Here is a 229,520-nt window from a genome sequence, read left to right as displayed (position 1 = left end):
AAAAACTCAAAGCCAAGTCTCTCGTAGAACTTATCGAAATGGCCAAACGTAACGCACTCGTGTGAGAGTCAACATGTCCAGCCGTTTAATGAGTTTTCTGATTGCATGGAGTGCATGTCTGGGTTTCTGCACCTCTTCAACCGCCGCATCACCCGCCTCGCAAGACTTCACCCTGCTTGGTCGGTCGGCCGACCGGTCGGTGCAGGCTTTGTTCGACCCATCGCAGGTGGCGTGGGCACACACTCGCAATGAGTTGATTCTGGGGACTTCCGCTCCAGACTATCCGCCCTTTGACATGACAGCCAGCGGGCACGACTACGAAGGTTTCACGGCGGATTACGCCGTACTCGTTGGTCAGGCGATCGGTCTGCCGATTAGAGTCAAACGTTTCGCCTCGCGGGAAGCCGCCATACGGGCATTGATCGACGGTCACATCGACATGCTCGGCACCGCCAACGGATTTGAAGCAGAGAACGCCGATATCGTGCTGTCGAGGCCCTACGCCATCGATCAACCGGTGCTTGTGACGCGCGAGGGCGAAACCCGAACACTGACCGAAGGCCTGGCAGGCATGCGGCTGAGCATGCTGTATCACTACTTGCCGCTGGACGATGTCAAGGCGATGTATCCCAAAGCGCTCATCACCTCCTATCCGTCCTATCAGAACGCAATCAATGCGGTAGCGTTCGATCAGGCAGACGTGTTTCTCGGTGACACCATTTCCACCCACTACATGATCAGCAAGGGATACCTGAACAACATTCGCATGGCCAATTTCGGCAAGCACGAGGCCCACGGTTTCAGCTTTGCCGTGCATCGCAACAATCCACAGCTGCTCGCCATCATCGATACCGTGCTCAAGGCCGTACCGGGCAGCGAGCGCGAAAACATCGCCAAGCGCTGGAGTGTCGGCAGCGACACACTTCTGACCGACCAGAAATTGCAACTGACCAAACGTGAAGAGCAATGGCTGAAAAAACATTCGGTCGTGAGCGTAGTGGTCAACGAAGCGTTCGCACCTCTGACGTTCTTTGACAGTGACGGCAATTTTCGCGGCATCAGCGCCGACTTGCTCGAACTCATCCGGTTGCGCACCGGACTGCGCTTCGAAATCCGCCGCAGCCGCAGTGACGCCGAAATGATCAAGCAGGTCGAGCATCACCAGGCTGACCTGATCGCAGCCCTGCTGCCTACCGCCCAGCGCGAGGAAACCCTGAACTTCAGCCGCCCCTACCTGGAAAATTCATACGTACTGTTGACCCGAAAGGCCGCCGACAGTCCCACGCACCTTGGGCAACTCAAACGCAAGCGTCTGGCGATCGCTCAGGGCAATCCGATGATCGAATACCTGCGCAGCGAGTTTCCACGCATTCAACTGATCGAAACGCCAGATACCTTCAGTGCCGTGGCGCTGCTTGACGAAGGCCAGGTCGAAGGCGCAGTGAACTCCTTGGTCATCGCAAACTACTTCATTGCATCGCGAACCTTCGAACACCCCCTGCAGATCACCACCACCATCGGCACCCGACAGGCGGCGTTCTCACTGGCGACTGCGCGGGACAACACAGAACTGAGCTCGATCATCGACAAGTCACTGATGAGCATCACGCCCGAAGAACTGGGCATCATCAACGGGCGCTGGCGTGGCTACTCAAGTGTTTCGCAAGGCACCTGGCGCCAATACCAGCGCTTTTTCTATCAGGTGATCGGCGGCGCCTGCCTGCTGTTACTCCTGTCGCTGCTCTGGAATGCCTACATGCGCCGTCAGATCAAACAGCGCAAGGCAGCCGAACGGGCGTTGAATGACCAGTTGGAATTCATGGGTTCACTGGTCAACGGCACGCCCCACCCGATTTACGTGCGTGACCGACAGGGTCTTCTGCAAAGTTGCAACGACAGTTATCTCCAGGCGTTCAATGCCCGGCGCGAAGACGTCATCGGCAAAAGCGTGATGCAGGGTGCATTGAACAATGCTTTCGAGGCCCAGACATATCAGGCCGACTATCAACGGGTGATGGCGGAGGGCAGACCGCTGGTGCTTGACCGGCCGCTGCAGATCGGCAACCGGCAGCTGACGATCTATCACTGGATCCTGCCGTACCGGGACTCCAGCGGTGAAGTCCAGGGGATCATTGGCGGCTGGATCGACATCAGTGAACGCCGCGAACTGCTCGATGAACTCCGCGCAGCCAAGGAACGAGCAGACGATGCCAACCGGGCCAAGAGTACGTTTCTGGCGACCATGAGCCATGAGATCCGCACCCCGATGAACGCCGTGATCGGCATGCTCGAACTGACGCTCAAGCGCATGGATCAGACTCACCCGGATCGCTCCGGCATCGAAACGGCGTACCACTCGGCCAAGGACCTGCTGGGCCTGATCGGCGACATCCTGGACATTGCCCGCATCGAATCCGGGCGGCTGAGTTTGACCCCCGAGCGAATCAACCTGATCGATACCGTGGGCTCGGTGGTCAGAATCTTCGAAGGTCTCGCCCGGCAGAAGCAGCTCTCACTGGCGGTGTCCGTCTCTCCGCCTGAATTGAATGTCGATGTTCACCTCGACCCGCTGCGCTTCAAGCAGGTGTTGTCGAATCTGATCAGCAATGCCATCAAGTTCACCGAAGCAGGACACATCAGAATCACACTGGATGTTCTACCCACGGATGATCCGGAACGCTCGATGGTGCAGTTGACCGTACAGGACAGCGGCATCGGGATCACGACGCAGGATCAGTCGCGTTTGTTCGAACCCTTTGCCCAAGCCGCCAACGGCGGGCAGCGAACCTTCAGCGGCGCAGGCCTGGGGCTGGTCATCAGCCGCAACCTGTGTGAAATGATGGGTGGAAAACTGCGGTTGAGCAGCCTGCCGGGAATCGGCACCCAAGTCAGTGTTTCGCTGCCGGTGGTCATCCTGCCTGCACAAGTGGCGAGAGCAGAGGACGAACCGGAGATTCAGGCATCCCTCATCCCGTTGACCGTTCTGGTGGTCGATGACCATCCTGCGAATCGGCTGCTGATGTGCCAGCAGCTGGAATACCTCGGCCATCGTTTCTGTATCGCCGAAGATGGCCAGCAAGGGCTGGAACAATGGAAGAACGGCGAATTCGATCTGGTCATCGCCGATTGCAACATGCCCGTCATGAACGGTTACGATCTGACCCGGGCCATTCGCAAGCACGAAACGCTCACCCGACGCCCTGCCTGCACGGTGCTGGGGTTCACCGCCAATGCTCAGCCGGAAGAGATCCTGCGCTGCAAACAGGCGGGCATGAACGACTGCCTGTTCAAACCCCTGAGCCTGAACAGCCTGAGCGAATGGGTCAACAGTGTTCAGCCGCTGTTCCGTGCGCCGGTGTTCAATCTGCAAGGCCTCACACTGCTCACCGGAGGCAACCCCTCCCAGACTCACCGCCTGCTCGCAGAGCTGCTCAACAGCAGTCGCCTTGACCGACAGGAATTGCAGGCCCTCTCCCTCACCCGGGATCCCCCCGCACTGGCCATCATCGCCCACAAGATCAAGGGGGCCGCACGCATTGTCCAGGCCTCGCGCCTGATCGACAGTTGCGAGGCGCTTGAACAGGCTTGTCAGCAAGCGCTGCCGGGGGATGAGATCGAGCGTCGCTGCCAGGCCAGCCGTCTCGCCATCCTGGAACTGGAGCAGGCACTGGAACAGCAACTGAACCGGATCAGTCAAAGCAAAGTGACCCGGGCTTAACTATGCTTGGACGCTGAGCAGTGTGCTTACCTACACGGAGAGTCCGCAATGCCCAGCCCACTGCGCCCGGAACAACGCCGGTTTCCGCTGCATGTGCACATCAGCGTCATGTTCACCTTTTTGCTTTTGCTCACCGGGGTGGTGCTGGGTCTGTTCAACTATCGGCAGACCACGCAGATCATCCTGTCGAGCAGCGAAAAGCTGTTCAACCGCATCGAGCAGGATGTGCGCCTCGATCTGCAGGCCACCTATGCACCGATCAGACACCTGCTGAGCCTGCTGGCGGACAATCCCGCCGCCCGCTCTTCCGGCCTCGAACCACGCCTGGCGCTGCTCAAGCCGTTCAGCCAGTCCCTGACGGACAATCCGGATCTGGCCTCGCTGTACCTGGGGTATGGCAACGGCGACTTCTTCATGGTTCGTCCTTTGCGCACGCCGGCGCTGAAAACCCTGCTCAAGGCACCGGACGCAGCGGCGTTTCAGGTCTGGAGCATCGAACATGACGCCAGCGGTCAGGCGCATTCGCAGTCGCTGTTCTTCGACCAGGCACTGTCCCCGGTCGGCCGGCAGGACAACCCCGACGATCCTTATGATCCCCGCAGCCGAGCGTGGTACATCAACGCACGGCAGCAGACCGAACAGATCACTACCGAACCCTACGTCTTTTTTTCCACCCATAACGTCGGCACGACGCTGGCCCGGCGCAGCGGTGATGACGCAGTGATCGGCGCCGACCTGACCCTTGATGCACTCTCCGCAACCCTGATCAAACACGTGGTGACGCCGGCCACGGAAATTGTCCTGTTCGATGCCGATGGCAACGCCGTGGCCTACCCCGACAGCAGCCGGCTGATCGTCGATGACCGAACGGCGCGTCTGGCCAAGGCTGCCGACTTGAGCCCCGCCCTTAACGCCTTGTTGTCCGGCCATCAGGGCAATCGACTCAAGGCCGACGGCCGGCTATGGATCGTCGCCCGCAGCCAGTTGCAGGAAGGCGGGCCGAAAGGTTTGCAAATGGCGTTGCTGGTGCCGGAGGACGAGTTGCTGGTCGACGCCTATCGCATGCGCTGGCAGGGCGCGTTGATCACGCTGGCTACTCTGCTGCTATGCCTGCCGCTCGGGTGGCTGATCTCGCGAATTCTGGTCAAACCGCTACACGCACTGGTCAAGGAAGCCGATGCGATCCGCAGTTTCGATTTCAATTTTCCCGTGACCCGTCGATCGCTGGTACTGGAGATTGACCAGTTGAGCCTGTCGATGGCGCGCATGAAGGACACCCTGGCCAGCTTCTTTCGGATCACCGACAGCCTGACTGCTGAAACCCGCTTCGAACCGCTGCTGCAGCGGGCCCTGTTCGAGACCGTGCAGATCGCCCAGGCTCAGGCGGGCCTGATCTATCTGCGGGAAAACGACGGCAATCGCATGGAGCCCTACGGACTGGTGGTCGATGGCGCCTCTCAAGCCCTGACCGCGTTCGACATTCAGGGACGCAACCTTGACGCGACTCAGGGGCCCGAATGGTTTCGGCAATTGGCGAGCGCCGACACAGTCGTGAGCAATCTGGGCTTCGAACAGGCCACCGATCTGCGCAAAGTGCTGCTGGCCATGGCGTCACCGAGGGTTCATCTGATCGGTATCCGTTTGCATAACCGGCACAACGAAACCGTCGGCCTGCTGGTGCTGCTGATCAATGACAGCGGCACGGCAAGTGATCTGGAAAAGCTGCGGCCCGACCGCATCGCCTTCCTGCAAGCAGTGTCCGGGGCGGCGGCGGTGAGTATCGAGAGCCAGCGCCTGCAAGCCCGGCAGAAACAACTGCTGGACGCGTTCATTCAATTGCTGGCCGGCGCCATCGATGCCAAGAGCCCTTATACCGGCGGACATTGTCAGCGCGTGCCGGAACTGACCCTGATGCTCGCCCAGGCCGCTGCAGCCAGTCAGGCGCCGGCCTTCAGCGCTTACCAGCCGAACGAAGATGAATGGGAGGCCTTGCACATCGCCGCCTGGCTACACGATTGCGGCAAAGTCACGACCCCGGAATACGTGGTCGACAAAGCCACCAAACTGGAAACCCTGAACGATCGCCTGCATGAAATCCGCACCCGCTTCGAAGTGCTCAAGCGCGATGCCTGGGTCAGCTACTGGCAAGCCCTGGCCATGGGCGGCGAAGAGCGGCAACTGGCCGAGCTGCGCGACGCAACCCTGACAGCACTGGATGATGATTTTGCATTCGTCGCCCACTGCAATCTGGGCAGTGAAGCGATGGCCGAGGCCGACCTGCAACGTCTGCAAGGCATCGCCCGACGTACCTGGACGCGCACGCTGGATGATCGGCTGGGTCTGTCATGGGAAGAGAACCGGCGTCAGGCACGCACCCCGGCACCGCCCTTGCCGGTCACCGAACCGTTGCTGGCAGACAAGCCGGAGCATCTGCTGGAACGCGCCGAAGGCGAGTTGATTCCGGAGGACAATCCGTGGGGATTCAAGCTCGACGTGCCGCCCTACAAATACAATCGCGGCGAGCTGTACAACCTGAGCATCCCCCGGGGCACGCTGACCCGCGAAGAACGCTACATCATCAACCACCACATGGTGCAGACGATCCTGATGCTCAGTCATCTGCCCTTCCCCGGGCATTTGAACAGCGTCGCGGAAATCGCCGGCGGGCATCACGAAAAGATGGATGGCACCGGTTATCCCAAGCGCCTGAAACGCGAGGACATGAGCCTGCCGGCGCGCATGATAGCGATTGCCGATATATTCGAAGCCCTGACCGCCGCCGACCGTCCATACAAGAAGGCCAAGTCCCTCAGTGAGGCGCTGGGGATCATGGCCACCATGTGCCGTGAAGCGCACATCGATGCCGAGCTGTTCGGGCTGTTCATCCGCGATGGCGTGTATCTGCAGTACGCCACACGGTTTCTCGATCCACGGCAGATCGATGCCGTGGACCCGGCGGCCGTGCTGCTCAAGGCAGGCCTGGCGGCGTGATCAGCAGTCGGTCAGGCGCAGGAAGATCGCCGCCAGTTGTTCGATCCCGGCCTGATCGTCGGCACCGAAACGCGCGAGCTTCGGGCTGTCGAGGTCGAGCACGCCGATCAGACGGCCGTCCTTGACCAACGGCACGACCAGTTCGCTGTTCGACGCACTGTCGCAGGCGATATGGCCGGGGAACGCGTGAACGTCTTCAACCCGTTGCGTTTGCAAGCTGGCAGCCGCCGCGCCGCACACACCGCGTCCGAACGGAATGCGCACGCAGGCGATCTGGCCCTGGAACGGACCGAGCACCAGCTCTTCGTTGCGATTGAGGTAGAAACCGGCCCAGTTCAGGTCATCGAGCTGGTTGAACAGAAACGCCGAAAACTGCGCGGCGTTGGCGATGAAATCGCGCTCGTCCGCCAGCAGCGACTCCAGTTGTGCGGCCAACATGCCATAGCCTTCGAGGCCTTGGCCGCTCTGTTGCAAATCAATCATGCCTTGTGCTCCAACAATTTCAGTCCCACCCAGTAACGGGCGAATTGGTAAGCGCAACGTCCGTTGCGGTTGCCACGGCCGGTTGCCCAGCGCACGGCGAGGATGTCCAGTTGTTCGTCGCGCTGCCAGTCCAGACCGGCCTTGGCGGCCAACTGGCCGATCCAGTGCTCGACGACGTTGAGGAAATGTTCCTGGGTAAACGGATAGAACGACAGCCACAGGCCGAAGCGATCCGACAGCGCGATCTTGTCTTCCACCGCTTCGCTCGGATGCAGCTCACCATCGACGCGCTTCCAGTTTTCGTTGTCGCTTTCCTTTTCCGGCACCAGATGACGACGGTTGGAGGTAGCGTAAAGCAACACGTTGTCCGGCGCCTGTTCGAGCGAGCCGTCCAGCACGCTTTTCAGTACGCGGTAGTCGCCTTCGCCGGACTCGAACGAGAGGTCGTCGCAGAACAGCACAAAGCGCTGCGGCAGCTTGGCGATCTGCTCCACCACCCGTGGCAGGTCCGCCAGGTGATCGCGCTCGATTTCGATCAGACGCAAACCGGCCTTGGCGTGTTCAGCCAGCAGCGCGCGGACCAGCGACGATTTACCGGTACCGCGCGAACCCCACAGCAGCGCATGGTTGGCCGGCATGCCGTCGAGAAATTGCTGAGTGTTGCGGCCCAGTTGCTCCAGCTGGCGGTCGACGCCGATCAAGTCCGACAGGCGCATGTCGAGGCTGACTTCCAGCGGCAGCAGATAACCGCTGCGCCCGTCACGCTGCCAGCGTGCGGCGAGGCAGGTGCCCCAGTCGATGACCGGGCGTGGAGCCGGCAATAGCGGTTCGATCCGCGCCAGAACCGACTCGGCGCGCTCAAGAAAAGCATTCAATCGGGAATCCACGTCTTCTCCTCGGGCTCGTTCACAGTGATGATGGCGGTGCAGCAAAGACAGACAGCGTCCGAAACCTGTCCCGGGCCTTGTTACAAGGCGCTTCGGGAACCCCGGAATCCGTGCATGATCGACTATGCTTGAGCAGCGAAGGGAAACGGAAGTGGTTCAACACCCCATGGATATCAAATTCACCCACCGGCTGTCGTACAAACAGGCGCGGCTTACCGTGCTGGTCGGGTTCATTCTGGGCACGCTGCTCAGCCTGCTGCAAATCGGCATCGATTATGCCAGTGAAGACGCGTCCATCAACCGTGAAATCCTGTCTTTGCTGGAAATCAGCCATAACCCGGCCTCACGCATCGCCTACAACATCGATGCCGAACTGGCGCAGGAGCTGACCCTGGGCCTGCTGCGCTCGCCGGCCATCATTTCTGCAAGACTCACCGATAACAACCAGACCGTATTGGCCAGCGTCAAACGTCCGGAGCTGCAAAGCGGCTACCGGATGATCAGCGACTTCCTGTTTGGCGCCAAACGTCAGTTCGAAGACCGTCTTTATCTCGATCACTTGCCCAACGAATCCCTCGGCACCCTGAGCCTGGAAGTCGATACCTTCGCCTTTGGCAGCCGCTTTCTGCGCCGCGCGGAAGTCACGCTGCTCAACGGTTTCGCCCGCAGCCTGATCCTGACCGGGATCCTGCTCGCGCTGTTCTACGTGATGCTGACCAAACCCCTGGTGCGAGTGATCCGTGAACTCAGCGGCCGCGACCCGCGCAGTGCCGAGCCGACCACCCTGGAATGTCCGGGCGGGCACGCCAATGACGAGATCGGCGTGCTGGTCAAAGTTGCCAATCAGCAGTTCGAGAACATCGCCACGGAAATCCAGCAACGGCGCAATGCGGAAAACCGTCTCACCGACTACCTCGCACAACTCGAAGACATCGTCTCGGCGCGTACCGCCGAGCTCAAGGCGATCAACGCGCGACTCAGCCAGTCCAACCAGGAACTGGAAGTGGCCCGTAGTACGGCACTGGACATGGCCGAGGCTCGCTCGGCATTCCTCGCCAACATGAGCCATGAGATCCGTACCCCGCTCAACGGCTTGCTGGGAATGATCGCTCTGTCGCTCGATGGTCCGCTCAACGCCGAACAGCAGCAACAACTGTCCATCGCCCACGACTCCGGCAAGGTATTGGTGGAATTGCTCAACGACATTCTCGACCTGTCCAAATTCGATGCCGGGCAGCTGGAGCTCGAACACATTCCCTTCGATCTCGGCTCACTGATCGAAGACACTGCCAACCTGCTGTCGCAAAACGCGGCGCCGAGTGTGGAACTGACCTGCCTGATCGATCCGCACTTCCCGGCGCTGGTGCTTGGCGATCCGACCCGGGTCAGGCAAATCGTCAGCAACCTGCTGTCCAATGCCCTGAAATTCACTCGTTTCGGCCGGGTCGATGTGCGTTTGTCCACCTGGAAGGACGGCGTCCGGATCGAGGTCTGCGACACCGGCATCGGCATCGCCCAGGAAGCGCAGGTGAAGATTTTCCAGCCGTTTACCCAGGCGGGTGCCGGGATCACTCGCCAGTACGGCGGCACCGGGCTCGGTCTGGCACTGACCTATAACCTGTGCGAAGCCATGCAGGGGCGTCTGACCATCAGTTCCGAAGTGGGTTTCGGCAGTCAGTTCTGCGCTGAGCTGCCACTGCCCTGCCACACCCGCGCGGTGATTCCACCCCCGTTGCACGGAAAGGTGCTGGCGATCACCAACGCGGTCAGCGGGCTGGCGGAGCTGCTGGAAAGCCTGCTGCCGGTCTGGGGGCTGACCTACGAACAGCGAACCCTCGACGACCCGCTGCTCGGCCTGTCCCCCGACGTCATCATCACCGATTGCCCCGAATGCCTGTTCGGTCTGCGTCCGGCGATGACGGCGCCGATTCTGCTGGTGACGGCTTATGGCAGTTTCATGCCGGGTGAAGAAGCCACTGCCCTTGCCCCATTGCAGCAGCAGGCTCGACCGCTGGCCCGCAACGCGCTGTATCAGAATCTGCGTCGGACACTGCAGCCGGACCTCACCACCATCGACCGCGCACGCCTCGAAAGCGTGCCGTCGCAGCGGCGCGGTCGGGTACTGCTGGTGGAGGACAACCCGGTCAATCAACTGGTGGCCAAGGGCATGCTGGGCAAACTCGGCTGCGATGTGGTGGTTGCCGCCCATGGCGTGGAGGCGCTGGATCAGTTGGAACACGACGAGTTCGATCTGGTACTGATGGACTGCAACATGCCGGTGATGGACGGTTACGAAGCCAGCCGCCAGATTCGTCAAAGCGGACGCTGGCCGCATCTGCCGATCGTCGCCCTGACCGCCAACGCCATGTCCGAGGAGCGCGAACGTTGCCGGGCGGCGGGCATGAGCGACTATCTGGCCAAGCCGTTCCGTCGTGAAGAATTGGCGGCGCTGCTGGACCAGTGGATTCCGACTACGACAGTGCTTTGATCTGCCCCAGCAGGTGATCGAGACCGTCGCGCAAGTCATTGAGCCGGTCCAGATCAACCCCGCTGTCGCACAACAGCCGCGCCTTCAACGGCCCGACCTGTTCACGCAGCGCCTGCCCTTGCCGCGTAAGGCTCAGATGAACTTCACGCTCGTCCCGGGCCGAGCGCTGACGCTGAACCAGTTGCAGTTGCTCCAATCGCTTGAGCAGCGGCGTCAGCGTGCCTGAGTCCAGTGCCAGACGCTCACCCAGCGCCTTGACTGTCGGTTGCTCCGGCGCAGTTTGCTGCCATTCCCACAACACCAGCATTGCCAGATATTGCGGATAGGTCAGGCCGAGCTGATCGAGCATCGGTTTGTAGGCACGGATCACCGCCCGCGACGCGGCGTACAACTTGAAGCACAGCTGACTGTCGAGTTTCAGCGAATCGGCGGACAGGTTGTTCATTTGAGCAGGGCTTCGATCTCACGGCTCAGATCCTGCGGCTTGGTGGCCGGGGCGAAGCGCTTGACCAACTGGCCGTCCTTGCCGATCAGGAATTTGGTGAAGTTCCACTTGATGCCCTGGGAGCCCAGCACGCCCGGCGCGCGCTTCTTCAACTGCACGAACAGTGGATGCGCGCCAGTACCGTTGACTTCGATCTTCTTGAACAGCGGGAAGCTGACACCGTAGTTCAGCTCGCAGAACTCGCTGATGGCGCCTTCGTTGCCCGGCTCCTGCTTGCCGAACTGATTGCACGGAAAACCCAGCACCACCAGGCCCTGATCCTTGTAGGTCTGCCACAGTTCCTCAAGGCCTTTGTACTGCGGAGTGAAACCGCATTTGCTGGCGGTATTAACCACCAGCACCGCCTTGCCGGCGAAATCGGCGAGGGTCTTCTGCTCGCCCTTGATGGTGGTGCACGGAATATTCAGCAGGTTATCGCTCATGGTGCGCACTCTTGAAAAATGGATAGACGGCAAAAATAGCGAGCAATTGAATTGCGTGCAATTTAATTATTCGAAAGGCGACCCGTGGATCGCCCGTATCGACTACTCGCGCGGCACCAGGTCCAGGCACACCGAGTTGATGCAGTAACGCAGGCCGGTCGGCGGCGGGCCGTCAGGGAAGACGTGGCCAAGGTGCGCATCGCACTTGGCGCATTTCACTTCGGTGCGAATCATGCCGTGGCTGGTGTCACGGATTTCGGTCATGGCGTTGTCGCCGATCGGCGCGTAGAAGCTTGGCCAGCCGCAGCCGGAGTCGAATTTGGTCTTGGAGTCGAACAGCGGTTCGTTGCAGCAGATGCAGTGGTAGACGCCATCGGTCTTGGTGGCGTTGTACTTGCCGGAGAACGGTCGCTCGGTGGCGCTCAGGCGGCACACGTTGAACTGCTCGGGGTCGAGCATCGCCCGCCATTCTTCCAGGGTCTTTTCAATCTTTTCCATCATCACACCTCAGCGGCTGAAAAAGCCCGATCTGTACCTTTTCCACGGATCGGGCGGCACGTATGATTGCGCCTCGTCACACGCCAGTCTGGCAGCGGGTTCCTGCGCATTCAAACGGATTGTTGGAAACCGCCGCTCGAGACACTTGCCTGTGTGAAGACGCAGGATTCCCAGCACGGTTGTCCACCCGCCGCCTGGATCGTTCATTTTCGGGATCACATCGCCATGCAGTTCAGCAAATCGAACAAGCTCGCCAACGTCTGCTACGACATTCGCGGCCCGGTGCTCAAGCACGCCAAACGCCTGGAAGAGGAAGGCCATCGCATCCTCAAGCTGAACATCGGCAACCCGGCACCCTTTGGTTTCGAAGCGCCAGACGAAATTCTCCAGGATGTGATCCGCAACCTGCCGACCGCCCAGGGCTACAGCGATTCCAAAGGCCTGTTCAGCGCGCGCAAGGCGGTGATGCAGTACTACCAGCAGAAGCAGGTCGAAGGTGTCGGCATCGAAGACATCTATCTGGGCAACGGCGTGTCCGAGCTGATCGTGATGTCGCTGCAGGCACTGCTCAACAACGGTGACGAAGTGCTGGTGCCGGCGCCAGACTACCCGCTGTGGACCGCAGCCGTGAGCCTGGCCGGCGGTAACGCTGTGCATTACCTGTGCGACGAGGGCGCCGACTGGTTCCCGGACCTGGCCGACATCAAGGCCAAGATCACCCCGAACACCAAGGCGATGGTGATCATCAACCCGAACAACCCGACCGGCGCGGTGTATTCGAAGGAAGTGCTGTTGGGCATGCTCGAACTGGCTCGCCAGCACAATCTGGTGGTGTTCTCCGACGAAATCTACGACAAGATTCTTTACGACGACGCCGTGCACATCTGCACCGCTTCGCTGGCCCCGGACCTGCTGTGCCTGACCTTCAACGGCCTGTCCAAGTCGTATCGCGTGGCGGGTTTCCGTTCCGGCTGGATCGCCATTTCCGGGCCGAAACACAACGCTCACAGCTACATCGAAGGCATCGACATGCTGGCCAACATGCGCCTGTGCGCCAACGTGCCGAGCCAGCATGCGATCCAGACCGCCCTGGGTGGCTATCAGAGCATCAACGATCTGGTACTGCCGCAAGGTCGCCTGCTGGAACAGCGCAACCGCACCTGGGAGCTGCTCAACGACATTCCCGGCGTTAGCTGCGTGAAGCCGATGGGCGCACTGTACGCGTTCCCGAAGATCGACCCGAAAGTCTGCCCGATCCACAACGACGAGAAATTCGTGCTCGACCTGCTGCTCTCCGAGAAGCTGCTGGTGGTGCAGGGCACGGCGTTCAACTGGCCGTGGCCTGACCACTTCCGCGTGGTCACCCTGCCGCGGGTCGATGACCTGGACATGGCCATCGGTCGCATCGGCAACTTCCTCAAGTCCTACCGCCAGTAACCGGCGCTCAGTGCGCAACGGCCCGAACGTTGCGCACTGTCTGATTCAGCAACACTTCTGCTGCGCCCCTACTCCAGCACCTTCTACACTTGCGACTCATACGAATCATGCGTGCCTGACGCAATGAGACCGGGTGGCGCGTGCCTGTCATCCATACCGGATTTAGAAGTGGGAAATGTCCCATAGCCCGGCAAATCCGGTGTAGGACACAGTTTGAAATAGTCACTCGGTTGAATCGCCAGGTGCCGCACCTTATATACCCCGCAGTACGCTACATCTTTAGCTTGAGGAGACTTCTACAACCATGATGCGCATCCTGCTGTTTTTGGCCACTAACCTGGCGGTCGTGCTGATAGCCAGCATCACCCTGAGCCTTTTTGGCTTCAACGGGTTCATGGCGGCCAACGGGGTTGATCTCAACCTCAGTCAGCTGCTGGTTTTCTGTGCAGTCTTTGGTTTTGCCGGTTCCCTGTTCTCGCTGTTCATCTCCAAGTGGATGGCGAAGATGAGCACCGGCACCCAGATCATCACCCAGCCACGCACTCGTCACGAGCAATGGCTGCTGCAAACCGTCGAGCAACTGTCCCGGGAAGCCGGAATCAAGATGCCCGAAGTCGGGATTTTCCCGGCCTACGAAGCGAACGCCTTCGCTACCGGCTGGAACAAGAACGACGCACTGGTTGCGGTCAGCCAGGGCTTGCTCGAACGCTTCAAGGAAGACGAAGTGCGGGCCGTGCTGGCTCACGAGATCGGTCACGTGGCCAATGGCGACATGGTTACCCTGGCACTGATCCAGGGCGTGGTGAACACCTTCGTGATGTTCTTCGCGCGGATCATCGGCAACTTCGTCGACAAGGTGATCTTCAAGAACGAAGAAGGCCAGGGCATGGCCTACTACATCGCGACCATCTTCGCCGAACTGGTACTGGGCATTCTGGCCAGCGCGATCGTGATGTGGTTCTCGCGCAAGCGCGAGTTCCGTGCCGACGATGCCGGTGCCCGCCTGGCCGGTACCGGCGCGATGATCAACGCATTGCAACGCCTGCGCGCCGAACAGGGCCTGCCGGTGCACATGCCGGACACCCTGAACGCCTTCGGCATCAACGGTGGCATCAAACAAGGGTTCGCCCGCATGTTCATGAGCCACCCGCCGCTGGAAGAGCGTATCGACGCCCTGCGTCGTCGCGGTTGATCAAACCGGCGCACCAATGAAAAGGCCCGCAGTGATGCGGGCCTTTTTTTGCCTGTCGTTTACACCCCGCGAATCCGGTAAACCCGTTCCTCAAGCCGGGTTACGCCGGCCTGCACGAACTTCCAGCTGTCACCGAGTACATCCTGCTGCTCCAGCATCTCGACGCGCCAGACACTGCCCAGCAAACGCTGCACTTCGGCATCGTCTACGGAAAATGGCGGCCCTGGCATCTGCGACTGGTCATAATCCAGCGTCACCAACAGCCCTCGACACGCCGGCAGAATGCTCTGCAGATGCGCCGCATAACGCTCGCGCATCGCTGGCGGCAAGGCAATCACTGCCGCACGGTCATACAACGCGGTGCAACCCGCCACGTCAGCCATCGTCAGCGAGAAGAAATCCCCGCACCACAACTCGACCGCGTCGGCGCGATAAACCTTGAAGTCGCCCTGCTCGCTCACCTGCGGCTGCAATTGCTGCTCATGGAAAAAGTCTTCCACTGCCTTTTCCGAAAGCTCGACGCCCAGCACCTGATGACCACGGCCGGCGAGCCACAGCAGATCCAGACTTTTACCGCACAACGGCACCAACACACGCGCCTGCACCGGGATGGCCAGATCGGGCCAGTGCCGCTGCAAATACGGGTTCACCTCAAGCTGGTGAAAGCCGATCTGGTTCGATTCCCACTTCTTGTGCCAAAACTCCGGCTGCATGCATCCTCCCAGGAATTCGATCAAAAGGCGTTAAAACTTATATTGGAATTAGATCAATGAACTGACTGAAGATGAGCCATCTTAACGCTCAGGAACCCTTCCATGTTTCCCAGCCTGTTTATCTCCCACGGCTCGCCCATGCTGGCGCTGGAGCCCGGCGCCAGTGGCCCGGCACTGGCGCGGCTGGCGGCCGAACTGCCACGCCCGAAAGCCATCATCATCGTTTCCGCCCATTGGGAAAGCCATGAACTGCTGGTCAGCAGCCATCCGCAACCGGAAACCTGGCACGACTTCGGCGGTTTCCCTCGCGCGCTGTTTGAAGTGCAATATCCGGCCCCGGGCAATCCGCAACTGGCCCGCGAGGTTGCCGACCTGTTGACTGCCAACAACCTGCCGGCGCGCCTCGACCCGCAACGACCGTTCGATCACGGCGTGTGGGTGCCGCTGTCGCTGATGTACCCGCAGGCCGATATCCCGGTGGTTCAGGTTTCCCTGCCCAGCCGTGGCGGCCCGGCGTTGCAGAACCGCGTCGGCCAGGCGCTGGCCAGACTGCGCGAACAGGGCATTCTGTTGATCGGCTCCGGCAGCATCACCCACAACCTGCGAGAACTGGACTGGCACGCCGGCCCGGAAAGCGTCGAGCCGTGGGCCCGGGATTTCCGCGATTGGATTGTCGACAAACTGGCTGCCAACGACGAAGCCGCATTGCACGATTACCGCCAGCAGGCACCGAACGCCGTGCGCAGCCATCCAAGTGATGAACATCTGCTGCCGCTTTACTTCGCCCAAGGTGCCGGCGGCGACTTCAGCATTGCCCATCAAGGCTTCACCATGGGCGCGCTGGGCATGGACATCTACCGCTTCGGCTAATGCCCAAATCGCAGGCAAAAAAATCCCCGAACCAGTCGGGGATTTTTTATGTTCGATCAATCAGCCCAGAGGCGGATCAATCTTCGCGGTAGCGACGCAGTTTCAGCTGCTTGCCGGCAACGCGAGTGTCCTTCAGCTTGGTCAGGAGTTTGTCCAGACCATCTTCCGGCAGCTCGACGAGGCTGAAGCTGTCACGCACCTGGATGCGACCGATGGCTTCACGTGCCAGACCACCTTCGTTGAGGATGGCGCCCAGCAGGTTTTTCGCCGCGATACCGTCACGCGCGCCCAGCGCGGTACGGCAACGTGCACGGCCTTCGCCCAGTGGCATCGGAGCACGACGCTCGCGGTCACCACGGTCCGGACGATCACCGGAACGCTCAGGACGGTCGCCACGTGGCGTGCTGTTCGGCACCAGTGGACGTTCCTTCTCGATCGCTGCCAGGTTCAGCGCCTGACCATTGGTGGCCTTGCGCAGCAGTGCGGCAGCCAGGGCGCGTGGGGTGCAACCGATATCAGCGGTCAGGCGATCCAGCAGATCACCGTGAGTCGATTCGGCGTCAGCCACCAGCGGCGACAGGCTGTTGGTCAGTTTCTTGATGCGAGCATCGAGAACGGCCTGGGCGTCCGGCAGACGCACTTCAGCAACTTTCTGACCGGTCACACGCTCGATCACCTGCAGCATGCGGCGCTCACGCGGCGTCACCAGCAGCAGCGCGCGGCCTTCGCGACCGGCACGGCCGGTACGGCCGATACGGTGCACGTAGGATTCCGGATCGTACGGCATGTCCACGTTGAACACGTGGGTGATGCGTGGAACGTCCAGACCACGGGCGGCTACGTCGGTCGCCACAACGATGTCCAGACGGCCATCTTTCAGCGAGTCGATCACGCGCTCACGCTGGTTCTGGGCGATGTCGCCGTTCAGCGCGGCGGCTTTGTAGCCTTTGGCGTCGAGGGCGCTGGCCAGATCCAGGGTCGCTTGCTTGGTGCGCACGAACATGATCAGAGCGTCGAAATCTTCCACTTCCAGCAAGCTGAGAACGGCAGAGGTCTTCTGGTCAGCGTGAACCAACAGGTGAGCCTGTTCGATCGCGGTAACGGTCTGGGTCTTGCTCTGGATCTTCACGTGCTTTGGATCGCGCAGGTGACGCTCGGCGATGGCACGGATCGATTGCGGCAGGGTCGCCGAGAACAATACGGTCTGACGGGTTTCCGGCATGGCCTTGAAGATCACTTCGAGGTCGTCCATGAAGCCCAGTTTGAGCATTTCGTCTGCTTCGTCGAGAACCAGGTGGTTCACGGTCTGCAGCACTTTTTCGTCGCGACGCAGGTGGTCGCACAGACGGCCCGGAGTGGCGACAACGATCTGTGCGCCATTACGGATTGCTTTCAATTGTGGGCCCATCGGCGCGCCGCCGTAGACAGCCACAACAGTCACGCCCGGCATTTGCTTGGCGTAGGTTTCGAAAGCGGTTGCAACTTGTAGCGCCAACTCACGAGTTGGGGCCAGGATCAGAGCTTGCGGCTCGCGCTTGGACGGATCAATGCGGTGCAGGATAGGCAGGGCAAAGGCAGCGGTTTTACCGGTACCGGTTTGCGCCTGACCAATCATATCGTGACCGGCGAGGATGATCGGGATCGACTGCTGCTGAATGGCCGAAGGCTCTTCATAGCCGGTAGCGACTACTGCAGCGACAATATTGGGATGAAGTTCAAGAGCGGCGAAGCCGCCGATTTCCTGGGTCATGGGTCTGCCTCTAAGTGCATCCGCAAAGACCCATGCTCCAAAGCTGCACATGCCGTGTTGAGACTCAAGAGTCGCCCTGGCAGCTTTGTCGGCGGGGATTTGCGAAAACGAATGAATGAAAAAGAATCGTCAAGGAAGAGCCCGCAGTGCGGACGTGCAGCCGAAGCTGACTTCGGGGAATTGCGCTACCTAAACGCGGCCCGGTTAAAGGCCGGCGCGCACTATACCGGAATTTGCCTAAAAAGGGAGCTTTTTTTATCGGCGAAATGCAGTTGTCACCGCTGTGTAACGGGGTTTTGCGGATAATCGGGCAAAGGTCTATTTTTCAAAGGGCCCGGCCCTGCGGGCGATGGCGCTTAAACGATTCACCGACGTGCGGCATCTGGTCGCTGCACCCTTTCTTCCCCTGCGAGGAAACACCCATGAATCAGCCCTGCCCCGGCCGCGTGAGCCGTGCGCGCCACGGTCATGTGCATTTGATCGGTCTGGACCGCGCTGCCAAGCGCAACGCCTTCGACCTAGACCTGCTCAACGACCTGGCCCTGGCCTATGGCGAATTCGAGGCCGACAGTAACGCACGGGTGGCGGTGGTGTTCGGGCATGGCGAGCATTTCACCGCGGGGCTCGATCTGGTCAACGCCAGTTCTGCCCTCGCCCAAGGCTGGCAGGTGCCGCCCGGCGGTTGCGATCCGTGCGGCGTTTTCGTCGGACCACGGGTCAGCAAACCGGTGATCGTCGCTGCGCAGGGTTACTGCCTGACCATCGGCATCGAGTTGATGCTCGCCGCCGACATCAACCTGTGTGCCAGCAACACCCGCTTCGCCCAGATGGAAGTGCAGCGTGGAATCTTTCCGTTTGGTGGTGCGACGTTGCGTTTCCATCAGATTGCCGGCTGGGGCAATGCCATGCGCTGGTTGCTGACCGGTGATGAATTCGATGCCCATGATGCGTTACGTCTGGGTCTGGTGCAGGAAGTCATGGCCAGCGAGGATCTGCTGCCGCGCGCCATCGAACTGGCCGAACGCATCGCCCGGCAGGCGCCGTTGGGCGTGCAGGCAACGCTGATGTCGGCGCGTCAGGCGCGCTATGAAGGTGAGACTGCGGCGGCTAAAAGCTTGCCGCCGCTGGTGAAGAAGTTGCTGGCCACCGAAGATGCCAAGGAAGGCGTGCGCTCGCTGGTGGAGCGCAGGCCCGGCGTTTTCAAAGGCCTTTGAAGATCAGGTCGCCGGACGTATGCAGTTGATCAACGTCTGCAACGAGTAGCCCAGCTTAGGCGCCAGCGCTTCAGCCCGGGCGGTCAGCGCCTGCATGTCCAGCACCTGATCGAGATCCGCCGGCACGATCAGAATCACGTTGCCCTCCTTCACCGGCAGCTCCCAGTAATGCCGGTGATAGAGCCCGCGCAGCAGCGCCGCGCCCAAGGGTTTGCCATCATCGGTGGCCCATTGGTTGATCACCAGCCAGCCACCGGGATTCAGACGTTTCTGACAGTCACCGAGGAAATTCCACGCAAGGTGCCCGGCGCCGGGGCCGACATCGGTGTACAGGTCGACGAAGATCAGATCCGCCGGTTCTGCCGTCGGCAGCAGTTCGAGAGCATCACCGACGCGAATGTACAGCCGCGGATCGTCATCCAGCCCGAGGTATTCGATGGCCAGACGCGGTACGTCAGGGCGCAGCTCGATGGCTTCGACATCTTCCAGCGGCAGGAACTTGAGGCAGGCCTGGGTCAGCGTCCCCGCGCCCAGCCCGAGAAACAGCGCGCTCTCCGGTTGCTCGTGGCACAACGCGCCGATCAGCATCGCCCGGGTGTAGTCATACTCCAGCCAGCTCGGGTCGGCGGTGAACACACAGCTTTGCTCGATCGCATCGCCGAACTCCAGAAAGCGGTAGTCGGCCACCTCCAGCACGCGAATCACGCCGAACTCATCCTGTACCTCGGCGAGCAACAGCTCGACGCGCTCCTCAGTCATTTCGTCTCCTGGTGGTCACCGGGCGCGGTGACGCGATGGCACCGCTATGGTGCCGTGGCAAAGCGGCGATTGTCGGCGAAGCGGCGGGAGCAGGTCACGCACTAATTGCTGCTAACATGGCCGTCCGTGCGTAGAACCTTAGAGACCGTGATGAGCCAACCCTGGAGCCCTGACAGCTGGCGCGCCCTGCCGATCCAGCAACAACCCCAATACCCCGATGCCGCGCATCTGCGCCAGGTCGAGCAGACGCTGGCCAGCTACCCGCCGCTGGTGTTTGCCGGCGAAGCGCGCGAGCTGCGCCGTCAGTTCGCCGAAGTCACCCAGGGCCGGGCGTTCCTGCTGCAAGGCGGCGACTGCGCGGAAAGCTTCGCCGAGTTCTCCGCCGCGAAGATTCGCGACACCTTTAAAGTGTTGCTGCAAATGGCGATCGTCATGACCTTCGCTGCCGGTTGCCCGGTGGTCAAGGTCGGGCGCATGGCCGGCCAGTTCGCCAAGCCGCGCTCGGCCAACGACGAAACCATCGACGGCGTGACCCTGCCGGCCTACCGGGGCGACATCGTCAACGGCATCGGTTTCGACGCCGCCAGCCGCGTACCGGATCCGGAGCGTCTGCTGCAGTCCTATCACCAGTCCACCGCCACCCTCAACCTGCTGCGCGCTTTCGCCCAGGGCGGTTTTGCCGACCTGCATCAGGTGCACAAGTGGAACCTCGATTTCATCGCCAACTCGGCGCTGGCGGAGAAGTACAGCCACCTCGCCGACCGCATCGATGAAACCCTGGCCTTTATGCGCGCCTGCGGCATGGACAGCTCGCCGCAACTGCGCGAGACCAGTTTCTTCACCGCCCACGAAGCGCTGCTGCTGAACTACGAAGAAGCCTTCGTGCGCCGCGACAGCCTGACCAACGATTACTACGATTGCTCGGCGCACATGCTGTGGATCGGCGACCGCACCCGTCAGCTCGACGGCGCCCACGTCGAATTCCTGCGCGGGGTGAACAATCCGATCGGTGTCAAAGTCGGCCCGAGCATGAACCCCGACGATCTGATCCGCCTGATCGACGTGCTCAACCCGGACAACGATCCGGGCCGCCTCAACCTGATCGCGCGAATGGGCGCGAACAAGGTCGGCGTTCACCTGCCGGCGCTGATCCGTGCGGTGCAACGTGAAGGCAAGCAGGTGCTGTGGAGTTCCGACCCGATGCATGGCAACACCATCAAGGCCAGCAGCGGCTACAAGACTCGCGACTTCGCGCAGATCCTTGGCGAGGTGAAGCAGTTCTTCCAGGTTCACGAGGCTGAAGGCAGCTACGCTGGCGGCATCCACATCGAGATGACCGGGCAGAACGTCACCGAGTGCATCGGTGGCGCGCGGCCGATCACTGAAGATGGCTTGTCGGATCGCTATCACACTCACTGCGACCCACGGATGAATGCCGATCAGTCGCTGGAACTGGCGTTCTTGATTGCCGAGACGTTGAAACAGGTCAAACGCTGAATTGCGATGGCGCGGGCTCAGTCAATTTGAGCCAGCGCCATCCGCAACCTCCCTGCACTTTCCCGCTGACAATTGAGCTGCACCTGCTCAAGCCCCAGCCAGTCCGCCATGCGCCGCAGGTTCAGCGCCAGCGCCAACATCCCCGCGTCATCCAGTCCGGTTTCTTCCTCGTGCACCGCATGCACGGCCAGTCGCCCCGCCGCCCGTTCGGCGCGCAGGTCAACCCGCGCGGCAATCCGCTCGTTGTGCAGGAACGGCAACACGTAATAGCCGAAAACGCGTTTATCCTGCGGCGTGTAAATCTCCAGCCGATAACGGAAATCGAACAGCCGCTCGGTGCGGCTGCGCTCCCAGATCAGTGAATCGAACGGCGACAGCAATGCACTGGCCTCGACCTTGCGCGGGATTTTCGGCTCGGGCAGGCAATAAGCGATCTGGCGCCAACCGGCGACTTCGCAGGTCAGCAGTTGCCCGTCCTCGACCAGTTCGGCCAGACGCGGGCGGGCATCGGAAGGATTCAGTCTGAAGTAATCACGCAGGTCTTTTTCCGTGCCGACACCCAGTGCCTGCACTGCATGCAGCAGCAAACCGCGCTGCGCCCCAGCCTCGTCGGGCAATGGCTGTTGCAGCACGGAAGCCGGAATCACCCGTTCCGGCAAGTCATACAATCGCTCGAAACCACGGCGCCCGGCGACAGTCACTTCGCCAGCGGCAAACAACCATTCCAGCGCATGTTTTTCCGCGCTCCAGTCCCACCACGGCCCGGCCTTTTCCTCGCGGGTCGACAGGCTGCCGGCGCCCAGTGCGCCCTGCTCTTCGACCGACGCCAGCACCCGGCGAATGGTGTCCTGTTGCTCGCGGCCGAACCGCGCCAGTTGCTGATAAATGTCTTCACCGCGTTTGGCCCGCTGCATGCGCCAGCCCATCAGCGGGTACATCGACAGCGGCAGCAACGACGCTTCATGGCCCCAGTATTCGAACAGCGAACGACGTCGCCCCGAACTCCAGGCAGCCTGATTGAGCAAGTCAGCAGAATAGGAACCGAGACGGGAAAACAGCGACAGGTAGTGCGAGCGCACCACGGCGTTGACGGAGTCGATCTGCAACAGGCCGAGGCGTTCGATCAGCCGGTTGATGTGCATCGCCTTGACAGCCGGCGGCTGGCGCCCGTGAAACCCTTGGGCAGCCAGTGCCAGACGTCGAGCCTGTTTAAGGGAAAAGGACAATGTCGCGGGCATGTGTACCTCCATGTCTGCTCGCAACCTACCTCACTACAAAGGGGTTTGTGTAGCGATGGCCTCATCATTTATGCATCGGATCGTCCCAGAACGGCCGCACCGACTCATGTTCGACATCGGCACGGCTGACCCCGATGTCCTTCAACGCTTCGTCGCTCAGACTGGCAAGCAACTCGCGTTCGCGGTGAAGTTCGTACCAGCGGCTAAACTTGTGCAGCAGATCGGAAATCAGATGGACCGGCACTCTTTCATCGCTCACATACAGTTTTTGACCTTTCATCGTGTTGCCCTCCTTTAGGGATGGCTCAAGTCTCGCGCCGGCGCTACGATCAATCCAACGAATGTTTCTGATGGCATGCATCACGGAGATTCATCAATTGTCGGCGTACCCCAGTATCGATACCGATGTTCTGCGCACCTTTGTCGCGATTGCCGATCAGGGCGGTTTTACCCGTGCCGGCGAAATGGTCAACCGCACCCAATCGGCGGTGAGCATGCAAATGAAGCGTCTGGAAGAGGACGTGTTGCAGCGCCAGTTGTTCGAGCGCGACGGGCGTCAGGTGCGCCTGACCGCCGAAGGCCAGGTGTTGCTTGGCTACGCGCGGCGCATCCTGAAATTGCACAGCGAAGTGTTCAACACCCTGCGCGAGCCGCACATGGTCGGCACGGTGCGGATCGGTACGCCGGACGATTACGTGATGCGGTTCTTGCCGGGGATCCTGTCGCGCTTCGCCCAGTTCTATCCGCTGATACAGATCGAAGTGCACTGCGAGTCGACCAAGCAATTGCTGCAACGCACGGACCTGGATCTGTCGATCGTCACCCGCGAGCCAGGAAACGAGATCGGCCAACTGCTGCGCAAGGAGCGCTTCGTCTGGGCCGAGGCGCAGAACTTCAGCGCCCACGAGCAGACGCCGTTGCCACTGGCAATGTTCAACAGTGATTGCTTCTGTCGCCTGTGGGCCTGCAATGCGCTGGACGCTATGGGCCGCGAATACCGGATCGCCTACAACAGCACCAGCCTGTCGGCATTGATGGCGGTGGTGAGCGCCGGCCTGGCGATCACCGCGCAGCTGGAAAGCCTGATTACCCCCGACATGCGGATTCTTGGAGATGCCGAAAATCTGCCGCTGCTGCCCGAGGCCAGCATCATGCTGATCCGCAACCTCAACAATCCCTCGCCGATCACCGAATGCCTGGCCGAGCACATCGTCGAAGGCTTCAAACTTTAAAGGCGAGCATCACCGCGCAAAGCACCAGGAACCCGCAGAACAGCCCACGCAGGAGTTTTTCCGGCATCGCGTGGGCCACTTTCACGCCCCAACTGATGCTGGCCAGACCGCCGATGGCCAGCGGCAGGCCGATCATCCAGTCCACTTCGTGGTGCACCGCATACGTCACCAGCGTGACACCGGTGCTCGGCAATGCCAGCGCCAGCGACAGGCCTTGAGCGACCACCTGAGTGGTACCGAACAGGCTGGTCAGCACCGGCGTTGCCACCACCGCCCCGCCGACACCGAACAAACCGCCCATGGTGCCCGACGCCGCACCGAGCACGCCCAGCCACGGCCATGAATAACGCATCTCCGACGTCGCTGCCGGACGCGCGCCGAACATGCGCACCAGGTTGTAGGCCGACAACGCCACAAGGAACGCGACAAAACCGATACGCATGGTCTGCGCGTCGATGCCCACGGCCCAGATCGAGCCGATCCAGGCAAAGCAGAATCCCATCACCGCCAGCGGCAACGCATGGCGGAGTTCGATGCGGTTGCGCTGGTGATAACGCCACAGCGCCAGCATCACGTTCGGCACCACCATCACCAGCGCCGTGCCTTGGGCGATTTGCTGATCAAGCCCGAACCACACGCCCAGCAGCGGAATGGCGATCAAGCCACCACCGATGCCGAAGATCCCACCCAGAGTGCCGAGGGCGGCGCCAAACAACAGGTACAGCAAAAACTCGATCACAGCAGAATTCCTCATACGTCAGGCAACTCATCCTACGCAGTCGGCGCTGGCACGGAAACGCACAGCAACGCACAATGGCTGTGCCAAATCCGCATAGGCACTGAGCCGATTCATGAATCCCAATCAATTGACCGAACAACTCGGGCTGTTTCTCGATGTGCTGGAGAGTGGCAGTTTTTCCGCCGCCTCGCGCCGACATCCGCTGACGCCCTCCGCCGTTGCCCGGCGTATCGACAGTCTGGAAAGCGCTGTCGGCAGCCAGTTGTTTATCCGCAGCACTCACGCGGTGCGCGCCACACCGGCGGGTCTGGCATTTGCCGAACGGGCGCGGCGGATTGTGGCCGAGTTGCAACTGGCCCGGGCTGAAGCGGTGTCCCTGAGCAGCGCTCCGGAAGGCCTGATTCGGGTGGATGCGCCGGCGGCGTTCGGGCGGCGGCATCTGGCGCCGGTGATTGCCGATTTTCTGGTGCTGTATCCGGGGCTCGACGTGCAACTGCATCTGATCGACAGCTTTGTCGATATGGACGGTTCGAACCTGGGCAAGGTCGATCTGGTGTTGCGCGCCGGGCAAATGGCTGACACCCGGTTGGTCGCCACACCGTTGGCGAGCATGGTACGCATCGCTTGCGCCAGCCCCGACTATCTCAAGCGTCGGGGCGTGCCGAGTGAACCCGCGCACTTGAGCGAGCATGACGGCCTCGATTGGGACGGCCTCGCTCCACCCTTCGCTTGGCGCTTCGAACAGAACGGGCAAATGCAACTGCACCGCCCGGCGCGGGTGCGCATGAGCGCCAACAACGCCGAGGCGTTGGTCTGCGGCGCGCTTGCGGGACTCGGGATCGCGCATCTGCCGACCTGGCTGGCCAGCGAATACCTGTTGCGCGGCGAATTGCTGCCGCTGTTCTGTGAAAACGGCCTGCCAAAACCGGAAAGCACCGGCATCTATGCGCTGCGATTGGAGCAACAGGCCAGCTCCCGCAGCCGCCTGCTGCTGGAATACCTCAAGACCCGGTTCAGCCCCGTACCGCCGTGGGATCTGGCATTGCAGCGGGAGTTGGGCCGGCACTGAACGATTCGCCACCGGGCACAATTGTCTGGCGCATTAAAGATTCGAGCGCTAGATTCATCTGCATTACCGTTCAAGGCACCGACATGACCACCGACCGCGACACCACCGATCTTTGCGAAGACCTGCTGCTCGACAATCAGGCCTGCTTCGCCCTGCATTCCACTTCGCTGATGATGACCAAGGTCTACAAGCCGCTGCTGCAAGCGCTTGGGCTGACGTATCCGCAGTATCTGGCGATGATGGTGCTGTGGGAGAAGGATGGTTTGACCGTCGGAGAAATCAGCACGCGCCTGCTGACCGATCCGGGCTCGCTGACTCCGTTGCTCAAGCGGCTGGAAGGTGAAGGTTTGCTCAGCCGAACCCGCAGCCGGGAAGATGAGCGTGTGGTGATCGTTGAACTGACTGCCCAGGGACGCGCCTTGAAAGACAAGGCCCGAACCGTGCCGCAATGCATCCTGGGGGCCAGCGGCTTCACGTTGGAGCGCCTGCAAAATCTGCAAGCCGAGTTGCAGGCCTTGCGTGGTCATTTGCAGGACAGCCTCGCTTAAGACTCCCTCCTTCCCTGTGGGCGCAGCCTTGCGCCTGCAGGCGTATCGCACCCTCCCCGCTGATCCCCGAAAAATTTTTTCCTCTCGTTTTACATTCAAAAAAACCTTCTATATCAAAAGCTTGAGATCACGACCCTGCCCGATCCAAGTATCGATTCGCGCTTTCTTCAAAAATTTATCTTGCGCACTAAATATTAGCGAAGTACATTTACTCCGCACCTACTTAGCGCGCAAACAATTAGCGCAACAAACCACACTTGATGAGGCTCACACCATGCAAACTCTCTACACCGCAATCGCAACCTCCACTGGCGGCCGTGACGGTCGTGCGATCTCCAGCGACAACATCCTCGACGTCAAACTGGCCACCCCGAAGGAACTCGGCGGTGCCGGTGGCGCGGCTACCAACCCTGAGCAACTGTTCGCCGCCGGCTACTCGGCCTGCTTCATCGGCGCCCTGAAATTCGTTGCCAGCCAGACCAAACGCAAAATCCCGGACGACGCCTCGATCACTGCTCACGTCGGCATCGGTCAGATTCCTGGTGGTTTCGGTCTGGACATCGACCTGCACATCAGCCTGCCGGGTCTGGAACAGGCTGACGCACAAAGCCTGGTCGACGCAGCCCACCAGGTCTGCCCGTACTCCAACGCCACCCGTGGCAACGTCGATGTGCGTCTGCACGTCACCGTGTAATCACTGACACTCAGGCCCGTACAGGAAATGAACATGAACACTTTCAGCAAAGTCTTGACCGGTACCCTTCTCGCCTTGTCCATCCACAGCGCATTTGCCGGGGAGGTTGAACACAACACCCAGGCGTTCCTCGATGTGTTGAATGCCGGCACCGGCAAACCGATGGAACAGCTGACGCCCAAGGATGCCCGCGCCGTGCTGACGGGCGCGCAGTCGGGGGTCAAACTGACGCTGCCTAAAGCGGACGTCAGCGAGAAAACCATCCAGGTCGATGGCCAACCGTTGAGCCTGACCATCGTCCGGCCGGCCGGGGTCAAAGGCGAGCTGCCGGTGTTCATGTTCTTCCACGGCGGCGGCTGGGTGCTGGGGGATTTCCCGACCCACGAACGTCTGGTGCGGGATCTGGTGGTCGGCTCGGGTGCGGCGGCGGTGTTCGTCAATTACACCCCTTCGCCCGAAGCGCATTACCCGGTGGCGATCAACCAGGCTTACGCGGCAACCAAATGGGTGGCCGAACACGGCAAAGAGATCAACGTCGACGGCAAGCGTCTGGCGGTGGCGGGCAACAGCGTCGGCGGCAACATGGCGGCAGTCGTCGCCTTGATGGCCAAAGACAAAGGCACCCCGGCGATCAAATTCCAGGTGCTGCTGTGGCCGGTGACCGATGCCAATTTCGATACCGGTTCGTATAACCAGTACGCCGAAGGGCACTTCCTCACCCGCAACATGATGAAGTGGTTCTGGGACAACTACACCACCGACGCCAACCAGCGGAACGAGATCTACGCCTCGCCGTTGCGCGCAACCACCGCGCAGTTGAAAGGTCTGCCGCCTGCACTGGTCCAGACTGCGGGGGCCGACGTACTGCGTGACGAAGGTGAAGCCTACGCCCGCAAACTCGACGAAGCCGGCGTGCCGGTGACCTCGGTGCGCTACAACGGCATGATCCACGACTACGGTTTGCTCAACGTGGTCAGCCAGGTACCGGCGGTACGTTCGGCGATGCTGCAGGCCTCGGAAGAACTGAAGCAGCACCTGAAAAAGTAACTTTCATCAGGCACAAAAAAGCCCGACTCGATGGTCGGGCTTTTTCTTTCCTCAAAAAGCAGTGCTTATTTGGCACGGCCTTTGTAGGAACCGCCTTCGCGGGTATCGATCTCGATCATGTCGCCGATTTCGATGAAGTCAGCAACCGACAGCTCGGTACCGTTCTTCAGCTTGGCAGGCTTCATCACCTTGCCGGAAGTGTCGCCGCGAGCGGAACCTTCGGTGTAGTCGACCTGACGCACGATGGTGGTCGGCAGCTCTACGGAAACCAGACGGCCTTCGAAGAATACGGCTTCGCAAACGTCGGTCATGCCTTCTTCCACGAATGGCAGAACGCTTTCGATGTCTTCGGCGTTCAGCTCGTACATGGTGTAGTCGGTGGTGTCCATGAACGTGTAGGAGTCACCGCTGATGAAGGACAGGGTCGCTTCTTTGCGGTCCAGGATCACGTCGTCCAGCTTGTCGTCCGCACCGTAAACGGTTTCGGTCTTGTAACCGGTCAGCAGGTTCTTCAGCTTGGTCTTCATGATCGCGCTGTTACGGCCCGATTTGGTGAATTCAGCTTTCTGAACCAGCCAAGGATCGTTGTCGATACGGATCACGGTACCGGGTTTGAGTTCTTTACCAGTTTTCATTGCGAATATCCGAATTTGGATGGGATTTACAAAAATCTAGGCCGCGTATCATATCCAATTTCGGTAAAACTGTACCAGCGCCGTCGCAAGATCCGCCTGCAAGGCCTGTTCCAGACACCACGCGCGGGCATTTTCCTGCAGTTCGGGCCAGTGTTTGCGGGCCTCGAGCCAGTGGTCGCCGATAGGCTGCCCGGCACTCCAGGCACGCCAGAGACCGTTCATCGCCTCGGCGGCAGCAGGCGAAAGGCGTTTTGTGTAGAGCGCAAGGAAGGCGTCGAGCTTGTCGAGATGGATGTCTTCGTCCTGCTGATAGATGTGCCACAGCATCGGCCGTCCCGCCCATTGCGCCCGGACAAACGAGTCCTCACCGCGCACCGCGTTGAAATCGCAGCACCAGAGCAATTGATCGTATTGATCCTGACGGACGAACGGCAGCACCTGCACGGTCAGCGACTGACGAACGTGCATTGCACCGACCGCCAGCGACTCGACTCCAAGCCAACGGGCGACATCGCCGAGAATCCGTCCTTCCGGCACCAGCAGATGGGTAGGCGTAGCGTCCGCCGCGAGCACATCCAGCCAACTGGCGAGTCCGGCATTCTCGTAGGCAAACAGCGAGATCAGTTGCGCATCGGGAGCAGGAACGATCCCCAGACCGTGCAAGAATTGTCGCTGCACCTTGGGATCCTGCTGAAACTGCTGACGCCGCTCCAGCAAACCCCTTTCACGCAACAAGCCGCCAGTTCCAGGCTGAAACCCCGGAAAGAAAAAGTACTTCTGCACCGACTTGTACTTCACCGACGGCAGTCCGTGGCAACCGACCACCCAGTCTTCGGCGCTGAGATAGTCGAGGTTCATCCACAACGGCGGTTCTTCCCTTGCGGCCATGGCGTCCATGTAGACGCTTGGCAACTGGCAGGCAAACGCAGCGATCACCACGTCGGCCGCATCGGCCTCCTGCCACTCGGCTGGCCAGTGCCGGACTTCGACGCCCTGCTGCCATTGCTGATCGAGGCCGATGTCGATTTCGGGACAAATGCGTTCGAAAGCGCGCAGGTCATCGACCCACAGTCGCACTGTCATTGCATGTTCGCTGACCAGTTGCCGGGCCAGACGCCAGGTCACGCCGATGTCGCCGTAGTTGTCGACGACCGTACAAAAAATGTCCCAGCGGGTGTTCAGTGGCGGCATTCAAGGCTCCCGTTGGCAAAAGCGCCGATTGTCCGCATAAATGTCTCAATGCAGAAGAGCCGACGACAATTAATCTTCGTGCGACAATCGCCGTTCGCCCGCATTCATCCGCCAGGAGGCAGCCATGCCCTATCGTCCCAACCCGCGTCGTCCCTTGCCTGTTCAGCTTAGCGCGCTGCAGTTGACCGGTAGCATTGCCCTGGGTCTGTGGCTGGGTTTTCTGGCTATCGCGATGACGTGCTGGCTCGCTTCACGCTTTTTCTTCAATGAACAACTGGCGCCGGTTGCCCAGGCCGTGCAGCAACTGGCCAATCCACCCGCCGCTCGAGCGGTGCCGGACATTCCGCCGCATAGCCCGCTGTTCGAACAGTACGAAGAAAACCTGCGCAAAAACGAGCAACAGGCACGTCTGGATCAGGCCCGTGGCAGCACACGTAATCTGTCGAACCCCAAATGCCAGTTCTGGCTACAACAGGATCAGACGGCCCCGAGCGAAAAAAGCCGCGCCAATGTCCTGCAATTTTGCGATTGATCATGAATAAACAGACGGTTCACCAACTGATTCTCGACAAGCTGCGCGTCGACCTCGACATCGCCGAACGCGCGGCGCTGACCGCTTACGAAACCGCGACCCACGAAGAGAACATCGCCGAAAACAAGTACGACACCCTGGGGCTCGAGGCGTCGTACCTGGCGGCGGGACAGGCGAAACGGGTCGAGGAGATTCGTCAGTCACTGGCGCTGTGCCAGAACCTGACGCTGCGCGCGTATGACGATCAGCGAGGGATTGAAGTCGGCGCCCTGTTCGGTCTGGAAGACGAAAAGGGTCGCGAGCAATGGCTGTTTCTGGCGCCGGATGCGGCGGGCGTGAAAGTCGACGTGGTGGGTCAGCCGATTACCGTCATCACCCCGCGCTCACCGCTGGGCAAAAGCCTGCTGGGCAAGTTCGAGGGGGACGAGGTGGAGATTCTGGTGGCGGGCACCCGGCAACAGTTTGCTGTCACCGAGGTGCTGTAGACGGGGACTTAATGGACGGGCAGTTCGACACCATCGAACAGTTCTTCCAGTTCCTGCTTGTTGTGGCACTGAATGGCCTTGGCCATGACCTCGCGGGTCAGGTGCGGCGCAAACTTCTCGATGAAGTCGCACATGAAGCCGCGCAGGAAGGTGCCGCGACGGAAACCGATCTTGGTCACGCTGGACTCGAACAGTTCGCTGGCATCGAGCACCACCAGATCGTTATCCAGTTTGGTGTCGACCGCCATTTTTGCCACGATGCCGACACCCAGGCCCAGACGCACGTAGGTTTTGATCACGTCGGCGTCGGCAGCGGTGAACACCACTTTCGGCGTCAGGCCGCGATGGCTGAAGGCTTCGTCGAGTTTCGAACGGCCGGTGAAACCGAACACGTAAGTCACGATCGGGTATTCGGCCAGCGCTTCGAGGGTCAGTTTCGGCAGCTTGGTCAGCGGGTGGCCCTGAGGCACGACCACGCAACGGTTCCAGCGATAGCACGGCATCATCACCAGATCGCCGAACAGCTCCAGCGCTTCGGTGGCGATGGCGAAATCGACGGTGCCGTCAGCGGCCATTTCGGCGATCTGCATCGGCGAACCCTGGTGCATGTGCAGCGCCACGTCCGGATATTGCTTGATGAAATTGCTGATCACCGGCGGCAGTGCATAACGTGCCTGGGTATGGGTGGTGGCGATCGACAGGGTGCCTTTCTTCTCGTTGGAGAATTCCTGGGCGATCTGCTTGATGCTTTCGACCTTGCGCAGAATCTCACCGGCAGTGGTGATGATACGCTCGCCGGCCGGAGTGACGCGGGTCAAGTGCTTGCCGCTGCGGGCGAACACTTCGACGCCCAGTTCGTCTTCCAGCAGACGGATCTGTTTACTGATGCCCGGTTGCGAGGTGTAGAGGCTTTGGGCTGTAGCGGAAACGTTGAGGTCGTGGTGCGCCACTTCCCAGATGTAGCGCAGTTGTTGAAGCTTCATATGAATCCCTCAAAGCAGGTAGACGCCACGGGCATCAGCGACGGTATATAACTATATTAATGGTTTGAAGAATAAATCTAGAACTTTTTTATCAAAGTGCCATTATTCCCGCTTCAGCGATCCTCCCGACGGCGACGCTCCACCAGCGGCACCAGATAAACCGGCACCTTGGACAATTGCAGCAGCCGGGCCGCCGTTCGCCCCAAAGGTGTTTCCGCCCCGACCCCGTGGCTGTGACTTCCTACGATCAGCAAATCGACAGAGAGTTTCTGCACCTGATCGAGAATCACCTGTGACGGATCGCCCTGCAGCACCCGCACCGCGCGTATCCGCTGCAGGTCCTGCTCGCCCTCATCCCCCAGTTCTTCGCGAAAACTGTCGAGCACCCGCTGCTCGATATTGGCAATGACCGTTTTCAGACCCTGACTGTGAAATTCGTTCAATGCCTGTTCGTCGAGATAGCTCTGCAACACCGATTCGGCGAACAGCCCCATGGGTTCCACTGCGTGCACTACGTACAGGTCGGCATTGAACGTTCGCGCCATCGCCAGGGCATGCTGCATCACTAACGGTGCGTACAGACCGAGGTCAGTGGCATACAGCATCGAACGAATCATATGACCTCCTCGCAAGCCAACATGGCGGAGATTTGATTCAGCTTAGCAGTGCCTTGACGAGTACGACGTGCGACGCAACGTCTTGAACCACGAGGGCTTTAGACCGCCGGTTCGTTGCTGATGCCGTGGGGCACGTGACCGGTTGCCACAACCTCCCGGGCCAGCTCGCAGTGACCGGCCTGATCATCGAAAAACACGTCGGCGGCGAACGCTTCGAGAAATGCCGACTTGGTCAGGCCACCGAGAAACAGCGACTCGTCCAGACGAATGTCCCATTCGCGCAAGGTGCGGATCACCCGCTCGTGGGCCGGCGCCGAACGCGCGGTGACCAGTGCGGTGCGGATCGGACACTCCTCATCGGAAAACTCGCGCTGCAACAGGTTGAGCGCCGCGAGAAAGCCCTTGAACGGCCCGCCGCGCAACGGCTCGCGAGCGGATTCACGCTCCTTGGCCTGGAAGGCTTCAAGGCCACCGGATTGATACACGCGCTCCGATTCGTCGGAAAACAGCACCGCATCACCGTCGAAGGCGATGCGCAATTCGTCGCTGGCCGCACGGCTGGCGCCGCCGGACAGAATGGTCGCCGCCGCGAAACCGGCATCCAGCGCGGCGCGTACGTCTTCGGCATGGGTGGAGAGAAACAGGTCGCAACCAAAGGCCTTCAGATAGGGATAAGGACTGCGCCCGCCGACAAACGCCGCGCGGGAGATCGCCAGGCCGTAATGCCCAATGGAGTTGAAAACGCGCAGGCCGGTGTCGGCGCTGTTGCGCGACACCAGAATCACCTCGACCCGGGCGCGACCGAGACGGCTGTTCAGGTTGAGGAGTTTTTCCACCAGCGGAAAGGCATCGCCCGGCGCGAGAATTTCGTCTTCGTGATCGATCTGATATTGCCGGTAGGCTTCGACGCCGCTCGACTCATACACCTTGTGGCTTTCGCTCAGGTCGAACAGGGCACGGGACGAGATCGCCAGCACCAGTTTGTCATCGATGTTCTTGGCCATGCCTTTCCCCCAGTGCGACCGGTTTAAACGTTGCGCCGGTCGATAAAGCTCAATGTGCGATACAACGATTCGATTCGCGGCAACTCGCAGCCTGCCGCTTTCGCCGCCGCCAAAGGACGAGCGTAGATCGCCTCCAGCTCCAGCGGTCGCTTGTGTAAAAAGTCGTGGTACATGCTCGGCCAATAATCGGGCATTTTCTCGGTCATCATGAACAGGTATTCGGCGTAACCGGGTGGCATGTCGTGGCCGCAGGCCTTGGCGCCCTGCACCACTTCAGCCATCAGCGCCTGAATCAATGCGCGGCTGTCCGTGTCGGCCATCAACGGCGTGGTGCCGGCGCCTAGCAACACCGAAAGGCCGTTGTAGGGAATGTTCCACACCAGTTTCTGCCAGCGCGCCTGATGCAGGTTCGGCATCGCCTGGGAATCAAGACCGGCGGCGCGGAACAGGCTGGCGCCCTCTTCGACGATTGCCATGCGCGCCGCGTCATCCGCTGCCGGGCCGCTGTGATAGCCGACGTTCACTGCGCCCAGCGCCTGGTGGGTGATCTGGCCCGGCCCCTCGCGATGAACGCAAATCAGGCACAAGCCGCCCAGCAAATGCAGGGAATCGGGCAGCAACGCACGCAAACTGTCTTCGACGTCGAGGCCGTTTTGCAGCACCAGCACTTTCGCGTCGGGCTTCGCCGCCTGAATGATCGACGGCGCCAACCCGGCATTGCTGGTGGTCTTGGCGCCAACCAGCAGCCAGTCGCAGGGCGGCATGTCTTCAGCCGACGAATAAGCCTGCACCGGGTTCAGCGCCAATGCGCCATGCACAGCACTGTCCACTTGCAAGCCGCGCTCGGCGACTGCGGAAAATTCACTGCGCAACAAAAAGTGCACATCGAACCCGGCCCGGGCCAGCATCACCCCGTAGAACCCTCCGATGGCGCCGGTGCCGATAATCCCCACCACCGGTTTTTTCACTGCTCCCATCACGGCAACTCCTCTGCAATTCGACCTAGCGCCTGCGTCACGGCTGCATTCAGCTCATCGACATTCAGACGCGTGTGCACAGCCCCAAAGAACTCGCCGTCACGCACCACAAACAGCGCCGGCAAATGAAAGACCTGATAACGCTCGACCAGTCCGCCGTTGTCACCGGCATCGATCCAGCACACGCGATCGACGGCAAGATCAAGTCCCGGCAACACTTCGCGGGCATAGCGGCAACTGGCGCAGCCGACGCTGGTGAAGATCACCAGCGAAACGCCATTCATCGCCAGCAGCCGTTGGTCGGCGTCAAAATCGGTCAGTTGCGATTCGACCACTATACTGGGGGAAACAATGTCAAATGGCCGACACAGGGAGTCTGTGCTCATGGGACGGTTTATTCCTCATCCGGATGATGTGCCCGTTGAATTGACCTTGCTCACACCGGAGTGTATTTCGCGTCAACGGCTGCACACTATCAGCCTCGGCGGCATCGCTTGCAATTACCACCGTGCCTGGCGCCATGGCACCGCGCTGCAGGTGCGCATGCCGACTCTCAATGCCGACATCTGTTATCCGGGCTACGTGGCCTGGTGCCTGCGTCGCAAGAAAGGCTATCTGGTGGGCATCGCCTTCACCGACGAACAGACGCTGTTCAGCGCGCGAATGGGTGAGCAGGTGTGTCAGATCGAACGCTATTGCCGACTCAACGACGCCCACGACGACCTCCAGGATATTCAGGCCCTGGCCCTGCAATGGGTCGAACAACACGCCGACGAGTTCTCCCACGACACCGTTCGCAAGGCGTTTGCGCAGCCTGTGCTGGACTGAACAGTGACTTGCCCATTGTCTAGCAGGCGTCTAACGCGATAAGGTTCGGCTCCCCGACGCGCTTAAATCCGCTGTGCTCCGCCGCGCGGGGATCGCTGGCGGCCGGCACCCGTGACCTGACGAGTAAACGATGGCTGATTTACCGATCAACGACCTGAACGTCGCTTCCAACGAGACCCTGATCACTCCCGATCAGCTCAAGCGTGATATCCCTCTGAGCGACGCTGCCCTGCGCACCGTCACAAAGGGTCGCGAGGTCATCCGCAACATTCTCGATGGCACCGACCATCGTCTGTTCGTGGTGATCGGCCCCTGCTCGATCCACGACATCAAGGCTGCCCACGAATATGCCGATCGCCTGAAGGTGCTGGCGGCAGAAGTCTCGGACACCCTGTATCTGGTCATGCGCGTGTATTTCGAGAAACCACGGACCACCGTCGGCTGGAAAGGCCTGATCAACGACCCGTACCTGGATGACTCGTTCAAAATCCAGGACGGTCTGCACATCGGTCGCCAGTTGCTGCTGGACCTGGCCGAGAAAGGCCTGCCGACCGCAACCGAAGCCCTCGACCCGATCTCCCCGCAGTATCTGCAGGACCTGATCAGCTGGTCGGCCATCGGCGCCCGTACCACCGAATCCCAGACCCACCGCGAGATGGCTTCCGGCCTGTCTTCGGCGGTCGGCTTCAAGAACGGCACCGACGGCGGCCTGACTGTGGCGATCAACGCCTTGCAGTCGGTTTCCAGCCCGCACCGTTTCCTGGGTATCAACCAGGAAGGTGGCGTGTCGATCGTCACCACCAAAGGCAACGCCTACGGTCATGTGGTGCTGCGCGGCGGCAACGGCAAGCCGAACTACGACTCGGTCAGCGTCGCCCTGTGCGAGCAGGCGCTGAACAAGGCGAAGATCAAGCCGAACATCATGGTCGACTGCAGCCACGCCAACTCCAACAAGGATCCGGCCCTGCAACCGTTGGTGATGGAGAACGTCGCCAACCAGATCCTCGAAGGCAACCAGTCGATCATCGGCCTGATGGTCGAAAGTCACCTGAACTGGGGCTGCCAGGCGATCCCGAAAGACCTCGCCGACCTGCAATACGGCGTGTCGATCACCGATGCGTGCATCGACTGGTCCGCTACCGAAAACACCTTGCGCAGCATGCACGCCAAGCTCAAGGATGTCCTGCCGAAACGTCAGCGCAGCTGACAGGCGTTTCACAGGCATAAAAAACGCCGGGCATTGCCCGGCGTTTTTGTGTGTGCGGTGAGGTCAGTCAGATCTTGGCGGTGCGCCGCTGATGACGCTCCATGTAGCGCTCCACGTAGGAGCACGATGGAATGACTGTGTAGCCCATTTCATCGGCGTACTGCAACGCCCGCTCGGTCAGGGCTGCCGCGATGCCTCGGCCACGCAAGGCGTTGGGCACGAAGGTGCGGTAGATATCCAGGGTCTGTTTCCCCAGATCCATATAGGTCAGGTAGGCACGATGACCGTCCACATTGGTCTCGAACTGATGACCAGCCTGGTCATGGTGGATGGACAACGCCTCGCTCATCACTACTCCTCGCGGGTCTCGAATTCTGACCCCTACCTTACCGATGTTTTCCCGGCGAAGGAACATCTACGCCACCCCGTGCCTGATGGACACCGAGAAGAACTGCACCGATCTCGCGCAACCCGAGCACGTATCAAATAGTAGGCACCATTGGCGAAAATGCTCAAGGTACGCTCGTCAACATGCGGATTGACGGGGCAGTTCCGGTGGACTCAGGGCCGGTTCGGGAGACGATCTTCCCGAGCCGAAAGGCTGAACATCGCCGGATGTTGAGACTTAAGACGAGCCGCCTGTTTTAAAGTCACCTCAACATGGACAAAGATATGCGAGGCGCTGCGCAGATTCGCAACAAAAGTGTGGACGAATCCATATAGACAGACTTCGGCCACTACCTGCAAAACAGCGCACAGCAACGGGAACTTTTTCTCATTAACTCGCTCATCTCGGGGCTTACAGCTGGATATTTTTTATACAGCCCAGTTAAAAGTTGCTCGAAAAAGAATCAACGCCTACAATTTTTTTTGCTTCTTGCCTCACGTCAGTTTACTTACTACAAGTAATGGGTAGTATGTACGCCGGCTATTTCCTCAATCGGAGGAGACAGCCACTTAATTGAAAGTCCTTGAAGGGGAACACGATGAACAACGTTCTGAAATTCTCTGCTCTGGCTCTGGCCGCAGTTCTGGCTACCGGTTGCAGCAGCGCATCGAAAGAAACCGAAGCACGTCTGACCGCTACTGAAGACGCAGCTGCTCGCGCCCAGGCTCGTGCAGACGAAGCTTACCGTAAAGCTGATGAAGCTCTGGCTGCTGCTCAAAAAGCACAACAGACTGCTGACGAAGCTAACGAGCGTGCTCTGCGCATGCTGGAAAAAGCTAGCCGCAAGTAATAGTCCTTCGGGATTGTTATCAAGCCGACCCGTTTTTCGGGTCGGCTTTTTTGTGCCTGCAGTTTTCTGCGGGCAATAAAAAACCCGCCACGGCGCAAGCCTCGGCGGGTTTTGTCTTCCAGCTTATTGCTGCAGGTCGATCGGTGCGCTGGAGACCATCGGCGCCGAGGTGTTCGGTGTGCCGATTTCGGTTGGCAGGCCATCTTCGGCCGCCACCACATCACGCACCACATCCCAGTTCATGCGAAGGTTGTTGGTGATGTCTTCGCGCTTGAGCATCGCGTTGATCACGGCGGTGTGCTTGTCGACCACCGACGGGTTGCCTTTGTCATCGATCGGCGTGTGCGCCTCCAGATAGATCTTGCCGCCACTGCGACCGAACTTGTAGGCGTCGTTGAGAATCCGTACCGAAGTCCCCACCGGAACCATGCTGGCCATTTCCAGCACGTTGTTGTTGAACATGCGGAAGCAGCCGTGACTGGTGCGCATGCCGATACCGAACTTCTTGTTCGAGCCGTGGATCAGGTAGCCCGGCGTGCCCAGGGTGAACTTGAACGGCCCCAGCGGGTTGTCCGGACCGGCCGGCACCACGTTCGGCAGCGGATCGCCATCGGCAGCATGTTCAGCCTTGATCGAAGCTGGCGGCGTCCAGGTCGGGTTCGGCGTCTTCGCGGTAATCGTGGTGTGAGCGATCGGCGAGCCCCAGCCTTCACGGCCGATACCCAGCGGGAAGGTGTACACCACGTTCCGGCCTTTCGGGTAGTAATAGAGGCGGTACTCGGCCAGGTTGATCACGATGCCTTCACGCGGCCCCGGCGGCAGGATGAAACGGGTCGGCAGGACCACTTCGGTGCCGGCGCCCGGCAACCAGGCATCGACGCCCGGGTTGGCCGCGACCATTTCCGAATAACCCAGATCGTAGGTGGTGCCCAGATCGGCAAAGGTGTCTTCGTACTTGGCCTTGATCACCTGCACCTGGCCGATGATGTCTTCACCAGGCGGTGGCAGTGGAAACTCCAGTGCGGCAACGGGACCGGCCACACACAGGGCGGCAAGAGACAGGCAGCGGGTGACGGCAGGAAAACGCGGCAACATCCGGAGAATCCTTCGCAAGATCGACAAGGGTAATAAGAACGCGATTGTACACCGCGCCCAGAGAATTCGGGGAGATGCGCCGATGGGCTGGCATCACTCTTCATGGTTGAAGCTGCCGCTCGCCCAAACTGCATTCGAAAGAACGGTTGCGTTTAAAGTTCGAAACGCAGCTCAGGCCAGATCGGCGAGGTGCCGCGCTTCTGCGATTCGAGGATCGCCCGGCACAGCGAGCACAGGCGCTGATCCTGGAACACCCGGCGATCCACGCTGGACCAGCGCGGTTGCGCCGGCAGCAGACTGCCGCACAGGGTTCGGTCAGCCGAACCACCGAGTTCCAGCTGACGGGTCACCAGATGCACCCGCACTTCCTGGCAGGCGAACAGATCCAGCTGTTCGTCAGGCTCGATCAGTTGGTAGGCGAACAGGGACCAGGCAGGGCGCGGCATCGGGGGCTCCAAATTAGGGGGCGCCACATTAGCCGAAAGCCTGCCGCTAGAAAAGCCTCATAACAGCGGTTTTAGCGTCGGCCAGACATTTTCCAGCAACTTGCCCTGAGCCCCGGCCGCCGGGTGCAGACCGTCGGCCTGCATCAAGTCCGGATGCCCGCCCACACCGTCGAGAAAAAACGGCACCAGCGGGATTTTTTTCTCCTCGGCGAGTTTGCCGTAGACCTCGGCGAAGGCATCGGTGTAGCGCTTGCCGTAATTGGGCGGCAACTGCATGCCGAGCAACAGCACCTTGGCACCGCTTTGACGGGAGCTGTCGATCATCGAAGCAAGATTTTGTTGCAATTGCGTCGGCGGCATTCCGCGCAGGCCATCGTTGCCGCCCAATTCGAGGATCACCAGTTCCGGCTTGTGCTCTGCAAGCAGCGCCGGCAGCCGCGCCTGGCCTCCGGCACTGGTGTCACCGCTGATGGACGCATTGACCACTTTGTCGTCAAAACCTTCGCTCTTGAGCCGCTGTTCGAGCAACGACACCCACCCCAGCCGGGTATCCAGTCCGAAACCGGCGCTGATACTATCGCCAACGATCAGGACTGTACCCGCCGCTGCGTTCTGGGCCATGCACATCAAGGCCAGGCCAGCACTCAAAAACCACACACGCATCGGATTCTCCATGGGCGCAAGCATTCTCACCGCGAAGAACCTTAGCAAAGTGGTTCCCAGCGCGGAAGGTGAACTGACCATCCTGCACGAACTCAGCCTGGAACTGAACAAGGGCGATAGCCTGGCCATCGTCGGCGCGTCCGGTTCTGGCAAATCCACCCTGCTCGGCCTGCTCGCCGGCCTTGATCTGCCAAGCAGCGGCGAAGTGACGCTCGCCGGACAAGCCCTGAGCCATCTCGACGAAGACCAGCGCGCACGCATTCGCGCCGAACACGTGGGTTTCGTCTTTCAATCTTTCCAGCTGCTCGACAGCCTCAACGCGCTGGAAAACGTCATGCTGCCGCTGGAACTCGACGGCCGCAAAGACGCGCGAAGCCGCGCCACCGAGTTACTGCAACGGGTCGGACTCGGCCAGCGCCTGACGCACTCGCCACGTCAGCTCTCCGGCGGTGAACAGCAGCGTGTGGCGATTGCCCGGGCGTTCGCCGCCGAGCCCGATGTGCTGTTCGCCGACGAACCCACCGGCAACCTCGACAGCCACACCGGCGAGCGCATCAGCGACTTGCTGTTTGAATTGAACAAGGAACGCGGCACCACCCTGGTGCTGGTGACCCACGACGAACGCCTGGCCCATCGTTGCCGGCGCCTGATCCGTCTTGAAGCCGGCCTGTTGGTCGCCCCTCTGGAGCCTTGATGGCACGTCTGCCGCTGTTGCGTCTGTTCAGTCTCGCCCTGCGCCAACTGCTGCGCGATGCCCGCGCCGGTGAACTGCGGGTGCTGTTTTTCGCCTTGGTCGTGGCGGTCGCGGCGAGTACCGCGATCGGCTATTTCGGTGCCCGTCTCAACGGCGCGATGATGCTGCGTGCGACCGAGTTTTTAGGCGCCGACCTGTCGCTCGAAGGCAGCTCGCCGGCCCGCCCGGAACAGATCCGGAGCGGCACCGAGCTGCGCCTGGATCATGCGCAGGTGGTGGAGTTTTCCAGCGTCATCGCCACGGACAACGGCATTCAGCTCTCCAGTATCAAAGCCGTCGACCGCGCCTATCCGCTGCGCGGCGAACTGAAAAGCGCTCCCGCTCCTTACGCGACAGAGGAAGCCGGAGGCGAGCCGCAGCCCGGTGAAGCCTGGGTCGAAGCGCGCCTGCTGACGGCGCTGGACCTGAAGATCGGCGACAGCATCGACGTCGGCATGAAGACGTTGAAACTGACGCGAGTGCTGACTTACGAACCGGATCGCGCCGGCAACTTCTACAGCCTCACGCCACGAGTACTGATCAACCTTGACGACCTCGCCGCGACCGGCGTGGTACAACCCGGCAGCCGGGTGAGCTACCGCGAACTGTGGCGCGGTGAGCCGCAGGCGCTGGAAACCTATCGCCAACTGATCAAACCGGGCCTTGCCGCCAACCAGCGAATTCAGGATGCCCGCGATGGCAACCGGCAGATCGGCGGCGCACTGGGCAAGGCCGAACGCTATCTGAACATGGCCAGCCTGGTCGCCGTGCTTCTGGCCGGTGTGGCGGTCGCGTTGTCGGCCAACCGCTTCGCCAGTCGGCGTTTCGATGCCAGCGCCCTGCTCCGTTGCCTGGGTCTGTCGCGCCGGGAAACCCTGGTGCTGTTCAGTCTGCAACTGACGGTGCTCGGCCTGCTCGCCAGCCTCAGCGGTGCCCTGCTCGGCTGGCTCGCGCAATTGGGATTGTTCGCGCTGCTGCATGATCTGCTGCCGACCGACGTACCGCCGGGAGGCTTGCTGCCGGCGCTCGCCGGAATCGGCACCGGACTGGTCGCTCTGGCAGGTTTCGCCCTGCCACCGCTCGCCGCACTGGGCCGGGTTCCGCCATTGCGAGTATTGCGCCGGGACATGCTGCCGATTCCATCGAGCACCTGGATGGTCTACGGCGCGGCACTCGGTGCGCTCGGGCTGATCATGTGGCGCCTGAGTCTGGATCTGCTGCTGACATTCGCCCTGCTCGGCGGCGGTGTGGTCGCCGCGCTGGTGCTCGGCGGTTTGCTGCTGTTGCTGCTGCAAAGCCTGCGTCGTCTGCTGGCGCGCGCGTCCTTGCCGTGGCGTCTCGGGTTGGGTCAGTTGTTGCGTCATCCTTTGGCGGCCGCCGGCCAGTCATTGGCCTTCGGGCTGATCCTGCTGTCCATGGCGCTGATCGCCTTGCTGCGTGGCGAACTGCTCGACACCTGGCAAAACCAGCTGCCGAAAAACGCCCCCAACTATTTCGCCCTGAACATCCTGCCGGCGGACAAACAGGCCTTTACCGATCACCTGATCAATGTCTCGGCCCAGGCCGCTCCTTTGTATCCGGTGGTGCCGGGACGGTTGATCAGCATCAATGGCGAAGCGGTGCAGCAAATCGTCAGTAAGGATTCGGCCGGCGACCGCGCCATCCAGCGCGACCTGAGCCTGACATGGGCGGCCGACCTGCCGGCCGGCAACAAGATCACCGCCGGTTCGTGGTGGGCCGGGCAACCTTCGGACGACGTTCCGGGCGTCTCGGTTGAAGGCAAGGTGGCCGAGAGTCTCAAGCTCAAGCTGGGCGATCACATGGTGTTCAGCGTCGGCGGGGTCAATCGTGAAGCGAAGGTCACCAGCCTGCGGGAGATCAACTGGGACAACTTCCAGCCGAACTTCTTCATGATCTTCCAGCCCGGCACCTTGAAGGATCTGCCGGCGACTTACCTGACCAGCTTCTATCTGGCGCCCGGTCACGATCAGCAGATTGTCGAGCTGTCGCGAGCATTCCCGGCAGTGACCATTCTGCAGGTCGAAGCCTTGCTCGAACAGCTGCGCAGCATCCTCGCCCAGGTCACCCTGGCGGTGGAGTATGTGTTGTTGTTTGTGTTGGCGGCGGGGATGGCGGTGCTGTTTTCAGGGTTGCAGGCAACGCTGGATGAACGCATTCGCCAGGGCGCACTGTTGCGTGCGCTGGGTGCCGAGCGGCAGTTGTTGATCAAGGCGCGACGCATCGAGTTCGGTTTGCTCGGCGCGGTCAGCGGATTGCTCGCGGCGATCGGTTCGGAAGTGGTGAGTCTGGTGCTGTATCGCTTCGCCTTCGACCTGCCATGGCATCCCCATCCGTGGTTGCTGCTGTTGCCGTTGATCGGCGCGGCGCTGATTGGTGGCGCCGGGGTATTCGGCACACGGCGTGCGCTGAACGCCAGCCCGCTGACAGTGTTGCGCGAGGGTTGATAGACTCCAGCCGTCTTGATCAAAAGAAGTTGCCATGAGCCGTTATCGCCCTCCCCGCACCGCCGGCACTGCGCTGATCACCCCTGAAGGTGAAGCGCGGATGCGCGCCGAACTCCATGAGCTGTGGCACGTGCGCCGCCCGCAGGTGACGCAGTCAGTCAGCGAGGCGGCGGCTCAGGGTGATCGTTCGGAAAATGCCGAGTACACCTACGGCAAGAAAATGCTGCGCGAGATCGACAGCCGCGTGCGCTTTCTCACCAAACGCCTTGAGGCGTTGAAAGTGGTCAGCGAAAAACCCAGTGATCCGAACAAGGTCTATTTCGGTGCCTGGGTGACCATCGAAGACGAGGACGGCAAACAGTCGCGCTATCGTATCGTCGGCCCGGACGAACTGGATCTGAAGCTCGGCCTGATCAGCATCGACTCACCGCTGGCCCGCGCCCTTATCGGCAAGGCGCTGGATGCAGAAGTTCGGGTACAGACGCCGACCGGCGAACAGTTCGTCTACATCGTGGCGATCGAATATCCCTGACGCTCAGCGCCGGGTGATAAGGCCCTGGCGTGCGACGCGGGTCAGTTGGCGAATCATTTCCGGCGCCTCTTCACGGCTCGGGGCCTGAATGACGGCCAGATCGAAACTGTCATCGGCAAAACGCGCCAGCGACTCACCGTCTTCAACGAACTGGATCAGAAACGCGGCAGGACCACCGCTGCGACGTGGCCAGCCATCGAGATAACGCAACAGCGTCGGCTGATGTTTGCCGCCAAGCAGGATTTTCGGATTGCGCTGGGTGATGTGTGCCGTGATCGGCGCGGGACGTGCTGGAGGGCGTAGTGCATTCATCGTGTCGTGTCTCTGCCTCAAAAGTCTGCATGGCAGGTGAGAGGCAACACCGAACCAGCGCTTTAGCGGTATTTCGAAGCCCTGTTCCGGCTTCTGACGGCAACTGAAGAATAGTCACCTGGCGCCCCGCAAGTAGCTGTTTAAATCGGCGCATGAGCGGCATCCTAGAGAACGTGACCGGCCAGTGTCAAGAATCAGCCGCAACAAAAAAGGCCCGCACAATGCGGGCCTTTTGCTTGAGCCAGAGCGGTCAACCGGCGATGGCGCGATCCACCGAGAGCTTGCCGGCGCCTTCGATCAGCACCGCGAGGCTGCCGCCGAGCAGGGCCAGAGCGAACTCGTAACCGTTGTTGGCCATGAACAGACCGTTGCTGATATGCACGGTGAAGATCGCCACCAGCGACAGGAAGGTCAGACCCAGCGCCGCCGGGCGAACCAGCAGGCCGATGATCAGCGCCAGACCGGCGAAGAACTCGGTGCCGCCGGCGAGGGTAGCCATCAGGTAACCCGGGGTCAGGCCGATGCTTTCCATGTATTGCGCGGTGCCTGCCAGACCGTAGCCACCGAACAGGCCGAAGAGTTTCTGCGAACCGTGGGCGGCGAAGATCACGCCGACGGCAATGCGCAGAATGGTCAGACCGTAGCCGGCGCGTGTGAACAGAACCTTGTTGATCAGAGAGCTCATGTTGCGTTTCCTTGTTGTCAGAAGTGCTTGTTGGTTGGCCGCTATATTAATCAGTTATTTTCATGTTAAAAGCGCAAAAATTCCGCCATAACAATCAACTTATTTGATCATTTGCGTGAGACAACTTTCTGCCCCCCGGGCTCCAACGACTCCCGCTCCCGGTCGAACGCCAAGTAATACTTGTTCACGCTATTAACATAGCTGACGGCGCCCATTCCCACCTGCTCCATGGCGATGCGCTCGACCTGAAAGAACCATTGGTTGGGATTCAGGCCGCGACGCCGCGCCTCGGCACGCATGCCTTGCACCCGTTCCGGGCCGATGTTGTAAGCCGCCAGAGTGAACGCCATGCGCTCGCGCTCATTGAGTTTCGGACTGTTGAAGAACTTGCGGCGGATCATCGCCAGGTACTTGGCCCCGGCCTGCACATTCGCATCGAGATTCTGGATGTTGTTGACGCCAACCCGCTGTGCCGCCGACGGGGTGATCTGCATCAGCCCGATCGGCCCGCTGCCGCTGCGCGCGTTGGGCTGCAGCGCCGATTCCTTGAAGGCCAGCGCCGCCAGGTTGAGCCAGTCCATGTTTTGCGCTTCGGCGTGCTTCTGCAGGGTCGGGCGCAGCTTTTCCAGACGCTGACGGTCAGCCTTGGCCAACGGATAGTGCACTTGATAGAGGCGGCGGTAGATCCGCAGAAACGCCGCATCTTCGTTCGACGGCTTTTTGTAGCCGGTCAGAAAGCGGTCGATGCTGGCCCGCAACATCGACGCATCACGGCGCACGAACCAGTATTCCTCGCCCGGTTCGCTGATCATCACCTGACGGTCGAAACGCAGCTTGGGCAGGATCTTGCCCCACCGCTCGGCAATCGGTTGCTCGACAATGGTCAGGTGGAAGATCCCGCCCTGAACCATCTCCAGCACGTCTTCGACCGCAAGGGTCGGATCGACCCATTCGATCCTGATCGGCGCCAGTTTGTGCAGCGCCAGCTTCTGGTTGAGCTGACTGACCGCCTCCCCCGCCGCACTGCCGGTGGGCAGCGCCAGGGTTTTGCCGGCCAGTTGCTCGACCTTGGTGTAGCGTTTTTCACCCTTGATGCCGACCAGCACCAGCGGCACGTTGCTGGCAATCGGCTCGCTGCTGGCGACCGCGTGGCCCGGTTGCAGCTCGAGCAGTTCGCCCGGCGCCACAAGATCGCCTTCGCCGCGCTGCAACGCACCGAGCAATTGATCCTTGGCTTTGGGGATGATCTTGAGGGTGATTTCCTGGCCGTCGCGAGCGTGGCCATTGAGGTATTGCTCGAAGGCGCGCAGACGGTGGTATTCGATGCCGATGGCCTGGCCCTGGACTTCGCCGGAGCTGTTGCGGCTCTGGTTGACCAGCACCCGCAACACGCGGCTGCTGCGGATCTCGGTCAGGTCGCGGACCTTGGCGGCCGGCACGGCTTGCAGCGGTCCGGGCAGCCGCGCGACCGCCGTCATCGGCAGCAGCAGCGAACCACACAGCAGGAGCAAAACCGAGGGACGAACCATCCACTCTCCGGAAAGAATATGAGGCGTTTGCACCGCTGAGCGATCGCAAAACACCGACGAAAACAGAGCGCCTGGAGCGCTGATAAAGTGCGAGAGACTGGCACAGTGATGGCAACTCTGCCAGCCCAGCCTGCCTCGCGGCCTCAACAGACAGCCATAAGCCGTTGTAGTTCTTGGCTTTTCTTATAAATCTACAGCTCTGATATGCTTTCCGGCCTTCGGCCCGAGGTAGCACCATGCAACTCATCGATATCGGCGTCAACCTGACCAACCCCAGTTTCGCCGACAAACACCAGGCCGTGCTCGACCGCGCCTACGCTGCCGGGGTCTGCCAACTGGTGCTGACCGGCACCAGCGTCGAGGGCAGCGAACAGGCGCTGGAGCTGTGCCAGCAACTGGATCCGGACGGCCAGCGACTGTTCGCCACCGCCGGCATTCACCCGCATTCCGCCAGCGACTGGAACGCCGACAGCGCAAGGCGTCTGCGCAGTCTGTTGCAGGAATCGAACGTGGTGGCGGTGGGCGAATGCGGACTGGATTTCAACCGCGATTTCTCGCCGCGCCCGCAGCAGGAAAAAGTCCTCGAAGAGCATCTGGCGCTGGCTGCCGAACTGCAACTGCCGGTGTTCCTGCATGAACGTGATGCAAGCCAGCGCCTGCTGGAAATCCTCCGTGACTTCCGCGATCAGTTGCCGGCCGCCGTGGTGCATTGCTTTACCGGCGAACAGAAAGCGCTGTTCAGTTACCTCGACCTGGACCTGCACATCGGCATCACCGGCTGGATCTGCGACGAGCGTCGCGGCACCCATTTGCATCCGCTGGTGAAGGAGATCAAGCGCGGTCGACTGATGCTCGAAAGCGATGCGCCATATCTGCTGCCGCGCACACTGCGGCCAAAGCCGAAAAACGGGCGCAACGAGCCAGCGTACCTGACCGAAGTGTTGCGTGAAGTCGCGTTGCATCGAGGCGAAACCGAAGCAGACCTGGCCGCCCACACAACCGCGTGCGCACGGGCGTTCTACGGTTTACCTATCCTGCCCTGAAAGAGGCAGATGCATCGGTTGTTGATGCATATCAAGAACCGGACGCCTGGGTAGCGGCACAATAATGGCACCTTGCCAAAACTGTTTCCGCTATCAGAGAAGACCTCCATGGGTGCCTGGCTTAGCAATATCTCGCTGAAATACAAATTCTGGGCGGTCAACGCGGTCGCCTTTGTCACCACCCTGTTGCTGGTGCTGTACGCCGTGCAGCTCGAACAACAGGCCCGCAGCCACGCCGCGCAAACCACGGCCCAGGCCCAGGCGCAATTGCTCAAGGCCTGGCCGGTCGGGCAGGCGCTGCCCAAATCCGATCAGGTACTGACGTTTAAACGCGGTGAAGCGCCGCGCCTCAACGATCAACCGCTGCTGGAGATAACCGACAGCAGCGGCTGGATCGAGATCAGTCATTTGCCGTTGTTCGGCGAAAATCCGCTGCTCGGCGCCGAAGTCTTCAGCCGTGCCGATGGCCAGCAGGTCGCCGTGATCGCCTACGCCCCCAGCCTCAGCCAGGTCTTCAGCGAGCGCTTCGCCAACTACGCGGTGGCGGTGTTCATCCTGATGCTGGCGATGCTCGGTGCCTCGCAGCTACTGATCCGCTTTCTGCTCAGCCAGCTCAACACCCTCAAGGACGTGATGCTGCACGTGGAGAAAACCGGCGACCTCGCCGCCCGGGTGCCGCTGGCCTGCAAGGACGAAGTCGGGCAAATGGCCAACGCGTTCAATGCGATGCAGGCCGGTTATCAGCGAGTGGTGACCACCGTGGCCAACACCGCGCGGCAACTCGACGTCGGCGCTGCGCGACTGGCGTCGAGCATGAACGAGGTGCGTCACGGCATGCTTGGCCAGCAGAGTGAAACCGATCAGGCCGCCACGGCGATCAACGAAATGACCGCGACTGTCTACCACATCGCCCAGCACGCCGGCGCCACTCGCGATCTGTCGCAGACCGCCGACGGCCTGGCCGGCAGCGGCCAGCAAGTGGTGAGCCGGGTGCAGACGTCGATTGCCGGCCTGTCCAGCGGCGTGCAGCAGACTGCCGAGATGATCCAGCGTCTGGCCGAGGACAGCCAGAAGATCAACGGTGTGGTCAGCGTGATCCACAGCATCGCCGAACAGACCAATTTGCTGGCACTCAACGCCGCGATCGAAGCGGCGCGTGCCGGGGAAATGGGTCGCGGGTTCGCGGTAGTCGCCGACGAGGTACGCAACCTCGCCAAACGTGTGCAGACCTCCACCGATGAAATCACCACCATGGTCTCGGCGTTGCAGGCTGGCACCCGTGATGCGGTGGACTTCATGCAGGAGAGTTCGTACAAGGCCGACGACTGCGTGCAGCAGGCGCAGGAGGCCGGTGAAGCGCTGGCGGAAATCACCGGAGCGGTAGCGCAAATGCGCGAGAGCAACACGCAAATTGCGGTGGCGGCGGAACAGCAAAGTCAGGTGGCCGAAGAGATGAACCGCGCGGTGGTGAGCATTCGCGACGTGACCGAAAACACTGTGCAACAGACCGTGGATTCGGCGACCACGAGCAATGAACTGGCGACGCTAGCCGGGGAGCTGAACAAGGCGATCGGTCAGTTGAAGCTCTAGGGGGCAACATCGAGATTGGCCATTGTCCCTATCACTTCAATAGCCAACCTTGATTCGCCGCCCTCGCTGCCCGGGCCTATTCTTCAACCATGTACTGAACATGGATCGAGGAGCAGCAACATGGGCAAACGTCACCCCAACCTTCCCGCGTGGCAATGGCGCGCGTACCCGAACAACCATCAGCACCCGACCAATCTGGTGCTGCACCTGATTGCCGTGCCGCTGTTCATCGTCGCGTTTCTGTTGATCGTCTCGGGCGTGTTCAGCCTGAGTCTGGCCAGCGTGGCGATCGGCGTGATCGGCATCATCGCGGCGCTGGGTCTGCAGCGTCACGGCCACAGCCTGGAGGCGCAAGCCTCCGAGCCGTTCAGTGATCGCAAGGACGCCGTCTCGCGTCTGCTGGTCGAGCAGTTCCTGACGTTTCCGCGGTTCTTCCTCAGTGGCGGCTGGTTTCGCGCTTGGCGTGAACGCCATCGCCGGCATTGAGTCAGGCGAAGATCGTCACCGTCTGCCGACTCATGGCAATTAGTTCACCCTTCGCACTCCACAGCTTGGCGGCGACGTGGCCGTAACCGTCGGCGGCATACTCGATGTCCGCCAGGTATTGGCAAAAATCCAGCGTACTCAAATCGCGTAACGGCTGAACGAATTCGATGGTCCAGGTCAGCGTACTGCCCGGTGCCGGTTTCTTCAGGTACGGCAACAGCGCTGGTGGCCAGGCATCGACCAGCGCCAGCAGGTGCGCTTCGTTGACCGACTCTTCCTTCACATCCCCACGCAGGCGCACCCAGCCACCCATCAGCCGCGATTGATTGCCGGTGAACGGCATCCCGCCAACGCTCCAGCGCATCGCCAGATGACGCATGAACTCGGGGGTTACGCCTTTGATGTACGGCAGTTCCTGGCAATCGTCCCAGTGCTTCATTTCCGGCGCGGGATAGGCTTCAACCGCCACTTCCGATGGCCGCGAAGCCCCGAAGCTGCCTTGCACCATCGTCACCACCTGACCGTTCTGCACAGCACGCCCCAGCACCTGGCTGACCGCTTTGCCTTCGCGTAGTACCTCGACTTCAAAACTCACCGGCACTTCGGGCTCGACCGGGCCGACGAAGGTGATCGCCAGCGAACGTACCGGCCGATCGGTCGGAACCTTGGTGCGCATCACTTCAAATTGCAGCGCGGCCACCAGCCCGCCAAAACTGGCCCGGCCCTGGCCCCACTCCGCCGGAATCGTGACCTCCGGTTGACGACGGACAGCATCGATCAGATCGCAAAAGCGCATGGAAACCTCGGACACGAAAAAGGGAATGAGCGGATCTTAACCAGCGCGGCAGAGCGGCGCAGCGTCCATTCCGGTCAAAGAGACTGACAGATAAGACAGCGCTGCCGCGCGCCAGCGGGTTTCAGGACTTGAAGCAGGTCGCGCTGAGTTTTTCCAGCACCCGGTCGGCCTTGATTTCGGCCTTGGCCATGGTCGCCTGCCACGTGGCGACGCAGGGTTGCAGATCCGGCTCCAGTTCAGCGCGGGCCAGCCACTGCCAGCAATCGTGCCAGTCACCGAGAGCGCCTTGTGCGGATTTCAATCGGGGTAATGCGGCTTCCGGCAAACGATCCAGTTCCGGGTAGGCCTCGATGCCGTAACGCACGCGCTTGATCAGCAGACGCAGGCGATGGCGGTCGTGGGCCGGGTCGTGCAGCGCCACGTCGAGGTTTTTCCATTGTTTGCCCAGACGTTTCTCGATGCGTTTGTCCAGGCGCTTGAGTAGTCCCTGGCGCTGGGACGCGCGCAGAAAACGCGGAAAGGCATCGAGGATCATCAGCAGCGACGCCACTTCGGCACTGGCCGCCAGCGTCGGGTACGCCTCGGCCATCTGCACCATGCGGCGCTGCGCGGCTTCGGGCTGATCATGCTTGATCAACCACGCCGCCAGCACCTCGCGGTCGCGCCACGGCGTGGTCAGTTGTCCGACGCTGGCCGCCGCGCTTTCCAACTGTTCGACACCTGGCAAGCCGCGCAACGGTCGCAACAGACTGCGCAAACGCCGTACGGTGGTGCGCAGATCGTGCAACGCTTCTGGGTCGGTCCGCGCGGACAGACGCGCCTGACAGGCCAGCAGCCGCACTTCCAGGCTCAGGACATGAGCCACCAGCCGATCAACCCACGCAGACATCGCTTGCTCCTGAATTCAATGGCTTTGCACGAGTGTGCACTTGCGCAAACGAGGTGCCTTGCGCCACGTCAGCAGCTTAGCGTCCGGCGCGGGATTCGCGAATGTAGAAACGCGCTTTTTCGGCTTTCCTGGTGCAACCTTCGAATCCCTCGAATTGCTGCTGGGTCTTGGCGGCTGTCAGCAACGACAACGCCTTGGAGTAACTGACCGTGCCGGCGAAACCCTCGGCCTTGGCCAGATCCAGTTCATGCCACGCCGCGTCGAGCTGGCTGCCACAGCTGTCGCGATAAGCGGTCTTGCCGGCGCAACCGGCCAATGCCAAAGCAATCAACGGCACACAGATCCAGGCTTTCATCACTCACACCTCAGAGATAGGTCAACAGTCGTGCAGGTAAGACGGTGCGCCAGCGAAAAAGTGCCTTGGGCCCCGCCATTGCGCCGCACTGCAAAAGATAACGCCGACGGGTCATGAAGTATCGAAAAAACGACGCCATCGCCGCCCCGAGCGACCCCGCCGATTGAAGCCCGGCCCTCGATGGGTGCATTGTGCAACCTTGTCGGGAGGAAGTTGGATGAAAAAGCGTGTCGCACTGGTGCTGGGCTCCGGTGGCGCCCGGGGCTATGCCCATATCGGGGTCATTGAAGAGATCGAACGACGGGGCTATGACATCAGTTGTATTGCCGGCTGTTCAATGGGGGCCGTGGTCGGCGGAATCTACGCCGCCGGCAAGCTCGACGAGTACCGCAACTGGATCGAAAGCCTGGATTATCTCGACGTGCTGCGTCTGGTGGACGTCAGCTTCCGCCTCGGTGCGATCCGTGGCGAAAAAGTCTTCGGCCAGATACGCAAGATCGTCGGCGAGATCAACATCGAAGACCTGCGCATTCCCTACACCGCCGTAGCCGCCGACCTCACCAACCAACAGGAAATCTGGTTCCAGGAAGGCTGCCTGCATCAGGCCATGCGAGCTTCGGCGGCGATTCCCAGCCTGTTCACCCCGGTGATGCAGGGCAACCGGATGCTGGTGGACGGCGGCATTCTCAACCCGTTGCCGATCGTGCCGGTGGTGTCGAGCCATTGCGATCTGATCATCGCGGTCAATCTCAACTCGACCAACCAGCGCCATTACAAACTGCCGGTGATCCAGCGTCCTGCCGCGTTCCGTACGCGCTTCGACAGCCTGATCACTTCGCTGGGTTCAAAGATGCCGTTTCGCCGCAAACAGGCCGAGCAACTGCTGATGCTGGAACAGGAAGCGCTGCGTGCCGAAGCGGCGGAGATCAATCCATGGGTCGAAGGCGCCGAACCGGAAGCCCAGCAACCGGCCGCCGCGCCAGAGCGCGACGGCGCACCGAAATCCGCCACCGGATCATTCATCGTCGATAACGTCGGGCCGGCTTCATTGCTTGATCTGATCAACCAGAGTTTCGAGGTGATGCAGACCTCTCTGGCGCAGTACAAGATCGCCGGGTATCCGCCGGACATCCTGATCAACGTGCCGAAGCGGGTGTGCCGGTTCTTCGAGTTCTACAAGGCGCCGGAGCTGATTGCGCTGGGTCGCGAGATTGCCAGGGATACGCTGGATCGCTACGAGAGCGAGCAGAACTGAGGAGCGTGAAGGGCATGAGTCGGCTCCGGGAGCGGGTGTCAGCTCCCGAAGCCAACTGCGGTCCTCGCAGGCGAGTCTCTACAGGTTCCTACCCAAAGCGGTGAACACATGCCCGCTGTCGTTGGTCTGCTCACCCCCGCTCTCCATGTCCTTGGTGTAGTAATTGACTCCGGTCTCGTATGGCGGTGGAGGTGGAGGCTCGGGCTTCTCCGCCGAGCCCGTCGTCGACCAGAACTGTCCGGCCCCCAATGGCCACACACGACCAAAACGCTGATGCAGAACCCTTAAATCTTCAAGAGTGGCCAACCTGACTTGTTCCCGGTTCGCGTCCTGAATCAAGGAGCCCAATCGGCCCGAACCGAAGGCAAAGAAGGCATGTCCGTTGGGGATAAACAAGCGGTAGCTTTTCGACTGACCTCCTGCTTCGGTAACTGTCACAGTAATCGGGTCCCGACCTGCACTCAACGCAACGACAAGGCCGTAACCGTCGACTTTAGCACGTCGGGTATTGCTCACATCGTACGTGTACGGTTTTTCGCCACCCTTAGGCTGTCGCTGATAACACGTATAGGCAGAAGCTTCCGGCATCAAATCGGAATGCGCCTGCAACCAGTGAACTGTCCCCAATATCGAGACATCCGATTCGTCCATTTCAAATCTTTTATCAGTGTCCATAAGCACTCCGATGCGATAGGCCCGCCAGGTTGATCGAACGAATAACCGAACCAATGGCCCTGATCATTCGATAGAGAACTTACAGCTGGCAACTCACGCATCGCACCTGACAGAACTGACAGTCACGATGAACGGTAACCCGGTAAAGAGCACTCAGATCCCATCGGATATTTCGATTGTCGATGGAACCTGATTATCCAACAACCGATACCCCACACCCGCCTCGGTCACGATAAACCGGGGCCGGGTCGGATCGTCTGCCAGCTTCTGCCGCAGATGCCCGACCACGATCCGCAGGTAGTGGCTGTCCTCGGTGTGAGTCGGGCCCCAGATGTCTTTGAGCAATTGCTGCTGGGTGATCACACGCCCCGGATGCCGCGCCAGTTGCGCCAGCACCGCGTACTCCTTGCGAGTCAGGCCGACTTCGACACCGTCGAGCAGCACCCGCCGATACGCCAGATCCACGGTCAGCGGGCCGAAATTCAACGCGGCCTGCTGCGCTTCCCCCGCCGGTGCCTGACGCAACAACGCGCGCACCCGGGCGAGAAATTCCTGAATGCCGAACGGCTTGGTCACGTAGTCATTGGCGCCGCCATCCAGCGCCTGGACTTTCTGCCCTTCGCTGGCGCGCACGGACAGCACCAGCACCGGCGCCGTGGCCCATTCGCGAAACTCGCGCAGTACCTGCTGGCCGTCCATGTCCGGCAGGCCGAGGTCGAGCACCAGCAGGTCCGGTTTGTTCAGCGCCGCCTGGGCCAGGCCCTCGGCGCCGGTGCCGGCCTCCAGCACTTTGTAGCCCTGGGAAGCGAGGCTGATGCGCAGGAACTTGCGGATCTGCGGTTCGTCATCAATGACCAAAATGGTCGCGGTCTGGCTCATGAATTCACATCAACACAAAAGAGTGGCAAGAGAGTAGCGCAGCGCGGATCAGGCTTCACCGTCCATCCCCGGTTGCGTCTGCAACGGCAGGTGCAAGGTGATGCAGGTGCCGCGCCCGTCGATGCCGTCGCCGACACTGATCCGCCCGCCATGGGCGCCGACCATGCCCTGACAGATCGCCAACCCCAGGCCGGTGCCCTGCCCGCCCCGATCCCCTCGGGCGGCGGTGTAGAACATGTCGAAAATCTTCGCTCGCTCATCGACCGGAATCCCCGGCCCTTCATCGCTGACCGAGAAAAACACTTCGCTGTCATCCGCCCCGGCGCGCAATTGCAGACGGCCGTGGGATGGCGAGAAGCGGGCGGCGTTTTCCAGCACGTTCACCAGCGCCTGCTCGATCAGCGCGGCATGCACGAACAGCAGCGGCAATTCGGCCGGAACGTCAATCGCGACCTGCAACGACGACAACACCGCCCGCAGACGATTGAGCGCACTGCCAACGATGTCCGCCGGCGACACCCAGTCCCGCGCCAGCTTCAGGGCGCCGTGGCCGAGACGGGTCATGTCCAGCAGGTTCTGGATGTAGCGGTCGAGACGTTCGGCTTCATCGCGGGTGCCTTCGAGCAACTCGCGGCGATCCTCCAGCGGGATCGCTTCGCCGAGAGCCAGCAGGCTGTCGATGCTGCCGCGCATCGAGGTCAGCGGCGTGCGCAGATCGTGGGACACCGAGGCTAGCAAGGCGCTGCGCAGTTGTTCGGTTTCGCCGTGCAGGCGCGCGGCTTCCAGGTCATCGGCGAGTTGCGCCCGGGCCAATGCTTGAGCCAGCGGCTGACTCAACGCGGTCAGCAAACGACGGCGTTGCCCGCTCAAGGTCTGGCCCTCTTTGGCACAGACACCGAGCAGCGCCAGCGGCCCGTCTTCCACCGACAGCGGCCACCACCACCAGCGCCCGAACGGCAACGTGCCGGTGCCCATGCCTGCCGGTTGATCGTGTTGCCAGGCCCAGTCGGCGGCGGCGCGCTCGGATTCAGTGAATTGCAGCGGGCCGCCGGTTTCGACTTTCCAGCCGCCCTGCCCGTCGCGATTGAGCAGACACAGTTGCAGATCGCTCCAGCCATTGAGGTGCTGCGCGGCGGCGCTGACCACGGCCTGACGGTCAGTGGCGGCAGTGAGTTTGCGCGACAGGTCGAGCAATTCGGTGGTCTCTTCCTGGGTGTCGCGCAACGCCTGCAATTGCCGGCGCTGGCGGGCCGCGAGGTTGCCGGTGAGCGCCGCCATCAACAAGAAGAACAGCAAGGTCAGCACGTCTTCTTCGCGCTGGATGCTGAAGGAGAAATTCGGCGGGATGAACAGAAAGTCATAGGTCAGAAACGACAGCGCCGCACAGGCCAGCGCCGGGCCGAGACTGCTGCGCACCGCCACCAGCAACACCGCCGCCAGAAACACCAGCGAGATGTTCGGCAGCGGCAGCACGCTGGACACCGCCCACGCCAGCGCACTGGCCAATACCGTGGCGACCAGCGCCAGCGCATAGTCGAACCACACCAGCGTCGGTGCTGAACGCGGGCGCGGTTGATGCTGTTGCTGATCGCTGTCCAGCACGTTGATTTCCAGACCGTGGGCCTGACGCAGCAAGCGCGCCGCCAGCCCACCACCGAACAGACGCCTGCGCAGGCGCGGTCGCGACTGGCCGACCAGCACCAGACTTGCCCGCCGTTCAGCGGCATGCTGGATCAGGGTTTTCGCCACCTCACCGGCCCGCAGCAGCACCACTTCGCCGCCGAGGCGTTCGGCCAGTTGCTGGGCGCTTTGCAGGCGCAGGCGCGATTGCTCGTCGCGCACGCTGCCGTTGTCGACGTGCACCAGACTCCACGGCAAATGCCGACGCTGGGCGACCCGGCTGGCATGGCGCACCAGCCGTTCGGCCTGGGCATCGCCGTCGACCCCAACCAGCAAGCGCCCGCGCACCGCTGGCGCCGCCTGACCGAGCTGGCGATAGCCCTGAGCGAGATCGTTATCGACCTGCGCGGCAGCGGTCTGCATCGCCAGTTCGCGCAGCGCCGTGAGGTTGGTCTGGGTGAAAAATGCATCGATCGCCGCCCGCGCCTGTTCCGGCACGTAGACCTTGCCTTCGCGCAAGCGCTCAAGCAGTTCCCGGGGTGGCAGGTCGATCAGCAGCAGTTCGTAGGCTTCTTGCAGTACCCAGTCCGGCAGGGTTTCGCGCACCTGCACGCCGGTAATGCCGCGCACCTGATCGTTGAGACTTTCCAGGTGCTGGACGTTGACCGTGGTGTAGACGTCAATGCCGGCGGCGAGCAGCTCCTGAATGTCCTGCCAGCGTTTCGCGTGACGGCTGCCGGGGGCGTTGCTGTGGGCGAGTTCGTCGACCAGCACCAGTTTCGGCCTGGCGGCGAGCAGGCCGTCGAGGTCCATTTCTTCGAGCGTCACGCCACGGTATTCCGAGCGCACCAGCGGCAGTTGCGGCAGGCCGCCGAGCAGCGCTTCGGTTTCGGCGCGGCCGTGGGTTTCGACCACCCCGGCGATGACTTTCACGCCTTGGCGCAGCTGGCTGTGGGCGGCCTGCAGCATCGCGTAGGTCTTGCCCACGCCTGGCGCTGCGCCGAGAAAAACCTTGAGCCGGCCGCGTCCGTCGCGGGGCAGTTCTGCTAACAGCGCGTCGGCGCGGCCGGAGTCACTCATGCTTGAAGCTCTCTCTTCCTGATGTCATCGCGATTCACAGCTTTTCCAGCGCCATGTTCAACGCCAGCACATTCACCACCGGCGGGCCCACCAGCGGCTGTTCGATGTGCGCGTCGAGCAATTGCTGCAAGGTCGCCACCGGCAGATTGCGCGCTGCCGCAACACGCGCCAGTTGATAGGCAATCGCCGCCGGTGGCAAGTGTGGATCGAGGCCACTGCCGGAGGTGGTCAACAGCGCCAGCGGCACCGGGCCCTGGCCGGGCACCTGTAGCTTGTTGGCGTCATCGATCACCCGAGTGGCCAGCGCCGGATTGCTTGGCGACAGGTTGCTCGCGCTGCTCGACACGGTGGCAAAGGCACCGGCCGATGGACGCGGATGGAACCAGGCATCGCCGACAAAATCCTGAGCGATCAGCGACGAGCCACGCACCTTGCCTTCGGCGTCGCGCACCAGACTGCCGTTGGCCTGCTCGGGGAAGGCAACTTGCGCGACGCCCGTAACTACCAGCGGATAGGCAACGCCGGTGACCAAGGTCATCAGCACCAGCAAGCTCAGGGCCGGACGTAACATTGTGGACATTTCAAAATCCTCGAATTCATGCTTGAAGCGGTGTGCCCGGCACACCGCTGTTCAGGTTCAAACCAGATGCAACGCCGTCAACAGCATGTCGATCGCCTTGATCCCCACGAACGGCACCAGAATCCCGCCCAGGCCATAGATCAGCAGATTGCGACGCAGCAGCGCCGCCGCGCTCGCCGCCTGCACCCGCACACCACGCAGGGCCAACGGAATCAGCACCACGATGATCAAAGCGTTGAACACGATGGCTGACAGGATCGCGCTCTGCGGGCTGCTCAACTGCATGATGTTCAGCACACCCAGTTGCGGGTAGATCGCAGCAAACAGTGCCGGCAGGATCGCAAAGTACTTGGCCACGTCGTTGGCGATGGAAAAGGTCGTCAGCGCACCGCGAGTCACCAGCAATTCCTTGCCGATCTGCACCACGTCCAGCAACTTGGTCGGGTCGCTGTCGAGGTCGACCATGTTGGCCGCCTCACGCGCGGCTTGTGTGCCGTCGTTCATCGCCATGCCGACGTCAGCCTGGGCCAGCGCCGGAGCATCGTTGGCGCCGTCGCCGCACATCGCGACCAGACGACCGTCGTTCTGCTCGTGACGGATACGCGCCAGTTTTTTCTCCGGTGTGGCTTCGGCCAATACATCGTCGACGCCCGCTTCAGCGGCAATCGCGGCAGCGGTCAGCGGGTTGTCGCCAGTCACCATCACCGTGCGAATCCCCAGTTTGCGCAGCTCGGCGAAGCGCTCGCGGATGCCCGGCTTGACCACGTCTTTGAGGTGGATCGCACCAAGCAGTTTGCCGTCGGCGCAGACCAGCAACGGGGTGCCGCCGCTCTGGGCGATCTTGTCGATTTCCCGGGACAGCGCCGGGGCCAGATCCTTGCGTTGCTGACCAAGGAACGCCAGCAGCGAATCCACCGCGCCCTTGCGGAACACACGGCCCTGGTAGTCGACACCGGACAAACGGGTTTCCGCACTGAACGGCACGGCAGTCAGGGTTTCCGGCGAAGGTTCCGGCTGCGGATTGGAGCCGCGCAGGTACTCGACGATGGACTTGCCTTCAGCGGTTTCGTCGGCCAGCGAGGCGAACAGCGCGCCTTCGGCCAGCTCACGGGCGTTCACACCCGGCGCGGCATATACCGCGCTGCAACGACGGTTACCGAAGGTGATGGTGCCGGTCTTGTCCAGCAGCAACACGTGCACGTCACCCGCCGCTTCCACCGCGCGACCGGACTTGGCGATCACGTTCAGGCGCACCAGACGATCCATCCCGGCGATACCGATCGCCGACAGCAGACCGCCGATGGTGGTCGGAATCAGCGTGACCAATAACGCCACCAGGAACACCAGCGGCAGGCTGCCGTTAGCGAAGTGGGCGAACGGTTGCAGGGTCACGACCACCAGCAGGAAGATCAGGGTCAGGCCGATCAGCAGGATGTCCAGTGCCACTTCGTTCGGGGTCTTCTGGCGTTTGGCGCCTTCGACCAGCGCGATCATGCGGTCGAGGGTCGATTCACCAGGATTGGCGGTGATCTTCACCAGCAGCCAGTCGGACACCAGCCGGGTGTTGCCGGTAACGGCGGAACGGTCGCCGCCGGACTCGCGGATCACCGGCGCCGATTCGCCAGTGATCGCTGCTTCGTTGACCGCCGCAATGCCTTCGATGACCTCGCCGTCACCGGGGATCATTTCGCCGGCTTCAACGCGCACCACATCGCCCTTGCGCAGGCTGCTGGCCGGTACGACCTGGAAGCTGCCGTTGGCCAGTTTGCGTCGGGCGCTGAGGCCTTCGCTGCCGGCCTTGAGGCTGTCGGCGCGGGCCTTGCCGCGACCTTCGGCCAGCGCTTCGGCGAAGTTGGCGAACAGCACGGTGAACCACAGCCACAGGGCGATTTGCGCAGCAACGAAGGTCGGCACGCTGCTGTCGGGAATGAAGCACAGCACGGTGGTCAGGATCGCTGTCAGTTCGACCACCAGCATCACTGGCGAGCGCTGCAACTGCCGCGGGTCGAGCTTGACGAACGCTTGCACCAGCGCCGGGCGCCACAGGGCGCTGATCGCGGTTTTCGGAGCTTCAGCCGACTTGGCAGCTGCCGCTGGTTTTGAAGCTGGAACATGCATATTCATGATGGATTCCTTAGAAGCCCATGCTCAGGTGTTCGGCAATCGGGCCGAGCGCCAGGGTCGGCAAGAAGGTCAGGCCGCCCAACAGCAAAATGGTCACGGTCAACAGGGTCACGAACAGCGGGCCGTGGGTCGGGAAGCTGTTCTGGCCAATCGGTGCGGTTTTCTTCATCGCCAGGCTGCCGGCCAGGGCCAGTACCGGGAGGATGTAACCGAAGCGACCGATCAACATGCCAAGGCCGAGCATCAGGTTGTGGAACGCGGTGTTGGCGCCGAAGCCGCCGAACGCCGAACCGTTGTTCGCACTGGCCGAGGTGTAGGCGTAGAGCAACTGACTGAAACCGTGCGGGCCGGGGTTGCTCACCGCCGCCACCGGGCCGGGCAGGCTCGCAGCGATCGCGCCCAGCACCAGCACGCCGACCGGCATCACCAGCAGGGTGACGACCAGCAGCTGCACTTCACGGGCCTGGAGTTTCTTGCCGAGGTATTCCGGGGTGCGGCCGATCATCAGACCGGCAAGGAACACCGCGATCAGCACGTTCAGCAACATGCCGTAGAGCCCCGCGCCGACGCCGCCGAAGATCACTTCGCCGACCATCATGTTGACCAGCGCGACCATGCCGCTGAGCGGGTTGAGGCTGTCATGCATACCGTTGACCGAGCCGTTCGACGCTGCGGTGGTGGTCACCGACCAAAGAACAGTGGCAGTGGTGCCGAAGCGCGCTTCCTTGCCTTCCAGCGGGGCGGCTTGTTCGACGGTGACGTTGTTCAGCGCCGGGTTCGGCTGATATTCGGCCCACAGCGAAGTGGCGCCGCCGATGATGAACAGCGCGAGCATGCAGCCGATGATGGCGCGGCTCTGACGCAGATCCTTCACGTAGTGGCCGAAGGTGAACACCAGCGCCACCGGGATCAGGATGATCGACGCAACTTCGAACAGGTTGCTCCAGGCGGTCGGGTTCTCGAACGGATGCGCCGAGTTGACGCCGAAGAAGCCACCACCGTTGGTGCCCAGTTGCTTGATCGCAATCTGGCTGGCAGCCGGGCCGAGCGGGATCACTTGATCAACACCCTGCATCGTCACTGCATTCACATATTGAGCGAAGGTTTGCGGCACGCCCTGCCACACCAGGTACAGCGCCAGCAGCAGACACAGCGGCAGCAGGCCGTAGAGGGTGGCGCGGGTCATGTCGACCCAGAAGTTGCCGAGGGTTTTGGTGGACTTGCGCCCGATGCCACGGCACAGGGCAACCAGCACGGCGAGGCCGGTGGCGGCGCTGACAAAGTTCTGTACGGTGAGGCCGACCATCTGGCTCAGGTAGCTGAGCGACGCTTCGCCGCTGTAGGCCTGCCAGTTGGTGTTGGTCATGAAACTGACGGCGGTGTTGAACGCGAGGGTCCACTCCTGACCCGGCAGGTTTTGCGGGTTCAGCGGCAGGTGATCCTGAAACAGCAGGATCGCGAACAGCAGCAGAAAACCGGCGAGGTTGAATGCCAGCAGCGCCAGCGTGTACTTCTGCCAGCTCTGTTCGTCCTGCGGATTGACCCCGGCGATGCGGTAACAGCCGCGCTCCACCGGGCCGAGAATCGGCGTCAGCCAGGTGCTCTGGCCCTCCATCACCTTGTAGTAGAAGCGCCCGAGGAACGGCGCCGGCAGCAAGACCACCGCGAAGAAAGCGAGGATCAGCCAATAGTCATAACTGTGCATAGCCGCTCCTAAGTCCGATCCGCGCGCAACAGCGCAACCAACAGATAAATGAACAGCCCCACTGCCAATAGCAGTGACACCCCGTCCAGAACGCTCATGGAAGATCTCCGTGTTACGGCGTATTGCCGCGTGTGGAGGCATTGTCGAAAAGGAGGCTGTAAAGGAACGAGAGCGAGGGTGCGCGCGGGGCATAAAGAAAGCGTAAAGAGTGGGTTTACGCGGGCGTTACAGGTGAGTTTTGCGTCGTGTGGACGGGCCTCTTCGCGAGCAGGCTCGCTCCCACAATTTGAAATGCGCGCGTCCAGGCACCGCTGACACCTGTGGGAGCGGGCTTGCCCGCGAAGACGGCAGCACTGACAACATCGCACCCAACTGGCGCACAACAATGCAGCCATCAAGCCGCGAACATCCCCGATACGACAGCTTTCAGCTCTTTACGACCCGCCAATACAAAATGGCACGCCCACTGCACACGCCCTTCCCCGAGCTTTCCAAACCGTTCAGGGAGCAAACACATGAACACACAACTCAAACCCACGCTGGGCACCTTGCACCTGTGGGGCATCGCGGTGGGGCTGGTGATTTCCGGGGAGTACTTCGGCTGGAGTTACGGCTGGGGCGTCGCGGGAACCCTGGGTTTCCTGGTGACCTCGTTCATGGTCGCGACCATGTACACCTGCTTCATTTTCAGCTTTACCGAACTGACCACGGCGATCCCCCACGCGGGCGGGCCGTTTGCCTACAGTCGCCGGGCTTTCGGTGAAAAAGGTGGATTGATTGCCGGACTGGCGACACTGATCGAATTCGTCTTCGCCCCGCCGGCGATTGCCTTGGCGATTGGTGCGTATCTGAACGTGCAGTTTCCGGCCCTCGACCCGAAACATGCGGCGGTCGGCGCTTACATCGTGTTCATGGGTCTGAACATTCTTGGCGTGAAACTGGCCGCAACGTTCGAGTTGATCGTCTGCATCCTGGCCGTTGCCGAATTGCTGGTGTTCATGGGCGTCGTCGCCCCGGCCTTCAGCTTCAGCAACTTCGCCCTCAACGGCTGGGCCGGTTCGGACGTCTTTGGTGCTCCGGCGATCGCCGGGATGTTCGCGGCGATTCCGTTTGCGATCTGGTTTTTCCTCGCCATCGAAGGCGCCGCCATGGCCGCCGAAGAAGCCAAGGACCCGAAACGCACGATTCCCAAGGCCTACATCAGCGGCATTCTGACCTTGGTGTTGCTGGCCATGGGCGTGATGTTCTTCGCCGGTGGCGTCGGTGACTGGCGCACCCTGTCGAACATCAACGACCCGCTGCCTCAGGCAATGAAAACCGTGGTCGGTGACAACTCCGGCTGGCTGCACATGCTGGTCTGGATCGGTCTGTTCGGGCTGGTGGCGAGTTTCCACGGGATCATTCTTGGCTACTCGCGGCAATTCTTCGCCCTCGCACGCGCCGGTTACCTGCCCGCCTCGCTGGCGAAACTGTCGCGCTTCCAGACTCCGCACCGCGCCATCATCGCCGGCGGCGTGATCGGCATCGCGGCGATCTACAGCGACGGCCTGATCAACCTCGGCGGCATGACCCTCACCGCCGCGATGATCACCATGGCGGTGTTCGGGGCGATCGTGATGTACATCATGAGCATGCTCAGTCTGTTCAAACTGCGCAAATCCGAACCGAATCTGGAGCGCACCTTCCGCGCGCCGTGCTATCCGCTGATCCCGCTGATTGCATTGGTGCTGGCCGTGGTGTGTCTGGTGGCGATGGCCTGGTTCAATGCGCTGATCGGGCTGATCTTCCTCGGCTTCATGGCGGTCGGTTTCGGCTACTTCCTGTTGACCGGCCAATTGCGCGCCAACGCCCCGGCAGACGCCATGCTCACCGGACTGTAAACCGCGAAGGGCATAACCGGCCTAGAATGGAACCACTGCGAATGCACTTCGCTCAAAGTGGTATGCAGCGTTGCACGGCGAAACCCTCGCCCGTCGACCTGCCTTTAAGGAGAGCCGTTATGCCCTGGTATGCCTGGTTGATTCTGGTCGTTGCAATCGGCTCGATCGTCGGCGGTCTGATGATGTTGCGTGACACCGCCAACAAGGTCGAACTGACCGATGAACAACGCAAGCGTGTCGCTGAACGCAATGCCGAAGCGGACATCAAGGACGCGCAGGACCGCTGAACGAAAAACCCCGCCTGAATCGGCGGGGTTTGTTTTTTTGTCGCGGTTACTTTTCCCAGTCGGCCTTGGCGATGTGCAACCCGTGCAGGCCTTTGTAAGCCGCGCGTTCAGGCTGGCTCCAGCCTTCGAGCAGCGCCTCGTCCAGACGATAAATTTCCACGCCGAGCGGGCGGCACACGGTCAATGGATCCTGCGCGTCCGGCCCCCACATCGCCAATGACAGGTCACCACCCGGGCAGGTCGACAAAGCGCACAGCAAGTCGATTTCGGCGAAGAACTCCAGGTAGTCACCTTTCTGCGCCGGACAGGCCTTCATGAAATACAGATCATCGTGATTCAGGCCTGTGCACTGAAAGATGTTCAGCACATCATGCACGTCGAACTCGGTCAGGCCATGAGGCAACACGGCACGAGTCAGGTTGGAATGGCAGTGATGATGGAAGTCCTCGCCAGTGAGCATTTTGTTCACATACGGATCGCAGCGCGTGCCGAGCAAATCGTGCAGGCGCCCGCCGTGCTCGTCGATGCCATAGTCGGCCAGGCTGTCATCGGTGATGGTCACCAGAGGTCGCAGAAAAGGCAGGTTCGACCACAACCGGTCGTGGGTGCTGACATGCGCGCCCTGCAACTGCCGGGTGCGTGCCGCCCACATCCGTTCACGCGGATCGTGTGCGTTCCACACATTGAAATCGCCCACCTGGGGCCCGACCGGTGTGGTGACACGAAACACATGCCCCGCCGGAACATGCCAGGCACGCCCGGTGCGGATCGGCACTTCGAATTGTTCGATCAGCGTGCGCCCGTCCTTGCGGTCGCGAATCCGTTCGTAGAAAGGTGTATTGACCTGTAACGCCGAGCCTTTGCTGACCTGATAGGCGGCCGGGTAGTCTTTGTACATGATTCTCCTGCTCCTCAAGTGATGGCAACTTTGCAAGCTGCAACCACTATCCGTGCCAACCGTTGATGGCTGTCACGAACATGTCGGAGTCACCGGCCGTTTTTTTAGAAGTAGAAGTACAGTCACCATTCAATTTGCATTGGTTAAGATGGCGCTCTTGTTGCGGAGAGTTTAAATGCGTTACTCGCAGGATCATAAAGCCCAGACCCATCAACGCATCATCAAGGAAGCGTCCGAGCGGTTTCGCAAGGACGGCATTGGTGCGACCGGCCTGCAGCCGTTGATGAAAGCACTGGGCCTGACGCACGGCGGTTTCTACTCGCACTTCAAGTCCAAGGACGAACTCGTTGAAAAGGCATTGCAAGCCGCCGGCGATCAGGTTGCGGGGTTATGTGCCGAACTCTTCGCCCAGGAAAAACCGCTGGAAGCTTTTATCGACACTTACCTGTCCGAATGGCATCAGACCACGCCCGACGAAGGCTGCCCGTTGCTGACCATTTCGTCGGAACTGGGGTTGCGCGGCCAGCCTAGCCCGACCAGCGATGCAGTGCTCAAGGCTCGCCTCGACCAGATCGAAGGCACCCTTGAAGGCGAGAGCACCGCCGAGCGCAGCGTCGTCATCATGGCGACACTGGTCGGGGCGCTCCTGCTGTCACGCAGTGTCGCGGATGCCGGGTTGGCGCAACGCATCCTGGACGTCACCCGCGAACACCTCAAACGCTCGGAAGACTAAGCCTGCCAGCGCTTGAACAGCACGCTGGCATTGACCCCGCCGAAACCGAACCCGTTGGACAACGCATACTCGATCGGCATCGACCGCGCCTGACCGTGGACGATATCCACGCCTTCGCTCACCGGATCCGGATTTTCCAGGTTGAGGGTCGGCGGAACGATTTGATCGCGGATCGCCAACAGCGTGAAGATCGCTTCCAGCCCCCCCGCCGCACCCAGCAAATGCCCCGTCGCGGATTTGGTCGAGGTCACGGCGATTGCGCTTTGCGCGCCAAACACCGACTTGATCGCCGCCAGCTCACCGAGGTCGCCCACAGGCGTCGATGTCGCATGGGCGTTCAGATGCTGCACCTGATCCGGCGTGATACCGGCCTGGGCCAGCGCCAATGCCATCGCCCGGCGGGCACCGCTACCATCCTCCGGCCCGGCGGTCAGGTGATAGGCGTCAGCGCTCGTGCCGTAGCCGACCAGTTCGACCAACGGCTGTGCGCCGCGCGCCAGCGCGTGCTCCAGCGACTCGATCACCAGCAGACCGGCGCCCTCGCCCATCACGAAACCGTCACGTCCGCTGTCGAACGGGCGCGAGGCGCGCTCAGGGGTGTCGTTGTAGCCACTGGACAAAGCCCGCGCTGCCGCAAAACCGGCAAGACTGACGCGATCGATGCAGGCTTCCGCACCGCCGCACACCGCGATGTCGGCCTCACCGGCACGAATCAATCGCGCAGCGTCACCGATCGCCTGCACGCCGGCGGCACACGCGGTGACCGGAGCGCCGAGCGGGCCCTTGAGACCGTGCTGGATCGAGACATGCCCTGCGGCGAGATTGACCAGAAACGAGGGAATGGTGAACGGCGACAACCGTCGCGGACCACGGCTGTCGGTGGTGCGCACCGCATCGGCGATAGCGCCGAAGCCGCCGACACCGGAGCCGATGATGGTGGCGGTGCGTTCCTGAGCGCCGGATTCGGTCGGGTGCCAGCCGGCCTGTTCAAGCGCCTGCCGCGCAGCCTCCATCGCGAACAGAATGAAACGATCCATTTTCTTCTGTTCTTTGGGCGGCGTGGCGCGATCCGGATCGAAACCGGCTTCGGCATCCTCCTCCATCGTCGGCACCACGCCGCCGACCCGGGTCGGCAGATCGGCGATGACCGCGTCCGGCAGGTTTCGCAATCCCGAACGCCCGGCCAGCAAGCGCTGCCAGACCACTTCGACGCCGCTTCCCAAGGGCGATACCAGGCCCATACCCGTGACAACTACTCGACGCTGATCCATATCGGGTTGACCTCTCGCGACTCAAAAGTCTTTTACTTGTAGCGGCTGGCCGCCGAACTGTGGGACAGGTTGGGCGCCATTACATGGCGGGCGGCGACAAAGGCTTGCCACTCGCCCGCATCGGGCAGCGAAGGAATCGTGACCAGTTCGCCCTGATCCAGACCGGACAGCGCGGCATCGACCATCTCGCCCGCCTCCATGACCATCTCCGCAGGGATACCGCTGGCATCGAATCCGGAACGCTCCCAGATTTCAGTGCGGGTCACACCGGGCAATACCGCTTGCACCTTGACCCCGGTGCCTTCGAGTTCGGTATTGAGCGATTGAGTCAGACTCAACACGTAAGCCTTGCTGGCGCTGTAGGTGGCGTTGAAGCGTTCGGGGAACAGTGCGACCACGGACGCGATATTGATGATCGTGCCGCGCCCGGCGCGGGTGAACGCCGAGGCGGCTGCGGCTGCCAGTCGGGTCAGCGTGGTGACGTTCAACTGGATCAGTTGCTCCAGGGTCTCGGGGTCGGCATTAGCCAACAAGCCATTGACCGCTACGCCCGCATTGTTGACCAGCAGGCTGATACTGGAATCGCTGCGCAGACGTTGTTCAAGCTTGAGCACTTCACCCTTTTGCGTCAGGTCGGCCTTCAGCACTTCGACCTGAACGCCATGTGCGTCTCGCAGCTTACTGGCCGCGGACTCCAGACGCTCCTGATCGCGAGCCACCAGCAACAGGTCAAAACCACGTGCCGCCAATCGCTCGGCATACACCGCACCGATGCCGGAAGAAGCGCCGGTGACCAGCGCCGTGCCTTGGGATTTCGGGGAATTCATGACGATACTCCTGGAATGCGTAAGGAATGGGCGACCGCTGAAAAGCAGAGGGCTTCAGGGGGACTGAAATTATTATAGGCATAATCTCACACTAATATGATAGCCGTAATTTTCCATTATCCGACGGAAAGGCAATCCACCTCCTTCGACGGTTCAAGGAACCCGGAAGCAAAAAGGGCCGGTCAATGACCGGCCCCTTGGCGTTGAACAATCAGCTTAGTTCACTTCCAGCTTGTCGCGATTGCGATCGAGGATCGCCTTGCCGATACCTTTCACTTCAAGCAGTTCGTCCACCGATGCAAAAGGTCCATTAGCCTCACGATAGGCAACAATCGCTTTTGCCTTCGCCTCTCCCACCCCGGCCAACTCCTTTTGCAGCGTCGCTGCATCGGCACCGTTGAGATCGACCTTTTCGCTTTGGGATGAAGCGGCAGCGTCAAGCACCAATGGCGCCCTGATGTTCTCGGAGGACACCCCTGGCGCCGCAACGGCGGCAATCGAGGCGCTGGCGAGAAAAGCGAAGAGCAACGAGTAGAAATAACCGGTACGCATAATTGACGCTCCATGACATGTTTTGAGAAAGCAGCTTTTCCGAAGCTGCCTCTCAAACTTAGGCGATGGATGGGCGATGTCAAAAACGCATCTGTTACCGCTTATGTAACAATCAGATCTTCAAGCAAACCCGATCATCAGCACTTATCCCTTGGGAAAAAAACGCTGCAGAAAATGTCTCGCCCGGGATTTCTGCTGACTCATGACCGCCACGACCCGGGGCCGCAGCACATCGATTTCCCCCAGCTCCTTCTGGTACCAGCGGTCATCCATCCCGTATTGCTCGACCATGACCTTGTGGTGCTCAGGACTGTTCAGCAGTGCATTGAGTTTCAGGATTCCGATCATCTGGTAAGGCTTTCCGAGCCACTGATTGTGAGCCAGGTATAGAAGTGCCTTTTCGATATCAAGGTGGATGTCGGACGCGATGGGCTTGATGCGCAACAGATCCGAGAACCCGTCAGTCAACTGCTCGGCCGTCACACCCTCAAAGAAATTCTCGGCAATCAGGTAATGTTCGTTGATGGTCCGGATCGAGTTGGTCACGGTCTGGCTGCTGGCGTTTTCACCCGGCATTAAACGGAACGTAATCATTTCCTTGTCGAAAATATGGATCTGGTAATGCTTGAGCAGACGTATCCACATATCCAGATCGGGGAGCTGGCGCATCCTGTTGCTGTACATGCCCAACTCGTCGTAGCACGCTTTGCGGATGAGCATGGTCGGATGACAGATGCAGTTGCCCAGCTCGAAGAACCGCCGCAGCCATTCACCCTGAGAGCGGTTCGGCTGGTCGAATACATCGCCGGACGGAATGCTCGCCTTGTCCATTGGGCGGCCGTCCTTATCGACAAAACGAGCCCGGCCAAAGCAGGCGCCTACCTGTGGGTTATCCCGAAGGAACTGAACCTGGACAGCCAGCTTGTCGCTGTCGCACCAGTAATCGTCCGAGTTGAGCAGTGCGATGAACTCGCCCGATGCACGCTGGATCAGTTCATTGGTGACGACACCGGCGCCGCGGTTGACTTCATTGGGATAGAACCTGATCCGCTCGTCCTTGATGGACGCAACCACGTCCCGCGTGTTGTCGGCCGAGCCGTCATCAGAGATGAGGAACTCGAAATCCACACCGGTCTGCCCAAGGACACTCTGGATCGCCTCGGCCACAAAAGGGGCGTGATTATAGGTCGCCATGATCACGGAAACTGTAGGGGAACTCATACCGACCGACTCCGCTTCACAACTCTGACAATAAGATTTTTGAGCGCAACAGGCATGAGCGCCTTGATCACGACAATCAGGATCGGCGGCATGAAGTTGAGCAGCGTCGGGACGGCACGAATGACCGGCTGACTGACCGTCTCGGCCACGTGTCCGATCTGCGACGCGGTAATGACGTGGCGCAGACGACTGGCAAGCAGTTCAAAGTCCTCATGGAACACGCCGTCGGTCAGTTCATCGTACGCAGGCAACACATCGAGCTGGGCCTTGAGCTTTTCCACGTGAGGTGTTTGCGTCCAGACGCCGGCGGTGTGCAGACGATAGACAGACATGGGCTCCTGTAGAAAACCGATCACGCTGGTGCGTGCCAGTACGATATTGGTGATCCAGTCGTAGGATTTGATATCGAACAAGGCATCCGGCAGCCTGGCAAACGCCGAGCGGCGATACATGCACGTGGAAAAATTGCCGATGATGTTGTCGGCAATCAGCTCTCTGGCGGTGATGAACCGGTGCCCGGTGGAAACAGGCACCCGCGGGGTAAGCTGGGCGCGGTCTTCTTCGTAGACAAAGTAGTTGACCCCGCACACGTCGGATTCCCAATGTTCCGAGAGGAATGTTGCCTGGCGACTCAACTTGTGCGGACTGACCCAGTAATCGTCGCCTTCAAGCACTGCCACGTATTCATTGGAACAGGCATTGAAGCCGCGTTTATAGTTTTTGGTAATACCGAGGTTTTCGCTGTAATCCAGATACTTGAATGTAAAGCGACTGTCGATTCCTTCATATTCCCTGATGATGGAAAGCGTACTGTCCGTCGATTTGTCATCCGCGACCACCAGTTCTATCGGCCCGTCGAAAACCTGCCCGAACAAGGCATTCAACGCCTGACGGATATGGTTTTCATGGTTGTAGGAAACCAGTAGAACCGAGAGAGCAACCTTTTCCTTAAGCACTTACCGAACCCTCTGCAGCTGCTGGTTTCTTCGGAACATAGATTTGCGCCTCACCATCAATGACCAGTTGGTCCTTGACCGTGCAGTAGGTACGGAACGTGACAATTCTCTTGCGCACGTTGACGTCTTTGACACAGACGATGGCAACGACGGTGTCCTGCAGATAGACCGGCGCCTTGAACACCAGATTCTGCGAGACATACACACAACCCGGACCCGGCAATCGGGTGCCGAACAATGCGGAAAAGAACCCGGCGGAAAACAGCCCGTGAGCAATACGCGCCTTGAACCGCGAGTCCTTCGCGTACTCGTCGCTCATGTGCACCGGGTTATTGTCTCCGGACAACCCGGCATAGGCTTTCACATCGGCATCCGTGATGGTCTGGGAATAGGAAACCTGCATCCCGACTTCAATCTGCTCGATGGAGAGCCCGCTCAGAAAATCATTCAGCGTTGTCATTTGCGCAGCGCCTCGCGCAGAGGCCGTGCGGGGTTGCCGATGACCGTGTCGCCTGGCGCGACACTCTTGGTCACCACGGCCCCCATCCCGACAATGGCCCCACGCCCGATCGTCAAGGGTCGCTTGGACGTGCCTTGCTTGAGCACGGCGCCAGTACCGATGTAGGCATGATCTTCGATGACGACATTGCCGTTACATTTGACGCCAGGGGCAAAGGTCACGAAGTCGCCGACCACACAGTCGTGCGCCACATAGGAATAGAGGTTGGCGTGAAAATGTTTGCCGATCTTCGCGTTCGACGTCACGGTCACGAACGGGGACAGCACCGCCCCCTCACCGATTTCATTGGCATCGAGGATCACGACGTTTTGAGCAATCACGGAAAAAGGCATCGCGCCCTGTTCTTCGCACAGCCGGGCGATACGCTCCCTGACATCGGAAGCACCAATAGCGATACTGAAATAACGCTCCCCGGACAGCGCCAGGAACGCATCCATGCTCACCACCGGAAAGCCATTGACCGTTTCGGCCGAACCCTCGCCCTCAACAACGAAAAACAGCTCCGCGTCACCGCCTGCAAGCGATGCTGAAAGAGAAGCACGCGCCAGGGGAATGACCTCTCTGCCATAACCTCCTGCACCGATGATTCCGTAATACTTTTTCATCAAAATCTCCTGATCCGAAAATTCACTCAATACCTGACAGAGCGCTTGATGAGTCGGCAGATCATGTCGATCTCTTCCCGCGACAGGGTGTGGTAGAGCGGCAGGCAAATGATGCGGCGGGAAACATCCTCCGAGATCGGAGAACTTTGCCCCTCGACGTACGGAAGCTCGGAAAGCGACGGGTAAAAATAGCGCCGAGGATAAATATTGTGGAGGTTGAGCACTTCCATGACAGCCAGAAGCACTTTCTCACTTTCGAAGATCACCGGGAAGTAGGAGTGATTGTATTGCGTATCCGCTGCAATCTTCTGGAACTCGACAGGCAGGTCAGTCAGGTTCTCTTTGTAGTAGTCGCAGAGTTCCTTGCGCTTCTCCAGGATCTCTTCGACGTACTTCAGATTCGTCAGTCCCATTGCAGCGTGAACTTCCGAGTTCTTGCCATTGACGCCGACGCCACCGAAATCAGTCAACGAGGTATGGCCGAAGTTTCTCTTCATGGCCATGCTTTTCAGGATTTCAGGATCGGAAGTAACGACCGCGCCACCTTCGATGGTGTGAAAAAGCTTGGTTGCATGAAAACTGCAAGTTGCAATATCGCCGTACGCCAGCAGGGAACGCCCTTTATGGGTCGTACCAAAGGCGTGAGCGGCATCATAGATGACTTTCAAGCCATGCTTTTTGGCCACCGCATCGATCGCTTCGACATCGCAGGGATTGCCGAACACATGGGTAGCCAGAATGGCCGTGGTTCGCGGAGTGATCGCTTGTTCGATTTTCGCCGGATCGATATTCAGCGTGTCCTGGCAGATATCCACCATGATCGGCGTGCAATTTTCCCAGACGATGCTGGACGTCGTGGCTACATAGCTGAAAGGCGTGGTGATGATTTCACCTTTCAGTTCCAAGGCTCGAATTGCAATTTGCAGGGCAATGGTACCGTTACTCAGAAACAGCAGATGATCGACGTCGAGCTTTTCCTTGAGCTTCAATTCAAGCTCGTTAACCAATGGTCCATTGTTGGTGAACCATTCACGGCCCCAAACCCCTCGCAGGTACTTTTCATACTCGTCGAAAGGAGGAACAAACGGCTTGGTAACAGTAATATTCATGCGCGCCCCGAAATCGAAACTTATTGTGCAGTTCTGTTAAAGAAAGATTTGATGCGTCCACACCAGGACGCCTGATAGGCCTGCAGCTCAGCCCTGGCCTCATCGAGTTGCGACTTGAGCGCTTCGTTCGCCTGCACTTGAGCCGCTAGCGATCGGGAGATGCCCGCAACTTCCGCAACCCTTGCATCGGCATTGCCGGCCTGTTGCTGAACGAGCGCTTGCTGGGCAAGCAACTCCGCTTCGACCTCGCGAATGCGCGCGGACTGAACTTCGATGAACTCCGCGCGTGCAGCAGACTCCAGCGCCATTTGCACCGAAGCGTGTTCATTGGCCTGTACGCTGCCGGCGCCGCTTGAAAGCCAGGTCGCTTCATTTTCAGTGACCGCGGAAAAATCGACGTCCACGTCAACGGCCGAAGACTTGCGTGCCTCGACAATCAGCTCGTTGTGAAACGGACGGGACTCAAGGCCGGAAAAAACTTCATCCGCACTCTTGCGATACGACTGAAAGACAATGGACTTGAATCCGGCCTCACCAATCGCCCGGGTCAGCTCTTCCGCATCGTAGACAAACTGATGCCCCCAGGAACGCATTCCCTCGTTCATCATCTGGCATCGCGAATTCGGTTGCCAGAGATCGCCCCACTCGTTTTTGCTGTCCGAAAAATAGGAGTGGGTCAGGAAGCGCAGGTTGGGCGTGGTGATCCGAATCGCGCCACCAGGCGTCAGTACCCGAAAGCATTCTTTCAGGAACGCTACGGCCTGTTCCCGAGTGACATGTTCAATGAAATGCTCGTTGAAAATATGGCTGACCGAGGAATCCGCAAACGGCAATGGCTCAGTGAGATCGAGCAATCGATCGGCCGTGGGGGAGTCAAGATCGATATTGATCCAGCCGGGGAATGTGACCGAGCCACATCCGAGGTGAAGTTTCTGATCAGTCTGTGCCATTTTTGATTTCTCGCATGCTTACCTTGTTACCCCAGTACGCGGCTCCGTAAATCTGTGGATGTCCCGCGCTGGAAAGTGAGAACTTCGTCGAAATGGGAACAAAGTCCGCGACGACGACCTCACCGATATTCAGATTGACCGGTTCTGCGAGCATGGAAGAAACAGAGTAGTGTCCTTCTCTCAGATGCGCGGTAAACGTCCACTCAATCACGTGCACACTGCCGGCCTTGACATCGACCAGATGCCGGTTACCTTCGATACCGGTATCGGAGTAGATGATGTCCTGCCCATTCTTGTCACGGATGTGGTACGCCAGGCCAAGGCTGGGAACAGACTTGTGGACCTGCACTACCTGGCGCAGCACCACCTTCTGCCCGAAGTCCACAGTGTCGATCATCAGACCGCTTTCGTTCAGCAACGCTACGTTGATGAATTCGGCAACACCGTTCTGTATCCGCTGAAAACTGGCCATGGACTGGAATGACTCGACACCATCGGTATATTCCGACGCCACCGCCGCAGTCTGCTTGACAACTTCCTCGGGGCCTCGGTCCACACGCTGGCTTTCGATCAAGGCAGAGTAATACTTTTCCACTGCCGTGTTCACATCGCCCAGATACTGACTTCGCCCGGACTCGAGCAACAGGGCCCGACTGCAAAGTGACTTGACTGAGGCGGTGTCATGGCTGACGAACAAGACCGTCGAGCCTGCCGCGATGATCCCCTGGATCATTTTTGCGCACTTGGCCTGGAAGTAGGCGTCGCCGACCGACAACGCTTCATCGACGATCAGGATGTCCGGTTCCACGTGAATCGCCACCGAGAACGCCAGACGCACCATCATCCCGCTGGAATAGGTTTTGACAGGCTGCTCGATAAAGCTGCCGATGTCCGCGAACTCGACGATTCTGTCGTAGCGGGCGTCGGTTTCCTCGGTGCTCAAACCCAGCACCGCAGCATTCATGTAGATGTTTTCGCGTCCGGTGAACTCGGGGTTGAACCCTGAACCCAGCTCCAGAAGCGCAGCGATACGACCATGGGTCTGTACACTGCCGCTGGTTGGATTGAGCGTGCCGCAAATCATCTGCAACAGCGTGGACTTGCCACTGCCGTTACGACCGATGATACCGACTGTCTCACCCTTCCTGATCTCAAAGGAAACGTCGTTGAGCGCCCAGAACTCTCGATAGAATTTGCGGCCCTTCACCAGGAACTGCTTCAGACGATCGTGGGGCTGGTCGTAAATCTGGTAACACTTGCTCAGATTTTCAACCTTGATCGCAATATCCGAATCAGAGGACATCGGCAAACCCCTTGCGTGTTTTCTGGAACCAGGCAAAGCCTAACCACATGACCAGCAGCCCTATAAGGAAATAAATACCGATAATTGAAAAATCCGGAGCACGGCCAAAAAACAGTACATCCCGGGCCTGCTCGATGACTGGCGTCAACGGGTTAAGCATCAGTACCGGCCGATACGCCTCGGGCAACGCACTGGCCGGATAGAAAATAGGCGACAGAAACATCAGCACGGAAGTGAGAATGCCGATGAACTGCGCGATATCCCGCAAATAGACTCCCAGAGACGCCAATCCCCAGGAAAGCCCCATCATCACCAACACCAGGGGCATGATCACCAGGGGCAGATACAGAGCCGTCAGGTGTGGCACGCCGAAGAAAATCAGGTAGGCCAACATCCACACACCCAGGCTGATCAACGCATGGAACATGGCTGCGCCGAGGCTTACCCAGGGAAGAATTTCCAGGGGATACACCACCTTTTTCACATAGTTGGCATTGGACACGATAAGGCCCGGCGCCCGGTTGATGCATTCCGCAAACAGGCTGAATACCATCAGACCGGCGAACAGGATCAGGGCAAACTCGGTTTTCGAATCGCTGCCACCGCTCCAGCGCGCCTTGAATACAACACTGAAGACAAATGTGTAGACAGCCAGCATGAAGACCGGGTTGAAAAACGACCAGAGCACACCCAGAACCGATCCACGATAGCGCCCCAGTACCTCCCGCTTGATAGATGCCCTTATCAACGTCCGGTTACGAACCAGACTGGCAACCATTTCACGCGGTAATGTAGAAAAATCTTGCATCAGGCAATGGCCTCTGAGTTGACACCAAACTTACGCTGGACCGCACTGCCCGTCATACCAAACATCTTCCATTCTTTGAATACAAAAACGAACGACAAAAAAACGCGACATTCACAACAACGCCGCCCTTTTTATTGCAGTCCATGGCCACGAAATAGCATCTAAAGGTTTACAGTTCGAAAGTTTCTCGAAATATGAAAAATCCATGCCTTCATTATCAATGAGAAGCATGAGATTTGTTGAATCCGGACATCCGCGCAATCCTGTGCAAATATAAAAAACAGCGCCCTGACCCCAGCCAGAAAGGCCCGCCGAGGATACCGTAAAACGACATCGGAGAACACCGCCGCCCGGTTGGGGCTCCACCAACCGGGCGGCTGGCAATGACGCTTACAGGCCGGATCAGCTATCACTCGCAACGCGTTCTTTACTCACACGCGCACGTTCAAGGGTCGAGGCGACGCTGCTGATAGATCCAGTCGACAATTTCTCCATCAGGCGCATAGCCACTGACGGTTTCGCGCAAAATCTGCCGAACGCGGGAGTAGTCGTCCTTTTCGACTGCAGCCAGCAATTCCGACAGCCGAACCTTGAGCACGTCCCAGGGAATGAGGTCCTCGTTGGCACTCATGATCATGGGGTGAGGCGTCGCCGAAACATTGTCACCGATCAGGAGTTCTTCATAGAGCTTCTCCCCTGGCCGCAACCCGGTGAATTCGATTGCAATATCGCCGTGCACATTCTTTTCCGAACGCACACTGAGGCCGGACAGGTGAATCATCTTTTCAGCGAGCTCGACAATTTTGACCGGCTCTCCCATGTCCAGCACAAAGACATCTCCCCCCTGCCCCATGGAGCCGGCCTGGATCACCAACTGCGCGGCTTCCGGGATCGTCATGAAATAGCGGGTGATCTTGGGATGAGTGACCGTCAGCGGACCGCCGGATTTGATCTGGCTATGGAACAGCGGAATCACCGACCCCGACGAACCCAGCACATTTCCGAAACGCACCATGGTGAATCGCGTCTTGTTGACGCGAGACACATTGGCCTTGTCGCCGAACAGTACAGGGGCCAGCTCACGACTCAGCGCCTGCAGGGTCAGCTCGGCAAGTCGCTTGGTGCTGCCCATGATATTGGTGGGGCGCACAGCCTTGTCGGTGGAAATCAGAACAAAGTTGGAAACACCTGCCTGCAATGCTGCCTGCGCCGTATTGAGGGTGCCGATCACGTTATTCAGCACACCTTCGGCAATATTGTGTTCAACCATGGGCACATGTTTATAGGCGGCCGCGTGATAGACAGTGTCCACGCCCCACGTCTTCATGACATCCAGGAGTTTGTGAGGATGCCGGATGGAACCGAGAATCGGCAGTAGACGAATGGAGACAGACTCGCGCGCGATGCGCTGTTCGAGTTCGGACAGAATGCTGTATAGATTGAACTCACTGTGATCGAACAGCAGAAGCGTTATCGGCCCAAGCAGAAAGATTTGCCGGCAGAGTTCCGAACCGATCGACCCGCCCGCGCCTGTCACCATCACCACTTTGCCGGTAATGCAGTGAGCCAGCAGGTCGGATTGGGCCGGCACCGAGTCGCGCCCCAGCAGGTCCGCGATGTCGACTTCCTGAATGTCATCGACCTTCACCCGGCCGCTGGCCAGGTCGGTAAAACTTGGAACACTGCGAATATGCAGTGGGAATCCTTCCAGCAAATTGAGGATTTCCCGGCGACGGGCACGAGTGGATGAAGGCAGCGCCAGGAGAATTTCCTGCGCTCCCGTCACGTCGATCATTTGCTGAATGTGCTTGGGCTTATAGACCTGCAGACCCGAAATGGCCCGATCAGCGATACTCGCATCATCATCGATGAACGCCACCGGGCGCATGACTCGCCCCATTCGCAGAGCCGCGACCAACTGATTACCGGCGACTCCGGCACCATAGATCGCCACCTTGGTCAGGCCATCGTCGCGACTGGTGAACGGTACGTGCTGGGCTGCGGTGAACCAGTCACCCATGAAATACTGACGCATGCACAGGCGCAATCCGCCAATGATCACCAGACTCAGCCACCAGTAGTTGAAAATGATGGATCTGGGGACAACACTTTCATGATTGCTGTACCAGTAGACAACTACTGCGAGTATCAGTGAAGAAAGGCTGACCGCCTTGATGATGGCAATTAGTGCATCATTGCCGAAGTAGCGCATGACCGCGCGATACATGCCAAATCGAATAAACAGCGGTATTGCAACAAGCGGGGCACAGACGAATAGCCAGGCATGCACTTTGATGGGGTTGTACATATCATCGATTCCGAGGCGAACGATGAATGCCAGCCACAGCGCCCCCCAGACGAGAACGACGTCGGTGGCCACCTGCAGCAGTCGTTTTTGACGACGCGGCAAACCCAGCAGAAATGCTCGCATTTTATCCATTGAATCGCCCGATCACCGTCCCACTCCATGAACTATAAACCAACCTGCATTGTATCCTCCTTCAACCAGAGAATACGACTGCCAAGTGACCGGCCGGCGCCCCGCGTTACGCCATCTGCGCCCTGACCGCTCGTCAGCACCCCGGCGCGTCTGTTAAGCTGCACCCCTTTTCCGGCGCTCGACGCCTGCTGCTCAGCGACCCCGCCCGATATCAAAGCCAGCCGTTAACGCCTTTTTCTTTCCGTAATATCTTCATGTCGAATCGCTGCATGATCAGGGAGCCAGAGATCAAATTCATGGACAAGCCGAACCAAGAATCAACCCCTGAAATACAGCACTCCTCAGCACCCGATACGCCTGATCAAAACAACAAGAAAATTGCAATTCTGGTCTGTACCTATAACGGCGCGCGTTTTCTAAAAGAGCAACTCGATTCATTTATTGAACAGTCCCATCAGAACTGGGCAATCTACGTCTCGGATGACGGTTCGTCTGACGAAACACTGGACATATTGAAAGACTACCAACTTCGACTGGGCAGTGAGCGACTGGTCATTCTGCAGGGACCTCGAAAGGGGTTTGCCAGAAACTTTCTGTCACTTGTGAAAAACCCGTCAATCATTGCCGACTATTTTTGTTTCAGCGACCAAGACGATATATGGTTTAAAAACAAACTTAGCCGAAGTCTCGACTTGCTGCCTGAAGAAGGGAATGCCCCCGCCCTGTACTGCTCTCGAACTGCACTGGTCAATTCAAGTCTCGAGCCTATCGGCTATTCGCCTCTGTTTCTGCGAACACCCTGCTTCGAGAACGCACTGGTTCAAAGCATCGCCGGCGCCAACACAATGTTGATCAATAATGCTGCACGCGCACTTTTGCTGCGAGTAGCCGATGACGCTCCGGTCGTCGCACATGACTGGCTGACCTACTTGCTGGTCACCGGCTGCGGCGGACGGGTAATCTACGACCCGACCCCCTCTCTCCATTACCGTCAGCATGAAGGGAATCTGATCGGCGCCAACGCCGATCTGAAAAACCAGATCCTGCGACTGCGCAAAATGTTCACGGGACGCTTCAGCCAGTGGAGCACCCAGAACCTCAGCATCCTGCATACCGTTCGCGACAGGTTGACCGACAGAAACAGGCAGGTACTGGAGCTGTTCGAAACCGCTCGACGCAGCAGCCTGCCGGGACGGCTTTACCGGATGCGAAAAAGCGGAGTCCACCGCCAGACACTCAAAGGCAACATCAGCCTGATCGTCGCTACGCTGATGAACAAGATCTAAGCGGACGACTGACGGGCCCGCGCCTGTCAGTACGACGATTTACGCTGCCAGGCCAGCCCTGTACTTCCAGGCGATGAATGCCAACGGCACGTAGGCGACCATACAGCCCAGAACACCTGGCACAACACCGGTTCCAGCCAGCAACGCCCATGGCAACAACCAGACCACGTTGATCACCACCACCGCCGATGTGACGGCCAGATGACTCGAAGTGCGTTGCGCAGCATGCTGATAGGCATGACTACGGTGAGCCTGATACACCTTGTCGCCCTTTAGCAACCGCCGGACCAGCGTCCAGGTAGCGTCAACAATGAAAACCCCCAACAGAATCAACCAACTCCACAGCAGCTCCGGTTTCTCCCACGCCGCTTGAAGCGCCATGGCTCCCAGCACCATGCCGAGAAACCCGCTGCCCGCATCCCCCATGAAGATCCGTGCAGGCGGGAAATTCCAGCAAAGAAAACCGGCGACAGCCGCAGCCAGAACCAGCGCGCCACCGATCAAGTCGGGATGGCCGCACCAGCCGTAAACAACGCAGACCGCCAGACAGACACTGATGGCTTCAGCACTGGCCAGGCCGTCAATGCCATCCATGAAGTTATACAGATTGAGCATCCACACCAGATAGATCACGGCAAGCAGGTCGCCAAGCAATCGCAGGTCAACCAGTGCGCCAAACAATGGGACAGGCGCCAGACCCTTGATCCAGAACAACGCCCAGCCGGCAGCAATAAAGTGCCCAAGCAGACGCCAACGGGCAGCGATATGTCCGTGATCATCGGCGAAGCCAATCACTGCAACCAACAATCCGGCGCCCAGAATACCGATCATCGCGGCCTGTTCGAAAAGCCCTGCCGCGACCAGCAACGGCAAAGCCAGGGCAAATGCCACCACAATCGCAACACCGCCTCCCCTGGGCGTTGGAATCGAATGGGAACTGCGCTCATTCGGCACATCCATCAGGCTTCTGGCCAGCGCGTAACGCCGCAAGACCAGCGTCAACCCCCAGGACAGGAGAAAAACGACAAGCAAAATACTCCAGAAAATCATCTGTTCTTGGTATCCAGGTAGTAGTCAGCGGTCTGGCGCAATGCCCTCTCCACCCTAGAGGGAGGTGTCCAACCCAACACCTCTCGTGTATGCCTGATATCGACTTGCAAGGAGCCACAGAGCCTCTGCGCCAACGCTCCTTTTCCAAGCAGCTTGGCAGGCCATGTCAGCAATACCGCAGGGAGCGGCACCAGCGCCGCTGTTTTCCCGAGCGCACGCGCCATGCCGCTCAAGAGCGTGGTCGTCGACAGATCCTCGCCATCACTGACAAGAAACACCTGCCCCGCAGCCTTCGGGTGATCGATACAGGTCACCACGAGATCGACAAGATTGGTCAGCGAAACCAGACTTCGACGATTATCGATCGCACCGAACGGCAACGGCACGCCTTTATCGAGCCAGCGCATCATGCTGAGAAAGTTTGCCCGGACTCCCGGCCCGTAGACCAACGGCGGCCGGATGATGACCACTTCCATGCCGGTCTCCTGAGCGAGCTTTTGCAAGGCAAGCTCCGCCTCCAGCTTGGAAACGCCATACGGGTCTTTCGGCATGGGCCGATCCAGCGCAGTAAATGGCCGATCAGGCTCGGTCTGCTCGCCATTGACCTTGATACTGCTGATGAAAATAAACCGTTTGACGCCCGCCGCTGAGGCCTGCTGCGCCAGCTGGAGGGTCCCATCGACATTCACCCGCCGATATTCCGCCAGCGGATCAGAGGACGAATCGTCCATGACGTGCACCCGCGCAGCGGCATGCACAATGACGTCAATGCCGTTCAAATCAGGAAGCGCAGCTTGATCGCCGAGCTCCAGCGACACAATCGGACACAAACCCTTGAGACGCGTCTCGCCCCTGGCGGCAGCCACCGGAACCACTCGCCGATCAAGCAGCAACCTGAAGACCACCGCCTCACCGACAAATCCTCTGGCGCCGGTTACCAACACTCTTGGCATGTTCATTCGGCCTTGTTTCCAACCAGCGCGGTCAGCCAGCACACGAAGAAAAAGAACAACTTGTCCCTGCCCCGGCGCCGGCACCTGCAGGCACTCAGGGACAGCTTCAGTAACTGCCAGCGTCGCAAATCCTGCCAGCCACGAACGAAAGGATCCTGCTCCTTACCAACCAGCAGGGCGATCAGTCGAGCCTGGGAAAACCACCAACCGTTGTGGATTTTCTTGTACCGGACAACCAATGAACCGAGCCCAGTGTTGGCACCGACCTGATTGCGCTCATGCTGCCGGTATTGCAGGGTCGATTCAGGATCGATCACCCATGAATACCGATGACTTCGGGCAAATGCATAGCAATACCAGTCATGCAGACTGACCTCCTGCAACGCCTGCCAGTTGGCAACCATGGACGCCTTGATCGCGCCTGCCAATGACCGAGTGAAAACATAAGTGCAGCCGGGGCCGGCAGCCTCGAACAGATAATCCCATTCGACTTGAGCCTGAGCCTTGTCCAGCAAGTGAGTACGACCATCAGGCCAGAAAGCCGACACATTGCTCGAGTAAGCGTCCGCGCTCTGCTGGCGCAACAAACGGCAGGCACGCTCCAGCTTGTCGAGACGCCATATGTCGTCCTGATCGGCGAAAGCGACATAATCGTAAGCGCCCAGCTCGACATCACGCATCAAACGAAAGAAGTTGCGCGATGCTCCTCCGAAACGCCCTGCCGGCGGCAACAGAACGACATTCGAATGCCGAGCGGCGAACGATGCGCACCAGGATTCGGTGCCATCATTGGAGGGATCGACGCTGATGTGAATAGTCACATCAACGCCTGTCTGAGAAAGGATCGAGCAAAGTTGCTCCTCGATCCATTGCATGCCGTTGTAGGCCGCCAGCAACACGGCAACTTTAGGAGGGTTTACTGGCATGCCTATCCTGCTTACCGGTTGAACGCAGCATTGAAAGGAAAACGAATTTCCAATCAGTGAGCAGGTGAATCCAGCAGTTTCTGCAGGTATTGCCCGTATCCGGTTTTCTTCAACGCGTCGGCCTGAGCGGACAGCTGCTCGGCAGTGATCCAGCCATTGTGATAGGCGATCTCTTCGAGACATGCCACTTTCAAGCCCTGACGCTGCTCGATCGTATGAACGAAGTGACTGGCCTCAAGCAGCGAGTCATGCGTACCGGTGTCGAGCCACGCAAAACCACGACCCAACATCTCCACCTTGAGCGACTTCTGCTCGAGATAGGCACGGTTGACGTCGGTGATTTCCAGCTCTCCGCGCTCCGATGGCTTGATGCCTTTGGCGATCCTGACCACATCGTTGTCGTAGAAGTACAAGCCGGTAACAGCGTAGTTGGACTTCGGCTTCAGTGGCTTCTCTTCAATACTCAGTGCCTGGCCCGTCTTGTCGAACTCGACGACACCGAAACGCTCCGGATCGGAAACGTGGTAGCCAAACACGGTAGCACCGGACGCCTGGGCACTGGCAGAACGCAGATTGTCCGAGAAGTGCTGACCGTAAAAGATGTTGTCGCCCAGAATCAGGCAGCAAGGATCCTTGCCGATGAACTCTTCGCCGATGATGAACGCCTGCGCCAGACCATCCGGAGATGGCTGTTCGGCATAGCTCAACTTGATACCGTACAGGCTGCCGTCACCCAGCAGCTTCTTGAAACAGGGCAAATCTTCCGGCGTGGAGATAATCAGGATTTCACGCATGCCGGCCAGCATCAGTACCGACAACGGATAGAAGATCATCGGCTTGTCGTAAATCGGCAACATCTGCTTGGAAACACCAAGGGTCAACGGATGCAGACGAGTGCCCGAGCCGCCAGCGAGGATGATGCCTTTACGATTTGTCGTGGTCATTTATTCAGAACTTCCATAAGCATTCGGGTTACACCACTTTGCCAATCCGGCAAGTGTAGAGAAAAATTGTCACGCAGCTTCCGGGTATTCAATCGCGAATTCCGGGGACGACGCGCAGGCGTCGAATAGGCTGCCGTTTCAATCGGATTGATCGACATCACAGCCAGCGTCTCGCCATGCGCTTTCGCCACTTCGACAACATGTTGGGCATAGCCATGCCATGACACCTCACCCGCCGCCGCCAGGTGGTAGACACCTGCCAGATCCGGGCGCTGCAAAACCTGGCGAATGGCGTGTGCAGTGACATCGGCGATCAGATCCGCACCGGTCGGCGCACCGATCTGATCGTTGATCACATTCAGTTCTTCACGCTCTCTGGCCAGGCGAAGCATGGTCTTGGCGAAGTTGTTGCCGCGAGCACTGTAGATCCAGCTTGGACGAAAGATCAGGTACTTGCAGCCGGATGCAACGACCGCCTCTTCCCCGGCAAACTTGCTGGCACCGTAGTGATTGACCGGTGCAACTGCAGCGTCTTCCAGCCAGGGGGTAGTGCCCTCTCCGCTGAAAACGTAGTCCGTTGAATAGTGAACCAGCCATGCGCCCAGGGATAATGCCTCCTCGGCCAAGGCCTGCACCGCCTTGACGTTCACCAGATCAACCAGCTCCCGCTCGGATTCGGCTTTGTCTACGGCAGTGTAGGCGGCGGCATTAACGATCACGTCTGGCCTGACCGTGCGAATGGTCGCGCGCAGACCTTCGAGATCAGTGAGATCACCACACAAACCGCCCACGGTTTGACGATCAAGGGACAACAGCTCGCCCAGTGGCGCCAGGGAGCGTTGCAGCTCCCAGCCCACCTGGCCATTTTTTCCTAGAAGGAGGATTCTCATGCCTTTGTCGAACGACCTGCGTAGTTCTGGTCAATCCACTGTTGGTAGCTGCCACTCTTCACGTGAGCGACCCACTCAGTATTGCTCAAATACCACTCGACCGTTTTACGGATTCCACTTTCAAAGGTCTCCTCGGGCGTCCAGCCCAGCTCACGCTGGATTTTACTGGCGTCAATCGCGTAACGCTGATCGTGTCCCGGACGATCCTGAACATAGGTGATCAGGCTGGCATGCGGACGGTGAGCGGAGTCAGGACGCAGTTCGTCAAGCAGGGCGCAAAGGGTATTCACCACTTCGATGTTCTGCTTTTCGTTGTGGCCGCCAATGTTATAGGTCTCGCCGATAACGCCCTCGGTCACGACCTTGTACAGGGCGCGTGCGTGATCCTCGACATAAAGCCAGTCACGCACCTGGTTACCCTTGCCGTAAACAGGCAGCGGCTTGCCTTCCAGCGCGTTGAGAATGATCAGCGGGATCAGCTTCTCGGGGAAGTGGCAAGGACCATAGTTGTTCGAGCAGTTGGTAACGAGCGTTGGCAGGCCATAGGTACGAGCCCAGGCGCGAACCAGGTGGTCGGAGCTGGCCTTGCTGGCCGAGTAAGGCGAACTTGGCTGATACGGCGTGGTTTCCGTGAAGAGATCTTCGGGACCCTCAAGGTCTCCGTAAACTTCGTCGGTGGAGATATGGTGAAAACGGAAAGCGGCCTTGCGTTGATCATCGAGGGCCGCCCAGTAGTGGCGGGCCGCTTCGAGAAGAGTGTAGGTGCCAATGATATTGGTCTGGATAAACTCGGACGGGCCGGAAATGGAACGATCGACGTGGGATTCGGCCGCCAGGTGCATGATGGCATCTGGTTGATGTTCACGCAGAACACGGTCGATCTGATCACGATCACAGATATCGACTCGCTCGAATGCGTAACGCGAATCCTGGCTGACTTCGGCGAGCGACTCAAGGTTGCCGGCATAGGTGAGCTTATCGACATTGACAACGGAGTCGGTGGTATTGGAAATGATGTGTCGGATGACTGCCGAACCGATAAAACCTGCACCGCCGGTGACTAGAATTTTCACGCGAAACCATACCCTTGAGTTACTGAGAGGACCGCCAACCGGGCCCTGCCTGATCCATGAATGCAAAAGCCATCAACTTTGCGGAGGCTTTCGATAGAAACAGCCTGCACCGACAGGGATAACCACCATCGGAACGGCGTAGCATTTTACAGTTTACCGGAAGATTTACTAATGGATATGGACAAGCTGCTGTGCAATTTCATACGCACGTCTGAAGGGCATCGGCCTTAAACAGGCCGCTTGCGTGAAACACGCGGCACAATACGTAGAATACCTCTTATAAGCGGGCCAACTATCATGCCCGCCAGCAATGCCAGCACCACGATCAAAGAGACAGGCAACTGGGGCCCCGCCCATCCCAGAAACAGCAACGAGACCGATTGTTGATTCTCAAGGACAAATGCCAGCAGCATCAGGACCAATAACAGGAAAAATACGACGAAGCCTGCACGCTTGAAGTTACGCATGACCGACACTCCGAAATCTCGACGAAATCAAAGCTCGCCCTCCTCTTCCTCGTTCACGCGGTCACGCAACTCCTTGCCCGGCTTGAAATGTGGAACGAACTTACCGTCAAGGCTGACGGATTGCCCGGTTTTCGGGTTCCGCCCAACACGCGGTGCGCGATAGTGCAGGGAGAAGCTGCCAAACCCGCGGATCTCTATGCGATCACCGGTAGCAAGGCATTGGGACATTTGCTCAAGCATGGTCTTGATGGCCAACTCCACATCTTTGGATGAGAGCAGCCCTTGATGGGTGACAATTCGTTCGATCAACTCCGACTTCGTCATGTTTTTCCCTTCTTTTTCAAGCAGCTAGATCCGCGCTACAAAGGGTTTTAGCATGCGCTGAAGATTTTGAACAGCCTGAGTATTGACGAACCCGCAAGTTCAACTTTACAGGGCCCGGAGCCGCGGCGGGCGCCAGCCCGAACCTCAGGAACTCCGACCCCGTCCCGGCAGTGTTTTTCACGGTTTGCAGATCACAAACATCGTTCGCGTCAGGTATCCGGCCGGGTTCCAGCCGAATGGATAGTCCTCGGCGTCCTCCTTGGAATCACTGGACCTGGCCACGACCTTGTACCCCTTCGCCGGACACTCGCGAGCCGCACGCTTTTCGCACTTCTCCCAACTGGAGCCAAGCCCCGAACAATCGATACGTACACCGGTTTCGCCACGAACGACATGGGTTTTACTGTTGGTTGTACAGCCCGCCAGGATCAGCAACATCGCAACAACGATAAACCTGTTCATCCCCCTACCTACCCCCGACACAACCAACACCCTGCAAAGGCAGCTCAGATCCGCCCCGTCCAGAAAAGACCACAAGGCACCGAACTTGGTTTCCTTTTTAATGCCCGTCACTTGAAAAAGCCCATTTCACCTCAGGCAGAACGGGACGCACGCCTCACGAGAAAAAAGACGGATTCAGCCCGACCAACCCCCTTAAAACCTTACCCCATTCTTGTTACAAAATAATTCAATGAACACTTCCAAACACCACAAAAGCACAGCCTGTCACGCCCCAAACCTGCCGCCACGGGGGCGCGAAATGCAATCCACTTTCAGACGAGAACCGATACCAGTCGGATCCCAATGATGGTCTAGACCGTCATAAATGGTTATTATCGCCGCGCCAAGCGTAGGAAAAACCTGTACGCATCATCGGAAAAGTCACGAGTTAAGTGATGAAAAAGCCGACTTGGCCCCCACGAAAAGCGCTGATGTTTTACCTTGCATATAGGCAACTCACGAAGTTTTTCAAAGCCTCCGCAGCTCGAATGCCGAGGTTTGGCTCAAAAGCGTATACGTGTTTCTGACGTTGCGAGGCCAGCAGAGTCATTGCAAAAACTGACGTTCACCTGTGAGAAGACTTTTCTCCAGCTTTTACTGGAGTCGAGACATGGAGTTCACATATCTGCCAGCACCGCGATACCCAGCTTGACCGGATCCACCCTCAAAAAAATTGCGATCTGGTGTCGATGTCACCGCATTGATCCAGGTTCATACGCCCAACTCTTGCACAACCTCGATCGGTAAGTAAGGCAACCCCCCAGTTTGTAGCCTGATCTACCTATAAGGACATTCCATGTCGATTCAGCTGTTCGTACCAAAATTCCGTATTGATGAATGCCTCGCTGCCATTCGCGAATGCCTCGAAAAAGGCTGGACCGGTCTCGGCTTCAAAACCGCGACCATGGAAGAGGAATGGAAAACCTATACCGGTTTGCCGAATGCCCACTTCCTGAGCTCCAACACCGTTGGCCTGCACCTGGCAGTAGAACTGTACAAGACCAAGTTCGGCTGGAGCGATGAAGATGAAGTCATCACCACGCCACTGACCTTCATTTCGACCAACCACGCCATTCTGTATGCGGGCATGAAGCCTGTATTCGCGGACGTCGACGCATCGCTGTGCCTTGACCCGGAAAGCGTTATCGAGCGCATCACGCCAAAAACCAAGGCTCTGATCTTTGTCGGCATCGGTGGCAACATCGGCCAGTACCAGAAAATCGTCGAAATCTGCAAAGAGCACGACATCAAGCTGATCCTGGATGCCGCCCACATGGCAGGCACTCGCGTCAACGGCAAACATGTTGGCCAAGAAGCCGACTGCGTCGTGTTCAGCTTCCAGGCTGTGAAAAACCTGCCGACCGCCGACTCCGGCATGATCTGCTTCAAGAGTAAAGAAGACGACGAGCGGGTTCGCAAGCTGAGCTGGCTGGGCATCAACAAAGACACCTTCGCTCGCACCGCCGCACAAGGCGCGTACAAGTGGATGTACGACGTTGAAGAGCTGGGCTACAAATACCACGGCAACTCGATCATGGCGGCCATGGGCCTGGTTCAGCTCAAATACCTGGACCTGGACAACGCCTACCGTCGTCAGCTGGCGAGCTGGTACCGTGAGAACCTGGCCGGCCAGACCAAGATCGACATCGTCAACGTAACACCAGGTTGCGAGTCCTCGACCCACCTGCTGCAGATTCGCGTCAAGGATCGCGATGCTCTGATGCTCGCGCTGAACGAGCACCAGATCTACCCGGGCGTGCACTACCGCGATAACACCGAGTACTCGATGTATTCGTTCGGTGCCGGCACCTGCCCGAATGCAGCCAAGGCCAGCCAGGAAATCCTGTCGCTGCCGATGCATCTGGGGCTGACCCGTGCCGACGTCGACACCGTGTGCGAACTGCTGATCCGCTACGCAAAATGAAGCGCTCACTCCCCTCGTTTGATGAAGGCGCAATGCGCCTTCGCTTGATCGAAGAGAGTGACCTGCACGAGACCTTGTCCTGGAGAAACCGGGACGAGGCACGTGTCTGGTTCAAAACTTCGACGCCTCTCACTTACGAGCAGCATGCCAACTGGTTTCATCAGCGTTATCAGCCGAGCGAGACCGACTTTCTGTTTGTCGTCGAAGCAGACGGCAAGCTGGTCGGCCAGGCGTCCGTCTATGGCATCGACTGGCAGAACCGCACCGCTGAAGTCGGTCGTTTTCTGGTTGACGCCGATCAGGCGGGTCGCGGCCATATCGGTCGTGCCTGTGGTGTACTGCTGGATATCTGCTGGCACACGCTTGATCTGGACTATGTCTTTCTCGAAGTCATCGAGACCAACGATCGCGCCATTCACCTTTACCGCAAACACGGTTTTTGTGAAGAGCAGCGTTACGACGGCCTCATCAGAATGGGCCTTCGAAAAAAACAGGCGAGAACTGAATGACGAGTGTCACGAGGCTGTTTATCGATAGCACGCGCGCATTGAAAATGTGGCGCGTCTGGACTTACCTGGGCGTTCAGGACATCAAGGCAAAATTTCACCGGTCATTCTTCGGTCCCCTGTGGATCGTGCTGACGACCGGTTTTTTTGTGACGGGTGTCGGGCTCATCTACGGTCTGCTGTTCGGCCAACCTGTTCACGAGTTTCTGCCTTACCTGGCCTGCGGTTTCGCCCTTTGGGGCTTTATCGTGGCATCGATCACCGATGCCAGCGCCACGTTCGTCAGGGCCGAGGGCTACATAAAACAGTTCTCCTATCCAAAGCAGATTTACCTGCTGAGAACGCTGATCTCGAGCGTGATCGTATTGTTGATCGGCATTGCCGTCGTGATCCCCGTGCAACTGTTCTTCAACGAGATCACTCCGCTCGGCTGGCTGTACGCTCTTCCGGGGCTGGCCCTGCTGATCATGGCGGCACTGGGTCATATCGCGGTCAGCGCCTATCTGGGCGCACGTTTTCGCGACTTTCCCCATGCCATGGCCGTCATGCTGCAGATGATGTTCTTCATCACGCCGATCATGTTCCCGATCAAACTGCTCCATGAGAAAGGACTTGGGTTCATCTATCAGTTCAACCCGCTCTATTACCTCATCGACGTGGTACGACACCCCATCATTCAGGGTGAACTTGCCCTGCCGGAAAACTACCTGTACGCCGGTGTGTATGTACTGGCCACCTGGGTAGCCGCTTTGCTTGTCGCCTACAAGCTTGATTCTCGTGTGGTTTTCCTCTTATGACTCGTGCATCGCTGATTCTGAAAAACGTTGACATCACCTTCGAAGGTGCACTCAGCAGTGAAGAGGGACTGAAAAGCTGGCTCAAGCGCAAGTTGCTGACGCGCAATGTCGATACGGCCACCAACTATCGTATCGAAGCGCTCAAAGGCATCAACCTGGAAATCAACCATGGTGAGCGTGTCGGGCTGATCGGGCTCAATGGCGCCGGCAAGAGCACCTTGCTCAAAGTCATGGCGGACATTTATCCGCCCACCGCAGGATCGGTTTCGATCAAAGGGCACGTCTGCCCGATGTTCGAGTTCGCCACCGGTTTCGAGATGAATCAGTCGGGCTGGGACAACATCCGTATTCGCGGACTGTTGCTGGGCATGTCCGCCGATGCCATCGAAGAAAAGCTGCCGGAAATCGCCGCGTTCACTGAGCTCGGCGACTTTCTCGACTACCCGGTACGTACTTACTCCTCCGGGATGTTCATTCGTCTGGCATTTGCCGTGTCGACCAGCATCAACCCGGAAATCCTGCTGATCGACGAAGTCATGGGCGCCGGTGACATTTCCTTCGCGGAAAAAGCCAAACGCCGCATGTTCGAATTTATGGAACAGGGAAAAATCCTGGTGTTCACCACCCATAACTTCAATCTGCTGAATGACTTCTGCACCCGCACGGTGTGGCTGCATAAAGGCCAGATTGTCGCGGATGGCCCGACCGACGAAATCGTCAAGCGTTACAACGAAGCGCACACCAACGCTCAATAAAAATCTCAACCTTTTCCGGCCAAGACTTACAGCTAGGATAGCGAGCCAACATGACGACCCCCTATAACTTAAAGAACATTCAAGCCCTGCGGTGGCTTGCTGCACTGCTGGTTTTCATTCAACACGCGGTGTACTTCTCCGGACAAATCAATAACGATTCCCTGCAAGGCTTCTTGCGACTGAGCTTCGGATCGATCGGTGTCTTCGTATTTTTCATCATTTCCGGCTTCGTCATCGCCTTGCAGACAGACAAGAAACCAAGCCTGTTCGCTGCGCACCGACTCGCGCGCATCTACCCGGCCTTTTTCATTGCCGTCATTGTTGCCTCGCTGATTTTCCTTGTTTTCTCCAGTTACCGTCCTGTTTTGAACAGCGGCACACTTTCGATGCTGCTGATTCCGGTCGGCTCGCTGAACGGGACGTTCCAGATCCCATACTGGACATTGATCTACGAAGTATTTTTCTACGCACTGGTGTTCCTGGCGATGATTGCCTTCAAGGCCAGACCACAACTGTTGAACATTGCCATGTTTGCCTGGTTGCTGGTCATCCTTGGGTTTGCCAATGCAGGCATCAAGACCAGTGTCGCCATGCCGACATTGAGTGAAATCGTTATTTCGACGCTGAACATTTACTTCATCGTCGGTTTCTTCCTGTCGCGCCTGCTTTTCCAGCCGACAAACGGGATTGCCTATGCCGCTCTCTTCGTCATGGCATTGGAGGCGGTGTATTTTCCTGAACAGCGCTATACCGCCATCATCTGCACAATGGGCGCCATCGCTATCCTGGCACTGATCAGACTGCCCGCACTTCCAGCATTTCTCATCAAACTGGGCGACTACTCCTACGGCATCTACCTGATGCACATGCCGGTGATCTTTTGCCTGTTCCTGGCCCTCAAACCTCACGGTGTGGATCTCTACACCTCGATTGCGATCATGACCGCGATTGCATTGCCGGCAGCCTTTCTGTTCGGCAAGTTCGAGTACTGGCTCTATCAGACCAAAATTCGCCCGGCCGTAGATAAACTTCTGACCCGCCAAAGCTCGCTTCATCAGAACCAGCCCCTGGAGCAGCCATGAAATTTAGTGATTTCTCCTCTGACCTGAAGATTCATGCCAGTTCCAAGGCACCGTCGAAACCGAAGGTCACGGTGATTCTCCCGACCTATTCCCGCGGCCACGGGCCGCTGCAGGAATCCATCGACAGTGTATTGGCACAAAGTTACCGAAACTTTGAACTGATCATTGTCGACGACGGTTCACGGGACGGCTCTGCGGCCGTCCTGCAGGAATACCTGAAGAAAGATCCGCGCATCATTGTTCATTCGTACCACAAGAACAGCGGCCTGCCGGCCTTGCGCGTCAACCAGGCGGCACTGCGGGCGAAAGGCAAATACATTGCCTACCAGTTCGACGACGACATGTGGACCGAGCACAGCCTGCAAGTGCGTGTCGAGCAGCTGGAAAAGTGCACCAGACCTGCAGTGGCCTATGCCAACGCCAGCGTCGACATCGCTCTCGCCGACGGGTCGATCACTACCCGCAAGCTGGGCGGACCGTTCAACTATGGCCTGTTGATGAACGGCAACTACATTGCCAACAACACGGTCATGCACCACAAGTCCCTGTTTGATATCGCAGGCATGTATGACTCGCACGTCATGATGCGCCGTTACTCGGACTATGATCTGTGGTTGCGATTCGCCAAACACGCCGACTTTATCTGGGTCGACGAAGTGACGTCGCATGTACGGGCCAACCTGGTCGACTCGCTGGGCAAGGAAATTCCATTGTTCTTCGCGCGGTACAGAAAGAGCCTGGCGATACCACGCGATCATTTGCTGACCCCTGCAAAAATCAACGACTACGACGTCATCGATCTGTCGCAATTTGCCGATACGTTCACCGATGCGGAAATCATTGAATACCGGCGCATGGAAGCCGCGCCGTTCCTGACCAAGTTCAATGATTACTGCAGCGACTCCGAAATGGCGGTCGCAGCGGCCGCTCGAGGACGCAAGCTGCACTTGTTGACCGTGAAACCGGATTATTCGACATCGGTGGATGTCACGATCCACAACTTCACGCAACTGGCAGAACAGCGGGCGATCACCAGCACTTTCGTCAAGGAAAACGACCTGCCGGTCATCGATCTGGCGGGCGTGGATGTGACCGTGCTCTATCGCACTGTCGGCGTTGCCGGCAGCCAGTTCGTCAAGAACCAGAAAGGCAATATGCCTTTGGCCTACTTGATGGACGACAACATGCTGCACTTCCATGAAGTCGGTCCCCAACACAGCTTTCTTGCGCCTGGCACACCGACCTATCAGAACATCGCGCAACAGATCCAGTCGGTCGACACCTGCATCGGTTACAGCGATGCAATCAATGAAGACCTGCGCGAGCTCAACAGTAAAACAGTTCGGCTCAATACCAACATTCATGCCCGGTTCGTGCAAAAACGCACCTATAGCCGCGGCAAGCGTCTGAAAGTTGCAATCATGTCCGGTGCCGTGCGCGAGGATATTCTGCGCGAGCTCTGGCAAGCACTTGCGAACTTCGCCAGCGCCCACGCCAATTCGGTAGAGTTTCACTTCTGGGGTCTGGATCCGGAGAAATTCGGCACACTGGAATGTCCGGTCTTCTTCAAACCGTTCACTCACGTCTACGAAAGCTATATTCGCGACCTGAGCGAAACCAGCTTCGACATCGCACTGGTTCCCCTGGACTTCAGCACCCGCGCCGCGCGCAGCAAAAGCCCGGTCAAATTGCTGGAATCAGTCGCCGCCGGCGCCATCGGCATCTTCACCGATGCCGTACCCTACTCCGACATTCCAGATGCCTGTTGTGTGAAGGTCGAAAACACGGTCGAGGCCTGGGAACAGGCGCTGAATCATTGCTACGAAATGGGCCAGCAAAAGCGTGACCAGATGCTGGAAAACGCCCGGGAACTGGTGCTTTCGCGCTATACCACCGAATCGCAGTTCTACGACTTCCTTGCCAGCTGCGAAGCCGTTCGCCTGCATTCCAGACTGGGTGACAAAGCCATTGCCTATGCCTTCCACGAAACAGCGCTGGGCGGCGCCACGCTGCACCTGATCCGCCACGCCAGCCTCGTGGCTTCGCTGGGTTTCCGCGTTGTCGGCATCGTTCCGCAGGATGCCACCTACGGCCCGATCTTCAAGGCGCGCTGGGACGCCGCAACGAATGGGGCGTGCCTGCTCGAAGAGCAATGGCCTTCGGGGTATATCGACAGTCCGCAACCGCAGCGTCCGTTTCAGCCGCAGGATGAGGCGGCAGCAAGGCATCTGTCCAATTGCCTCGAGCCGGAAAGAGTCGGCTTCCTGCACTTTGCGACATGGTCACCGACCATGAGCCTGCTGGCCAAACAACTGGGCATTCCCTGCAGCGCCAGTGTCCACCAGTTTTATGAGGGCGCCGGCAACTCCATCGTTCACTTTGCCGACTCGATCCACTGCTCCTCGCTGACTCATGGCTTCAAATGGTCGAGCCTGTCGAAAAGTCCGGCCCGGCGTATCGTCTGCCCGGTCGCCGACGATTACTTCGCCAGTTTCGCTACCAATCGCGCCCGTGCAGCCAAGAGCGGCAATGCCTTGCGAATTCTTGTCTCCGGCACGCTGCAGCCGCGAAAGAACCAACTCGGCGCAATTCAGGCGGCAATCCTGCTCAACGATGCCGGCTTCGATGTTTCGCTGGACCTGATCGGCTACACGGTGTTTCACAATCAATACCTGGCCGAGTGCACTTCATTAATTGAAGCCAGCCAATATAAAGATAAATTCATCATTCATGGTTTTATCGATGATCCAAAACCGTTTTATGATAAGTGCGACTTGTTGTTGATATCGGCTACCGATGAGTCCATGCCTCAAACCATGTTGCAGGCAATGGCCATGGGTATACCCGTTGTTTCAACAATTGTCGGCGGCGTAGGGGAAATCATCAAACATCGCTACAGCGGCTTCCTCGCCCAGGACGACAGTCCAGAGGCCATGGCAGCGGCAGTATCGCAGTACATCCGGTTGTCACAATTGCAGCGTCTGGAAATCATCGATCGTGCGCAGCGATCCATGAAATTCCTTGCCCGCCCGACCTACGTCCGCTCCGAACTGGTGGATCTGTACAACCAGGCATTCGAGGAGTTCGCCCGGCACCGCAAAGCTGCACAAAAGCCCGGCGACAACTCGTCCAGGACCTCGGCGTCTTCGTATGAACAGATGCTGCTTGCAACTCTGAACACCACCCGCAGTCAGATCAGCCAATTAAGCAGAGCGCTGGATAAATGACATTAGAGAATGAAGTGGTGAACGTTGACCTGGGTTGCGGGAAACGCAAACAGGAAGGATTTTTCGGCATCGATCGATTCCCGATGCCGGAAGTCGATATGCTGGCCGATATCGATCTTGGCATTCCGCTGCAAGATGATTCGGTCGATATGTTGTTCTCGTCGCACTTCCTGGAACACGCCCGGGATCTGATGTTCACCATGCGCGAAATCTATCGCGTCTGTAAGCATGGGGCACAGGTATGCATTATCGCCCCCTATAACGAACAGAAACTGAATATCGCCAACCCTTACCACATCACGATTTTCAACGAGCACACGCCTCGCTTCTGGACTGACCACACGGAAACACCGGTGGATGAAGCGGACTATGCGGATCCGGTAAAGCGCCCCTGGGGACTTTCAAAGTCAGACAACTCCAATCCCGGTCTCGATATTCGACTGATCAACATGGAGTTCTTCTACTTCCCCGAGTACCTGCATCTACCGCTCGAGCAAAAGAGAAAGTTTCGTAACGAGCGCTTCAACGTATGTGACCAGATCATGTACCAGTTGATCGTTTGGAAAGGTGATGAATGCTCGCCTGGCGTCAGCTACGAAGATCACGTCAGCGCATTCAAACCTTATGAACCTCATTACATCAGGCACCTCAAGATGCACGAGCAAAACGAAATCATCCAGAAGTTCACTCAGTCGGAAGCCGCTCTTCGTCAGCGAATCGAGGGCCTGAAAACCGAACTGGCACAAGCGACAAACGCGGCACAAGCCGCGGCGGCGGAACAATCGACAGCAGCCGCAGCTGCTCAGGCACTGGCAGCACAAGCCGCTGCGGCGGCCTCGGCGATTACCACCGATACGCTGCTGGAGCGGCGCATCAATGAGCTGACCGAGGACCGTGCACTGACTGACCGTCTGCTGCATGAAGCCCGGGCGGACAACCACCAGTTGCGGTTGCAGGTGATGAGTGCCTATGAAAAGGCTGAAGCCCTCTCGGCTCAGATCCACGAAGGCAAGACCCGGTTGATGAAGTCTCAACTGGAACAGGAACAACTGAGCGAACAGATAAACCGCCTGAGCGAACAGAACGCCAAACTTGAAAGCGACAATGTCGACGCCTTGCTGCTCGTCAATGAACTGCATGAACGCCTGGCAGAAGCCCAGTCCAATACCTCGGCGGCTCATCAGGCCCTGCTGGATCAGACGCAGGAAAACAAGGAGCTGCGCTCCCGCCTGGAAGTGTCGGCCATTGCCAATGCCAAAGTTGCTCTGGTCAAAGCCGAACTCGTTGCAGCCAACGGCATCATCGACTGGTATCGCGCCAAGGAAGAAACCTGGAACATCGAACAGCATCGCCTCCAGCAGGACGTAATCAACGCCCAGCAGGCGACGAAGAAAGCAGCACTGACTCAATCGCCTCTCGCCCAGGAAGTGCAACATCTGAACCTGGCTCTCAGCACTGCAAAGAGCCAGGCCAGTCAATCGCGCCACGAAGCATTGCAGGTCATTGACAGTCTTCAATCGGAAGTCCGGGAGTATCGCTCCTCGCGTTCCCTGCAACTGGTGTCGCTGTACAAGAGTAAAAGCTCGCTGTGGAATTCGATTTCCCCGGCCTTCACGCCGCTCAGAAGCTTTACTGAGAAACACCTGCTCAAGACCTCTCGGCCCGTGCTGACACTTGGCGATGACTTGCGCAACGTTCCCTATCGCGAATACCTGATGCCACTTCGTCAGGAGAACCTGGGCGGCGTATTGCTCGCGGTTCGACCGTTGATGCGCGGGCAACTCGGCCTGCTGGGCGTAGAGATCGTCTCCAGCAATGACGAAGTTGTTGCCCATGTCGTTCTACCTCTCGCCGACATCGATCCCGAGGTGCCGACTCGATTCGAACTTCCGACAGCGGCCACCCTGGACGCCAATTGGTATCTGCGTGTCTTCGTCAGGGACTCCGATGTACCGGTTGCCCTTTACGAAGTCAGCCAGTATTCCATCATGAAAAAGCGCACCAAATACTTCCCGTTTGCTGCTCTCCAGTAATGGTCAAAGGTCGCAGCTTGATGAAGGGAAAAATAGATATCCTGATGGTTATCGAAGGCGAGATAGCAACGACTCATTTAATTGAGCACATGCTGTCCGCCTGTCGATCCTATGGTGTTGTCTACCGGAAGAAGTTTCTGTCCGAACTGACGATAGCGGATATTCGCAAAACCACTATTCCACTGTTCGTGCGCAGCGGCGATCCTTCCCTGCGACTGTGGATAGAGAAACTGCAGAACGCCAATCATCCTTACATTTACTACATCGATGACAACTTCTGGAAAATCGAAGGCGACTCACCGATCGCCAAGTATTACCAGCACCCATTGATTCGGCACACACTGGAAATGGCCGTTTCAAGCGCTCACAGAGTACTGACGAATTCTGACTTGCTTGCGGAGTTTTTATTTCAGTTCAATGAAAAGATCGAAATATTGCCTTCGTTCTTCGATTTTTCCTTGTTGCAGCCCACCCGAAAGATCGAGCTTGATGAACTGCGAATAGGTTTTGCCGGCAGCCCTTCGAGGGCTGACGATCTGGATATTATCAAGCCTGTCATATCCCCTCTTCTTCAAGCCTACCCGCAGGTCGTTTTCGAGTTTATCGGTGCTGCCCCAAACGATCTTGAGCTCAACGATCGTATTCGCTGCTTCCCCCACACTGCGGACTATGCGGGCTTCCTGCATTTCAAGCAGGAGCGCCAATGGTCGATAGGCCTCGCGCCGCTCATCGACAATGCATCGAATCGCTGCAAGACCAATAACAAGTACAGGGAATACTCGGCATGCGGCCTGCCCGGTGTCTATTCGGACATGCCGCCCTATCAACGATCAATCGTCCAGGGTGAAACCGGGGTTCTTTCGCCCAATACCTCCGACGCGTGGTATTCGGCGATCAGTCGGTTGATTGAAGACAAGACGCTGCGAGAACGCATCGCAGCAAAAGCCTACGACGATGTTTTCAAAAAACACTCGGTCGCCCACGTGGCGACCATATGGTCCGAGCACTTCGCTCAAGTTCATCAGCACATGAAACGCCGCAAGATCAGTCCGTTGCGAACCAACCGACTCAGATCCTACGTCATGACGCGCTTTCTTCGATTCGAATCGCTTTGGGTACGCGCAGCAACCGTGTATTCCCAAGGCGGAATACGTTTGCTGGTACACAAACTGATCAATCGGATCAAATTCGCCTTCTCACGCAGTGATTCTCTTTAATCAGCCCCTTGATAGCGGCCCCGAATTTATCAGGATGTAAATTATGCGAGTTACAGTTTTCGGCACCGGGTATGTCGGACTCGTCACGGGCGCTTGCCTTGCAGATGTTGGACATGACGTGATGTGTGTCGATGTCGATAACGCGAAAATCGAGAGCTTGAAGCAAGGCATCATCCCGATCTACGAACCGGGACTGGACGCACTGGTGGCACAGAACCAACGCGAGGGCCGCCTGCACTTCACAACCGACGCCAGGCAAGCCGTGGACTTTGGCCAATTGCAAATGATCGCGGTGGGCACCCCGCCCAACGAGGATGGTTCTGCCGACCTGCAGCATGTGCTGGCCGTCGCTCGCACCATCGGCGAGTACATGACCGAGCACAAAGTGATCGTGAACAAGTCGACGGTTCCGGTAGGCACTGCCGACAAAGTCAGCCGGACCGTCGACGCGATCCTGCAGGCCAGAGACGCCGGGCTCGACTTCGATGTCTGTTCCAATCCCGAGTTTCTCAAGGAAGGCTCGGCCATCGAGGACTTTGCCAAAGGTGCCCGTATTATCGTCGGGACCGAATCCGAAACGGTCAAAGCAATCATGCGCGAGTGCTACGCACCTTATAGCCGCAACCACGACAAATTGATTTTCATGGATGTGCGCGCCGCCGAACTGACGAAGTATGCGGCCAATGCGATGCTGGCGACCAAGATCAGCTTCATGAACGAAATCGCACAGATGGCAGAGCGGCTGGGGGCCGATATCGAACAGGTCCGGCTGGGTATCGGCTCCGATCCACGTATCGGTTTCCAGTTCATTTACCCCGGTTGTGGATACGGCGGCTCATGCTTCCCGAAAGACGTTCAGGCGCTCGCCCGCACGGCTCAGGAAATCGGCTATGAGGCGCAACTGTTGAACGCCGTCGAGGCCGTCAACAACCGCCAGAAGAACGTGATGTTCGAGAAGCTGTCCCTCGCCTTCGATCACGACCTGAAGAACAAGACCATCGCTGTCTGGGGCTTGTCTTTCAAACCCAACACTGACGACATGCGCGCAGCGCCCAGTCGCAATCTGATCGAAGCAATCTGGGCGGCAGGTGGAAAAGTCCAGGCATTCGACCCGGCCGCCATGAGCGAGGCCACGCGCATTTACGGAGCACGCGACGATCTGCAACTGACAGCCAATCGTGAAATGGCACTGGAAGGCGCCGATGCCCTGGTAATTTGCACAGAATGGAAACAATTTCGCACTGTCGACTTCAAGAAGCTGAAAACCTGCCTTAATTACCCGGTACTGGTCGACGGGCGTAACCTGTTTGACCCTGCCGCGGCCAAGGAGGCAGGGTTCATGTACTACGCAATCGGTCGTGCTGACTCGCTCATGCCCGTTCTGCAACCTTAAGGAGCTGTCCCATGAAGATACTCGTGACTGGCGCAGCCGGTTTCATCGGCTTTCATGTCAGCCAGGCGCTGCTTGCCCGCGGCGATGAAGTCGTTGGCATCGATAATCTGAACGACTATTACGAAGTGGCTCTCAAGGATGCTCGCCTCGCGCAATTGACGCCGCAGGAGGGCTTCCGGTTTATCCGCATGGATATCGGCGACCGGACTGCGATGGCGGAACTGTTCGAGACAGAAGGCTTTGAAAAAGTTGTCCATCTCGCGGCGCAAGCCGGCGTGCGGTACTCGCTGGAGAATCCTCACGCGTATGCAGACAGCAACCTTACAGGCTTCTTGAACGTTCTCGAGGGCTGTCGACAAACTCACGTCAAACACTTGGTATATGCCTCGTCCAGTTCAGTGTATGGCGCTAACGAGAGCATGCCCTTCGCCGTGCAAGACAACGTTGACCATCCCGTCTCGCTGTATGCCGCCACGAAGAAAGCCAACGAACTGATGGCGCACTCGTACAGTCATCTCTATCGGTTGCCGACTACCGGATTGCGCTTTTTCACGGTCTACGGCCCTTGGGGCCGGCCGGACATGTCGCCGTTCCTGTTCGTGCGGGCAATCCTTGAAGGCAAACCGCTGAAGGTTTTCAATTACGGAAAGCATCGCCGAGACTTCACGTACATCGACGACATCGTCGACGGCGTCATACGGGTCCTGGACCATGTGGCTGCACCGAACGCTCAATGGTCAGGACTCAAGCCGGATCCGGCCTCCAGTGCGGCGCCCTGGAGGCTTTACAACATTGGCAACAGTCAACCGGTCGAATTGCTGGACTACATCAAGCACATCGAACAAGCGCTCGGCAAAACCACTCATAAAGAGCTTCTGCCGTTGCAGCCGGGCGATGTCGAACACACCTATGCCGATGTCGAGCAGTTGAAGATCGATACCGGGTATGCACCCGACACGCCGATTGAAAGCGGGATACAGCGCTTTGTGAACTGGTACAAGGACTTCTACAACATCAGCTGATGCTCTTATCGTTCAGCCATCAAAAGACGCCGGATATTGTGATCCGGCGTTTTTTTTGTCGAATTCCAGGCACAAAAAAGGGCGACCGAAGTCGCCCTTTTTAATGATCAGACAGAACTCAGTTCTGTTTGGCCATTGCTTGACGCAGCAGTGCCGCCATGGTGGTGTCAGCTGCTTCACCTTCCGGAGCTGCTTTCAGGCTCTGGATGGCTTCTTTCTCTTCAGCGTCGTCTTTCGACTTGATGGAGAGGCTGATCTGACGGCTCTTACGATCAACGCTGATGATCTTGGCTTCTACTTCCTGGCCTTCTTTCAGAGCGTTGCGCGCGTCTTCAACGCGGTCACGGCTGATTTCGGAGGCTTTCAGAGTCGCTTCGATATCGTCGGCCAGAACGATGATGGCGCCTTTGGCGTCAACTTCTTTCACAGTGCCCTTAACGATTGCGCCTTTGTCGTTAACCGAGACGTACTCGGAGAACGGATCGCTTTCCAGTTGCTTGATACCCAGGGAGATACGCTCGCGCTCCGGGTCAACCGACAGGATAACGGTGTCCAGCTCGTCGCCCTTCTTGAAACGACGTACGGCTTCTTCGCCCACTTCGTTCCAGGAGATGTCGGACAGGTGAACCAGACCGTCGATGCCGCCGTCCAGACCAATGAAGATACCGAAATCGGTGATCGACTTGATGGTACCGGAGATCTTGTCGCCCTTGTTGAACTGGCCAGAGAAGTCTTCCCATGGGTTCGACTTGCACTGCTTGATGCCCAGGGAGATACGACGACGCTCTTCGTCGATGTCCAGAACCATGACTTCCACTTCGTCGCCGACTTGTACGACTTTCGAAGGGTGGATGTTCTTGTTGGTCCAGTCCATTTCCGAAACGTGTACCAGACCTTCAACGCCTTCTTCCAGCTCAGCGAAGCAGCCGTAGTCGGTCAGGTTGGTTACACGAGCGGTAACGCGAGTGCCTTCTGGGTAACGGGCTTTGATAGCAACCCATGGATCTTCGCCCAGTTGCTTCAGGCCCAGGGAAACACGGTTGCGTTCGCGATCGTATTTCAGAACCTTGACGTCGATTTCGTCACCAACGTTGACGATCTCGGAAGGATGCTTGATGCGCTTCCAGGCCATGTCGGTGATGTGCAGCAGGCCGTCCACGCCACCCAGATCGACGAATGCGCCGTAATCGGTGAGGTTTTTGACGATACCTTTGACTTGCTGGCCTTCCTGCAGGGATTCCAGCAGAGCTTCACGCTCGGCGGAGTTCTCGGCTTCCAGGACGCTGCGACGGGAAACGACAACGTTGTTGCGCTTCTGGTCCAGTTTGATGACCTTGAATTCCAGCTCTTTGCCTTCCAGGTGCGTGGTGTCGCGCACTGGACGGACGTCAACCAGGGAACCTGGCAGGAACGCACGGATGCCGTTAACGTCGACAGTGAAGCCGCCTTTAACCTTACCGTTGATAACGCCCTTGACCACTTCCTCAGCTGCGAAGGCTGCTTCCAGAACGATCCAGCATTCAGCGCGCTTGGCTTTTTCACGGGACAGCTTGGTTTCACCGAAACCGTCTTCAACCGAGTCCAGAGCAACGTGAACTTCGTCACCGACGTTGATGTTCAGTTCGCCAGCGTCGTTGTAGAACTGCTCCAGAGGGATCAGTGCTTCGGACTTCAGGCCAGCGTGAACGGTTACCCAGCGAGCCTGGTAATCGATATCAACGATAACACCGGTGATGATGGAGCCTGCCTGAAGGTTCAGGGTCTTTAGGCTTTCTTCAAAGAGTTCCGCAAAGCTTTCGCTCATTTTAATTCCTGTTGATTAGGGCGAAAAATACGCCCATCTCCACATCCCAGACAATGTGGGTTAGTTTCATTTAAAAGAAGCGCCACAGGACTATGACTGGTCCCCTGCGGCCTTCTTGGTCACCCGGCGATATCGCGAATGGCGATCTCGCTCATGATGCGTTCAAGCACCTGATCGATGGACAACTCCGTGGAATCCAGCTGTATGGCGTCAGCCGCCGGCTTGAGCGGGGCCACCGCTCGCTGGGTATCACGCTCGTCGCGCGCACGGATCTCATCTAGCAGACTCGACAGACTAACACCCTCGACTTTGCCCTTCAACTGCAAATATCGACGGCGCGCCCTCTCCTCGGCACTGGCGGTCAGGAAAATCTTCAGGGGGGCATTCGGAAATACTACCGTACCCATGTCGCGACCATCGGCCACCAGGCCAGGGGCTTCCTGAAAAGCACGCTGGCGCTGCAACAGCGCTTCGCGTACAGCCGGCAATGCCGCCACCTGAGAAGCGCCGGAACCGACGCTTTCAGTGCGGATGACATCGCTGACTTCGTCACCTTCCAGAATGATGCGTTGCAACTGACCGTCGGTCGCCGCGATGAACTGCACATCCAGATGAGCGGCCAGTTTCTTCAGCAACTCTTCATTGGTCAGGTCGACACCATGGTTGTGCGCCGCGAACGCCAGCAGGCGATACAACGCACCGGAGTCCAGCAGGTTCCAGCCAAGACGCTTGGCCAGAATCCCGGCTACGGTGCCTTTGCCCGAGCCGCTTGGCCCGTCGATGGTGATGACCGGTGCAATGTTGTTCACGACTGAGCCTCTTGCGCCACACGAATGCCGACCTGCGCGCAGAGCGCCAGGAAGTTCGGGAACGATGTCGCGACGTTGGCGCAGTCATGGATGCGGATCGGTGCCGTGGCGCGCAGCGAGGCCACGCTGAAAGCCATCGCGATACGGTGATCGCCATGACCATGCACTTCGCCGCCGCCGATCTGGCCGCCGTCGATGATGATGCCGTCCGGGGTCGGTTCGCACTTGACGCCCAGCGCCAGCAGACCGTCCGCCATGACCTGGATACGGTCAGACTCCTTGACCCGCAGCTCTTCGGCGCCGGTCAGCACGGTGCGCCCTTCAGCACAGGCCGCGGCCACGAACAGCACCGGGAATTCGTCGATGGCCAGTGGAACCAGCGCTTCCGGAATCTCGATACCCTTGAGTTTAGCTGCTCGCACACGCAGGTCGGCAACCGGCTCGCCACCCACTTCACGCTGGTTTTCCAGAGTGATGTCGGCGCCCATCAGACGCAGGATGTCGATCACGCCGGTGCGGGTCGGGTTGATGCCGACGTGCTCGAGCACCAGCTCCGAGCCTTCAGCGATCGATGCGGCCACCAGGAAGAACGCCGACGACGAGATGTCGCCAGGCACTTCGATGTGGGTCGCGGTCAGCTTGCCACCAGACTCAACCGATGCCGTGGCACCGTTGACGCTCACCGGATAGCCAAAGCCGCGCAGCATACGCTCGGTGTGATCACGGGTCGGTGCCGGCTCGGTCACGGTGGTCTTGCCTTCGGCGTACAGACCCGCCAGCAGCAGGCAGGATTTAACCTGAGCACTGGCCATCGGCATGGTGTAGGTCAGGCCTTTAAGCTTGTGACCGCCACGAATGGTCATCGGTGGACGACCCTCGGCAGCGGTTTCGATCACGGCGCCCATTTCCCGCAGCGGGTTGGCGACGCGATTCATCGGGCGCTTGGACAACGAAGCGTCACCGGTCAGGGTGCTGTCGAAATCCTGCGCGGCCAGCAGGCCGGACAGCAGGCGCATCGAAGTGCCGGAGTTGCCCAGATAGATCGGGCCCGGCGCAGGCTTCAGGCCATGCAGGCCGACACCGTGGATGGTCACGCGGCCGTGATGCGGGCCTTCGATGACCACGCCCATGTCGCGGAACGCCTGCAAGGTCGCCAGGGCGTCTTCGCCCTCGAGGAAGCCTTCGACTTCGGTGACGCCTTCAGCCAGGGAACCGAGCATGATCGAACGGTGGGAAATCGATTTGTCACCCGGTACGCGAATCCGACCGGACAGGCGGCCACCAGGTTGAGCCAGGAAAATCAGATCGTTGGAATTCATAGCGTCCACATAGGCCCTGCGGGCCAGGATTTTACTGAAATGCTCGCGGGCAACCCGGGCGCGCGTGAAGACGCCCAACAATTGGTGCCCATCCCCTGCATCGACCGCGTCGCGCAAGGCGTCGAGGTCGCTGCGAAATGTATCGAGTGTGCGCAGGACAGCCTCGCGGTTGGCGAGAAAGATGTCATGCCACATGACCGGGTCGCTTCCGGCGATTCTTGTGAAATCACGGAAACCGCCCGCAGCGTAACGGAAGATCTCAAGGTTTTCATTGCGCTTGGCCAGTGAATCGACCAGACCGAAGGCCAGCAGGTGCGGCAGATGACTGGTCGCGGCCAGCACTTCATCGTGACGTTCGACCTGCATGTGCTCGACGTCGGCGCCCAGCTCACGCCACAAGCGATCGACCACGGCCAGGGCGGCCGGATCGGTCTGCTCCAACGGGGTCAGAATCACTTTATGACGACGGAACAGCTCTGAGTTGGAAGCTTCCACCCCGCTCTGCTCGGAGCCGGCAATCGGATGGCCCGGCACGAAACGCGCCGGCATGCCGCCGAACGCTTCGGTCGCCGCACGCACCACATTGCCCTTGGCGCTGCCGACATCCGTCAGGATCGCCTGCCCCAGATCCATGCCGGCCAGACGGGCCAGCACTTTTTCCATGGCCAGGATCGGCACCGCCAACTGGATCACGTCCGCGCCCCGGCAAGCCGCCACCAGGTCGTCTTCGCAACGATCCACCACGCCCAACTCGACCGCCAGCTTGCGCGATTGCGGGTCGAGATCGACCCCGACCACTTCGCGACAGACGCCGCTTTCACGCAAGCCTTTGGCAAACGAACCACCGATCAACCCCAGACCAACCACCACCAGGCGCCCGATCATAGGTGCAGCAGATTGCAGCGCAGTGACATCACCCACGAGCCAGAACCTTGCGCAGCGCTTCGAGGAAGCGGCTGTTTTCCGCCGGCAGACCGATGGTCACCCGCAGATGGTTCGGCATGCCGTAGTTGGCCACCGGACGCACAATCACGCCTTCACGCAGCAGGCCCTGGAACACCGGAGCCGCCACCTGACCAAGGTCGACGCAGATAAAGTTGCCCTTGGACGGAATCCAGCTCAGACCCAGCTCGCGAAAACCCGCCTCCAGCTGTTGCATGCCGGATTCGTTGAGCTGGCGGCTCTGCGCCAGATATTCCTCGTCTTTCAACGCCGCACACGCCGCGGCCAAGGCCAGGCTGTTGACGTTGAACGGCTGGCGTACACGGTTCAGCACGTCCGCCACCACCGGGGTGGACAAGCCGTAACCGACGCGCAGCGCCGCCAGACCGTAGGCCTTGGAGAACGTGCGCGAGACCAGCAGGTTCGGATAAGCCGCGAGGAAATCCAGACCGTCCGGCAGATCGCTGCCTTCGGCGTATTCGATGTAGGCCTCGTCCAGCACTACCAGCACATGCTCCGGCACGTCCTGCAGAAACTCGTCCAGCGCTTCGGCGCCGAACCAGGTGCCGGTCGGGTTGTTCGGGTTGGCGATGAACACGACACGGGTGTTCGCATCGATGGCCGCCAGCATCGCCGGCAGGTCATGCCCCCAATCCTTGGCCGGAACGACTTTGGCCTGCGCACCGACCGCCTGGGTCGCGATCGGGTAAACCGCGAACGCGTGCTCGCTGAACACCGCATTCAGGCCCGGCGCCAGATAGGCGCGCGCCACCAGTTCAAGAATGTCGTTGGAACCGTTGCCCAAAGTCACTTGGTTCAGCTCGACACGGCACTGCTCGGCCAGCAGGGATTTCAGGGCAAAGCCGTTGCCGTCCGGATAACGGGTCAGCTCATCCAGCGCCTCGCGGATCGCGGCCAGCGCTTTCGGGCTGGCGCCCAACGGGTTTTCGTTGCTCGCCAGCTTGACGATGCTTGCCGGATCCAGGTCCAGTTCGCGGGCCAGTTCGTCCACAGGCTTGCCCGGCACGTATGGCGAAAGTTGCTGCACGCCCGGCTGTGCCAGAGCGAGGAAGTTGCCACTCATTGCTACCACCCCTTAAAGAACTGCTTTCGGGTAGGAACCCAGCACCTTGAGTGCTACTGCTTCCTGACTGATCTTTTCCAGTACACCCTTGATCAGCGGATCACGGTGATGGCCCACGAAGTCGATGAAAAACACGTAGGTCCATTTGCCGCTGCGCGACGGACGGGTTTCGATCCGGGTCAGGTCGATCCCGTTGTCATGGAACGGCACCAGCAGCTCGTGGAGAGCGCCGGGCTTGTTGCTCATGGACACGATGATCGAAGTCTTGTCATCGCCGGTCGGCGGCACTTCCTGATTACCGATCATCAGGAAGCGCGTGGAGTTGTCCGGGCGATCCTCGATCTTCTCGGCCAGACGGGTCAGGCCATAGAGCCCGGCCGCCATGTCACCGGCGATCGCCGCCGAGTTCCATTCGCCCTTGACCCGCTTGGCCGCCTCGGCGTTGCTGGAAACCGCCACGCGCTCGACATTCGGATAATGGGCGTCCAGCCATTTGCGGCACTGGGCCAGCGACTGGGCGTGGGAATAGATACGGCTGATGCTGTCGGTCTTGGTGTTTTCACCGACCAGCAGGTGGTGGTGAATGCGCAGCTCGACTTCGCCGCAGATCACCATGTCGTGCTCGAGGAAGCTGTCGAGGGTGTGGTTGACCGCGCCTTCGGTGGAGTTCTCCACCGGCACCACGCCAAAGTTCACCGCACCGGCCGCCACTTCACGGAACACTTCGTCGATCGCCGCCATCGGCTTGCTGATCACCGCGTGACCGAAGTGCTTCATGGCCGCCGCCTGGGTGAAGGTGCCTTCCGGACCGAGATAAGCCACTTTCAGCGGGTTCTCGAGGGCCAGGCACGAAGACATGATTTCGCGGAACAAGCGCGCCATCTCTTCGTTGCCCAGTGGTCCCTTGTTGCGCTCCATCACGCGCTTAAGGACCTGCGCCTCACGCTCGGGACGATAGAACACGGGCTGCTCGCCTTCGGCCAGACTGGCCATCTTGACCCGGGCAACTTCTTCGGCGCAGCGCGCGCGATCGCTGATCAGCTGGAGGATCTTCTCATCCAGGTTATCGATGCGAACGCGCAGCGCCTTGAGCTCCTGCTCGGACATCAGGAATGCTCCTTCTCGAATTCAGCCATGTAGCCGACCAGCGCTTCGACGGCGTCCAGACCCAGGGCGTTGTAGATCGAGGCACGCATGCCGCCGACCGAACGATGACCCTTGAGGTTGAGCAGGCCACGGGCGTCGGCGCCGGCCAGGAACGCCTTGTCCAGACGCTCGTCAGCCAGGCGGAACGGCACGTTCATCCACGAACGGGCGTTGACGCTGATCGGGTTGGTATAGAAGTCGCTGTTGTCGATGAAGGCGTACAGGCGATCTTTCTTCGCCTTGTTGCGCTGCTCCATCGCGGCGACGCCGCCCTGCTCCTTGAGCCATTCGAAGACGAGACCCGAGAGGTACCAGGAATAGGTGGCCGGGGTGTTGTACATCGAACCGTTATCGGCCGAGATCTTGTAGTCGAGCATGGTCGGGCACGAACTGCGGGCGCGGCCCAGCAGGTCTTCACGGACGATCACTACCACCAGACCGCTCGGGCCGATGTTCTTTTGCGCGCCGGCGTAGATCAGGCCGTACTGCGACACATCGATCGGACGCGAGAGGATATCGGAGGACATGTCGACCACCAGCGGAACGTCACCGGCCTCGGGAACCCAGTCGAACTGCAGGCCGCCGATGGTTTCGTTGGATGCGTAGTGCAGATAGGCCGCACCCGGGGTCAGCTTCCACTCGTTCTGGCCAGGGATGGCCAGGTAGTCATAAGGCTTGGCGCTGGCAGCAACGTTGATGTTGCCGAAGCGACGCGCTTCCTCGATGGCTTTCTTCGACCAGATGCCGGTTTCGACATAGTCGGCAGTGCCGTTCTCAGGCAGCAGGTTCAGCGGAATCTCGGCGAACTGTTGGCTCGCACCGCCCTGCAGGAACAGCACTTTGTAATTGGAGGGGATGGACAGCAGGTCGCGCAGGTCTTGTTCGGCCTTCTCGGCGATGGCCACGTAGTCATCACTGCGATGGCTCATTTCCATGACCGACAGACCCTTGCCGTGCCAGTCGAGCATCTCGGACTGGGCACGCAACAGGACAGCTTCAGGCAGCGCAGCGGGACCTGCGCAGAAGTTAAAGGCTCGTTTGCTCACATCCACTCTCGCTATGCAATCACGGTAGCGGACAGAGCAAACACTCTGCCCTGCTACGATTTGGTTAGTCTTGCGACTCTTCTTCGTCTGCGGCGTCCGCCTGCAGGTTGTCGACCGCATCGTCCGGCTCGGCGCCGATCACGCCATCTTCCAGTTCGACACCTTCTTCACCTTCAAGCTCTTCACCCTCGACTTCCGACGGCTCCTGAACCCGCTCCAGACCAACCAGGGTTTCATCCTTGGCCAGTTTGATCAGGGTCACGCCCTGGGTATTACGACCCAGACTGGAGACTTCGTCGACACGGGTACGCACCAGCGTGCCCTGGTCGGAAATCAGCATGATCTCCTCGCCGTCGAGCACCTGGACCGCACCGACCAGACGGCCGTTACGCTCGTTGCTGACCATGGCGATCACGCCCTGGCCGCCACGCTTGTACTCAGGGAACTCAGTGATCGCGGTACGCTTGCCATAACCACGCTCGGAAGCGGTGAGGATCTGGCTGCCTTCTTCCGGGATCAGCATCGAAATCAACTTCTGCCCTTCCGGCAGACGCATGCCGCGCACACCGCGGGCGGTACGGCCCATGGCACGCACGTCGGATTCCTTGAAGCGGGTCACTTTGCCGCCGTCGGAGAACAGCATTACCTCACGCTCGCCATCGGTGATGGCCGCGGAGATCAACACGTCGCCTTCGTCCAGCTCCAGCGCGATCAGACCGACGCTGCGCTGACGGCTGAAGGATTCCAGCGGGGTCTTCTTCACGGTGCCGTTGGCGGTGGCCATGAAGATGTAGTGACCTTCGGTGTATTCCTCGACCGGCAGCATGGTGGTGATGTATTCACCGTCATCCAGCGGCAGCAGGTTGACCAGCGGACGACCACGGGCGGCGCGGGACGCCTCCGGAATTTCGTAGGTTTTCAGCCAGTACACCTTGCCCTTGCTGGAGAACAGCAGCAGCGTGGTATGGCTGTTGGCGACCAGCAGGTGAGCGATGTAGTCCTCATCCTTCACGCCGGTAGCCGATTTGCCTTTACCGCCACGACGCTGGGCCTGGTACGCAGCCAGCGGCTGGGTCTTGGCATAACCGCCGTGGGAAATGGTCACGACGCGCTCTTCTTCCGGGATCATGTCGCCCAGGGTCAGGTCGAGACGGGCATCGAGAATTTCGGTGCGGCGCACGTCGCCGTATTCGGCGCGGATCACTTCCAGCTCTTCGCGGATCACTTCCATCAGGCGCACGGCGCTGTTGAGGATGCGGATCAGCTCGCCGATCTGATTGAGGATCTCTTGATACTCGGCCAGCAGCTTTTCGTGTTCCAGACCGGTCAGGCGGTGCAGACGCAGTTCCAGAATGGCTTGCGCCTGCTCTGGCGACAGGAAGTACTTGCCGTCGCGCAGACCGTATTGCGGATCGAGGTTTTCTGGACGGCAAGAATCGGCACCGGCACGCTCCACCATCGCGACCACGGCAGTGGATTCCCACGGCGTGCTGACCAGCGCTTCCTTGGCTTCCGACGGCGTCGGCGAAGCCTTGATCAGAGCGATGACCGGGTCGATGTTCGACAGGGCAACGGCCTGACCTTCGAGGATGTGACCACGCTCGCGCGCCTTGCGCAGTTCGAACACGGTACGGCGGGTAACCACTTCGCGACGGTGACGGACGAAGGCTTCCAGCAGGTCCTTGAGGTTCAGGATCCGCGGACGGCCGTCGATCAGCGCAACGATGTTGATGCCGAATACCGATTGCAGCTGGGTCTGGGCGTAGAGGTTGTTGAGGATCACCTCAGGCACTTCGCCGCGACGCAGTTCGATCACGACGCGCATACCGTCCTTGTCGGACTCGTCGCGCAGTTCGGTGATGCCTTCGAGTTTCTTCTCTTTTACCAGCTCGGCGATCTTCTCGATCAGACGCGCCTTGTTCAGCTGGTAAGGGAGTTCGGTGATGACGATCTGCTGACGGCCACCGACCTTGTCGATGTCTTCGATGATCGAGCGGGCGCGCATGTAAATGCGGCCACGGCCGGTGCGGTAGGCTTCGATGATGCCAGCGCGACCGTTGATGATCGCGGCAGTCGGGAAGTCCGGACCGGGAATGTATTGCATCAGCTCATCGACGGTCAGCTCGGGGTTGTCGATGAGGGCCAGGCAACCGTCGATGACTTCACCAAGGTTGTGCGGCGGAATGTTGGTCGCCATGCCCACGGCGATACCGCTGGAACCGTTGACCAGCAGGTTCGGTACGCGGGTCGGCATGACCGCCGGGATCAGTTCGGTGCCGTCGTAGTTCGGCACCCAGTCCACGGTTTCCTTGTGCAGGTCGGCCAGCAGCTCGTGCGCCAGCTTGGTCATGCGCACTTCGGTGTATCGCATGGCCGCGGCATTGTCGCCGTCCACCGAACCGAAGTTGCCCTGGCCGTCGACCAGCAGGTAACGCAGGGAGAAAGGCTGCGCCATGCGGACGATGGTGTCGTACACCGCGGTATCACCGTGCGGGTGATACTTACCGATCACGTCACCGACGACACGGGCAGATTTCTTGTACGGCTTGTTGAAGTCGTTGCCCAGCTCGCTCATCGCGAACAGCACGCGACGGTGCACGGGCTTCAAGCCATCGCGCGCATCCGGCAGTGCACGGCCGACGATCACGCTCATCGCGTAGTCGAGATAGGACTGTTTCAGCTCGTCTTCGATATTGACCGGGAGGATTTCTTTGGCCAGTTCGCCCATGAGAAGCCTGATTCCTTTTTCTGGTGAAACTTCGCCATATCCATAGGGGACGCACGAAGCTCGTCGATGCAGGCCGAGTGCCATGCGCCGACTTACGACAAATCGACAAGTTGACCCTGGATTTGCGCAGTGAAGACAACCCCGTGGGACTGCCTCGGAAAACGCCGGATGTTATCACAAGAGCCGCCACGCACCTATCCCCCAGATGCGCATGGAGCATAGTTAGATGACCGATGACAGGCTTAACGGGGACGAGAGAGGCTCAGAGCTTCCCTGAATGCAAATTTCGGGACGAAATTGCGGATGTTTATTGACTTTCAAGGCCTCTTCGCGAGCAGGCTTACTCTCACAAGGTTCTGTAACGATCACAAAACCTGTGGGAGCGAGCCTGCTCGCGAAGAAGACAACGTAGACATCAAACCAATCAATGCAAGCGCTTGCGGCACATCAACTGCGCCATTTTCGCGGTGTCCGGGCGCTCGACGATGCCTTTTTCGGTGACGATCGCATCGATCAGATCCGCCGGGGTCACGTCAAACACCGGGTTGAACGCCTCAACGTCAGCCCCGACACGCTTGCCGCCAACCTCCAGCAACTCGGCGCCGTCGCGCTCTTCGATCGGGATGTCGTCACCGCTGGCCAGATTCATGTCGATGGTCGAGCTCGGTGCCACCACCATGAAACGCACGCCGTGGTGCATGGCGTTGACCGCCAGTTGATAGGTGCCGATCTTGTTCGCCACGTCACCGTTGGCGGTAATCCGGTCGGCGCCGACGATCACCCAGGTCACCCCTTTGGTTTTCATGATGTGCGCAGCGGCGGAGTCAGCGTTCAGGGTCACCGGAATGCCTTCGTTGGCCAGCTCCCACGCGGTCAGCCGCGAGCCTTGCAGCCACGGCCGGGTTTCGTCGGCGTAGACACGCTCGACCATGCCCTCGATGAACGCTGCGCGAATCACCCCGAGTGCCGTGCCGAAACCGCCAGTGGCCAGGGCGCCGGTGTTGCAGTGAGTCAGAATCGCCTGGGCATTGCCCTGATGCTTGCGGATCAGGTCGACACCGAGCTGGGCCATGGTCAGGTTGGCTTCACGATCGCTTTCATGAATCGCAATGGCTTCGGCTTCCAGCGCCGCCAGCGGATCGGCGTTTTCCTTCAAGCGGTCCAGCCGGTCGTGCATGCGGTTCAACGCCCAGAACAGGTTGACCGCTGTCGGACGGGAATCGGCCAGCAACATGAAATCCTCTTCCAGCGCCGCATACCAGTCGCCACCTTCGGCAATCCGGGCACGGGCCGCCAGCACGATGCCGTAGGCGGCACTGATGCCGATGGCCGGTGCACCGCGCACCACCATCGAACGAATCGCTTCGGCCACGCCGGCGGCGCTGGTGTAGGCGATCCAGTTTTCCTCGAACGGCAAAACGCGCTGATCCAGCAGGTGGAGCGCGCCATCACGCCAATCGATGGCCTTTACTTTCTCCGCAGCCAACAGTCGATCGCGCATCCCTCACCCCGCACTCATGAACAAAAGCCGCCGATTATAGCGATCCCCCCGCGAAGACGCTCGGGTATACTTCGCCATCCTTTACAAAAGCACTGGAACCGACCCTCGATGCCGAAACCTGCCATTGCGCTCGACTTATTATTGCTGCCGACCTGGCTGGTACCCGTCGAACCCGCAGGCGTTGTGCTCAAGGAGCATGGCCTGGGCATCCGCGACGGTCGCATCGTGTTTATCGGCCCGCGTGCCGAAGCGCTGAAGTGTAACGCCGCCGAAGTCCGCGAACTGCCGGACGTCCTGCTCAGCCCCGGCCTGATCAACGCCCACGGCCATGCCGCGATGACCCTGTTCCGTGGCCTGGCCGACGATCTGCCGCTGATGACCTGGCTGGAAAACCACATCTGGCCGGCCGAGGGCAAATGGGTCGATGAAGATTTTGTGCGTGACGGCACCGACCTGGCCATCGCCGAGCAGATAAAAGGTGGCATCACCTGTTTCTCGGACATGTACTTCTTCCCGAAGGTTGCCAGCGAGCGCGTGCACAACAGCGGAATCCGCGCGCAGATCGCGATTCCGATCCTCGATTTCCCGATTCCGGGTGCCGCCAGCGCCGATGAAGCCATTCGTCAGGGCGTCGAACTGTTCGGCGACCTGAAGCATCACGAACGCATCAAGATCACCTTCGGCCCTCATGCACCCTACACCGTAGGCGACGAGAACCTGGAAAAAATCCGCGTGATCGCCGAAGAACTGGACGCCTCGATCCACATGCACGTCCACGAAACCGCTTTCGAAGTACAGCAAGCGGTCGAACAGCGCGGCGAACGCCCGCTTGCCCGCCTCGGTCGTCTCGGCCTGCTCGGCCCGCGCTTCCAGGCCGTGCACATGACCCAGATCAGCGATGACGACCTGGTGTTGCTGGTAGAAAGCAACACCAGCGTGATCCATTGCCCGGAGTCGAACCTGAAGCTGGCCAGCGGCTTCTGCCCGGTGGAGCGCCTGTGGCAGGCCGGGGTCAACGTCGCGGTCGGCACCGATGGCGCCGCGAGCAACAATGACCTGGATCTGCTGGGCGAAACCCGCACCGCCGCCCTGCTGGCCAAAGCCGTCGCCGGCTCGGCCACCGCGCTGGACGCCCACCGGGCACTGCGCATGGCCACGCTCAATGGCGCGCGAGCCTTGGGAATCGAAGCCGAGACCGGCTCGCTGGAGCTCGGCAAGGCCGCAGACATTGTCGCCTTCGACTTGTCCGGTCTGGCGCAACAACCGGTCTATGACCCGGTCTCGCAGCTTATATACGCCACCGGTCGCGACTGCGTGAAACACCTGTGGGTCGCCGGCAAGCAGTTGCTCGACGACCGCCGCCTGACCCGACTGGACGAACAACAGCTCGGCGAAACCGCCCGGGCCTGGGGCCGACGCATCAGCGGCCACACCGAATCGTAAACACCCCGGGGCAAACTCCGGGGCTACAGCCTTTTTCAAGTTTTAGAGGATTGAATCATGAGCAACGTCGACCACGCCGAAATCGCCAAATTCGAAGCCCTGGCCCATCGCTGGTGGGACCGCGAAAGCGAGTTCAAACCGCTGCACGACATCAACCCGCTGCGGGTCAACTGGATTGACGAGCGCGTAAATCTGGCCGGCAAAAAGGTTCTCGACGTCGGTTGCGGCGGCGGCATTCTCAGCGAAGCCATGGCCCAGCGCGGCGCGACCGTGACCGGTATCGACATGGGCGAAGCGCCACTGGCGGTCGCGCAACTGCACCAACTGGAATCCGGGGTGAACGTCGAGTACCGCCAGATCACCGCCGAAGCCCTGGCCGAAGAAATGCCCGAGCAGTTCGACGTCGTCACCTGCCTGGAAATGCTCGAACACGTGCCGGACCCGTCCTCGGTGATCCGTGCCTGCTTCCGCATGGTCAAGCCCGGCGGCCAGGTGTTCTTCTCCACCATCAACCGCAATCCGAAGGCGTACCTGTTCGCCATCGTCGGCGCCGAATACATCATGAAGCTGCTGCCGCGCGGCACCCACGACTTCAAGAAATTCATCCGCCCGTCCGAGCTCGGCGCCTGGAGCCGTATGGCCGGCCTGACCGTCAAGGACATCATCGGCCTGACTTACAACCCGCTGACCAAGCACTACAAGCTGGCGGCGGACGTTGACGTCAACTACATGATCCAGACCCTGCGCGAGGAGTAAGCCGATGGCCATCAGAGCAGTCCTTTTCGACATGGACGGCACTCTGCTCGACACCGCGCCGGACTTCATCGCCATCTGCCAGGCGATGCGCGCGGATCGTGGCTTGCCGCCGATGAACGACAAACACATCCGCGATGAAATCTCCGGCGGCGCCAGGGCCATGGTCGCGGTGACGTTCTCGATGGATCCGGAGTCGCCGGGCTTCGAGGAACTGCGTCTTGAGTTCCTCGAACGCTATCTCGTGGGTTGCGCCGTGCACAGCAAGCTGTTCGACGGCATGGGCGAATTGCTGGCCGACATCGAGAAGGCCAATCTGGTCTGGGGCGTGGTCACCAACAAGCCGCTGCGCTTCGCCGAGCCAATCATGCGGCAACTGGGGCTGGCCGAACGCTCTGCCCTGTTGATCTGCCCGGATCACGTGAAGAACAGCAAGCCGGATCCCGAGATGCTGACGCTGGCCTGCAAGATGCTTGATCTGGATCCGTCGACCGTGCTGTTTATCGGCGATGATCTGCGCGATATCGAATCCGGCCGTGACGCCGGCACCAAAACCGCTGCCGTGACCTATGGCTACATCCACCCGGACGACAACCCTCGGCACTGGGGCGCGGACGTGGTGGTGGATCATCCGCTGGAGTTGCGCAAGGTGCTGGATAACGCTCTGTGCAGTTGCTGAGTGGTGCTGCAAAGCGACCATCGCTGCGTTCCCGCGCAAGACGCGGGAGCGATCAGAAGTTAATGGATTAGAGGTTTCTTATGTTTGATTACTCCGCTCGCCCCGAATTGCTCAAGGATCGGATCATTCTGGTCACCGGTGCCGGGCGCGGCATCGGCGCGGCTGCCGCCAAGACCTACGCCGCCCACGGCGCGACCGTATTGCTGCTGGGCAAGACCGAAGCCAACCTGACCGAAGTCTACGACGAGATCGAAGCAGCCGGGCATCCACAGCCCGCCGTGATCCCGTTCAACCTCGAAACCGCCCTGCCCCATCAATACGATGAGCTGGCGGCGATGATCGAAACCGAGTTCGGCCACCTCGACGGTCTGCTGCACAATGCCTCGATCATCGGCCCGCGCACGCCGATCGAGCAGTTGTCCGGTGAAAACTTCATGCGCGTCATGCAGGTCAACGTCAACGCGATGTTCATGCTCACCAGCACGCTGTTGCCACTGCTCAAACTTTCGCAGGATGCCTCGGTGGTGTTCACCTCCAGCAGCGTCGGGCGCAAGGGGCGTGCTTACTGGGGCGCCTATGGCGTATCGAAGTTCGCCACTGAAGGCCTGATGCAAACCCTGGCCGACGAAGTCGAAAACGTCGCTCCGGTACGCTCCAACAGCATCAATCCGGGCGCCACTCGCACCAGCATGCGTGCGCAGGCTTACCCGGGCGAAAACCCGCTGAACAACCCGACACCGGAAGAGATCATGCCGGTCTACCTGTACCTGATGGGACCCGACAGCACCGGTATCAATGGCCAGGCCTTCAACGCCCAGTAGTGCCATACGTCGCATTTGTTGCCGTGGCGGAATACCGTCGCGGCATGCAATTGCCGGTCTGAACGCGGCAAATTCAGTCAAATAACCACCGCCCCTCCTTTCGAAAGTATCTCAAGCCATTGATCCAAAACGGTTTTAATAAAATATGAACCGTATGGCACGACTTTCGCTCTACATTTCCTCAAAGCACGCCGTGTGAAGGCAGTCGGGCAAGGCCTGATTCGATAGCTGACTAATCGTCATCGGGCAGACTAAACTTACGCCAAATGTCCTACGGGACTGATGGATCAGTATGACGCGCAGCCCATAGCCGCTCTCACCCAGCCTGTAAGACAGACTTACTGCTTAGGGGCTCACGCCATATGAAATCACCCTCCCAGACCACTGCAATTGACTTCGACAATGCCAAATTGCAACGCCTGGGCTTTGGTCAGCAGCCACCTCTCTTGGCGCGACCTGTCAGCCTGGCGCAATTGCGCCAGCAAATGAGCCTGCAACTGCAAACCAGCCTTGAGCCTCAACGCATCCTCGGTCTGTTTTTCCGCGAAGTTCAGCGTCTGGTGCCGCTGGACGCCTTGACCTACGTGCACAACGGTTGCGACCTGCGCCTGGAGTTCGGTGCCCGCGGCCACCACTCGGCCAGCTACCGCCTCAGCCACGAAGGCGAGCACATGGGTGAGCTGGTGTTCCGCCGCAACCAGCGCTTCAGCGAACAGGAACTGGGCAATCTCGAATCGTTGCTGTCTGCGCTGCTGTATCCGATGCGCAATGCCCTGCTGTACCGCGCCGCCACGCAAAGCGCGCTGCGTGATCCGCTGACCGGTGCCGGCAACCGCATTGCCATGGAGCAGACACTGCAACGTGAAATCGAGATGTCCCGCCGGCACCTGCAACCGTTGTCGTTGCTGATGCTGGACATCGACCATTTCAAACAGGTCAACGACCTCCATGGTCACAGCGCCGGCGACGACGTGCTCAAAGCCGTGGCGGCATCGATCAAGGGCCAGTTGCGCAATGTCGATATGGTGTTCCGTTATGGCGGGGAAGAGTTTCTGATTCTGCTGTCCAACACCGGGCGTGATGCGGCCGCCATGGTCGGTGAGCGCCTGCGTCAGGCAGCCCAGGCCCAGGATTACTATGCCAATAATCGATTGATCGAACTGACCGTGAGTCTCGGCTGCTCGACCCTGTTGCCGGGCGAATCCGCCGAAAGCCTGCTGCGCCGTGCCGACAGCGCGCTGTATGTGGCCAAGCGCGAGGGTCGCAATCGCCTGACCATGGCGGGCTAGAAATTCGCTGCCAACAAAAAACGGGAGCCAGGGCTCCCGTTTTTTTTATTGATGTCGCCGAAACTAGCTCTCGACCAGTGCCCGACGCTCACGCCCGACCATCACCCGCTCCGACAGTTCGAGCTGCATGCAGCGCTCGAGGAACAGGTACATGTAGTCATAACTCTTGCAGATCGCCTGTCGCAGCTCCGCCTGCAAGGCTTTGCTCGGGTTCATCCCGGCCAGGGTGCAGATGATCTCCAGCGCTTCCCACGGATGGGCATCATCGTACTGGGCGTGCATCTTCAGCCACTTCATGGCCCGCTTGCGATCCTCTTCAGGAAAAGCGGCGGCATAGACACCCGTCGAACACACCAGCGCCGACCACTCCCCGGTCGCGCCTTCGATGGCGTAGTTGGTGGCTGCGATGGCCACGATCAGTGAATCCGCCGAACTGGTGTGCCAGCACCAGTGGCTCAGGGCGTGCAATTCCGGCGGCACTTGCTGCGCCTGCAGATCTTCCAGGCTCACCCCATGGGCCCGGCTCCAGTGCAGCCAATAATCGGCGTGGTTGAGTTCGACGCGGATATTGCGCATCAACCAGCGCCGCGCCATGTCTTCACCCGGGTGGCGGGCAAATTTGGTCTTGGTGAGATTCTGCGCCATGTACAACGCGAATTGCTCAACGACGGGCCAGCCCCCGATCAGGTACTGGCGCATGGTTTTGGCGCTGAGCTTGTTATCACGCATGCGCAGATAAAGTTCATGTTCGACAACCCGGCGTTTGCTCTCGCTGCAATCCTGGATCAACTGTTGCGCCCAGGCGGGATAACTTGCAGCTTCCATGAGTGGTCCGGTTCGGTTGAATGTGTCGATCACTGTTCGGCTCCTTTTGATTTGTGATTGTAAGGATCGGCAAGAGATTTCAACGGAACGTGCCAGGCGCCTTGAATAACAACGGCTGCGGTCTGGCGGGCCGACTTTGCAAACTGTCACAGGTAAACAACTGCGGACGCTCCACTACATAACCCTGAGCGTAATCCACGCCGATTTCAAGCAATGCCTGCTCGATCTGCGCTGTTTCGACAAACTCGGCAATTGTCTGCTTACCCATGACATGCCCGATGTGATTGATCACTTCGACCATTGCACGGTTAATCGGGTCGTCCAGCATATCCTTTACGAAACTCCCGTCGATCTTCAGGAAGTCTACAGGCAAATGTTTCAGATAAGCGAATGAAGACATTCCGGCGCAAAAGTCATCCAGCGAAAAATAACAGCCCAAGCCTTTGAGTTCATTAATAAATCTGATTGCGCTCCCGAGATTTGCAATGGCACTGGTTTCTGTAATTTCAAAACAAATCATTTCAGGCGGTATGCCGTAGTTATCAAACTGTTCCCGCAGAAAGTGCAAGAACGCGTCATCTCCGATAGTAATGCCTGAAAGATTAATCGCACACATTGCCAGAGGGCCTTCGCACTTATCGTTAATACATTGAGCAATAACCTTAAATACATTCTGAACAACCCATCGATCCAGCGAGGTCATCAAACCGTAACGTTCCGCCGCCGGTATGAAACTGTCCGGCAGAATCATCCGGCCCGCTTCGTCATGCAGACGCAGCAGAATTTCGATGTGTCCGCGGGTGCCCCCGGCAACCGACCCCAACGGGGCGATTTCCTGGGCGTAGAGACAGAAGCGGTTTTCCTCCAGAGCCATATGCAGGCGTTGCACCCAGGCCATCTCGCCAAAACGCAGGGACAGTTCCGAATCGTCGGCATGGTAGACCTGCACCCGGTTGCGGCCCTTTTCCTTGGCCATGTAGCAAGCCATGTCGGCGGCCCGCAACGAGGCTTCGAGGGTGGTCGGGTTCTGTGCGACGTGCACCAGACCAATGCTGACGGTGGTCAGGAATGGCCGCCCCTTCCAGACAAAATGCAGATTTTGCACGGTCTGACGCAGCCCCTCGGCGATCTTCTCCGCCGCCTCCGGTGCGCAGTTCTCCAGCAGGATGCCGAACTCGTCGCCGCCCAGCCGCGCCAGGGTGTCGCCTTCGCGCAGACCCGATTGCAGCAACGCGCAGATATGCCGCAGCAACTCATCGCCGGCCGCATGCCCGCAGGTGTCATTGACCAGTTTGAATTGATCCAGATCGAGGAACATCAGCGCATGCCGCCCGGCCTGGCGCGTCAGGTTGTGCAGCGCCTGTTCGAGCCGGTATTCGAACTCGCGACGATTGGCCAGCCCGGTCAGTGCATCGTGGGTGGCCTGCCATGACAGATTGGCGATGTATTGCCGCTCCTGGGTCATGTCATGCAGCACCAGCACCGCCCCACTGACCTTGCCGGCATTGCGGATCGGCGCGCCGACCAGGGTCACCGACACCGTGCTGCCGTCCAGTCGCTGGATCAGCTTCGAGTGTTCGCTGCCGCCGGTCAGCTGGCCACTGAGAATGTGCTCGATCAGGGTCAGCCCTTCCGTCTGGGCGTTGTCATCCAGCAAATTGAACAACGCCGCCAGCGGCAGACCGGACGCCTGCTCGGCCTTCCAGTGGGTCAACGCTTCGGCGGCCGGATTCATGTAGTCGATCGCCCCGCTCACGTCGGTGGTGATCACACCGTCGCCAATCGAATGCAGGGTGACATGCGCGCGATCTTTTTCCAGTTGCAACGCTTCGGCGAAAGCATGACGCTGCTTGAGCAGTTTGCGGGTGCGCAGCAGCGCCAGCACGATCAGGCCCAGTGCGGTGGCCAGGTTGGTAAACAGCAGCAGACGCAGAATCATCCGCGAGCCTTCACCCAGGGCATCGCTGAACGCCTTGGCGGCCGGGGCCACGCCGTCGTTGATCGCAAAGATCCGGTCCTTCCAGCGGCGGATATCGGCCTCGGTGGCGGCATTGGCGGTGATGCGCTGATGCATCTCCTGCGCCACGCCGTCGAGCTCTACCAGATAGGCATCGCCCAGGGTCCAGCGGTCGATGGCAATTTCCAGATAACTGAAGTGACGGAAATTCAGGTACAGCCAGATCAGGCTGGAGACATCGTCCGGGTGGTTGCCGCCCTTGAGAATGCCCTCGCGTGCCGCCTGCAGGTCGGGCGGTTGCTTGTCCAGTGCCAGACGCAACTGATGACCGCCCTGAGGCACGGCAATGGCGTTCTGGTACTTGAGGTAGATCGCATCATCACGGCTGTCGGCGTACAGGTTGAGGTAATAGATGGCGTCTTTCTGGCCCTTGGACCACAGGCTCTCGCCCGCCACATAACCGCGAACGGCCGACAGGACATAAAGACTCACGCCCCCCAGCAACGCCTGAAACAACACGACGGCGATGAATGGCCAGACGATGCCCAACAACCGAGGCGTTCCGAGAGTCCGCTTTTGCTTCATGGTATTCCTTGCATGAGCACTGCCTGATCGTCCTGCGAACATCCCCCCAAGACTAGGAGGCCTTCCCGGTTCCGGCAAGCGACGGATCCGCCTCAGTTCAGGACAGAAGCCGGATAGACATATATACGGCCACACTCGCAGGCGGGACCGATTAACTGGGCACTCCAGGCATTCTCCCTTTGTGGCGGGAATGCTTTCACAAGGAGTGTGACATGACCTCGACGTCTCCAGCTTCAATCGATCCATCGGCAATCGCAGAATCGAGCGCTCGCAAGACGCTGGGTCTGGATGCCGGCCCGGATATCGAATCCCTGGTTCCCCGACCGACCGCCAGGGACCGGAAAAGGTTCAAGGCCGCGCAGCTTGCGACACCAGCCCCTGCGCCCTCCATGACCCTTGAACAGTACACGGCGAAAAGCATCAATGAACGAATGATCGAAACGGTCAAATCCTTTCTGATCGGCAAGCCCTCGCTGATTCGTCATTTGAGCGGCGATATCCTGCGCCTCGCAGCCCCGGAAGCGCTGCGCGCAACACCTTCGGTTTTCCTCCAGCGAATACTCAATACCCCGGAATCACTGGATCTGACAGAACGGCTACTGAAAAAGCTCAAATGGTACGGCGCTTCCCCAGGCGAACAGACGCCGGCGTCGGTGCGTTATCAATTGATCTGCAAAGCCATCTGCCTCTATCTGCACACCCCCTCAGCTGACGAGCCGCAAGCGCTCGCCGGTTTTCACTGGCAAGACCCGGCCCACTGGGGCAAGAGCTACCAGACCTTGCGCCACGAATTCGAACAGCATTTGCTGCGCAGCGGCCGGGTTGCCAACACCAAAGAGGCGATCCTTCTGGCTCGGGTATTCCAGACCCGCCTTTCGAAAGACTTCAGCGTGCGCGATGTACCACCGGAGCTTCGTTACAAGACCTCCGTGGTCTGGGTGAACTTCATGCACGGCGTACTGCTGGCCGAGGAAACCGGTCTGGATCAATCAGCGCCCCTGTCCTTCCAGCAACTGGTTGATCTGCCGCTGCAACGCAGCGCCGGCGCATCGGCCGAACAACTCGAGGCGATTGCACGACTGCGTATGGCTCCTGCCCTGGAATGGGCCGTCTGCACGGGCGCCATTGCGCAGCGAACGACAACCACTTACGACCAGGAAGATATCAACCGCGCACTGTCGGCTCTGGAAGAACACACCGAGCGCCTGAACAACGCCGTGAAGACACTGGACTTGCGTCCACCTGAGCGACTGCAGATGGCCAGGCAGGTCATGACGAACGTTTTCAGAGGCGTCACGTTCGCACGGGACGGGCGCAAATTGTTGTCGGCGGATCCGAGTCACAGCCATTCCAGGGCACCACTGGATCTGAACAAGCAGCAGGGCCAGGACTTTCTCGACGTCTATGCAGACGGTCAGCTTGATGGCAGCAAGCGATGGATCGTCTCCATGCCCGATGGTACAACGCGTTCGACCACAGCACTGAGGCTCGATGGACAGCGAGTGCTCCATGCCGAGCGGGAAAACTGGCGCGGCGGTTATGACCGGGTCGAAGACGGCGTCTACAGTTGGGCCGGCAATTTCTTGCCTGACATCAACGCCCGGTTCGAAACTGCGTTCAACGACTACCTGACAACCATCAGACAGGCTTATCAATCGCTGATTGCCAGTTTGCTGAGATCACTGCCAGCGGCAGATCGCCGGGCGCTGGCTCAAGGTGAAGTCCAGGTGCTGAGCCTGCGGCAGAAAACCGCGCCGAACGAGAAGTCGGAGCAGATCCGGGCAAGGAAGGGATTCGTTCTGAAAGTGATTTACAACACAGACATCACTTACTACGAGCTCATCCCGAGCGCGGGCGTCGTTCGTCAGCGAACCGGTTTGAGGTTTTCCACAATCGATGGCGTTCGAACAGAGTTTCCACTGCACGCCTCGATCCCGGGACAAAGCTATTCGCCCGAGCGCAATCTGAGCACTTCCCTCCTGCTCGACTGGTCCGCCCACTTCCACGGCAGAGTGCCGGCAGAGCGGGCATCGTGTCCGGGATACCTCGATATCATGGGGTTCATGCCGGCAGCGGTATCATCCGGCTCGACGGATGCCGAGGGTGAAGCCCTCCTGACGACATCCCGACTGAATGAACTGGCGGGTTATATCGCAACGAACTTTCTCTATGTAGATGAACAGCAACTGCACATACAGGCCCGCGGCATGACGTCCTTCGACGCCGCTCGGGCGAAAACCGAGAAGCGCCTGGAAACGTTCGTGTCCATCGTCAAAGGATTCGTGCCTTTCTGGGGCAGCATCGATGATCTTCTGTCGGACAGCACCTCAGGCAAAATCATGGGCGGGGTCGGACTCCTGTTTGATCTCGCATCGTTCCTTTGCCCTATCGGCAAATTCATCTCGGGCTCGGTGCGCCTGCTTCGTGCCACTGTCGGCAGCAGTCGCATGGCTATCAAAGCGAGCCTGCCGTCCTTCTCGACGCTGACTCGCAAGCTTCTGACCAATTCACTGGCAAATCTCAACCCGCTCGATGGCATTCCCACACTGCTTAAAAGTCTGGGAAGCGGTGCCGGCAGAGGACTGCTGTTCATCGGTCGGGCGAGTATCGGCGGCATCAGAAAACTCACGGGACATGCTGACGGCTACCGACTGGTTCATAACCTGCCCCAGGCCATCGATCCGGGGAACTGGAAGCCGCTGGCCAATACTGACGAGCTGGCAACGGTCAACGGCATCGATGACGTCATTGTGCGTCACACAAATGCGTTGGATCTGGAACAACTGCATCTGGTCGACCCGTTGACATCCCTGCCCTATGGCCCGCGCCTGCGCAACAACAGCCGGGATCTCATCCAGGGCAGATCCACTTTCAGGAAGCTGCCGCCCACCGAATCCCACGCTCTGGCCGAAGTCCCGGAACACGCCCATGTTCGTGAAATGATGGAGGTCGATGGCCGAACCACGCTGTTGATTGATGACATCCCCTATCGTCTGGATGGCGATCAATTGCGTCGGGCCGATCTGATTGAGGAAAAGGCCCTCTTCAAACCCCTGCCATGTCGGGTGAGCCGTGCGCCAGGGGACGTTTGCCGAACAAGTTATGTCACCCGCAATCCGGCGCCGACGCCCGCAGCCGGGAGCTTCGATGACAGCAAAGGCTGGGCCCCCTGGTTCGGGGATACCCTCTATAGACCGGCCAACTCGACGCGACCCTTGCCGAAAAGTGTCATAAGGACCTACAAACAACTCAATGCCTCGATAGCGTTTCAAAAGGGAATCTATGCACGAATCAAGGTCAGCCTCCCGTCCAAAGGTTCAAAACGGTTCGATACGCTTGAGGTCGGGGCGATCATCGTGCCTGCGAAGGACGATTCAAAGCACTATGTATTTACCCGACTGAACGCCGCAGACTTCTACGTCACCGAGCGCTTGCCGACACAGGCCTTTTCCGACCCCTTGGTTTTGCGCAAGGCTCAAACCCTGCCCGCTGACCTGGCCGAAGAATTGAAGAGGGTTTATACCGGGTCGCTCAACGCCAACAACACCGCTCGAATCCATTCGGCTGCAGAGGTCGAACGCGCCCTGACAACCATGGACGACATTGCGATTGCGCTGGGCACCGCAGCCAGCCCGCCGGCCGGGATGAAATGGCTCAAAGTGGATACCAGCCCCGGCGAAGCCCTGATGTTCGACCATTCGACGCGGATGATCGTCGCCCGCCGTGCCGAAGGCGCCACGACCTGGGCGCGAAGCAAAGACGCACCAGAAGCCTTGCGAAAGCGCACAGCAGAAATTTTCGACACCTTGTTCCTGTCACCGGTGATCAAACCACCGGACACCAACGCGGCGCTGCGCATCGAGGTCACGATGCAAAAGTTGCAACATTTGATGCGCAGATTTGACCGTACAGGCAACGCTCGAAACATCGCCTATGCCGAAGTCATCAACGCAAAAGGCATGCGAGAGGTTTACGTCAGCGTCTCCGGTGCTCAGGGCACAACCAGACACCTGCCGGTTTTCCGCCATCTGGGTGCCAATCACGTAAAAATCGGCGACACCACCTACATCAACATCGACTACAGCCTGACTGTCGGCAAGACCAACCTGGAATTGACGGATAGAGGGCGTCTGGCTGCGGTACCGCTGACCATCAAGGACATCGACAACTACACACCTGAGCTGGCAGCCCGGCCAACCTCTCTGGACAGTGAAAGCAAGCTGATTCGCGTGATACGCGAGAAATATCCTGACCCGCTGGAATTGAAGTCGGTGGACGTCGCAACCACGATGCCACCCTGCGGGTCATGTTCACTGGTCATGAAGGAGTTCGGGCATAAAGGCGAAGCAGGCGCGCTACAGGTTTTATGGAGCTGAACTACAACCGCTGCAAATGCCCATAAAGCTTGGCGTACAACCCACCATCGGCAATCAGTTGCTGATGGTCGCCATCTTCGGCCACTTGCCCGCCGTCGAACACCAGCACCCGGTCTGCCTGTTTCACCGCCGACAAGCGGTGGGCGATGATCAGCGTTGTGCGGCCATGGAGGAAGCGCGCCATGGCCTGGTGCAGGTTGTACTCGGTCGCGGCATCGAGGGCTGACGTCGCTTCGTCGAGGATCACCACTTTGGGTTCGGCGAGGATCATCCGGGCGATAGCCAGCCGTTGCCGCTGCCCTCCGGACAGACGCACGCCGGAGCGGCCGACGATGCTGTCGAGGCCGTCCGGCAAGGCGCGGATGGTGGGTTCGAGCTGGGCGATTTCCAGTGCCTGCCAGCAGGCTTCATCGCTGCGGGTACGGCCCATGGTCAGGTTGGCGCGCACGGTGTCGTTGAACAGCGCCGGATGTTGCAACACCACAGCGACGTTTTCCCGAACCGTTTCCAGGCCGATTTCCTGCTGGCTCGAGCCGCCGAAACGGATCGTCCCCGCCAGTGGCGTGTACAGGCCCAGTAGCAATTGCACGAGGGTACTTTTGCCGCCACCGCTGGCGCCGACAATCGCCACTTTTTCACCGGGGGCGATGGACAGGTTCAACTGATCCAGCACCAGTTCGTCGCCGTAACCGAAGCTCAGACCCTGCACCTGAATCCCGACCGTATCGCGGCCCTTGAACGGGTCGACGCCGCCGGGGTATTGCGGCTCGTCGGCGCGGGCCAGCAGTTCATTGATCCGCGACAGCGCCCCGCCTGCCGCGTAATAGGCGTATTGCAGGTTCAGCAGTTGTTCGACCGGGCCGATCATGAACCACAGGTAGCTGAACACCGCGAGCATCTGGCCAATCGACAGGTCAGAGAACAACACCGTCAACATGGCTGCCGCGCGAAAGATATCGATGCCGAACTGAAACAACAGGCCGCTGGCGCGGTTCGAAGCGTCGGTCTTCCACTGTGAGTTGACCGCGTAGTTGCGCACTTCCTGAGCCCGCAGGCCAAGGCGCCCCAGGAAGAAGCCCTGACGGTTGCCGGCACGCACTTCCTGGATCGCATCGAGGGTTTCGCTCAGCGCCTGGGTGAAACGTGAGGTGCTGTCGTTCTCCAGTTTCTTCAGGTGTTTGACCCGTTTGCCCAACTGCACCGTGGCGTAAATCACCAAGGGGTTGAACAGCAGGATCAGCAGCGCCAGTTTCCAGTGCATCCACATCAGGATGCTGGCAGTGCCGACCAGCGTCAGCATCGCCACCAGAAAACGGCTGAGGGTTTCGCCGACAAACTTGTCGAGGGTGTCGAGGTCGGTGACCAGGTGCGTGGTAACGGTGCCGCTGCCCAGGCTTTCGTATTCACCCAGCGAGATCCGTTTCAGACGCTCGATCAGCCGAACGCGGATGCGGTAGACGATGTCCTTGGCCAGTCGCGCAAACAATCGCGCTTGCAACACGCCAAAACACAGGGCGCTGCAACGCAGGGTCAGCGTCACCACCAGCATCAGGCCGATATAGCCCGCCGCCTGCTGCCACATCGAGGGCAGCAGATGGTTCATGACTTTCAGCGCGGCGTCGCCATGGCCGAGCAAGACTTCGTCCACCAGCAACGGCAACAGCAGCGGAATCGGCACGCTGCACAGCGTCGCCAGTACGGCCACGCCGTTGGCGATCCACAGGGATTTTTTGTGATGAAGTGCCAGTCGCCGGACTTCAGCCCAGCTCAGCCGGTCGACACGCTTGACGGCTGGCGTGTCATCGGCCGGGTCAGACACAGGCCGCGCGCTCCAGCCATCGACCGAGCAGCGGCGACAGTTCACTGAGCGGCTGGTAGCCGTTGGTCAGCAACGCCAGTTGGCCGTTGCGTTCGGCGAGCAGGGTCGGGAATCCGGCGATGCCCAGATCCTGGACCCAAGTAAAATCGGCCTGGGTCGCCTTGTGTTGATCGGCATGATCGAACAGGGCAGCAAATTCGATGCGCGGGACGCCGGCCTTCTCCGCCAGCTCCACCAGAACGCTGGCCTGGGTGACATCGCGACCTTCAGCGTAAAACGCGTGCTGGATCAGCCCGACCAGTTTCCACGCGCAATCCGGCGCCAGGCTGCGCGCCGTAACGATGGCCCGGCAGGCAGGCTCGGTATCGTAGACAAAACCGTCGGGCAACGCGCCTTCGAACTTGAACGGCTGGCCGGTGGCCTCGGTGACCGCCTGCCAGTGTTCGAGAATGTAGCGCCGGGTGGTTGGCTCCAGCGCCGAACCGCTACCGGTGCGCAACCCGCCGACCACCAGGTGCAGTTCCACCCCGGCGGCCTGCGCCTGCTCCACCAATGCCTTGGCCACCGGGGCAAATCCCCAGCACCACGAACACATCGGATCCATCACATAGAGCAGGCGTGCAGACATGATTAAGCCTCGGTGGATGCTTGCTTATAGTTGTAGCCGATCGGGTGCGGCATGTTGCGCGCTTTTGCCAGTTCGATCTGCTTCTGACGGTCGATGGCGCTGCGGCGGGTCTTCTCGCTCAGGGTGTCCCAGCAATGCGGGCAGCTGATGCCGGCCACGTAATGCTCGGAGGCGCGATCTTCAACGCTGACCGGGGTACGGCAGGCATGACATTGATCGTAGTCGCCTTCGCTCAGGTCATGCCGCACGGTCACGCGGTTGTCGAAGACGAAGCAGTCGCCCTGCCATTTGGTTTCTTCCTGCGGCACTTCTTCGAGGTACTTCAGAATGCCGCCCTTGAGGTGATAGACCTCTTCGAAGCCTTCGCCGAGCATGTAGCTCGAGGCTTTTTCGCAGCGAATGCCGCCGGTGCAGAACATCGCGACCTTCTTGTGCACGGCCGGATCGAAGTGTTCTTTGATGTAATCGGGGAATTCGCGAAAACTGGTGGTTTTCGGATCGATGGCGCCTTCGAAGGTGCCGATCGAGACCTCGTAATCGTTACGGGTGTCGATCAGCAGCACTTCCGGATCGCTGATCAGTGCGTTCCAGTCCTTGGGCTCGACGTAGGTGCCGACTTTCTTGTTCGGGTCGACGCCTTCAACGCCCAGGGTCACGATCTCTTTCTTGAGCTTGACCTTGGTGCGATAGAACGGCTGCTCGTCGCAGTACGATTCCTTGTGATCGATATCGACCATGCGCGGATCGTTGCGCAGCCAGGCCAGCAGGCCGTCGATGCCTTCACGGCTGCCGGAAACCGTGCCGTTGATTCCTTCTTCGGCGATCAGCAGGGTTCCTTTGATGCCGTTGTCGACCATCGCTTGCAGCAGGGGCTCGCGCAGGTTGACGTAATCTTCGAGGGTGACGAACTTGTACAGTGCCGCCACGACAATCGGTTGTGTCATGGGTATTTCTCCAGGTGGCTACCCTCGTAAAGGGTGAACCGGATGCGAAAAAAAACGCGCCGGGTGAGCGGCGCGTTGCGGATTCTAGCAAAAAACCTCAGTTCATTGCTGCAAGGCTCAATGCTTGCTGCCGCCGGCACAGGTCGGCGACGCCGGAGCGACGCCTGTCTCTGCCCATTCCTGCGGGGTGTAGGTGTGCAGCGCCAACGCATGGAACTCGCCCATCAGCTCGCCGAGCGTGCCATAGACTTTCTGGTGGCGCTTGACCCGGTTCAGGCCTTCGAACTGCGCACTGACCACCACTGCCTTGAAGTGGGTCTGCAACCCGCGACTGTGCATGTGGCTTTCGTCCAGCACTTGCAGATGCTCAGGCTGAAGCAGCGCCAGCGTAGACTCGATGCGTTTTTGCATGGTCATCACGAACTCCGCTTACTTCTTCTTGGCTGGAGCTGCGCCTTTCGGTGCCAGCTCGTTGGTCATGTCGTCCAGCAACTTGTTGACCACCGGTACGGCGCTTTCCAGTTTGGCCTGGGTCATCTGAGCCGACTGCTGGGTCAGTTGCGGCATTTTTTCCAGGACTTTCTTGCCCAGTGGCGACTGGTAGAACGCGACCAGATCTTTCAATTCCTGCTCGCTGAAGTTGCTGGTGTAGAGCTTGACCATGTCCGGTTTCAGCTTGTTCCAGCCGATGGCCTGGTCCAGAGCGGCGTTGGCCTTGGCCTGGTAGGTATCCAGCACGGCTTTCTTGGATTCCGGCGCCTTGGTCTGTTCAAAACGCTGGGCAAACATCTGCTGCACCTGCATGTACACCGGAGTGCCCAGCTTGTCAGCGTGCGCCAGGGTCAGGAAAGTTTCGGCACTGGCGTTGTGGCTGGCGGTATCGGCAAGCACCTGGCCGCTGGCGCAGACCAGGGCAACCGCGGTGCAGATGGCACGAAGACGAGTCATCGAGTTTCCTTTTCAGCTAGGCGAGGTAAAACCCCAAGGGCGACCATTCTGCGCCTGAATAACGCTGCGGCTCAACCCCTGGCCCTTGCCGTGCTTGATTGGCGGGGGCCGGCGGGTCAACAATCGAAGGGATGGAACCACCCGGCGTGAGCCGGGCCTAAACTGCGCAAACAGACCAACAGGAGTGTGCACGATGAGCCGTATCGAAACCGACAGCCTGGGCCAGATCGAGGTCCCGGACGACGCTTACTGGGGCGCTCAGACGCAACGCTCGCTGATCAACTTCGCCATCGGTCAGGAACGCATGCCCTTGCCGGTACTGCACGCGCTGGCCCTGATCAAGAAAGCCGCGGCCCGGGTCAACGACCGCAACGGCGACCTGCCCGCCGACATTGCCCGCCTGATCGAACAGGCCGCCGACGAAGTGCTCGACGGCCAGCATGACGACCAGTTCCCGCTGGTGGTCTGGCAGACCGGCAGCGGCACGCAAAGCAACATGAACGTCAACGAAGTGATTGCCGGGCGCGCCAACGAACTGGCCGGCAACCCGCGCGGCGGCAAGACGCCGGTGCACCCCAACGATCACGTCAACCGCTCGCAGAGCTCCAACGACTGCTTCCCCACCGCCATGAGCATCGCCACCGCGCAAGCGGTGCAGACCCAACTGCTGCCAGCCATCGCCGAGCTGTCTGGCGGACTGGCCGAACTGTCGGCGCGGCACATGAAACTGGTGAAGACCGGTCGCACCCACATGATGGACGCCACGCCGATCACCTTTGGTCAGGAGCTTTCCGGATTCATAGCGCAGCTGGATTACGCCGAACGGGCGATTCGCGCGGCGTTGCCGGCGGTCTGCGAACTGGCGCAGGGCGGCACTGCCGTCGGCACCGGGCTCAACTCGCCCCACGGCTTCGGCGAAGCAATTGCCGCTGAACTGGCGGCGTTGTCCGGCCTGCCGTTCGTCACCGCGCCGAACAAGTTTGCCGCCCTTGCCGGTCATGAACCATTGACCACCCTTTCCGGCGCCCTGAAAACCCTCGCCGTGGCGCTGATGAAAATTGCAAACGATCTGCGCCTGCTGGGCTCCGGCCCACGAGCCGGGTTCGCCGAAGTGCGCCTGCCGGCCAACGAACCGGGCAGCTCGATCATGCCCGGCAAGGTCAACCCTACCCAGTGCGAGGCGTTGTCGATGCTGGCCTGTCAGGTGCTGGGCAACGACGTGGCGATCGGTTTCGCCGCCAGCCAGGGTCACCTGCAACTGAACGTGTTCAAACCGGTGATCATCCACAACCTGCTGCAATCGATCCGCCTGCTGGCTGATGGCTGCAGCAACTTCCAGCAGCATTGCATCGCCGGTCTTGAGCCGGATGCCGACGTCATGGCGAAACATCTGGAACGCGGCCTGATGCTGGTGACGGCGCTCAACCCGCACATCGGCTACGACAAGTCGGCGGAAATCGCCAAGAAAGCCTACAGCGAAGGCAAGACCCTGCGCGAAGCGGCGCTGGAGCTGGGTTATCTGACCGATGAAGAGTTCGATGCCTGGGTGCGGCCGGAGAACATGATCGAAGCCGGCGCCAAGGGCTGAGTCATACCGATCCTTCCCGTGCCCCGCACGGGAAGGTCATCCGACCAACAGTTTTGCCCGCCGGGCCTTGAGCCCGGCAATCAACGAAGGCCCCAGCGCCACCAGCGCCGAACCCAGCACCACCAGCACCGCCCCGCCATACCCCAGCAGATTGATTTGCTCGGCATGCACATATTCAGGCCACACCCCCGCCGCCACGGCCACCGCACCGAACGTCACCAACGGCGTGATCGCCAGCGTCGCACTGACCCGCGAAGCCTCCCAATGCGCCAGCGCCTCGGCAAACGCGCCGTAGGCGATCAGGGTGTTCATGCAGCACGCCAGCAGCAGCCAGCCCTGCAGCGGGTTCAGCGACAGTGCTTCGAGCGGATGCACCCAAGGCGTCAGCAACAGGGCGCAGAACAGGTAGATCACCATCATCACCTGCAGCGAATTCCACACGGTCAGCAGTTGTTTCTGGCCCAGCGCATAGAAGGTCCAGACGGTCGAGGCCAGCAGCACCAGCAACACACCAGCGGTGTAATCAGACAAAGACGTGAGCAATTCCGCCAGACGCTGATTGAAGAACAACGCAAAACCGATCAGCAGCACTGCCAGACCAATGCCCTGACCAATACTGAAGCGTTCCTTGAACACGAACAGGCTGGCGATCAGCAACATGATCGGCCCCATCTGCACCACCAGTTGCGCGGTGCCGGGGCTGAGCCGGTTCAGGCCCATCAGGTAAAGCACGTAGTTGCCCACCAACCCGAGCACCGCCATCAGCACCAGCCAGCCGCCCTTCGGTCCGAGCACCTTGCGACTCGGCAAGCGTTTGGTCGCCGCCAGATAAATGAACAGACAGCCGCCGGACACCAGCAGGCGAAACCAGGTCACCGTGACCGGGTCCATCACCACCAGCACCTGTTTGAGCTTGATCGGCAGGATTCCCCACAGAAATGCCGTCAATAACGCCAGGAACATGCCGTACACCCAACGACCCGATGAAACGTGCATGAGAACCCCAAGCGCCAGAGACAGGAGCGCTCATTCTAGGCGCACAGACCGACCCGACACAGGGACAGTTGCGCTCCAGCCGCAAATGAAACTGTGCAGGTCGCAGCAAAAAATTGACGACGGGCCGTTGATCGGCTGGCCGGGCAAGGTAAGTGGTTCAGGCATAAGCTGATTGGATCCTGCTCGGGACATCACCCACCAAGGAGACCCGTCATGTTAGGCATGCGCGCTCAGGACACCGCCCCCGCCACGCACTTTCGCAGCGACCGCGTGTGCCGGGTCAACGGCGAACTGTATTTCAGCACCCGGGAAAACACCCTCGAAGGGCCGTTCGACAGCCCCGAGAAAGCCGAGCAGGAAATCCGCGCGTACATCGCGCGGATGCGATTGATGGATTCCGGCAGGCCGGCCTAGCGTACGGCCTCAAACAACCCGGTCGCGCCCATCCCCCCGCCCACACACATGGTCACGATTCCGTAGCGCAGATTGCGCCGCTGCAACTCGCGCACCAGATGCCCGACCTGCCGTGACCCGGTCATGCCGAACGGGTGACCGATGGAAATCGAGCCACCGTTGACGTTGTACTTCTCGTTGTCGATTTCCAGCCGGTCACGGGCGTACAGGCACTGCGAGGCAAACGCTTCGTTCAATTCCCACAGATCGATGTCTGCTACCTGCAAGCCCTTGGCCTTGAGCAGCTTCGGCACCGAGAACACCGGGCCGATGCCCATTTCGTCCGGCTCGCAACCGGCCACGGTGAACCCCCGGAAAAACGCCTTCGGCTTGAGCCCCAGTTGCAGGGCTTTTTCCAGGCTCATCACCAGCGTCATCGAGGCGCCGTCGGACAACTGCGACGAGTTGCCGGCGGTCACCGACCCGTCCTCGGCGAACACCGGTTTCAACCCGGCGAGACTTTCATAGGTGGTGTCCGGGCGATTGCAGTCGTCGCGATCGACGATGCCGTCGAGGATCTGCACGTCACCGCTGTTCTTGTCTTCAACGCGGTACTTCACCGACATCGGCACGATTTCATCGTTGAACAGACCGGCTGCCTGCGCCTGGGCGGTGCGGATCTGACTTTGCAGCGAGTAACGATCCTGCGCCTCGCGGCTGACGCCATAACGGCGCGCCACCACTTCGGCAGTCTGGCCCATGGTGTAGTAGATGCCCGGCGTCTGCTGCTTGAGCAACGGGTTGATCAGGTGATCGGTGTTGACGCTTTTCAGGGTCAGGCTGATCGACTCGACGCCGCCGGCGACGATGATGTCGCTGCAACCCGACGCGATCTGGTTGGCGGCAATCGCAATCGCCTGCAAGCCCGAAGAGCAGAAACGGTTGAGAGTCATGCCCGCCGTGCCCGTGCCCAATTGCGAGAGCACCGCCACGTTACGGCCGATGTTGTAGCCCTGGGCGCCCTCGTTGGAGCCGGCGCCGACGATGCAATCCTCGACGCTGGCCGGGTCAATGTCGTTGCGCGAGAGCAACGCATTGACGCAATGGGCCGCCATGTCATCGGGACGGGTCTGGTTGAACTTGCCGCGAAAGGACTTGGCCAGGCCGGTCCGTACGCTGTCGACGATCACCACTTCACGCATGGCATACCTCATTGTTGCAATCGGTTGAGAGTGGACCGAGCATAAGTCCACCCGATCGCCGACCGCGACAATCATTCACCTCGCGTATGCGGGCCCATCGGTTCAGTCCTTGTGCTTTTTGGCTCGCTTGTCGGACTTCTCGAAAGCCTCTTCCAACGCGCGGTTGATCGTGCGCAGCACCTTGACCCGGGCCCAGCGCTTGTCATTGGCCTCGACCAACGTCCACGGCGCAATTTCGGTGCTGGTGCGGTCGACCATGTCGCCCACGGCGGCACGATAGGCATCCCACTTGTCGCGGTTGCGCCAGTCGTCTTCAGTGATCTTGAAGCGCTTGAACGGGATTTCTTCGCGCTCCTGGAACCGCTCCATCTGCGTGTCCTTGTCGATCGCCAGCCAGAACTTGACCACGATCACCCCGGCATCGGCCAGTTGCTCCTCAAAGTCATTGATCTCGCCATAGGCGCGCATCCAGTCGGCGGTGCTGCAAAAGCCCTCAACCCGCTCCACCAGCACCCGCCCGTACCACGAGCGGTCGAACACGGTGAATTTGCCCCGCGCCGGAATGTGCCGCCAGAACCGCCACAGATAAGGCTGCGCCCGCTCTTCTTCGGTCGGTGCGGCAATCGGCACGATGCTGTATTGGCGCGGATCGAGCGCCGCCGCGACCCGGCGAATCGAACCACCCTTGCCCGCCGCATCGTTACCTTCGAACACGGCCACCAGCGCATGCCGGCGCATGCGCTTGTCACGCATCAGGCCGGACAGCCGCGCCTGTTCGGTGATCAGTTGTTCTTCGTAGTCTTTCTTCTCAAGACGCTGGGTCAGGTCGAGGCTGTCGAGCAGGTTCAACTGGTCGACGGAAGTCCCCAGCGGTGCAGCGTTGACCTCATGGGGATGCACATCGGGACGCTTCAGCGCATTTTGCAGACCTTCGAGCAGGATCTTGCCGACCGTCAGGCTGCGGTAATACGGGTCGACCCCCTCGATGACATGCCACGGCGCGTAATCGCGACTGGTGCGGCGCAACACGCGCTCGCCGTACTTGACGAACTTGTCGTAGGTTTGCGACTGCTGCCAGTCCAGCGGACTGATGCGCCAGCTGTGCAGAGGGTCATCGGCCAGCGCCTTGAGCCGCGCTTTCATTTGTTTCTTGGACAGGTGGAACCAGAACTTGAAGATCAGCGCGCCTTCATCGCAGAACATCTTTTCCATGCGCTCGGCGCCGGCAATCGCCTGATCCAGACGCGGGTCCTTGAACAAGCCGTGTACCCTGCCCTGCAGCATCTGGCTGTACCAGTTGCCGAAGAAAATCCCCATCCGCCCCTTGGCCGGCAGCATCCGCCAGTAGCGCCAGGCTGGTGGCCGCGCCAGCTCTTCATCGGTCTGTTGATCGAAGGTGCGTACTTCGATCAGGCGCGGGTCCATCCACTCGTTGAGCAACTTCACCGTCTCGCCCTTGCCGGCGCCTTCGATACCGTTGATCAAAACGATCACCGGGAAACGCTTTTGCTGCTGCAACTCGAACTGGGCTTCAAGCAACGCTTCACGCAGGGCGGGCACGGCGGCTTCGTAGGTGTCTTTGTCGATGGCGTGACCGATTTCAGCGGATTCGAACATGGGACGGCTCCTTCCAGGATTCAGCAAGACTAGCGGATTGGGCTCTGACGCGGCACAGAAATTCCCGCCGGCGGCGGATTGTCCTTGAGTCATCTGTGGCAAGGTTTGCCATGGATCAAGCGCCGCCCGCGTGATCGGCTAGAATGGCCGCCTTGCCGTTGCCGAGCCTGCCATGAAACCTGTAATGCCCCACGCCCAACTCGACTGGGATGACCAGGGACGCCCGCGTTCGCGAGTGTTCGACGATGTGTATTTTTCCGACCAGTCGGGGCTGGATGAAACCCGCTACGTGTTCCTTGAACAGAACCGTCTGGCCGAGCGTTTTGCCGCGTTGTCGGCGGGTGGGCGACTGGTGATCGGTGAAACCGGCTTCGGCACCGGGCTGAATTTTCTCTGCGCCTGGCAGTTGTTCGAACAGCACGCGGTGGCCGGTGCGCGACTGCATTTTGTCAGCATCGAAAAATTTCCGTTGAGCCCTGCCGACCTGCAACGGGCGCTGGCGTTGTGGCCCGACCTGAAGCGATTCTCCGATCAGTTGCTCAAGCATTACGTGGCAATCCATCAGGGATTTCAGCGCATTGTTCTGGATAACGGGCGCATAACCCTGACCCTGTTGATCGGTGACGCGCTGGAGCAGTTGCCACAACTGGACGGCCAGATCGACGCCTGGTTTCTCGACGGTTTCGCGCCAGCGAAAAACCCCGAGATGTGGACCGCCGAACTGTTCGCCGAACTGGCCCGGCTGGCGGCACCCGGCTCGACCATCAGCACGTTTACCAGCACCGGTTGGGTGCGACGCCTGCTCAACGCCGCCGGCTTCAAGATGAAACGCACGCCGGGCATCGGCCACAAATGGGAAATCCTGCGCGGCGAATTTCTCGGCTGGCCCGAGGGTGTTGCGCCACCTGCGGCGGCAAAACCGTGGTTCGCCCGCCCGACACCGTTGACAGGTGACCGTCGAGCCCTGGTGATCGGCGCCGGTCTGGCCGGTTGTGCCACGGCGGCCAGCCTCGCGGCGCGGGGCTGGCAGGTCAGTCTGCTGGAACGGCATGACGCGGTGGCACAGGAAGCGTCGGGCAATCCGCAGGGCGTGCTGTATCTGAAACTGTCCGCCCATGGCACGGCACTTTCGCAGTTGATCGTCAGCGGTTTCGGCTACACCCGGCGCGTGCTGGAAACCTTGCAGCGTGGCACCGACTGGGATGATTGCGGGGTGCTGCAACTGGCGTTCAATGAGAAGGAGCGCGAGCGTCAGGCACAACTGGCAGCCGCGTTTCCCGAAGACCTGCTGCAATGGCTCGATCAACCCGAGGCACAGGCCCGCGCCGGAGTCGGTCTGGCTCACGGCGGTTTGTATTACCCCGAGGGTGGCTGGGTACATCCGCCGGCGTTGTGTCAGGCGCAATCGGCACAGCCGGGCGTCACACTGCTTCCCCATCAGGAAGCCGTCGAGCTACGCAAAGTGGGCGATCAATGGCAAGCCTTCGACGGTGAACGATTGATTGCAACAGCGCCCGTCGTGGTGCTGGCCGGTGCCGCCGAAATCAAGCGTTTTGCCCAAAGCGGCGAGCTGCCCCTCAAGCGCATTCGCGGGCAGATCACCCGCCTGGCGCAGACTGCGCAAAGCCAGGCGCTGGCCACTGTCGTGTGTGCCGAAGGTTATGTCGCACCGGCACGATGGGGCGAGCACACCCTCGGCGCCAGTTTCGACTTCAGCAGCGACGACCTGACCCCGACCACCGCCGAACACCTGGGCAATCTGGCGATGCTCGAAGAGATCTCCACCGATCTGGTCGCGCGCCTGCACGTCAGCGAGCGCGACGCCGAAAGTCTTCAGGGCCGGGCAGCCTTCCGTTGCACCAGCCCCGATTACCTGCCGATGGTCGGCCCGCTCGCCGACCGCGAAGCGTTTACCCGGATCTACGCCGCATTGAGCAAGGATGCACGGCAGGTGCCGGACATGCCTTGTCCCTGGCTCGACGGACTGTACGTCAACAGCGGTCATGGCTCCCGAGGTCTGATCACCGCACCCTTGTCCGGTGAACTGCTTGCGGCCTGGCTGGACAACGAACCGCTGCCCCTGCCCAGAAGTGTCGCAGAGGCGTGTCATCCGAACCGGTTTGCCTTGCGGCGACTGATCCGGGGCAAATGAGCGGATCATCGGGAGAATGATCAACCAGCGGGCAACACGCAGAGGTTGCCCTCCAGCAGCCGCAACACCTGGTCGGTCAGTTGCTCGAGCAAGGCGCTTTCCGTTCGCTCCTGTCGGGCGGCACACAGGTGCATCTCACTCAGGTAGTCGGCCGAGCTGAGTGTTTCAGCCTTCTCGAATAACGCCAGTGCTTCCTGTTGGTGAGGTGCGCGCGCATCGTCGAACTGCCGGGTAAAACTGCTTTTCACGTATTCACTCCAGAAGGGCTGGCGAACCAGAAACGCCAACCACTCGGAAGACAGCTCCGCGGTCTGGATTCGATTGATCGCCGCCACCAGATCCGCTCCTGTCACCTGCGCAAGCGAGGCATAACGCATGTGCGAAGGCTGCCCGGGCAGTTCAAGTGCCTGCGCCAGACCGGAGCGGTAAGCCAGCGTCACTTCCAGAGGATCAGCGGCCCCATGTGCCTGCGTATGTTCGGCTGCGATCCGGTCAATCTGCTCAAGCCGGAACAACCCTCGCGCCAGCTTCACGAGCGCCGCCGCAGAAGACCGTTGCCCCCTTGAGGCACGGGTCACATGGTGCACTTGCACCGCCACTTCCAGGTGGCTGAAGTTCAACGCCGCATTGTCCGTGCAATTGATCGGATTGGCCGCCAGATCGAAAATCTGCTCCCTCAGTTCGGTATCGGCCTGTGTCGCATCCAGCACCGTCCAGACCCGCCGGGTCATATCCTCGCGTACGCTGGCGGATTCGGCGGAATTGCCCAGTTCCGCCAGCAGACTGAACAGTCCTTCGGCCCTCGTATCATCCTTGATCGCGTTCCACGTCTGCAGATGCCGGGAGCCCTCCTCCCCTCCCGTTTCAGTCAGCCAGATCGAGCGGGCCTGGTTTTCGTCCAGTCGCGCGATATCGTTATCCAGATAGCCCATGCCGACTCCGAAGGTCTTCCGGTAGTCATCGAGGTGAATTCTGCTGGCAGCGGAAATCGGGTTGTGACGCAGATTGATGGTTTCACTGAAACGTCGGGGCGTTTCAAAAAGCCAGGCAGGCAGATCGCGTATTTCATTGTCACGCAGGTCCACCCAATCCAGGTTGGGTAGAAACTGCAGGCCTTCGGGCAGTTCTGTGGTGCGGGTATTGCGCAAGGAGAGGTGAGTCAACTCGAACAGACGACTGACATCCACTGTCGCCCCCAGGGGATTGCCACTCAGATTCAGGCTCTGCAGGGAGTACAACTTCGCCAGTTTCACCAGCGAATGCTCGGTCAATTGAATCCTGTTGTTGGCCAGGCTCAGTCGTTTGAGGTTGGGCATATGCGAAATGACCTCGGGCAACAAGGTCAGTTGATTACGGTCCAGTTCCAGCGATTCGACTTGCCTGAAGGCCTTGAGAAAGTAAGCGGCGTCGTTGTCCAGCTGCATGTCCCGCAGCGACAATTGCCTGACATGATCGAAATTCAGGCCGGTCGGCAAGGTCGGAAACTTGCCGAATTGCATGCCGTCGAGTTTCAGACCGTAGACGGGACGCTGAAAGTCATCAGGCAGGAAAACCAGACGTCGAAAACAGTCTTCGATTTCGAACGCCACGACCTGTCGACACTCGTGTACCTCATTCAGATCGCCGTCCAAGGCCTTCATGGCCGTTTCATCCTCGCTCCAGATGTCCAGAACTTCCTGCAGCCGGCGCAGATCCTCCTGCAACTGCCGAACCCGGATCGCCCTGGTCACTGGCTCGCTGCCCGCCTGGTCAAGAAACTCATCGGCTTGTACGTCAGTCATCAAGGGATAGAGTTTCTTCACTTTGCGCAGCAAACGTTGCGAATGCCTTGCCGGCCCGACGGGCGAATTGGCGAGCGTACACGCAGGCTCGGAAATCGCCGGTGGCATCCGACCGCCTGCCAACACCCGGGCACAGCCTTCACGCTCATCCAGAGCGCTTGCCAACAGTTTATGGCGCAAGCGCCAGCCATCTTCCGGCTTCGGCTGCGCAAATCCGATGGCCTTGCGCTGCCGCATTGGAAGGCCTTTGAGGATCGCGAGATAGACGTCCTCCGGTCCGGGCACCACTTTGCCGAGCGACTTCCTGTCGCTGCCGAACACTTCGTAACCATTGTCGAGTCGGACCAGCGTGCATGAATTCGAAGTCAAAAGCGGTTTCTCGCCTGACGTCTCCAGTACCTCACCGTTGAGTGTGTTGGCCCGCAGTTCAAGGTAGAACTCGGTATTCCAGCCAGCGAGCCGGGGTAACAGGCGCAGCGCCAGTTTCCTGGTATCGGCACTGGCGATGTCCGCCAGGTAAAAGCCGGCCAGCGCCCGATCCACACGGACATCGCTCAAGGCCTGACGGGCCCTCTGTGCCAGGCCCATGGGCACTCGCCCGGTGCTGCGCAGGTGCATCCGCTCGACAGTCGGCGTGCGCCTGAGCAATTCTCGCGCATACCGTACCGGCAGCCCGGGAAAGGCGCTGTGCAGCTTGACCGACTCACCGGCGAGAACACGATCGAACTGCCGGTACAGGTGCTCGAAAACCGAGCGACGATCAGCCTTGACCGCCGCCCCGATCACTTGCGCCAACTTGACGCTTGCATCAGCCGGGGCAATGTTCGCACCCACCAATGCTTCGGCTTCACTGGGGTAGATGCCGTCCAGAACGGTTTGCAGCAACTCGCCTTTTTCCAGTTGCTCATGGCTCACGACAATGCTCAGAGTGTCATCGTCAATTGACACGGGAGGATAGGTCGCGGTGAGACGGCCTTTTTCGTCCACGACCTTGATGTAGCGATCAGTCGGCCAGTTGGCGAGTTCGGGCAACGCGTGCAATTGCTCCTGAACATGACGGGCATCGGTTGCCTCGCCCCGTTCCATCGCGGAAACGAAATCACGCAATCTGCGTTCGATGCCAAAGCGCTCGATCATGTCGCGCAAACGCGGGGGCCAAGACAGATTGTCGTCACTCAGACGGTGCAACTCATCGAATCGAGTGTCGGTCAACCGCCGGATCATCTCCAGGCGACTGTCCTCGAACCTGCCCAGGCTCGGGTCGATGCGCCTGAGGGTGTAGGCACCGCTCCACTGCTCGCTTTCCTCCCAGGCATGGCGCCAGCCTCCATGTCGATGGGGCTTGAGTGGCGGAGCGTAAGCATCGGGACGGACAGGATGCCGGATACTCCAGGTATCGGAAGCCGGATCATGCACCACCTCATAGAAGCGTTGGTCGACACGGGCAAAAAACCTGTCGTCGCCCCGGTACAAGTCCATGACTTCAGAATCGGGGGCAGCCCCCACCGGTAAGGATTGTTCATATGCTTGCAGGTCCGGCTTCCACAACCGTGACTGCCCCTTCCCGTCGAGAATGGCAGTGAATGGCTGGAAGAAATCAGGATGTTTTCGAACCGTTCTGATCGCCAGGGATTTCAAGCCTTTGATGCCGGCCCCCACGACGGCCATCAGGACAAGGTTCTCGGCGACGCTCAGCAGGTGTGAAAACGCTTCCTGACGATCTCCCCGGCTCCAGTCATCGACGCCTTCATATACCTGGGCGAGCATCTGCCCGATGGCAACGCCCATCATCAACTCTCCCAGCACCGGTACGACAAAACCCGCTACGTTAGCCACCGTCATGCCGGCGTCCAGGTAATGCAGCAGTCGCGTCCTGCGCGCCTCCTCATCGACATCTTCAGTCGGTACAGCGAGCACACGGGCATCGAGTTGCAGCTTGCCGACATGACTCTTGAGCATGAACTCGAACAGCGGACCAGGCATCTCCAATTGCCTGACGTGCCCCAGGCTGCCGTTATCCGCGAAGGTCTTGAAAAAGTCGAGCCTGTCGCCTTCGCCGATGCAATGCGTGAAATAGCTTCTGTAGCTGCCCACCCTCAGCCTGAACTCAAGATACGCCATGAACGCCGTGAAACGGGTGTACTCGTAAAGGGGTTGATCCGGCTCTCCCGGCATGTACACCAGGCACCATTGTTCCGGGTCCAGCTCGACCGAAGACTCAGAGAACACCACCACACCCCAGATACAACTGCCGAGCAATTCGATCCCTTGCATGATCAGCGCACGCCCCTTGAACTGAAGGCTTCTGGCAGTGGCGACGCCACCGGCATCAATCAAGCGCTGTATCGTCTGCACCCCCTCCCGAGAGACGTGTTCCCTCAACATCGCCAGATGCAGGTCCAGTTGCAGCAGTTGTTTTTTCATTGCGGTGATGTCGAGAACCACGGGACCGGTGGCCGCCAGGTTTCCATCCACTTCCTTGACACCGAACACCTGCAGGAAGTGTTGCTGATACCGCTGCCCCAGGTTCAGCTCTCGACAAAAGGCGGCGAACGATGTGGGCGTCAGGCCAGGAACCCCGGCAGGCGCGCTGGAGATCCGTATCACACTGCCCTCGGGGAAATAATCGGGTTGCGCCTCGTCCTCCGTGAAGTTCTGCATCGCGGCCTCGAGCAGCGTGGGCGTGGCGAACGGAATGATCGCCGGACCGCCCCCCGGCGGGACCACGGGCTCGCATCCACAGTAATTGCCGGGCAATTGCAGATGATCTTTCTCGACATTGAACACTGCGGGCCATCGGGCGCTCAGAGCGCGGTTCAATACATCAATGCAAAAACTGTTCAGCGGTTGCAGCCGGTCAAGATGCGTCTCGACTTTCCACTGAATGGCCTGCAGATCACGCGCAGCCTTATCCAGCGCGGCCAGTGTGTCGGCACCGGTTTTGAGCAGCGCGGGAGGCAGGTTTTTCTGCAAGGCCTGGGCCGTGTCCAGATCGCCGGTGGCCTCCAGCAAAATGCTCAGTGTCTGTTCTTCCGTGAGGGTGGCCGGTGTCCCCGATAGCGGTGGAGTGGTCATGGGCAATATTCCTTTATTGCTATTGAGTCTCCCCACCCTAGCGATCCCGAGGGCGAATAAAAAACACGAAAACCTGCATGTTCGAGCCGGAAAACCAGCAGCAATCCGTATGTTTTGAATACATATCTACCACCCGCAACCTCAACCCAGATGTTAACGGCCCACCGGTCAGATCGATGTACTTATAACTTATCGTTCTAAAACTCCCACATCCGAGCCGGGTCAGTTTCTGGGTACCGGCCATTTCGGCGCGGTACAGCGACACCTTCCCCAACGGAAAAACCGGTAAGGACTTTATGTGCGGATTAGCTGGCGAGTTACGTTTTGATCAACAACCTGCAGACCTTGCAGCCATTGAGCGAATCACCCATCACCTGGCCCCTCGCGGCCCTGATGCGTGGGGCTTCCATGCCCAAGGGCCGATTGCCCTGGGCCATCGACGCCTGAAAATCATGGACCTGTCGGACGGTTCGGCGCAGCCGATGATCGACAGCCGACTGGGCCTGTCCCTGGCCTTCAATGGCGCGATCTACAACTTCCCGGAACTGCGCGCCGAACTCGAAGCGCTCGGTTATGCGTTCTACTCCGGCGGCGACACCGAAGTGCTGCTCAAGGGTTATCACGCCTGGGGCGAAGCGCTGCTGCCGAAACTCAATGGCATGTTCGCCTTCGCCATCTGGGAGCGTGATGCCCAGCGTCTGTTCATTGCTCGCGACCGTCTCGGCGTAAAGCCGCTGTACCTGTCGCGCACCGGCCAGCGCCTGCGCTTTGCTTCGGCCCTGCCGGCACTGCTCAAGGGCGGTGACATCAACCCGATCCTCGATCCGGTGGCGCTCAACCATTACCTGAATTTCCACGCCGTGGTACCTGCGCCGCGCACCTTGCTGGCGGGCATCGAAAAGCTGCCACCCGCGAGCTGGATGCGCATTGAAGCGGACGGCACCACCGAGCAGAAAACCTGGTGGACCCTGCCCTACGGCCCACACGCCGACGAGAAAAACCTGACCCTGGAAGACTGGCGTGACCGCGTACTCGACAGCACCCGCGAAGCCGTAGCCATCCGCCAACGGGCGGCGGTGGATGTCGGCGTACTGCTTTCCGGCGGCGTCGATTCGAGCATGCTCGTCGGCCTGCTGCGCGAAGTCGGCGTGGAGAATCTGTCGACCTTCTCCATCGGTTTCCAGGATGCCGGGGGCGAGCGCGGTGACGAATTCCAGTACTCCGATCTGATCGCCAAGCACTACGGCACCCAGCACCATCAACTGCGCATCGACGAAAAAGAGATCATCGAGCAACTGCCCGCCGCGTTCCGCGCGATGAGCGAGCCGATGGTCAGCCACGATTGCATCGCCTTTTATCTGCTGTCCCGCGAAGTGGCCAAGCATTGCAAAGTGGTGCAGAGCGGCCAGGGCGCCGACGAGTTGTTCGCCGGTTATCACTGGTATCCGCAGGTGGACGGCGCGGCCGATCCGTACGCAGCTTATCGCGAGGCGTTTTTCGACCGCAGCTACGACGATTACGCGGCGACGGTGCAGCCGAAATGGCTGACCGCCAATGACGCTGCCGGCGACTTCGTGAAGGAACATTTCGCACAGCCCGGCGCCGATGCGGCAGTCGACAAGGCCCTGCGTCTGGACAGCACGGTGATGCTGGTGGATGACCCGGTCAAACGTGTCGACAACATGACCATGGCCTGGGGACTGGAGGCGCGCACGCCGTTTCTCGACTATCGGCTGGTGGAGTTGTCGGCGCGCATTCCGGGCCAGTTCAAACTGCCGGACGGCGGCAAGCAGGTGTTGAAAGAAGCTGCGCGACTGGTCATCCCGAGCGAAGTGATCGACCGCAAAAAAGGTTACTTCCCGGTGCCGGGCCTCAAGCATTTACAGGGCGAGACCCTGAGCTGGGTCCGCGAACTGCTGCTGGATCCGAGTCAGGATCGCGGCCTGTTCAACCCGGCCATGCTCGACCAATTGCTGACCGATCCACAAGGCCAGTTGACCCCGCTGCGCGGCTCCAAGCTGTGGCAACTGGCGGCTTTGAACCTGTGGCTCAGCGAACAAGGAATCTGATTGATGAAACCTCACGCCACGGCTTACAGCCAGCGACTGCTGCGCGGCCAGACGCCGTCCTACGAACGCTTGCAGGCGCGTCTGGCCGAAGATGGCAGCGAGCCGGCTGCCGAGCCGATTGCAGTGCACTGCGGCTGGGGCCGGCTGCTGATCGGCCACACCTTCCCCGATCCGGCCAGCCTTGCCCGGGAACTGCTTAACGAGCAGCCGGGCGAACGCGATATCGCCTTGTACGTCGCCGCGCCGCAGCAGATTCTCGGGCTGGAACCGACCCAACTGTTTCTCGACCCGTCCGACACCCTGCGTTTGTGGTTCAGCGATTATCGCCAGGCCACCCGCGTGTTTCGTGGCTTTCGCATTCGCCGTGCGCAAAGTGACGCGGACTGGCAGGGGATCAATCAGCTGTATCAGGCGCGCGGCATGTTGCCGATCGACGCCACCCTGCTCACCCCGCACCATCAGGGCGGCCCGGTGTACTGGCTGGCGGAAGACGATGACAGCGGCGCGGTGATCGGCAGCGTCATGGGGCTCAATCACCAGAAAGCCTACAACGACCCGGAAAACGGCAGCAGCCTGTGGTGCCTGGCGGTCGATCCGCAGTGTTCGCGTCCCGGTGTCGGCGAAGTGCTGGTACGGCACCTGATTGAGCACTTCATGAGTCGCGGTCTGAGCTCCCTCGATCTATCGGTGCTGCACGATAACCGCCAGGCGAAAAACCTCTACGCCAAACTCGGTTTTCGCAACCTGCCGACGTTCGCCATCAAGCGCAAGAACGGCATCAATCAGCCGCTGTTTCTCGGCCCTGGCCCGGAGGCGCAGTTCAACCCTTACGCGCGAATCATCGTCGAGGAAGCGCATCGGCGCGGCATCGACGTGCAAGTGGATGACGCCGACGCCGGTCTGTTCACGCTCAGTCATGGCGGGCGACGGGTGCGTTGCCGCGAATCCCTGAGCGACCTGACCAGCGCTATCAGCATGAACCTGTGCCAGGACAAGAGCCTGACTCATAAGGTTTTGAAAGCCGCCGGGTTGAAGGTGCCGTCGCAGCAATTGGCAGGTAATGCGGACGACAATCTGGCGTTCCTTGATGAACACCAGCGTGTGGTGGTCAAACCGCTGGACGGCGAACAGGGTCAAGGCGTGGCGGTGGATCTGCAGACCATTGAGGACGTGCAGCAGGCCATCGAAGCGGCCAGGCAGTTCGACACTCGCGTGTTGCTGGAAAGCTTTCACGAAGGCTTCGACCTGCGGATTCTGGTGATCGGTTTCGAGGTGGTTGCAGCGGCGATCCGCCGCCCCGCGGAAGTGGTCGGCGACGGCCATCATTCCATCGGCGCACTGATTGAAGCACAGAGCCGGCGACGGCAAGCGGCTACCAGCGGCGAGAGCAAAATCCCGCTGGACCACGAAACCCAACGCACCTTGCACGCCGCCGGTTACGACTACAGCAGCATCCTGCCGGCGGGTGAGCATCTGTTCGTGCGGCGCACGGCGAACCTGCATACCGGCGGCACGCTGGAAGACGTCACGGCGATCCTGCACCCGACTCTGGCCGAGGCTGCCGTGCGTGCGGCCCGGGCGCTGGAAATCCCGATGGTCGGCCTCGACCTGATGGTGCCGGCGGCGGATCAACCGACGTACGTGTTCATCGAAGCCAACGAACGGGCGGGGCTCGCCAACCATGAGCCGCAGCCGACGGCGGAGCGGTTTGTCGATCTGCTGTTTCCGCACAGTCAGCCGGCCGTTTGATCTCTCTTCAGCGTCATTCACGCGTTCAACGCGCGAATGACGCCCCGCAACAGGAGTTTCCATGACCACCCAAATTCCCGAACCGGATCTGAACTACCTGCAGAAAGTCCTGCTGGAAATGCTCGCCATCCCGAGCCCGACCGGGTTCACCGACACCATCGTGCGCTACGTCGCCGAGCGTCTGGAAGAACTCGGCATTCCCTTCGAGATGACCCGTCGCGGCACGATCCGCGCCACCCTTAAAGGCAAGAAAAACAGCCCCGACCGTGCGGTCTCGGCGCACCTGGACACCATCGGCGCCGCCGTGCGCGCGGTGAAGGACAACGGGCGTCTGACCCTGGCGCCGGTGGGTTGCTGGTCGAGCCGATTCGCCGAGGGCAGCCGCGTCAGCCTGTTCACCGACAACGGTGTGATTCGCGGCAGCGTGTTGCCGCTGATGGCGTCCGGGCATGCCTTCAACACAGCCGTGGACGAGATGCCGATCAGTTGGGATCACGTCGAGCTGCGTCTGGACGCCTACTGCGCGACCCGTGCCGATTGCGATTCGCTGGGTATCAGCGTCGGCGACGTGGTGGCCTTCGATCCGCTGCCGGAGTTCACCGAAAGCGGCCACATCAGCGCCCGTCACCTGGACGACAAGGCCGGCGTCGCGGCGCTGCTGGCCGCGTTGAAAGCCATCGTCGACAGCGGCCAGGAACTGATGATCGACTGCCATCCGCTGTTCACCATCACCGAAGAAACCGGCAGCGGCGCAGCGGCGGCGTTGCCGTGGGACGTCAGCGAATTCGTCGGCATCGACATCGCCCCGGTCGCGCCGGGCCAGCACTCCAGCGAACACGCGGTGAGCGTGGCGATGCAGGATTCCGGCGGGCCCTACGACTATCACTTGTCGCGGCACTTGTTGCGTCTGGCGGGTGAGCACGAACTGCCTGTGCGCCGCGACCTGTTCCGCTATTACTTCAGTGACGCCCACTCGGCGGTCACCGCCGGTCACGACATTCGCACCGCCCTGCTCGCCTTCGGCTGCGACGCGACCCACGGCTACGAGCGCACGCACATCGACAGCCTGGCGGCGCTCAGTCGCTTGCTGGGAGCGTACATTCTGAGTCCGCCGGTGTTCGCCAGCGATGCGCAACCGGCCACCGGGTCACTGGATCGCTTCAGTCATCAGATCGAACACGAAACGCAGATGGAGAGCGACACCCGTGTGCCGTCGGTGGACAGCCTGGTGGGGCAGCGTTCGGACAGTTGAGTCTGGCCCTCGGCGATCATTCGCCGTAGCATCCCGACATTGATTTAGCCGAGGTGCCCATGCTGATTCCCTACGACGCGCTTGAAGTCGACACCCTCACCCGCCTGATCGAGGATTTCGTCACCCGCGACGGTACCGACAACGGTGACGACACGCCGCTGGAAACTCGCGTACTGCGGGTTCGCCAGGCGCTGACCAAAGGCCAGGCGTTGATTGTCTTCGATCCGGAAAGCGAGCAATGCCAGTTGATGCTCAAGCACGACGTGCCCAAGCACCTGTTCGACTGAAAACGGTCAGCGGGCCTTGCCGCTGGCCTGTTTGCGCTGGATCCGTTCGTAGACCTCGGCGCGGTGCACGCCGACCTGCTCCGGCGCTTCGACGCCGAACCGCACGCTGGAGCCGTTGACCGCCAGAACGCGCAGAGTGATGTTGTCGCCGATGGAAATCAGTTCACCGACAACACGGCTGAGTACAAGCATGGGAGGTGTCCTTCAAGGTTTGCGAGCCTTGAAGATGCGCGGGTTTCGACCGCCCTACAATGCGCTGTGGGCAATTCAGTCATTCCCTACACAGCAAGGCGCGCAAGCCTTCAGACATTTCCTTCAAGCCAGCCATTCAAGTCGCAGTGAATCGTGGACCGAACAGGATCACACTCGCCCCGATCACACACAGCGCCACACCGATCCAGTCCGACCCCAACGGGCGGATGCGTTCGACCACCGCCAGCCAGCCAATCGAAGCAATGATGTAGATGCCGCCATAAGCGGCGTAGGCGCGACCGGCGTAGGTCGCTTCGACGCGCGTCAACAGCAGCGCGAACAGGGTCAGGCTGATCAGCGCCGGGATCACCCACAAGGCGCTCTTGCCCTGGCGCAACCACATCCAGAACGCGAAACAGCCGGCGATTTCGAACAGCGCGGCGAGGAAAAACCACAGGTAATTGAGCATGCAAGACATCTCGTCAGGGTGACTGTTGCGGCCACCCTAACGATGCGGCGAACCCCGGGCAAGTTCAGCCGTTGTTCTGTTTGGCCTTGGCGCGCATCTTTTCGGCCATTGCGGTCATTTCGTTGTACAGCAGCTGCGGATTTTTCTGTTTGAGCGCCCAGGCCATGCGCCCTTGTTCGTGGGGGAGAATCATGAACTCGCCGGCTGCGACCTGTTTGTAGATGTAATCGGCAATATCGCTGGCGGTGATGGGCGAACTTTCCAGCAACTTGCCGACCTGGGCTTTCATCGCCGGCGTCGGGCCACGGAAAGAATCCAGCAGATTGGTCTGGAAGAACGACGGGCAGACCACATGAACCCCGACTTCCTGTTGGGCCAGTTCGATCAACAGGCTCTCCGACAGCGCCACTACCCCGGCCTTGGCCACGTTGTAGTTACTCATCGCCGGGCCCTGCATCAGCGCGGCCATGGACGCGATATTGATGATCTTGCCCTTGCTCTGCTCCAGCAGCGGCAGGAACGCCTTGCAACCCTTGACCACGCCCATCAGGTTGATCGCGATCTGCCAGTCCCAGTCCTCCAGCGACAGCTCGCTGAAGAAACCGCCCGAGGCGACACCGGCGTTGTTGACGATGATGTCGATGCCGCCAAGTTTCACTTCGCAAGCCTGGGCAAACGCGGTCAGCTGGCTGTAATCGCGCACGTCGCAGCGCTGGATGAAGCCGTCGCCGCCGGCCTCGCGAACCAGCTTCAGGGTCTCTTGCAAACCGGGCTCGCTGACGTCGGACAAGGCCAGTTGCCAGCCTTCACGCGCCCAGCGCAGCGCGATTTCGCGACCCAGGCCTGAGCCCGCGCCAGTGATCATCATGCGATTTTGCATAGCAGACAGCCTTGTTGTTCCGGGGAAGATCCGCGGAGTGTAGCGAAGGATACGGGGCGACCCACGCTCCATCAGATTGCTGAATGGCGAGAGCAAACCGCGACAGCAAACGAAATAAGAGCGCGAGCCAAATACCTTAAAAAAACATTGAATTTTCTTTCATGCGCACCAGTCGGAATTTATAAGCCGGCTGGATTTAGTTCAACTTCCAGCTGCCCTTGAACACCAAGACTTCTCAGACGCTATCAACAAGGAAATCGACATGGGCACAATTCTTATCATTATCCTGATCCTGTTGCTGATCGGTGGTCTGCCGGTCTTCCCGCACTCCAGAAGTTGGGGTTATGGTCCTTCGGGCATTATCGGCGTAGTGCTGGTTGTACTGCTGGTGCTGTTGTTACTCGGTCGGATATGACTGTTTGACCGACAAAAAAAGAGGCCCTCTAGAGGGCCTCTTTTTTATTGCGCCGAATGATCAGTCCGGCTTGCCGTTTATGACACCGGCGGTGTTGTCGATCAGGCTCTTGGTGGCCGTTTGCAGGAACGCTTCGAGCTTGAGTTTCAGCTCGGCAGTACGCGGGGCGTCCGGAATGATTTCGGCAGAAGGGTTCGCGCCCAGTTGGTACTGGTAGATCTTCGGCGCCATTTCCTTCTCTTTCGGCAGCACCAGAATCTGGTCGGCGGTAACGATAGCGGTGGTCTGCTCGCTGCCCGACGGTTTGATCACACCAAAACCGGTGTCGCCTGCCGGCAGGTTCAGCAGATCGCGGCCCCAGCACTGATGGCGCACTTCGCCACCCAGACGACCCATGATGGTCGGCACGATGTCGATTTGCGTGCCCACGGTGTGGTCACGGGTACCGAATTTTTCCTGGATGCCCGGTGCGATCATCAGCATCGGCACGTTGAAGCGGCCCAGGTCCATTTCGGTGATCTGACGCTCGTTGCCGAAGCCGTGGTCGCCGACGATGACGAACAAGGTTTCCTTGAAATACGGCTCTTTGCGGGCCTTCTCGAAGAACTGGCCCAGCGCCCAGTCCGCGTAACGCATGGCGGTCAGGTGCTCGTTGAGCGGGCCACGATCGGTGACGCGCTCGACCGGCAGCGGCGTCGGCAAGGCGTACGGCGTGTGGTTGGACAGGGTCTGCAGCAGCGCGTAGAACGGCTTGCCGTTTTCCCGCGCCTTGAGCTCCACCAGACCACGGTCGAACATGTCCTGGTCGGACACGCCCCAGGTCGGATCGGAGAACACCGGGTTTACGAAGTCGTTACGGCCGACGAAGTTGGTCATGCCCTGGTTGCTGAAGAAACCGGACTGGTTGTCCCAGGCAAAGTCGCCGTTGTAGACGTAGACATCGTCATAGTCACGAGCGCTGAGCAACTGCGGCAGGCCGGACAGTTTGTGGCTGCCTTCCGGGGTCTGCATCAGGTATTCGAAACCCGGCAGGTTCGGGAAGCACGCCATGGTGGCAAACATGCCCTGGTGGGTGTGGGTGCCGTTGGAGAAGAAACGGTCGAACAGCAGGCCTTCCTTCGACAGCTTGTCGAGGTACGGCGTGATGTTGCCCGGCGCGCCCAGTGCGCCCACCGAGTGACCGGCCATGCTTTCCATCAGGATCACGACGACGTTCTTGATCGGCAGGGTCTTGTCGGCAGGCGGTGTGTATTCACGACGCACGGCGGCGATATCGGCATCCACCAGTTTGTCGTCCGGCATCACCAGCATCTCGCGCACCACTTTCTGCGCCTGATCCTGCGGCAGTGTGGCTTTCCAGATGTTGTCACGATCTTCGCCCATCCGGTCCTTGGCTGCCGCGATCAGCGACAGCGTGCCGTTGAGGCCGAGCTGGTTGGCGAAGTTCGAATCGGTGGTGTACACGTCACCCCAGCGCAGCGGCGGGCCCTGACGCAGGGTGCCGCGAGCGGCCACCACGCAGATCAGCAGGCACACCACGAACACCGCCAGACGCGCATACCATGGCGCCACTTGACGGGTGCCGACGTTGCCGCCGCTGAACGGGCCACGCGGCCGGGTCAGACGGTCGGCGCCCTTGAACGCCAGGGTCAGGATCAGCGTGCCCACGGCCCACGCCAGCAGGTAACGCACCACCGGGAAACCGTACCAGAGCATGCTCATCACGGTTTTCGGGTCTTCCTTCACGTACTGGAACACCAGGCCGTTAAGGCGCTGGTGGAATTCGCGGTAGAAGTCCATCTCCATCAGGCCGAGGAACAGCGCGATGCTCGAAGCGATGGTCAGCCACAGACGGAAGAACCCGCGCGCCGCCATGGCCCGGGCACTGAACAGCGCCAGCACCAGCGGAATGCAGACATACACCACCAGGCGCACATCGAAACGCAGGCCGTTGGCGAAGGCTTCGAGGAAAGTCGAGGCCGGGGTGTCGAGGATCATCTCGCGGTTGTAGACCAGCAGCGCGAGGCGCAGCACGGAAAACATCACCATCATGACCAGCGCGCACAGAAGCGTGTAGGCCAGATGCGATTTGACGGTCGGTTGCAGCAGGCGACTGGAAGATCGCTGCTGACTCAGGGCGTCCGGGTTTGCCATGTCGTTTTAGGACCCATTGGAAGTTGAAGTTGCAAAAAATACGGCTGCGCCCTGCCCTCTGTTGGCCATTCCAGGCCCCGGGGCTTGCGCGGAGCGCAAATGTTGCACGATCACCGACGGCATTGCCATTGATTAGTGCCCGCCGCCGGACGCTTTCATTCAAGGCATGCTGCATCGATACAGGTGCGAACAGTGCGGGCGAATTGTCTTGAAGCGTTTGTGAAAATTTCGTTCAACGCATATTCGGAAACACAATAAAACCTGCACAACAAAACGCCCCGAGTTCTTCGGGGCGTTTACGGAGGAACGCGGTGCTTACTTCTCGGCGCGTTCTCTCAAGGCTTTCAGGGTATTGAACGGTGCGTCGACCACAAACTTGTTGGCGATCATCGACGGCACGCTGCCGCCCGGCTCGGTGTGAACCTGATAAGTCACTTCAACCTGATCACCCTTTGGCACGAACTTCCAAAAGCCTTTGACCTGCGCGACACGCACAAAGCCCTTTTCTTCAGGGAGGTACTTCGGAACGCCTTCCAGATTACGGGTCAGGCTGCCATCGGCGCCTTCAACAGTAGTGACGTGCAGGATCGAATCGCGCGGAGTCACCGGCCATGGCGTGTTGAACTGAGTGTAGGTCCAGCTCTGATCGCCTTCGTGCTTGAGCAGTTTCTGGGTCTTGCACTCGTGAATCCAGGCGCAGGCACCGGAGACGTCTTCCTGCAGGGCGCGCAGTTTGGCGATGGTGGTCTTCATCACGGTCACGCCTTGATAAGACTTGTAGTCCGAACCCGGCACTTCGCTCAGGGAGACTTTGATGCCGTCTTCGTTCTTGGCGACTTTCCAGTCTTCAGCCTGAGCAGCCGAGGTGGCCAGCACGGCAGTCAAACCACACAACACAGCGATACGATGCAGCGAACCCATAGTCTTATTCCTTATTGTTGAAGTTCCGTTCGTTTGACACATCACGCCGCCGTCATCTGCTCCCACCAGCCGAGCAGTCTGATCGCATCTTCCTGGCTGCTGCCGCAGACTTCCGGATCGGCCTTGAATCCTGAACAGACCGCCGGACGCTCCGGTCGGCCGAAAATGTTGCACAGGTTATCGACCGACAACTGAACGCAGCGTTCACCGGCAGGTTTGCCATCGGGCATGCCTGGAATCGGCGAACTGATGGAAGGGGCAATGCAGCAGGCGCCACAGCCTTCACGGCATTTCATGACGACGCGTTCCTCGCAGCGGGCAATGTGTTAAAGGGACGCGGAACAGGGTAACCGCTTAAACGGCTGTTTTAAATTGCCTGAACCGGGGTTTTTACGCAGAAAAGAAAGTGACTGACCAGTCTCCGACAAAGCGTCTGGTCTGCGGGTCACCGATGAAGACGATTTATTGCTTGAACTCGAAATCCAGCGCCGCGCCTTCGACTTCCCGACGCTCTTCATTGCGCAGTTGCAGCTGCATTTCGTTGCTGAGCAAGCGTCCATTGAGCTGGAACCCGCTGTTCTTGTCACCGAACATCTGCGGCAGGATCGCTTCGCGCTTGGGCAGCGTCACGGAGCCGGGGGGTTTCAATTCCTGAACCATGTCTCTGGGCAGACTCAAGTCGAGCTTCGCAGACGGCAATGGCGTCTTGGCCACTTCTTTCGCCGACTTTGACTTGGTAGCGACCGGTGCGCGCTTCTTGACCGGAGCAGCCTTTTTCTGATGCGTGGTTTTCGCTGGAGCGATTTTTTTGGTCGTCGCCGGTTTCTTCGCGTTGGCAGTGGCCGGCGCCTTTTCCTGCGCTGCAGCCGCCAAAACACCGGGTACATGACCCATCAACAGCAGGCATAGCACAACCCAGGCGGCAGAAAATTTCGCTTTCATGAACCCAACGAAGCTGACGGCAGAGGGCCATATGCTCGCCTGTTGGACGTCACATGACAAGCTCCGCCATTGTTTCAAAATCCGCCGGCCATCTCCTGGCAGAGCTGAGTTGCCAACATGCCGAGGGTCATCAGCGCCCGTTCCGCCTCGCGATTCCACGGGATGCCGCAGTTCAACCGGATGCAGTGGTTGAACTGTTCGGTGTTGCTGAAGATCAGGCCCGGCGCAATGCTGATGCCCTGTTGCAGCGCCCGCACATGCAATTCCTGGGTGTTGACCCGCCCCGGCAGGCTGACCCACAGAATGAATCCGCCGGTGGGCCGGGTCATCTGCGTGCCTTCAGGAAAGTACTGCTGGACTGCCAGCTGGAACGCGCTGAGATTTTTTCGGTATTCCTGGCGGATGTACCTTAAATGCCGGTCATAGCCGCCGTTTTCCAGGTAGGCCGCGATGGCCATTTGCGTGACGCTGCACGCCGAATGAGTGCTGAAGGTCTGCAAGCGCTGGATTTCCTGCTGGTACTTGCCGGCGATCATCCAGCCGATACGCACACCGGGCGATAAGGTCTTGGAAAAACTCGAGCAGTAGATCACCCGATCGAGCCGGTCGTAGGCCTTGAGCGACTTGGTGCGGCCCTGCTCGAACATCAATTCGCCATAGATGTCGTCTTCGACGATCTGGATATCGAAATCCGAGGCCAGGCGCAGCAGCTGTTTCTGCCGCTCTTCGGGCATGGTGCCGCCGAGTGGATTGCTCAGGCGGGTGGTGAGTACCAGCGCCTTGATCGACCATTGGTTGGCCGCCAGTTGCAGGGCTTCGAGGCTCATGCCGGTGGCGGGATCGCTGGGGATCTCGATGACTTTCAGGCCTAGCAGGTCCGCCAGTTGCAACAACCCGTAATAGGTGGGGGATTCGGCGGCGATCAGGTCCCCGGGGCGAGTCAGGACTCGCAACGACATCTGCAACGCATCGACACAGCCGTGGGTGATCACCACTTCCGAAGGGTCGACCACCACGCCTGCATCGCGCATGCGAATCGCCACCTGCCGGCGCAGCGGCTCGAAACCGGGGCTGAACATGTAGCTGAACGCCCGAGGGCTGTGAAAGCGGGTGACCTTGGCCAACTGCTGATGCAGGGCCCGCACCGGCAAATAATCGACACTCGGCACCGCCGCCCCCAGCGGGAACACGCCTTCACGACGGGATTCGACCAGCACTTGCTGAATGATACTGCTGCGGGTGACCAGGCCTGGCCGCTCGACCCGGGCGATGTCTGGCGTGGGCGCCGTCAGTGCGGGAGTCTGGTGCACGTAGTAGCCGGACTGCGGCCGCGCACGGATCAGGCCCTGATCCTCGAGGTTGGCGTAAGCCTGCAACACCGTGGCATGGCTGACGTTGAGCTGCGAACTCATCTTGCGCACCGAAGGCACGCGCTCGCCCGGTTGATAGACGCCACGGCGGATATCTTCGGCCAGCTGTTGAGCAATACGTTGGTAGAGCAAGAGATTGGTCATGACGCAGCACTCGATTTCACGGGCGTTTTATTCTTGTGTGAAACAATACCGGAACAGTTTGGAAGTGTACTGGGACAGTTGCCATATTAGTCAACCATACAGTGCTGTGTCGGTTAAATCTGTACTGCTTTGTGAGGTAATCGACAGACGTAAAAAAACCCGGTGCTGCCTGACAGCCCGGGCTTTCCAGTAACGCCACCCTCAGCGGGCGGCGCCGAGCTGGCCTTTTTCGTCGGAGAACACGATTTCCACTCGACGGTTCTGCGCACGCCCACGCTCGGAAGCGTTGGCGTCCACGGGATATTCATCACCGTAGCCTTCGACCTGAATGCGTTTTTCGTCGATGCCCAGGTCCGTCAGCACGTCAGCTACCGACTGCGCACGGTCACGGGACAGCTTGAGGTTTTCCTGCTTGCCGCCAGTGCTGTCGGTGTAACCCTCGATCCGCACGATGCGTTTCGGGTTGAGTTGCAGAAACTGCACGATCTTCAGCACCACGCGGTTGGCAGAGTTTTTCAGTTCAGCTTCGCCGGTATCGAACAGCACGTCACCGAGGGTCATCACCAGACCACGATCGGTCTGGGTGGTGGCCAGCGCAACGATCTGCTCTTCCAGCCATTTGCCCTGCTGTTGCACGCTCAGCAGTTTCGATTCGCGCAGGGCCAGTTGCAGGCGCTGGCGTTCAAGTTCCAGCTTCGCCACACGTTCTTCGTTGAGCACCTGATTGGTGTGCTCACGGGCGATTTCGCTGTAGCGCTGACTCAGGTAGGCGTAATGCACCACGTCCGAGCCGCTGCCCCAGTACGTCGACAGACGATCGGCGCGGGCCAGGGACTCACCGGCACGGATCACGTCTTTCGGCGCGATACGCAGCACGTTGGAATCTTCCTTGACCTTCTGGAAGTCGGTGCTGGCCTGCTGCAATGCGGATTCGCTGTGCTGAGCGGCGCAGCCGTACAGGCTGGCGCAACCGGCGAGGATCAGAGCGCCGAGGTTTTTGGACTTCAGGCTCATTGGGCATCCCCCAGTTGCTTGCGCAGTCGGACGATGCGGGTGTTGAGCACGTTCACTTGCTCTTCGCTCTTCTGGGTCAACACTTTGGCTTCCGCCAGACGTGCGTCGAGCTCAGCCTGTTCGAAGCGCATCCGCGCATTCTTGTAGGACTCACCCGCCATGCTGCCTTTGGCCCGGTTGAACTTGTCTTCTGCCAGTTTCATTTCCGGCACATCTTCGGCGGTGGCGCCCACGGCTTTGGCTTGCTCAAGGGCCTGCTCAGTCAGGCGCATTTGTTCGTTGGGCGCCGGATCGCTGGCGCAACCGGCCAGGGCCAGAACGGCCATGGCCGCGAAAAGAAGTCGATTACTCACTAAGAATCCCTACTGTTTTGGGGCGCTGACAGGTGGTTGCGGCGGCTGTTGCTGCTGCGCCTTCCAGCGCTCGATGTTGCGTTGCAGCGCGGCTTCCGTCAGGCCGGACGCGGGCAATTCTGTCATCTTTTTGGCCAGCTGTCCGCGCAACCACGGATCGTTGCAGGCCGAGTTGTGCGAAACCGCCAGGAACAGACCGGGCCGGTCGATGGGTTGTTCGAAGGCCAGCAGATCGTTGGCCATGCCCAAGGCCTGCGCGGCCGCCATGCCCGAGTAGCGACCGGCGAGTACATATTCCACTTCGCCCAGCAGAAGTTTCTGAAACGCCTGGGTCAGGTTTGCCGTACGGGTCAGGGTCAATTGCTGCTCGGCGATAGCGCCAAATGCCGGGGTCATTCGAGACTTTTCCGACAAGCCGCCGGTATGCCCGTGCAGATCCCTGGCTTCGGTATAAACCAGCGTCGAGCCCTTGCGCGTCCACACCAGGTAATCGTTTTCCAGCAACGGCGGGTGAATGTAGTCGAGGTTTTCCAGCTCATTGAAGGTCAGCGGCGCGTCGGCCAGCATGTCCATGCGCCCGCTGCGCACTTCGTCGAGGGCCTGGGAACGCTTGCCGGCGTACAGCAGGTCGACTTTGATCCCCAACTCCTTGGCCACCTGTTGCAACAGGTCGGCACTGGCACCCATCAGTTGTTTGGGGTTTTGCGGATCCTGCCATAGGTACGGCGGTGCATCCGGGCTGCCGGTGACGACCAGCCGTTCGCACTTGCCCGCCGCCACCGACAGACCTGGCAACAATGCCAGCCCCAGCAACCACGAGCAGCCCAACCGACGATGCAGATCCATGGCGAAACGCTCCCACTCAAATCCGAGACAAAAAAAAGCCCGACCAAAAGGTCGGGCTCTTTATAAGTGAAGCGGCCGGATTAGACCAGCTTCTCCAGCTCAGGTACGGCTTCGAACAGATCCGCCACCAGACCGTAATCGGCCACCTGGAAGATCGGCGCTTCTTCGTCCTTGTTGATCGCAACGATCACTTTGGAGTCTTTCATGCCGGCCAGGTGCTGGATCGCGCCGGAGATGCCGACGGCGATGTACAGCTGTGGCGCAACGATCTTGCCGGTCTGGCCGACCTGCATGTCGTTCGGTACGAAACCTGCGTCGACCGCGGCGCGCGAAGCACCCACAGCAGCGCCCAGCTTGTCGGCGAGCGCGTAGAGGTGTTTGAAGTTATCGCCGTTCTGCATGCCGCGGCCGCCGGAAACGACGATTTTGGCAGCGGTCAGCTCAGGACGATCGGACTTGGCCAGTTCTTCGCTGACGAAGCTGGAAGTGCCGGCGTTGTGAGCAGCAGCAACCGCTTCAACGGCAGCCGAACCGCCTTCAGCGGCAACCGGGTCGAAACCGGTGGCACGCACGGTGATCACTTTGATCGCTGCGGTCGATTGCACGGTAGCGATGGCGTTACCGGCGTAGATCGGACGCTTGAAGGTGTCAGCGCTTTCTACCGAGATGATCTCGGAGATCTGGTCAACGTCCAGCTGGGCGGCAACGCGCGGCAGGATGTTTTTGCCGTTGGAAGTAGCGGCAGCCAGGATGTGGCTGTAGCCAGCGCCCAGTTCGGCTACCAGAGGAGCAACGTTTTCCGGCAGCTGATGCGCGTAGGCAGCATTGTCAGCGTTCAGGACTTTGCTCACGCCAGCGATTTTCGCAGCGGCTTCAGCCACGGCGCCAGCGCCCTGACCTGCAACCAGAACGTGGATGTCGCCGCCGATTTTGGCAGCGGCAGCCACGGTGTTCAGGGTGGCCGGAGCCAGCACCTTGTTGTCGTGTTCGGCGATTACCAAGATAGTCATGATCAGATTACCTTCGCTTCGTTTTTCAGTTTCTCGACCAGTTCAGCCACCGACTTGACCTTGATGCCCGCGCTGCGTGCAGCTGGCGCTTCGACTTTCAGGGTCTTGTTGGTGGAGGCGGTGGAAACGCCCAAAGCGTCCGGAGTCAGCGTCTCGAGAGGCTTCTTCTTGGCTTTCATGATGTTTGGCAGGGACGCGTAGCGCGGCTCGTTCAAACGCAGGTCGGTGGTGACGATCGCTGGCAGTTTCAGGGAAACGGTCTGCGCGCCGCCGTCGATTTCGCGGGTCACGGCAACGCTGTCGCCGGAGACTTCGACTTTCGAGGCGAAAGTGCCCTGACCGTAGCCGCTCAGTGCAGCGAGCATCTGGCCGGTCTGGTTGTTGTCGCTGTCGATGGCCTGTTTGCCCAGGATCACCAGCTGAGGCTGTTCCTTGTCGACCACGGCCTTGAGCAGCTTGGCCACGGCCAGGGAAGTCAGGTCTTCAGCGGATTCGACGAGGATGGCGCGGTCGGCACCCAGAGCCAGTGCGGTACGCAGCTGTTCCTGAGCGGTGGACGGGCCGATGGAGACGACGACGATTTCAGTCGCAACGCCTTTTTCTTTCAGGCGTACGGCTTCTTCCACTGCGATTTCGCAGAACGGGTTCATCGACATCTTGACGTTGGCGAGGTCTACGCCGGAATTGTCCGCCTTGACGCGAACCTTGACGTTGTAATCCACAACGCGTTTGACAGCTACAAGAACCTTCATGGATTCCTCGTTACTCTCCGGTGAAAAGAAAGTCGCCTAGGCGAACCTGGCGGTTGATGCTCATCGGGCACAAGGGCACCTCTAAAAACGCCGGCTGAACGGGATGACCGTTCGTCAGTCGTGACCGACGAGTCATGCCGCTTCGCGGTGTGTAAACTGCGCGCCGAACCTGCGCTGCGCATCACCGGTTACCGCCTACGCCCTGTCTTTAGAGGTGCTCTTGAAACCACCATTCAGCCTACGGCGAGCGCAAAACCGCCCGTATCTTGACCGGAACGCCCATTCTGGTCAATACGCCAAAATGCCCTGTCATAAGCCGCGCTTCTTTGATTTCTCTGGGCTGGAGCCGATTCAAACAAACGTTTGTATTGGACGCTAGGAGTGGTGTAGATATAATGCGCCGCCTAGAGAGAAAGGTGGTTTGCCCATTATTACCCTTGACGTTAACGTAAAGGCAATAACGGATACGACACCGAACCTCCAAATTAGAAAAAAAACTGTTGAGCCTTGAGTAGGAGATAGCCTGTGGAACGCGAATACATGGAATTCGACGTGGTCATCGTCGGTGCCGGCCCCGCTGGCCTGTCCGCCGCCTGCCGTCTGAAGCAGAAGGCCGCCGAAGCCGGTAAGGAAATCAGCGTCTGCGTGGTCGAAAAAGGCTCCGAAGTCGGCGCACACATCCTGTCCGGTGCCGTATTCGAACCACGGGCCCTGAACGAACTGTTCCCGGACTGGAAAGAACTCGGCGCCCCGCTGAACACGCCAGTCACCCGCGATGACATCTTCGTGCTGAAAAACGCCGAAAGCGCGCAGAAAATTCCTGACTTCTTTGTGCCCAAGACCATGCACAACGAAGGCAACTACATTATCTCCCTCGGCAACCTGTGCCGCTGGCTCGCTCAGCAGGCCGAAAACCTGGGCGTGGAAATCTACCCGGGCTTCGCCGCTCAGGAAGCGCTGATCGATGAAAACGGCGTGGTGCGCGGGATCATCACCGGCGACCTCGGCGTCGACCGCGAAGGCCATCCGAAAGAAGGCCTGTACACCCCGGGCATGGAACTGCGTGGCAAGTACACGCTGTTCGCCGAAGGTTGCCGTGGCCACATCGGCAAGCAACTGATCAAGCGCTATAACCTGGACAGCGATGCCGACGCCCAGCACTACGGCATCGGGCTGAAGGAAATCTGGGAAATCGACCCGGCCAAACACCAGCCAGGCCTGGTGGTGCACACCGCCGGTTGGCCGATGGACATCATGGGCACCGAGAACACCGGCGGCTCCTTCCTCTATCACCTGGAAAACAACCAGGTGGTGGTCGGTCTGATCGTCGACCTTTCCTACAGCAACACCTACCTGTCGCCGTTCGACGAATTCCAGCGCCTCAAGCATCACCCGGTACTCAAGCAGTATCTGGAAGGCGGCAAGCGCATCAGCTACGGCGCACGTGCGATCTGCAAGGGTGGCCTGAACTCACTGCCGAAAATGGTCTTCAAGGGCGGCGCACTGATCGGTTGCGACCTCGGCACTCTGAACTTCGCCAAGATCAAAGGCAGCCACACCGCGATGAAGTCCGGCATGCTCGCCGCTGAATCCGTGGCCGACGCGCTGTTCGCTGAAAAGGACGGCACGGAAGAGCTGACCACCTACGTCGACGCCTTCAAGAAGAGCTGGCTCTACGAAGAACTGTTCGCCAGCCGCAACTTCGGCCCGGCGATCCACAAGTTCGGCGCTATCGTCGGCGGCGGTTTCAACTGGCTGGACCAGAACATCTTCGGCGGCAAACTGCCGTTCACCCTGCACGACACCAAGCCGGACTACGCCTGCCTCAAGCTCGCGGCCGACTGCAAGAAGATCGACTACCCGAAACCCGACGGCAAGATCAGCTTCGACAAGCTGAGCTCGGTGTTCATCTCCGGTACCAACCATGAAGAAGAACAGCCGTGCCACCTGAAACTGACCGATCCGACCATCCCGCTGAGCAAGAACCTGCCGCTGTACGACGAGCCGGCGCAGCGCTACTGCCCGGCCGGCGTGTATGAAGTGATCACCAAGGAAGACGGCGAGAAGCGCTTCCAGATCAACGCCCAGAACTGCGTGCACTGCAAGACCTGTGACATCAAGGATCCTTCGCAGAACATCACCTGGGTGACGCCGGAAGGCGCTGGCGGTCCGACCTATCCAAACATGTAAGTCGAATTGCTGAACATCAAGGCTCCCGAAACGGGGGCCTTTTTGTTCCCCGCGATTTGGTGAAAATCACGCAGCACGCTCATCCCCCGGACTGCGTTCGAAATAGCGTTTGTATTCGCGACTGAACTGCGACGTGCTCTGGTATCCCACCCGATGCGCCACCTGCGCCACTCCCAGTCCTTCGGCGATCAACAACGTCTGCGCCTTCAACAAGCGCAAACGCTTCAGGTACTGCACCGGCGACAGCAACGTGCTGCGTTTGAAGTGTTCGTGAAAGGTCGAAACGCTCATGTTCGCGCAACTGGCCAATGTCTCGACGTTCAACGGTTCGGTGTAATGCGCATGCAGATGACTGATCGAAGCCGCCACCCGGGCGAACTGCCCCTGCTGCTCCACCAGCGCTCGCAGCACATCGGCCTGGGGACCGCGCAACGCGACGAACAACAACTCCCGCACCCGCGCCGGTCCGAGAATCTGGCATTCCAGCGGATCGTGCAGACAACGCAGCAAGCGCTCGACGCATCCGCGCATGTCATCGTCGAGCACCACCGAGGTCATCGACTCAGGTGTCTGCGCCGGAATATGCCGCCCCGGCGCCAGCCCCATGGCCAGCACCAGTTCACCGAGCAGCACCCGGTCGATCGCCACCGATACGCCAAGCAGCGGTGCGTCCGGCAACGCGTAGGTCTCGCACTCAAAGGGCACCGGCAAAGCCTGAATCAGGTAATGCCCGGCGCCGTATTCCATGGTGCGCGGCCCCAGATACGCCAGTTTGCTGCCCTGGGCGATGATCATCAGGCTCGGCTCATAAATGTGCGGGCCACGGGCGACGTCGCAACTGGCGCGCAACACCTGCACGCCTGGCAGCCCGGTCTGGCTGTAACCATCGCGCAGCGCCAGCGGTTCGATCAGCGAAACCAGGGTGGCGTTGGCATCAAGGTGACGGGTCAATTGCATCGGGTGGCTCTTCAGAAAAAATCACGGAAAAAGGGATAAAAGCATCATCGCAGATCCTTTTGCCAATGCGGCCGATCAACCCCGCATGCCGGAGGATTAGGCATGACACCCGGAGGAATCGCCATGGCCGGACGACCGGACGGCGCCCAGAATGCGCCGCCTCACCTGTCACTGCTTTTGCGAGGTTTCACATGTACACCGCCATCGGCTATGCCGCTCAAACGGCCACCACCCCCCTCGCCCCGATGAAGTTCGAACGCCGCAGCCCACGGGCCGACGACGTCGCCATCGAGATCCTGTACTGCGGCGTCTGCCACTCCGACATCCACCAGGCGCGCAACGAATGGGGCATCGCCGTTTACCCGTTGATGCCCGGCCACGAGATCGTCGGAAAAGTCACCGCCGTCGGTGCGAATGTCACTAAACACAAAGTAGGCGACCTGGTCGGCGTCGGTTGCATGGTCGACTCCTGCCGCACCTGCGAAGCCTGCCAGTCGAACCTCGAGCAATACTGCCTCGAAGGCCCGACCATGACCTACGCCACTCCGGACCGGGTCGATGGCAGTAACACCATGGGCGGTTATTCGGACAGCATCGTGGTCAGCGAACACTTCGTGGTGCGCATTCCCGAGAAGCTGGATCTGGCGGCTGCCGCGCCGATTCTCTGCGCCGGCATCACCACCTACTCGCCGCTCAAGCACTACGGCGTGAAGGCCGGCGACAAGGTCGGGATTCTCGGCATGGGCGGCCTCGGCCACATGGGCATCAAGTTCGCCAAGGCCATGGGCGCCGAAGTGACGCTATTCACCCGTTCGGCAAGCAAGGCCGAGGAAGGTCGTCGACAGGGCGCCGATCACGTCATCGTCTCCACCGACGAAGAGCAGATGCAGGCTGCAGCCGGTCGTTTCGACTTCCTGCTCGACACCATTCCGGTGCAGCACGATCTGAACCCGTACCTCGACACCTTGCGCTTCGACGGCGTGCACATTCTGGTGGGTCTGATCGAACCGATCGATCCGCCGGTCCACGCCGCGAAACTGGTGCTGGGTCGTCGCGTATTGGCCGGTTCGCTGATTGGTGGCGTCGCCGAAACCCAGGAAGTCCTGGATTTCTGCGCCGAGCACAACATCAGCTGCGACATCGAAATGCTCGACATCCGCCAGATCAACGAGGCCTACGCCCGCATGATCGCTGGCGATGTGAAGTACCGCTTCGTGATCGATATGGCGACTCTGAAGCTCTGATTCCTCAGACCTTCAAGCCAAGCTCCGCCGAGAGCCGGGCCGTGACCCCTTTGATCAGGGGAATCAGCTCGGCCATTTTTTCCAGCGGCATGTACGGCACGGTGCTGGCGATGCTGATGGCCGCGACGATGCGCTTGCTCGCGTCGCGGATCGGCGCCGCCACGCAGCGGATCGACGGCTCGTTGTCTTCCAGATCGAACGCGTAGCCGCCGGCCACGTATTCGGTCATCCGCTGCTCCAGCTGTTCCCACGACTGCTGAGGGTGCTGCGGCCAGAACTGACTTTTCCCACCCGCCGGCAGGCTGATGTCGTACAGACGCTGCCAGTCCTGCGGTGCGTCATCCAGCATCAGCGCCTTGCCGATCCCGGTTCGCGCCAGCGGCATGCGATGGCCGACCCGCGAGCGCATTTCCGGGCCGTTGCGCCCCGGATTCTTCAGCAAATAAAGCACCTCGTCGCCTTCACGAATGCCCAGGTGAACGGTGTCGCCGGTCAGCGCCGACAACTCGTCAAGATACGGCCCGGCCAGGGTCACCAGCGGTAACTCTTCGCGCGCCTGGAAACCCAGTTCGATCAGCTTCGGCCCCAGCAGATAACCGACTTGCGGCACGACGCGCAGGTAACGTTCGTCCACCAGACAACTGGCCAGACGATGGGTGGTGCTGCGCGTGGTGCCGATCAGGCGGGCGATCTCTTTGAGATCGCGGGCGCCACTGGCGACGGCCTGCACCACACCCAACCCGCGAAGCAGGGTCTGGGTGCCGGTCGGCGCGGCGTCCTTGGCGGTTTTCGGGGCGTCTTCCTGCATATCCAGCCTTTAGCGTTGAGCGAGGGAACGGGCGGCATTATGGTCGCCCGACATAGCCGACTACAACTCGATGCGCTCGACCTTGCCCACCAGCAGCACGTAGGACAAAGCACCGATCAATGCCAGAACCGCGATGTAGGTGATCGCCGGAGCGAACGAATCGCCGCTGGCGAGGAAGCCGATGACAATCGGCGTGGCAATCGCCGACAGGTTGCCGATGAAGTTGAACACCCCACCGGTCAAGCCCAGCAACCGCGCCGGCGCCAGTGTCGAGACCAGCGACCAGGTGATCGACGCCAACCCGTTGCCGAAAAACGCCAAGGCCAGGAAGGCAATCACCAACGGCGTCGACTCGACGAAGTTGGCACCAATGATCGAGGTGGAAATCAGCAGCCCGCCAATGATCGGCAGCTTGCGCGCAAACCCGACGGTGCAGCCGCGACGGATCAGGAAGTCGGAAAAGAACCCGGAGCACAGCACGCCGATGAACGCGGCGAGAAACGGCAGCGACGCCAGCAGACCGGACTTGATGAAGTCCATGCCGCGATACTTCACCAGGTAGGTCGGGAACCACGTCAGGAAAAACCACAGCGTCGAGTTGAGGCAGAACTGGCCGAGGTAGATCCCCCACAACTTGCGTTTACTGAGGACGATGCCGAGATCGGTCCAGCTGAATTTCGCCTTCACCTTGGCGGTTTCGGCGGCGATGTCCACCAACCCGCCGCCCTCGCGGATCAGGTCGATTTCGCCTTGGTTGGCGCCTTTGAAATCACGCGGCTCGCGATACACCGCGTACCAGATCGCCGCCCAGATGATGCCTACCGCGCCGGTCACGACAAACACCATGTGCCAGCCAAATTCATGCTGCAGCCACGCCAGCACCGGGGTCAGAAACGCCAGCCCGACAAACTGCCCGGAGGTGTAGAAACCGATGGCCGTGGCCCGCTCACGCTCGGGGAACCAGGTCGTCACCACGCGGCTGTTGATCGGATACGCCGGCGCTTCCAGCGCACCGACCGCCATGCGCAGCACGAACAGCGCGATGAAACTGGCGGCGAACCCGAGCATCACCGTAGCCAGCGACCACAGCAACAGTGCGACGCTATAAAGGATGCGCGGCGGCACCCGGTCCACCAGCCAGCCGCCGGGGATCTGCATGGCGGCGTAGGTCCAGCCGAACGCCGAGAAGATCAGCCCGACGTGCACCGGGTCGATGCCCAGATCCGTCGTCAGAGCCGGGGCGGCAATCGACAGGTTGCTGCGGTCGAGGTAGTTGATGACCACGGTGATGAACAGCAACACCATGATGAAAAATCGCTTGCGGCTGGGCGTGACTAACGTCGCTTGCCCGGTGAGGGTTTGCGGTTGCATGGGGAGCGCCTCTTTTTATGTTTATTGAGGTCGAGGGTTATGCAGATCTCCGCTCCCTGGAGATCTGACTTACTGGATGCGGCAGAGAGTCAGCGACTCACCACTCGGCAAAACTGCCATCGGCATGCCGCCAGATCGGGTTGCGCCAGCGATGACCGACCGCCGCGCGTTCGATCACGTATTCCTCGTTGATCTCGATCCCCAGGCCCGGGCCGTTCGGGATTTTCACGAAGCCCTTGTCGTAGTCGAACACCCGCGGATCCTTCACATAATCGAGCAAGTCATTGCTCTCGTTGTAATGGATGCCCAGGCTCTGCTCCTGGATAAACGCGTTGTAACAAGCGGCGTCCAGTTGCAGACACGCCGCCAGTGCAATCGGCCCCAGCGGGCAATGCAGTGCCAGCGCCACGTCGTAGGCTTCAGCCATGTTGGCGATCTTGCGGGTCTCGGTGATGCCACCGGCGTGGGAGGCATCCGGCTGGATGATGTCGACGTAACCTTCGCTCAACACCCGTTTAAAGTCCCAGCGCGAAAACAGCCGCTCACCGAGGGCAATCGGGGTGCTGGTCAGCGGAGCCAGTTCTTTCAGCGCTTCGTAGTTTTCGCTGAGCACCGGCTCTTCGATGAACATCAGTTTGTACGGGTCAAGTTCCTTCATCAGCACCTTGGCCATGGGTTTGTGCACCCGGCCATGGAAGTCGACGCCGATGCCGACGTTCGGCCCGACCGCATCGCGCACAGCGGCAACGTTGGCCAGTGCCAGATCGACCTTTTCGAAGGTATCGAGGAATTGCAGTTCCTCGGTGCCGTTCATTTTCACCGCCGTAAAACCTCGGCCCACCGCCTCTTTCGCGGCCCGCGCAGTGTCCGCCGGGCGGTCGCCGCCGATCCACGAATACACGCGGATCTTGTCCCGCACCTGACCGCCGAGCAGATCGCTGACCGATACACCGAGGGCCTTGCCCTTGATGTCCCACAGCGCCTGATCGATACCGGCCAGCGCGCTCATGTGGATCGCGCCGCCTCGGTAGAAGCCACCGCGATACAGCACGGTCCAGATGTCTTCGATATTGCGTGGGTCTTTGCCGATCAGGTAGTCGGACAATTCCTCAACCGCAGCAGCGACCGTGTGGGCGCGGCCCTCGACCACGGGCTCGCCCCAACCGGTCACGCCTTCGTCGGTTTCGACTTTCAGGAAGCACCAGCGCGGCGGGACGATGAAGGTGGTGAGTTTGGTGATTTTCATCTGCTTGTCTCTCTTGTTAGATGCAGCGCACGCAGCGCCGGAAAAGTCTTAGCGAAGGGCTTTCCAGGCCGCCACGTAGGCCTTGGCATTGGTCGCCACTTGCTCAGTCGTCATGCCCGGCTTGAACAGCCCGGAACCGAGGCCAAAGCCTTTGACGCCGGCGTCGATAAACGCCTGCATGTTGTCCGGCGTGATGCCACCGACCGGCGCCAGGATCGTCCCGACGGGCAACACCGCCAGCCAGGCTTTCACCACCGCCGGACCCATCTGTTCGGCCGGGAACAGCTTGAGAATGTCAGCACCCTCCTCCAGTGCCGCAAAGGCTTCGGTCGGTGTGGCAACGCCCGGCGACAGGTACAGCCCCGCCGCTTTCGCCGCCCGCAGCACCTTGGCATCGCTGTGGGGCATGACGATCACCTGGCCGCCGGCCTCCTTCACCAATTCGACCTGTTCCGGGGTCAGCACCGTGCCGGCACCGATCAGACAATCGGCGGGCAAGGCCTTACGCAGAATACGGATGCTTTCGTACGGCGAGGGGGAATTGAGCGGTACTTCGATGACGCGAAATCCGGCCGCATACAGGACTTCTCCGACAGCGGCGGCTTCCTGCGGATGCAGGCCGCGCAGAATCGCGATCAGACCGTTTTGCGCCAGTGCTTGCTTGAGCATGTCAGGCCTCCAGTCAGGGTTAACGGGATGAGGAATCGATCAGTCCGGCGGCGAGCGCCAGTTGCCACAGTCCACGCTCGGTGGCTTGCTCGGCCAGGGTCAACCGGGCAAAACCGCAGGTGTCGAGGGCACGGCTGTAGCGGGCGCACAACTGTGCGTTGCCGATGAGGATGATCGAAGGAAGATCTGTGCTGTTGCGTCGGCGCCGTTGCACGGCGGCCAGCGCCGTCAGCTCGTGGCCGATCAGCAGGCCGGACAGATAGTCCGGTTGCGCGGTGGCACTGAGCTCACCGGACAGCCCCAGGCTGCGGGCGCTGAACAGCGTCGACAGCACGCCAATCTCGCCCTCTGCCGACAACGCCACCTGTACGCCGCGATCGAAGGCGGCGGCGTCGAACGTCGCGCTGTGCTGTTGGGTACGGCCGAGAATGCTGTGTTCGCTGAGCACGGCGAACACTTCGCCGGTCATGAAGGTGTCGAAACGGGTGATGCAGCCGTCGGCCACTTCCACCCATTTCGAATGACTGCCGGGCAGGCCGATCAACAGATCAGTGCCCGCCTCGACCGGCAGATTCTGCAGGACGCCGAGGACCTGGGTTTCCTCGCCGCGCATCACGTTCGGCAGCGCCGAACGCTGAATCACACCCGGCACGATATGCACGTCGACACCGCGAAGACTGTGAACGGTTTGCAGGGATTTTCCGAGATCGGCCACGTTGGCCGGCGTATCGCGGTAGGACGCTTCGCGCCAGCCCTGGGCGCTGCCGACCATGCCACAGGCAATCACCGGCAAGTCGGGTTGCGCGTCGAGCCAGTCGCCGCACGCCTCGTCGAACGCCAGTTCAAAACCATCAGCGCATTCACGACCGTTGATGACCCGCGGCGTCTTCGGCAACTGCATGATCCCGAACGACAGCGACCGCTGCGCCAGCACCTGCCCGCCCGCTGCGAGTTTGTAAGCACGTAGTGAGGTCGTCCCCCAATCGAGCGCGATCAATTGCGCCAGCATCGCTTCACCTGTTTTGTTATTGGCAGTGAGTGAGCTGGACTATAGACCTCTCAGGCGGGAAATCTCAATATGTAATTTTGCATCCCATATTTTGGGATTTGCCTTTCTTAAAAGCCCGGACAGCGAATTGAGCAACGAGCACCGCCTGTCCGGACGGATCGCATCCCGTTTAAAACTTATCGATCTCTCTTAACAGATCTGCCGTTGGAACTTTCATGTCCTCCGACAAATATATTTTATAGGAGTAGGAATTAATTCTGACCTTACAGACAATAGACTCTCGGCCCACTAATAAAGACCTCAATGCCTCACCTTCAATGATTTTTTCACTGGTATCGTTTTTTCTTTTGAAAAATAAAACATCCGCCCTGTAAACCGGCCCGGCACTTGAAATTTCAGGCTCGACAAAACCCTCTCCGTATCTACCCGCAGAGTGAGGTGCCGAAAAATCAAAATCGTCCTCAAAAGAACACAGCAGCGTCTGGCTTATTTTTGATTTAAAAAGATTGACAACATCAACATCAGACGTAAAACGCACCTGATAAATATTCCTATCCAAATAACGTTCAACACCAACGTATTGTAAATGAGCAATGGGCTTACCATGATTCATCGCACAGGAAGTGCAAAGCAAGAAAGCCATACATAAAATTATATTACGCACATTTCCGTCCTTTAAAATGAGTAACAACAACCTGCATCAAAGCGTCTCTGGCCGAGAGGCCACTTTGCAGGACTGATGTGAAGATGACCCAGGCATCGGCGTGATTCACATTCACTCGCCCGTTCATATTGGGCCCACTTTTCATATCCCATTGCTCTCCAAAATCGGCTACGAGATCGGAAAAATTCCAGTCTTTGGCATCGGCTCTGACGTTAACCCAATATTCCGCCTTCGGCTTCGGCTCCTGACGGTAGATGTTAGAAACTCCCCACACAATTTTTCCTTCGCCAACCGGATCGAGTGTAACCAGACACGGAATTCGATATCCCTTATCAGTCAATACAGCTGACAGGTGCGCACCATTCCATCCGCCCAAGCTATGCCCAATGATATATACAGGCGTGGTCACATCAGCAATCTTCTCCAGCACATTCTTTTTCAGATCATCTTCACTAATAAAATAGTTATAACCAACATGGTGGATATCATAATTATCAGAACAAATACCCTCAGCCTCCATATCCCTGACGAACACCTTCATGACGTCAGCAACGTTATTATTGGGGCCTGTGCCGTAATAACTTTCTTTATCACCCGCACCACCCACAAAAAACAGAACAATCTTTTTGGGAGTGATCGTGGCCTGCTTGACTGTTCCGTCCGTTTTGCAGGTCAGGTCATGGGTCACGACCAGTCTTTTACAGCCTTTCAGAGCAGGATTTTCAGTAGTCATATCTTCCTACTCCACGAACAGCTTGATCGACTCAGGCAAATGCGAACTCACGGTATGGGTAAACCCCGCGTCATTGGTTACGCCGTGCTCCACGCTCCCATCAGCGCGTTGAATCGCGTAAGGGTGATTTGGCATGGGCTCACCAGTAATTTCGTTAATCACCTGCATCCGATCATTGAAATGCACCGGCATCGGCGACAACCCGCTAAACGCCGCCCCTCCCCCGCTCTGTCCAATAATCACCGTCCCCGACCCACCGACCACGACATTGCCGTGCCCGCCGGTGCTGTCGAGCATCGCGGCATTCAGGCCGTTGATGAAGACCGTGGCGGAAACACCGCCGGTTATCGGGCTGCCACACGCCGATTTATCGGTCATGCGCGCGGCGGGGAGCCCGTCGAAGAACACGTCCGGCGAGCCGGAGACGATCGGGTTGTTGCCATGACCAGGCAGTGGGCAGCCGGTTGGGTCGGTGACGCGTGCAGCGGGTTTACCACTCAATTCAAAGCTCCTTGCTTCAGAGGTTCCAGGTGTGGCTGATAGAGGTCGACATCGGTCGCGGCGAAACGCCAGCGGTTGTCGACGGAATCGAAAAGCGCGTGACAATGCTCGCGGCTGTTCGGGGTGAGGGTTTGCAGTTGTTGCCAGGTTTCATCGGCAAACCAGTTCAGCTCGGTAGATGTGGCGTCGTCGAGCTGGTTGAGCAAGGTGTTGTAGCCGGTCAGTCGATGCTGGTCGTAGGTGGTTTGCACTAGGCGTCATCAGCTCGGCATCGAGGCCCGAGAAAAACGCACGGATGGCTTTGCCACCGAGGCGGTTAACGGTGCAGAGGATGTCCACCAGTTGGCGGTTCGGGTTGTCGCTTGAACCGAGTTTTTTGACCAGACCGTACAGGCGGATCGACGCCCGTAGTCCGCTCATCGCCGGTCACTCGTTGACGCAGCGAAGGCTCCACGGGCGTGGAGAAAGAGTGCCAGAGGCATTGCAGGTGTCGTCCGTGAGCGCGCAAAAATGGCGCGTAGAATGCCGGACCAGAGCGGTTTGGACAATCGAATCAATAATCAGATTGCCACTATTTATTCAGCCCTCGGCAAACTCCCGCAATACCTTGCCATCCATGCGATACCTCACCCACTCTTCCTGCGGCTGGGCGCCGAGGGATTTGTAGAATTCGATGGCCGGGGTGTTCCAGTCCAGCACGCTCCATTCGAAGCGGCCGCAGTCGTTGGCGCAGGCGATTTTTGCGAGGTGGCGCAGCAGGGTTTTTCCGGCGCCGCCGCCCCGTTGTTCCGGGGTGATGTAGAGGTCTTCGAGGTACAGGCAGTTGCTGCCCAGCCAGGTCGAATAGCTGAAGAAGAACACCGCAAAACCGATCGGCAAGCCGTCGCGCAGGCAGATCAGGCCATGTGCCGTGGCGCCTTCGCTGAACAGGCTGCGTTCAATGTCCGCGACGCTGGCGATGACTTCGTGACGGGCCTTTTCGAAGTCTGCCAATTCGGTGATGAACGCGAGGATTTGCGGTGCATCGCTGGGGGTCGCCGGGCGGATCTCGATCGTCATGGACGGGCCTTGTCGGAAAAAGTAAAACGCCATACTAAGGCGGCGCGCGGCGCTCGTCACATGGCAATCCACGGATTAGGCTAGCGCGGCCGATGACTCGCAAGGACTCCCATGAACAATCTCGTTTTTTCACCTCTCACGGAGCTCGCCGCCGAACTGCTGCCCCACGCGCTGGAACCGTCGGAGGACGGCGCCCACGATCTGTCGCACCTGCAACGGGTCTGGCACAACGCGCGCACCTTGCAGATCGAGGAAGGTGGCGACCTTGAAGTACTGCTCGCGGCCGTGCTGCTGCACGATTGCGTGGCGGTGGAAAAGAACTCGCCACTGCGCTCACAGGCATCGCGTCTGGCAGCGGAAAAAGCTTCAAAGGTGCTGACAAACCTGAACTGGCCCGAGGCCAAAATAGATGCCGTCACCCACGCCATCGAAGCCCACAGCTTTTCCGCCAACATCACCCCGCTAACCCTCGAAGCCCGACTGATGCAGGACGCCGACCGTCTCGATTCCCTCGGCATGCTCGGCGTCGCCCGCACCTTCTACACAGCCGGACGGATGGGCAGCGCGCTGTATGACCCGCACGATCCCGAGGCCCGGGACAGGGACTACGACGACAAGCGATTCTGCCTCGACCATTTCCAGATCAAACTGCTGCACCTTGCCGACGGTTTCCACACCGCTGCCGGTCAACGTCTGGCACAGCTCCGCCATCAACGCCTGAAAGGCTTCATGGAGCAATTCAATGAAGAGATCGGCCTCGAAAGCGCTCAGCCCTTCTGAACCGTTCGTCGCTCATCAGGCACCAATCTTTCACGAGGGCAGACCAACGTGAGGTAAGGATTTCAATCACTGGAGACCCCCTATGATCCCGTCAAGGTTGACTGCGCTCGTATTCGCAACCCTCCTCAGTCCGGCGGTATTCGCCGCCTCGACTACCGCCGCCGGCACCGGGCCGACCGATCCGGTTACCCAGCCAAGAGCCCCCGCCATCAACAGTGCCCCCGGTATGAATACCGACGGTTCGGGTGTACCGCTGATCAATCAGCCACCCGCGACGGGAACCGATCCTCGCACCCAGGGCAGCGATCCCGGTCGCCAGGGCGGCATGAACACCCCCGACGCTCCGGCCGCCCCCGACAACGCCGGTCCCGGCGTCGGCTCGAAAACCACCACGGGTGGTTCGGGTTCTGAAGGCGCAGGACAGTGATCCATGCTTCATCCACGCAACGTGTCTTATCCACTTCCCTGAAGAGGTAACCATGAACGTCGATAAAAACCTGGAAAAAGAAGTCCTCACCCGCCTGTTGCATGCCCATCCGAGCGGCCTCGGCAAAGAGGTGCTGGACAATTATCGCGGCGAGAAAGTCGTGGCCAGTGCCCTCGCCGCCCTGCAGGAGCGTGGACTGATTCACCACGGACACATCACGTGCAATGAAGCGGGAGAGCATTCGCTGAATCTGCCGATCAAGCTCAGCGCTGCGGGTGTGGAAGCGGCCCGTAAACTCGATACCTGACGCCTCCAGTCACTGGCGCAAGCAGTGTTCGAATGCAATGCCTGCGCCGGTTCATACCGAGATTCATCCAACCACCAGGAGACTCGCCATGCCTCGTGGAAGCAAAGCCAAATACACTGAAGAACAGAAGCGCAAAGCCGAACACATCGAAGACAGTTATCAAAACAAAGGGATGTCCAAGGACGAAGCCGAGGCCCGCGCCTGGGCGACGGTGAACAAACAGTCCGGCGGCGGCGAGAAGGCCGGAGGTTCCGGGCGTCGGAAACCGGCCAGCGCCAAAGCTGCGGATCGCAAGGAGTCGGCGCGGCGCGCGACAGCAAGCCGCGAGGGACATTCGCGCGATAGCAAGGCTTCACGCGAAGTGCAGACGGTCGACAGCCTGCGCAAGGAGGCCCGGGAGCGGAAAATCCCCGGGCGTTCGTCGATGCGTAAAGATGAGTTGATTGCGGCGTTGCGCAGAGCCGGCTAGGTCCAGACTGGATGTAACGGATGAAGGCCTTATCGCTGGCAAGCCAGCGATTGCGATCGTTCAGTCAGTGCATTTTTTGCTGATCAGCACATCAACCTCCGCCGTGCCAGGGGCGGTCGCCGGGCCCCAGCGAGTGACCGCTAACGCAGCCGCAGCGTTGGCGCGCCTTGCGGCTTCGTGAGCGGCCAGTCCTTGTGCCAGCCCGGCGACGAATACGCCGGCATGCGCATCGCCCGCGCCGTTGCTGTCCACTGCCTGCACCTTGAAGCCCGGCACATGCTGACGTTCACCGCACTGATGAATCCAGCAACCCTGCGGGCCGTCGCGCACGACCATCAGCACCTCAAGTGGCAGGTGCATGGTCAACCGGTCCAGCGCGGTTTCGATATCCGCCGCGCCAGTGAAGCGCAGTGCCTCGACGCTGTTGCTGGTCCACACATCAATGCGCGGCAGCAACGCCTGCATCATCGGTGAGTCCGGCGATTCCACCAGCGGGCCCGGATCGAACACCACGTTGATCGTCCTCGGCAGCGCCAGCGTCCAGTCCAGCAACGCCTGGGCCTTGCCGCTGTGCAGCAGGCTGTAGCCGCTGACGTAGACGTAGTCCCCCTCCTCGGCGGTGACGCTGTTCAGCTCCGCCGTCGTGACCTCGCCTTCGGCGCCGATGTAGGAAATGAAACTGCGCTCGGCCGACGCATCGGTCAGCGCCACGCAGATCCCGGTGTCACGTTCTGCAGGTTGTTCGATGCCGATGCGGATGCCTTCGGCGTTCATCGCCTGCCGTGCCAGATCACCGAAACGCCCATTGCCATGACGACCGAGATAGACCACCGGCAAGCCGTTGCGCGCAGCGGCAGCCATCACATTGAAGCCGCCGCCGGCTTCGAAACTGGCGGACTGCGCCAGCACGTCACCGCCGATCTGCGGCAGCGCATCCACGGCCATGACCAGGTCAATGATGACTTGGCCGGTGTGCAACATCTTAGGCATGAGCATTCTCGGATTGCGCGGCGCGGCGATCTCTCGCCCCGCCGAGTACGAAGTAAATGCCGCCGGCGACCACGAACGTCACGATCCAGCCGAGGCCGTTGTGGCCCAGCCACGAGTCGGACAGGAAGCCCTTGAACCAGACATTTTCAGCCGTGGTGCCGATGGTGGTAAAACTGAAGCCCAGCACGATCGCGATCGCCCACGCGCCGAATGCGCGCCACTCGATGCCGCCGCTGTACCAGTAGGCGCTGCTCGGACTGACGTCGAGCAGGTCTTTGGGGCTGTAGTAGTGACGGTGAATCAGGTCGACCACGAAGATCCCGACCCACGCGGTGATCGGCACCGCCAGCAGGGAAATGAAGGTAATGAACGGGCCGTAGAAGCTGTCGGCGATCAGCATGAAGTAGATCGAACCGGCGAATATCGCAACGATGTCGACCACTACCGCGTACACGCGCTTGACCTTCAGGCCAAGGGTCAGCGTGGTCAGACCGGCGGAGTACACCGACAGGTTGTTCGACAGCAGCAGACCACCGAATGCGGTGATCAGGTACGGCACGGCCATCCAGGTCGGCAGCATGTCGCGGATCGCCACGATCGGATCAGTCGCCGACGCCAGATCGTTGTTGCCCACCGACAGCAAGCCGCCGAGGGTGATCAGCAGCACCAGCGGAATCCCCGCGCCGAACGCCGCCGAAGCGACCAGGCGCACGGCTTTGACGCTGCGATGCTGATAGCGCGACATGTCGGCACCGGCATTCGCCCAGCCAATCCCAGTGCCGGCGGCCATGGTGCCGATACCGATGATCATCGCGCTCATTGGTGCCGGCGTGGCGTTGAACACCGCGCTCCAGTCGATGGTCGCGCAGAGGAAGCCGCCGACCAGAATGTTCAGGGCGCCGAACACGTAGGTCGCCCACTTCTGGATCACCAGCAAGGTGGCGTGGCCGAGGCCGGACACCGACAGGGTCAGCAGCACGAAAATCGCGATGAAAATCAGGGTCAGCACCGGCGCGCTTTTGGCTTCCACCGGCGAGCCGAACAGGATCGAGCACAACGACAGCAGCACGAACGCCGCCGTGGTGGTGTTGACGGTTTCCCAGCCCAGGCGCGACATCAGCGACACCAGCGTCGGGCCGATATTGCCGCGCACACCGAAGATCGCCCGCGACAGCGTCAGGCTCGGCGCACGACCGCGACGGCCGGCGATCGAGATGATCCCCACCACCGCGAACGAACCGGCAGCGCCGAGGATCGCGACGATGATTGCCTGCCAGATCGCCAGGCCGCGAAACGCAACCAGCGTGGCGCCCAGCGGCAGGCCGAGGATGGAAATGTTGGCAGCGAACCAGACCCAGAACAGTTGCAGCGGATGGCCGTTGCACTCGCCTTCCGGCACCGGTTCGATGCCCCGGGTTTCCAGTTGCCCGGCGCTTTGCCCGGTGTTCGATGAACTCATGAAAAATGCTCCTGTTTGCCTTTATTGTGGTTGTGGCAATGACGCAGAACGACAAGACATCCCGCCCCTTCCTGGGCCTGTCTGCGCGATCCATTGCGGGTGAGTATTCAGGATTTGCGGCGCGGCCATCTCGAGCAAGCTCGCTCCCACAAGTACGGCGTTACCCCTGTGGGAGCAAACTTGCTCCGGGCGGCGATCCGACGATAACGTCAGTTCAATCAGCGCAAGGCCAACAGCCCTGTCACCAACGGTTCCAGCTCCAGACCATTGACGGCCTTCACCGTCTCGATCATCGGCACCGGCCAGCTCTGCAGGCCCAGGCAGGCCCCGAGCATGGCGCCGAGAATCGCGGCGATGGTGTCGGTGTCGCCACCCAGGCTCGCGGCCATGCACAGCGCATCGAACGGCGTCATTTCACCGACCGCGACTTGCTGCGCGAGGGCGAACGACACTACGACCGATTCCTGCGACGCCACCGAGGTGCCGATCACGTCGTACAGCAGATCCGCGAGCAACACCGGGTCGCTTTCGACACTGATGCTGCGCGCCCAACTGATCCGCGACGCGATACGCCCGCCGGCCACCCAGTGCCCGTGAGACTCCGCTTGCTGGGCGATCTGTTGGCCGAGGTTCAGCGCCTCACCCAGATCCAGACCGTTGATGCCGGCCGAAACCACCGCCGCCACCGCCGCTGCGCTGGAAATCCCCAGCGTAGTGTTGTGAGTGACCTGACAGGCCTGCACCACCGCCGCGATAAAGCGTTCGGAGTCGGCGACATCCGCCGCGATCCCCACCGGGGTGATGCGCATCGCTGCGCCGTTGGTGGTGCCGTAACGTCCGGCCTCTTCCGGCGAGTGGCCGGCGAGGATCATTTCGATCGCACGTTTGGTCGACGGACCGAGCAAGTCCTGCGAGCCCTTGGCCTGCATCTCGGCTTCCCATTCGATCAGCCGTTGCGCGAGCACCGCCGGTTCGATCCGGCCCTTGCCTTCAACCAGCAACTCGCCGACCAGAATCGCCTGTTCGGTGTCATCGGTAATCGAGCCCTTGGGCATGTTCGCGGCAATCGGCTGCAAGGGGCCGGCGTCCTGCAGTTCGGTAATCTGGCCGAAGCGCTGCTTGATGGTTTCGCGGTTCAGGGATTGGGTCGGCATGCCCAACGCGTCGCCGAGGGCCAGGCCGTAAAACGCGCCCAGGGCACGGTCAAGGGCGGTCATTTCGATTCTCCAAATTGCAGGTGCAGCCGGAAATGCACCGGGTCGAGCAGGCTTTCGACCTGTTCCATGAAACGGTTTTGCCGGTCATACGTGGTGCGCAGCGCCTTGAGGAATACCGTGCCTTCGGGACGGCCGAGCAGTTTGGCATCCACGGCGTTGAGCGGTTCGGCACCGATCCACTGATCGCCGCGCTCGCCGATGTAGCCGTAGGCGGCCAGGGTGATGGTCAGCGAGTTATCGATCAGGCCCACTCGCGGCAGGCTTTCCAGGCCTCCGCTGGCGGGCATCAGAGAGCGTTCAAGGGACACCGCCGTGCCATCGTTGGAACGGCGGCGACGTTCGAGAAGAATGAATTGATCGGAGCCGAAACGCGGCAACAGATCCTCGCGGGTCACGGCTTCCAGGCGCAACACGTCGGTATTGATCAGCGCCCCGCTGTCGGCCAGGGCCTGGGCCCAGCCGCTGCGCTGGTCGAGTACCACCCCGTCAAACGTGACGATGGAACCGACCCCGCTTTGCGTGGCGATGTAATTGCGCCGCTTCAGTTCGGCCAGCGCTTCGCGCAACGTGCCTCGGCTGACGTTGAATTCCTGAGCCAACTGATGCTCGCCGGGCAACAGAAAGCCGTCCTCCATGAGGCCGCTTTCGATGCGTCGGACGAGCTCGTCGACCACCCGTTGTTTCTTGTCAAATCGTACCTGTCTAATCATGTACAAAGTGATAACCGAAACGGGTTGAGACGGGCAAGGGAAATTTTGGGTGGGGTGACGGAAGGCGGGAAGATCAAGAGCGCCCTCATCGGAACGCCGCCCGCCTAGCCCTCTCCCGGAGGGAGAGGGAACTGAATGGGGGATATTTGGGAGATACGCCGACCTGAGCCCGCTCGCTGAATCCATAATCGACTGAATTCTTCAGGTCAATGTAGAGCGCAAGACACCTCGGTCAGCTCCCTCTCCCTCCGGGAGAGGGCGGGGGGTGAGGGAGCTCTTGATCTCAGCGCTGTTTCAGACGGTCAATGACAACAGCCAACAGCAGAATCGACCCACGAATCACATACTGATAAAACGTGTCGATATTCTTCAGGTTCATCGCATTCTCGATAATCGCCAGAATCAAGACCCCGGCAATCACATGCCGGATCATCCCGATCCCGCCACTCAGCGACACCCCGCCCAGCACGCAAGCCGAAATCACCGTCAGCTCAAAACCCTGCCCGATCATCGGCTGCCCTGAAGTCATCCGCGAAGCCAGAATCACCCCCGCCAACGCACCAATCACCCCATGCACCGCGAAAATGATGATCTTCGTGCGATCAACATTCACCCCCGCCAGCAGCGCCGCTTCCTGGTTGCCGCCAATGGCCATGGTGTTGCGCCCGTAGGTCGTGTAGTTCAGCAGCCAGCCGAAAAACAGGAAGCAGACGATGGTGATCAGGATCGGCACCGGCACGCCGAACAACTGGCCGTTGCCGAACACGAAGAACGATTCCTGGGACACGCCCACTGCTTTGCCGTTGGCAAAAATGTAGGCCAGGCCACGGACGATCTGCATGGTCGCCAGCGTCGTGATCAACGCGTTGACCCGCAACTTGGCGATCACGATGCCGTTGATCAGGCCGACGATCAGGCCCATCACCAGCGCGGCGCTGACGCCGAGAAACACGCTGTTGGTGTCGCGCATCACCACCGCCGCGACCACCCCGGCGCAGGCGATTACCGAACCCACCGACAAGTCGAAATGCCCCGACGCCAGGCAGTACAACATGGTGCACGCGGCGATCCCGGTAGTGGAGATCGCCAGGCCCAGGCCACGCATGTTCAGCGGCGAGAGGAAGTTGTCGATCAGCAAGGTGCAGGCGACAAAAATGCCCACCGCCGCCAGCAGCATCACCCAGTCGTCGAGGAAGCGCCGCATATCCAGAGGTTTGCGCTCGGTCGGCAGGGTTTCGTTTTGGGTTGTCATCATAGTCACCTCTCAGTTCGCCACGCCGTCAGCGCGGTGGCGCGGCAAAGCCAGTTGCAGCAGGTTGGATTCGTTGGCCTGGTCGCGGCTGACTTCGCCACGCAAGGCGCCCTCGCACAGCACCAGAATGCGGTCGGAAATACCCATCACTTCCATCAGATCGCTGGACACCACGATTACCGAAATACCGTCGGCGGCCAGGTTATGGATGATCTGGTAGATCTCGGCCTTGGCGCCGATGTCGATACCCCGGGTCGGCTCGTCGAGCAGCAGGACTTTCATCGGCATCGACAGCCAGCGGCCGAGAATCGCCTTCTGCTGATTGCCGCCGGACAGGAACTTGATCTGTTGCCCGGCGTGGGGCGTTTTCACTTTCAGGGCCTTGATCTGTTTCTCGGCGTTGCCCTTTTCCCAAATCCCGCGCAGCAGGCAGCCGAGCCCGGAATGCGCACCGCGCGCACTGATGTTGATGTTCTCGGCGACACTGGCAAGCGGAATGATGCCTTCCTTCTTGCGATCCTCCGGGCACAGCAGAATCCCGGCGGCAATCGCATCGCGGGGCGAACGCAGCTTCAGTTCATGGCCGCGCAATTCCAGGCGTCCGGCGGTGTTGCGCTCCAGACCGCTGAGCAGCCGGAACAGCTCGGTGCGCCCGGCCCCGACCAGCCCGAACAAACCCAGAATCTCGCCCTTGTGCGCATCGAAACTGATCGGCTCGCGCAGGCCCGGGCCAAGCAAGCCATCGACTCTCAGCGCCACGGCACCGCGCGGGCGACCGCGATAATCGTAGATGTCCTGAATGTCGCGACCGACCATGCAGGTCACCAGTTGATCGTGGGTCAACTGGCTCATGTCGTCGAAGGTGCGCACGTAGCGACCGTCCTTGAACACCGTCACCGCGTCGCAGATGCGGAACACTTCTTCCATGCGATGGGAGACGTAGAGCACGACTTTGCCCTCGTCGCGCAGTCGGCCGATGATCGCCATCAAGCGGTCGATTTCCCGCGCCGAGAGGCTGCTGGTCGGTTCGTCAAAGGCAATCACATGCGCGCCACGGGACAACGCCTTGGCGATTTCCACCAGTTGCCGCTGGCCGAGGGACAGGCGTCCGACCTTGGTCTGCGGGTCGATTTCATCGGCCAGGCCTTTGAGGCAAGCCAAGGCTTGCTGGCGCAGCGCGCCGCGATTGATCAGGCCGAAACTGGCCGGCAGGTGACCGAGAAACAGGTTCTCGGCCACAGTCATTTCCGGCACCAGATGCAGTTCCTGGTGAATCACCGCCACGCCGCTGCCGATGCTGTCGGCAGTGGACTTGAAGGCCATCGTCCGCTCGCCAATCTGCAGCTCGCCGCTGCTCGGAATGTAGGCGCCACCGAGGATTTTCAACAGGGTCGATTTGCCGGCGCCGTTCTCGCCCATCAAGGCGTGAACCTGCCCGGGATGCGCGACGAAACTGATGCCGTCCAGCGCCTTCACGCCCGGGAAGGTCTTGCCGATCCCGTTGAAACGCAGGCTGCCGCTGGCGCTGTGTTCTTGTGTCTGTACTTGCGCGTGCATTTAAGCCACCTCATCACACCGTTCAAGCGGCCCGGCTGGCCGGGCCGCCGCTGCCGTCAGTTCCACAGACCGATCTTCTCCAGCTCCTGCTTGAAGTTGTCGCGGGTGATCAGGGTGACGTCGTCCATTGCGGTGTACTTCGGCGGTTCCTTGCCGGTGGTGACCCACTCGTACATCATCTCGGCGGTCTTGTAGCCTTCAATGTGCGGGCTCGGCAGCATCGAACCGTAGAAGCCGCTGTTGGGCTTTTTCAGCTCGCCGATGGCGTCGGTGCCGTTGATGCCGATGCCGATCACGTTGGCCGCGGCAAAACCGGCGGCTTCAGTGGCGCGCACGCCGCCGAGCACAGTGTTGTCGTTCATGCCGCCGATGATCAGGTTCTTCGCCGCACTCGGCAGCTTGACCAGCGCCGAGTTGGTGGCGTCCATGCTGCCTGGTACGTCGAGGGTTTTCAGGGCGGCGGTCAGAATGTGATCTTTCGGCATGCCCGCGTCTTCGAGGGCCTTCATCGAGCCGTCGGTGCGCTTCTTGCCGGTGTCGAGTTCGTTGTAGGTGTTGACCACCGCGTAGGTGTCTTTCCAGTCCCAGTTACGCTTTTTCGCCTCGGCAGCCATGGCGGCGCCCTGCTTCTGGCCGACTTCGAAGGCGGCCATGCCGAGGTACGGTACGTCTTCCATGAACTTGCCGTTGGCATCTACGAAACGGTCGTCGACGGCGATCACTTTCAGGTCGTTGAGCTTGGCCTTGGCCATGATCGCCGGGCCGAGCGACACGTCCGGCGGGCAGATGACGAAGCCCTTGGCGCCGTTGGCCGCAAGGCTGTCGATAGCGGAGAGGGTTTTCTCGCCGTCCGGCACGGCGATCTTGATCAGCTCGAAGCCTTTGTCTTTGGCAGCTTTCTCGGCGAAGGCCCATTCAGTCTGGAACCACGGCTCTTCGGCCTGCTTGACCAGAAACCCGATCTTCACCGGATCGGCGGCCAGCAGGGCACTGCTCAGGCTGAACGCAGTGACCGCCAGCGCGGTACTGCACAGGGTACGAATCCCGAAACGACGTTTCATAAGCAGACTCCTTGTTATTTTTCTTGAGCGTTATTTGAAAAACGTTAAAGCGGTCAAAGCGTTTCCTGCGAATCATGACGACAATAGTCATATCGTATGATGATTGGATTTCAGGCGGACCTTTCCACCTGGAACCCGCTTTTGTCAGTCGTGGTACATGACCGAGCGACCGCCATCGATGGTGATGCACGAGGCATTGATGAACGGCGCTTCATCGCTGGCCAGGAATACAGCAGTCATTGCCACTTCGATCGGTTGGCCGATGCGTTTCGGTGGGTGCAGATCGAAGGCGCGCTGACGTTCGGCGTGTGGGTCGGCGAAGCCGTTCCAGTAATCGACGTTGAGCTGGGTTTCGATGTAGCCCGGGGCGATGGCGTTGACGCGAATGCCTTTCGGCGCGTACTCGATGCCCAGCGCGCGGGTCAACCCGAGCAAGCCGTGCTTGGCCACCGGGTACGGAAAGCAGCCGGGAATGATGTTGGTGGAATGAGTCGACGCAATGTTGATGATGCTGCCGATGCCCTGCTCAATCATCTGCGGCAGCACGGCCTTGCAGCCATACCAGGCGCCGTCGAGGTCGATGGCGAAGCAGCGTTTCCAGTCTTCTTCGGTCATTTCCAGCGGATCGCGGAACACGTTGACCCCGGCGCAATTCACCAGCACGTCGATGCGACCGTGCAGCTCGATGGCCAGTTTGGCCATGGCGTGCAGATCCTGCTGACGCGAGACGTCGGCCTTGATCGCCTGCACATCGGCGCCCTGCTCGCGCCAGTGGGCGGCGACTTTCTCGACCTTTTCGGCCTGGATATCGCTGATCACCAGTTTGGCCTGCTGCGAGGCGAAGGTCGCGACGATTGCTTCGCCGATGCCTTGAGCGGCACCGGTCAGCAGCACGACCTTGTTTTTCAGGCGCTCACCTTTCGGTGGCTCGGGCACCGGTGGCAGGGACAGAGGTTCAGCCATGAATCAGGACTCCTGTTCGAAAGCATAAAAAAACCGGGCATCTGACGATGTCCGGTCTGGAAGGCTTATGGAACAAAACAGGCGCGCGCACGCCGCGGCACCGAAACGGCCCGAAGCGCTGACTCCGCTGTGGAGTGCGATGAAAATTCGCTGCATCACTTCACCTGTTTTGTTCTTTTTAAGTGTGAGTGCGTGTTACTGCTGGAGCCGACTATAAACCCGACCGCCAAATAATCTCAATATATAATTTTGCATCCCATATTTTGGGATTTAACCAGCGAATCGCGTACAAAGCTTTCCGGCGACGTCCACTCGCAAAGACAGCACGGCGCCGTCCAGCGGGTGGTTCAGCGGACTTTTAGCGCTGGTGATGTACAGGGTTTTCAGGTCGGCGCCGCCGAACACGCAACTGGTCGGGCGGCTGATCGGCAGTTCGATCCTGCGGTCGATCTGGCCATCCGGTGTCAGGCGCAGCAGGCAGCTGCCGTCCCAGCGGGCGTTCCAGACGTAGCCTTCGGCGTCCATCGCCGAACCGTCCGGGCCACCGTGCTGATCGGCGCTGTACCAGGGCTGGGCGGTGTCGAGGTTGCCGTCGGTGTGAATGAAATAGCGGTACAAGGTGCTTTCGAGGCTGTCGCCGAACAGCAGCGTGGTGCCGTCGTCGCTCCAGAGCAGCGTGTTGGGAATGCCCAGCCCCCGTAACAAGGGTGTGACCCTTTTATCCGGATCAATCCGGAACAGCCCGCCGGAACGACGGATGATCGGCAGATCCTCGCCCTGCTCGCCAATGTTGTTTTGCATGGTGCCGAGCCACAACCGGCCCTGGCCATCGCAACGCGCTTCGTTGGCACGGTTGCCCGGTTGCGGATCGGCGACGCAGAACAGCGTCAGTTGCGGTTCAAGCCCGGGGGAATCCAGATCAAGCCGGTAGACGCCGCTGCTCAGAGTCACCAGCGCATCACCGCTGGCGCAGGGAATGAACGCCGAAACGTGTTCCGGCATCTGCCAGATCTGCACGTTCTGCCCGATCAGCCGCAGCGCCTGCCTGCCGGCAATGTCGACCCAGTACAGTGCCTGGGTCGGTGCGTCCCAGAACGGGCCCTCGCCCAGTTGCGCCCGATGCTCTGTCACCGCAGTCCACGTCATGCAACCTCCTGTCTTGTTGTTTTTGTCAGCTGGCTTTCTTGTCGGCCATCACCTGCGGGTAGAACCGCTTGATGGCCAGGTCGGCATTGTCGATCAGGGTCATGCAGGCCCACACCCCGCGCGCGGCATCCCGTGCGGCGATGGCGTCGGCCATGTCTTTGTGAATAGGCAAGGTGCGGCGCAATTCGTCGGGGTCGGCTGCGGACACTTCGAAGGACACGGCAAGCAGCGCGCCGAGGGCCGGCACCATTTGCTCGATGAATTGATTGTGGCTGGCGGCGAGAATGCATTCGTGGAAGAACTGGTCGGCGCGGTTGTAATCGATGCCGCTGTCGACCGCCCGTTCCAGCGCGTTGTAGGCCTGCCGCACGGCTTGCACCTGTTCGACGGTCGCCCGCTCGCAGGCCCAGCGCACCGCCATCGGTTCGATGGTGCGGCGCAGGTCGAGCAGGTCATCGACGAAATTTTCCGGCAGGCCGCTGCGCGACAGCCAGCCGACGACTTGCGGGTCGAACAGATTCCAGCGCTTGATCGGCAGCACCCGCGTGCCGACTTTCGGCCCGACTTCGAGCATGCCTTTGGCGACCAGAGTCTTGATGGCTTCGCGGATCACGGTGCGGCTGACCCCGAGCTGCTCGCCCAGATCGGCCTCGACCTTGATCGCCTGCCCCGGCTTCACCTGGCCGGCAGCAATCCAGGCGCCCAGCCAGTCAACCGTTGATGCGTGAAAACTGCTCGACATGGACACCCCGAAGCGATTCGCTGTGGGTGCCTACGCTAATCATCATACGATTGAGAGTCAACGACAAAAAACCGCAGCCTGTTTTCACAGACTGCGGTTTTTTATGGTTCGAGGCCGATGCGGAAGAACTCGCCGCCGCTCCAGACGCCGAGCCAGCGTTGACCTTCGATTTCACGGCTGACTGCGAGCTCGACCAATTGGTAGAACACGTTGCGGTGGATCAGCGCTTCGAGGTTGGTGCGCACATGCACGTAAGGGGCAGGTTCTTGCGTTGCAGGATCGATCTCGACGCGGATCGGATGTTCCGCGCCGGCCTCGGTGATTTCATCGACATTGGTGGTAAAGCGCAGCAGTTGCGCCTCCCCCTCGCCTTCCACCTCGACGGCAATCGCCACGAATGGCGCGTCGTCGACCTTGATTCCGACTTTCTCCACTGGAGTAATCAGAAAGTAATCATCGCCGTCGCGGCGGATGATGGTGGAGAACAGCTTGACCATCGGCTTGCGCCCGATCGGCGTGCCCAGGTAGTACCAGGTGCCGTCGCGGGCGATGCGCATGTCGATGTCGCCGCAGAAATCCGGGTTCCACGAGTGCACCGGCGGCAAGCCTTTGGTTTTGGGGATTTGCCCCAGCAGGTCATTGGCTTTTTGCGGGCCACTCATGGCGTACTCCTTGAATTACTGGTCCCCGACGCCCAGCAGGCTACGCGCGTATTGCGCAAGCGGTGGGCCGATCAGGTCTTCGGGCTTGTTGTCGTGGAACGTCAGTAAACCGCCACGACTCTTGATCCGTGCAGTATCAATCAAATACTGGGTGCTGGTCTCGATCAACATGATCTGAATCACGCCGCCGTCGATACCGAGGCGATCCACGGCTTCCTCGTCCAGCCATTCATCGGAGTTGCCGATGCGGTCGTCGGCCTTGGCGAAACGGGTGTACAGCAGGTAGTGAGCACCGGCATCGCGGGCCTCACCCATCGCCTGGTCGAGGCCTTCCGGCGCACGGGCGCGGCGGACCATCGGGAAGTATTCGACGAAACCTTTGAAGGCTTCTTCGGCGACGACGTTTGGACGCGGGTAAGAACCACCCGGGGGTGCGAACGAGCCTTGCGCAATGTAGATGAACGAATCCGGCTGAATGCGGAAATTGTTTACGCGACGGCTGTCGCTGTGATCCAGCAGCCCCGCGTCGCTCATCTGGTAGCGAGTCCCTTCGGCCATGTCACTGACAGTCATACAGCCGCCCAGCGCCAAAACGGCCAGCAGCAAAACCAGGCTACGCATCCTAATCCTCCAGAAGCCGGTGACGGAAAACCGGCGAATGGCCGTAGGATGCAGCTTTTGCGCCATTTCCAGATCTTCGTCGATTGTTCGATCGTAATCGCGAGCAGGCTCGCTTCCACAGGAGTCAGCATTTACCTGTGGGAGCGAGCCTGCTCGCGATGAGGATTTTCAGCCGCCGATGATCTTCATGACGGTCGCACCGCCGGAGAACGCGACTTCCTGCTTGTCGCCCAGCGCCTTGACCAGCAACCGCTGCAACGCCGGCAGCGCCTCGTGACGTGGCTTGTCGAGCAGGTCACCGACGTAGTGGCGGTTGCTCGACGACAGGCAGCCATGCAGCCATCCGGTGGACGACAGGCGCAGGCGCGAGCAGGTTCGGCAGAACGGCACGCTTTCGTTGGCGATCACGCCGAAGTTGCCCCGGCCGGGAATCGCATAGCGAACTGCCGTGGCATCCACTGGCGCATCGGTTTGCGCGTACTCGTAATGTTCACCGATCAGGCTCAGCAGCTGTTGCAGGCTGACGAACTGTTGCAGGAAGGCGTTGGAATCGGTGGCCAGGTGGCCCATGCGCATCAGCTCGATGAAGCGCAGCTCAAAACCGCGCTCGAGGCAGTAATCGAGCAGTGGCATCACCTGGTCGAGGTTCTGCCCGCGCAACGGCACCATGTTGACCTTGATCTTCATCCCCGCCGCGGCCGCCTGATCCATGCCATCCAGCACGGTGGCCAGATCACCGCCACGGGCAATGCTGCGGAACGCGCCGGCGTCCAGGGTATCGAGGGAAACGTTGATGCGTTGCAGGCCGGCATCGACCAGCAACGGGAGCTTTTTCGCCAGTAGCTGGCCGTTGGTGGTCAGGCTGATGTCTTCCAGCCCCATCTTGCCGACGGCGCTCATGAACGATTCGAGTTTGGGACTGACCAGCGGCTCGCCACCAGTGATGCGCAGGCGCTCGATGCCGGCGGCTTCGATCAGATAAGCCACGCCGCGCGCCATGGCCTCGGCCGACAGTTCATCCTGCGCAGCCACCAGCCGCTTGCCGTTGGGCACGCAGTAGGTACAGGCGTAATTGCAGGCTGAAGTCAGACTGATCCGCAAATTGCGAAAACGCCTGCCTTGACGGTCAACGATCATGAAGCACTCCGGCGATGGAAAATCGAGCGGCTAAAACTTGACTCACAATTCAAGTTTTAGCAAGCCCTATGCCTGAGTATATTCCTGCGGTACTGCGCCATGTAGCGAAAAACACGGCGCATAAGGCGACTGAATGATTCAGCCGCTTGGCGTTTCAGGGTCGCGCTTGCGCTTGTTGCCCATGCGCACGCCGATATCCATCAGGAACTGGAAGAAACCTTCCTGATCTTCCAGCACATTGCTCCAGAACGGCGAGTGATACAGCGCCACCGCGCCGTGCACCAGCGCCCAGGATGCGCAGTAGTGGAAATATGGCGGCACGTCTTCGAGCTTGCCTTCGCTGATGCGGCCCTTGATGAGCAGGGTCAGGCGTTCAAAGTTCGAGGCACGGATCTTGTGCAGCTCCTCGACCATCTCAGGGACCTGATTGCCCTTGACCACCTTCTCTTCCAGGCGATCGAACAGCCGATAGCGCTGCGGGTCGCGCATGCGGAATTCAAAGTAGGCACGGGACAGCGCTTCCTTGTCCTTGTCGACATCGGCCGAGTGCAACAGCTCGTTCAAGTCGCGCTCGTAATCGAGCATCAGGCGCAGATAGATCTCGGCCTTGGACTTGAAATGCTTGTAGATCGTGCCTTTGCCGATACCCACGGCATCAGCAATCATCTCGACGGTGACACTGTCTTCACCTTGTTCGAGGAACAGCTTGAGCGCGGTATCGAGAATTTCTTGCTCGCGGCGACGAAACTCACGGACCTTACGAGGTTCTTTGTGCATAAGAAAAGGTCTGTAGGGGTCAAAATTCGAAGCCGCGTATTATGCCTAACTTGCGCAAAAATGCACGGATCATCCGACCATATCTGTGTTTCTTGTTCATTTCACGAACGTTTCGGGGGGAATGAGAACATAACCGAAGCGAACGTATTCCAAATTTGTTTAAAAACCCCGGCCGGCCAACTGGACTCGGCGCCAGACTGATCAATACTTGAACTGTCGGGCGACATCTCCCCCAAGTGTCGCGCCGGTAAAGGTACCAAGGGACCGCGTGCCTTTGTTTTACTCCTAATGGTCTTAACCCGGATTCACCCCCCAGAACCCGGGTTTTTTTTGCCTGCGATTCAGGCTTTTACATGCGCCAGCGGAAACAGTCGCTTGAAGTTCTCGGTGGTCTGCTCGGCAAAACGCTCGTAGTTCTCGCCGCGCAGCATCGCCAGAAACTCTGCCACTTCCCGCACGTATTGCGGCAGGTTCGGTTTGCCGCGATACGGGATCGGCGCCAGGTACGGCGAATCGGTCTCAACCAGCAGCCGATCGGCCGGAACCTTGCTCGCCACATCGCGCAACGCATCGGCGTTGCGGAAGGTGACGATGCCCGACAGGGAAATGTAATAACCCATGTCCAGTGCCACCTTGGCCATGTCCCAGTCTTCGGTGAAGCAATGCAGCACACCCGCCTGAGGCAACGCGGCTTCGCGCAAAAGTTCGAGTGTGTCGGCGCGGGCGCCACGGGTGTGGATGATCACCGGTTTGCCGGTCTGCTGCGCAGCTTGCAGGTGCAATCGGAACGATTCCTGCTGCAGCTCGGCGGCTTCCGGCTCATAGTGATAGTCCAGACCGGTTTCACCGATCGCTACCACTTTCGGGTGATTGAGCTCGTGCAGCAGCCAGTCCAGCGCCGGCGCCGCGCCCGGCTGCACATCCAGCGGATGCACGCCGACCGAGCAATCGACGTCGTCGTAACGCTCGGCCAAGGCTTTGACATCGGCCGCGTTGTCGGCGCTGACGCCGATGCACAGGAAATGCCCGACGCCGCGTTCGCGGGCCGCATCCAGCGCGGCATCCAGGGAACCGTCGTGAGCAGCGAGGTCGAGGCGATCAAGATGACAATGGGAATCTACGAGCATAAAAAGGACTGCAACTTACATCGTATGAGTGGGACGGTCGGATTTCAGGGCTCCGGCCAGATGAGTTTCGATGCGACTGCGCGCAGTGTTGTCGCCATCGTTGAATTGCACGCCGACGCCGGCCGCGCGGTTGCCCTGGGCGCCTTTGGGGGTGATCCAGGCCACTTTGCCGGCCACCGGAATCTTCTCCGACTCGTCCATCAGGTTCAGCAGCATGAACACCTCGTCGCCCAACTTGTAGCTCTTGTTGGTCGGGATGAACAGGCCACCGTTCTTGATGAACGGCATGTAGGCGGCGTAAAGGACCGACTTGTCCTTGATGGTCAGGGACAAGATGCCGTTGCGCGGCCCCGGGCTGACAGGTTCATTCATGTTGACCTCCACTACTGATGTTCAGAGTCTAGGTACACATTCTTATCTTTGGCCAGGCAAGCTCGCCCATTGCACCAGCAACGCTTCCAGCAGCAACGCCGCATTGAGGTTGGCCTTGCTCAGGACTTTCTGACGCTGGGCGAGGATCCAGTCCTGAATATCCAGCACTTTAGGCTGGGCACTTTTCTGCGCCAGGTACTGCACGACCTTGCGCATGTCGGTCAGGCCGAGGCCTGCTTCATCCTGGGTCAATTGATAGCGCAGGATCAGGCTCGACCAGTCGCAGAACCAGTCGAACAGCCGCAGCATCGGAATGTTTTTCCACTCCTCGGCCAGTTGCGTCGGCGATTGCTGCTGCTTGAGCAGCTTCTTCACGCCTTCCACCACCTGCGCGCGCTGTTCACGTACGCCCTGCCCCTGCAACGTGACGGCGGCCAACGGCGAGCCGGCGGCCAGGGTCAGCAGTTCGACACGTTCGTCTTCGGAACATTCCGGCAGTGCCTGAGCCAGCCATTGCAGGCTCACGGATTCGCTCGGCAGCGGACAGGCCTGTTGCACGCAGCGGCTCTTGATGGTCGGCAACAACCGGCTCGGCTGGTGGCTGACCAGCAACAGCACGGTATCGCCGGACGGCTCTTCAAGGCTCTTGAGCAAGGCGTTGGCGGCGTTGATGTTCATCGACTCCACCGGCTCGATCAGCACCACCTTGCGCCCGCCCAGTTGCGCGGTCTGCACCACGAAACTGACCAGATCGCGCACCTGGTCGACCTTGATCGCCTTGTCCGCTTCTTCCGGTTCGAGGATGTAATTGTCCGGATGGCTGCCGGCCTTGAGCAGCAGGCAGGATTTGCATTCGCCGCAGGCTTCAGGCGTCGGACGCTGGCACAGCAGGCTGGCCATCAGCCGCTCGGCCAGCGCGCGCTTGCCGATCCCGGCCGGGCCGTGCAGCAGATAAGCGTGGGCATGCTGAGTGCGCCCCGCCAGTTGCTGCCAGAGGCTGTCCTGCCACGGATAGGCCTCAGCCACGGCTCAGCTCCAGCAAATTCGGAATCAGGGTATCCAGCGATTGTTGAACCTTGACCAACGGCTGACCGGCGTCGATCCGCACGTAACGCGCCGGATCGTCTTCGGCACGCTTGAGGAACGCATTGCGCACGGCCTCGAAAAACTCACGGCCTTCCAGCTCGAAACGATCCAGACGACCTCGGGCACTTGCGCGGGCCAGGCCGATTTCCACCGGCAGATCGAAAATCAGCGTCAGGTCGGGACGCAGGTCGCCCTGCACGAAAGTCTCAAGCGCCGCGATGCGCTCCAGCGACAAACCGCGACCGCCACCCTGATAGGCATAAGTCGAATCGGTGAAACGGTCACACAGCACCACCGCACCACGGGCCAGTGCCGGGCGAATGACTTCGGCCAGATGCTGGGCACGGGCGGCGAACACCAGCAGCAGCTCGGTGTCCGGGTTCATCACTTCGTCGACCGGGGCCAGCAACACCTCACGAATGCGCTCGGCCAGCGGTGTACCGCCGGGCTCGCGGGTCAGCACCACTTCGATACCGGCGGCGCGCAGGCGCTCGGCGAGGTATTCGCGGTTGGTGCTTTTGCCGGCGCCTTCCGGGCCTTCCAGGGTAATAAACAAGCCAGTCACAGGCAGTCCTTAATCAAAGTCATTGCGTGTTTTGGGGAGCGGAGGCTTCCGGTTCCGGCGTCGGCGCAGGCGCTTGAGCAGGCGGCTGCGGCAACGATTCCGGTGCGGTATCGGGCGAGGCGGCAGGAATCGCCTCCTCGGCTGCCGGAGCGGCGTCGGGCGCTGTTGCAGGCGCCGGGCTGGAGCGGTAATCCGCGCGCCGCTTGAGCTGGTATTCGCGCACCGCGTTGTTGTGCGCGTCCAGATCATCGGAGAACACGTGGCTGCCATCGCCACGGGCCACGAAGTAGAGGCTGGTGCCATCCACCGGGTTGAGAGCCGCGTGAATGGCTTCACGTCCGACCATGGCGATCGGCGTCGGCGGCAGGCCGGGAATCATGTACGTGTTGTACGGCGTGGCTTCCTTGAGATGGGCGCGGGTCAGTTTGCCGTTGTAGCGGTCACCCAGGCCGTAGATCACCGTCGGATCGGTCTGCAACTGCATGCCCAACGCCATTCGGCGCACGAAGACGCCGGCAATCTGGCCACGTTCTTGAGGCACGCCGGTTTCTTTCTCCACCAGCGACGCCATGATCAGCGCCTGATAAGGCTCGGTGTAAGGCACGTCGGCGGAGCGTTTCTCCCACTCCTTGGCCAGCACTTCGTCAAGGCGATCAAAGGCTTTTTTCAGCAGTTCGGTATCGGTCACACCGCGCACGAAGCGGTAGGTGTCGGGGAAGAAGCGCCCTTCAGGGAACAGGCCCTTGTGACCGATTTTGGCCATCACATCACTGTCGCTCAGACCGTTGAGGGTCTGCTCGATCTTTTCATCTTTGGCCAGCGCGGCGCGCACTTGATGGAAATTCCAGCCTTCGACCAGGGTCAGGCTGTACTGAACCACATCGCCGCGCTTCCACAGGTCGATCAGGCCGTTGACGGTCATGCCCGGCTGCATGCGGTATTCACCACTGTGAATCGGCGTGCCGGCCAGATTGAAACGCCAGTAGACCCGCAGCCAGAACGCGTCCTTGATGACGCCATCGGCTTCAAGTCCAAGAAAAGTACGGGTCGGGGTGGATCCCTTGGGCACATCCAGCAGTTCTTCCTGCGTGATGTTCAGGGGCTGTTCCAGTGCCGAATGAATCTTCCAGGCGCTGGCGCCCAACAGCAGCCCTGCCAGAACCAGTCCGGTTTCCAGCAGCAGCAAAAGTTTACGTCTCACGAATCAGGCATCCAGTAGCGCGCGGGCAATGGTTTGCAGTTTACGGGTGAGCGGGCCAACCGGCCAGCTCAGAGCAGCACAGGCGCGTACCGGCCAGACGCCATACACGCTATTGCAGACAAAGACTTCATCGGCCCATTGCAGCTGTTCGAGGGGGATGTCGGTGATTTGTACGGGAATGCCCAGGGACTTGGCCTGAAACAATATTTCTGCGCGCATCACACCGGCTACGCCGCAGCGTTTCAGGTCCGCCGTGATCAGCACACCGTCACGCACCAGAAACAGATTGCTGAACACACCTTCGATTACCCGACCGGCCTGGTCGAGCATCAAACCTTCGGCATGCTCACTGTCCTGCCATTCGGCGCGGGCAATGACCTGCTCCAGTCGATTGAGGTGTTTGAGCCCGGCAAGCAACGGCTGAATCGACAAACGCGTGCTGCACGGGAAAAGGCGAACGCCCTGCTCGGCGTAGGCAGCCGGGTAAGCGGCGGGAGGATTGCCTTGCAGAATGCGTCGGCCCTGCGCCGAAGGATCCGGTGCATAACCGCGCAATCCGTCGCCACGGGTGAGGATGAGTTTGAGCACGCCCTCACCCATCGCGGCGGCATAGGATTGCAGCTCATGGCGAACCCGCTCGATGTCGGCGGCAATGGCCAGACGTGCACAGCCGTCGGCCAGACGCGTCAGATGCCGATCCAGCAGCAATGGCTGGCCACCTCGCACGGCGATGGTCTCGAACAGACCGTCGCCGTAAGCCAGGCCGCGATCTTTCAGCGACAGAGCGTCAGCCGGCAGACCGTCGACCCAGCAGTCCATCAGCCGGCGAACCGACGGAACGCCAGCGTGCCGTTGGTGCCGCCAAACCCGAACGAGTTGGACAGCACGACATCGATATCCATATTGCGCGCGGTGTGCGGCACGAAATCGAGGTCGCAGCCTTCGTCCGGCTCTTCGAGGTTGATGGTCGGTGGCGCCACCTGGCTGTTGATCGCCAGGACGCTGAAGATCGCCTCGACCGCGCCCGCCGCACCCAGCAGGTGACCGGTCATGGACTTGGTGGAGCTGACTGCCAGTTTGTAGGCGTGATCACCGAACACCGACTTGATCGCGTTGGCTTCGGCAAGGTCGCCGGCCGGGGTCGAAGTGCCGTGGGCGTTGATGTATTGAACTTGATCGACGTTGATCTTCGCATCGCGCAGCGCGTTGGTGATGCAGCGTGCAGCACCGGCGCCGTCGGCGGGTGGCGAAGTCATGTGGAAGGCGTCGCCACTGGTGCCGAAACCGATCAGCTCGGCGTAGATGGTCGCGCCACGGGCCTTGGCGTGCTCGAGCTCTTCGAGCACCAGCGCACCGGCGCCGTCGGACAGCACGAAGCCGTCACGGCCCTTGTCCCACGGACGGCTGGCGCGGGTCGGCTCGTCGTTGCGGGTCGACAGCGCACGGGAAGCACCGAAGCCGCCCATGCCCAGACCGCACGCGGCCATCTCGGCACCGCCGGCAATCATCACGTCGGCTTCGTCGTACATGATGTTGCGCGCCGCCATGCCGATGCAGTGCGTACCGGTGGTACACGCCGTGGCGATGGCATAGTTAGGCCCCTGTGCACCCAGGTGGATGGACAGGAAACCGGAAATCATATTGATGATCGAGCCAGGCACAAAGAACGGAGAAATCCGGCGTGGGCCAGTCTCGTGCAGGGTGCGGCTGGTTTCTTCGATGTTGGTCAGACCGCCGATACCCGACCCCATGGCCACGCCGATGCGTTCACGGTTGGCATCGGTGACTTCCAGACCGGCATTGCGTACGGCTTGAAAGCCGGCCGCCAGACCGTACTGAATGAACAGGTCGAGCTTGCGCGCTTCCTTGACCGACAGGTATTCCTCGACATTGAAGCCCTTTACCGAGCCGCCAAAGCGGGTGGAATAGGCAGAAAGGTCGGTGTGTTCGATCAGACCAATGCCACTGCGGCCAGCCAGAATGCCCTGCCAACTGCTCGGCACATCCGTGCCCAGTGGCGACAACATACCCATACCGGTGACTACGACGCGTCTACGCGACACAGCACTCTCCTTTTTCAAATGACGACTTTGCATCAGGCCTAAAGAAAAAACCGCACGCCATGATGGCAGTGCGGTTTTTCCATGACAGCAAGCAACGATTACAAACTATTACGCCTGGTGGCTAGTAACGTAGTCGATTGCAGCTTGTACAGTAGTGATCTTCTCAGCTTCTTCGTCAGGGATTTCGGTCTCGAATTCCTCTTCCAGAGCCATCACCAGCTCAACGGTGTCAAGGGAGTCGGCACCCAGGTCTTCTACGAAGGAAGCGGTGTTGACCACTTCTTCTTCTTTAACACCCAGTTGCTCGGCAACGATTTTCTTGACGCGCTCTTCGATGGTGCTCATACCTTGTTTTCACTCCTAATGGACAAATTCAGGCAGCTGGCCAGTGGGTAAGTGTATAGAAAGACTTTTCAGCTTTTCAACTGAAAGCTTCACTCCTCAAACCCTGCGGCCCTCTGCCTATAAATAGATTGCAGCTTTATAACGGATTTTAGACAGCTCGTATGACATTTTTTTGAAGCAATCCGTCACATTTGAATTACATGTACATCCCGCCGTTAACCGGGATTGTAGCCCCGGTCACGTATGCCGCACCGTCGGATGCAAGAAAAGCGACCACGGACGCGATCTCTTGAGCTTGTCCCAGACGACCCAGCGGAATCTGCGTCTGCAAGGCTTCACGCTGTGCTTCAGGCAGCTCGCGAGTCATATCGGTGTCGATGAACCCTGGGGTTACCGAGTTGACCGTAATCGAACGCGAACCGACTTCACGCGCCATGGCACGGCTGAAACCTTCCAGACCGGCCTTGGCGGCTGCATAGTTTACTTGGCCAGCGTTGCCCATGGCACCCACCACCGAGCCAATACTGATAATTCGGCCCCAACGCGCCTTGGTCATGCCGCGCAGAACGCCCTTGGACAGGCGATACAGACTGTTCAGGTTGGTATCGATCACGTCGTACCACTCGTCGTCTTTCATGCGCATCATCAGATTATCGCGGGTGATGCCGGCATTGTTGACCAGAATCGCCACCGGCGCACCGAATTGCTCCTGGATGCTCGCCAGCACTTTGGTAACCGATTCGTCGCTGGTGACGTTCAGTTCGAAACCTGCGCCCTGTATGCCGTTTTCCTTCAGGGTCGCAGCAATGCGCTCGGCGCCCGAAGCGGAAGTCGCGGTGCCAACAACAATGGCGCCCTGACGACCCAGTTCCAGTGCGATAGCCTGGCCGATGCCACGGCTTGCGCCGGTGACCAGTGCAACTTTACCTTGCAGACTCATGCAAGCTTCTCCTGATTCAGACAGCCGCTGCGCGAGCAGCAGCGAAAGCGTCTGGGGTATTGAGGTTGGAAGTCGAAACGCCTTCGGCGCAACGTTTGTTCAGACCGGCCAGCACCTTGCCAGGGCCGCACTCGACCAGATTGGTCGCGCCTTTGGCGGCCAGGGTCTGTACGGACTCGACCCAGCGGACCGGCTTGTAAAGCTGCTCCAGCAGATCACGCTTGAGGGTTTCCAGATCCGCCGGCACCTGGGCGCTTACGTTCTGTACCACCGGGATCTGCGGCGCCTGCCAGTCGATGGCAGCGATGGACTCGGCGAAACGCTCGGCAGCCGGGCGCATCAGTTCACAGTGCGACGGCACGCTGACCGGCAGCGGCATGGCACGCTTGGCGCCACGGGCCTTGCAGCCTTCGATGGCGCGCTCAACGGCTGCCTTGGCACCGGCGATCACCACCTGGCCCGGGGAGTTGAAGTTCACCGCACTGACCACTTCGCCTTGCGCCGCTTCAGCACAGGCCGCCAGCACGTCGGCATCTTCCAGACCGAGGATGGCAGCCATGCCGCCCTGACCGGCCGGAACGGCTTCCTGCATCAACTGGCCACGGCGCTCGACGAGTTTTACCGCGTCAGCCAGGCTCAGACTGCCGGCAGCGACCAGCGCGCTGTATTCACCCAGGCTGTGACCGGCAACGAAGGCCGGACGCGCGCCACCTTCCGCCAGCCACAGACGCCACAAGGCGACCGAAGCGGTCAGAATGGCCGGCTGGGTTTTGTCGGTTTGATTGAGCAGCTCTTCCGGACCCTGCTGGGTCAGCGCCCACAGGTCATAGCCCAGAGCATCGGATGCTTCTTTGAAGGTTTCGAGGATCAGTGGATGTTGCGCGCCCAGCTCGGCCAGCATGCCGAGGGACTGCGAACCCTGTCCTGGAAAGACGAATGCGAGGGAAGCAGACATGTAACAAGCCCCTAATGATCTTGTCGTCGGAAAAATGGCATCCCGCTAGAGGGACGCAAGAAACTGACAGTTGGATGGCCCTTTGAACCGGGCGGTCACATTTAAGCATTGTCCGACGAAAACGCCTAAGACAACAAATCCTCCAGACGGCCGTGCAGGCGCTCGGGAAGATTCTCCTGAATCTCGATCAGCGCCCGCTGAATGGCACTTTGAAATCCCTGAACTCCGGCCGAACCGTGACTTTTCACGACAATACCCTGCAAACCGAGGAAGCTTGCGCCATTGTGTCGCGCGGGTGCCAGATCAGCCTGCAGTCGCCTCATCAATGGCAGCGCCAGTGCGCCGACCGCGCGGGAAGCAAGATTCTTTTTGAACAACGCCTCGATGCGTGCAGCGATCATGGTCGCCAGGCCTTCGCTGGACTTGAGCAGGATATTGCCGACGAAACCGTCGCAAACCACCACGTCCGCCTCGCCGCGATACAAGCCGTCACCCTCAATGAAACCGATGTAATTGATGCCCCGGGCCGCCTGCAACAACGTCGCAGCCAGCTTGACCTGCTGATTGCCCTTGATGTCTTCGGTGCCGATATTCAGCAGCGCAACGCGCGGGCGGGCAATGCCCAAGGTCTGCGCCGCCACGGACCCCATCACGGCGAACTGCAACAAGTGCTCGGCACTGCAATCGACGTTGGCGCCCAGATCGAGCAACTGGCAGTAGCCTTTCTGAGTAGGAATCGCAGCGACCATGGCCGGACGATCAATCCCCGGCAGGGTCTTGAGCACAAATCGCGACAGGGCCATCAACGCACCGGTATTGCCGGCACTGACACAGGCCTGAACCTTGCCGTCACGCAGCAACTCGAGGGCGACACGCATCGACGAGTCCGGCTTGCCACGCAGGGCCTGGGCAGGTTTTTCGTCCATGGTGATGACTTCGGACGCCGGAACAATCGTCAGGCGCGCGCGATCGGCAGCCGATTGGCCAGTGATCAGTTCTTCAAGAAGGGAGGGTTGACCGACGAGGGTCAGGTGCAGCGAGGGCGTAGCAGAAAGGCAAGCAAGGCTGGCCTGAACAATGCTGCGGGGACCGAAGTCCCCGCCCATTGCGTCAATCGCGATGACTTGAGCGGACAAGTGATTACTCGTCAGCGCCCTTGTCGATCACTTTACGGCCACGGTATACGCCTTCTGGCGATACGTGGTGACGCAGGTGAACTTCACCAGTGGTTTTTTCTACAGACAGGGTGCTAGCCTCGAGAGCGTCGTGCGAACGGCGCATGTCACGGGCAGAGCGGGATTTTTTGTTCTGCTGAACAGCCATAATTGATTAACTCCTAAACGTTTGGGTCACGCTTTAACTGCGCCAATACACTGAACGGGTTGGACCGCGTTACCTCGTCCTCGCTCGGTTCGGGCTCATCTGCTCCCGCCGGCTGCTGGCATTCTTCCGGATGATGAGCAGGCACAATGGGCAAGGCGAGCAGAAGCTCCTCCTCGATCAGTGACTGCAGATCCAATGGATCTTCGCCCAGTTCCAGCACGTCATAACCTTTCGGTAACGACTGGGTATTCGCACCCTCCTTCACAACAGCGTAACTGCATTCGCTGTGGATCGGCAGGGTGACCAGCTCAAGACAACGCTGGCAAACCATTTTGACTTCGGTGTCGATAAAGCTGTGGATCACCACAGATTTACGTTCATCTCGTTCAAAAACGAATTTGGCCTGCACCGTACCGACATCGTCGGAAAGCGGGTCGCAGAGTCTCTTCAAATCGGCCAGCAGCAGTTCACCTTGAAGGGTGGTGCCACGGTCAGCCAATTTGCGCGGGTCAACGTGAGGTGGAATCGGGTCATTCAACATAGGCGCAGCATTATAGGGATGCACCCACCCATGTCAAAGGAAATTGTGCCCTGTCCGTCACTTGCGCGGCTCCGCTAGAATCTGTCGCCTGCCTCTGGAGATGCGAATGCTGCCTTTATTACTCGCTTCAAGCTCGACCTATCGTCGGGAATTGCTCAGCCGCCTGCGCCTGCCGTTCGTCTGCAGCTCGCCGGATATCGATGAAAGCCATCGCCCGGACGAGTCGGCAATCGAGCTGGTCAAGCGCCTCGCCGAACAAAAGGCCCGAGCTTTGGCCGACAGCCACCCTGCTCATCTGATCATCGGCTCCGACCAGGTTGCGGTACTCGGCGAGCGCATCATCGGCAAGCCACACACCTTCGAGAACGCTCGCGAACAACTGATGGCCGCCAGTGGCGCCAGCGTGACCTTCCTCACCGGCCTTGCCCTGCTCAACAGCCAGACGGGCCACTGCCAGGTCGACTGCGTGCCTTTCACCGTGCACATGCGCGTACTGGATCAGGCCCGCGTCGAGCGCTATCTGCGCGCCGAGCAGCCCTACGACTGCGCCGGCAGCTTCAAGGCCGAGGGACTGGGCGTTAGCCTGTTTCAATCCACCGAAGGCCCGGACGCTACCAGCCTGATCGGCCTGCCACTGATTCGCCTGATCGACATGCTGCTGGCGGAAGGCGTACAGATTCCCTGACCCACAAAAAACCGGCCCTCAGGCCGGTTTTTCTTGCAGCATTCGATCAGCGTAACGACGGGCCGTTGAAACCCATCCACATTGCCAGTTTTTCGGCAACGCTTGCTCCGAGCTTCTTCGAGAAGCGGTCGAACGGCGATTCCTGAACGGTGAAGTCCACCAGCTCTTTTTCGCCAATCACATCACGCGCCACCGAACTCGCATTGCCCAAGCCATCGATCAAGCCCAGCGGTAACGCTTGCTCACCCGACCAGACCAGCCCGGAGAACAGCTCCGGATGCTCCTTGTCCTTCAGTCGATCGCCACGCCCCTGCTTGACGCTGTTGATGAACTGCTTGTGCGTGGTATCCAGCACACTTTGCCAGAACGCCGTCTCTTCCGGCTTCTGCGGCTGGAACGGATCGAGGAAAGCCTTGTGCTCGCCGGAAGTGTAAGTGCGGCGCTCGACACCAAGCTTCTCCATGGTGCCGACAAAGCCGTAACCGGCTGCCGTCACACCAATGGAACCCACCAGACTGGCCTTGTCGGCATAGATCTGATCCGCCGCACTGGCAATGTAATAGGCACCGGAAGCGCCCAGGTCGGAAATCACCGCGTACAGCTTGGTGTCGGGGTGCAGGCCGCGCAGACGCTTGATCTCGTCATACACGTAACCCGACTGCACCGGACTGCCGCCCGGACTATTGATGCGCAGGATTACGCCCTTGACCTTCTTGTCCTCGAACGCCGCGCGCAGACTACCTACGATATTGTCGGCACTGGCAGGTTCTTTATCAGCGATCATGCCGGTAACGTCGATCAATGCGGTGTAGTTGCCACTGCGCGTGGCGCTTTTCTCCATATCCATCAACGGCGTAAACAGAATCAACGCAACAAACAGATAAATAAAGGTCAACAGCTTGAAGAAGATGCCCCAGCGCCGCGAACGACGTTGCTCCTGCACGCCGGCCAGCAGGGTCTTTTCCAGGAGCTTCCAGCTTTTCGCATCACCGTCGTCGGCAGTTGCCTTGGCCGGTGCTTTCCATTCGTCGGTCATGCCATCCACCCCAGCAAAAACGTATTAAGCCTGCTGCCCCAGCCAGGCATGCAATTCGGAAAAATGGTCGATCGACAGTCGCGGCTCGAACTGTTGCAGCGATTCGATCGATTGCGCGCCATAGCTGACCGCCACCGAATCCATCCCCGCATTGCGCGCCATCAACAGATCGAAGGACGAGTCACCGACCATCAGCGCCTGCTCGGCACGCACACCGCAGTGAGCGAGGATCTGCTCCAGCATCAGAGGGTGCGGCTTGCTCGCAGTTTCATCGGCAGCACGGGTGATATCGAAATAATCTTCCCAGCCATTGGCCTTGAGCACCCGATCCAGCCCGCGACGATTCTTGCCGGTCGCGACCGCCAGGTGATAGCCCTGCTCGCGAAAGGACTCCATCGACTCGACTACGCCTTCGAACAACGGCGAAGGTACGGCTTCTGCAGCGATGTAGTGATCGGCGTAATACTCGCGGAACAAGGTCATTTCGGCATCGCTGATTTCGGGATACAGCGTGCGGATCGCCTCGGGCAAGCCCAGACCAATAATGCCTTTGACTGCAAAATCATCACGCAACTCGAAACCTGAACGCCCGGACGCCGAGTGCATCGCCTCGACAATCCGATGAATGGAATCGGCCAGCGTGCCGTCCCAATCAAAAATCAGCAGTTTGTAATCAGATGGGCGCACTCAATCGCTCCACAGTCTTGGCCCACATTTCATCGACCGGCGCCTGCAACTTGAGTTCACCGCCATCGGGCAGCGGCACGGTCAACATGTAGGCGTGCAAGAACAGGCGCTTGCCGCCTAGATCACGGATTTCCTTACTGAAATTGTCATCGCCGTATTTGGTGTCACCAGCAATGCAGTGTCCGGCGTGCAACGTGTGGACGCGGATCTGGTGCGTGCGACCGGTAATCGGCTTGGCCTCGATCAAAGTGGCAAAATCGCCAAAGCGACGCAGAACCTTGAACACGGTCACAGACTCCTTGCCCTCCTCCTCGTCGACCTCGACCATGCGCTCACCGGAGCGCAGATTGCTCTTGCCGAGCGCCGCGCGAACTTGCTTGATCGAGGTCGCCCAGTTGCCGCGAACCAGCGCCATGTAGCGCTTGTCGACACCGTCACCGCGCAACGCGGCATGCAAGTGACGCAACATGCTGCGTTTCTTGGCGATCATCAGCAGGCCGGAGGTATCGCGATCGAGACGGTGAACCAACTCGAGCTCCTTGGCATCGGGGCGCAACTGACGAAAGGCTTCGATAACGCCGTAATTCAGGCCGCTGCCACCGTGAACCGCAATGCCGGCCGGTTTGTTGATCACGATCAGGGCCTTGTCTTCGTAGACAATCGAGGCTTCCAGGCGCTGCAACAGGCCTTGGGCCAAAGGCACCGGTTCGTCACGCTCAGGCACGCGCACCGGCGGCACGCGCACGATATCGCCGGCCTGCAGCTTGTATTCGGGCTTGATCCGACCCTTGTTCACGCGCACTTCGCCCTTGCGCAAAATGCGGTAAATCAAGGTCTTGGGCACGCCTTTGAGCCGGGCGAGGAGGAAATTGTCGATTCGTTGGCCGGCATATTCCGGCGAGACCTCAAGCAGTTGAACGCCTGGAGTCGAGGGGGCAGTAGTCGTCATGGCGCGGATAATAACAATTTTTTATGGAATTGAAGCACTTAATCATTGCTGCTATAGTCGCGAACGCCGCCAAAAGCGGCCTGGACAGCGGAACCACGGTCAAAAACCGGCCCTGACCAACGCAATTCACCAGGACGCGAGGCCGTCCTACGGGGCTTTTGCTACGTAACGGTGGAGTTTGCAGCTGTAACAAGCGCAGGTGACATGAGGCCTGAATCACGCCGCAAAGCAGAGTTTTCACTCGCCACGCGAGCCATATTCACGGCCAGTTCACAAAGTGCAGTCAGCCGCGGATGACCCCGAGCGAAGGCTCCGGAAACACCGCCTGAATTAGCCATGATGCGTGACCTCCCCTTTCGGAGCTCACGGTAAATGCCAACCCGCTGCGGATTCTGCGCGCGGCAGCACCCGAATTATCAGGGATACGTGTAGGGTGGAGATGCACAACCGCTGGACTGTGTAGCAACAGGCTTTATCAAGACGCTTCATCTCGTCCACAGCCACCGGTTGATTCCTCCTCCTGACTGAGTGCTTAAGTAGCCACAGCAAGCAGGACGCGTACGTCGCGATAACGGCCCAATTGGCCGGACATCGCTGGACACGGGAATGGCCAACCACTCCCGACGCACCTGACACCGACCGTGAGAAGTCGTGTGTGCCGAACGCCGTTTCCGGCAGCCCGGAAACCGACGGTACTACATGAAAAGAATGCTGATTAACGCAACTCAACCCGAAGAGTTGCGTGTTGCACTGGTAGATGGCCAGCGCCTCTACGACCTGGACATCGAATCCGGTGCACGCGAGCAGAAGAAGGCCAACATCTATAAAGGCCGCATCACTCGCATCGAACCAAGCCTTGAGGCTGCCTTTGTCGATTTCGGCTCCGAGCGCCACGGCTTCCTGCCCCTCAAAGAAATCTCCCGCGAATACTTCAAGAAAGCCCCTGAAGGCCGCGTCAACATCAAGGACGTCCTGAGCGAAGGCCAGGAAGTCATCGTTCAGGTCGAAAAAGAAGAACGTGGCAACAAGGGCGCAGCCCTGACCACCTTCATCAGCCTGGCCGGTCGTTACCTCGTTCTGATGCCGAACAACCCGCGTGCCGGCGGCATCTCCCGTCGCATCGAAGGCGAAGAGCGCAACGAACTGCGTGAAGCGCTGAACGGCCTGGTCGCGCCAGCCGACATGGGTCTGATCGTGCGCACTGCAGGCCTTGGCCGCAGCAGCGAAGAAATGCAGTGGGACCTCGATTACCTGCTGCAACTCTGGACCGCTATCAAGGAAGCCTCGCTGGATCGTTCCGCGCCATTCCTGATCTACCAGGAAAGCAACGTGATCATCCGCGCGATCCGCGATTACCTGCGCCAGGACATCGGCGAAGTGCTGATCGACAGTGTTGAAGCCCAGGACGAAGCCCTGACCTTCATCCGCCAGGTGATGCCGCAGTACGCCAGCAAGATCAAGCTGTATGAAGACAGCGTTCCGCTGTTCAACCGTTTCCAGATCGAAAGCCAGATCGAGACCGCTTTCCAGCGCGTCGTCGAACTGCCGTCCGGCGGCTCCATCGTCATCGATCCGACCGAAGCCCTGGTGTCCATCGACATCAACTCGGCGCGCGCCACCAAAGGCAGCGACATCGAAGAAACCGCCCTGCAGACCAACCTTGAAGCCGCCGAAGAAATCGCCCGTCAGTTGCGCCTGCGCGACATCGGCGGCCTGATCGTCATCGACTTCATCGACATGACCCCTGCCAAGAACCAGCGCGCCGTGGAAGAGAAAGTCCGCGAATGCCTGGAAGCCGACCGCGCTCGCGTGCAGATCGGTCGCATCTCGCGCTTCGGCCTGCTGGAAATGTCCCGTCAGCGCCTGCGTCCTTCGCTGGGCGAAAGCAGCGGCATCGTCTGCCCGCGTTGCAGCGGCACCGGCATCATCCGTGACGTCGAATCCCTGTCCCTGGCGATCCTGCGCCTGATCGAAGAAGAAGCCCTGAAAGACCGTACCGCCGAAGTTCGCGCTCAAGTGCCGATCCCGGTGGCCGCGTTCCTGCTCAACGAAAAACGCAACTCGATCACCAAGATCGAACTGCGCACCCGCGCCCGCATTGTCATCCTGCCGAACGATCACCTCGAAACCCCGCATTTCGAAGTTCAGCGTCTGCGTGACGACAGCCCGGAAGCCGCGACCAACCAGTCCAGCTACGAAATCGCTGCCGCCGCTGCCGATGTCGAAGACGTTCAGCCAGCCGCCGCGACCCGCACCCTGGTTCGCCAGGAAGCCGCGGTCAAGACCGCTCCGGCTCGCGCCAACGCTCCGGTTCCGACCGAAGTCGCCGCACCGGCCCCGGCACCTGCTCCGGTTGCCGCGCCAGAGCCAAGCCTGTTCAAAGGCCTGGTGAAGTCGCTGGTCAGCCTGTTCGCCACCAAGGAAGAGCCAGTTGCTCCGGTGGTGGTTGAAAAACCTGCCACCGAGCGTCCGGCCCGCAACGAAGAGCGTCGCAACGGTCGTCAGCAGAGCCGCAACCGTAACGGTCGCCGCGATGAAGAACGCAAACCGCGCGAAGAACGTGCACCGCGTGAAGAGCGCGCACCACGTGAGCCGCGAGAAGAGCGTCAACCGCGCGAACCACGTGAAGTCCGCGAGCCACGCGAATCCCGTGACGAAGCACCGGTAGCCCGCGAAGAACGCGCACCACGCGCCCCTCGTGAAGAACGTGCACCACGTGCTCCGCGTGAAGATCGCAAGCCGCGTGGCGAGCGTGAAGAACGCGTACGTGAACTGCGCGAGCCGCTGGATGCCGCTCCGGCCGTTGCTGCCGCCGCCACCGCTGAAGAGCGTCCGGCCCGTCAGCCACGTGAAGAGCGTGCGCCACGTCCTCCGCGCGAAGAGCGTCAACCGCGCGCCGAACAGGCCGCTGCTGCCGTCGCTGAAGAAGAAATCACCACCAACGAAGAGCAACTGCCGGAAGACGGTTCGGAGAACGCCGAAGGCGATCGTCCACGCCGCCGCTCCCGTGGTCAGCGTCGTCGCAGCAACCGTCGCGAGCGTCAGCGTGATGCCAACGGCAACGTGATCGAAGGTTCGGAAGAGTCCGAGTCCGGCGAAAACGCCCAGGCGCCAAGCACTGCCGATCTGGCTGCTGGTCTGGCTGTTACCGCTGCTGTTGCCAGCACCGTGATCAGCGCTCCGGCTGAAGCTCAGGCCCACGAGCAAGCTGAACGCGCCACCGCTGCAACCCTGGAAACTGCTCCAGTAGAAGCGCCGGTTGTTGAAGCAACCACTCCGGTAGAAGCAGCTGCCGCTCCGGAAGTCGAAGTGGCTCCGGTTCGCGAAGCTCAGCCTCAGGTTGAAGCAGCTGCCGAACCAGCGGTGACCTTCGAAGCACCAGCCGTAGTTGAAGAGTCGGTTGTCGAAACCGGCGCTGAAACCGTGACCGAAACCGTGCGTGAAGTTCGCGAAGAACAGACCGCGTTCAACTGGGTCGCCGAGCCGGCTGTCACTGAAACACCAGCGCCAGTGGTTGAAGCGCCTGTTGTTGAAGAAGCCAAGGCTGCCGAGCCAGTGGTGGTTGCCGAACCGACTCCTGTCGCAGAAGCACCGGTCATCGAGGCGCCAGTGGTTGCCGAAGCGCCAGCCCCTGTGGTTGAAGCTGCTCCGGTCAGCGCCCTGACCCCAAGCGGCCGCGCGCCGAACGACCCGCGTGAAGTGCGTCGTCGCAAGCGTGAAGAAGAGCGTCTGCAGAAGGAAGCCGAACTGGCTGCCGCTGCCGCCGCTGCTGCTCCAGCTGCCGAAGTGGTCGAGGCGGCTCCTGCCCCGGTCGCTGAGGAAGTGGCCGTTGAAGCCGTGATTGCCGAAGCACCACGCTCCGTTCAGGAAGCGGTCGAGCAACACGCAGAGGCTCAGGAAAAAGAACACGAGCCTAAACCCCTCGTCTGATTCCAGAAGCCACTAAAAAGCCCCGTCTGGTGATCCAGGCGGGGCTTTTTTATATCTCAAGGTTTTATCAGGACGGCGGGAAAACCAGCGCGTCGGGCACATCGATATCCCACAACACACCCGGATCATCCACCGCGACTTCAATCACCCGCCCTTGGGCGAACAACGGCCGCGCGCCCCGATCACCGGACAATGCCATCAATCCTGCGGCGAACGAGCGACCAAACCCGACCGGATGCCCATAATCACCGTTCAACGTCGGTACGCTGACCGCATCCTCGGCAATCGCCGCCACGACCCGCTCAATACTCGACGGCAGGATGAACGGCATATCCCCCAGCACAATCAGCCAGCCATCGGCATCCGGGCAAGCCGCCACACCCGCCGCGATGCTATCGCCCATTCCCATGGACTCGATCGCGACAATGTCACACCCGTAAGCCTGCGCCATGCGCATCGCCTGCGGTCGCGCCTCGGTCGTTACCAGCACTCGCTGATCAAGGCTCGCCGGCAGATTCACCAGCACCTGCTCGATAACCGAACGCACCGCGCCATCGCGCCCGGTGCAATCGGCCAGCAGCTTGTCCTTGTCGGCGCCCGCCACTTTGCGAAAGCGGCTGCCCTCGCCCGCTGCCAGCACAATCACTCCGATGGATCGGCTCATACACTCTCCACTGTCTTCTTCTGCTTGAGCTCGACACCATTCTTGATCGCGACGATTTCCGCCAACAGCGACAGGGCGATTTCCGCCGGGGAATGGCTGCCAATATGCAAACCGATCGGCCCGTGCAAACGGGCGATGGCCGCTTCTGACAAGCCTAGCTCAGCGAGATTTTCCCGACGCTTGCGGCTGTTGATCCGCGAGCCGAGCGCACCGACGTAGAACGCTTTGGAGTCGAGCGCCGTGAGCAGCGCCATGTCGTCCAGACGTGGATCGTGAGTCAGCGCGACAATCGCCGTGCGCTCATCGGTCTGGATATTCAGCACCGCTTCATCCGGCATGCCGGGGACAAACCGCCCATGCTGCTCTTCCCAGCCATAGACGAATTCGGTGCGCGGATCACAGATCAGCACTTCGAAATCCAGCAGCCGCGCCATCTCGGCCACGTACCGCGACAACTGCCCGGCGCCGATCAACAGCAGGCGCCAGCGCGGGCCGTAAATGGCACGCAAAGTCTGGCCGTCGAAACTCAAGGCGTCGCTCTTGCCGGCCGGTCGCAGCACCACCTCACCAGTGCCGATGTTCAGCTCGCGAGCGACGATTTCGTGGGCTTCGCAGCGATCCAGCAACTCGGCGACCCACGCCGGATCGCCGACTCGCTCCTCAGTCAGGCGCAGAGTACCGCCGCACGGCAGGCCGAAACGCGCCGCCTCTTCCTGCGTCACGCCGTAGGTAATCAACTGCACCGGCGGCCCGTCGGCGGGAATCCGTCCGTCGTGCAGCCGGGCGATCAGATCGTCCTCGACGCAACCGCCGGACACCGAGCCGATCACCACGCCATCTTCGCGCAACGCGAGCATTGCGCCGGGCGCTCGGGGCGCGGTGCCCCAGGTCTGCACCACGCTGAATAACATCACTCGCTGCCCGGCACGACGCCATTCGAGCACACTGCGCAGGACATTCAGATCGGCGCTGTCCATCACGCTTGCGCCTTTTGCCAGCCCTGCAACTGGTAACGCACCGGCAGGTTGCGAATGCGCTGACCGGTAGCGGCGAAGATCGCGTTGCACAGCGCCGGCGCAATCGGCGGCACGCCCGGCTCACCGACACCGCCCAACGGCACCTCGCCCGGCGGCGTCACCAGATGCACCGCAACTTCCTTCGGCGCCAGCGACATACGCGCCACTTCATACATATGGAAGTTGTCTTGCTGCACCTTGCCGTCCTTGAAGCTGATTTCGCCCCACACCGCGTTGCCCAGGCCCATCACACAGGCGCCTTCGAACTGCGAACGGATGCGCTCGGGGTTTATCTGCGGGCCGCAATCCACGGCGATATCGGCCTTGTGCACGATCAGCGTGCCGTCGTCCTTGACCTCGACTTCGATCACCGCCGCCACGTAGGTGACGAAGCTGTAATGCACGGCCAATCCGAGACCACGACCCTTGGGCAGTTGACGACCCCAACCCGCCGCCTTGGCTGCCGTTTCCAGCACGGTGCGCATGCGCCCGGTGTCGATCGGATAACGCTCGGGGGATTCGCCGTAATTCCATTCTTCACTGAGCGTGCGTGGGTCGATCTGCCGATCCGGGCCGAGCAGTTTGATCTGGTACTTGAGCGGATCTTCCTTGGCCTTGTGCGCCAGTTCGTCGACGAAACTCTGGATCGCAAAACCATGGGGAATGTTCGACACCGAGCGATACCAGCCCACCCGCGTATGAACCGTGGCTTCAGGGTTTTCCAGGCGCACGTTGGGAATCGCGTAGGCCATGTTGGTAAAGCCCATGCCCAGTTCGAATGCGGCCTCGTGGTTCATGCCCGGCGCAAACAGCGCGGTGATGCTCGGCGCCACCGTGCGGTGCAACCAGGCAGACGGCAAGCCGTCCTTGCCGACGCCGGCCTTGAGGTATTCGGCGGACACCGTGTGGAAATACGAGTTGTGGATATCGTCTTCCCGGGTCCATTGCACGCGCACTGCCTTGCCAGGGAATTCCTTGGCGAGCACGGCCGCTTCAACGACGAAGTCCGGTTTGGACTTGCGCCCGAAACCACCGCCCAACAGCGTGACATTGAAGGTGACGTTATCGAACGGCAGCCCCAGGCGTTCGGCGATCCGCTCGCGGGTGACCTGCGGCGCCTGGCTCGGTGCCCAGGCCTCGCAGGTGCCATCCTTGTAACGGGCGATGGCGACCATCGGCTCCATCGGTGCCTGGGCCAGATGCGGCAAGTAATAAGAGGCTTCCAGCGTGCTGGCGGCGCTGCCGATGGCTTTGTCGATGTCACCGGTATTGCGCACCACTTTGCCCGGTTTCAGCGAAGCGGCTTCGATCTCTTTGCGATAGGCGACCGAGTCATAAGTGGCGTTCGGGCCATCGTCCCACTCGATCTTCAGCGCTTCACGGCCCTTCAATGCCGCCCAGGTGTTGCTGGCCACCACGGCCACGCCGCCCAATGGCTGGAATTCGGAAGGCAATGGCCGAGGCTCGATCTGGATGACTTTGAGGACGCCCGGCACTTTCAGCGCGGCGCTGTCGTCCACCGATTTGACCTTGCCACCGTACACCGCCGGACGCGCAATCACCGCAAACAGCATGCCGTCGAAATGCACGTCAGCCCCGTAAACCGCGCGACCATTGACGATGTCGGCACCGTCGATGGCTTTGGTACCTTCCTTGCCGATATAGCGGAATTCCGACGGCTGCTTTAGCCGCAGGCTGTCACGGGCCGGCACCGTCAGCGCACTGGCCGCAGCGGCCAGCTCACCGTAACCCAGCTCGCGTCCGGACGGTGTGTGAATGACTTTATGCAGTTGCGCGCGGCATTCGCCGACCGGCACCTTCCACTGGGCGGCGGCCGCTTGTTCCAGCATGGTCCGGGCGGCGGCGCCGCAACGGCGCATCGGTTCGTACCAGTGACGCATGCTGCGCGAGCCGTCAGTGTCCTGGTTGCCGAAGCGCACTTCATCACCCGGCGCCTGCTGAACCTTGACGTGCGCCCAGTCGGCTTCCAGCTCATCGGCAACCACCATGGTCAGGCTGGTGCGCACGCCCTGGCCCATTTCCGAACGGTTACAGACCACGGTCACCGTGCCGTCGGCGGCAATGCTGACGTAGACCTTCGGATCGTCGATCCAGCCGTTGGGCATGCCGTCGGCGCCGAACTGCTTCGATTTGTCTTCGGCCAGCGCATCCTGCCAGCCCCAGCTCGCCGCCAGCACCAACGCCCCGGTGGCGCCGACGCCCTTGAGGAAGCCCCGACGGCTCAGGTTGCTCAGGGCGAAATCGTTCGGTAGACGGCTCATGCCTTGGCCTCCTTCAGGTGAGTGGATGCCTGACGGATCGCGGTCTTGATCCGGTTGTAGGTGCCGCAGCGGCAGATGTTGCCGACCATCGCCTCTTCGATCTGCTCGTCGCTCGGGTTCGGGTTGGTCTTGAGCAACGCGGTGGCGGACATGATCTGCCCGCCCTGGCAGTAACCGCATTGGGCCACGGCGGTGTCGAGCCAGGCTTGCTGGACGATCTGACCGACCGGGTCGGCATGCAGGTTGTCGATGGTGGTCACGTTCTGCCCGACCACCGAACCGATCGGGGTGATGCAACTGCGCGCCGGCGCGCCGTCGATATGAATGGTGCATGCACCGCACAGGCCCATGCCGCAGCCGAACTTGGTGCCGTTGTAGCCAGCGACGTCACGGATCGCCCACAACAGTGGCATGTCCTCGGTGACATCGAGTGGATGATCTTGACCATTGAGTTTCAGGGTAATCATGGGCACGCCCGCATATTCTTGGAGGTTATGGGGTCGAGCCATCTGCCACCGCAGGGACGGTAGTGGTTCGCGCAGATCGGCTCAGGCTAATCAGGCTCTCTTGTACCGACGGGAACGTCTGCACCGGGCCTTTGGTGAAGCAAATGGCTGGTATCGTTAGCTGGCTACGTTAACCCGCGATTAACAAAAAAGCCCTGCACTTTTTTAAATAGTGCAGGGCTTTGGGTCCAGACTTGAAAGCGTAGCCTCAATAGCGATTGGGCTCCATTTCCAGTTCGACATTGAAACGTTCTGCAATGTCTTTCTGGATGCGCTGGGCCAGATCGAGCAATTGCAGCCCGGTCGCCGCGCCGTAGTTGACCAGCACCAGCGCCTGCAATTTATGCACGCCGGCATCGGCCTCGCGGAAACCTTTCCAGCCCGCTCGCTCGATCAACCAGCCGGCCGCCAGTTTCATCTGCCCGTCCGGTTGCGCGTAGGCCACCAGATCCGGGTGCTGCGCCTTGATCTGTGCGACCACGGCCGCCGACACCAGCGGGTTCTTGAAGAAGCTGCCGGCATTGCCGAGCACCGCCGGATCCGGCAGTTTTTCACTGCGGATGCTGCAAATGGCGCGGCTGACATCCGTCGGCGTCGGCTGCTCGATGCCCTGCTCGGTCAGGCGCTGCCGCACCGGGCCGTATTCCAGGTGCAGATGCGCGACTCGATTCAATGCGAAGCGCACTCGCAGGATCAACCAACGACCCGGCTGCTGTTTGAACACGCTGTCGCGGTAGGCGAACCGGCACTCCTCCAGACTGAAGTCACGCAGCTCGCCGGTCTGGCGATCCAGCGCCGTCAGGCCGGCGAACACATCCTTGATCTCGACACCGTAGGCACCGATGTTCTGCATCGGCGCGGCGCCGACAGTGCCGGGGATCAGACTGAGATTCTCCAGCCCGGCAAAACCCTGCGCCAGCGTGTGCTGCACGAACGGGTGCCACGGCTCGCCAGCTTCGGCTTCGATCACCACGCGGTTGCCGTCGTCGCTGATGACGCTGATGCCACGGCTGGCCATGCGCAGCACCAGCGCCGGGATGTCCGCCGTGAGCAACAGATTGCTGCCGCCGCCGATCACCAGCAACGGCACATCATGGGCACTCGCATATGCCAGGGCTTCGCGCACATCGGCGTCGCTGTGGGCTTCGGCAAACAGCTGCGCGCGAACGTCGACGCCGAAGGTATTGAAGGGTTTCAGGGAAACCTGCGGCTGTACCTGCAAACTCATAACCGCCCCTTCACTTCGATCAGCAACTGATCGCAGGCACGCTCGATCAGATCCAGCACCTGCTCGAAACCCTGATCGCCGTCGTAGTACGGATCCGGCACCTCGTCGACCACGCCTGCATAGCGGCGCAGAAACAGGTCCAGCTCGGCCTTGCCGGTGGACGGTTGCAAGGCCTTGAGGTTGCGCAGGTTGCTGTTGTCCATGGCGAGGATCAGGTCGTAACTGGCGAAATCGGCGCGGCTGACCTGCTGCGCGCGTTGCGCCGACAGGTCATAACCGCGCAGCTTGGCCGCAGCCTGACTGCGCTTGTCCGGCGGATTGCCGACGTGCCAGTCACCGGTGCCGGCAGAGGCCACTTCGACCTGATCCGCCAGCCCCGCTTCGCGCAACTTGTGGCGCAAAACGCCTTCGGCGGTGGGCGAACGGCAGATGTTGCCCAGGCACACGAACAGAACGCGCATCAGGCCTCCAGCAGGCGACGGACGCGCTCGAGGTCTTCGGCGGTGTCGACCCCGGTCGGCGGCGCGATCAACGCGTCAGCCACATGAATCCGCACGCCGTGCCACAGGGCACGCAGTTGTTCGAGGGATTCGGTGTTTTCCAGCCAGCACGGGCCCCAGCTCACAAAGTCCTGAAGGAAACCGGCGCGGTAGGCATAGATGCCGATGTGGCGACGATACGGTACGCCTTCCGGCAGCACGTCGCGGCGCTTGGCGAACGCATCGCGAGCCCATGGCAGGGTCGCGCGACTGAAGGTCAGCGCCAGACCGTTGAGGTCGCTGACGACCTTGACCACGTTCGGGTTGAACAAGGTTTCCACGTCTTCGATCGGCTCGGCCAAGGTGGCCATGCGCGCTTCGGTGTGGGCCGCGAGGTTGGCGGCGACCTGATCGATCACGCTCGGCGGGATCAGCGGTTCGTCACCCTGCACGTTGACCACGATGGCATCCGGCTCCAGACCCAGCTTGGCAGCCACTTCAGCCAGACGATCGGTGCCGGAGTTGTGATCTTCACGGGTCAGCACCACTTCGGCGCCGAAGGCCTTGCAGGCCTCGACAATCCGCGCATCGTCGGTCGCCACCACCACACGGCTGGCGCTGCTTTTGCTCGCCTGCTCCCAGACGTGCTGGATCATCGGCTTGCCGGCGATGTCCAGCAGCGGCTTGCCCGGCAGGCGGGTCGAGGCGTAACGCGACGGGATGACAACGGTGAAGGCGGTGGTCATTTATCCAGACGCTCGTCGGTGGTCAGGGTACGGGCTTCGCTTTCCAGCATGACCGGGATGCCGTCGCGGATCGGGTACGCCAGACCGGCGCCCTTGCTGATCAGTTCGGTCTTGTCGGCGCTGAGTTTGAGCGGGCCTTTGCAGACCGGGCAGGCGAGGATATCGAGCAATTTGGTGTCCATGAACATTCCCTGGATAAAAACGGATTAAGGCAAAAGACGATCCGGCAACAGGCGCATCAACTGCGTGTCGAACCAGGCCACGAAGGCCGGCGACGGCACGGCATCGACCGTCAGATACCACCAGTCGTCGGCGGCGAAGGCACGGCACTTCACCGCGTCCTTCTCAGTCATCACCACTGGCAATGACGGCGTGAAACTCAAGGCCTGCACGCTGTATTCGGCGTGGTCGGCAAACGCGTGGGGCACAGGCCGCCAGTCTAGCGCTTCGAGGGTATTGAAGAAACGTTGCGGATTGCCGATCCCGGCTACCGCGTGCACGGCCTGACCGGGCGGAAAATGATCGAGCGGCCGGCGTTCGCCGCTGCGCAGATTGACCAGCGCCGACGGCTTGAGGCGGAAAGCGAATCCGCCGTCGCGGTCCTCAAGGGCGCCGTTGAACAGCACACCGTCAACGCTTTGCAGGCGCTCTGCCGGTTCGCGCAGGGGGCCGGCGGGCAGACAGCGCCGGTTGCCAAGCCCTCGGGCGGCGTCGATCAGCACCAGTTCCAGATCCCGCGCGAGGCGGTAATGCTGCATGCCGTCATCGGACAGGATCAGGTCCAGCGGCTCGCTGTCCAGCAGGGCTCTGACGGCGGCGCTGCGATCGGGGTCGATCATCAGCGGTACGCCGGTGCGCTGCACGATCAGCAGTGGTTCGTCGCCGGCGATGTCGGCAGTCTGATCGGCTTGGACTCGCCATGGCAGTTGCGCCGGTTTGGCGCCGTAACCACGACTGACCACACCGACCCGCAGCCCGTGGCGTCGGCAGTGCTCGATCAACCACAGGATCATCGGCGTCTTGCCGGTGCCGCCAACGGTGATATTGCCAACCACGATCACCGGCACCGGTGACTGATAGATCTCACCTTCGCCGTCGAGAAAACGCTGACGCTTGCCGGCCACGACGCGGCGGTACAGCCACTCCAGCGGCCGCAACAGCGTCAGGGCCGGGTGCCCTTGGTACCACGCGGCGAGCAGACGATCGGACATGGCCATCAGGATTTGGGCGCCGCCTCGACCGTGGTCATGCGCAGATGGCTGAAACCGAGCTTGCCGGCCGCGTCCATGGCGGTGATCACGGATTGGTGCTGAGTCTTGCCGTCAGCACTGATTGACAACGGCATGTTGGTGTCGCCGTTGGCTTCTTTCTGCATGGCTTCCATCAGGGTCGCCAGATCGTTCTTCGGCAGAATCTTGTTGTTCACCGAGAACACGCCTTCGGCGCTGATGGCCACGTCCAGTTGCTTGACCTGCTGATCCTCGGCCGGCGAACCGCTGACCGCTTCCGGCAGATCGACGCGCAACTGGGTTTCGCGGGTGAAGGTGGTGGTCACGACGAAAAACAGCAACAGGATGAACACCACGTCAATCAGCGACGCGAGGTTGATGTCGATGGTTTCCCGGGGCTTGCGACGGAATTTCACGCTTTGCCCCCGGCCAGATCGACGTCACGGTCGCCCTGCACCACTTCCACCAGTTTGATCGCTTCCTGTTCCATGCCCACCACCAGTTCATCGATGCGGCGTTGCAGGAAACGGTGGAAGAACACCGCCGGAATACCGACCATCAGGCCCGCTGCGGTGGTGATCAGGGCCTTGGAAATACCGCCGGCCAGGACCGAAGCGTTGGTGGTCATGCCGGCGCCGGTGAAGGCACTGAAGATGTCGATCATGCCCAGCACCGTACCCAGCAGACCCAGCAGCGGCGACATGGCAGCGATGGTGCCCAGCGCGTTGACGTAGCGTTCCAGCTCGTGGATGACCCGGGCGGCGGCTTCTTCAATGCACTCTTTCATGATCTCTCGACCATGCTTGGAGTTGGCGAGGCCCGCGGCGAGGATTTCACCCAGCGGCGAGTTGGCGCGCAATTCCTTGAGTTTTTCCTTGTTGAGCTGCTTGTCCTTGATCCAGACCCAGACCTGACCCAGCAGATGCTCCGGGGTGACGCGACTGGCGCGCAGGGTCCACAGGCGCTCGGCGACGATCGCCATGGCGGCGATGGAACTCAGAATGATCGGCAACATCATCCAGCCGCCGGATTTGACCAATTCCCACACAGTGACAGCCCCCTCGAAAAAGTGCGCCACTTTACCATACCGGTTCGCGATAAAGACTCGTCGCCCCGACGACCGTGCTCAACGGTACTCCGCCCCCGGCAACGGCGGGTCGCGCCAGAACCGGCGTTGTTGACGCATCGACCGGGCCGGCTGAAACCGCCCCAGTTGCAGATGAATGGCACCCTGCTCGGCGCTGTCATGGATTTGTATGCCCTGTTTGCGGTAGCGGGCGATGACCGTCGGGTGCGGGTGGCCGAACGAATTGCCCTGCCCTCGGGAAATCAGCACGGCCTGTGGCTGCAAAGCCTTGAGCAAGGCCATCGACGAAGAACTGCGGCTGCCATGGTGGGGGGCTTGTAGCCATTGGGTATGAACTGCCAGTGCGCTGTTGAGCAGGTCCCGTTCGGCGGCGCTGTCGATGTCACCGCTCAGCAGCAACCGTTCGCCATTGGCTTCGATCTGCAACACGCAGGAACGCTGGTTGCTGTCATGGGCGTCGGTCCACTGCCATAGATGAAAGGCCACGCCGTCCCACTGCCATTGCCGACCACTTTCACAAGCCTCGGCGTTCAGCGCTTCGGCTAGCCCCGACGGATCGCCGCTGATGACCCGACTGACCGGCAATCCTTTCGCTACGGCGAGTGCGCCACCCGCGTGATCGGCATCGGCATGGCTGAGCAGCATCAGGTCGAGTCGCTCGACGCCCAACTTGTGCAGGGCTGGCAACACCACCCGCTCGCCGACATCGAAATCGCCGAAGCGCGGGCCGCTGTCGTACAGCAAGGCGTGATGGCGCGTGCGGATCAGAATCGCCAGCCCTTGGCCAACATCAAGCTGCCAGACATCCGCCACGCCTTCGGCCAGTCGCTCCCGGGGCGGAAATGCCAGCACCAGCAGCAACGGCCAGCCCAGCGGGCGCAAAGGAACGCCCCGGGGCAGCAATAACAGCACTGCACCGATGCAACCCAGCGCCACGATCCAGCCCGGCATCGATTCTGCAACCCACGCCGGCCAGCGTCCGGCAATCAGGGCCAGCGCCCGGAACAATCCATCGATCAGTCCGCCCGCCAGCCACAGCAGCCCTTCCCCGACATAAGGGATCGGCAGCAGCAATGTGCCCAGCAACGCTGGCGGCAGCACCGCAAAACTGACGCATGGCACCGCCAGCAGATTGGCCAGCGGCCCGCTGAGACTGATCGGCAGGCTCAGCGCCAGCAGCACCGGGCACAAACCAATCGCGATCAGCCACTGCGCGCGCGTCCAGGTCTGCCACCAGCGCCACGGCCCCAGACGGCCGCCGAAGGTGAAGATCAACACAGCCACCGCCACGAACGACAGCCACAACCCCGGGCGCAGGCTGGCCAGCGGATCCATCAGCAACACGCCGTCGAACGCCAACAGCAATGGCCACCATGCACCGAGGTGGCGGAAGCGCAAACGCCACAACAGCACCAGCGCAACCATCACGCAGGCTCGCCGTACCGGCACGTCGAACCCGGCCAGCAGTCCGTAACCCAGCGCCGCCGCGAACGCCAGACCACACGCCCAGGGCAGCCAGGGCCAACGCAACGGCCAGATCCCGACCCGCGCCAGCCCGACGACCAGCGCATACATCAACGCAGCCAACAGCCCGATGTGCTGACCGGAAATCACCAGCAGATGCACGGTGCCGGTGTCCTGCAATATCTGCCAGTCTTCGCGGCCGAGACCCGAACCATCACCGAGGACCAACGCAGCCAGGGCGCCGTTACGTCCCTGGGCATCCACCGCAAGCAGGCGCTGGCGAATACTGTCGCGCCAGGCCCACTGCGCCGGCGCCAGACGCTGGCCATCTTTCACCGTCCCGGTGGCACCGATGCGCTGCGCCAGCAGCCAGGCTTCGTAATCGAACGCATCCGGATTGAGCAGGCCGCCGGGACGCTTGAGCTTGACCGCCAGTCGCCAGCGTTCGCCACTTTTGATCTCAGGCCCGGCGTACCACGCCAGACGCATCAGCGACGGCAGTTTCTCGTGACGCGAGCGCGCATCGGCCAGTTCGAAGCGCACGACGCCCTCGGCATTCTGCGGCAAGCCGACGACCCGTCCTTCCACCCAGCGTGTTTCTCCATCCAGCCGGGAAGGCAGTCGATCATTCAACGCCAACTGCGCGTTGAAACTCGCCCATGTGAATCCAAGCAGTAAAAAAGCCAGTGGATAGCTGCGAAACGGCAGCAGCATCAGCGCCACCCACGGCAACAGCAGCAATAACCCGACCGGCGGCAAGGCCGGTAAAAAAACCGGAGCCAGCAGACCGACCGCCAGCGCCATCATCCCTGTGCGCATAAGCCCGTCCTTGAGAGTCCCACCCTCAGGCATAGCGGTTGCGGGGCAAGGGCGTCGTTATCAATTGTCACAAAGTCTGAATGGGCGGTTCGTAGAATCCAGACATACTTGCCGCCTTAACCGACCGAGAAGCCTTATGCCCCGGCGCTTATTCAAACGTTACATGCCCGACCCGACGAGCATCAGGGAACACAAATCCTTACGCTTTCTCGGTACGTTGCTGCATGACCCGAACCTCTGGCACCTCAACCGTCACTCGGTGGCCCGCGCCATGGCCGTTGGCCTGTTCGCCGCGTTCCTGCCGATTCCCGCGCAAATGCTGGTGGCCGCCGTCCTCGCGATCATGGTGCGCGGCAACATGCCGATTGCCGTCAGTCTGGTCTGGCTGACCAATCCGATCACCATGCCGGCGGTGTTCTTCTGCACGTATCAGGCCGGGGCCTGGCTGATGGATGTGCCCGCCCGCACGCTCCCAGACGAATTGACCTGGGAATGGATCAGCGGCGAGCTCTCGACCGTGTGGCAACCGTTCCTGCTGGGTTCGGTGGTGGTCGGGCTGGCACTGGGCGCCCTCGCCTACTGTCTGGTGATGATGTACTGGCGCTGGTGGGTGGCCCGGCAATGGGCGCGGCGCAAGAAAAGTCGTCAGTCCTGAACGCAAAACGGCCTCCACTGTGGGAGGCCGTTTTTCATTGCAACATCGAAGGGATCAGGTGCGCATTCCGCGCCCGCTCACCAGCAGCCGCGCACAACCGAAATACAGCACCACGGTCGCCACCAGCATGAAGGTGATCGCGATACCGATGCGAATGTCCGACACACCGAGGATGCCGTAACGGAAGGCGTTGACCATATGCAGCACCGGGTTGGCCAGCGACACGGTCTGCCAGAACGGCGGCAGCAAGGTGATCGAATAGAACACGCCACCGAGGTAGGTCAGCGGGGTCAGCACGAAGGTCGGGATGATCGAGATGTCATCGAAGTTGCGCGCAAACACCGCGTTGATGAAACCCAGCAATGAGAAGATCGTTGCCGTCAGCACCACCACCAGCACCGTGACACCGAGGTGGTGTACCTGCAAATGGGTGAAGAACAACGACAGAATCGTCACGATCACACCCACCATCAGGCCTCGCAAGACGCCACCGATCGTGTAACCGATCAGGATCGTGTGCGGCGACACCGGCGACACCATCAGTTCTTCGATGGAGCGCTGGAACTTGCTGCCGAAGAAGCTCGACACCACGTTGCCGTAGGAGTTGGTGATCACCGACATCATGATCAGACCCGGCACGATGTACTCCATGTAGGTGAAGCCACCCATGTCGCCGATCTGCCGGCCGATCAGGTTACCGAAGATCACGAAGTACAAAACCATGGTGATCGCCGGCGGCAGCAGGGTCTGCGGCCAGATCCGGGTGAAGCGTCTGACTTCGCGGTAAACGATGGTGTTGAGGGCAACGAGGTTGGGGCGCAGCTCGGAACTCATACCGCCACCTTCGACAGATTTTTCTCCACCAGGGACACGAACAGCTCCTCGAGGCGATTGGTTTTATTGCGCAGGCTCAGCACTTCGATATTCTGCAGGGCCAGTTGGCCGAACAGCGCGGTAATGCCCACGGACTTGTCGACCTGGACTTCCAGGGTGTGGCCGTCCAGCAGACGCGCTGGATAACCCGCCAGTTGCGGCGCGGCGCTCAGGTCGTTCTTCAGGTCCAGCAGGAAGGTCTCCACATGCAACTGACCGAGCAGCTGACGCATGCTGGTGTTCTCGACAATGGTGCCGTGGTCGATGATGCCGATGTTGCGGCACAACTGCTCAGCCTCTTCCAGATAGTGCGTGGTGAGGATGATGGTGATGCCTTTCTGGTTCAGTTCGGTGAGGAACGTCCACATCGAGCGACGCAGTTCGATGTCGACGCCGGCAGTCGGCTCGTCGAGGATCAGCAGACGCGGTTCATGCACCAGCGCCCGCGCGATCATCAAGCGACGCTTCATGCCGCCGGACAGCGAACGTGACGGCACATCGCGCTTGTCCCACAGGCCGAGCTGGGTCAGGTATTGCTCGGCGCGCTCCTTGGCGATCCTTGCCGGAATGCCGTAGTAACCGGCCTGGGTCACGACGATGTCGAAAGTCTTTTCGAACTGGTTGAAGTTGAACTCCTGGGGCACCACGCCGATGGAGCGCTTGAGCGCCGCCGGGTTCTTGTCCAGGTCGTGGCCGAAGATGTTCACGGTGCCGCTGGTCTTGTTGACCAGGGTCGAGAGAATGCCGATGGTCGTGGATTTGCCGGCGCCGTTGGGGCCGAGCAATGCGAAGAAGTCACCTTCGGCGACGTCCAGATCGATACCACTCAAGGCCTGGAACCCGTTGCCGTAGGTTTTGGTTAGCTGCCGGATGGACAGAGCGGAACTCATATCGGATTTACGCACCCAGTAAGGAAAAAAGGACTGATAAAAAGCCGGCGGCGAGGAAGACAACCGCAGCGCTCGAGCGCAATGGTGCTTGCCGTCGCCGCACAAGTACAGTCAAGTGTGTCGATAGTAGGTATTAAGTCAACGCGGTCATGACGGCTTTCTGATACGCCGGACGCTGCTTCAACCGCGCGTACCAGGCTTCGAGATTGGGCTGTGGCGCGCGTTCGATCGGCATCTCGAACCAGGCATAAATGAAACTGCCGAGCGGGATATCGCCCATGCCGATTTCACTCCCGGACAGATAAGGCTGGTGCTTCAGCGCCTGATCGGCCATCGCCAGCAAGCTGTCGCACTCCTTGATCGCCGCATGGATTGCCGGCCAGTCCTGCTTGTCTGCCGGGGTACGCAAAACGCCCCAGAACACCGTGCGAAACGGCCCTGCGAAACTGGAAGTCGTCCAGTCCATCCACTTGTCGGCGGTGGCGCGGGTCTGCGGATCCGCCGGGTACCACGAGGTATCGGCCGCATGTTTTGCCAGCAGGTAACGCACGATGGCATTCGATTCCCACAACACGAAACCGTCGTCCTGAATCACCGGCACCCGCCCGTTCGGGTTCATCGCCCGATACTCCGGCGTGTCGACCACACCAAACGCGCCACCGGCATCGATGGCCTCGTAGGCCAGCCCGAGCTCTTCGGCCGCCCACAACGGTTTTCTGACATTCGACGAATTCTTGCGACCCCAGATCTTCAGCATGTCCGCCTCTTTTCCAGTAAATGGGCAGGCAGCATACGCCGGATCAGAAGCGGCCGACATCACCACGCATGTCACTGGACAGGGGCGTCTGCTGATCGTTGAACAGGTGCGGATAACATTTCTGCAGATGCTCGAAGAAAAAAGATTCCGGTACATCAGCGAACTGGCCGTGATCGACGAGGTACTCCATCAGCAGCGCGCCATCGCTGTTGTACGGGTGGAAAACGCTGTCGTTCATGCCGTCGAATTCCAGCGGTGCAACGTTGAACATTTCGCAGAGCTTCTGGTTGAACGCGGGTGTGGCTTTGACCCAGCGATCATTGAGAAAAAGCTCGGTATAACCATGCATGGCGAACACTTCGCTTCTCAGCAGTTCAAGCAGACGCGGCGTCGACAGATGATTTTTCACATCCGCCAGGCCGATGCGCGCGGGGATCCCGCAATGGCGCGCGCAACCGGCGAGCAACGTGGCCTTGGGCACGCAATAACTCTCACCCGCCGCCAGCGCGTAGCTGCCGCGCAAGGTCTGCGGGTCGCGGCTGAAGGTGTACATGTTGTAACGCACCGCCTCGCGCACCGCGTAATAAAGACTGATCGCCTGCGCGAGCGGATCGCGACTGGCACCACGGTGCTGCTCGGCGAACTCCACCACCGAGGGGTGGTCACTATCGATGAAGCGGCCGGGGCTCAGATACTCGTGCATGACGACATTCTCCTGATTGAGCCCCGAGTCTAGCGAGAGGTTCAGCACAGAGATAACGACGTTTCGGCCAAACATGCACGTAAAGACGCGGAAGCTGCGAACGATTTCCCACGCGTGTTGCCCACCGAACCTACAAAAGACATCCGGGGTTTCCCACGATTTCAATCACCTTGCTCTGACCGCCCCGTTTTGCAGATGCCGTCTAAGCTCTGGAGGGTCGGTTCGCCCTGGTTCACGGAGGATTAAATATGCTGTTGTTGTGGATACTGGTTCTGATCGTCGGCGTGGCGTATCTGGCCCACCGGCGCATCGCCCCGCTGCCGGCACTGGGTATCGTCGCCGCTTACCTGTTGGCGATGGGGATTTTCAGCCACGCACCGGGCTGGTTGCTGCTGATTTTCTGGGTCGTGCTGGCCCTGGTGGCCGTCCCGCTGCTGTTGCCTGACCTGCGCCGCAAACACTTTACCGCGCCGCTGTTCAGCTGGTTCCAGAAAACCCTGCCACCGATGTCGCAGACCGAACGCGACGCGATCGACGCCGGCACGGTGTGGTGGGACGGCGAACTGTTCAGCGGCCGCCCGGACTGGGACAAGCTGCTGTCCTATCCCAAGGTGCAACTGAGCGAAGAGGAACAGGCGTTCATCGACGGCCCGACCGAAGAACTCTGCGCGATGGTCACCGACTGGCAGATCGGCCAGTCGATGGACTTGCCGGCCGAAGCCTGGACCCACATCAAGGAACACGGTTTCTTCGCCCTGATCATTCCCAAGGAGTTCGGCGGCAAGGGTTTTTCCGCCTACGCCCACTCCCAGGTGGCGATGAAACTGGCGACCCGCAGCGGCGACCTCGCCTCCACCGTGATGGTGCCCAACTCCCTCGGCCCGGCCGAACTGCTGCTGCATTACGGCACCGACGAACAACGCAATCATTACCTGCCACGGCTGGCCCGGGGCGACGATATTCCGTGCTTTGCGCTGACCGGCCCGCTCGCCGGTTCAGACGCGGGCGCCATGCCCGACACCGGGATCATCTGCAAAGGCGTATGGGAAGGCCAGGAAACCCTCGGCCTGCGCCTGAACTGGGAAAAACGCTACATCACCCTCGGCCCGGTCGCGACCTTGCTCGGCCTGGCCTTCAAGGCCTATGACCCGGATCACCTGCTCGGCGACAAAGAAGACCTCGGCATCAGCCTCGCGCTGATCCCGACCGATACTCCCGGCGTGGAAATCGGTCGCCGCCACCTGCCGCTGGGCGCCGCGTTCATGAACGGCCCCAACTCCGGCAAGGACGTGTTCATCCCGCTGGACTACCTCATCGGCGGCCAGGACATGCTCGGCAAAGGCTGGATGATGCTGATGAACTGCCTGTCGGTCGGGCGTTCGATCTCGCTGCCGGCAGTGGGTACCGGCGCGGCCAAGTTCACCAGTCTGGTGACCGGGCAATACGCGCAGATTCGCGAGCAGTTCAACGTGCCACTGTCAGCGTTCGAAGGCATTCAGGAAGCCATGGCGCGGATCGGCGGCAACGCCTGGATGATGGACGCCGCACGGATGCTGACTGCCAATGCGGTGGATCTGGGCGAGAAACCTTCTGTGCTGTCGGCGATCCTCAAATATCACCTCACCGAACGCGGTCGCGAGTGCATCAGCCACGCCATGGACGTGCACGGCGGCAAGGCGATCATCATGGGCCCGAACAACTACCTGGGCCGCAGCTGGAACGGCGCGCCGATCTTCATCACCGTGGAAGGCGCGAACATTCTTTCGCGCAACCTGATGATCTTCGGCCAGGGCGCCATCCGCTGCCATCCGTTCGTGCTCAAGGAAATGGCCCTCGCCGGACGCGAGGACAAGGACCAGGCGCTCAAGGAATTCGATGGCCTGCTGCTCAAGCACATCGGATTTGCCGTGAGCAACGCCGCCAGCACGCTGATGCTGAACCTCGGCTTCGGTCATTTCGAACATGCACCGGGAGACAAGCTCAGCCAAGGTTACTTCCGCGCTCTCAACCGTCAGGCTGCCGCGTTTGCCATGCTCGCCGACCTGAGCATGATGCTGCTGGGTGGCGAGCTGAAACGGCGCGAGCGTTTGTCGGCGCGTCTAGGTGATGTGCTGAGCAACCTGTATCTGGCCTCGGCGGCGCTCAAGCGTTACCACGACCTCGATTCCCCGGCGTACATGGAACCGCTGTTCCGATGGGCCATGGAAGAAAGCCTCGGCCAGTCGGAAAAAGCGCTGGATGAACTGCTGACCAACTTCCCGAACCGAGTCTTTGGCTGCCTGCTGCGCGTGATCGTGTTCCCGTTCGGTCGCCGTCACAAAGGCCCGTCGGACAGACTCGGCGCCGAAGTGGCTGCGGTCATCGGCCGGGCCAAGGGCGATCCGGCGCTGGAAGAACTGCTTGCCGGCTGCTATCGCCCGCAATCGGCCGACGATGCGGTCGGTGCTCTGCAACACGCCTGCGATCAGTTGAACGCTGCGCAACCGCTGCACAAAAAGCTGCACACGTCGCTCAAGAGCGGTCAGGTCAAACCGGTTGCCGGCGAACACGCCATCGATGCCGCACTGGAGGCCGGGGTGTTGCAGGCCGTGGAAGCCCAGACCCTGCGTGATGCCGAAGCGGCGCGGCGCAAGGTGATCGATGTCGATGATTTCGACAAGGAGCAACTGAAACCGGCGGACGGCAAAATCCGCTGATCCCTTCAATCAGTGAAAAACGGGCGCAGGGGCTTTATACTCCCGCGCCCGTTTTGCTCTTGAGGACTTATCTCGTGTCCAACGTCGTTGCCGATCATCTGGTTTTGCTCGACCACCTGCGCAGTATCCTGGTCGCCGTAGGTGAGGCCGATCAGGTTCCCGAAGAAAGCCATGCCCTGTTCCTGGAGCGTTTCGACGAACTGCTGGCATCCCTGCCGATCGAGCCGATCGAAAGCCAATACCTGGGCCAGGACATCCTGACTCAAGTGATTACCCGTTACCCGCAAATTGCCCACCTGATCCCGCGGGATCTGCTGTGGTTCTTCGCCGGCGACTGCCTGCATTACCTGTCCGACGAAGAAATCGACATGTATCAGGCGCTGGAAGAACGCCGCTACGAAGCCGAACAGAACGACGAGCCGTTCGACTGGAACCAGGAAAAACAGCTGCTGGCGATGTCCGCCCAGGACAGCAAGCACTGATTTTCGCCCGATAAAAAAAGGCCCGCACGGTGATCCATGCGGGCCTTTTTTTATCAGGTCAAAGCAACCCTTCACTCTCGGGCAATTCGTACTCGGCCAACGGTTTTGCACCGCCAGACTTTCCCGGTTTGCTCAGGGTCGGCTCTTTCTCCAGGCACTCCACCAGATAGTCAATGAACACCCGCAGCTTCGGCGGCAGATAGCGCGTCGGCGAGTGCAGCAACCACAATCCGCCGTGGTACGAGGCCAGGAATGTCCATTCCGGCAGCACCTGCACGATCAGCCCCTGCTCAAGCGCATAACGCGCGGTGAAATACGGCAGGCTGCCGATACCGATGTGCTGCAACACCGCACCCAGACGCACGCCGGTGTGATTGGCGGCATACCGCCCGCGCACGCCGACAGTGACGGCTTTCGTGCCTTTCTTGAATTTCCAGCGCGCATCGCTCGGGGTTTCGCCCAGGTAAATGCAACTGTGGTTAAGCAAGTCATGGGGATGAGTCGGCGTCCCGTGTTCGGCCAGATACTGCGGCGTCGCGCAGAGCAAATGGTCGATGGTCAACAGTTGTCGTCCCACCAGTCCAGCCGGTGGACGGTCCGTGATGCGAATGGCCAGGTCGACATGGTCGTCGATAAGATCGACCTGGCGGTCCTCCAGCAACAGCTCCACGTCGACCTTCGGATAGCGCCGCAGAAACTCCGGCATGTGCGGATGAATCACGAAGCGCCCAACCGCTTTCGGCACGCTGACCCGCACCAGCCCCTCGGCTTCGTGGGTGAACTGGCCGCTGATCTCCATCACCGACTTCGCCGCGCTGACCATTTCCTGACAGCGTTTGAACACCTCTTCCCCGCCATCGCTCAAGCGCAGTTTGCGCGTGGTGCGTTGCAGCAGCCGCGTGGCCAGCGCCTTCTCCAGCCGGGAAATGCTGCGGCTGACTGCCGATGGCGATGAGCCCAATTGGCGAGCGGCTTCGGAGAAGCTTCCGGTCTCTACGACCTTGACGAAAATCGCCATTTCACCGAGCAGCGGCAGTGGAAGATTTATGCTCACAGCGCAACAGTCCTTTGATGTTTGAACGGATTATCACGTTATTGCACGATTCATATAATTAAAAAAGAAACTTTAATAAGGGCATGGAATATGACGCTTCGCCTCTTTTTCCATAGTGATGACCTCAAGGCCAATGTGGAAGTCCTCGACTGCACGCCCCAAGAGAACGAATTCGCCGTTGTGTTGCGCGCCACACTTTTTCATCCCCAGGGCGGTGGCCAACCCTGTGATACCGGCTGGATTGGCGACAGCCAGGTTCTGCGCGTCGTTCAGGAACCGGACCGGATCATTCATTTCGTCGATCAACCGGTGCCACTGGGCATGACCCAGATTCGCGTCGACGAAGCACGCCGCCGCTTCAACACCCGCATGCACTCTGCCGGGCATTTGATCGGCCACTTTGTCCAGGCCATGGGCTGGATGCCGATCAAGGCCCATCACTGGCCGGACGAGGGCCGGGTGCAATTCAAGCCCGGAGATTCGGCTCAGGAAGTCGATGCACAAGTCGTTCAATACGGCATCGGGCAATGGATCGAACACGATCTGCCACGCCTGACGTCCCTGCGCGAAGGCGCACGGGAAATCGGTTTCGGTGAACTGCCAGCCTATGGCTGCGGTGGCACCCATGTACGCAGCCTGAAGGATCTGGGCACAGTCACGATCGCGTCCCTTTCGCAGAAGAAAGGCACGTTGTCCGTCCACTACAGCGTGGATTGAGGATTTCGGGCGCTGCCAGATGCAGCGTCCGACGCCGGGGGAACCGCGTTCGCCGGTTCCGTTGACTATTCGATAGATGGACCTGAAACCATGATGCTTGACGTCGAGCGTCTCGATGAGACGTGCATAAAAAAACTGGCCAACGAAGAAGTCCTCGCCATCCGCGTCAAGGGCTTTCTGCCCCAGGCGCAGGCGATCCAGATTGGCGACAAGATCCTCGCGCCCGGCTTCGAGGGCTACATCAACGCGCCCAGCATCGGTCGCATCGGCATGGCGTTCTACGAGGCGGAAAACCAGCCGCTGCTGATCGAAGACTACTTCGAGCGCGCCACCAGCAACATCGCCGAACTGCGCAACCGCTGCGCGCCCTATTCGTCACCGGTCGACACCCTGCGTTGCATGCTCGACGAATCCTGGCCGGCGGGTGCCCACCTGGAAAACCTCTACGGTCGCAAGATGTACGTCGGCCTGTCCCGGGTAGTGAAACCGGGGGTGTGCTTCCTCGCCCATCACGACATCTTCGCCAAGGACGCCCCGGAGAGTTTTCAGGCCCGCAGCCTAGAGGCGCAGTTCGCCTGCAACGTCTACCTCAACATGCCAACCGAAGGCGGCGCATTGCAGATGTGGGAAGACGACATTTCCCCGGACCGCTTCGACGAAATGCGCGGCGACAGCTACGGCATCGACCCGGCGCTGCTCGGCCCTCCCGCCCTCGAAGTACGCCCGGAACCGGGGGATTTCATCATGTTCAATTCGCGTCGCATGCACTCGGTCACACCGGGCGTGGCCGATCCGCGCTTGAGCCTTTCGTTTTTTGTCGGCTATCGCGGCAATGCTTCACCCCTGACTTTCTGGAGCTGAAATGACATCGAATTACCTAGGCGAGTTTCTGGCGCTGGCCACCATCCACTTTCTGGCCGTGGTCGCTCCCGGACCGGACTTCGCCGTGACCATACGCCAGAGTGTGCGCTTCGGCCGACTGGTCGGCATCTGCACGGCATTGGGTATCGGCGCGGGAATTTCCGTGCACGTGCTGTACACCCTGCTGGGCGTCGGTGCCTTGATGCACACCACGCCCTGGCTGCTGACCGTCGCCAAAGTGATCGGCGGCGCTTACATTCTTTACCTGGGCGTCAGCCTGATCCGCAGCAAACCCAAGACGGCACTGGAAGGCGAAAAAACCAGCGACGATCCGCTGGTCGAGCAATCGCTGTTCAAGGCGTTCTCCACCGGTTTCCTGACCAACGCCACCAACCCCAAGGCCACGCTGTTTTTCCTGGCGATATTCACCACGATCATCAGCGCCAGCACGCCGCTGCAAATTCAGGCGCTGTACGGGTTGTGGATGTGCGGGGTGAATGCGTTGTGGTTCGTGATCGTCGCGCTGTTCTTTTCCAGCAGCAAAGTGCGCGTGCTGTTCATGCGCATGGGCCACTGGTTCGAGCGCAGCATGGGGGTGATTCTGATCCTGTTTGCCGGGCGCCTGGTGTTGTCGATGTAAGCAGGTTGATCGGAGAAGCCCGATCCAGACAGACCGGACGGGCTTTTTTCGATTCTGCGCCGCTTTTGCATTTCTGTGCGACGCATCCCACTTCGGGGGCTCCCCTATCACTTGCGGGTGGTGTTAGTTTGCGAAACCGTCTGACGCATCGATCAGACACTTCCTACTCACTGCCTGCAAAGGAATGCCCATAGCAATGGACTTTTCACTCAAGCAACTGGCCGCGTCGACGCTGATCCTGGCCAGCCTTTCGTCCGTGACACTGCCAGCCCACGCGAACCTTACCGAGCAGCAGAGCGCGACCATCCTCAAGACATTCAATGAGGCAAAGGTCAGTGACTTCAGAGCGTTTCTCGGTGATCTGGCCAAGAACGACCTGAGCAAGGCCGACGAACTGCGCCCAGCCATCAGCGCTTTCCTCGACAACAAGACGCTGACCGCCGAACAGCAGAACGAAATCCATCGCCTGCTCGGCCTCTACACTCGCGTGAAGTACGGCAAAGCCGCTTTGGAAACCCTGCGTGAACTGGTGGAAATCCCAACCTTCCGCAAGGACGGTGTCGATCAGCACAACAATCCCGAATTCATCAAGATCGCCGGCAAGATCAAGGATCTGGCCGAGTCTTTCGGCTTGAAGTATCGCAACATCGACAACCGCGTTTACGAAATCTCCCTCGACGGCAACGGCAAAGACGTCGTCGGCATCCATGCTCACGCCGACGTGGTGCCGGTAACGCCGGAAAACTGGGTGCTGAAGGACGGCACCAAACTCGACCCGTTCAAGGTCACGCTGATCGGCGACCGCATGTACGGCCGCGGCACCGAGGACGATAAAAACGGCATCGTTGTGACGCTGTACGCCATGAAGGTGATCAAGGAAGAGAAGCTGCCACTGGCGCGCAATTTCAAACTGCTGGTGGACACCACCGAAGAAACCACCGGTGACGCGATTCCCTACTACTTCGAACGCAACCCGACGCCCGAGTACAACCTGGCACTGGACGGCGGCTATCCCGTAGTGATCGCGGAAAAAGGTTACGGCACCGTCATGGCCAAGTTCGCCAAGCGCAACGCCGAGGGCAAAGGCGCGGAAATCACCTCGATGACCGGTGGCCTGGCGACCAACCAGATCCCTTCGGTTTCGGTCGTCACGCTGGTGACCGACAAACCCGCCGACCTGGCGGCCAGCCTGCAAAAGGCCGGCACCGAATACGCCAAGCGCAATGGCGGCGATTTCGAAGTGAACGCCAAGGTCGATGGCAAAGACGTCAAACTCAGCGTCACCGGTGTTTCCGCGCACTCGTCCGAGCCAGAGTCCGGCGTCAACCCGGTCGCCCGCATGCTCGACTTCATCCATAGCGTGGACGGCAAGATCGCCTTCAAGCACAACCACATCACCGACGCTGCGCACTACGCCGCCGACAACTGGGGCTTGGATTACAAGGGCGGCAAGCTGGGCGTCGGTTTCGCCGATGACTTCATGGGCCCGCTGACCACCTCCCTGACCTACGTCGGCATGGACGACAAAACCTTCAAACTCGCGGTCAACCTGCGCGTGCCGAAGGGCAAGTCGCCGGAAGTGCTCAAGAGCGAAATCGCCGACAAACTGGCGGCCTGGAGCAAGAAAAACCATGTCGCGGTGAACTTCGACTACTCGATTGCCGAACCGATGTATCGCAACCCGGAAGGCGAGTGGGTCAAGGCGCTGCTGGCCGTGGCCACCGAAAACCTCGGCATGAAACACGAATTCGGTACCTCGGCCGGCGCCACCTCGGTGCATGAACTGCCCAACGGTGTGCAGTTCGGCCTGGCACGACCTGAGGTCAAGTACACCGGTCACACCGACGGCGAGTTCAAGACCGTTGACCAGTTCCTGCTGGACCTGCAGATCGTCACCGAAATGATGGGACGCATCGGGCAGCTGCCGAAGCTCTGATCGCGTGTCGGGCCCGCCAGATTGGCGGGCCCACAAAAAAAGGACCGCGAGGTCCTTTTCTAGTGCCTGACAAAAAATGCACAAACAAAAACGCCGCTCATTACTGAACGGCGTTTTTGTGAATTTGGAGCGGGAAACGAGACTCGAACTCGCGACCCCGACCTTGGCAAGGTCGTGCT

At 60.1% G+C, this 229,520-nt stretch carries 216 protein-coding genes (1 of these 216 running past the window's edge); 69 read left to right on the top strand and 147 right to left on the bottom strand.

From position 1 onward, the window contains the following. The 3 genes in view from QRN46_RS12585 to QRN46_RS12575 are tightly spaced (at most 48 nt apart) and all read left to right on the top strand, a layout consistent with a single transcriptional unit that may run on beyond the window. A protein-coding gene (locus QRN46_RS12585) for a response regulator transcription factor (protein ID WP_011335284.1) crosses the window boundary here: on the top strand, positions 1-65 show its 3' end. Its footprint begins 562 nt before the window's first position; 65 of the gene's 627 nt are visible here — the last part of the coding sequence; its start codon lies off the left edge, out of view; its stop codon occupies positions 63-65. Between the two features lie 8 nt (positions 66-73). Next, entirely contained in the window at positions 74-3,718 is a 3,645-nt protein-coding gene (locus tag QRN46_RS12580; RefSeq protein WP_285354953.1) for a transporter substrate-binding domain-containing protein, read from the top strand. A gap of 48 nt (positions 3,719-3,766) precedes the next feature. Next, positions 3,767-6,709 (top strand): HD domain-containing phosphohydrolase, encoded by a 2,943-nt coding sequence (locus QRN46_RS12575; protein ID WP_285354950.1) that lies wholly within the window; start codon positions 3,767-3,769, stop codon positions 6,707-6,709. Here the strand turns inward: QRN46_RS12575 and msrC are convergent, their stop codons facing one another. Both msrC and QRN46_RS12565 read right to left on the bottom strand, forming a co-directional pair. Next, complete coding sequence (msrC, locus tag QRN46_RS12570) at positions 6,710-7,192, bottom strand: free L-methionine (R)-S-oxide reductase MsrC (protein WP_011335287.1); 483 nt, start codon at positions 7,190-7,192, stop codon at positions 6,710-6,712. Next, on the bottom strand, positions 7,189-8,079 hold the full coding sequence (locus QRN46_RS12565) for an ATP-binding protein (RefSeq protein WP_064383282.1): 891 nt from the start codon (positions 8,077-8,079) through the stop codon (positions 7,189-7,191). Before QRN46_RS12565 ends, msrC begins: the two co-directional genes overlap by 4 nt. Before the next feature lie 166 nt (positions 8,080-8,245). Between QRN46_RS12565 and QRN46_RS12560 the strand changes: the two genes are divergently transcribed. Further along, a complete protein-coding gene (locus QRN46_RS12560) occupies positions 8,246-10,567 on the top strand; it encodes a hybrid sensor histidine kinase/response regulator (RefSeq protein WP_201815711.1) in 2,322 nt (773 codons plus the stop codon). Here the strand turns inward: QRN46_RS12560 and QRN46_RS12555 are convergent. The 3 genes from QRN46_RS12555 to msrB form a co-directional block, all read right to left on the bottom strand. After that, the gene (locus tag QRN46_RS12555; RefSeq protein ID WP_285354946.1) at positions 10,551-11,012 is read right to left on the bottom strand and encodes a MarR family winged helix-turn-helix transcriptional regulator; all 462 of its coding nucleotides are present in this window, start codon (positions 11,010-11,012) and stop codon (positions 10,551-10,553) included. The genes QRN46_RS12560 and QRN46_RS12555 overlap by 17 nt on opposite strands. Continuing rightward, complete coding sequence (locus QRN46_RS12550) at positions 11,009-11,494, bottom strand: glutathione peroxidase (protein WP_011335290.1); 486 nt, start codon at positions 11,492-11,494, stop codon at positions 11,009-11,011. Before QRN46_RS12550 ends, QRN46_RS12555 begins: the two co-directional genes overlap by 4 nt. Positions 11,495-11,596: 102 nt before the next feature. Next, a complete protein-coding gene (msrB, locus tag QRN46_RS12545; protein ID WP_011335291.1) occupies positions 11,597-11,992 on the bottom strand; it encodes a peptide-methionine (R)-S-oxide reductase MsrB in 396 nt (131 codons plus the stop codon). A gap of 225 nt (positions 11,993-12,217) precedes the next feature. On the opposite strand from msrB, the gene QRN46_RS12540 reads away from it, so the two are divergent. Further along, complete coding sequence (locus QRN46_RS12540; protein ID WP_007955711.1) at positions 12,218-13,429, top strand: pyridoxal phosphate-dependent aminotransferase; 1,212 nt, start codon at positions 12,218-12,220, stop codon at positions 13,427-13,429. Positions 13,430-13,733: 304 nt separating this feature from the next. After that, the gene (gene htpX / locus QRN46_RS12535) at positions 13,734-14,621 is read left to right on the top strand and encodes a protease HtpX (protein ID WP_011335292.1); all 888 of its coding nucleotides are present in this window, start codon (positions 13,734-13,736) and stop codon (positions 14,619-14,621) included. A gap of 59 nt (positions 14,622-14,680) precedes the next feature. On the opposite strand, the gene QRN46_RS12530 is transcribed toward htpX, so the two are convergent. Continuing rightward, complete coding sequence (locus tag QRN46_RS12530) at positions 14,681-15,334, bottom strand: thiopurine S-methyltransferase (RefSeq protein ID WP_011335293.1); 654 nt, start codon at positions 15,332-15,334, stop codon at positions 14,681-14,683. A 102-nt stretch (positions 15,335-15,436) separates the two neighbouring features. On the opposite strand from QRN46_RS12530, the gene QRN46_RS12525 reads away from it, so the two are divergent. Continuing rightward, positions 15,437-16,204: a DODA-type extradiol aromatic ring-opening family dioxygenase gene (locus tag QRN46_RS12525; RefSeq protein ID WP_285354940.1), complete on the top strand. Its 768-nt coding sequence runs from the start codon at positions 15,437-15,439 to the stop codon at positions 16,202-16,204. A 76-nt stretch (positions 16,205-16,280) separates the two neighbouring features. On the opposite strand, the gene QRN46_RS12520 is transcribed toward QRN46_RS12525, so the two are convergent. Then, positions 16,281-17,954 carry a DEAD/DEAH box helicase gene (locus QRN46_RS12520; protein WP_285354938.1) on the bottom strand — a complete coding sequence of 558 codons (1,674 nt, stop codon included), beginning with the start codon at positions 17,952-17,954 and terminating at the stop codon, positions 16,281-16,283. A 422-nt stretch (positions 17,955-18,376) separates the two neighbouring features. On the opposite strand from QRN46_RS12520, the gene QRN46_RS12515 reads away from it, so the two are divergent. Next, a complete protein-coding gene (locus QRN46_RS12515) occupies positions 18,377-19,168 on the top strand; it encodes a crotonase/enoyl-CoA hydratase family protein (RefSeq protein ID WP_285354936.1) in 792 nt (263 codons plus the stop codon). Between the two features lie 3 nt (positions 19,169-19,171). Here the strand turns inward: QRN46_RS12515 and QRN46_RS12510 are convergent, their stop codons facing one another. Then, positions 19,172-19,927, bottom strand: coding sequence for a spermidine synthase (locus QRN46_RS12510; protein WP_007955705.1), 756 nt, complete (start codon positions 19,925-19,927; stop codon positions 19,172-19,174). Between the two features lie 150 nt (positions 19,928-20,077). On the opposite strand from QRN46_RS12510, the gene QRN46_RS12505 reads away from it, so the two are divergent. Further along, entirely contained in the window at positions 20,078-21,424 is a 1,347-nt protein-coding gene (locus tag QRN46_RS12505) for a class II 3-deoxy-7-phosphoheptulonate synthase (protein ID WP_285354933.1), read from the top strand. A gap of 17 nt (positions 21,425-21,441) precedes the next feature. On the opposite strand, the gene QRN46_RS12500 is transcribed toward QRN46_RS12505, so the two are convergent. Together QRN46_RS12500 and QRN46_RS12495 are read right to left on the bottom strand one after the other, a co-directional pair. Continuing rightward, positions 21,442-22,662 carry a winged helix-turn-helix domain-containing protein gene (locus QRN46_RS12500; protein ID WP_285354931.1) on the bottom strand — a complete coding sequence of 407 codons (1,221 nt, stop codon included), beginning with the start codon at positions 22,660-22,662 and terminating at the stop codon, positions 21,442-21,444. Positions 22,663-22,726: 64 nt separating this feature from the next. Continuing rightward, positions 22,727-22,942 carry a DUF1127 domain-containing protein gene (locus QRN46_RS12495; protein ID WP_007955702.1) on the bottom strand — a complete coding sequence of 72 codons (216 nt, stop codon included), beginning with the start codon at positions 22,940-22,942 and terminating at the stop codon, positions 22,727-22,729. 97 nt (positions 22,943-23,039) lie between these two features. On the opposite strand from QRN46_RS12495, the gene QRN46_RS12490 reads away from it, so the two are divergent. Then, a complete protein-coding gene (locus QRN46_RS12490) occupies positions 23,040-23,894 on the top strand; it encodes a LysR substrate-binding domain-containing protein (protein WP_170844876.1) in 855 nt (284 codons plus the stop codon). On the opposite strand, the gene QRN46_RS12485 is transcribed toward QRN46_RS12490, so the two are convergent. Next, on the bottom strand, positions 23,884-24,633 hold the full coding sequence (locus tag QRN46_RS12485; RefSeq protein ID WP_085744971.1) for a sulfite exporter TauE/SafE family protein: 750 nt from the start codon (positions 24,631-24,633) through the stop codon (positions 23,884-23,886). The genes QRN46_RS12490 and QRN46_RS12485 overlap by 11 nt on opposite strands. A 112-nt stretch (positions 24,634-24,745) precedes the next feature. On the opposite strand from QRN46_RS12485, the gene QRN46_RS12480 reads away from it, so the two are divergent. The 4 genes from QRN46_RS12480 to QRN46_RS12465 all read left to right on the top strand — a co-directional run bounded on the left by QRN46_RS12480 (position 24,746) and on the right by QRN46_RS12465 (position 27,991). Then, the gene (locus tag QRN46_RS12480) at positions 24,746-25,702 is read left to right on the top strand and encodes a LysR family transcriptional regulator (RefSeq protein ID WP_285354926.1); all 957 of its coding nucleotides are present in this window, start codon (positions 24,746-24,748) and stop codon (positions 25,700-25,702) included. 83 nt (positions 25,703-25,785) lie between these two features. Further along, positions 25,786-26,250, top strand: coding sequence for a MarR family winged helix-turn-helix transcriptional regulator (locus tag QRN46_RS12475; RefSeq protein WP_285354924.1), 465 nt, complete (start codon positions 25,786-25,788; stop codon positions 26,248-26,250). Between the two features lie 274 nt (positions 26,251-26,524). Then, positions 26,525-26,944 carry an organic hydroperoxide resistance protein gene (locus QRN46_RS12470; protein ID WP_034155242.1) on the top strand — a complete coding sequence of 140 codons (420 nt, stop codon included), beginning with the start codon at positions 26,525-26,527 and terminating at the stop codon, positions 26,942-26,944. A gap of 33 nt (positions 26,945-26,977) precedes the next feature. Continuing rightward, positions 26,978-27,991 carry an alpha/beta hydrolase gene (locus QRN46_RS12465; RefSeq protein ID WP_085607156.1) on the top strand — a complete coding sequence of 338 codons (1,014 nt, stop codon included), beginning with the start codon at positions 26,978-26,980 and terminating at the stop codon, positions 27,989-27,991. Between the two features lie 65 nt (positions 27,992-28,056). On the opposite strand, the gene QRN46_RS12460 is transcribed toward QRN46_RS12465, so the two are convergent. Together QRN46_RS12460 and earP are read right to left on the bottom strand one after the other, a co-directional pair. Beyond that, a complete protein-coding gene (locus QRN46_RS12460) occupies positions 28,057-28,626 on the bottom strand; it encodes an elongation factor P (RefSeq protein WP_007955690.1) in 570 nt (189 codons plus the stop codon). 48 nt (positions 28,627-28,674) lie between these two features. Next, the gene (gene earP / locus QRN46_RS12455) at positions 28,675-29,817 is read right to left on the bottom strand and encodes an elongation factor P maturation arginine rhamnosyltransferase EarP (protein ID WP_285354916.1); all 1,143 of its coding nucleotides are present in this window, start codon (positions 29,815-29,817) and stop codon (positions 28,675-28,677) included. 124 nt (positions 29,818-29,941) lie between these two features. Between earP and QRN46_RS12450 the strand changes: the two genes are divergently transcribed. Then, positions 29,942-30,349 carry a hypothetical protein gene (locus QRN46_RS12450; protein WP_285354914.1) on the top strand — a complete coding sequence of 136 codons (408 nt, stop codon included), beginning with the start codon at positions 29,942-29,944 and terminating at the stop codon, positions 30,347-30,349. A gap of 2 nt (positions 30,350-30,351) precedes the next feature. Then, positions 30,352-30,834, top strand: coding sequence for a GreA/GreB family elongation factor (locus tag QRN46_RS12445; protein ID WP_285354912.1), 483 nt, complete (start codon positions 30,352-30,354; stop codon positions 30,832-30,834). An 8-nt stretch (positions 30,835-30,842) separates the two neighbouring features. Here QRN46_RS12445 and cysB read toward each other — a convergent pair whose 3' ends face one another. From cysB to QRN46_RS12420, 5 genes are all read right to left on the bottom strand, one after another. After that, complete coding sequence (cysB, locus tag QRN46_RS12440; RefSeq protein ID WP_003183769.1) at positions 30,843-31,817, bottom strand: HTH-type transcriptional regulator CysB; 975 nt, start codon at positions 31,815-31,817, stop codon at positions 30,843-30,845. 113 nt (positions 31,818-31,930) lie between these two features. Next, the gene (locus QRN46_RS12435) at positions 31,931-32,434 is read right to left on the bottom strand and encodes a universal stress protein (protein WP_007955683.1); all 504 of its coding nucleotides are present in this window, start codon (positions 32,432-32,434) and stop codon (positions 31,931-31,933) included. 98 nt (positions 32,435-32,532) lie between these two features. Beyond that, positions 32,533-33,438 (bottom strand): 5'-nucleotidase, encoded by a 906-nt coding sequence (locus QRN46_RS12430; protein ID WP_007955682.1) that lies wholly within the window; start codon positions 33,436-33,438, stop codon positions 32,533-32,535. Between the two features lie 23 nt (positions 33,439-33,461). Continuing rightward, entirely contained in the window at positions 33,462-34,418 is a 957-nt protein-coding gene (locus tag QRN46_RS12425) for a putative 2-dehydropantoate 2-reductase (RefSeq protein WP_181457892.1), read from the bottom strand. Beyond that, on the bottom strand, positions 34,415-34,801 hold the full coding sequence (locus QRN46_RS12420; RefSeq protein ID WP_011335307.1) for a thioredoxin family protein: 387 nt from the start codon (positions 34,799-34,801) through the stop codon (positions 34,415-34,417). The genes QRN46_RS12425 and QRN46_RS12420 overlap by 4 nt, the downstream gene beginning before the upstream one ends. Between QRN46_RS12420 and QRN46_RS12415 the strand changes: the two genes are divergently transcribed. Together QRN46_RS12415 and QRN46_RS12410 are read left to right on the top strand one after the other, a co-directional pair. Then, positions 34,800-35,243, top strand: a complete 444-nt coding sequence (locus QRN46_RS12415; protein ID WP_011335308.1) for a PilZ domain-containing protein — start codon at positions 34,800-34,802, stop codon at positions 35,241-35,243. The two genes, QRN46_RS12420 and QRN46_RS12415, sit on opposite strands and share 2 nt — an antisense overlap. A 130-nt stretch (positions 35,244-35,373) precedes the next feature. Next, positions 35,374-36,450: a 3-deoxy-7-phosphoheptulonate synthase gene (locus tag QRN46_RS12410; protein ID WP_007908583.1), complete on the top strand. Its 1,077-nt coding sequence runs from the start codon at positions 35,374-35,376 to the stop codon at positions 36,448-36,450. A 67-nt stretch (positions 36,451-36,517) separates the two neighbouring features. Here QRN46_RS12410 and QRN46_RS12405 read toward each other — a convergent pair whose 3' ends face one another. Next, on the bottom strand, positions 36,518-36,799 hold the full coding sequence (locus tag QRN46_RS12405; RefSeq protein ID WP_007955658.1) for a GNAT family N-acetyltransferase: 282 nt from the start codon (positions 36,797-36,799) through the stop codon (positions 36,518-36,520). Between the two features lie 637 nt (positions 36,800-37,436). Between QRN46_RS12405 and oprI the strand changes: the two genes are divergently transcribed. After that, positions 37,437-37,688, top strand: a complete 252-nt coding sequence (oprI, locus tag QRN46_RS12400; protein WP_011335311.1) for an outer membrane lipoprotei OprI — start codon at positions 37,437-37,439, stop codon at positions 37,686-37,688. A 123-nt stretch (positions 37,689-37,811) separates the two neighbouring features. Here the strand turns inward: oprI and QRN46_RS12395 are convergent, their stop codons facing one another. The 3 genes from QRN46_RS12395 to QRN46_RS12385 all read right to left on the bottom strand — a co-directional run bounded on the left by QRN46_RS12395 (position 37,812) and on the right by QRN46_RS12385 (position 39,892). Beyond that, positions 37,812-38,783 carry a L,D-transpeptidase family protein gene (locus QRN46_RS12395; protein WP_011335312.1) on the bottom strand — a complete coding sequence of 324 codons (972 nt, stop codon included), beginning with the start codon at positions 38,781-38,783 and terminating at the stop codon, positions 37,812-37,814. Positions 38,784-38,935: 152 nt separating this feature from the next. Continuing rightward, complete coding sequence (locus QRN46_RS12390; protein ID WP_003226812.1) at positions 38,936-39,229, bottom strand: hypothetical protein; 294 nt, start codon at positions 39,227-39,229, stop codon at positions 38,936-38,938. A gap of 57 nt (positions 39,230-39,286) precedes the next feature. Then, the gene (locus QRN46_RS12385; RefSeq protein WP_011335313.1) at positions 39,287-39,892 is read right to left on the bottom strand and encodes an arylesterase; all 606 of its coding nucleotides are present in this window, start codon (positions 39,890-39,892) and stop codon (positions 39,287-39,289) included. A 10-nt stretch (positions 39,893-39,902) separates the two neighbouring features. On the opposite strand from QRN46_RS12385, the gene QRN46_RS12380 reads away from it, so the two are divergent. From QRN46_RS12380 to greB, 3 genes are read left to right on the top strand one after another with little or no spacing between them, the layout of a single operon-like run. Beyond that, positions 39,903-40,586 (top strand): ABC transporter ATP-binding protein, encoded by a 684-nt coding sequence (locus tag QRN46_RS12380; RefSeq protein ID WP_011335314.1) that lies wholly within the window; start codon positions 39,903-39,905, stop codon positions 40,584-40,586. Further along, positions 40,586-43,090, top strand: coding sequence for an ABC transporter permease (locus QRN46_RS12375; RefSeq protein ID WP_011335315.1), 2,505 nt, complete (start codon positions 40,586-40,588; stop codon positions 43,088-43,090). The genes QRN46_RS12380 and QRN46_RS12375 overlap by 1 nt, the downstream gene beginning before the upstream one ends. A 34-nt stretch (positions 43,091-43,124) precedes the next feature. Next, entirely contained in the window at positions 43,125-43,622 is a 498-nt protein-coding gene (gene greB, locus QRN46_RS12370; RefSeq protein WP_064383324.1) for a transcription elongation factor GreB, read from the top strand. A 3-nt stretch (positions 43,623-43,625) separates the two neighbouring features. Here the strand turns inward: greB and QRN46_RS12365 are convergent, their stop codons facing one another. The 3 genes from QRN46_RS12365 to QRN46_RS12355 form a co-directional block, all read right to left on the bottom strand. Then, positions 43,626-43,934, bottom strand: coding sequence for a hypothetical protein (locus tag QRN46_RS12365; RefSeq protein ID WP_011335317.1), 309 nt, complete (start codon positions 43,932-43,934; stop codon positions 43,626-43,628). 250 nt (positions 43,935-44,184) lie between these two features. Continuing rightward, positions 44,185-44,619, bottom strand: a complete 435-nt coding sequence (locus QRN46_RS12360; protein ID WP_007950955.1) for a DoxX family protein — start codon at positions 44,617-44,619, stop codon at positions 44,185-44,187. A gap of 107 nt (positions 44,620-44,726) precedes the next feature. Further along, entirely contained in the window at positions 44,727-46,148 is a 1,422-nt protein-coding gene (locus QRN46_RS12355; RefSeq protein WP_285354891.1) for an MltF family protein, read from the bottom strand. 236 nt (positions 46,149-46,384) lie between these two features. Here QRN46_RS12355 and QRN46_RS12350 point away from each other — a divergent pair, with 236 nt between their 5' ends. The 3 genes from QRN46_RS12350 (at position 46,385) to QRN46_RS12340 (ending at position 49,267) form a co-directional block, all read left to right on the top strand. Beyond that, on the top strand, positions 46,385-47,191 hold the full coding sequence (locus QRN46_RS12350; RefSeq protein ID WP_011335319.1) for a TatD family hydrolase: 807 nt from the start codon (positions 46,385-46,387) through the stop codon (positions 47,189-47,191). A gap of 108 nt (positions 47,192-47,299) precedes the next feature. After that, positions 47,300-48,781 carry a methyl-accepting chemotaxis protein gene (locus QRN46_RS12345; RefSeq protein WP_285354887.1) on the top strand — a complete coding sequence of 494 codons (1,482 nt, stop codon included), beginning with the start codon at positions 47,300-47,302 and terminating at the stop codon, positions 48,779-48,781. 120 nt (positions 48,782-48,901) lie between these two features. Beyond that, on the top strand, positions 48,902-49,267 hold the full coding sequence (locus tag QRN46_RS12340) for an Mpo1-like protein (protein ID WP_007950951.1): 366 nt from the start codon (positions 48,902-48,904) through the stop codon (positions 49,265-49,267). Between the two features lies 1 nt (position 49,268). Here the strand turns inward: QRN46_RS12340 and QRN46_RS12335 are convergent, their stop codons facing one another. The 3 genes from QRN46_RS12335 to QRN46_RS12325 all read right to left on the bottom strand — a co-directional run bounded on the left by QRN46_RS12335 (position 49,269) and on the right by QRN46_RS12325 (position 51,307). Further along, positions 49,269-50,063, bottom strand: coding sequence for an acyl-CoA thioesterase (locus QRN46_RS12335; RefSeq protein WP_011335321.1), 795 nt, complete (start codon positions 50,061-50,063; stop codon positions 49,269-49,271). A gap of 121 nt (positions 50,064-50,184) precedes the next feature. After that, positions 50,185-50,952, bottom strand: a complete 768-nt coding sequence (locus tag QRN46_RS12330) for a CHAD domain-containing protein (protein ID WP_011335322.1) — start codon at positions 50,950-50,952, stop codon at positions 50,185-50,187. A gap of 76 nt (positions 50,953-51,028) precedes the next feature. Further along, complete coding sequence (locus tag QRN46_RS12325) at positions 51,029-51,307, bottom strand: hypothetical protein (RefSeq protein ID WP_201815737.1); 279 nt, start codon at positions 51,305-51,307, stop codon at positions 51,029-51,031. A 217-nt stretch (positions 51,308-51,524) separates the two neighbouring features. Here QRN46_RS12325 and QRN46_RS12320 point away from each other — a divergent pair, with 217 nt between their 5' ends. After that, entirely contained in the window at positions 51,525-52,562 is a 1,038-nt protein-coding gene (locus tag QRN46_RS12320; protein ID WP_064383337.1) for a patatin-like phospholipase family protein, read from the top strand. Positions 52,563-52,640: 78 nt separating this feature from the next. Here the strand turns inward: QRN46_RS12320 and QRN46_RS12315 are convergent, their stop codons facing one another. The 7 genes from QRN46_RS12315 to kdpF all read right to left on the bottom strand — a co-directional run bounded on the left by QRN46_RS12315 (position 52,641) and on the right by kdpF (position 61,323). Then, positions 52,641-53,237, bottom strand: coding sequence for an Ig-like domain-containing protein (locus QRN46_RS12315; RefSeq protein WP_201815738.1), 597 nt, complete (start codon positions 53,235-53,237; stop codon positions 52,641-52,643). Positions 53,238-53,390: 153 nt separating this feature from the next. Next, positions 53,391-54,116, bottom strand: a complete 726-nt coding sequence (locus QRN46_RS12310; RefSeq protein ID WP_011335326.1) for a response regulator — start codon at positions 54,114-54,116, stop codon at positions 53,391-53,393. Positions 54,117-54,164: 48 nt separating this feature from the next. Beyond that, positions 54,165-56,816, bottom strand: coding sequence for a DUF4118 domain-containing protein (locus QRN46_RS12305; protein ID WP_201815739.1), 2,652 nt, complete (start codon positions 56,814-56,816; stop codon positions 54,165-54,167). A 34-nt stretch (positions 56,817-56,850) separates the two neighbouring features. Next, positions 56,851-57,396, bottom strand: coding sequence for a potassium-transporting ATPase subunit KdpC (gene kdpC, locus QRN46_RS12300; RefSeq protein WP_011335328.1), 546 nt, complete (start codon positions 57,394-57,396; stop codon positions 56,851-56,853). A 57-nt stretch (positions 57,397-57,453) separates the two neighbouring features. After that, complete coding sequence (gene kdpB / locus QRN46_RS12295) at positions 57,454-59,520, bottom strand: potassium-transporting ATPase subunit KdpB (RefSeq protein WP_011335329.1); 2,067 nt, start codon at positions 59,518-59,520, stop codon at positions 57,454-57,456. Positions 59,521-59,530: 10 nt separating this feature from the next. After that, positions 59,531-61,225: a potassium-transporting ATPase subunit KdpA gene (gene kdpA, locus QRN46_RS12290; RefSeq protein WP_011335330.1), complete on the bottom strand. Its 1,695-nt coding sequence runs from the start codon at positions 61,223-61,225 to the stop codon at positions 59,531-59,533. 8 nt (positions 61,226-61,233) lie between these two features. Further along, entirely contained in the window at positions 61,234-61,323 is a 90-nt protein-coding gene (gene kdpF, locus QRN46_RS12285; RefSeq protein WP_007950940.1) for a K(+)-transporting ATPase subunit F, read from the bottom strand. 417 nt (positions 61,324-61,740) lie between these two features. Here kdpF and eat point away from each other — a divergent pair, with 417 nt between their 5' ends. Together eat and QRN46_RS12275 are read left to right on the top strand one after the other, a co-directional pair. Then, positions 61,741-63,105, top strand: a complete 1,365-nt coding sequence (gene eat / locus QRN46_RS12280) for an ethanolamine permease (RefSeq protein ID WP_011335331.1) — start codon at positions 61,741-61,743, stop codon at positions 63,103-63,105. 119 nt (positions 63,106-63,224) lie between these two features. After that, the gene (locus tag QRN46_RS12275) at positions 63,225-63,392 is read left to right on the top strand and encodes a DUF2897 family protein (RefSeq protein ID WP_007950938.1); all 168 of its coding nucleotides are present in this window, start codon (positions 63,225-63,227) and stop codon (positions 63,390-63,392) included. A gap of 46 nt (positions 63,393-63,438) precedes the next feature. On the opposite strand, the gene QRN46_RS12270 is transcribed toward QRN46_RS12275, so the two are convergent. Then, positions 63,439-64,290 carry an urea carboxylase-associated family protein gene (locus tag QRN46_RS12270; RefSeq protein ID WP_011335332.1) on the bottom strand — a complete coding sequence of 284 codons (852 nt, stop codon included), beginning with the start codon at positions 64,288-64,290 and terminating at the stop codon, positions 63,439-63,441. Positions 64,291-64,465: 175 nt separating this feature from the next. Between QRN46_RS12270 and QRN46_RS12265 the strand changes: the two genes are divergently transcribed. Then, positions 64,466-65,023 carry a TetR/AcrR family transcriptional regulator gene (locus QRN46_RS12265; RefSeq protein ID WP_011335333.1) on the top strand — a complete coding sequence of 186 codons (558 nt, stop codon included), beginning with the start codon at positions 64,466-64,468 and terminating at the stop codon, positions 65,021-65,023. Here QRN46_RS12265 and fabF (QRN46_RS12260) read toward each other — a convergent pair. The 12 genes from fabF (QRN46_RS12260) to QRN46_RS12205 all read right to left on the bottom strand — a co-directional run bounded on the left by fabF (QRN46_RS12260) (position 65,020) and on the right by QRN46_RS12205 (position 77,585). After that, positions 65,020-66,294 (bottom strand): beta-ketoacyl-ACP synthase II, encoded by a 1,275-nt coding sequence (gene fabF / locus QRN46_RS12260; protein ID WP_201815741.1) that lies wholly within the window; start codon positions 66,292-66,294, stop codon positions 65,020-65,022. The genes QRN46_RS12265 and fabF (QRN46_RS12260) overlap by 4 nt on opposite strands. A gap of 32 nt (positions 66,295-66,326) precedes the next feature. After that, the gene (locus QRN46_RS12255; RefSeq protein WP_011335336.1) at positions 66,327-67,121 is read right to left on the bottom strand and encodes an SDR family NAD(P)-dependent oxidoreductase; all 795 of its coding nucleotides are present in this window, start codon (positions 67,119-67,121) and stop codon (positions 66,327-66,329) included. A gap of 216 nt (positions 67,122-67,337) precedes the next feature. Continuing rightward, positions 67,338-67,673, bottom strand: a complete 336-nt coding sequence (locus tag QRN46_RS12250) for a ComEA family DNA-binding protein (protein WP_011335337.1) — start codon at positions 67,671-67,673, stop codon at positions 67,338-67,340. Between the two features lie 144 nt (positions 67,674-67,817). Beyond that, on the bottom strand, positions 67,818-68,894 hold the full coding sequence (locus QRN46_RS12245; RefSeq protein ID WP_011335338.1) for a glycosyltransferase: 1,077 nt from the start codon (positions 68,892-68,894) through the stop codon (positions 67,818-67,820). Next, a complete protein-coding gene (locus QRN46_RS12240; protein ID WP_011335339.1) occupies positions 68,891-69,850 on the bottom strand; it encodes a glycosyltransferase family 2 protein in 960 nt (319 codons plus the stop codon). Before QRN46_RS12240 ends, QRN46_RS12245 begins: the two co-directional genes overlap by 4 nt. Next, complete coding sequence (locus QRN46_RS12235) at positions 69,843-70,310, bottom strand: MaoC family dehydratase (protein ID WP_011335340.1); 468 nt, start codon at positions 70,308-70,310, stop codon at positions 69,843-69,845. The genes QRN46_RS12240 and QRN46_RS12235 overlap by 8 nt, the downstream gene beginning before the upstream one ends. Then, positions 70,307-70,975, bottom strand: coding sequence for an acetyltransferase (locus QRN46_RS12230; RefSeq protein WP_011335341.1), 669 nt, complete (start codon positions 70,973-70,975; stop codon positions 70,307-70,309). The genes QRN46_RS12235 and QRN46_RS12230 overlap by 4 nt, the downstream gene beginning before the upstream one ends. A 26-nt stretch (positions 70,976-71,001) precedes the next feature. Continuing rightward, positions 71,002-72,084, bottom strand: a complete 1,083-nt coding sequence (locus tag QRN46_RS12225) for a DegT/DnrJ/EryC1/StrS family aminotransferase (protein WP_011335342.1) — start codon at positions 72,082-72,084, stop codon at positions 71,002-71,004. Between the two features lie 20 nt (positions 72,085-72,104). Further along, positions 72,105-73,034 carry a methyltransferase domain-containing protein gene (locus QRN46_RS12220; protein WP_011335343.1) on the bottom strand — a complete coding sequence of 310 codons (930 nt, stop codon included), beginning with the start codon at positions 73,032-73,034 and terminating at the stop codon, positions 72,105-72,107. Then, on the bottom strand, positions 73,021-74,337 hold the full coding sequence (locus QRN46_RS12215; RefSeq protein WP_011335344.1) for an ABC transporter ATP-binding protein: 1,317 nt from the start codon (positions 74,335-74,337) through the stop codon (positions 73,021-73,023). Before QRN46_RS12215 ends, QRN46_RS12220 begins: the two co-directional genes overlap by 14 nt. Then, entirely contained in the window at positions 74,327-75,145 is an 819-nt protein-coding gene (locus QRN46_RS12210; protein ID WP_011335345.1) for an ABC transporter permease, read from the bottom strand. The genes QRN46_RS12215 and QRN46_RS12210 overlap by 11 nt, the downstream gene beginning before the upstream one ends. Before the next feature lie 445 nt (positions 75,146-75,590). Beyond that, positions 75,591-77,585: a polysaccharide biosynthesis protein gene (locus QRN46_RS12205; RefSeq protein WP_011335347.1), complete on the bottom strand. Its 1,995-nt coding sequence runs from the start codon at positions 77,583-77,585 to the stop codon at positions 75,591-75,593. A 296-nt stretch (positions 77,586-77,881) separates the two neighbouring features. On the opposite strand from QRN46_RS12205, the gene QRN46_RS12200 reads away from it, so the two are divergent. Further along, positions 77,882-78,871 carry a glycosyltransferase family 2 protein gene (locus QRN46_RS12200; RefSeq protein WP_011335348.1) on the top strand — a complete coding sequence of 330 codons (990 nt, stop codon included), beginning with the start codon at positions 77,882-77,884 and terminating at the stop codon, positions 78,869-78,871. A 39-nt stretch (positions 78,872-78,910) separates the two neighbouring features. Here QRN46_RS12200 and QRN46_RS12195 read toward each other — a convergent pair whose 3' ends face one another. The 9 genes from QRN46_RS12195 to QRN46_RS12155 form a co-directional block, all read right to left on the bottom strand. After that, the gene (locus QRN46_RS12195) at positions 78,911-79,921 is read right to left on the bottom strand and encodes an MraY family glycosyltransferase (protein ID WP_011335349.1); all 1,011 of its coding nucleotides are present in this window, start codon (positions 79,919-79,921) and stop codon (positions 78,911-78,913) included. Next, positions 79,918-80,880, bottom strand: a complete 963-nt coding sequence (locus QRN46_RS12190; protein WP_011335350.1) for a UDP-glucose 4-epimerase family protein — start codon at positions 80,878-80,880, stop codon at positions 79,918-79,920. Before QRN46_RS12190 ends, QRN46_RS12195 begins: the two co-directional genes overlap by 4 nt. Further along, entirely contained in the window at positions 80,877-81,800 is a 924-nt protein-coding gene (locus tag QRN46_RS12185; RefSeq protein ID WP_011335351.1) for a glycosyltransferase, read from the bottom strand. Before QRN46_RS12185 ends, QRN46_RS12190 begins: the two co-directional genes overlap by 4 nt. A 53-nt stretch (positions 81,801-81,853) precedes the next feature. Next, the gene (gene rfbA / locus QRN46_RS12180) at positions 81,854-82,744 is read right to left on the bottom strand and encodes a glucose-1-phosphate thymidylyltransferase RfbA (protein ID WP_285354868.1); all 891 of its coding nucleotides are present in this window, start codon (positions 82,742-82,744) and stop codon (positions 81,854-81,856) included. After that, a complete protein-coding gene (gene rfbD, locus QRN46_RS12175; protein WP_011335353.1) occupies positions 82,741-83,634 on the bottom strand; it encodes a dTDP-4-dehydrorhamnose reductase in 894 nt (297 codons plus the stop codon). Before rfbD ends, rfbA begins: the two co-directional genes overlap by 4 nt. Beyond that, positions 83,631-84,707 carry a dTDP-glucose 4,6-dehydratase gene (gene rfbB / locus QRN46_RS12170; protein WP_011335354.1) on the bottom strand — a complete coding sequence of 359 codons (1,077 nt, stop codon included), beginning with the start codon at positions 84,705-84,707 and terminating at the stop codon, positions 83,631-83,633. The genes rfbD and rfbB overlap by 4 nt, the downstream gene beginning before the upstream one ends. Before the next feature lie 227 nt (positions 84,708-84,934). Beyond that, complete coding sequence (locus QRN46_RS12165) at positions 84,935-85,174, bottom strand: lipopolysaccharide assembly protein LapA domain-containing protein (protein WP_041475389.1); 240 nt, start codon at positions 85,172-85,174, stop codon at positions 84,935-84,937. 27 nt (positions 85,175-85,201) lie between these two features. Further along, a complete protein-coding gene (ihfB, locus tag QRN46_RS12160; RefSeq protein ID WP_011335356.1) occupies positions 85,202-85,498 on the bottom strand; it encodes an integration host factor subunit beta in 297 nt (98 codons plus the stop codon). A 177-nt stretch (positions 85,499-85,675) separates the two neighbouring features. Then, positions 85,676-85,960 carry a hypothetical protein gene (locus QRN46_RS12155; RefSeq protein ID WP_011335357.1) on the bottom strand — a complete coding sequence of 95 codons (285 nt, stop codon included), beginning with the start codon at positions 85,958-85,960 and terminating at the stop codon, positions 85,676-85,678. Positions 85,961-86,795: 835 nt separating this feature from the next. Here QRN46_RS12155 and QRN46_RS12150 point away from each other — a divergent pair. Genes QRN46_RS12150 through QRN46_RS12105 form a run of 10 tightly spaced genes read left to right on the top strand, consistent with a single transcriptional unit; the run spans position 86,796 to position 99,955 of the window. Further along, entirely contained in the window at positions 86,796-87,923 is a 1,128-nt protein-coding gene (locus QRN46_RS12150; RefSeq protein WP_011335358.1) for a DegT/DnrJ/EryC1/StrS family aminotransferase, read from the top strand. Between the two features lie 32 nt (positions 87,924-87,955). After that, complete coding sequence (locus QRN46_RS12145) at positions 87,956-88,432, top strand: GNAT family N-acetyltransferase (protein WP_221616033.1); 477 nt, start codon at positions 87,956-87,958, stop codon at positions 88,430-88,432. Continuing rightward, positions 88,429-89,226, top strand: a complete 798-nt coding sequence (locus tag QRN46_RS12140; RefSeq protein WP_011335360.1) for an ABC transporter permease — start codon at positions 88,429-88,431, stop codon at positions 89,224-89,226. Before QRN46_RS12145 ends, QRN46_RS12140 begins: the two co-directional genes overlap by 4 nt. Then, on the top strand, positions 89,223-89,981 hold the full coding sequence (locus tag QRN46_RS12135; protein ID WP_011335361.1) for an ABC transporter ATP-binding protein: 759 nt from the start codon (positions 89,223-89,225) through the stop codon (positions 89,979-89,981). The genes QRN46_RS12140 and QRN46_RS12135 overlap by 4 nt, the downstream gene beginning before the upstream one ends. Before the next feature lie 50 nt (positions 89,982-90,031). Beyond that, the gene (locus QRN46_RS12130) at positions 90,032-91,063 is read left to right on the top strand and encodes an acyltransferase family protein (RefSeq protein WP_011335362.1); all 1,032 of its coding nucleotides are present in this window, start codon (positions 90,032-90,034) and stop codon (positions 91,061-91,063) included. After that, the gene (locus QRN46_RS12125; protein ID WP_011335363.1) at positions 91,060-94,290 is read left to right on the top strand and encodes a glycosyltransferase; all 3,231 of its coding nucleotides are present in this window, start codon (positions 91,060-91,062) and stop codon (positions 94,288-94,290) included. The genes QRN46_RS12130 and QRN46_RS12125 overlap by 4 nt, the downstream gene beginning before the upstream one ends. Then, complete coding sequence (locus QRN46_RS12120) at positions 94,287-96,323, top strand: class I SAM-dependent methyltransferase (protein ID WP_011335364.1); 2,037 nt, start codon at positions 94,287-94,289, stop codon at positions 96,321-96,323. The genes QRN46_RS12125 and QRN46_RS12120 overlap by 4 nt, the downstream gene beginning before the upstream one ends. Positions 96,324-96,367: 44 nt before the next feature. Further along, positions 96,368-97,540 (top strand): glycosyltransferase, encoded by a 1,173-nt coding sequence (locus tag QRN46_RS12115; RefSeq protein WP_181457891.1) that lies wholly within the window; start codon positions 96,368-96,370, stop codon positions 97,538-97,540. A 43-nt stretch (positions 97,541-97,583) separates the two neighbouring features. Further along, the gene (locus QRN46_RS12110) at positions 97,584-98,933 is read left to right on the top strand and encodes a UDP-glucose dehydrogenase family protein (protein WP_011335366.1); all 1,350 of its coding nucleotides are present in this window, start codon (positions 97,584-97,586) and stop codon (positions 98,931-98,933) included. Positions 98,934-98,944: 11 nt separating this feature from the next. Continuing rightward, positions 98,945-99,955, top strand: coding sequence for an NAD-dependent epimerase (locus QRN46_RS12105; protein ID WP_011335367.1), 1,011 nt, complete (start codon positions 98,945-98,947; stop codon positions 99,953-99,955). Positions 99,956-100,073: 118 nt separating this feature from the next. Here QRN46_RS12105 and rpsA read toward each other — a convergent pair whose 3' ends face one another. The 8 genes from rpsA to mtnA all read right to left on the bottom strand — a co-directional run bounded on the left by rpsA (position 100,074) and on the right by mtnA (position 112,334). After that, the gene (rpsA, locus tag QRN46_RS12100) at positions 100,074-101,759 is read right to left on the bottom strand and encodes a 30S ribosomal protein S1 (protein ID WP_011335368.1); all 1,686 of its coding nucleotides are present in this window, start codon (positions 101,757-101,759) and stop codon (positions 100,074-100,076) included. Positions 101,760-101,878: 119 nt separating this feature from the next. Next, positions 101,879-102,568 carry a (d)CMP kinase gene (gene cmk / locus QRN46_RS12095; protein ID WP_011335369.1) on the bottom strand — a complete coding sequence of 230 codons (690 nt, stop codon included), beginning with the start codon at positions 102,566-102,568 and terminating at the stop codon, positions 101,879-101,881. Beyond that, entirely contained in the window at positions 102,565-104,772 is a 2,208-nt protein-coding gene (locus tag QRN46_RS12090; protein ID WP_011335370.1) for a bifunctional prephenate dehydrogenase/3-phosphoshikimate 1-carboxyvinyltransferase, read from the bottom strand. The genes cmk and QRN46_RS12090 overlap by 4 nt, the downstream gene beginning before the upstream one ends. A 28-nt stretch (positions 104,773-104,800) precedes the next feature. Further along, positions 104,801-105,913 (bottom strand): histidinol-phosphate transaminase, encoded by a 1,113-nt coding sequence (gene hisC, locus QRN46_RS12085; RefSeq protein WP_007950914.1) that lies wholly within the window; start codon positions 105,911-105,913, stop codon positions 104,801-104,803. Between the two features lie 12 nt (positions 105,914-105,925). Continuing rightward, entirely contained in the window at positions 105,926-107,020 is a 1,095-nt protein-coding gene (pheA, locus tag QRN46_RS12080; protein WP_007950913.1) for a prephenate dehydratase, read from the bottom strand. After that, on the bottom strand, positions 107,020-108,105 hold the full coding sequence (gene serC / locus QRN46_RS12075) for a 3-phosphoserine/phosphohydroxythreonine transaminase (RefSeq protein WP_041475390.1): 1,086 nt from the start codon (positions 108,103-108,105) through the stop codon (positions 107,020-107,022). Before serC ends, pheA begins: the two co-directional genes overlap by 1 nt. A 64-nt stretch (positions 108,106-108,169) precedes the next feature. Next, positions 108,170-110,833 carry a DNA gyrase subunit A gene (gene gyrA, locus QRN46_RS12070; RefSeq protein WP_011335373.1) on the bottom strand — a complete coding sequence of 888 codons (2,664 nt, stop codon included), beginning with the start codon at positions 110,831-110,833 and terminating at the stop codon, positions 108,170-108,172. Between the two features lie 424 nt (positions 110,834-111,257). Continuing rightward, on the bottom strand, positions 111,258-112,334 hold the full coding sequence (gene mtnA, locus QRN46_RS12065) for an S-methyl-5-thioribose-1-phosphate isomerase (protein ID WP_011335374.1): 1,077 nt from the start codon (positions 112,332-112,334) through the stop codon (positions 111,258-111,260). 108 nt (positions 112,335-112,442) lie between these two features. Between mtnA and QRN46_RS12060 the strand changes: the two genes are divergently transcribed. The 5 genes from QRN46_RS12060 (at position 112,443) to QRN46_RS12040 (ending at position 117,319) form a co-directional block, all read left to right on the top strand. Further along, positions 112,443-113,777, top strand: a complete 1,335-nt coding sequence (locus QRN46_RS12060; protein ID WP_285354847.1) for a TRZ/ATZ family hydrolase — start codon at positions 112,443-112,445, stop codon at positions 113,775-113,777. Between the two features lie 57 nt (positions 113,778-113,834). Then, positions 113,835-114,533: a bifunctional 2-polyprenyl-6-hydroxyphenol methylase/3-demethylubiquinol 3-O-methyltransferase UbiG gene (ubiG, locus tag QRN46_RS12055; protein ID WP_007950906.1), complete on the top strand. Its 699-nt coding sequence runs from the start codon at positions 113,835-113,837 to the stop codon at positions 114,531-114,533. A gap of 4 nt (positions 114,534-114,537) precedes the next feature. Further along, a complete protein-coding gene (gene mupP / locus QRN46_RS12050; RefSeq protein WP_285354844.1) occupies positions 114,538-115,209 on the top strand; it encodes an N-acetylmuramic acid 6-phosphate phosphatase MupP in 672 nt (223 codons plus the stop codon). An 80-nt stretch (positions 115,210-115,289) separates the two neighbouring features. After that, the gene (locus QRN46_RS12045) at positions 115,290-116,030 is read left to right on the top strand and encodes a YciK family oxidoreductase (RefSeq protein WP_011335377.1); all 741 of its coding nucleotides are present in this window, start codon (positions 115,290-115,292) and stop codon (positions 116,028-116,030) included. Positions 116,031-116,392: 362 nt separating this feature from the next. Then, on the top strand, positions 116,393-117,319 hold the full coding sequence (locus tag QRN46_RS12040; RefSeq protein ID WP_285354842.1) for a GGDEF domain-containing protein: 927 nt from the start codon (positions 116,393-116,395) through the stop codon (positions 117,317-117,319). A gap of 63 nt (positions 117,320-117,382) precedes the next feature. Here QRN46_RS12040 and QRN46_RS12035 read toward each other — a convergent pair whose 3' ends face one another. Both QRN46_RS12035 and QRN46_RS12030 read right to left on the bottom strand, forming a co-directional pair. Continuing rightward, entirely contained in the window at positions 117,383-118,177 is a 795-nt protein-coding gene (locus tag QRN46_RS12035) for an iron-containing redox enzyme family protein (RefSeq protein ID WP_221615425.1), read from the bottom strand. Between the two features lie 46 nt (positions 118,178-118,223). After that, complete coding sequence (locus QRN46_RS12030; protein WP_285354839.1) at positions 118,224-120,686, bottom strand: EAL domain-containing protein; 2,463 nt, start codon at positions 120,684-120,686, stop codon at positions 118,224-118,226. 212 nt (positions 120,687-120,898) lie between these two features. Here QRN46_RS12030 and QRN46_RS12025 point away from each other — a divergent pair, with 212 nt between their 5' ends. Beyond that, positions 120,899-125,062 carry a hypothetical protein gene (locus QRN46_RS12025; RefSeq protein WP_285354837.1) on the top strand — a complete coding sequence of 1,388 codons (4,164 nt, stop codon included), beginning with the start codon at positions 120,899-120,901 and terminating at the stop codon, positions 125,060-125,062. Position 125,063: 1 nt separating this feature from the next. Here the strand turns inward: QRN46_RS12025 and QRN46_RS12020 are convergent, their stop codons facing one another. The 5 genes from QRN46_RS12020 to QRN46_RS12000 form a co-directional block, all read right to left on the bottom strand. Then, on the bottom strand, positions 125,064-126,881 hold the full coding sequence (locus QRN46_RS12020) for an ABC transporter ATP-binding protein (protein ID WP_011335382.1): 1,818 nt from the start codon (positions 126,879-126,881) through the stop codon (positions 125,064-125,066). Then, positions 126,874-127,476 carry a DsbA family protein gene (locus QRN46_RS12015; protein ID WP_170928299.1) on the bottom strand — a complete coding sequence of 201 codons (603 nt, stop codon included), beginning with the start codon at positions 127,474-127,476 and terminating at the stop codon, positions 126,874-126,876. Before QRN46_RS12015 ends, QRN46_RS12020 begins: the two co-directional genes overlap by 8 nt. A gap of 35 nt (positions 127,477-127,511) precedes the next feature. Then, on the bottom strand, positions 127,512-128,453 hold the full coding sequence (gene trhO, locus QRN46_RS12010) for an oxygen-dependent tRNA uridine(34) hydroxylase TrhO (RefSeq protein ID WP_011335384.1): 942 nt from the start codon (positions 128,451-128,453) through the stop codon (positions 127,512-127,514). Between the two features lie 117 nt (positions 128,454-128,570). Further along, positions 128,571-128,870, bottom strand: a complete 300-nt coding sequence (locus QRN46_RS12005) for a BolA family protein (RefSeq protein WP_285354834.1) — start codon at positions 128,868-128,870, stop codon at positions 128,571-128,573. Positions 128,871-128,882: 12 nt separating this feature from the next. After that, the gene (locus QRN46_RS12000; RefSeq protein WP_011335385.1) at positions 128,883-129,401 is read right to left on the bottom strand and encodes a DUF2059 domain-containing protein; all 519 of its coding nucleotides are present in this window, start codon (positions 129,399-129,401) and stop codon (positions 128,883-128,885) included. A 193-nt stretch (positions 129,402-129,594) separates the two neighbouring features. On the opposite strand from QRN46_RS12000, the gene QRN46_RS11995 reads away from it, so the two are divergent. Continuing rightward, the gene (locus QRN46_RS11995; RefSeq protein WP_011335386.1) at positions 129,595-130,989 is read left to right on the top strand and encodes a class II fumarate hydratase; all 1,395 of its coding nucleotides are present in this window, start codon (positions 129,595-129,597) and stop codon (positions 130,987-130,989) included. Positions 130,990-131,025: 36 nt separating this feature from the next. Here QRN46_RS11995 and QRN46_RS11990 read toward each other — a convergent pair whose 3' ends face one another. Beyond that, positions 131,026-131,985, bottom strand: a complete 960-nt coding sequence (locus QRN46_RS11990) for a DMT family transporter (protein ID WP_011335387.1) — start codon at positions 131,983-131,985, stop codon at positions 131,026-131,028. A 213-nt stretch (positions 131,986-132,198) separates the two neighbouring features. Between QRN46_RS11990 and QRN46_RS11985 the strand changes: the two genes are divergently transcribed. After that, the gene (locus QRN46_RS11985; RefSeq protein ID WP_011335388.1) at positions 132,199-132,399 is read left to right on the top strand and encodes a DUF6316 family protein; all 201 of its coding nucleotides are present in this window, start codon (positions 132,199-132,201) and stop codon (positions 132,397-132,399) included. Here the strand turns inward: QRN46_RS11985 and QRN46_RS11980 are convergent. Together QRN46_RS11980 and pap are read right to left on the bottom strand one after the other, a co-directional pair. After that, the gene (locus tag QRN46_RS11980) at positions 132,396-133,580 is read right to left on the bottom strand and encodes a thiolase family protein (protein WP_285354829.1); all 1,185 of its coding nucleotides are present in this window, start codon (positions 133,578-133,580) and stop codon (positions 132,396-132,398) included. The genes QRN46_RS11985 and QRN46_RS11980 overlap by 4 nt on opposite strands. Positions 133,581-133,682: 102 nt before the next feature. Continuing rightward, complete coding sequence (pap, locus tag QRN46_RS11975; RefSeq protein ID WP_011335390.1) at positions 133,683-135,197, bottom strand: polyphosphate:AMP phosphotransferase; 1,515 nt, start codon at positions 135,195-135,197, stop codon at positions 133,683-133,685. A gap of 172 nt (positions 135,198-135,369) precedes the next feature. Here pap and mnmC point away from each other — a divergent pair, with 172 nt between their 5' ends. After that, positions 135,370-137,349: a bifunctional tRNA (5-methylaminomethyl-2-thiouridine)(34)-methyltransferase MnmC2/FAD-dependent 5-carboxymethylaminomethyl-2-thiouridine(34) oxidoreductase MnmC1 gene (mnmC, locus tag QRN46_RS11970; protein WP_201815746.1), complete on the top strand. Its 1,980-nt coding sequence runs from the start codon at positions 135,370-135,372 to the stop codon at positions 137,347-137,349. 20 nt (positions 137,350-137,369) lie between these two features. On the opposite strand, the gene QRN46_RS11965 is transcribed toward mnmC, so the two are convergent. After that, a complete protein-coding gene (locus QRN46_RS11965) occupies positions 137,370-142,205 on the bottom strand; it encodes an NEL-type E3 ubiquitin ligase domain-containing protein (RefSeq protein WP_285354824.1) in 4,836 nt (1,611 codons plus the stop codon). Between the two features lie 296 nt (positions 142,206-142,501). Here QRN46_RS11965 and QRN46_RS11960 point away from each other — a divergent pair, with 296 nt between their 5' ends. From QRN46_RS11960 to QRN46_RS11945, 4 genes are all read left to right on the top strand, one after another. Continuing rightward, complete coding sequence (locus tag QRN46_RS11960) at positions 142,502-144,274, top strand: N-acetylglutaminylglutamine amidotransferase (protein ID WP_285354822.1); 1,773 nt, start codon at positions 142,502-142,504, stop codon at positions 144,272-144,274. A gap of 3 nt (positions 144,275-144,277) precedes the next feature. Further along, positions 144,278-146,023 carry an N-acetylglutaminylglutamine synthetase gene (gene ngg / locus QRN46_RS11955; protein WP_285354820.1) on the top strand — a complete coding sequence of 582 codons (1,746 nt, stop codon included), beginning with the start codon at positions 144,278-144,280 and terminating at the stop codon, positions 146,021-146,023. Between the two features lie 61 nt (positions 146,024-146,084). Then, positions 146,085-147,275, top strand: a complete 1,191-nt coding sequence (locus QRN46_RS11950; protein WP_007950879.1) for an osmoprotectant NAGGN system M42 family peptidase — start codon at positions 146,085-146,087, stop codon at positions 147,273-147,275. A gap of 59 nt (positions 147,276-147,334) precedes the next feature. Then, positions 147,335-147,562 (top strand): YheU family protein, encoded by a 228-nt coding sequence (locus QRN46_RS11945; RefSeq protein WP_003192759.1) that lies wholly within the window; start codon positions 147,335-147,337, stop codon positions 147,560-147,562. Positions 147,563-147,568: 6 nt separating this feature from the next. Here the strand turns inward: QRN46_RS11945 and csrA are convergent, their stop codons facing one another. The 3 genes from csrA to QRN46_RS11930 all read right to left on the bottom strand — a co-directional run bounded on the left by csrA (position 147,569) and on the right by QRN46_RS11930 (position 149,103). Continuing rightward, on the bottom strand, positions 147,569-147,754 hold the full coding sequence (gene csrA, locus QRN46_RS11940; RefSeq protein ID WP_201815855.1) for a carbon storage regulator CsrA: 186 nt from the start codon (positions 147,752-147,754) through the stop codon (positions 147,569-147,571). A 136-nt stretch (positions 147,755-147,890) separates the two neighbouring features. Beyond that, complete coding sequence (locus QRN46_RS11935) at positions 147,891-148,223, bottom strand: YnfA family protein (protein WP_197869157.1); 333 nt, start codon at positions 148,221-148,223, stop codon at positions 147,891-147,893. 64 nt (positions 148,224-148,287) lie between these two features. Further along, positions 148,288-149,103, bottom strand: a complete 816-nt coding sequence (locus QRN46_RS11930) for an SDR family oxidoreductase (protein ID WP_007950873.1) — start codon at positions 149,101-149,103, stop codon at positions 148,288-148,290. A gap of 256 nt (positions 149,104-149,359) precedes the next feature. On the opposite strand from QRN46_RS11930, the gene QRN46_RS11925 reads away from it, so the two are divergent. After that, complete coding sequence (locus tag QRN46_RS11925; protein ID WP_169432680.1) at positions 149,360-149,518, top strand: DUF3309 family protein; 159 nt, start codon at positions 149,360-149,362, stop codon at positions 149,516-149,518. 60 nt (positions 149,519-149,578) lie between these two features. On the opposite strand, the gene QRN46_RS11920 is transcribed toward QRN46_RS11925, so the two are convergent. From QRN46_RS11920 to QRN46_RS11875, 10 genes are all read right to left on the bottom strand, one after another. Continuing rightward, positions 149,579-151,672, bottom strand: coding sequence for an LTA synthase family protein (locus tag QRN46_RS11920; protein ID WP_285354800.1), 2,094 nt, complete (start codon positions 151,670-151,672; stop codon positions 149,579-149,581). A gap of 315 nt (positions 151,673-151,987) precedes the next feature. Next, positions 151,988-152,593 carry an START domain-containing protein gene (locus QRN46_RS11915; protein ID WP_085655150.1) on the bottom strand — a complete coding sequence of 202 codons (606 nt, stop codon included), beginning with the start codon at positions 152,591-152,593 and terminating at the stop codon, positions 151,988-151,990. Between the two features lie 41 nt (positions 152,594-152,634). After that, positions 152,635-152,889: a YkgJ family cysteine cluster protein gene (locus tag QRN46_RS11910; protein ID WP_007950870.1), complete on the bottom strand. Its 255-nt coding sequence runs from the start codon at positions 152,887-152,889 to the stop codon at positions 152,635-152,637. 166 nt (positions 152,890-153,055) lie between these two features. Further along, entirely contained in the window at positions 153,056-153,535 is a 480-nt protein-coding gene (locus QRN46_RS11905) for a hypothetical protein (RefSeq protein ID WP_011335399.1), read from the bottom strand. Positions 153,536-153,609: 74 nt separating this feature from the next. After that, positions 153,610-155,049 carry an aminotransferase-like domain-containing protein gene (locus QRN46_RS11900; RefSeq protein ID WP_007950868.1) on the bottom strand — a complete coding sequence of 480 codons (1,440 nt, stop codon included), beginning with the start codon at positions 155,047-155,049 and terminating at the stop codon, positions 153,610-153,612. 201 nt (positions 155,050-155,250) lie between these two features. Next, positions 155,251-156,063: an OmpA family protein gene (locus QRN46_RS11895; protein ID WP_011335400.1), complete on the bottom strand. Its 813-nt coding sequence runs from the start codon at positions 156,061-156,063 to the stop codon at positions 155,251-155,253. Continuing rightward, on the bottom strand, positions 156,060-156,416 hold the full coding sequence (locus QRN46_RS11890) for a DUF4398 domain-containing protein (RefSeq protein WP_170929392.1): 357 nt from the start codon (positions 156,414-156,416) through the stop codon (positions 156,060-156,062). Before QRN46_RS11890 ends, QRN46_RS11895 begins: the two co-directional genes overlap by 4 nt. A gap of 9 nt (positions 156,417-156,425) precedes the next feature. Continuing rightward, positions 156,426-157,262 carry a substrate-binding periplasmic protein gene (locus tag QRN46_RS11885; RefSeq protein ID WP_285354796.1) on the bottom strand — a complete coding sequence of 279 codons (837 nt, stop codon included), beginning with the start codon at positions 157,260-157,262 and terminating at the stop codon, positions 156,426-156,428. 80 nt (positions 157,263-157,342) lie between these two features. Continuing rightward, on the bottom strand, positions 157,343-158,272 hold the full coding sequence (locus tag QRN46_RS11880; protein ID WP_011335403.1) for an electron transfer flavoprotein subunit alpha/FixB family protein: 930 nt from the start codon (positions 158,270-158,272) through the stop codon (positions 157,343-157,345). A 2-nt stretch (positions 158,273-158,274) separates the two neighbouring features. Beyond that, a complete protein-coding gene (locus tag QRN46_RS11875; protein WP_007950859.1) occupies positions 158,275-159,024 on the bottom strand; it encodes an electron transfer flavoprotein subunit beta/FixA family protein in 750 nt (249 codons plus the stop codon). Positions 159,025-159,549: 525 nt separating this feature from the next. Here QRN46_RS11875 and QRN46_RS11870 point away from each other — a divergent pair. Further along, positions 159,550-161,214 (top strand): electron transfer flavoprotein-ubiquinone oxidoreductase, encoded by a 1,665-nt coding sequence (locus tag QRN46_RS11870; protein ID WP_007950858.1) that lies wholly within the window; start codon positions 159,550-159,552, stop codon positions 161,212-161,214. Between the two features lie 66 nt (positions 161,215-161,280). Here the strand turns inward: QRN46_RS11870 and QRN46_RS11865 are convergent, their stop codons facing one another. After that, the gene (locus QRN46_RS11865; protein WP_011335404.1) at positions 161,281-162,171 is read right to left on the bottom strand and encodes an AraC family transcriptional regulator; all 891 of its coding nucleotides are present in this window, start codon (positions 162,169-162,171) and stop codon (positions 161,281-161,283) included. Between the two features lie 191 nt (positions 162,172-162,362). Here QRN46_RS11865 and QRN46_RS11860 point away from each other — a divergent pair, with 191 nt between their 5' ends. Next, the gene (locus tag QRN46_RS11860; protein WP_221615414.1) at positions 162,363-163,415 is read left to right on the top strand and encodes an NAD(P)-dependent alcohol dehydrogenase; all 1,053 of its coding nucleotides are present in this window, start codon (positions 162,363-162,365) and stop codon (positions 163,413-163,415) included. A 4-nt stretch (positions 163,416-163,419) separates the two neighbouring features. Here the strand turns inward: QRN46_RS11860 and QRN46_RS11855 are convergent, their stop codons facing one another. From QRN46_RS11855 to QRN46_RS11810, 10 genes are all read right to left on the bottom strand, one after another. Beyond that, complete coding sequence (locus QRN46_RS11855; protein ID WP_007950852.1) at positions 163,420-164,223, bottom strand: IclR family transcriptional regulator; 804 nt, start codon at positions 164,221-164,223, stop codon at positions 163,420-163,422. Positions 164,224-164,283: 60 nt separating this feature from the next. Further along, positions 164,284-165,594: an MFS transporter gene (locus QRN46_RS11850; RefSeq protein ID WP_011335406.1), complete on the bottom strand. Its 1,311-nt coding sequence runs from the start codon at positions 165,592-165,594 to the stop codon at positions 164,284-164,286. A 97-nt stretch (positions 165,595-165,691) separates the two neighbouring features. Next, positions 165,692-166,840 (bottom strand): galactonate dehydratase, encoded by a 1,149-nt coding sequence (gene dgoD / locus QRN46_RS11845; RefSeq protein ID WP_007950849.1) that lies wholly within the window; start codon positions 166,838-166,840, stop codon positions 165,692-165,694. Between the two features lie 48 nt (positions 166,841-166,888). Beyond that, a complete protein-coding gene (locus QRN46_RS11840; RefSeq protein ID WP_011335407.1) occupies positions 166,889-167,509 on the bottom strand; it encodes a 2-dehydro-3-deoxy-6-phosphogalactonate aldolase in 621 nt (206 codons plus the stop codon). A 19-nt stretch (positions 167,510-167,528) separates the two neighbouring features. After that, positions 167,529-168,518 (bottom strand): 2-dehydro-3-deoxygalactonokinase, encoded by a 990-nt coding sequence (locus tag QRN46_RS11835; protein WP_221615412.1) that lies wholly within the window; start codon positions 168,516-168,518, stop codon positions 167,529-167,531. A 169-nt stretch (positions 168,519-168,687) separates the two neighbouring features. Next, positions 168,688-169,182, bottom strand: coding sequence for a hypothetical protein (locus QRN46_RS11830; protein WP_041475394.1), 495 nt, complete (start codon positions 169,180-169,182; stop codon positions 168,688-168,690). After that, entirely contained in the window at positions 169,175-169,915 is a 741-nt protein-coding gene (locus tag QRN46_RS11825) for an alpha/beta hydrolase family protein (RefSeq protein ID WP_285354789.1), read from the bottom strand. Before QRN46_RS11825 ends, QRN46_RS11830 begins: the two co-directional genes overlap by 8 nt. Positions 169,916-169,921: 6 nt before the next feature. Beyond that, positions 169,922-170,416, bottom strand: coding sequence for a PAAR domain-containing protein (locus tag QRN46_RS11820; RefSeq protein ID WP_011335411.1), 495 nt, complete (start codon positions 170,414-170,416; stop codon positions 169,922-169,924). Continuing rightward, the gene (locus tag QRN46_RS11815) at positions 170,413-170,667 is read right to left on the bottom strand and encodes a hypothetical protein (RefSeq protein ID WP_011335412.1); all 255 of its coding nucleotides are present in this window, start codon (positions 170,665-170,667) and stop codon (positions 170,413-170,415) included. The genes QRN46_RS11820 and QRN46_RS11815 overlap by 4 nt, the downstream gene beginning before the upstream one ends. Before the next feature lie 328 nt (positions 170,668-170,995). After that, on the bottom strand, positions 170,996-171,475 hold the full coding sequence (locus tag QRN46_RS11810; protein WP_041475599.1) for a GNAT family N-acetyltransferase: 480 nt from the start codon (positions 171,473-171,475) through the stop codon (positions 170,996-170,998). Between the two features lie 111 nt (positions 171,476-171,586). On the opposite strand from QRN46_RS11810, the gene QRN46_RS11805 reads away from it, so the two are divergent. The 4 genes from QRN46_RS11805 (at position 171,587) to QRN46_RS11790 (ending at position 173,458) form a co-directional block, all read left to right on the top strand. Continuing rightward, positions 171,587-172,255, top strand: a complete 669-nt coding sequence (locus QRN46_RS11805; RefSeq protein WP_011335414.1) for an HD domain-containing protein — start codon at positions 171,587-171,589, stop codon at positions 172,253-172,255. An 82-nt stretch (positions 172,256-172,337) separates the two neighbouring features. Further along, positions 172,338-172,682 carry a hypothetical protein gene (locus QRN46_RS11800; protein WP_011335415.1) on the top strand — a complete coding sequence of 115 codons (345 nt, stop codon included), beginning with the start codon at positions 172,338-172,340 and terminating at the stop codon, positions 172,680-172,682. A gap of 52 nt (positions 172,683-172,734) precedes the next feature. Next, positions 172,735-172,989, top strand: coding sequence for a hypothetical protein (locus QRN46_RS11795; protein ID WP_011335416.1), 255 nt, complete (start codon positions 172,735-172,737; stop codon positions 172,987-172,989). Positions 172,990-173,077: 88 nt separating this feature from the next. Then, positions 173,078-173,458, top strand: coding sequence for a Rho termination factor N-terminal domain-containing protein (locus QRN46_RS11790; RefSeq protein ID WP_011335417.1), 381 nt, complete (start codon positions 173,078-173,080; stop codon positions 173,456-173,458). Positions 173,459-173,518: 60 nt separating this feature from the next. On the opposite strand, the gene QRN46_RS11785 is transcribed toward QRN46_RS11790, so the two are convergent. The 27 genes from QRN46_RS11785 to QRN46_RS11655 all read right to left on the bottom strand — a co-directional run bounded on the left by QRN46_RS11785 (position 173,519) and on the right by QRN46_RS11655 (position 198,270). Then, the gene (locus QRN46_RS11785; protein WP_201815870.1) at positions 173,519-174,448 is read right to left on the bottom strand and encodes a PfkB family carbohydrate kinase; all 930 of its coding nucleotides are present in this window, start codon (positions 174,446-174,448) and stop codon (positions 173,519-173,521) included. Beyond that, positions 174,441-175,907 (bottom strand): purine-cytosine permease family protein, encoded by a 1,467-nt coding sequence (locus QRN46_RS11780; protein ID WP_201815879.1) that lies wholly within the window; start codon positions 175,905-175,907, stop codon positions 174,441-174,443. The genes QRN46_RS11785 and QRN46_RS11780 overlap by 8 nt, the downstream gene beginning before the upstream one ends. 218 nt (positions 175,908-176,125) lie before the next feature. Beyond that, positions 176,126-177,124, bottom strand: a complete 999-nt coding sequence (locus tag QRN46_RS11775) for an ADP-ribosylglycohydrolase family protein (RefSeq protein WP_011335420.1) — start codon at positions 177,122-177,124, stop codon at positions 176,126-176,128. Beyond that, entirely contained in the window at positions 177,121-177,834 is a 714-nt protein-coding gene (locus tag QRN46_RS11770; RefSeq protein WP_011335421.1) for a GntR family transcriptional regulator, read from the bottom strand. Before QRN46_RS11770 ends, QRN46_RS11775 begins: the two co-directional genes overlap by 4 nt. A 283-nt stretch (positions 177,835-178,117) precedes the next feature. Then, positions 178,118-179,086 carry an L-arabinose ABC transporter permease AraH gene (gene araH, locus QRN46_RS11765; RefSeq protein WP_011335422.1) on the bottom strand — a complete coding sequence of 323 codons (969 nt, stop codon included), beginning with the start codon at positions 179,084-179,086 and terminating at the stop codon, positions 178,118-178,120. 12 nt (positions 179,087-179,098) lie between these two features. Beyond that, entirely contained in the window at positions 179,099-180,643 is a 1,545-nt protein-coding gene (gene araG / locus QRN46_RS11760) for an L-arabinose ABC transporter ATP-binding protein AraG (RefSeq protein WP_108562965.1), read from the bottom strand. 56 nt (positions 180,644-180,699) lie between these two features. Beyond that, positions 180,700-181,704 carry a substrate-binding domain-containing protein gene (locus QRN46_RS11755; RefSeq protein ID WP_197869173.1) on the bottom strand — a complete coding sequence of 335 codons (1,005 nt, stop codon included), beginning with the start codon at positions 181,702-181,704 and terminating at the stop codon, positions 180,700-180,702. A 144-nt stretch (positions 181,705-181,848) separates the two neighbouring features. Continuing rightward, on the bottom strand, positions 181,849-182,667 hold the full coding sequence (locus QRN46_RS11750; RefSeq protein ID WP_011335425.1) for an SDR family oxidoreductase: 819 nt from the start codon (positions 182,665-182,667) through the stop codon (positions 181,849-181,851). Between the two features lie 270 nt (positions 182,668-182,937). Beyond that, complete coding sequence (locus tag QRN46_RS11745; protein WP_285354777.1) at positions 182,938-183,813, bottom strand: SMP-30/gluconolactonase/LRE family protein; 876 nt, start codon at positions 183,811-183,813, stop codon at positions 182,938-182,940. Positions 183,814-183,838: 25 nt separating this feature from the next. Continuing rightward, complete coding sequence (locus QRN46_RS11740) at positions 183,839-184,555, bottom strand: FadR/GntR family transcriptional regulator (protein WP_064383471.1); 717 nt, start codon at positions 184,553-184,555, stop codon at positions 183,839-183,841. Between the two features lie 101 nt (positions 184,556-184,656). After that, positions 184,657-185,217: a DUF1285 domain-containing protein gene (locus QRN46_RS11735; protein WP_285354774.1), complete on the bottom strand. Its 561-nt coding sequence runs from the start codon at positions 185,215-185,217 to the stop codon at positions 184,657-184,659. A gap of 15 nt (positions 185,218-185,232) precedes the next feature. Beyond that, positions 185,233-185,838 (bottom strand): DUF4823 domain-containing protein, encoded by a 606-nt coding sequence (locus QRN46_RS11730; protein WP_064598539.1) that lies wholly within the window; start codon positions 185,836-185,838, stop codon positions 185,233-185,235. 168 nt (positions 185,839-186,006) lie between these two features. Further along, positions 186,007-186,975 carry a GTP 3',8-cyclase MoaA gene (locus tag QRN46_RS11725; protein WP_221615406.1) on the bottom strand — a complete coding sequence of 323 codons (969 nt, stop codon included), beginning with the start codon at positions 186,973-186,975 and terminating at the stop codon, positions 186,007-186,009. A gap of 138 nt (positions 186,976-187,113) precedes the next feature. Continuing rightward, a complete protein-coding gene (locus QRN46_RS11720; RefSeq protein ID WP_201815896.1) occupies positions 187,114-187,752 on the bottom strand; it encodes a TetR/AcrR family transcriptional regulator in 639 nt (212 codons plus the stop codon). A gap of 341 nt (positions 187,753-188,093) precedes the next feature. After that, positions 188,094-188,879, bottom strand: coding sequence for a TatD family hydrolase (locus QRN46_RS11715; protein WP_201815898.1), 786 nt, complete (start codon positions 188,877-188,879; stop codon positions 188,094-188,096). A gap of 15 nt (positions 188,880-188,894) precedes the next feature. Next, positions 188,895-189,251 carry a PilZ domain-containing protein gene (locus QRN46_RS11710; protein ID WP_011335430.1) on the bottom strand — a complete coding sequence of 119 codons (357 nt, stop codon included), beginning with the start codon at positions 189,249-189,251 and terminating at the stop codon, positions 188,895-188,897. 42 nt (positions 189,252-189,293) lie between these two features. Next, positions 189,294-190,277 (bottom strand): DNA polymerase III subunit delta', encoded by a 984-nt coding sequence (locus QRN46_RS11705; RefSeq protein WP_201815900.1) that lies wholly within the window; start codon positions 190,275-190,277, stop codon positions 189,294-189,296. Next, the gene (tmk, locus tag QRN46_RS11700; RefSeq protein ID WP_011335432.1) at positions 190,270-190,902 is read right to left on the bottom strand and encodes a dTMP kinase; all 633 of its coding nucleotides are present in this window, start codon (positions 190,900-190,902) and stop codon (positions 190,270-190,272) included. The genes QRN46_RS11705 and tmk overlap by 8 nt, the downstream gene beginning before the upstream one ends. A gap of 19 nt (positions 190,903-190,921) precedes the next feature. Then, positions 190,922-192,103, bottom strand: coding sequence for an endolytic transglycosylase MltG (mltG, locus tag QRN46_RS11695; protein ID WP_285354766.1), 1,182 nt, complete (start codon positions 192,101-192,103; stop codon positions 190,922-190,924). A 3-nt stretch (positions 192,104-192,106) separates the two neighbouring features. Next, positions 192,107-192,922 (bottom strand): aminodeoxychorismate lyase, encoded by an 816-nt coding sequence (gene pabC / locus QRN46_RS11690; RefSeq protein WP_011335434.1) that lies wholly within the window; start codon positions 192,920-192,922, stop codon positions 192,107-192,109. Continuing rightward, complete coding sequence (gene fabF, locus QRN46_RS11685) at positions 192,922-194,166, bottom strand: beta-ketoacyl-ACP synthase II (RefSeq protein WP_041475396.1); 1,245 nt, start codon at positions 194,164-194,166, stop codon at positions 192,922-192,924. Before fabF (QRN46_RS11685) ends, pabC begins: the two co-directional genes overlap by 1 nt. A gap of 108 nt (positions 194,167-194,274) precedes the next feature. After that, positions 194,275-194,511: an acyl carrier protein gene (gene acpP / locus QRN46_RS11680; RefSeq protein WP_003175607.1), complete on the bottom strand. Its 237-nt coding sequence runs from the start codon at positions 194,509-194,511 to the stop codon at positions 194,275-194,277. A 196-nt stretch (positions 194,512-194,707) separates the two neighbouring features. Beyond that, entirely contained in the window at positions 194,708-195,451 is a 744-nt protein-coding gene (gene fabG, locus QRN46_RS11675; protein ID WP_007950790.1) for a 3-oxoacyl-ACP reductase FabG, read from the bottom strand. A 16-nt stretch (positions 195,452-195,467) separates the two neighbouring features. Beyond that, positions 195,468-196,406 carry an ACP S-malonyltransferase gene (gene fabD / locus QRN46_RS11670; protein WP_011335436.1) on the bottom strand — a complete coding sequence of 313 codons (939 nt, stop codon included), beginning with the start codon at positions 196,404-196,406 and terminating at the stop codon, positions 195,468-195,470. A 125-nt stretch (positions 196,407-196,531) separates the two neighbouring features. Continuing rightward, positions 196,532-197,542: a phosphate acyltransferase PlsX gene (gene plsX, locus QRN46_RS11665; RefSeq protein WP_080511024.1), complete on the bottom strand. Its 1,011-nt coding sequence runs from the start codon at positions 197,540-197,542 to the stop codon at positions 196,532-196,534. Between the two features lie 4 nt (positions 197,543-197,546). Further along, the gene (gene rpmF / locus QRN46_RS11660) at positions 197,547-197,729 is read right to left on the bottom strand and encodes a 50S ribosomal protein L32 (protein ID WP_003179396.1); all 183 of its coding nucleotides are present in this window, start codon (positions 197,727-197,729) and stop codon (positions 197,547-197,549) included. Between the two features lie 13 nt (positions 197,730-197,742). Next, complete coding sequence (locus tag QRN46_RS11655; RefSeq protein WP_003204262.1) at positions 197,743-198,270, bottom strand: YceD family protein; 528 nt, start codon at positions 198,268-198,270, stop codon at positions 197,743-197,745. Positions 198,271-198,376: 106 nt separating this feature from the next. Between QRN46_RS11655 and QRN46_RS11650 the strand changes: the two genes are divergently transcribed. After that, a complete protein-coding gene (locus QRN46_RS11650; protein ID WP_011335438.1) occupies positions 198,377-198,955 on the top strand; it encodes a Maf family protein in 579 nt (192 codons plus the stop codon). Between the two features lie 46 nt (positions 198,956-199,001). Here QRN46_RS11650 and sppA read toward each other — a convergent pair whose 3' ends face one another. Genes sppA through rluC form a run of 3 tightly spaced genes read right to left on the bottom strand, consistent with a single transcriptional unit; the run spans position 199,002 to position 201,627 of the window. Then, a complete protein-coding gene (gene sppA / locus QRN46_RS11645) occupies positions 199,002-199,991 on the bottom strand; it encodes a signal peptide peptidase SppA (protein ID WP_011335439.1) in 990 nt (329 codons plus the stop codon). Between the two features lie 24 nt (positions 199,992-200,015). Further along, on the bottom strand, positions 200,016-200,678 hold the full coding sequence (locus QRN46_RS11640; protein ID WP_041475397.1) for an HAD-IA family hydrolase: 663 nt from the start codon (positions 200,676-200,678) through the stop codon (positions 200,016-200,018). After that, positions 200,665-201,627: a 23S rRNA pseudouridine(955/2504/2580) synthase RluC gene (gene rluC, locus QRN46_RS11635; RefSeq protein ID WP_011335441.1), complete on the bottom strand. Its 963-nt coding sequence runs from the start codon at positions 201,625-201,627 to the stop codon at positions 200,665-200,667. The genes QRN46_RS11640 and rluC overlap by 14 nt, the downstream gene beginning before the upstream one ends. 699 nt (positions 201,628-202,326) lie before the next feature. Between rluC and rne the strand changes: the two genes are divergently transcribed. Next, positions 202,327-205,557 (top strand): ribonuclease E, encoded by a 3,231-nt coding sequence (gene rne / locus QRN46_RS11630; protein ID WP_285354744.1) that lies wholly within the window; start codon positions 202,327-202,329, stop codon positions 205,555-205,557. A gap of 67 nt (positions 205,558-205,624) precedes the next feature. Here the strand turns inward: rne and QRN46_RS11625 are convergent, their stop codons facing one another. The 12 genes from QRN46_RS11625 to QRN46_RS11570 all read right to left on the bottom strand — a co-directional run bounded on the left by QRN46_RS11625 (position 205,625) and on the right by QRN46_RS11570 (position 217,077). Next, complete coding sequence (locus QRN46_RS11625; protein ID WP_201815910.1) at positions 205,625-206,221, bottom strand: nucleotidyltransferase family protein; 597 nt, start codon at positions 206,219-206,221, stop codon at positions 205,625-205,627. After that, entirely contained in the window at positions 206,218-207,198 is a 981-nt protein-coding gene (locus QRN46_RS11620; RefSeq protein ID WP_011335444.1) for an XdhC family protein, read from the bottom strand. The genes QRN46_RS11625 and QRN46_RS11620 overlap by 4 nt, the downstream gene beginning before the upstream one ends. Continuing rightward, complete coding sequence (locus tag QRN46_RS11615) at positions 207,198-209,519, bottom strand: xanthine dehydrogenase family protein molybdopterin-binding subunit (RefSeq protein ID WP_285354740.1); 2,322 nt, start codon at positions 209,517-209,519, stop codon at positions 207,198-207,200. Before QRN46_RS11615 ends, QRN46_RS11620 begins: the two co-directional genes overlap by 1 nt. Beyond that, positions 209,516-209,986 (bottom strand): (2Fe-2S)-binding protein, encoded by a 471-nt coding sequence (locus tag QRN46_RS11610; protein ID WP_039770687.1) that lies wholly within the window; start codon positions 209,984-209,986, stop codon positions 209,516-209,518. The genes QRN46_RS11615 and QRN46_RS11610 overlap by 4 nt, the downstream gene beginning before the upstream one ends. Positions 209,987-210,233: 247 nt before the next feature. Then, complete coding sequence (gene murB, locus QRN46_RS11605) at positions 210,234-211,253, bottom strand: UDP-N-acetylmuramate dehydrogenase (protein WP_285354735.1); 1,020 nt, start codon at positions 211,251-211,253, stop codon at positions 210,234-210,236. After that, positions 211,250-211,714: a low molecular weight protein-tyrosine-phosphatase gene (locus QRN46_RS11600; protein ID WP_007950772.1), complete on the bottom strand. Its 465-nt coding sequence runs from the start codon at positions 211,712-211,714 to the stop codon at positions 211,250-211,252. Before QRN46_RS11600 ends, murB begins: the two co-directional genes overlap by 4 nt. Then, on the bottom strand, positions 211,714-212,478 hold the full coding sequence (gene kdsB / locus QRN46_RS11595; RefSeq protein ID WP_285354733.1) for a 3-deoxy-manno-octulosonate cytidylyltransferase: 765 nt from the start codon (positions 212,476-212,478) through the stop codon (positions 211,714-211,716). Before kdsB ends, QRN46_RS11600 begins: the two co-directional genes overlap by 1 nt. Next, complete coding sequence (locus tag QRN46_RS11590; protein WP_003179363.1) at positions 212,475-212,660, bottom strand: Trm112 family protein; 186 nt, start codon at positions 212,658-212,660, stop codon at positions 212,475-212,477. The genes kdsB and QRN46_RS11590 overlap by 4 nt, the downstream gene beginning before the upstream one ends. 24 nt (positions 212,661-212,684) lie before the next feature. Further along, positions 212,685-213,695 carry a tetraacyldisaccharide 4'-kinase gene (gene lpxK / locus QRN46_RS11585; protein ID WP_285354730.1) on the bottom strand — a complete coding sequence of 337 codons (1,011 nt, stop codon included), beginning with the start codon at positions 213,693-213,695 and terminating at the stop codon, positions 212,685-212,687. Next, entirely contained in the window at positions 213,695-214,123 is a 429-nt protein-coding gene (pocB, locus tag QRN46_RS11580) for a flagellar polar localization protein PocB (RefSeq protein ID WP_007950767.1), read from the bottom strand. Before pocB ends, lpxK begins: the two co-directional genes overlap by 1 nt. Continuing rightward, positions 214,120-214,755: a flagellar polar localization protein PocA gene (gene pocA, locus QRN46_RS11575; protein WP_011335450.1), complete on the bottom strand. Its 636-nt coding sequence runs from the start codon at positions 214,753-214,755 to the stop codon at positions 214,120-214,122. Before pocA ends, pocB begins: the two co-directional genes overlap by 4 nt. Before the next feature lie 78 nt (positions 214,756-214,833). Then, positions 214,834-217,077, bottom strand: a complete 2,244-nt coding sequence (locus QRN46_RS11570; protein WP_285354725.1) for a DNA internalization-related competence protein ComEC/Rec2 — start codon at positions 217,075-217,077, stop codon at positions 214,834-214,836. Positions 217,078-217,213: 136 nt separating this feature from the next. On the opposite strand from QRN46_RS11570, the gene QRN46_RS11565 reads away from it, so the two are divergent. Next, entirely contained in the window at positions 217,214-217,732 is a 519-nt protein-coding gene (locus QRN46_RS11565) for a DUF2062 domain-containing protein (RefSeq protein WP_011335452.1), read from the top strand. Between the two features lie 54 nt (positions 217,733-217,786). On the opposite strand, the gene QRN46_RS11560 is transcribed toward QRN46_RS11565, so the two are convergent. From QRN46_RS11560 to QRN46_RS11545, 4 genes are all read right to left on the bottom strand, one after another. Continuing rightward, on the bottom strand, positions 217,787-218,566 hold the full coding sequence (locus QRN46_RS11560; protein ID WP_011335453.1) for an ABC transporter permease: 780 nt from the start codon (positions 218,564-218,566) through the stop codon (positions 217,787-217,789). Continuing rightward, entirely contained in the window at positions 218,563-219,495 is a 933-nt protein-coding gene (locus tag QRN46_RS11555; protein ID WP_011335454.1) for an ABC transporter ATP-binding protein, read from the bottom strand. Before QRN46_RS11555 ends, QRN46_RS11560 begins: the two co-directional genes overlap by 4 nt. Before the next feature lie 133 nt (positions 219,496-219,628). Beyond that, entirely contained in the window at positions 219,629-220,252 is a 624-nt protein-coding gene (locus tag QRN46_RS11550) for a glutathione S-transferase family protein (RefSeq protein WP_041475399.1), read from the bottom strand. Between the two features lie 43 nt (positions 220,253-220,295). After that, complete coding sequence (locus QRN46_RS11545; protein WP_041475400.1) at positions 220,296-220,955, bottom strand: transglutaminase-like domain-containing protein; 660 nt, start codon at positions 220,953-220,955, stop codon at positions 220,296-220,298. A 248-nt stretch (positions 220,956-221,203) separates the two neighbouring features. On the opposite strand from QRN46_RS11545, the gene QRN46_RS11540 reads away from it, so the two are divergent. Both QRN46_RS11540 and QRN46_RS11535 read left to right on the top strand, forming a co-directional pair. Next, on the top strand, positions 221,204-223,651 hold the full coding sequence (locus tag QRN46_RS11540) for an acyl-CoA dehydrogenase (RefSeq protein WP_285354718.1): 2,448 nt from the start codon (positions 221,204-221,206) through the stop codon (positions 223,649-223,651). 74 nt (positions 223,652-223,725) lie between these two features. Then, entirely contained in the window at positions 223,726-224,133 is a 408-nt protein-coding gene (locus tag QRN46_RS11535; RefSeq protein ID WP_007950758.1) for a PA2817 family protein, read from the top strand. 58 nt (positions 224,134-224,191) lie between these two features. Here the strand turns inward: QRN46_RS11535 and QRN46_RS11530 are convergent, their stop codons facing one another. Further along, entirely contained in the window at positions 224,192-225,187 is a 996-nt protein-coding gene (locus QRN46_RS11530) for a LysR family transcriptional regulator (protein WP_011335458.1), read from the bottom strand. Between the two features lie 90 nt (positions 225,188-225,277). Here QRN46_RS11530 and QRN46_RS11525 point away from each other — a divergent pair, with 90 nt between their 5' ends. From QRN46_RS11525 to QRN46_RS11510, 4 genes are all read left to right on the top strand, one after another. After that, positions 225,278-225,904, top strand: coding sequence for an alanyl-tRNA editing protein (locus QRN46_RS11525; RefSeq protein WP_285354715.1), 627 nt, complete (start codon positions 225,278-225,280; stop codon positions 225,902-225,904). A gap of 90 nt (positions 225,905-225,994) precedes the next feature. Continuing rightward, positions 225,995-226,765, top strand: coding sequence for a 2OG-Fe(II) oxygenase (locus QRN46_RS11520; RefSeq protein ID WP_007952184.1), 771 nt, complete (start codon positions 225,995-225,997; stop codon positions 226,763-226,765). 1 nt (position 226,766) lies between these two features. Then, positions 226,767-227,405: a LysE family translocator gene (locus QRN46_RS11515; RefSeq protein ID WP_285354711.1), complete on the top strand. Its 639-nt coding sequence runs from the start codon at positions 226,767-226,769 to the stop codon at positions 227,403-227,405. 196 nt (positions 227,406-227,601) lie between these two features. Beyond that, positions 227,602-229,341, top strand: a complete 1,740-nt coding sequence (locus tag QRN46_RS11510) for a dipeptidase (RefSeq protein WP_285354709.1) — start codon at positions 227,602-227,604, stop codon at positions 229,339-229,341. Positions 229,342-229,520 lie beyond the last annotated feature (179 nt).

Source organism: Pseudomonas sp. lyk4-R2A-10, assembly GCF_030209075.1.
In the GTDB taxonomy this organism is placed as follows: domain Bacteria; phylum Pseudomonadota; class Gammaproteobacteria; order Pseudomonadales; family Pseudomonadaceae; genus Aquipseudomonas; species Aquipseudomonas glycinae.
This window is presented reverse-complemented; position numbering and strand designations above follow the sequence as displayed.

Excerpts from the sequence above, each read along its gene's own strand:
- QRN46_RS12385 (WP_011335313.1), bottom strand. The coding sequence starts at position 39,892 with ATGCGTGTGTGGTTTTTGAGTGCTGGCCTGGCCTTGATGTGCATGGCC.
- QRN46_RS11615 (WP_285354740.1), bottom strand. The coding sequence starts at position 209,519 with ATGAGCCGTCTACCGAACGATTTCGCCCTGAGCAACCTGAGCCGTCGG.
- QRN46_RS12525 (WP_285354940.1), top strand. The coding sequence starts at position 15,437 with ATGTTTCCCAGCCTGTTTATCTCCCACGGCTCGCCCATGCTGGCGCTG.
- csrA (WP_201815855.1), bottom strand. The coding sequence starts at position 147,754 with ATGCTTGTACTCAGCCGTGTTGTCGGTGAACTGATTTCCATCGGCGAC.
- murB (WP_285354735.1), bottom strand. The coding sequence starts at position 211,253 with ATGAGTTTGCAGGTACAGCCGCAGGTTTCCCTGAAACCCTTCAATACC.
- QRN46_RS11545 (WP_041475400.1), bottom strand. The coding sequence starts at position 220,955 with ATGCACGAGTATCTGAGCCCCGGCCGCTTCATCGATAGTGACCACCCC.
- QRN46_RS12365 (WP_011335317.1), bottom strand. The coding sequence starts at position 43,934 with ATGAATGCACTACGCCCTCCAGCACGTCCCGCGCCGATCACGGCACAC.
- QRN46_RS12350 (WP_011335319.1), top strand. The coding sequence starts at position 46,385 with ATGCAACTCATCGATATCGGCGTCAACCTGACCAACCCCAGTTTCGCC.
- oprI (WP_011335311.1), top strand. The coding sequence starts at position 37,437 with ATGAACAACGTTCTGAAATTCTCTGCTCTGGCTCTGGCCGCAGTTCTG.
- cysB (WP_003183769.1), bottom strand. The coding sequence starts at position 31,817 with ATGAAGCTTCAACAACTGCGCTACATCTGGGAAGTGGCGCACCACGAC.
- kdpB (WP_011335329.1), bottom strand. The coding sequence starts at position 59,520 with ATGAATATGCATGTTCCAGCTTCAAAACCAGCGGCAGCTGCCAAGTCG.
- QRN46_RS11840 (WP_011335407.1), bottom strand. The coding sequence starts at position 167,509 with ATGCTCAAGCAAGCACTGGCGCAAAACGGTCTGATCGCGATTCTGCGC.
- greB (WP_064383324.1), top strand. The coding sequence starts at position 43,125 with ATGAGCCGTTATCGCCCTCCCCGCACCGCCGGCACTGCGCTGATCACC.
- QRN46_RS11785 (WP_201815870.1), bottom strand. The coding sequence starts at position 174,448 with ATGCCTAAGATGTTGCACACCGGCCAAGTCATCATTGACCTGGTCATG.
- QRN46_RS12305 (WP_201815739.1), bottom strand. The coding sequence starts at position 56,816 with ATGAGTGACTCCGGCCGCGCCGACGCGCTGTTAGCAGAACTGCCCCGC.
- QRN46_RS12330 (WP_011335322.1), bottom strand. The coding sequence starts at position 50,952 with ATGTCTGCGTGGGTTGATCGGCTGGTGGCTCATGTCCTGAGCCTGGAA.
- QRN46_RS12540 (WP_007955711.1), top strand. The coding sequence starts at position 12,218 with ATGCAGTTCAGCAAATCGAACAAGCTCGCCAACGTCTGCTACGACATT.
- QRN46_RS12005 (WP_285354834.1), bottom strand. The coding sequence starts at position 128,870 with ATGACCATGCAAAAACGCATCGAGTCTACGCTGGCGCTGCTTCAGCCT.
- gyrA (WP_011335373.1), bottom strand. The coding sequence starts at position 110,833 with ATGGGCGAACTGGCCAAAGAAATCCTCCCGGTCAATATCGAAGACGAG.
- QRN46_RS12250 (WP_011335337.1), bottom strand. The coding sequence starts at position 67,673 with ATGCGTACCGGTTATTTCTACTCGTTGCTCTTCGCTTTTCTCGCCAGC.
- QRN46_RS12225 (WP_011335342.1), bottom strand. The coding sequence starts at position 72,084 with ATGAATATTACTGTTACCAAGCCGTTTGTTCCTCCTTTCGACGAGTAT.
- QRN46_RS11960 (WP_285354822.1), top strand. The coding sequence starts at position 142,502 with ATGTGCGGATTAGCTGGCGAGTTACGTTTTGATCAACAACCTGCAGAC.
- fabG (WP_007950790.1), bottom strand. The coding sequence starts at position 195,451 with ATGAGTCTGCAAGGTAAAGTTGCACTGGTCACCGGCGCAAGCCGTGGC.
- QRN46_RS11515 (WP_285354711.1), top strand. The coding sequence starts at position 226,767 with ATGACATCGAATTACCTAGGCGAGTTTCTGGCGCTGGCCACCATCCAC.
- QRN46_RS11805 (WP_011335414.1), top strand. The coding sequence starts at position 171,587 with ATGAACAATCTCGTTTTTTCACCTCTCACGGAGCTCGCCGCCGAACTG.
- QRN46_RS12475 (WP_285354924.1), top strand. The coding sequence starts at position 25,786 with ATGACCACCGACCGCGACACCACCGATCTTTGCGAAGACCTGCTGCTC.
- QRN46_RS12115 (WP_181457891.1), top strand. The coding sequence starts at position 96,368 with ATGGTTATCGAAGGCGAGATAGCAACGACTCATTTAATTGAGCACATG.
- QRN46_RS12550 (WP_011335290.1), bottom strand. The coding sequence starts at position 11,494 with ATGAGCGATAACCTGCTGAATATTCCGTGCACCACCATCAAGGGCGAG.
- QRN46_RS11715 (WP_201815898.1), bottom strand. The coding sequence starts at position 188,879 with ATGCTCGTAGATTCCCATTGTCATCTTGATCGCCTCGACCTCGCTGCT.
- QRN46_RS12220 (WP_011335343.1), bottom strand. The coding sequence starts at position 73,034 with ATGGCACAGACTGATCAGAAACTTCACCTCGGATGTGGCTCGGTCACA.
- QRN46_RS12530 (WP_011335293.1), bottom strand. The coding sequence starts at position 15,334 with ATGCAGCCGGAGTTTTGGCACAAGAAGTGGGAATCGAACCAGATCGGC.
- QRN46_RS12450 (WP_285354914.1), top strand. The coding sequence starts at position 29,942 with ATGCCCTATCGTCCCAACCCGCGTCGTCCCTTGCCTGTTCAGCTTAGC.
- QRN46_RS12390 (WP_003226812.1), bottom strand. The coding sequence starts at position 39,229 with ATGCCGCGCCCTGCCTGGTCCCTGTTCGCCTACCAACTGATCGAGCCT.
- QRN46_RS12210 (WP_011335345.1), bottom strand. The coding sequence starts at position 75,145 with ATGCAAGATTTTTCTACATTACCGCGTGAAATGGTTGCCAGTCTGGTT.
- QRN46_RS12325 (WP_201815737.1), bottom strand. The coding sequence starts at position 51,307 with ATGAAAGCCTGGATCTGTGTGCCGTTGATTGCTTTGGCATTGGCCGGT.
- QRN46_RS12275 (WP_007950938.1), top strand. The coding sequence starts at position 63,225 with ATGCCCTGGTATGCCTGGTTGATTCTGGTCGTTGCAATCGGCTCGATC.
- QRN46_RS12335 (WP_011335321.1), bottom strand. The coding sequence starts at position 50,063 with ATGCGCTTTTGCGATCTGATCGATGCTGTCCGTCGTCAACCGGAGGTC.
- QRN46_RS11895 (WP_011335400.1), bottom strand. The coding sequence starts at position 156,063 with ATGAGCCTGAAGTCCAAAAACCTCGGCGCTCTGATCCTCGCCGGTTGC.
- QRN46_RS11590 (WP_003179363.1), bottom strand. The coding sequence starts at position 212,660 with ATGGACACCAAATTGCTCGATATCCTCGCCTGCCCGGTCTGCAAAGGC.
- QRN46_RS11610 (WP_039770687.1), bottom strand. The coding sequence starts at position 209,986 with ATGATTACCCTGAAACTCAATGGTCAAGATCATCCACTCGATGTCACC.
- msrC (WP_011335287.1), bottom strand. The coding sequence starts at position 7,192 with ATGATTGATTTGCAACAGAGCGGCCAAGGCCTCGAAGGCTATGGCATG.
- QRN46_RS11770 (WP_011335421.1), bottom strand. The coding sequence starts at position 177,834 with ATGATTAGACAGGTACGATTTGACAAGAAACAACGGGTGGTCGACGAG.
- QRN46_RS11730 (WP_064598539.1), bottom strand. The coding sequence starts at position 185,838 with ATGCGTAGCCTGGTTTTGCTGCTGGCCGTTTTGGCGCTGGGCGGCTGT.
- QRN46_RS12580 (WP_285354953.1), top strand. The coding sequence starts at position 74 with ATGTCCAGCCGTTTAATGAGTTTTCTGATTGCATGGAGTGCATGTCTG.
- htpX (WP_011335292.1), top strand. The coding sequence starts at position 13,734 with ATGATGCGCATCCTGCTGTTTTTGGCCACTAACCTGGCGGTCGTGCTG.
- QRN46_RS12105 (WP_011335367.1), top strand. The coding sequence starts at position 98,945 with ATGAAGATACTCGTGACTGGCGCAGCCGGTTTCATCGGCTTTCATGTC.
- QRN46_RS11985 (WP_011335388.1), top strand. The coding sequence starts at position 132,199 with ATGTTAGGCATGCGCGCTCAGGACACCGCCCCCGCCACGCACTTTCGC.
- QRN46_RS12125 (WP_011335363.1), top strand. The coding sequence starts at position 91,060 with ATGAAATTTAGTGATTTCTCCTCTGACCTGAAGATTCATGCCAGTTCC.
- QRN46_RS12500 (WP_285354931.1), bottom strand. The coding sequence starts at position 22,662 with ATGCCCGCGACATTGTCCTTTTCCCTTAAACAGGCTCGACGTCTGGCA.
- earP (WP_285354916.1), bottom strand. The coding sequence starts at position 29,817 with ATGCCGCCACTGAACACCCGCTGGGACATTTTTTGTACGGTCGTCGAC.
- QRN46_RS12145 (WP_221616033.1), top strand. The coding sequence starts at position 87,956 with ATGCGCCTTCGCTTGATCGAAGAGAGTGACCTGCACGAGACCTTGTCC.
- QRN46_RS11885 (WP_285354796.1), bottom strand. The coding sequence starts at position 157,262 with ATGGATCTGCATCGTCGGTTGGGCTGCTCGTGGTTGCTGGGGCTGGCA.
- QRN46_RS12395 (WP_011335312.1), bottom strand. The coding sequence starts at position 38,783 with ATGTTGCCGCGTTTTCCTGCCGTCACCCGCTGCCTGTCTCTTGCCGCC.
- QRN46_RS11915 (WP_085655150.1), bottom strand. The coding sequence starts at position 152,593 with ATGGGTTCGCTGCATCGTATCGCTGTGTTGTGTGGTTTGACTGCCGTG.
- eat (WP_011335331.1), top strand. The coding sequence starts at position 61,741 with ATGAACACACAACTCAAACCCACGCTGGGCACCTTGCACCTGTGGGGC.
- QRN46_RS12235 (WP_011335340.1), bottom strand. The coding sequence starts at position 70,310 with ATGACAACGCTGAATGATTTTCTGAGCGGGCTCTCCATCGAGCAGATT.
- QRN46_RS11655 (WP_003204262.1), bottom strand. The coding sequence starts at position 198,270 with ATGTTGAATGACCCGATTCCACCTCACGTTGACCCGCGCAAATTGGCT.
- rfbA (WP_285354868.1), bottom strand. The coding sequence starts at position 82,744 with ATGACCACGACAAATCGTAAAGGCATCATCCTCGCTGGCGGCTCGGGC.
- QRN46_RS12130 (WP_011335362.1), top strand. The coding sequence starts at position 90,032 with ATGACGACCCCCTATAACTTAAAGAACATTCAAGCCCTGCGGTGGCTT.
- QRN46_RS12410 (WP_007908583.1), top strand. The coding sequence starts at position 35,374 with ATGGCTGATTTACCGATCAACGACCTGAACGTCGCTTCCAACGAGACC.
- msrB (WP_011335291.1), bottom strand. The coding sequence starts at position 11,992 with ATGGAAAAGATTGAAAAGACCCTGGAAGAATGGCGGGCGATGCTCGAC.
- QRN46_RS11900 (WP_007950868.1), bottom strand. The coding sequence starts at position 155,049 with ATGACCAATCTCTTGCTCTACCAACGTATTGCTCAACAGCTGGCCGAA.
- QRN46_RS11510 (WP_285354709.1), top strand. The coding sequence starts at position 227,602 with ATGGACTTTTCACTCAAGCAACTGGCCGCGTCGACGCTGATCCTGGCC.
- QRN46_RS12375 (WP_011335315.1), top strand. The coding sequence starts at position 40,586 with ATGGCACGTCTGCCGCTGTTGCGTCTGTTCAGTCTCGCCCTGCGCCAA.
- QRN46_RS11750 (WP_011335425.1), bottom strand. The coding sequence starts at position 182,667 with ATGGCTGAACCTCTGTCCCTGCCACCGGTGCCCGAGCCACCGAAAGGT.
- QRN46_RS12255 (WP_011335336.1), bottom strand. The coding sequence starts at position 67,121 with ATGAATTCCCCGAAATCCCAAGGCACGGCGCTGGTCACCGGCGCTTCT.
- QRN46_RS11995 (WP_011335386.1), top strand. The coding sequence starts at position 129,595 with ATGAGCCGTATCGAAACCGACAGCCTGGGCCAGATCGAGGTCCCGGAC.
- QRN46_RS12110 (WP_011335366.1), top strand. The coding sequence starts at position 97,584 with ATGCGAGTTACAGTTTTCGGCACCGGGTATGTCGGACTCGTCACGGGC.
- QRN46_RS12520 (WP_285354938.1), bottom strand. The coding sequence starts at position 17,954 with ATGACCCAGGAAATCGGCGGCTTCGCCGCTCTTGAACTTCATCCCAAT.
- QRN46_RS11920 (WP_285354800.1), bottom strand. The coding sequence starts at position 151,672 with ATGGCAAACCCGGACGCCCTGAGTCAGCAGCGATCTTCCAGTCGCCTG.
- QRN46_RS12155 (WP_011335357.1), bottom strand. The coding sequence starts at position 85,960 with ATGAACAGGTTTATCGTTGTTGCGATGTTGCTGATCCTGGCGGGCTGT.
- QRN46_RS12510 (WP_007955705.1), bottom strand. The coding sequence starts at position 19,927 with ATGACTGAGGAGCGCGTCGAGCTGTTGCTCGCCGAGGTACAGGATGAG.
- hisC (WP_007950914.1), bottom strand. The coding sequence starts at position 105,913 with ATGAGTGGCAACTTCCTCGCTCTGGCACAGCCGGGCGTGCAGCAACTT.
- QRN46_RS12090 (WP_011335370.1), bottom strand. The coding sequence starts at position 104,772 with ATGATCGGGCGCCTGGTGGTGGTTGGTCTGGGGTTGATCGGTGGTTCG.
- QRN46_RS11825 (WP_285354789.1), bottom strand. The coding sequence starts at position 169,915 with ATGACTACTGAAAATCCTGCTCTGAAAGGCTGTAAAAGACTGGTCGTG.
- QRN46_RS12575 (WP_285354950.1), top strand. The coding sequence starts at position 3,767 with ATGCCCAGCCCACTGCGCCCGGAACAACGCCGGTTTCCGCTGCATGTG.
- pabC (WP_011335434.1), bottom strand. The coding sequence starts at position 192,922 with ATGGACTGCTGGGTCGACGGTCTGCCGGCTGACGCTCTGTCGCTGAAA.
- ngg (WP_285354820.1), top strand. The coding sequence starts at position 144,278 with ATGAAACCTCACGCCACGGCTTACAGCCAGCGACTGCTGCGCGGCCAG.
- QRN46_RS12315 (WP_201815738.1), bottom strand. The coding sequence starts at position 53,237 with ATGGACACTGATAAAAGATTTGAAATGGACGAATCGGATGTCTCGATA.
- QRN46_RS12480 (WP_285354926.1), top strand. The coding sequence starts at position 24,746 with ATGAATCCCAATCAATTGACCGAACAACTCGGGCTGTTTCTCGATGTG.
- QRN46_RS12195 (WP_011335349.1), bottom strand. The coding sequence starts at position 79,921 with ATGATTTTCTGGAGTATTTTGCTTGTCGTTTTTCTCCTGTCCTGGGGG.
- QRN46_RS12190 (WP_011335350.1), bottom strand. The coding sequence starts at position 80,880 with ATGAACATGCCAAGAGTGTTGGTAACCGGCGCCAGAGGATTTGTCGGT.
- QRN46_RS11965 (WP_285354824.1), bottom strand. The coding sequence starts at position 142,205 with ATGACCACTCCACCGCTATCGGGGACACCGGCCACCCTCACGGAAGAA.
- QRN46_RS11775 (WP_011335420.1), bottom strand. The coding sequence starts at position 177,124 with ATGACCGCCCTTGACCGTGCCCTGGGCGCGTTTTACGGCCTGGCCCTC.
- QRN46_RS12135 (WP_011335361.1), top strand. The coding sequence starts at position 89,223 with ATGACTCGTGCATCGCTGATTCTGAAAAACGTTGACATCACCTTCGAA.
- QRN46_RS11855 (WP_007950852.1), bottom strand. The coding sequence starts at position 164,223 with ATGCAGGAAGACGCCCCGAAAACCGCCAAGGACGCCGCGCCGACCGGC.
- QRN46_RS12465 (WP_085607156.1), top strand. The coding sequence starts at position 26,978 with ATGAACACTTTCAGCAAAGTCTTGACCGGTACCCTTCTCGCCTTGTCC.
- rne (WP_285354744.1), top strand. The coding sequence starts at position 202,327 with ATGAAAAGAATGCTGATTAACGCAACTCAACCCGAAGAGTTGCGTGTT.
- QRN46_RS12560 (WP_201815711.1), top strand. The coding sequence starts at position 8,246 with ATGGATATCAAATTCACCCACCGGCTGTCGTACAAACAGGCGCGGCTT.
- QRN46_RS11860 (WP_221615414.1), top strand. The coding sequence starts at position 162,363 with ATGTACACCGCCATCGGCTATGCCGCTCAAACGGCCACCACCCCCCTC.
- rfbD (WP_011335353.1), bottom strand. The coding sequence starts at position 83,634 with ATGAGAATCCTCCTTCTAGGAAAAAATGGCCAGGTGGGCTGGGAGCTG.
- QRN46_RS11625 (WP_201815910.1), bottom strand. The coding sequence starts at position 206,221 with ATGAGCCGATCCATCGGAGTGATTGTGCTGGCAGCGGGCGAGGGCAGC.
- mupP (WP_285354844.1), top strand. The coding sequence starts at position 114,538 with ATGGCCATCAGAGCAGTCCTTTTCGACATGGACGGCACTCTGCTCGAC.
- QRN46_RS12420 (WP_011335307.1), bottom strand. The coding sequence starts at position 34,801 with ATGAGCACAGACTCCCTGTGTCGGCCATTTGACATTGTTTCCCCCAGT.
- QRN46_RS11755 (WP_197869173.1), bottom strand. The coding sequence starts at position 181,704 with ATGAAACGTCGTTTCGGGATTCGTACCCTGTGCAGTACCGCGCTGGCG.
- QRN46_RS11910 (WP_007950870.1), bottom strand. The coding sequence starts at position 152,889 with ATGAAATGCCGTGAAGGCTGTGGCGCCTGCTGCATTGCCCCTTCCATC.
- QRN46_RS11550 (WP_041475399.1), bottom strand. The coding sequence starts at position 220,252 with ATGCTGAAGATCTGGGGTCGCAAGAATTCGTCGAATGTCAGAAAACCG.
- kdsB (WP_285354733.1), bottom strand. The coding sequence starts at position 212,478 with ATGACCACCGCCTTCACCGTTGTCATCCCGTCGCGTTACGCCTCGACC.
- QRN46_RS11570 (WP_285354725.1), bottom strand. The coding sequence starts at position 217,077 with ATGCGCACAGGGATGATGGCGCTGGCGGTCGGTCTGCTGGCTCCGGTT.
- QRN46_RS12185 (WP_011335351.1), bottom strand. The coding sequence starts at position 81,800 with ATGCCAGTAAACCCTCCTAAAGTTGCCGTGTTGCTGGCGGCCTACAAC.
- QRN46_RS11520 (WP_007952184.1), top strand. The coding sequence starts at position 225,995 with ATGATGCTTGACGTCGAGCGTCTCGATGAGACGTGCATAAAAAAACTG.
- kdpA (WP_011335330.1), bottom strand. The coding sequence starts at position 61,225 with ATGCACAGTTATGACTATTGGCTGATCCTCGCTTTCTTCGCGGTGGTC.
- QRN46_RS11980 (WP_285354829.1), bottom strand. The coding sequence starts at position 133,580 with ATGCGTGAAGTGGTGATCGTCGACAGCGTACGGACCGGCCTGGCCAAG.
- QRN46_RS11880 (WP_011335403.1), bottom strand. The coding sequence starts at position 158,272 with ATGACTATCTTGGTAATCGCCGAACACGACAACAAGGTGCTGGCTCCG.
- QRN46_RS12340 (WP_007950951.1), top strand. The coding sequence starts at position 48,902 with ATGGGCAAACGTCACCCCAACCTTCCCGCGTGGCAATGGCGCGCGTAC.
- pap (WP_011335390.1), bottom strand. The coding sequence starts at position 135,197 with ATGTTCGAATCCGCTGAAATCGGTCACGCCATCGACAAAGACACCTAC.
- QRN46_RS12360 (WP_007950955.1), bottom strand. The coding sequence starts at position 44,619 with ATGAGCTCTCTGATCAACAAGGTTCTGTTCACACGCGCCGGCTACGGT.
- QRN46_RS12515 (WP_285354936.1), top strand. The coding sequence starts at position 18,377 with ATGAATCAGCCCTGCCCCGGCCGCGTGAGCCGTGCGCGCCACGGTCAT.
- QRN46_RS11600 (WP_007950772.1), bottom strand. The coding sequence starts at position 211,714 with ATGCGCGTTCTGTTCGTGTGCCTGGGCAACATCTGCCGTTCGCCCACC.
- QRN46_RS12205 (WP_011335347.1), bottom strand. The coding sequence starts at position 77,585 with ATGGATAAAATGCGAGCATTTCTGCTGGGTTTGCCGCGTCGTCAAAAA.
- QRN46_RS12505 (WP_285354933.1), top strand. The coding sequence starts at position 20,078 with ATGAGCCAACCCTGGAGCCCTGACAGCTGGCGCGCCCTGCCGATCCAG.
- QRN46_RS12430 (WP_007955682.1), bottom strand. The coding sequence starts at position 33,438 with ATGGCCAAGAACATCGATGACAAACTGGTGCTGGCGATCTCGTCCCGT.
- QRN46_RS11540 (WP_285354718.1), top strand. The coding sequence starts at position 221,204 with ATGCTGTTGTTGTGGATACTGGTTCTGATCGTCGGCGTGGCGTATCTG.
- QRN46_RS11905 (WP_011335399.1), bottom strand. The coding sequence starts at position 153,535 with ATGAAAGCGAAATTTTCTGCCGCCTGGGTTGTGCTATGCCTGCTGTTG.
- QRN46_RS12310 (WP_011335326.1), bottom strand. The coding sequence starts at position 54,116 with ATGAGCCAGACCGCGACCATTTTGGTCATTGATGACGAACCGCAGATC.
- kdpF (WP_007950940.1), bottom strand. The coding sequence starts at position 61,323 with ATGAGCGTTCTGGACGGGGTGTCACTGCTATTGGCAGTGGGGCTGTTC.
- QRN46_RS12045 (WP_011335377.1), top strand. The coding sequence starts at position 115,290 with ATGTTTGATTACTCCGCTCGCCCCGAATTGCTCAAGGATCGGATCATT.
- QRN46_RS12405 (WP_007955658.1), bottom strand. The coding sequence starts at position 36,799 with ATGAGCGAGGCGTTGTCCATCCACCATGACCAGGCTGGTCATCAGTTC.
- QRN46_RS11935 (WP_197869157.1), bottom strand. The coding sequence starts at position 148,223 with ATGCTCAATTACCTGTGGTTTTTCCTCGCCGCGCTGTTCGAAATCGCC.
- QRN46_RS12025 (WP_285354837.1), top strand. The coding sequence starts at position 120,899 with ATGACCTCGACGTCTCCAGCTTCAATCGATCCATCGGCAATCGCAGAA.
- QRN46_RS12265 (WP_011335333.1), top strand. The coding sequence starts at position 64,466 with ATGCGTTACTCGCAGGATCATAAAGCCCAGACCCATCAACGCATCATC.
- QRN46_RS11720 (WP_201815896.1), bottom strand. The coding sequence starts at position 187,752 with ATGCACAAAGAACCTCGTAAGGTCCGTGAGTTTCGTCGCCGCGAGCAA.
- QRN46_RS12470 (WP_034155242.1), top strand. The coding sequence starts at position 26,525 with ATGCAAACTCTCTACACCGCAATCGCAACCTCCACTGGCGGCCGTGAC.
- QRN46_RS12000 (WP_011335385.1), bottom strand. The coding sequence starts at position 129,401 with ATGACTCGTCTTCGTGCCATCTGCACCGCGGTTGCCCTGGTCTGCGCC.
- QRN46_RS12120 (WP_011335364.1), top strand. The coding sequence starts at position 94,287 with ATGACATTAGAGAATGAAGTGGTGAACGTTGACCTGGGTTGCGGGAAA.
- QRN46_RS12215 (WP_011335344.1), bottom strand. The coding sequence starts at position 74,337 with ATGTCCTCTGATTCGGATATTGCGATCAAGGTTGAAAATCTGAGCAAG.
- QRN46_RS12150 (WP_011335358.1), top strand. The coding sequence starts at position 86,796 with ATGTCGATTCAGCTGTTCGTACCAAAATTCCGTATTGATGAATGCCTC.
- QRN46_RS12435 (WP_007955683.1), bottom strand. The coding sequence starts at position 32,434 with ATGATTCGTTCGATGCTGTATGCCACTGACCTCGGTCTGTACGCACCG.
- QRN46_RS12040 (WP_285354842.1), top strand. The coding sequence starts at position 116,393 with ATGAAATCACCCTCCCAGACCACTGCAATTGACTTCGACAATGCCAAA.
- QRN46_RS12380 (WP_011335314.1), top strand. The coding sequence starts at position 39,903 with ATGGGCGCAAGCATTCTCACCGCGAAGAACCTTAGCAAAGTGGTTCCC.
- acpP (WP_003175607.1), bottom strand. The coding sequence starts at position 194,511 with ATGAGCACCATCGAAGAGCGCGTCAAGAAAATCGTTGCCGAGCAACTG.
- QRN46_RS11740 (WP_064383471.1), bottom strand. The coding sequence starts at position 184,555 with ATGTCGAGCAGTTTTCACGCATCAACGGTTGACTGGCTGGGCGCCTGG.
- QRN46_RS11565 (WP_011335452.1), top strand. The coding sequence starts at position 217,214 with ATGCCCCGGCGCTTATTCAAACGTTACATGCCCGACCCGACGAGCATC.
- mtnA (WP_011335374.1), bottom strand. The coding sequence starts at position 112,334 with ATGCGCGATCGACTGTTGGCTGCGGAGAAAGTAAAGGCCATCGATTGG.
- QRN46_RS12415 (WP_011335308.1), top strand. The coding sequence starts at position 34,800 with ATGGGACGGTTTATTCCTCATCCGGATGATGTGCCCGTTGAATTGACC.
- QRN46_RS12270 (WP_011335332.1), bottom strand. The coding sequence starts at position 64,290 with ATGTACAAAGACTACCCGGCCGCCTATCAGGTCAGCAAAGGCTCGGCG.
- pheA (WP_007950913.1), bottom strand. The coding sequence starts at position 107,020 with ATGTCCGAGCAGGAGCTCAAGGCGCTGCGCGTTCGCATCGATAACCTG.
- QRN46_RS11850 (WP_011335406.1), bottom strand. The coding sequence starts at position 165,594 with ATGCAACCGCAAACCCTCACCGGGCAAGCGACGTTAGTCACGCCCAGC.
- trhO (WP_011335384.1), bottom strand. The coding sequence starts at position 128,453 with ATGACACAACCGATTGTCGTGGCGGCACTGTACAAGTTCGTCACCCTC.
- fabF (WP_201815741.1), bottom strand. The coding sequence starts at position 66,294 with ATGGATCAGCGTCGAGTAGTTGTCACGGGTATGGGCCTGGTATCGCCC.
- araG (WP_108562965.1), bottom strand. The coding sequence starts at position 180,643 with ATGCACGCGCAAGTACAGACACAAGAACACAGCGCCAGCGGCAGCCTG.
- QRN46_RS11835 (WP_221615412.1), bottom strand. The coding sequence starts at position 168,518 with ATGCTGGCGCAATTGATCGCGCTCGATTGGGGGACGACCTCACTACGT.
- QRN46_RS11555 (WP_011335454.1), bottom strand. The coding sequence starts at position 219,495 with ATGAGTTCCGCTCTGTCCATCCGGCAGCTAACCAAAACCTACGGCAAC.
- QRN46_RS11990 (WP_011335387.1), bottom strand. The coding sequence starts at position 131,985 with ATGCACGTTTCATCGGGTCGTTGGGTGTACGGCATGTTCCTGGCGTTA.
- ubiG (WP_007950906.1), top strand. The coding sequence starts at position 113,835 with ATGAGCAACGTCGACCACGCCGAAATCGCCAAATTCGAAGCCCTGGCC.
- QRN46_RS12460 (WP_007955690.1), bottom strand. The coding sequence starts at position 28,626 with ATGAAAACTGGTAAAGAACTCAAACCCGGTACCGTGATCCGTATCGAC.
- QRN46_RS11865 (WP_011335404.1), bottom strand. The coding sequence starts at position 162,171 with ATGCAATTGACCCGTCACCTTGATGCCAACGCCACCCTGGTTTCGCTG.
- QRN46_RS11560 (WP_011335453.1), bottom strand. The coding sequence starts at position 218,566 with ATGAGTTCCGAGCTGCGCCCCAACCTCGTTGCCCTCAACACCATCGTT.
- QRN46_RS11810 (WP_041475599.1), bottom strand. The coding sequence starts at position 171,475 with ATGACGATCGAGATCCGCCCGGCGACCCCCAGCGATGCACCGCAAATC.
- QRN46_RS12355 (WP_285354891.1), bottom strand. The coding sequence starts at position 46,148 with ATGGTTCGTCCCTCGGTTTTGCTCCTGCTGTGTGGTTCGCTGCTGCTG.
- rluC (WP_011335441.1), bottom strand. The coding sequence starts at position 201,627 with ATGACGACTACTGCCCCCTCGACTCCAGGCGTTCAACTGCTTGAGGTC.
- QRN46_RS12165 (WP_041475389.1), bottom strand. The coding sequence starts at position 85,174 with ATGCGTAACTTCAAGCGTGCAGGCTTCGTCGTATTTTTCCTGTTATTG.
- rpmF (WP_003179396.1), bottom strand. The coding sequence starts at position 197,729 with ATGGCTGTTCAGCAGAACAAAAAATCCCGCTCTGCCCGTGACATGCGC.
- QRN46_RS11620 (WP_011335444.1), bottom strand. The coding sequence starts at position 207,198 with ATGGACAGCGCCGATCTGAATGTCCTGCGCAGTGTGCTCGAATGGCGT.
- lpxK (WP_285354730.1), bottom strand. The coding sequence starts at position 213,695 with ATGGCCATGTCCGATCGTCTGCTCGCCGCGTGGTACCAAGGGCACCCG.
- QRN46_RS11780 (WP_201815879.1), bottom strand. The coding sequence starts at position 175,907 with ATGAGTTCATCGAACACCGGGCAAAGCGCCGGGCAACTGGAAACCCGG.
- QRN46_RS12200 (WP_011335348.1), top strand. The coding sequence starts at position 77,882 with ATGGACAAGCCGAACCAAGAATCAACCCCTGAAATACAGCACTCCTCA.
- QRN46_RS11790 (WP_011335417.1), top strand. The coding sequence starts at position 173,078 with ATGCCTCGTGGAAGCAAAGCCAAATACACTGAAGAACAGAAGCGCAAA.
- QRN46_RS12140 (WP_011335360.1), top strand. The coding sequence starts at position 88,429 with ATGACGAGTGTCACGAGGCTGTTTATCGATAGCACGCGCGCATTGAAA.
- QRN46_RS11745 (WP_285354777.1), bottom strand. The coding sequence starts at position 183,813 with ATGACGTGGACTGCGGTGACAGAGCATCGGGCGCAACTGGGCGAGGGC.
- QRN46_RS12060 (WP_285354847.1), top strand. The coding sequence starts at position 112,443 with ATGCCGAAACCTGCCATTGCGCTCGACTTATTATTGCTGCCGACCTGG.
- fabD (WP_011335436.1), bottom strand. The coding sequence starts at position 196,406 with ATGTCTGCTTCCCTCGCATTCGTCTTTCCAGGACAGGGTTCGCAGTCC.
- sppA (WP_011335439.1), bottom strand. The coding sequence starts at position 199,991 with ATGACCGACGAATGGAAAGCACCGGCCAAGGCAACTGCCGACGACGGT.
- QRN46_RS12555 (WP_285354946.1), bottom strand. The coding sequence starts at position 11,012 with ATGAACAACCTGTCCGCCGATTCGCTGAAACTCGACAGTCAGCTGTGC.
- QRN46_RS12445 (WP_285354912.1), top strand. The coding sequence starts at position 30,352 with ATGAATAAACAGACGGTTCACCAACTGATTCTCGACAAGCTGCGCGTC.
- QRN46_RS12030 (WP_285354839.1), bottom strand. The coding sequence starts at position 120,686 with ATGAAGCAAAAGCGGACTCTCGGAACGCCTCGGTTGTTGGGCATCGTC.
- QRN46_RS12345 (WP_285354887.1), top strand. The coding sequence starts at position 47,300 with ATGGGTGCCTGGCTTAGCAATATCTCGCTGAAATACAAATTCTGGGCG.
- mnmC (WP_201815746.1), top strand. The coding sequence starts at position 135,370 with ATGAAACCTGTAATGCCCCACGCCCAACTCGACTGGGATGACCAGGGA.
- QRN46_RS11795 (WP_011335416.1), top strand. The coding sequence starts at position 172,735 with ATGAACGTCGATAAAAACCTGGAAAAAGAAGTCCTCACCCGCCTGTTG.
- QRN46_RS12015 (WP_170928299.1), bottom strand. The coding sequence starts at position 127,476 with ATGTGTTCGTGGTGCTGGGGATTTGCCCCGGTGGCCAAGGCATTGGTG.
- dgoD (WP_007950849.1), bottom strand. The coding sequence starts at position 166,840 with ATGAAAATCACCAAACTCACCACCTTCATCGTCCCGCCGCGCTGGTGC.
- QRN46_RS12495 (WP_007955702.1), bottom strand. The coding sequence starts at position 22,942 with ATGAAAGGTCAAAAACTGTATGTGAGCGATGAAAGAGTGCCGGTCCAT.
- QRN46_RS11725 (WP_221615406.1), bottom strand. The coding sequence starts at position 186,975 with ATGATCGTTGACCGTCAAGGCAGGCGTTTTCGCAATTTGCGGATCAGT.
- QRN46_RS11875 (WP_007950859.1), bottom strand. The coding sequence starts at position 159,024 with ATGAAGGTTCTTGTAGCTGTCAAACGCGTTGTGGATTACAACGTCAAG.
- QRN46_RS12230 (WP_011335341.1), bottom strand. The coding sequence starts at position 70,975 with ATGAAAAAGTATTACGGAATCATCGGTGCAGGAGGTTATGGCAGAGAG.
- araH (WP_011335422.1), bottom strand. The coding sequence starts at position 179,086 with ATGACAACCCAAAACGAAACCCTGCCGACCGAGCGCAAACCTCTGGAT.
- QRN46_RS11930 (WP_007950873.1), bottom strand. The coding sequence starts at position 149,103 with ATGCAAAATCGCATGATGATCACTGGCGCGGGCTCAGGCCTGGGTCGC.
- kdpC (WP_011335328.1), bottom strand. The coding sequence starts at position 57,396 with ATGTCCACAATGTTACGTCCGGCCCTGAGCTTGCTGGTGCTGATGACC.
- QRN46_RS11800 (WP_011335415.1), top strand. The coding sequence starts at position 172,338 with ATGATCCCGTCAAGGTTGACTGCGCTCGTATTCGCAACCCTCCTCAGT.
- QRN46_RS12320 (WP_064383337.1), top strand. The coding sequence starts at position 51,525 with ATGAAAAAGCGTGTCGCACTGGTGCTGGGCTCCGGTGGCGCCCGGGGC.
- QRN46_RS11950 (WP_007950879.1), top strand. The coding sequence starts at position 146,085 with ATGACCACCCAAATTCCCGAACCGGATCTGAACTACCTGCAGAAAGTC.
- QRN46_RS11945 (WP_003192759.1), top strand. The coding sequence starts at position 147,335 with ATGCTGATTCCCTACGACGCGCTTGAAGTCGACACCCTCACCCGCCTG.
- QRN46_RS11735 (WP_285354774.1), bottom strand. The coding sequence starts at position 185,217 with ATGAGTGGCCCGCAAAAAGCCAATGACCTGCTGGGGCAAATCCCCAAA.
- QRN46_RS12245 (WP_011335338.1), bottom strand. The coding sequence starts at position 68,894 with ATGAGTTCCCCTACAGTTTCCGTGATCATGGCGACCTATAATCACGCC.
- QRN46_RS11525 (WP_285354715.1), top strand. The coding sequence starts at position 225,278 with ATGACGCTTCGCCTCTTTTTCCATAGTGATGACCTCAAGGCCAATGTG.
- QRN46_RS11650 (WP_011335438.1), top strand. The coding sequence starts at position 198,377 with ATGCTGCCTTTATTACTCGCTTCAAGCTCGACCTATCGTCGGGAATTG.
- rpsA (WP_011335368.1), bottom strand. The coding sequence starts at position 101,759 with ATGAGCGAAAGCTTTGCGGAACTCTTTGAAGAAAGCCTAAAGACCCTG.
- ihfB (WP_011335356.1), bottom strand. The coding sequence starts at position 85,498 with ATGACGAAGTCGGAGTTGATCGAACGAATTGTCACCCATCAAGGGCTG.
- QRN46_RS11710 (WP_011335430.1), bottom strand. The coding sequence starts at position 189,251 with ATGAATGAACCTGTCAGCCCGGGGCCGCGCAACGGCATCTTGTCCCTG.